At 65.2% G+C, this 225,936-nt stretch carries 209 protein-coding genes and 2 tRNA genes (2 of these 211 only partly in view); 130 read left to right on the top strand and 81 right to left on the bottom strand.

The window, feature by feature from the left end; all coding sequences use genetic code 11:
- A protein-coding gene (locus G3545_RS04365; protein WP_170010187.1) for an EAL domain-containing protein crosses the window boundary here: on the top strand, nucleotides 1–773 show its end. Its footprint begins 1,462 nt before the window's first position; 773 of the gene's 2,235 nt are visible here — the last part of the coding sequence; its start codon lies off the left edge, out of view; its stop codon occupies nucleotides 771–773.
- Nucleotides 774–950: 177 nt separating this feature from the next.
- Nucleotides 951–1,745 carry a YdcF family protein gene (locus G3545_RS04360; protein ID WP_170010185.1) on the top strand — a complete coding sequence of 265 codons (795 nt, stop codon included), beginning with the start codon at nucleotides 951–953 and terminating at the stop codon, nucleotides 1,743–1,745.
- Here G3545_RS04360 and G3545_RS04355 read toward each other — a convergent pair.
- Nucleotides 1,742–2,038 (bottom strand): DUF3253 domain-containing protein, encoded by a 297-nt coding sequence (locus tag G3545_RS04355; protein WP_170010183.1) that lies wholly within the window; start codon nucleotides 2,036–2,038, stop codon nucleotides 1,742–1,744. The genes G3545_RS04360 and G3545_RS04355 overlap by 4 nt on opposite strands.
- A complete protein-coding gene (locus tag G3545_RS04350; protein ID WP_170010181.1) occupies nucleotides 2,035–2,775 on the bottom strand; it encodes a DUF599 family protein in 741 nt (246 codons plus the stop codon). The genes G3545_RS04355 and G3545_RS04350 overlap by 4 nt, the downstream gene beginning before the upstream one ends.
- Before the next feature lie 281 nt (nucleotides 2,776–3,056).
- Here G3545_RS04350 and G3545_RS29855 point away from each other — a divergent pair, with 281 nt between their 5' ends.
- The 4 genes from G3545_RS29855 (at nucleotide 3,057) to G3545_RS04335 (ending at nucleotide 4,916) form a co-directional block, all read left to right on the top strand.
- Nucleotides 3,057–3,182 (top strand): hypothetical protein, encoded by a 126-nt coding sequence (locus G3545_RS29855; protein ID WP_281411705.1) that lies wholly within the window; start codon nucleotides 3,057–3,059, stop codon nucleotides 3,180–3,182.
- Nucleotides 3,183–3,384: 202 nt separating this feature from the next.
- Nucleotides 3,385–4,059 (top strand): glutathione S-transferase family protein, encoded by a 675-nt coding sequence (locus G3545_RS04345; protein WP_170010179.1) that lies wholly within the window; start codon nucleotides 3,385–3,387, stop codon nucleotides 4,057–4,059.
- Between the two features lie 188 nt (nucleotides 4,060–4,247).
- Nucleotides 4,248–4,682, top strand: a complete 435-nt coding sequence (locus G3545_RS04340) for a DUF1489 family protein (RefSeq protein ID WP_170010177.1) — start codon at nucleotides 4,248–4,250, stop codon at nucleotides 4,680–4,682.
- Between the two features lie 66 nt (nucleotides 4,683–4,748).
- On the top strand, nucleotides 4,749–4,916 hold the full coding sequence (locus tag G3545_RS04335) for a hypothetical protein (RefSeq protein ID WP_170010175.1): 168 nt from the start codon (nucleotides 4,749–4,751) through the stop codon (nucleotides 4,914–4,916).
- Here G3545_RS04335 and panC read toward each other — a convergent pair.
- Nucleotides 4,913–5,773, bottom strand: a complete 861-nt coding sequence (gene panC, locus G3545_RS04330; RefSeq protein WP_170017903.1) for a pantoate--beta-alanine ligase — start codon at nucleotides 5,771–5,773, stop codon at nucleotides 4,913–4,915. The two genes, G3545_RS04335 and panC, sit on opposite strands and share 4 nt — an antisense overlap.
- Nucleotides 5,774–5,951: 178 nt before the next feature.
- Here panC and G3545_RS04325 point away from each other — a divergent pair, with 178 nt between their 5' ends.
- Together G3545_RS04325 and G3545_RS04320 are read left to right on the top strand one after the other, a co-directional pair.
- Nucleotides 5,952–6,662 (top strand): VWA domain-containing protein, encoded by a 711-nt coding sequence (locus tag G3545_RS04325; RefSeq protein WP_170010173.1) that lies wholly within the window; start codon nucleotides 5,952–5,954, stop codon nucleotides 6,660–6,662.
- Nucleotides 6,662–7,378 (top strand): DnaJ domain-containing protein, encoded by a 717-nt coding sequence (locus G3545_RS04320; protein WP_170017902.1) that lies wholly within the window; start codon nucleotides 6,662–6,664, stop codon nucleotides 7,376–7,378. The genes G3545_RS04325 and G3545_RS04320 overlap by 1 nt, the downstream gene beginning before the upstream one ends.
- On the opposite strand, the gene G3545_RS04315 is transcribed toward G3545_RS04320, so the two are convergent.
- Nucleotides 7,368–9,068: a D-alanyl-D-alanine carboxypeptidase gene (locus G3545_RS04315; RefSeq protein WP_170010171.1), complete on the bottom strand. Its 1,701-nt coding sequence runs from the start codon at nucleotides 9,066–9,068 to the stop codon at nucleotides 7,368–7,370. The genes G3545_RS04320 and G3545_RS04315 overlap by 11 nt on opposite strands.
- A gap of 426 nt (nucleotides 9,069–9,494) precedes the next feature.
- Between G3545_RS04315 and G3545_RS04310 the strand changes: the two genes are divergently transcribed.
- The gene (locus tag G3545_RS04310; protein ID WP_170010169.1) at nucleotides 9,495–9,830 is read left to right on the top strand and encodes a phasin family protein; all 336 of its coding nucleotides are present in this window, start codon (nucleotides 9,495–9,497) and stop codon (nucleotides 9,828–9,830) included.
- A 213-nt stretch (nucleotides 9,831–10,043) separates the two neighbouring features.
- Here the strand turns inward: G3545_RS04310 and G3545_RS04305 are convergent, their stop codons facing one another.
- Nucleotides 10,044–11,663: a TadE/TadG family type IV pilus assembly protein gene (locus G3545_RS04305; RefSeq protein ID WP_170010167.1), complete on the bottom strand. Its 1,620-nt coding sequence runs from the start codon at nucleotides 11,661–11,663 to the stop codon at nucleotides 10,044–10,046.
- A gap of 304 nt (nucleotides 11,664–11,967) precedes the next feature.
- On the opposite strand from G3545_RS04305, the gene clpS reads away from it, so the two are divergent.
- The 4 genes from clpS to G3545_RS04285 all read left to right on the top strand — a co-directional run bounded on the left by clpS (nucleotide 11,968) and on the right by G3545_RS04285 (nucleotide 16,177).
- The gene (gene clpS / locus G3545_RS04300) at nucleotides 11,968–12,303 is read left to right on the top strand and encodes an ATP-dependent Clp protease adapter ClpS (RefSeq protein WP_246702688.1); all 336 of its coding nucleotides are present in this window, start codon (nucleotides 11,968–11,970) and stop codon (nucleotides 12,301–12,303) included.
- A gap of 31 nt (nucleotides 12,304–12,334) precedes the next feature.
- Complete coding sequence (gene clpA / locus G3545_RS04295) at nucleotides 12,335–14,785, top strand: ATP-dependent Clp protease ATP-binding subunit ClpA (protein ID WP_170010163.1); 2,451 nt, start codon at nucleotides 12,335–12,337, stop codon at nucleotides 14,783–14,785.
- Between the two features lie 256 nt (nucleotides 14,786–15,041).
- The gene (locus G3545_RS04290) at nucleotides 15,042–15,818 is read left to right on the top strand and encodes an AzlC family ABC transporter permease (protein ID WP_246702687.1); all 777 of its coding nucleotides are present in this window, start codon (nucleotides 15,042–15,044) and stop codon (nucleotides 15,816–15,818) included.
- On the top strand, nucleotides 15,815–16,177 hold the full coding sequence (locus G3545_RS04285) for an AzlD domain-containing protein (protein WP_170010161.1): 363 nt from the start codon (nucleotides 15,815–15,817) through the stop codon (nucleotides 16,175–16,177). Before G3545_RS04290 ends, G3545_RS04285 begins: the two co-directional genes overlap by 4 nt.
- Before the next feature lie 3 nt (nucleotides 16,178–16,180).
- On the opposite strand, the gene G3545_RS04280 is transcribed toward G3545_RS04285, so the two are convergent.
- From G3545_RS04280 to G3545_RS04265, 4 genes are all read right to left on the bottom strand, one after another.
- Nucleotides 16,181–16,606 (bottom strand): HIT family protein, encoded by a 426-nt coding sequence (locus G3545_RS04280; RefSeq protein WP_170010159.1) that lies wholly within the window; start codon nucleotides 16,604–16,606, stop codon nucleotides 16,181–16,183.
- Nucleotides 16,607–16,668: 62 nt separating this feature from the next.
- On the bottom strand, nucleotides 16,669–17,829 hold the full coding sequence (locus tag G3545_RS04275; RefSeq protein WP_246702858.1) for a GNAT family N-acetyltransferase: 1,161 nt from the start codon (nucleotides 17,827–17,829) through the stop codon (nucleotides 16,669–16,671).
- A gap of 165 nt (nucleotides 17,830–17,994) precedes the next feature.
- The gene (locus G3545_RS04270) at nucleotides 17,995–18,741 is read right to left on the bottom strand and encodes a glycerophosphodiester phosphodiesterase family protein (RefSeq protein WP_170017900.1); all 747 of its coding nucleotides are present in this window, start codon (nucleotides 18,739–18,741) and stop codon (nucleotides 17,995–17,997) included.
- 5 nt (nucleotides 18,742–18,746) lie between these two features.
- On the bottom strand, nucleotides 18,747–19,214 hold the full coding sequence (locus tag G3545_RS04265; RefSeq protein ID WP_170010155.1) for a RidA family protein: 468 nt from the start codon (nucleotides 19,212–19,214) through the stop codon (nucleotides 18,747–18,749).
- A gap of 143 nt (nucleotides 19,215–19,357) precedes the next feature.
- On the opposite strand from G3545_RS04265, the gene G3545_RS04260 reads away from it, so the two are divergent.
- Nucleotides 19,358–20,185, top strand: a complete 828-nt coding sequence (locus G3545_RS04260; protein ID WP_170010153.1) for a cell envelope integrity EipB family protein — start codon at nucleotides 19,358–19,360, stop codon at nucleotides 20,183–20,185.
- Here the strand turns inward: G3545_RS04260 and G3545_RS04255 are convergent.
- The gene (locus G3545_RS04255) at nucleotides 20,142–21,464 is read right to left on the bottom strand and encodes a DNA polymerase IV (RefSeq protein ID WP_170010151.1); all 1,323 of its coding nucleotides are present in this window, start codon (nucleotides 21,462–21,464) and stop codon (nucleotides 20,142–20,144) included. The genes G3545_RS04260 and G3545_RS04255 overlap by 44 nt on opposite strands.
- Before the next feature lie 9 nt (nucleotides 21,465–21,473).
- On the bottom strand, nucleotides 21,474–21,788 hold the full coding sequence (locus tag G3545_RS04250; RefSeq protein ID WP_170010149.1) for a DUF3572 domain-containing protein: 315 nt from the start codon (nucleotides 21,786–21,788) through the stop codon (nucleotides 21,474–21,476).
- A 145-nt stretch (nucleotides 21,789–21,933) separates the two neighbouring features.
- Here G3545_RS04250 and G3545_RS04245 point away from each other — a divergent pair, with 145 nt between their 5' ends.
- On the top strand, nucleotides 21,934–22,305 hold the full coding sequence (locus G3545_RS04245; RefSeq protein WP_170010147.1) for a response regulator: 372 nt from the start codon (nucleotides 21,934–21,936) through the stop codon (nucleotides 22,303–22,305).
- 4 nt (nucleotides 22,306–22,309) lie between these two features.
- Nucleotides 22,310–23,683, top strand: a complete 1,374-nt coding sequence (locus tag G3545_RS04240) for a PleD family two-component system response regulator (RefSeq protein ID WP_170010145.1) — start codon at nucleotides 22,310–22,312, stop codon at nucleotides 23,681–23,683.
- 317 nt (nucleotides 23,684–24,000) lie between these two features.
- On the opposite strand, the gene rpmG is transcribed toward G3545_RS04240, so the two are convergent.
- The 7 genes from rpmG to G3545_RS04205 all read right to left on the bottom strand — a co-directional run bounded on the left by rpmG (nucleotide 24,001) and on the right by G3545_RS04205 (nucleotide 30,841).
- A complete protein-coding gene (gene rpmG, locus G3545_RS04235; protein WP_029355159.1) occupies nucleotides 24,001–24,168 on the bottom strand; it encodes a 50S ribosomal protein L33 in 168 nt (55 codons plus the stop codon).
- 199 nt (nucleotides 24,169–24,367) lie between these two features.
- A complete protein-coding gene (locus G3545_RS04230; protein ID WP_170010143.1) occupies nucleotides 24,368–24,898 on the bottom strand; it encodes a dihydrofolate reductase family protein in 531 nt (176 codons plus the stop codon).
- A 119-nt stretch (nucleotides 24,899–25,017) separates the two neighbouring features.
- Nucleotides 25,018–26,184, bottom strand: a complete 1,167-nt coding sequence (locus G3545_RS04225) for an MFS transporter (RefSeq protein ID WP_170010141.1) — start codon at nucleotides 26,182–26,184, stop codon at nucleotides 25,018–25,020.
- A gap of 43 nt (nucleotides 26,185–26,227) precedes the next feature.
- Nucleotides 26,228–26,968, bottom strand: a complete 741-nt coding sequence (locus tag G3545_RS04220; protein WP_170010139.1) for an NUDIX hydrolase — start codon at nucleotides 26,966–26,968, stop codon at nucleotides 26,228–26,230.
- Complete coding sequence (locus G3545_RS04215) at nucleotides 26,965–27,411, bottom strand: DUF983 domain-containing protein (RefSeq protein ID WP_170010137.1); 447 nt, start codon at nucleotides 27,409–27,411, stop codon at nucleotides 26,965–26,967. Before G3545_RS04215 ends, G3545_RS04220 begins: the two co-directional genes overlap by 4 nt.
- Before the next feature lie 11 nt (nucleotides 27,412–27,422).
- Nucleotides 27,423–29,732, bottom strand: a complete 2,310-nt coding sequence (rnr, locus tag G3545_RS04210) for a ribonuclease R (RefSeq protein WP_246702686.1) — start codon at nucleotides 29,730–29,732, stop codon at nucleotides 27,423–27,425.
- Between the two features lie 194 nt (nucleotides 29,733–29,926).
- Nucleotides 29,927–30,841 carry an alpha/beta hydrolase gene (locus G3545_RS04205; protein ID WP_170010135.1) on the bottom strand — a complete coding sequence of 305 codons (915 nt, stop codon included), beginning with the start codon at nucleotides 30,839–30,841 and terminating at the stop codon, nucleotides 29,927–29,929.
- Between the two features lie 237 nt (nucleotides 30,842–31,078).
- On the opposite strand from G3545_RS04205, the gene G3545_RS04200 reads away from it, so the two are divergent.
- The gene (locus G3545_RS04200) at nucleotides 31,079–32,560 is read left to right on the top strand and encodes an MDR family MFS transporter (protein ID WP_170010133.1); all 1,482 of its coding nucleotides are present in this window, start codon (nucleotides 31,079–31,081) and stop codon (nucleotides 32,558–32,560) included.
- A gap of 152 nt (nucleotides 32,561–32,712) precedes the next feature.
- On the opposite strand, the gene topA is transcribed toward G3545_RS04200, so the two are convergent.
- The 5 genes from topA to G3545_RS04175 all read right to left on the bottom strand — a co-directional run bounded on the left by topA (nucleotide 32,713) and on the right by G3545_RS04175 (nucleotide 39,558).
- Nucleotides 32,713–35,355, bottom strand: a complete 2,643-nt coding sequence (topA, locus tag G3545_RS04195) for a type I DNA topoisomerase (protein ID WP_170010131.1) — start codon at nucleotides 35,353–35,355, stop codon at nucleotides 32,713–32,715.
- A 170-nt stretch (nucleotides 35,356–35,525) separates the two neighbouring features.
- Nucleotides 35,526–36,620 (bottom strand): DNA-processing protein DprA, encoded by a 1,095-nt coding sequence (gene dprA, locus G3545_RS04190; protein WP_170010129.1) that lies wholly within the window; start codon nucleotides 36,618–36,620, stop codon nucleotides 35,526–35,528.
- 4 nt (nucleotides 36,621–36,624) lie between these two features.
- Nucleotides 36,625–37,230, bottom strand: coding sequence for a glycerol-3-phosphate 1-O-acyltransferase PlsY (gene plsY / locus G3545_RS04185; protein WP_170010127.1), 606 nt, complete (start codon nucleotides 37,228–37,230; stop codon nucleotides 36,625–36,627).
- A gap of 65 nt (nucleotides 37,231–37,295) precedes the next feature.
- Nucleotides 37,296–38,609 carry a dihydroorotase gene (locus G3545_RS04180; protein ID WP_170010125.1) on the bottom strand — a complete coding sequence of 438 codons (1,314 nt, stop codon included), beginning with the start codon at nucleotides 38,607–38,609 and terminating at the stop codon, nucleotides 37,296–37,298.
- Entirely contained in the window at nucleotides 38,602–39,558 is a 957-nt protein-coding gene (locus G3545_RS04175) for an aspartate carbamoyltransferase catalytic subunit (RefSeq protein WP_170010123.1), read from the bottom strand. Before G3545_RS04175 ends, G3545_RS04180 begins: the two co-directional genes overlap by 8 nt.
- Before the next feature lie 270 nt (nucleotides 39,559–39,828).
- On the opposite strand from G3545_RS04175, the gene G3545_RS04170 reads away from it, so the two are divergent.
- On the top strand, nucleotides 39,829–40,215 hold the full coding sequence (locus G3545_RS04170; protein ID WP_206151377.1) for a hypothetical protein: 387 nt from the start codon (nucleotides 39,829–39,831) through the stop codon (nucleotides 40,213–40,215).
- Between the two features lie 43 nt (nucleotides 40,216–40,258).
- On the opposite strand, the gene G3545_RS04165 is transcribed toward G3545_RS04170, so the two are convergent.
- Together G3545_RS04165 and ruvX are read right to left on the bottom strand one after the other, a co-directional pair.
- On the bottom strand, nucleotides 40,259–41,188 hold the full coding sequence (locus tag G3545_RS04165) for an AEC family transporter (RefSeq protein ID WP_170010121.1): 930 nt from the start codon (nucleotides 41,186–41,188) through the stop codon (nucleotides 40,259–40,261).
- A gap of 4 nt (nucleotides 41,189–41,192) precedes the next feature.
- Nucleotides 41,193–41,669: a Holliday junction resolvase RuvX gene (gene ruvX, locus G3545_RS04160; protein ID WP_170017897.1), complete on the bottom strand. Its 477-nt coding sequence runs from the start codon at nucleotides 41,667–41,669 to the stop codon at nucleotides 41,193–41,195.
- A gap of 173 nt (nucleotides 41,670–41,842) precedes the next feature.
- On the opposite strand from ruvX, the gene G3545_RS04155 reads away from it, so the two are divergent.
- The 5 genes from G3545_RS04155 (at nucleotide 41,843) to G3545_RS04135 (ending at nucleotide 45,633) form a co-directional block, all read left to right on the top strand.
- The gene (locus G3545_RS04155; RefSeq protein WP_170010119.1) at nucleotides 41,843–42,544 is read left to right on the top strand and encodes a metal-dependent hydrolase; all 702 of its coding nucleotides are present in this window, start codon (nucleotides 41,843–41,845) and stop codon (nucleotides 42,542–42,544) included.
- A gap of 199 nt (nucleotides 42,545–42,743) precedes the next feature.
- Complete coding sequence (gene gatC, locus G3545_RS04150; protein WP_170010117.1) at nucleotides 42,744–43,031, top strand: Asp-tRNA(Asn)/Glu-tRNA(Gln) amidotransferase subunit GatC; 288 nt, start codon at nucleotides 42,744–42,746, stop codon at nucleotides 43,029–43,031.
- A 4-nt stretch (nucleotides 43,032–43,035) separates the two neighbouring features.
- Nucleotides 43,036–44,517, top strand: coding sequence for an Asp-tRNA(Asn)/Glu-tRNA(Gln) amidotransferase subunit GatA (gene gatA / locus G3545_RS04145; RefSeq protein WP_170010115.1), 1,482 nt, complete (start codon nucleotides 43,036–43,038; stop codon nucleotides 44,515–44,517).
- On the top strand, nucleotides 44,517–44,813 hold the full coding sequence (locus tag G3545_RS04140; RefSeq protein WP_170010113.1) for a chorismate mutase: 297 nt from the start codon (nucleotides 44,517–44,519) through the stop codon (nucleotides 44,811–44,813). The genes gatA and G3545_RS04140 overlap by 1 nt, the downstream gene beginning before the upstream one ends.
- Before the next feature lie 253 nt (nucleotides 44,814–45,066).
- Nucleotides 45,067–45,633, top strand: a complete 567-nt coding sequence (locus G3545_RS04135) for a hypothetical protein (RefSeq protein WP_170010111.1) — start codon at nucleotides 45,067–45,069, stop codon at nucleotides 45,631–45,633.
- 12 nt (nucleotides 45,634–45,645) lie between these two features.
- Here the strand turns inward: G3545_RS04135 and G3545_RS04130 are convergent, their stop codons facing one another.
- Nucleotides 45,646–46,203: a Uma2 family endonuclease gene (locus G3545_RS04130; RefSeq protein WP_170010109.1), complete on the bottom strand. Its 558-nt coding sequence runs from the start codon at nucleotides 46,201–46,203 to the stop codon at nucleotides 45,646–45,648.
- Between the two features lie 188 nt (nucleotides 46,204–46,391).
- Between G3545_RS04130 and gatB the strand changes: the two genes are divergently transcribed.
- The 3 genes from gatB (at nucleotide 46,392) to G3545_RS04115 (ending at nucleotide 48,698) form a co-directional block, all read left to right on the top strand.
- A complete protein-coding gene (gene gatB / locus G3545_RS04125; protein ID WP_170017895.1) occupies nucleotides 46,392–47,864 on the top strand; it encodes an Asp-tRNA(Asn)/Glu-tRNA(Gln) amidotransferase subunit GatB in 1,473 nt (490 codons plus the stop codon).
- A gap of 2 nt (nucleotides 47,865–47,866) precedes the next feature.
- Nucleotides 47,867–48,358 (top strand): GNAT family N-acetyltransferase, encoded by a 492-nt coding sequence (locus tag G3545_RS04120; protein WP_246702685.1) that lies wholly within the window; start codon nucleotides 47,867–47,869, stop codon nucleotides 48,356–48,358.
- A 97-nt stretch (nucleotides 48,359–48,455) separates the two neighbouring features.
- Nucleotides 48,456–48,698: a hypothetical protein gene (locus G3545_RS04115; protein WP_170010107.1), complete on the top strand. Its 243-nt coding sequence runs from the start codon at nucleotides 48,456–48,458 to the stop codon at nucleotides 48,696–48,698.
- 102 nt (nucleotides 48,699–48,800) lie between these two features.
- On the opposite strand, the gene G3545_RS04110 is transcribed toward G3545_RS04115, so the two are convergent.
- Nucleotides 48,801–49,244, bottom strand: coding sequence for a hypothetical protein (locus G3545_RS04110; RefSeq protein WP_170010105.1), 444 nt, complete (start codon nucleotides 49,242–49,244; stop codon nucleotides 48,801–48,803).
- 327 nt (nucleotides 49,245–49,571) lie between these two features.
- Nucleotides 49,572–49,943 carry a hypothetical protein gene (locus tag G3545_RS04105; protein WP_170010103.1) on the bottom strand — a complete coding sequence of 124 codons (372 nt, stop codon included), beginning with the start codon at nucleotides 49,941–49,943 and terminating at the stop codon, nucleotides 49,572–49,574.
- A 184-nt stretch (nucleotides 49,944–50,127) separates the two neighbouring features.
- Between G3545_RS04105 and G3545_RS04100 the strand changes: the two genes are divergently transcribed.
- A complete protein-coding gene (locus G3545_RS04100) occupies nucleotides 50,128–50,841 on the top strand; it encodes a glutathione S-transferase N-terminal domain-containing protein (protein WP_170017894.1) in 714 nt (237 codons plus the stop codon).
- A gap of 42 nt (nucleotides 50,842–50,883) precedes the next feature.
- On the opposite strand, the gene kdsA is transcribed toward G3545_RS04100, so the two are convergent.
- The 4 genes from kdsA to G3545_RS04080 form a co-directional block, all read right to left on the bottom strand.
- Nucleotides 50,884–51,750 carry a 3-deoxy-8-phosphooctulonate synthase gene (kdsA, locus tag G3545_RS04095; protein ID WP_170010101.1) on the bottom strand — a complete coding sequence of 289 codons (867 nt, stop codon included), beginning with the start codon at nucleotides 51,748–51,750 and terminating at the stop codon, nucleotides 50,884–50,886.
- 37 nt (nucleotides 51,751–51,787) lie between these two features.
- Nucleotides 51,788–52,678, bottom strand: a complete 891-nt coding sequence (locus tag G3545_RS04090; RefSeq protein WP_246702857.1) for a KpsF/GutQ family sugar-phosphate isomerase — start codon at nucleotides 52,676–52,678, stop codon at nucleotides 51,788–51,790.
- Nucleotides 52,679–52,962: 284 nt separating this feature from the next.
- The gene (locus tag G3545_RS04085) at nucleotides 52,963–54,282 is read right to left on the bottom strand and encodes a UDP-glucose/GDP-mannose dehydrogenase family protein (RefSeq protein ID WP_170010097.1); all 1,320 of its coding nucleotides are present in this window, start codon (nucleotides 54,280–54,282) and stop codon (nucleotides 52,963–52,965) included.
- A gap of 74 nt (nucleotides 54,283–54,356) precedes the next feature.
- Nucleotides 54,357–55,781, bottom strand: coding sequence for a mannose-1-phosphate guanylyltransferase/mannose-6-phosphate isomerase (locus G3545_RS04080; protein WP_170010095.1), 1,425 nt, complete (start codon nucleotides 55,779–55,781; stop codon nucleotides 54,357–54,359).
- Nucleotides 55,782–56,015: 234 nt separating this feature from the next.
- Here G3545_RS04080 and G3545_RS29580 point away from each other — a divergent pair, with 234 nt between their 5' ends.
- The 5 genes from G3545_RS29580 (at nucleotide 56,016) to G3545_RS04065 (ending at nucleotide 57,598) form a co-directional block, all read left to right on the top strand.
- Complete coding sequence (locus tag G3545_RS29580; protein WP_246702684.1) at nucleotides 56,016–56,276, top strand: hypothetical protein; 261 nt, start codon at nucleotides 56,016–56,018, stop codon at nucleotides 56,274–56,276.
- A 17-nt stretch (nucleotides 56,277–56,293) separates the two neighbouring features.
- Complete coding sequence (locus G3545_RS29575; RefSeq protein WP_246702683.1) at nucleotides 56,294–56,593, top strand: hypothetical protein; 300 nt, start codon at nucleotides 56,294–56,296, stop codon at nucleotides 56,591–56,593.
- A gap of 17 nt (nucleotides 56,594–56,610) precedes the next feature.
- Nucleotides 56,611–56,862 carry a hypothetical protein gene (locus tag G3545_RS29570; protein WP_246702682.1) on the top strand — a complete coding sequence of 84 codons (252 nt, stop codon included), beginning with the start codon at nucleotides 56,611–56,613 and terminating at the stop codon, nucleotides 56,860–56,862.
- A 248-nt stretch (nucleotides 56,863–57,110) separates the two neighbouring features.
- A tRNA-Asp gene (locus tag G3545_RS04070) sits at nucleotides 57,111–57,187 on the top strand.
- A 189-nt stretch (nucleotides 57,188–57,376) separates the two neighbouring features.
- The gene (locus G3545_RS04065; protein WP_170010093.1) at nucleotides 57,377–57,598 is read left to right on the top strand and encodes a hypothetical protein; all 222 of its coding nucleotides are present in this window, start codon (nucleotides 57,377–57,379) and stop codon (nucleotides 57,596–57,598) included.
- Nucleotides 57,599–57,820: 222 nt separating this feature from the next.
- Here the strand turns inward: G3545_RS04065 and G3545_RS04060 are convergent, their stop codons facing one another.
- Entirely contained in the window at nucleotides 57,821–58,945 is a 1,125-nt protein-coding gene (locus G3545_RS04060) for an acyltransferase (protein ID WP_170010091.1), read from the bottom strand.
- A 132-nt stretch (nucleotides 58,946–59,077) separates the two neighbouring features.
- Nucleotides 59,078–60,133 carry an acyltransferase gene (locus tag G3545_RS04055; RefSeq protein ID WP_170010089.1) on the bottom strand — a complete coding sequence of 352 codons (1,056 nt, stop codon included), beginning with the start codon at nucleotides 60,131–60,133 and terminating at the stop codon, nucleotides 59,078–59,080.
- Between the two features lie 278 nt (nucleotides 60,134–60,411).
- Here G3545_RS04055 and G3545_RS29850 point away from each other — a divergent pair, with 278 nt between their 5' ends.
- Nucleotides 60,412–60,963 (top strand): acyltransferase, encoded by a 552-nt coding sequence (locus G3545_RS29850; RefSeq protein WP_170010087.1) that lies wholly within the window; start codon nucleotides 60,412–60,414, stop codon nucleotides 60,961–60,963.
- A 57-nt stretch (nucleotides 60,964–61,020) separates the two neighbouring features.
- Here G3545_RS29850 and G3545_RS04045 read toward each other — a convergent pair whose 3' ends face one another.
- The 4 genes from G3545_RS04045 to G3545_RS04030 are packed head-to-tail and all read right to left on the bottom strand — an operon-like array spanning nucleotide 61,021 to nucleotide 63,646.
- Entirely contained in the window at nucleotides 61,021–61,371 is a 351-nt protein-coding gene (locus G3545_RS04045; RefSeq protein WP_170010085.1) for a c-type cytochrome, read from the bottom strand.
- A 54-nt stretch (nucleotides 61,372–61,425) separates the two neighbouring features.
- A complete protein-coding gene (locus tag G3545_RS04040; RefSeq protein WP_170010083.1) occupies nucleotides 61,426–61,665 on the bottom strand; it encodes a YqaE/Pmp3 family membrane protein in 240 nt (79 codons plus the stop codon).
- 28 nt (nucleotides 61,666–61,693) lie between these two features.
- A complete protein-coding gene (locus G3545_RS04035; protein ID WP_170010081.1) occupies nucleotides 61,694–63,274 on the bottom strand; it encodes a GMC family oxidoreductase in 1,581 nt (526 codons plus the stop codon).
- A 24-nt stretch (nucleotides 63,275–63,298) separates the two neighbouring features.
- Nucleotides 63,299–63,646, bottom strand: a complete 348-nt coding sequence (locus G3545_RS04030) for a hypothetical protein (RefSeq protein ID WP_170010079.1) — start codon at nucleotides 63,644–63,646, stop codon at nucleotides 63,299–63,301.
- 271 nt (nucleotides 63,647–63,917) lie between these two features.
- On the opposite strand from G3545_RS04030, the gene G3545_RS04025 reads away from it, so the two are divergent.
- From G3545_RS04025 to G3545_RS03880, 30 genes are all read left to right on the top strand, one after another.
- A complete protein-coding gene (locus G3545_RS04025) occupies nucleotides 63,918–65,120 on the top strand; it encodes an acyltransferase (protein WP_348644628.1) in 1,203 nt (400 codons plus the stop codon).
- A 574-nt stretch (nucleotides 65,121–65,694) separates the two neighbouring features.
- Nucleotides 65,695–66,060, top strand: coding sequence for an NADH-quinone oxidoreductase subunit A (locus tag G3545_RS04020; protein WP_170010075.1), 366 nt, complete (start codon nucleotides 65,695–65,697; stop codon nucleotides 66,058–66,060).
- Nucleotides 66,051–66,632, top strand: coding sequence for an NADH-quinone oxidoreductase subunit B (locus tag G3545_RS04015; protein WP_170010073.1), 582 nt, complete (start codon nucleotides 66,051–66,053; stop codon nucleotides 66,630–66,632). Before G3545_RS04020 ends, G3545_RS04015 begins: the two co-directional genes overlap by 10 nt.
- 55 nt (nucleotides 66,633–66,687) lie before the next feature.
- Nucleotides 66,688–67,302 carry an NADH-quinone oxidoreductase subunit C gene (locus G3545_RS04010; protein ID WP_170010071.1) on the top strand — a complete coding sequence of 205 codons (615 nt, stop codon included), beginning with the start codon at nucleotides 66,688–66,690 and terminating at the stop codon, nucleotides 67,300–67,302.
- 17 nt (nucleotides 67,303–67,319) lie between these two features.
- Entirely contained in the window at nucleotides 67,320–68,519 is a 1,200-nt protein-coding gene (locus G3545_RS04005; protein WP_170010069.1) for an NADH-quinone oxidoreductase subunit D, read from the top strand.
- 34 nt (nucleotides 68,520–68,553) lie between these two features.
- A complete protein-coding gene (nuoE, locus tag G3545_RS04000; RefSeq protein ID WP_170010067.1) occupies nucleotides 68,554–69,426 on the top strand; it encodes an NADH-quinone oxidoreductase subunit NuoE in 873 nt (290 codons plus the stop codon).
- 10 nt (nucleotides 69,427–69,436) lie between these two features.
- Complete coding sequence (gene nuoF, locus G3545_RS03995) at nucleotides 69,437–70,738, top strand: NADH-quinone oxidoreductase subunit NuoF (RefSeq protein WP_170010065.1); 1,302 nt, start codon at nucleotides 69,437–69,439, stop codon at nucleotides 70,736–70,738.
- Between the two features lie 7 nt (nucleotides 70,739–70,745).
- Nucleotides 70,746–72,824, top strand: a complete 2,079-nt coding sequence (gene nuoG / locus G3545_RS03990) for an NADH-quinone oxidoreductase subunit NuoG (RefSeq protein WP_170010062.1) — start codon at nucleotides 70,746–70,748, stop codon at nucleotides 72,822–72,824.
- Nucleotides 72,825–72,837: 13 nt separating this feature from the next.
- Entirely contained in the window at nucleotides 72,838–73,878 is a 1,041-nt protein-coding gene (gene nuoH, locus G3545_RS03985) for an NADH-quinone oxidoreductase subunit NuoH (protein ID WP_170010060.1), read from the top strand.
- Nucleotides 73,878–74,141: a hypothetical protein gene (locus tag G3545_RS03980; RefSeq protein ID WP_170010058.1), complete on the top strand. Its 264-nt coding sequence runs from the start codon at nucleotides 73,878–73,880 to the stop codon at nucleotides 74,139–74,141. The genes nuoH and G3545_RS03980 overlap by 1 nt, the downstream gene beginning before the upstream one ends.
- A 12-nt stretch (nucleotides 74,142–74,153) precedes the next feature.
- Nucleotides 74,154–74,642 carry an NADH-quinone oxidoreductase subunit NuoI gene (nuoI, locus tag G3545_RS03975; protein ID WP_170010056.1) on the top strand — a complete coding sequence of 163 codons (489 nt, stop codon included), beginning with the start codon at nucleotides 74,154–74,156 and terminating at the stop codon, nucleotides 74,640–74,642.
- Nucleotides 74,643–74,737: 95 nt separating this feature from the next.
- Nucleotides 74,738–75,343: an NADH-quinone oxidoreductase subunit J gene (locus G3545_RS03970; protein WP_170010054.1), complete on the top strand. Its 606-nt coding sequence runs from the start codon at nucleotides 74,738–74,740 to the stop codon at nucleotides 75,341–75,343.
- A gap of 3 nt (nucleotides 75,344–75,346) precedes the next feature.
- A complete protein-coding gene (gene nuoK, locus G3545_RS03965; RefSeq protein WP_170010052.1) occupies nucleotides 75,347–75,655 on the top strand; it encodes an NADH-quinone oxidoreductase subunit NuoK in 309 nt (102 codons plus the stop codon).
- A gap of 13 nt (nucleotides 75,656–75,668) precedes the next feature.
- Complete coding sequence (gene nuoL, locus G3545_RS03960; protein ID WP_170010050.1) at nucleotides 75,669–77,600, top strand: NADH-quinone oxidoreductase subunit L; 1,932 nt, start codon at nucleotides 75,669–75,671, stop codon at nucleotides 77,598–77,600.
- A complete protein-coding gene (locus tag G3545_RS03955; protein WP_170010048.1) occupies nucleotides 77,600–79,114 on the top strand; it encodes an NADH-quinone oxidoreductase subunit M in 1,515 nt (504 codons plus the stop codon). Before nuoL ends, G3545_RS03955 begins: the two co-directional genes overlap by 1 nt.
- Before the next feature lie 34 nt (nucleotides 79,115–79,148).
- The gene (gene nuoN / locus G3545_RS03950) at nucleotides 79,149–80,579 is read left to right on the top strand and encodes an NADH-quinone oxidoreductase subunit NuoN (RefSeq protein ID WP_170010046.1); all 1,431 of its coding nucleotides are present in this window, start codon (nucleotides 79,149–79,151) and stop codon (nucleotides 80,577–80,579) included.
- Between the two features lie 2 nt (nucleotides 80,580–80,581).
- The gene (locus G3545_RS03945; protein WP_170010044.1) at nucleotides 80,582–81,340 is read left to right on the top strand and encodes a biotin--[acetyl-CoA-carboxylase] ligase; all 759 of its coding nucleotides are present in this window, start codon (nucleotides 80,582–80,584) and stop codon (nucleotides 81,338–81,340) included.
- Between the two features lie 11 nt (nucleotides 81,341–81,351).
- Complete coding sequence (locus G3545_RS03940) at nucleotides 81,352–83,034, top strand: ribonuclease J (RefSeq protein ID WP_246702681.1); 1,683 nt, start codon at nucleotides 81,352–81,354, stop codon at nucleotides 83,032–83,034.
- A gap of 69 nt (nucleotides 83,035–83,103) precedes the next feature.
- Complete coding sequence (gene mce / locus G3545_RS03935; protein WP_170010042.1) at nucleotides 83,104–83,508, top strand: methylmalonyl-CoA epimerase; 405 nt, start codon at nucleotides 83,104–83,106, stop codon at nucleotides 83,506–83,508.
- A gap of 42 nt (nucleotides 83,509–83,550) precedes the next feature.
- On the top strand, nucleotides 83,551–83,835 hold the full coding sequence (locus G3545_RS03930) for a DUF1467 family protein (protein ID WP_170010040.1): 285 nt from the start codon (nucleotides 83,551–83,553) through the stop codon (nucleotides 83,833–83,835).
- Nucleotides 83,836–84,657: 822 nt separating this feature from the next.
- Entirely contained in the window at nucleotides 84,658–86,127 is a 1,470-nt protein-coding gene (locus G3545_RS03925) for a lipopolysaccharide biosynthesis protein (RefSeq protein WP_170010038.1), read from the top strand.
- A 184-nt stretch (nucleotides 86,128–86,311) separates the two neighbouring features.
- Entirely contained in the window at nucleotides 86,312–87,298 is a 987-nt protein-coding gene (locus tag G3545_RS29465; RefSeq protein ID WP_206151376.1) for a nitroreductase family protein, read from the top strand.
- 155 nt (nucleotides 87,299–87,453) lie between these two features.
- Nucleotides 87,454–88,722, top strand: coding sequence for a polysaccharide pyruvyl transferase family protein (locus G3545_RS03915; RefSeq protein WP_170010036.1), 1,269 nt, complete (start codon nucleotides 87,454–87,456; stop codon nucleotides 88,720–88,722).
- Between the two features lie 557 nt (nucleotides 88,723–89,279).
- A complete protein-coding gene (locus G3545_RS03910; RefSeq protein WP_170010034.1) occupies nucleotides 89,280–89,861 on the top strand; it encodes a hypothetical protein in 582 nt (193 codons plus the stop codon).
- Nucleotides 89,862–89,949: 88 nt separating this feature from the next.
- Nucleotides 89,950–91,212 (top strand): outer membrane beta-barrel protein, encoded by a 1,263-nt coding sequence (locus tag G3545_RS03905; protein ID WP_170010032.1) that lies wholly within the window; start codon nucleotides 89,950–89,952, stop codon nucleotides 91,210–91,212.
- A 172-nt stretch (nucleotides 91,213–91,384) separates the two neighbouring features.
- Nucleotides 91,385–92,134, top strand: coding sequence for a metallophosphoesterase family protein (locus tag G3545_RS03900; RefSeq protein WP_170010030.1), 750 nt, complete (start codon nucleotides 91,385–91,387; stop codon nucleotides 92,132–92,134).
- A 34-nt stretch (nucleotides 92,135–92,168) separates the two neighbouring features.
- On the top strand, nucleotides 92,169–93,650 hold the full coding sequence (locus G3545_RS03895; RefSeq protein WP_170010028.1) for an O-antigen ligase family protein: 1,482 nt from the start codon (nucleotides 92,169–92,171) through the stop codon (nucleotides 93,648–93,650).
- A 387-nt stretch (nucleotides 93,651–94,037) separates the two neighbouring features.
- Nucleotides 94,038–96,263 carry a polysaccharide biosynthesis tyrosine autokinase gene (locus G3545_RS03890; protein WP_246702680.1) on the top strand — a complete coding sequence of 742 codons (2,226 nt, stop codon included), beginning with the start codon at nucleotides 94,038–94,040 and terminating at the stop codon, nucleotides 96,261–96,263.
- A 25-nt stretch (nucleotides 96,264–96,288) separates the two neighbouring features.
- Nucleotides 96,289–96,906, top strand: a complete 618-nt coding sequence (locus G3545_RS03885) for a hypothetical protein (protein ID WP_170010026.1) — start codon at nucleotides 96,289–96,291, stop codon at nucleotides 96,904–96,906.
- Between the two features lie 186 nt (nucleotides 96,907–97,092).
- A complete protein-coding gene (locus G3545_RS03880; RefSeq protein ID WP_170010024.1) occupies nucleotides 97,093–98,100 on the top strand; it encodes an acyltransferase in 1,008 nt (335 codons plus the stop codon).
- Between the two features lie 126 nt (nucleotides 98,101–98,226).
- Here the strand turns inward: G3545_RS03880 and G3545_RS03875 are convergent, their stop codons facing one another.
- Entirely contained in the window at nucleotides 98,227–99,012 is a 786-nt protein-coding gene (locus tag G3545_RS03875) for a polysaccharide deacetylase family protein (protein WP_170010022.1), read from the bottom strand.
- Nucleotides 99,013–99,270: 258 nt separating this feature from the next.
- Here G3545_RS03875 and G3545_RS03870 point away from each other — a divergent pair, with 258 nt between their 5' ends.
- The 4 genes from G3545_RS03870 to G3545_RS03855 all read left to right on the top strand — a co-directional run bounded on the left by G3545_RS03870 (nucleotide 99,271) and on the right by G3545_RS03855 (nucleotide 103,560).
- Nucleotides 99,271–100,473: a glycosyltransferase family 4 protein gene (locus tag G3545_RS03870; protein ID WP_170010020.1), complete on the top strand. Its 1,203-nt coding sequence runs from the start codon at nucleotides 99,271–99,273 to the stop codon at nucleotides 100,471–100,473.
- A 113-nt stretch (nucleotides 100,474–100,586) separates the two neighbouring features.
- Nucleotides 100,587–101,147, top strand: a complete 561-nt coding sequence (locus G3545_RS03865) for an SGNH/GDSL hydrolase family protein (protein ID WP_246702679.1) — start codon at nucleotides 100,587–100,589, stop codon at nucleotides 101,145–101,147.
- A gap of 148 nt (nucleotides 101,148–101,295) precedes the next feature.
- Nucleotides 101,296–102,471: a glycosyltransferase gene (locus G3545_RS03860; protein WP_170010016.1), complete on the top strand. Its 1,176-nt coding sequence runs from the start codon at nucleotides 101,296–101,298 to the stop codon at nucleotides 102,469–102,471.
- Nucleotides 102,472–102,573: 102 nt separating this feature from the next.
- Nucleotides 102,574–103,560 (top strand): glycosyltransferase, encoded by a 987-nt coding sequence (locus G3545_RS03855; protein ID WP_170010014.1) that lies wholly within the window; start codon nucleotides 102,574–102,576, stop codon nucleotides 103,558–103,560.
- Between the two features lie 14 nt (nucleotides 103,561–103,574).
- Here G3545_RS03855 and G3545_RS03850 read toward each other — a convergent pair whose 3' ends face one another.
- On the bottom strand, nucleotides 103,575–104,612 hold the full coding sequence (locus G3545_RS03850; protein WP_170010012.1) for a hypothetical protein: 1,038 nt from the start codon (nucleotides 104,610–104,612) through the stop codon (nucleotides 103,575–103,577).
- Nucleotides 104,613–104,751: 139 nt separating this feature from the next.
- On the opposite strand from G3545_RS03850, the gene G3545_RS03845 reads away from it, so the two are divergent.
- Nucleotides 104,752–105,999, top strand: a complete 1,248-nt coding sequence (locus G3545_RS03845) for an alginate lyase family protein (RefSeq protein WP_170010010.1) — start codon at nucleotides 104,752–104,754, stop codon at nucleotides 105,997–105,999.
- Here the strand turns inward: G3545_RS03845 and G3545_RS03840 are convergent.
- On the bottom strand, nucleotides 105,988–107,223 hold the full coding sequence (locus G3545_RS03840) for an O-antigen ligase family protein (protein WP_170010008.1): 1,236 nt from the start codon (nucleotides 107,221–107,223) through the stop codon (nucleotides 105,988–105,990). The genes G3545_RS03845 and G3545_RS03840 overlap by 12 nt on opposite strands.
- A gap of 279 nt (nucleotides 107,224–107,502) precedes the next feature.
- Here G3545_RS03840 and G3545_RS03835 point away from each other — a divergent pair, with 279 nt between their 5' ends.
- The 3 genes from G3545_RS03835 (at nucleotide 107,503) to G3545_RS03825 (ending at nucleotide 110,139) form a co-directional block, all read left to right on the top strand.
- A complete protein-coding gene (locus G3545_RS03835; RefSeq protein WP_170010006.1) occupies nucleotides 107,503–108,345 on the top strand; it encodes a hypothetical protein in 843 nt (280 codons plus the stop codon).
- Between the two features lie 43 nt (nucleotides 108,346–108,388).
- Entirely contained in the window at nucleotides 108,389–108,904 is a 516-nt protein-coding gene (locus tag G3545_RS03830) for an acyltransferase (protein ID WP_170010004.1), read from the top strand.
- 620 nt (nucleotides 108,905–109,524) lie between these two features.
- Nucleotides 109,525–110,139, top strand: coding sequence for a polysaccharide biosynthesis/export family protein (locus tag G3545_RS03825; RefSeq protein WP_246702678.1), 615 nt, complete (start codon nucleotides 109,525–109,527; stop codon nucleotides 110,137–110,139).
- A 444-nt stretch (nucleotides 110,140–110,583) separates the two neighbouring features.
- On the opposite strand, the gene G3545_RS03820 is transcribed toward G3545_RS03825, so the two are convergent.
- On the bottom strand, nucleotides 110,584–112,083 hold the full coding sequence (locus G3545_RS03820; protein ID WP_170010002.1) for a phosphomannomutase/phosphoglucomutase: 1,500 nt from the start codon (nucleotides 112,081–112,083) through the stop codon (nucleotides 110,584–110,586).
- 588 nt (nucleotides 112,084–112,671) lie between these two features.
- Between G3545_RS03820 and proS the strand changes: the two genes are divergently transcribed.
- From proS to dnaE, 4 genes are all read left to right on the top strand, one after another.
- The gene (gene proS / locus G3545_RS03815) at nucleotides 112,672–113,994 is read left to right on the top strand and encodes a proline--tRNA ligase (RefSeq protein ID WP_170010000.1); all 1,323 of its coding nucleotides are present in this window, start codon (nucleotides 112,672–112,674) and stop codon (nucleotides 113,992–113,994) included.
- Between the two features lie 173 nt (nucleotides 113,995–114,167).
- A complete protein-coding gene (locus G3545_RS03810) occupies nucleotides 114,168–115,391 on the top strand; it encodes a lipoprotein-releasing ABC transporter permease subunit (protein ID WP_170017889.1) in 1,224 nt (407 codons plus the stop codon).
- Between the two features lie 3 nt (nucleotides 115,392–115,394).
- Entirely contained in the window at nucleotides 115,395–116,075 is a 681-nt protein-coding gene (locus tag G3545_RS03805; protein WP_170009998.1) for an ABC transporter ATP-binding protein, read from the top strand.
- A gap of 295 nt (nucleotides 116,076–116,370) precedes the next feature.
- Complete coding sequence (gene dnaE, locus G3545_RS03800) at nucleotides 116,371–119,808, top strand: DNA polymerase III subunit alpha (RefSeq protein WP_170009996.1); 3,438 nt, start codon at nucleotides 116,371–116,373, stop codon at nucleotides 119,806–119,808.
- Between the two features lie 8 nt (nucleotides 119,809–119,816).
- Here dnaE and G3545_RS03795 read toward each other — a convergent pair whose 3' ends face one another.
- Nucleotides 119,817–121,088 carry a cytochrome c peroxidase gene (locus G3545_RS03795; protein ID WP_170017888.1) on the bottom strand — a complete coding sequence of 424 codons (1,272 nt, stop codon included), beginning with the start codon at nucleotides 121,086–121,088 and terminating at the stop codon, nucleotides 119,817–119,819.
- Nucleotides 121,089–121,304: 216 nt separating this feature from the next.
- Between G3545_RS03795 and G3545_RS03790 the strand changes: the two genes are divergently transcribed.
- The 14 genes from G3545_RS03790 (at nucleotide 121,305) to lpxB (ending at nucleotide 137,259) form a co-directional block, all read left to right on the top strand.
- Nucleotides 121,305–122,843, top strand: a complete 1,539-nt coding sequence (locus G3545_RS03790; protein WP_170009994.1) for an acid phosphatase — start codon at nucleotides 121,305–121,307, stop codon at nucleotides 122,841–122,843.
- Between the two features lie 384 nt (nucleotides 122,844–123,227).
- Entirely contained in the window at nucleotides 123,228–124,229 is a 1,002-nt protein-coding gene (locus G3545_RS03785; protein WP_170009992.1) for a 30S ribosomal protein S2, read from the top strand.
- Between the two features lie 169 nt (nucleotides 124,230–124,398).
- Nucleotides 124,399–125,322: a translation elongation factor Ts gene (tsf, locus tag G3545_RS03780; protein ID WP_170009990.1), complete on the top strand. Its 924-nt coding sequence runs from the start codon at nucleotides 124,399–124,401 to the stop codon at nucleotides 125,320–125,322.
- Nucleotides 125,323–125,537: 215 nt separating this feature from the next.
- Nucleotides 125,538–126,266: a UMP kinase gene (pyrH, locus tag G3545_RS03775; protein WP_170009988.1), complete on the top strand. Its 729-nt coding sequence runs from the start codon at nucleotides 125,538–125,540 to the stop codon at nucleotides 126,264–126,266.
- A gap of 120 nt (nucleotides 126,267–126,386) precedes the next feature.
- Nucleotides 126,387–126,950, top strand: coding sequence for a ribosome recycling factor (gene frr, locus G3545_RS03770; RefSeq protein ID WP_170009986.1), 564 nt, complete (start codon nucleotides 126,387–126,389; stop codon nucleotides 126,948–126,950).
- A 305-nt stretch (nucleotides 126,951–127,255) separates the two neighbouring features.
- The gene (locus G3545_RS03765; RefSeq protein ID WP_246702854.1) at nucleotides 127,256–128,002 is read left to right on the top strand and encodes an isoprenyl transferase; all 747 of its coding nucleotides are present in this window, start codon (nucleotides 127,256–127,258) and stop codon (nucleotides 128,000–128,002) included.
- Nucleotides 128,002–128,817 (top strand): phosphatidate cytidylyltransferase, encoded by an 816-nt coding sequence (locus G3545_RS03760; protein WP_170009984.1) that lies wholly within the window; start codon nucleotides 128,002–128,004, stop codon nucleotides 128,815–128,817. The genes G3545_RS03765 and G3545_RS03760 overlap by 1 nt, the downstream gene beginning before the upstream one ends.
- A 145-nt stretch (nucleotides 128,818–128,962) precedes the next feature.
- Nucleotides 128,963–130,114 (top strand): RIP metalloprotease RseP, encoded by a 1,152-nt coding sequence (rseP, locus tag G3545_RS03755; RefSeq protein WP_170009982.1) that lies wholly within the window; start codon nucleotides 128,963–128,965, stop codon nucleotides 130,112–130,114.
- A gap of 213 nt (nucleotides 130,115–130,327) precedes the next feature.
- Complete coding sequence (bamA, locus tag G3545_RS03750; protein WP_170009980.1) at nucleotides 130,328–132,730, top strand: outer membrane protein assembly factor BamA; 2,403 nt, start codon at nucleotides 130,328–130,330, stop codon at nucleotides 132,728–132,730.
- A gap of 101 nt (nucleotides 132,731–132,831) precedes the next feature.
- Complete coding sequence (lpxD, locus tag G3545_RS03745) at nucleotides 132,832–133,908, top strand: UDP-3-O-(3-hydroxymyristoyl)glucosamine N-acyltransferase (RefSeq protein ID WP_170009978.1); 1,077 nt, start codon at nucleotides 132,832–132,834, stop codon at nucleotides 133,906–133,908.
- Nucleotides 133,905–134,399: a 3-hydroxyacyl-ACP dehydratase FabZ gene (fabZ, locus tag G3545_RS03740; protein ID WP_170009976.1), complete on the top strand. Its 495-nt coding sequence runs from the start codon at nucleotides 133,905–133,907 to the stop codon at nucleotides 134,397–134,399. Before lpxD ends, fabZ begins: the two co-directional genes overlap by 4 nt.
- Before the next feature lies 1 nt (nucleotide 134,400).
- Nucleotides 134,401–135,222, top strand: a complete 822-nt coding sequence (gene lpxA, locus G3545_RS03735; RefSeq protein WP_170009974.1) for an acyl-ACP--UDP-N-acetylglucosamine O-acyltransferase — start codon at nucleotides 134,401–134,403, stop codon at nucleotides 135,220–135,222.
- Between the two features lie 10 nt (nucleotides 135,223–135,232).
- Entirely contained in the window at nucleotides 135,233–136,084 is an 852-nt protein-coding gene (gene lpxI / locus G3545_RS03730; protein ID WP_246702677.1) for a UDP-2,3-diacylglucosamine diphosphatase LpxI, read from the top strand.
- Nucleotides 136,081–137,259: a lipid-A-disaccharide synthase gene (gene lpxB / locus G3545_RS03725; RefSeq protein WP_170009970.1), complete on the top strand. Its 1,179-nt coding sequence runs from the start codon at nucleotides 136,081–136,083 to the stop codon at nucleotides 137,257–137,259. The genes lpxI and lpxB overlap by 4 nt, the downstream gene beginning before the upstream one ends.
- Before the next feature lie 190 nt (nucleotides 137,260–137,449).
- On the opposite strand, the gene gltA is transcribed toward lpxB, so the two are convergent.
- Complete coding sequence (gene gltA / locus G3545_RS03720) at nucleotides 137,450–138,757, bottom strand: citrate synthase (RefSeq protein ID WP_170009968.1); 1,308 nt, start codon at nucleotides 138,755–138,757, stop codon at nucleotides 137,450–137,452.
- 250 nt (nucleotides 138,758–139,007) lie between these two features.
- A complete protein-coding gene (gltX, locus tag G3545_RS03715; RefSeq protein ID WP_170009966.1) occupies nucleotides 139,008–140,444 on the bottom strand; it encodes a glutamate--tRNA ligase in 1,437 nt (478 codons plus the stop codon).
- A 176-nt stretch (nucleotides 140,445–140,620) separates the two neighbouring features.
- On the opposite strand from gltX, the gene G3545_RS03710 reads away from it, so the two are divergent.
- Nucleotides 140,621–142,936 carry a ComEC/Rec2 family competence protein gene (locus G3545_RS03710; protein ID WP_170009964.1) on the top strand — a complete coding sequence of 772 codons (2,316 nt, stop codon included), beginning with the start codon at nucleotides 140,621–140,623 and terminating at the stop codon, nucleotides 142,934–142,936.
- Here G3545_RS03710 and lexA read toward each other — a convergent pair.
- Nucleotides 142,930–143,622, bottom strand: coding sequence for a transcriptional repressor LexA (gene lexA / locus G3545_RS03705; RefSeq protein WP_170009962.1), 693 nt, complete (start codon nucleotides 143,620–143,622; stop codon nucleotides 142,930–142,932). The two genes, G3545_RS03710 and lexA, sit on opposite strands and share 7 nt — an antisense overlap.
- 233 nt (nucleotides 143,623–143,855) lie before the next feature.
- Here lexA and atzF point away from each other — a divergent pair, with 233 nt between their 5' ends.
- Entirely contained in the window at nucleotides 143,856–145,664 is a 1,809-nt protein-coding gene (gene atzF, locus G3545_RS03700; protein WP_246702675.1) for an allophanate hydrolase, read from the top strand.
- A 36-nt stretch (nucleotides 145,665–145,700) separates the two neighbouring features.
- Here the strand turns inward: atzF and G3545_RS03695 are convergent, their stop codons facing one another.
- The 9 genes from G3545_RS03695 to G3545_RS03655 all read right to left on the bottom strand — a co-directional run bounded on the left by G3545_RS03695 (nucleotide 145,701) and on the right by G3545_RS03655 (nucleotide 154,609).
- Nucleotides 145,701–146,393 (bottom strand): GntR family transcriptional regulator, encoded by a 693-nt coding sequence (locus tag G3545_RS03695; protein WP_170009958.1) that lies wholly within the window; start codon nucleotides 146,391–146,393, stop codon nucleotides 145,701–145,703.
- Nucleotides 146,394–146,474: 81 nt separating this feature from the next.
- Nucleotides 146,475–146,867: an oxalurate catabolism protein HpxZ gene (gene hpxZ / locus G3545_RS03690; protein WP_170009956.1), complete on the bottom strand. Its 393-nt coding sequence runs from the start codon at nucleotides 146,865–146,867 to the stop codon at nucleotides 146,475–146,477.
- 58 nt (nucleotides 146,868–146,925) lie between these two features.
- Nucleotides 146,926–148,143, bottom strand: a complete 1,218-nt coding sequence (gene glp / locus G3545_RS03685; protein ID WP_170009954.1) for a gephyrin-like molybdotransferase Glp — start codon at nucleotides 148,141–148,143, stop codon at nucleotides 146,926–146,928.
- 2 nt (nucleotides 148,144–148,145) lie between these two features.
- The gene (moaC, locus tag G3545_RS03680; protein WP_170009952.1) at nucleotides 148,146–148,634 is read right to left on the bottom strand and encodes a cyclic pyranopterin monophosphate synthase MoaC; all 489 of its coding nucleotides are present in this window, start codon (nucleotides 148,632–148,634) and stop codon (nucleotides 148,146–148,148) included.
- Nucleotides 148,635–148,637: 3 nt separating this feature from the next.
- On the bottom strand, nucleotides 148,638–149,450 hold the full coding sequence (gene trpC, locus G3545_RS03675; RefSeq protein ID WP_170009950.1) for an indole-3-glycerol phosphate synthase TrpC: 813 nt from the start codon (nucleotides 149,448–149,450) through the stop codon (nucleotides 148,638–148,640).
- 12 nt (nucleotides 149,451–149,462) lie between these two features.
- Nucleotides 149,463–150,479, bottom strand: a complete 1,017-nt coding sequence (trpD, locus tag G3545_RS03670; protein WP_170009948.1) for an anthranilate phosphoribosyltransferase — start codon at nucleotides 150,477–150,479, stop codon at nucleotides 149,463–149,465.
- 5 nt (nucleotides 150,480–150,484) lie between these two features.
- On the bottom strand, nucleotides 150,485–151,090 hold the full coding sequence (locus tag G3545_RS03665; RefSeq protein ID WP_170009946.1) for an aminodeoxychorismate/anthranilate synthase component II: 606 nt from the start codon (nucleotides 151,088–151,090) through the stop codon (nucleotides 150,485–150,487).
- Between the two features lie 91 nt (nucleotides 151,091–151,181).
- Nucleotides 151,182–152,696 (bottom strand): anthranilate synthase component I, encoded by a 1,515-nt coding sequence (trpE, locus tag G3545_RS03660; RefSeq protein ID WP_170009944.1) that lies wholly within the window; start codon nucleotides 152,694–152,696, stop codon nucleotides 151,182–151,184.
- Between the two features lie 8 nt (nucleotides 152,697–152,704).
- A complete protein-coding gene (locus G3545_RS03655; protein WP_170009942.1) occupies nucleotides 152,705–154,609 on the bottom strand; it encodes a SurA N-terminal domain-containing protein in 1,905 nt (634 codons plus the stop codon).
- 192 nt (nucleotides 154,610–154,801) lie between these two features.
- Here G3545_RS03655 and tpiA point away from each other — a divergent pair, with 192 nt between their 5' ends.
- From tpiA to G3545_RS03635, 4 genes are all read left to right on the top strand, one after another.
- Nucleotides 154,802–155,554, top strand: coding sequence for a triose-phosphate isomerase (tpiA, locus tag G3545_RS03650; RefSeq protein WP_170009940.1), 753 nt, complete (start codon nucleotides 154,802–154,804; stop codon nucleotides 155,552–155,554).
- 136 nt (nucleotides 155,555–155,690) lie between these two features.
- On the top strand, nucleotides 155,691–156,080 hold the full coding sequence (secG, locus tag G3545_RS03645; RefSeq protein WP_170009938.1) for a preprotein translocase subunit SecG: 390 nt from the start codon (nucleotides 155,691–155,693) through the stop codon (nucleotides 156,078–156,080).
- Nucleotides 156,081–156,199: 119 nt separating this feature from the next.
- Complete coding sequence (locus G3545_RS03640; RefSeq protein ID WP_170009936.1) at nucleotides 156,200–157,828, top strand: CTP synthase; 1,629 nt, start codon at nucleotides 156,200–156,202, stop codon at nucleotides 157,826–157,828.
- A gap of 108 nt (nucleotides 157,829–157,936) precedes the next feature.
- Nucleotides 157,937–158,806, top strand: coding sequence for a VOC family protein (locus G3545_RS03635; RefSeq protein ID WP_170009934.1), 870 nt, complete (start codon nucleotides 157,937–157,939; stop codon nucleotides 158,804–158,806).
- A 228-nt stretch (nucleotides 158,807–159,034) separates the two neighbouring features.
- Here G3545_RS03635 and G3545_RS03630 read toward each other — a convergent pair whose 3' ends face one another.
- Together G3545_RS03630 and G3545_RS03625 are read right to left on the bottom strand one after the other, a co-directional pair.
- Nucleotides 159,035–161,668, bottom strand: a complete 2,634-nt coding sequence (locus tag G3545_RS03630) for a glycosyltransferase (protein ID WP_170009932.1) — start codon at nucleotides 161,666–161,668, stop codon at nucleotides 159,035–159,037.
- Nucleotides 161,669–161,877: 209 nt separating this feature from the next.
- Nucleotides 161,878–162,363 carry a hypothetical protein gene (locus G3545_RS03625; protein WP_246702674.1) on the bottom strand — a complete coding sequence of 162 codons (486 nt, stop codon included), beginning with the start codon at nucleotides 162,361–162,363 and terminating at the stop codon, nucleotides 161,878–161,880.
- A gap of 188 nt (nucleotides 162,364–162,551) precedes the next feature.
- Here G3545_RS03625 and G3545_RS03620 point away from each other — a divergent pair, with 188 nt between their 5' ends.
- The gene (locus G3545_RS03620) at nucleotides 162,552–164,171 is read left to right on the top strand and encodes a beta-1,6-glucan synthase (protein ID WP_170009930.1); all 1,620 of its coding nucleotides are present in this window, start codon (nucleotides 162,552–162,554) and stop codon (nucleotides 164,169–164,171) included.
- Here G3545_RS03620 and G3545_RS03615 read toward each other — a convergent pair.
- Both G3545_RS03615 and G3545_RS03610 read right to left on the bottom strand, forming a co-directional pair.
- Nucleotides 164,128–164,511, bottom strand: coding sequence for a hypothetical protein (locus tag G3545_RS03615; protein ID WP_170009928.1), 384 nt, complete (start codon nucleotides 164,509–164,511; stop codon nucleotides 164,128–164,130). The two genes, G3545_RS03620 and G3545_RS03615, sit on opposite strands and share 44 nt — an antisense overlap.
- Before the next feature lie 49 nt (nucleotides 164,512–164,560).
- Nucleotides 164,561–165,487, bottom strand: a complete 927-nt coding sequence (locus G3545_RS03610; RefSeq protein ID WP_170009926.1) for a DMT family transporter — start codon at nucleotides 165,485–165,487, stop codon at nucleotides 164,561–164,563.
- Nucleotides 165,488–165,615: 128 nt separating this feature from the next.
- Here G3545_RS03610 and glmU point away from each other — a divergent pair, with 128 nt between their 5' ends.
- Both glmU and glmS read left to right on the top strand, forming a co-directional pair.
- Entirely contained in the window at nucleotides 165,616–166,959 is a 1,344-nt protein-coding gene (gene glmU / locus G3545_RS03605) for a bifunctional UDP-N-acetylglucosamine diphosphorylase/glucosamine-1-phosphate N-acetyltransferase GlmU (RefSeq protein ID WP_170009924.1), read from the top strand.
- Between the two features lie 251 nt (nucleotides 166,960–167,210).
- A complete protein-coding gene (gene glmS / locus G3545_RS03600; protein ID WP_170009922.1) occupies nucleotides 167,211–169,037 on the top strand; it encodes a glutamine--fructose-6-phosphate transaminase (isomerizing) in 1,827 nt (608 codons plus the stop codon).
- Nucleotides 169,038–169,047: 10 nt separating this feature from the next.
- Here glmS and queF read toward each other — a convergent pair whose 3' ends face one another.
- Entirely contained in the window at nucleotides 169,048–169,500 is a 453-nt protein-coding gene (gene queF, locus G3545_RS03595; protein ID WP_170009920.1) for a preQ(1) synthase, read from the bottom strand.
- A 101-nt stretch (nucleotides 169,501–169,601) separates the two neighbouring features.
- Here queF and eno point away from each other — a divergent pair, with 101 nt between their 5' ends.
- From eno to G3545_RS03545, 10 genes are all read left to right on the top strand, one after another.
- Entirely contained in the window at nucleotides 169,602–170,885 is a 1,284-nt protein-coding gene (gene eno, locus G3545_RS03590) for a phosphopyruvate hydratase (RefSeq protein WP_170009918.1), read from the top strand.
- A gap of 261 nt (nucleotides 170,886–171,146) precedes the next feature.
- Complete coding sequence (locus tag G3545_RS03585) at nucleotides 171,147–171,479, top strand: septum formation initiator family protein (RefSeq protein ID WP_246702673.1); 333 nt, start codon at nucleotides 171,147–171,149, stop codon at nucleotides 171,477–171,479.
- A gap of 207 nt (nucleotides 171,480–171,686) precedes the next feature.
- A complete protein-coding gene (gene pdhA / locus G3545_RS03580; protein ID WP_170009914.1) occupies nucleotides 171,687–172,763 on the top strand; it encodes a pyruvate dehydrogenase (acetyl-transferring) E1 component subunit alpha in 1,077 nt (358 codons plus the stop codon).
- 17 nt (nucleotides 172,764–172,780) lie between these two features.
- Nucleotides 172,781–173,101, top strand: coding sequence for a hypothetical protein (locus G3545_RS03575; protein WP_170009912.1), 321 nt, complete (start codon nucleotides 172,781–172,783; stop codon nucleotides 173,099–173,101).
- Nucleotides 173,102–173,129: 28 nt separating this feature from the next.
- Entirely contained in the window at nucleotides 173,130–174,548 is a 1,419-nt protein-coding gene (locus G3545_RS03570) for a pyruvate dehydrogenase complex E1 component subunit beta (RefSeq protein ID WP_170009910.1), read from the top strand.
- Nucleotides 174,549–174,562: 14 nt separating this feature from the next.
- Nucleotides 174,563–175,933, top strand: a complete 1,371-nt coding sequence (locus tag G3545_RS03565) for a pyruvate dehydrogenase complex dihydrolipoamide acetyltransferase (RefSeq protein WP_170009908.1) — start codon at nucleotides 174,563–174,565, stop codon at nucleotides 175,931–175,933.
- 110 nt (nucleotides 175,934–176,043) lie between these two features.
- The gene (gene lpdA / locus G3545_RS03560) at nucleotides 176,044–177,462 is read left to right on the top strand and encodes a dihydrolipoyl dehydrogenase (RefSeq protein WP_170009906.1); all 1,419 of its coding nucleotides are present in this window, start codon (nucleotides 176,044–176,046) and stop codon (nucleotides 177,460–177,462) included.
- A gap of 39 nt (nucleotides 177,463–177,501) precedes the next feature.
- Nucleotides 177,502–177,774, top strand: coding sequence for a GlsB/YeaQ/YmgE family stress response membrane protein (locus G3545_RS03555; protein ID WP_170009904.1), 273 nt, complete (start codon nucleotides 177,502–177,504; stop codon nucleotides 177,772–177,774).
- 120 nt (nucleotides 177,775–177,894) lie between these two features.
- Nucleotides 177,895–178,875, top strand: coding sequence for a lipoyl synthase (gene lipA, locus G3545_RS03550; RefSeq protein ID WP_170009902.1), 981 nt, complete (start codon nucleotides 177,895–177,897; stop codon nucleotides 178,873–178,875).
- A 5-nt stretch (nucleotides 178,876–178,880) separates the two neighbouring features.
- Nucleotides 178,881–179,351 carry a type II toxin-antitoxin system RatA family toxin gene (locus tag G3545_RS03545; protein WP_170009900.1) on the top strand — a complete coding sequence of 157 codons (471 nt, stop codon included), beginning with the start codon at nucleotides 178,881–178,883 and terminating at the stop codon, nucleotides 179,349–179,351.
- Here G3545_RS03545 and G3545_RS03540 read toward each other — a convergent pair.
- On the bottom strand, nucleotides 179,348–179,845 hold the full coding sequence (locus G3545_RS03540) for a nicotinamide-nucleotide amidohydrolase family protein (RefSeq protein WP_170009898.1): 498 nt from the start codon (nucleotides 179,843–179,845) through the stop codon (nucleotides 179,348–179,350). The genes G3545_RS03545 and G3545_RS03540 overlap by 4 nt on opposite strands.
- Before the next feature lie 16 nt (nucleotides 179,846–179,861).
- The gene (locus tag G3545_RS03535; RefSeq protein ID WP_170009896.1) at nucleotides 179,862–181,028 is read right to left on the bottom strand and encodes a bifunctional 2-C-methyl-D-erythritol 4-phosphate cytidylyltransferase/2-C-methyl-D-erythritol 2,4-cyclodiphosphate synthase; all 1,167 of its coding nucleotides are present in this window, start codon (nucleotides 181,026–181,028) and stop codon (nucleotides 179,862–179,864) included.
- A 263-nt stretch (nucleotides 181,029–181,291) separates the two neighbouring features.
- Here G3545_RS03535 and dusB point away from each other — a divergent pair, with 263 nt between their 5' ends.
- The 5 genes from dusB (at nucleotide 181,292) to G3545_RS03510 (ending at nucleotide 188,703) form a co-directional block, all read left to right on the top strand.
- Nucleotides 181,292–182,293 carry a tRNA dihydrouridine synthase DusB gene (dusB, locus tag G3545_RS03530; protein ID WP_170009894.1) on the top strand — a complete coding sequence of 334 codons (1,002 nt, stop codon included), beginning with the start codon at nucleotides 181,292–181,294 and terminating at the stop codon, nucleotides 182,291–182,293.
- Complete coding sequence (locus G3545_RS03525; RefSeq protein ID WP_170009892.1) at nucleotides 182,290–183,417, top strand: nitrogen regulation protein NR(II); 1,128 nt, start codon at nucleotides 182,290–182,292, stop codon at nucleotides 183,415–183,417. Before dusB ends, G3545_RS03525 begins: the two co-directional genes overlap by 4 nt.
- Before the next feature lie 8 nt (nucleotides 183,418–183,425).
- Nucleotides 183,426–184,868: a nitrogen regulation protein NR(I) gene (ntrC, locus tag G3545_RS03520; RefSeq protein ID WP_170009890.1), complete on the top strand. Its 1,443-nt coding sequence runs from the start codon at nucleotides 183,426–183,428 to the stop codon at nucleotides 184,866–184,868.
- Nucleotides 184,869–185,060: 192 nt separating this feature from the next.
- Nucleotides 185,061–187,322: a PAS domain-containing sensor histidine kinase gene (locus tag G3545_RS03515; protein WP_170009887.1), complete on the top strand. Its 2,262-nt coding sequence runs from the start codon at nucleotides 185,061–185,063 to the stop codon at nucleotides 187,320–187,322.
- 13 nt (nucleotides 187,323–187,335) lie between these two features.
- Entirely contained in the window at nucleotides 187,336–188,703 is a 1,368-nt protein-coding gene (locus G3545_RS03510; RefSeq protein ID WP_170009885.1) for a sigma-54 dependent transcriptional regulator, read from the top strand.
- Here G3545_RS03510 and bla read toward each other — a convergent pair whose 3' ends face one another.
- Nucleotides 188,704–189,594, bottom strand: coding sequence for a class A beta-lactamase (gene bla / locus G3545_RS03505; protein WP_170009883.1), 891 nt, complete (start codon nucleotides 189,592–189,594; stop codon nucleotides 188,704–188,706). It abuts the gene before it with no gap.
- 103 nt (nucleotides 189,595–189,697) lie between these two features.
- On the opposite strand from bla, the gene G3545_RS03500 reads away from it, so the two are divergent.
- The 6 genes from G3545_RS03500 (at nucleotide 189,698) to hflX (ending at nucleotide 196,300) form a co-directional block, all read left to right on the top strand.
- Nucleotides 189,698–190,624 carry a LysR family transcriptional regulator gene (locus tag G3545_RS03500; RefSeq protein WP_170009881.1) on the top strand — a complete coding sequence of 309 codons (927 nt, stop codon included), beginning with the start codon at nucleotides 189,698–189,700 and terminating at the stop codon, nucleotides 190,622–190,624.
- A gap of 116 nt (nucleotides 190,625–190,740) precedes the next feature.
- Nucleotides 190,741–192,117, top strand: coding sequence for a Trk system potassium transporter TrkA (gene trkA / locus G3545_RS03495; protein ID WP_170009879.1), 1,377 nt, complete (start codon nucleotides 190,741–190,743; stop codon nucleotides 192,115–192,117).
- 22 nt (nucleotides 192,118–192,139) lie between these two features.
- Nucleotides 192,140–193,588 (top strand): TrkH family potassium uptake protein, encoded by a 1,449-nt coding sequence (locus tag G3545_RS03490; protein WP_170009877.1) that lies wholly within the window; start codon nucleotides 192,140–192,142, stop codon nucleotides 193,586–193,588.
- Between the two features lie 26 nt (nucleotides 193,589–193,614).
- Nucleotides 193,615–194,475 carry a D-amino-acid transaminase gene (locus G3545_RS03485; protein ID WP_170009875.1) on the top strand — a complete coding sequence of 287 codons (861 nt, stop codon included), beginning with the start codon at nucleotides 193,615–193,617 and terminating at the stop codon, nucleotides 194,473–194,475.
- Nucleotides 194,476–194,640: 165 nt separating this feature from the next.
- Complete coding sequence (gene hfq, locus G3545_RS03480) at nucleotides 194,641–194,895, top strand: RNA chaperone Hfq (protein WP_170009873.1); 255 nt, start codon at nucleotides 194,641–194,643, stop codon at nucleotides 194,893–194,895.
- Between the two features lie 97 nt (nucleotides 194,896–194,992).
- Nucleotides 194,993–196,300 (top strand): GTPase HflX, encoded by a 1,308-nt coding sequence (hflX, locus tag G3545_RS03475; RefSeq protein WP_246702851.1) that lies wholly within the window; start codon nucleotides 194,993–194,995, stop codon nucleotides 196,298–196,300.
- Nucleotides 196,301–196,404: 104 nt separating this feature from the next.
- On the opposite strand, the gene G3545_RS03470 is transcribed toward hflX, so the two are convergent.
- Nucleotides 196,405–196,995, bottom strand: coding sequence for a nucleoside 2-deoxyribosyltransferase (locus G3545_RS03470; RefSeq protein ID WP_170009869.1), 591 nt, complete (start codon nucleotides 196,993–196,995; stop codon nucleotides 196,405–196,407).
- A 3-nt stretch (nucleotides 196,996–196,998) separates the two neighbouring features.
- A complete protein-coding gene (gene mazG / locus G3545_RS03465; RefSeq protein ID WP_170009867.1) occupies nucleotides 196,999–197,823 on the bottom strand; it encodes a nucleoside triphosphate pyrophosphohydrolase in 825 nt (274 codons plus the stop codon).
- Nucleotides 197,824–198,077: 254 nt separating this feature from the next.
- Between mazG and G3545_RS03460 the strand changes: the two genes are divergently transcribed.
- Nucleotides 198,078–199,679 (top strand): diguanylate cyclase, encoded by a 1,602-nt coding sequence (locus G3545_RS03460; protein ID WP_170009865.1) that lies wholly within the window; start codon nucleotides 198,078–198,080, stop codon nucleotides 199,677–199,679.
- A gap of 21 nt (nucleotides 199,680–199,700) precedes the next feature.
- Here G3545_RS03460 and G3545_RS03455 read toward each other — a convergent pair whose 3' ends face one another.
- The 7 genes from G3545_RS03455 to G3545_RS03425 form a co-directional block, all read right to left on the bottom strand.
- Nucleotides 199,701–200,498 carry an MBL fold metallo-hydrolase gene (locus tag G3545_RS03455; protein ID WP_170009863.1) on the bottom strand — a complete coding sequence of 266 codons (798 nt, stop codon included), beginning with the start codon at nucleotides 200,496–200,498 and terminating at the stop codon, nucleotides 199,701–199,703.
- Nucleotides 200,499–200,518: 20 nt separating this feature from the next.
- A complete protein-coding gene (locus G3545_RS03450) occupies nucleotides 200,519–201,292 on the bottom strand; it encodes a TatD family hydrolase (protein ID WP_170009861.1) in 774 nt (257 codons plus the stop codon).
- Between the two features lie 7 nt (nucleotides 201,293–201,299).
- Nucleotides 201,300–202,847: a methionine--tRNA ligase gene (gene metG / locus G3545_RS03445; protein ID WP_170009859.1), complete on the bottom strand. Its 1,548-nt coding sequence runs from the start codon at nucleotides 202,845–202,847 to the stop codon at nucleotides 201,300–201,302.
- Nucleotides 202,848–202,885: 38 nt separating this feature from the next.
- Nucleotides 202,886–203,923 (bottom strand): DNA polymerase III subunit delta', encoded by a 1,038-nt coding sequence (locus tag G3545_RS03440; protein ID WP_170009857.1) that lies wholly within the window; start codon nucleotides 203,921–203,923, stop codon nucleotides 202,886–202,888.
- Nucleotides 203,920–204,606 carry a dTMP kinase gene (gene tmk / locus G3545_RS03435; RefSeq protein ID WP_170017885.1) on the bottom strand — a complete coding sequence of 229 codons (687 nt, stop codon included), beginning with the start codon at nucleotides 204,604–204,606 and terminating at the stop codon, nucleotides 203,920–203,922. The genes G3545_RS03440 and tmk overlap by 4 nt, the downstream gene beginning before the upstream one ends.
- A gap of 35 nt (nucleotides 204,607–204,641) precedes the next feature.
- A complete protein-coding gene (locus tag G3545_RS03430; RefSeq protein WP_170017884.1) occupies nucleotides 204,642–205,880 on the bottom strand; it encodes a D-alanyl-D-alanine carboxypeptidase family protein in 1,239 nt (412 codons plus the stop codon).
- Nucleotides 205,881–205,955: 75 nt separating this feature from the next.
- Nucleotides 205,956–207,038: a septal ring lytic transglycosylase RlpA family protein gene (locus G3545_RS03425; RefSeq protein WP_246702849.1), complete on the bottom strand. Its 1,083-nt coding sequence runs from the start codon at nucleotides 207,036–207,038 to the stop codon at nucleotides 205,956–205,958.
- 423 nt (nucleotides 207,039–207,461) lie between these two features.
- Between G3545_RS03425 and G3545_RS03420 the strand changes: the two genes are divergently transcribed.
- Nucleotides 207,462–207,551 (top strand) — tRNA-Ser (locus G3545_RS03420).
- Between the two features lie 81 nt (nucleotides 207,552–207,632).
- Here the strand turns inward: G3545_RS03420 and G3545_RS03415 are convergent.
- Nucleotides 207,633–208,133 (bottom strand): hypothetical protein, encoded by a 501-nt coding sequence (locus G3545_RS03415; protein WP_170009853.1) that lies wholly within the window; start codon nucleotides 208,131–208,133, stop codon nucleotides 207,633–207,635.
- 203 nt (nucleotides 208,134–208,336) lie between these two features.
- On the opposite strand from G3545_RS03415, the gene G3545_RS03410 reads away from it, so the two are divergent.
- The gene (locus G3545_RS03410) at nucleotides 208,337–208,753 is read left to right on the top strand and encodes a hypothetical protein (protein ID WP_170009851.1); all 417 of its coding nucleotides are present in this window, start codon (nucleotides 208,337–208,339) and stop codon (nucleotides 208,751–208,753) included.
- A 221-nt stretch (nucleotides 208,754–208,974) separates the two neighbouring features.
- On the opposite strand, the gene G3545_RS03405 is transcribed toward G3545_RS03410, so the two are convergent.
- Nucleotides 208,975–209,265, bottom strand: coding sequence for a DUF1236 domain-containing protein (locus G3545_RS03405; protein ID WP_170009849.1), 291 nt, complete (start codon nucleotides 209,263–209,265; stop codon nucleotides 208,975–208,977).
- A gap of 242 nt (nucleotides 209,266–209,507) precedes the next feature.
- Between G3545_RS03405 and G3545_RS03400 the strand changes: the two genes are divergently transcribed.
- Together G3545_RS03400 and G3545_RS03395 are read left to right on the top strand one after the other, a co-directional pair.
- Complete coding sequence (locus tag G3545_RS03400; RefSeq protein WP_170009847.1) at nucleotides 209,508–209,705, top strand: hypothetical protein; 198 nt, start codon at nucleotides 209,508–209,510, stop codon at nucleotides 209,703–209,705.
- Nucleotides 209,706–210,108: 403 nt separating this feature from the next.
- Nucleotides 210,109–211,800 carry a solute carrier family 23 protein gene (locus G3545_RS03395; protein ID WP_281411704.1) on the top strand — a complete coding sequence of 564 codons (1,692 nt, stop codon included), beginning with the start codon at nucleotides 210,109–210,111 and terminating at the stop codon, nucleotides 211,798–211,800.
- Between the two features lie 35 nt (nucleotides 211,801–211,835).
- Here the strand turns inward: G3545_RS03395 and G3545_RS03390 are convergent, their stop codons facing one another.
- From G3545_RS03390 to G3545_RS03360, 7 genes are all read right to left on the bottom strand, one after another.
- Complete coding sequence (locus tag G3545_RS03390; RefSeq protein WP_170009845.1) at nucleotides 211,836–213,458, bottom strand: diguanylate cyclase; 1,623 nt, start codon at nucleotides 213,456–213,458, stop codon at nucleotides 211,836–211,838.
- A gap of 273 nt (nucleotides 213,459–213,731) precedes the next feature.
- Nucleotides 213,732–214,436, bottom strand: coding sequence for a VIT1/CCC1 transporter family protein (locus tag G3545_RS03385; protein ID WP_246702671.1), 705 nt, complete (start codon nucleotides 214,434–214,436; stop codon nucleotides 213,732–213,734).
- A 148-nt stretch (nucleotides 214,437–214,584) separates the two neighbouring features.
- Complete coding sequence (locus tag G3545_RS03380) at nucleotides 214,585–216,282, bottom strand: SulP family inorganic anion transporter (RefSeq protein WP_246702670.1); 1,698 nt, start codon at nucleotides 216,280–216,282, stop codon at nucleotides 214,585–214,587.
- 60 nt (nucleotides 216,283–216,342) lie between these two features.
- Nucleotides 216,343–216,771, bottom strand: coding sequence for a hypothetical protein (locus G3545_RS03375; RefSeq protein WP_170009841.1), 429 nt, complete (start codon nucleotides 216,769–216,771; stop codon nucleotides 216,343–216,345).
- 25 nt (nucleotides 216,772–216,796) lie between these two features.
- A complete protein-coding gene (ppk2, locus tag G3545_RS03370; RefSeq protein WP_170009839.1) occupies nucleotides 216,797–217,624 on the bottom strand; it encodes a polyphosphate kinase 2 in 828 nt (275 codons plus the stop codon).
- A 249-nt stretch (nucleotides 217,625–217,873) separates the two neighbouring features.
- Nucleotides 217,874–218,623, bottom strand: a complete 750-nt coding sequence (locus G3545_RS03365; RefSeq protein ID WP_170009837.1) for an HAD family acid phosphatase — start codon at nucleotides 218,621–218,623, stop codon at nucleotides 217,874–217,876.
- Nucleotides 218,624–218,668: 45 nt separating this feature from the next.
- Nucleotides 218,669–219,619 carry a LysR family transcriptional regulator gene (locus G3545_RS03360; RefSeq protein WP_170009835.1) on the bottom strand — a complete coding sequence of 317 codons (951 nt, stop codon included), beginning with the start codon at nucleotides 219,617–219,619 and terminating at the stop codon, nucleotides 218,669–218,671.
- Nucleotides 219,620–219,765: 146 nt separating this feature from the next.
- Between G3545_RS03360 and G3545_RS03355 the strand changes: the two genes are divergently transcribed.
- From G3545_RS03355 to G3545_RS03330, 6 genes are all read left to right on the top strand, one after another.
- Entirely contained in the window at nucleotides 219,766–220,743 is a 978-nt protein-coding gene (locus G3545_RS03355; RefSeq protein WP_170009833.1) for a tripartite tricarboxylate transporter substrate binding protein, read from the top strand.
- Nucleotides 220,744–220,764: 21 nt separating this feature from the next.
- Nucleotides 220,765–221,214 (top strand): tripartite tricarboxylate transporter TctB family protein, encoded by a 450-nt coding sequence (locus G3545_RS03350; RefSeq protein WP_170009831.1) that lies wholly within the window; start codon nucleotides 220,765–220,767, stop codon nucleotides 221,212–221,214.
- 9 nt (nucleotides 221,215–221,223) lie between these two features.
- Nucleotides 221,224–222,723, top strand: a complete 1,500-nt coding sequence (locus G3545_RS03345) for a tripartite tricarboxylate transporter permease (RefSeq protein WP_170009829.1) — start codon at nucleotides 221,224–221,226, stop codon at nucleotides 222,721–222,723.
- 43 nt (nucleotides 222,724–222,766) lie between these two features.
- A complete protein-coding gene (locus G3545_RS03340) occupies nucleotides 222,767–223,531 on the top strand; it encodes an aldolase/citrate lyase family protein (protein ID WP_170009827.1) in 765 nt (254 codons plus the stop codon).
- 26 nt (nucleotides 223,532–223,557) lie between these two features.
- On the top strand, nucleotides 223,558–224,448 hold the full coding sequence (locus tag G3545_RS03335; RefSeq protein WP_170009825.1) for a 2-hydroxy-3-oxopropionate reductase: 891 nt from the start codon (nucleotides 223,558–223,560) through the stop codon (nucleotides 224,446–224,448).
- Nucleotides 224,449–225,058: 610 nt separating this feature from the next.
- A protein-coding gene (locus tag G3545_RS03330; protein ID WP_170009823.1) for an FAD-dependent oxidoreductase crosses the window boundary here: on the top strand, nucleotides 225,059–225,936 show its 5' portion. 1,306 nt of this gene lie beyond the right edge of the window; the window shows 878 of its 2,184 coding nt (coding positions 1–878); its start codon is at nucleotides 225,059–225,061; the stop codon falls past the right edge of the window.

Genomic DNA, 225,936 nt, shown 5'->3' with positions numbered 1-225,936 from the left:
GCGCGCTCGACGTGCACTACCAGCCGCAATTTGCGGTCGACGGCGAGACGGTGATCGGCTTCGAGGCGCTGGTGCGCTGGTTCCACCCGACCCGCGGCCTGGTGCCCCCCAACGAATTCGTACCGGTGGCGGAGCATACCGGCCTCATCACCACCCTCGACATGTGGGTGCTGCGCCGTGCCTGCTCGCAGGCTCGCGACTGGGGCAAGCTGAAGCTTGCGGTCAATCTCTCGCCGGTCGATTTCCGCGCCCGCGACCTTGCCGCGACCATCGCGGGAATATTGCGGGAGACCGGCTTCGATCCGCGTCGGCTGGAAATCGAGATCACCGAGAATCTGCTGTTCGGCAACCAGCCGGAAGCCTTCGCCGCGCTCTCCGCATTGCGCACCATGGGCGTGCGCATCGCGCTCGACGATTTCGGCAGCGGCTATTCCTCGCTCGGCTATATCCGCCGCTTCCGCGTCGACAACATCAAGATCGACAAGAGCTTCACCCAGAATATCGGCCACACCGACGACGCCGCGGCGATCATCGACTGCGTGGTGCGGCTCGCCCGTGCGCTCGGCATCGCGGTGACGGCGGAAGGCGTCGAGACCCGCGAGCAGCTGCGCTATCTGCAATCGGTCGGCTGCCATCACGTGCAGGGCTTCCTGCTCGGTGGGCCGGTGCCGCTTACCAAGATCGAGCAGCATCTCGCGCGCGCCGCCGGCACCGAAGCCGGCGCGCCGATGCGCGCGCTCGCCCGCGGTTATGCGGCGCGGTCATTTCTTTGAGTGGATTGCTTAAGACGCATGTCATTGGGGATGGGCATCCTTCGAGGCTCGCTACGCGAGCACCTCAGGATCAGCTTGTGCAATAGTTTCGGTGTATCTCATCCTGAGGTGCCCGCACACAGCGTGGGCCTCGAAGGATTTTGAAGCACAGCGCATTTCTCCAGGCGGTTCCGGCACATGTTCTTCACGCTGTCCAAGGTCGCCTGGGCGCTGCTGGCACCCTCCAATCTCCTTGTGCTGATCATGGTGGTCGGCATGGTGCTGGCGATCCGGCGGCGGCGCCTGGGCCTGGCGCTGGCGGTGCTCGGCCTGATAGGCATCGTCCTCGGCGGCATCTCGCCGCTGCCTCGCCTCGCCTTGAGCACGCTGGAGGATCGCTTCCCCGCCTTCGTCGATGACGGCCGGCCGGTCGATGGCGTGGTGGTGCTCGGTGGCGCCGAGAACCCATATCTCTCTGCCGCCCGCGGCCAGCCGAGCTTCTCGGACGCCGCCGAGCGCATCTTCGCTTTGGGCGATCTGGCGCGGCGCTATCCGCAGGCCAAGCTGGTGTTCACCGGCGCCAATAATTCACTGTTCGAAACGCCGGGCCAGACCGAGAGCGACACCATCCGCGCCGTGCTGCCGTCGCTCGGCCTCGCGGCGGACCGTGTGCTGTTCGAGGACCGGGCCCGCAACACCGCCGAGAATGCGCGCAATGTCATGGACATGGTCCACCCGAAGCTCGGCGAGCGGTGGCTGGTGGTGACCTCGGCCGCCCACATGCCGCGTTCCATGGGTTGCTTCCGCGCCATCGGTTTCGAGGTGACCGCCTATCCGGTGGACTACCACACCGGAACCGGCAAGATGTTGTGGCGGCCCTACGGGACGGTGGCGGAAGGCCTGAGCGATCTGGACGATGCTGCGCGCGAATGGCTCGGGCTCGTCGCCTATCGGATCACCGGCCGGATCTCGACGCTGTTTCCGGCGCCTTAAACCTGATCCTGCGGCAAGCCGAGCCGGTAGACGCCGCGGAAATCCTCCGGATCGACCGGCTTGCCCTTGCGATAGATGACGAGCTTGCCCGCCATGGCGAGCCGTACCGCGGCGCGGCGCACCGCCGGCAGCAAGCGCTGCCAATCCTCGGCGCCCTCCGCCAGCGCTCGTGCCGGCTCGGAGGGGTCGATGCTGCGTGGCGCATCGGGGCGCCCGGCGAGCGCGAGTATGGCCGCTTCCACCGCCTCTTCAGCCGGGAAGCCGGCCTTGGAAGATGCATCCGGGGTGCTCATCGCGGCGGCTCCGTCTCGGCCAATGCCTTTTTCTCTTCGAAGTCCATCGGCCCGTCCTCGTCATCCAGAACCCAGTGCGAATCCCCGCCGAACTGCCGGTTCAATATCACCAGGAAGATGGCGAACGTCGCCGCCATGAAGGCGTAGGCGTTCACGTACCAGCCAAGATAGCCGATGGCGAAGAAGAAGGCGCGTTGTCCGCGATTGAAATGGCGGCCGGCCAGGGTCGCCATGCGCGCGCATTTCAGCGCGTGGCGTTGGGCGCGTGGCGTGTCCGCTTCCTCGACCGGCGGCGTCGAACCGAGCAGGATGGTGGTGTAGTTGAACAGCCGGTAGGCCCAGGCGAACTTGAAGAAGGCATGGGCGAAGATCAGCGTGATGCCGAGCGTCTTCACCTCCCAGGCGCCGCGCGCCGGCGGGGCGACCAGCGGCAGGTCGTTGAAGATCGCCATCACATCCTCGGCCGAGCGCAATATGGCCAGCGCCGCGCCGATGGCGAGCAGCGAGGTCGAGGCGAAGAAGGCGGTGCCGTTCTGCAGTGCGGCGATGATCTGGGCATCGACGATGCGGTTATCGCGCCGGAGCATGTTCTGCATCCACTCCACGCGGAACGCGTCCATGCGGCGGTTGAGCGTGCGCCGCTGCGACCAATCGCCCTCCATCAGCAGATGGTAGGCGATCCAGGCGAGGACGAAGGCCGCGAAGGCGATGCCGTCGAGGGTGGTGAAGCCGAGCATCGGGGAGCCGTGATTCGCGCTGATGATTCCGCCGAAAGCCGGCTAGCGCATGGTGATCGGGGTCTGGGCGGGGTTCAAGGCGTCGGGGGGCGGTAGCCTGCTGGAGGGTAGTTAGCCGCCTTGTGGTTATCACAGAGCAGAGTTGCGTTTCCGTTGGGTTGTATGACGTTTTTGCGATTGCGAGAACGCTCACGTTTTATTAATTATTGTTGCTGTCCGGCGACTGCCGGTGGGGTGGCCCGCCGAGCTGCAGGACATGTGAAGGCAATCCGGGGTTCGGCATGAATTCCCTTACCGAGCGCTCCTGTTGGGGAGTCGCGCGTTGGGCCGTCGTCGCATTTCTTGCAGGCGTGGCCTTGGTTTATCTCTTCGGTGGTTTCGAAGCGGCGACGGTGGTGGCGGGCTGAAAAGCCGGCCTGTCGTGCCCATCCTCGGTCCTCCGACTACACACAAGCGGCGCGGTCCTCACGGTCCGCGCCGTTTTTGCATGTGCGCTCCCCGCGTGCCGCAGCGCGGCATCAAGGCGGGTGATGCCGGCCATCATGGCTCTGCGTTTGCCATGGCAGGGCTATAGCCCGATCCTAGCTCAGCTAACGGGAGGGCGGTGCGATGACGTTAAAGCTCATCATCGGCAACAAGAATTATTCCTCATGGTCGATGCGGCCGTGGATGGCGATGAAGGCCGCCGGCATTGCCTTCGAGGAGATACTGGTCCCGCTCGATGCCCCTGACTTCAAGGCCAGGGTCGGCGCTCATTCGCTGGCCGGCAAGGTGCCGGTGCTGCTCGATGGCGAGGCGGCAGTGTGGGAATCCATTGCCATAATCGAGCACCTCGCCGAGCGCTTCCCCGATGCCCGCATCTGGCCGCAGGAGCCGGTGGCGCGCGCGTTCGCCCGTTCGCTGGCGACGCAGATGCATGGCGGCTTCGCAGCGCTGCGTAGCGCGCTGCCGATGAATCTCTGGCGGCCGGTCGAAGCCCGCGCCATTCCGGAAGCTGCGACACGAGACGTTGCCGCCATCACCGCGGCGTGGCGGGACGCACGCGCGGCGCATGGGGCAGGGGGCGACTTCCTGTTCGGCGCGTTTGGCGGCGTCGATGCCATGTACGCCCCGGTGGCGAGCCGCATCCGCACCTATGCGGTTCCCGTCGATCCGGTCTCCGCTGCCTATGTCGAAGCGGTGCACGCCCATCCCGCCTTCGTCGAGTGGAAGGAGGCTGGTCTCAAGGAGACCGGCGTGCTGCCCGAGGACGAGATCGACTGGCCGGTGGTCAAGCGCGTCTGAGTCGGAAGCCCGCCAGTAAGTCCCTCTCCCCGTCGGGGAGAGGTGGCCCGCGAAGCGGGTCGGTGAGGGGGAGCGCGATTGCTGAGAGTTGCAGACCCCTCACCCCAACCCTCTCCCCAATGGGGAGAGGGAGCAATTCCGCCGTAGACGCTCTGGTCTCGCCTCGCGGCTGGTGCTAGCGAGAGAGCATGCCTCTGCATCTCATCAAGCTGTGCGTCGGCGCCGAATCGATTCGCGACCTCGAGGAATGGATCGCGGAAAAGCTCGCGGAGAAGCGGGCCCGCGGCGAGCCGGTCGAGCAGTTCCACACCACCCGCATGGTGCCGACCCGTACCGACGAACTGCTCGATGGCGGTTCGCTCTATTGGGTCATCAAGGGCGAGATCGCCTGCCGACAGAATCTCGTGGCCATCCGCCCCTTTGTCGACGGCGATGGCATCCGGCGCTGCCGGCTGGTGATGGAGCCGGTGGTACACCGTGTCGAGCCGCGCCCGCGCGGGCCGTTCCAGGGCTGGCGATATCTCGCCGCCAAGGAGGCGCCGCCCGATCTCGGCGCCGGAACCGACGCCGCCGCATTGCCCGATGAATTGCGCCGCGAATTGCGCACGCTCGGCCTGCTCTGACCGGCCAAGGGACCCATCCGCCGGTTCGGGGCGTTAGCCCCGGACAAACCGGACAGAGGCCCGACCATGGTTCAGGATAGCAATGAGCGGAAAGTCGTCGAGGACGGCGAGGTCGTCGTCAAATCGCAACCGGAAGAGCGCCAGGCCGCCGAAGTGCGCCCGATGCGCTATGTGCTCGGCATCGGGCTGCTGCTGGTCATCATCGGCATGGCGGTCAGCTACATGACGGTCTAGCGGGCCGGTACCCCGACATTGTCGATCAGCCGCGTCGAGCCGATGCGCGCGGCGACCAGCAGGCGGACCGGTCCTTCGCTGGCGGATGCTATAGGCGCCAGTGTCTCGGCGTGGCACGCTTCCAGATAATCCAGCACGAAGCCGGCCTGCGTCACGAGCGTACGCGCACGCCCGACGGCGCTTTCCACCGCCTCGCCGCCGGCGATGGCGGAGGCCGCCTCGGTGAGGGCACGATACAACGCGGGCGCGGTGCGGCGATCGTCGACCGAGAGATAGACATTGCGCGAGGACAGAGCGAGCCCATCCGGTTCGCGCACCGTCGGCACACCGACGATGTTCACCGGCAGATCGAGGTCGCGCGACATGCGGGTGACGACCTTGAGCTGCTGGTAGTCCTTCTCGCCGAAGAAGGCGAGGTCGGGCGCAGCCTGCACCAGAAGCTTCGCCACCACGGTGGCAACGCCGGCGAAATGCGTCGGGCGAAAATCGGTCTCCAGGCCTAGCGCCGGCCCGGCGACCGTGACGCTGGTGCTGAAGCCCTCGGGATAGATGTCCGCCACCGCCGGCAGATAGACCAGGTCGGCGCGCGCTGCCCGGAGCTTGGCGAGGTCGTCGGCAAGCGTGCGGGGATAACGGCTCAGATCCTCGTTTGGGCCGAACTGCGTCGGGTTGACGAAGATCGAGACCATGACGCGCGACGCCCGCCGCCGCGCCGCGCGCACCAGCGCGATGTGCCCGGCATGGAGCGCCCCCATGGTGGGTACCAGCGCAATGCGCTCGCCCGCCGCGCGCCATTCGCGCACCTGGCGACGCAGGCTTGCCGGCGTCGACGCGCGCTTCAATCCTTCGGCCTTCATGGAACTCCCCAGTTCGCCCGCCCATTGCGCCAGCTCGTTCGCCCATTGCGCAAGGGCGGCGAACCTAGCAAAGGACATACGGGAATCAATCGCCGCGATGAGGCCGCTTGCCGGCACGCCCGGCGCAGCCCACCTGAAGGATCGGAAGGCGGCATTCCTGCCGCCAGAACACGAAACGATGACCGACCGAAACAAGCTTCCGCTTTCGCCCTCCGAGGAGGTCGCTCGTTTCCTCCAGGAGGTGGAGGCGCGTCCGCCCGCCGTCACCGAGGGTCATGGCCGGCTGATCTTCGGCCTCGACGCCACCATGAGCCGCCAGCCGACCTGGGACCTCGCCTGCCAGCTTCAGGCCGAGATGTTCGAGGCCGCCGCGTCGACCGGCGGCCTCGCCATCCAGCTGGTCTATTATCGCGGCCTCAGTGAATGCCGTGCCTCGCCCTGGATGGATGACGCCAGGAAGCTCGGCACGATGATGGCGCGTATCGATTGCCAGGGCGGCCGCACCCAGATCGGCCGCGTGCTGCGCCACGCCGCGCGCGAGGCCGGCGAGGCGCCGGTGAACGCGCTGGTGTTCGTCGGCGACGCCATGGAGGAGACGCTGGATCAGCTCTGTGCCGCGGCCGGTCCGCTCGCCTTGCGCGGCGTGCCGGCCTTCATGTTCCAGGAGGGGCGGGACCCGGGCGTGGAGCGCGCCTTCCGCGAGATCGCCCGGCTGACCCGCGGCGCCTGGTGCCGCTTCGATGCCGGCGCCGCTGCGGAATTGCGCGCGCTGCTGCGCGCCGTTGCGGCCTACGCCGCGGGCGGAACCAGGGCGCTTGTGGCGCTGGCGAACTCGGGTGATGGCGGCGGCGCGCAGAGATTGATCACGGCGATGCGGGGCGGCGCATGATCACCCTGCTCGGCGGCGTGATCTTCTTCGGGCTCGCGCTCTACATCCTCAAGCAGTTCGCCAAGGCCGACCCCAGGCTGCTGTCCCGATACGCCAAGAAGGGCGGCGGCGCGGCGCTGCTGCTGGTCGCCGGCTTCCTCGCCGTGCGCGGCCATTTCGAGACCGCGATCCCGCTCGGGGTATTCGGCCTGTCGCTGATCGGCTGGAGCTTTGGCGGCCTGCTGCCGGGAAGTCGGGGCCGAAAGACCGCCGGGCGATCATCCACGGTCAAGACCGCCTTCCTCGACATGGTGCTCGACCATGACAGCGGGCGGCTCTCGGGACGGGTGACGAACGGTGCCCTAGCCGGCCAGGAGCTCGACAGCATCGAACTCCCCAAGCTCGCTGGCCTCGCGGTCGCGGTCGACCCTGAGAGCCGGCGCCTACTCGAAGCTTATCTTGACCGCCGGGCGCCCAGCTGGCGTGAACACGCTGAGGGCGACACGGGCGGGCGGGGCGCTCGCGCGCCGGCTCGCGGCCCGATGACGGAACAGGAGGCCTACGAAATATTGGGGCTTCAGCCGGGCGCGGGGCCGGACGACATCGGCAAGGCCCATCGGAGCCTGATGAAGAAGCTGCATCCCGATCAGGGGGGCTCGAATTACCTCGCCGCCCGGGTGAACGAAGCCAAGGACATCCTGATGCGCGGACATCGTCGACAAACCCCTAGTTCCTGAAAACCATGCAGCCGAAGGCATTACGCTTGAGCGCCTTGCAGGCGTCCTGCGCAGCGTCTTCAGCGTCGAAGCCGGCGAAGCGGGCCCGTACGATCTTGGTCGCGCCCTTGGTCGCCGTCTCCGTATAGGGATCGGCCTTGGCGAGCGGGGCTCCGGCCTTGGAGCGGGCCTTGGCGATCTGCGCCTGCGCATCCGCCTCGCTGCCATAGGCGCCGATCTGGATCGCCCAGCCGGAGCGCGATGCACTGGAAGCGGGAGCCGGCGCGGGTTCGACAGCGCGCTGCGGCAGCGCCACCGGACCGGCGCTCGCCACCTGCACCGGGGTCTGTCTGGCGGCGGCAGGGGCCGGCTGCGCAATCATCTTGCCGCCGGAGAAGGTGAGGGTGCCGAGCGTGCCCGGCTGATTTGCCATGCTGGCGGTCGGCGCTGCCGGACGCGCCACGGCCACGGTCTTCACCGCCACCGGTACGATCGGTTCGGCCGAACCCGGGGCGGGCAAAGCGGTGCGGGCCGCCTTCGCCGCGGCCGCCGGCTTCACGGTCGGCGCCGGCAGCGGGATGGCAGAGGTGGTGAGCGTCGCGTCGGAAGCGTCATTGGCGGTCATCGCCGCGGAAGCGAAGCGCGCATTCGGCGCCGGCATGGTGACGACCCTGGGCTGTTCCTGGACGGGTTCCTGAGCCTTGGGTTCCGGCGCCTTCGGCTGCTCGGCCGGCAGCGAGGCGACCACATTGGCGAAGGCGGCGCTGCCGTCGGCCGGCATCGGCGCTTCGGCGATCGGCGCGACGGTCTGCCTGCCGGCATAGGCGCGGGTCAGGTTGTCGGAGATCAGCCCGGCCATGCGGACATCGCGGGCGCCGGCGCTGGTGCCGCCGAGCACCACGGCGACCAGATGGCGGCCGTCACGCTCGACATTGGTGAGCAGGTTGAAGCCGGAGGCCGAGGTATAGCCGGTCTTGATGCCGTCCATGCCTTCGACGCGATCCATCAGCCGGTTGTGGTTCCGGATGGCGACGCCCTTGTAGTAGAAGCTGCGCGTGGCGAAGTAGCCGTAATAGCGCGGGAAGCGCTCCTGGATGGCACGGCCCAGCGTGGCGAGGTCGCGGGCGGTGGTGACCTGCTCGGGGTTGGGCAGGCCGTTCGGATTGCGGAAGGTGGTGCGGCTCATGCCCAGCGCGCGCGCCTTGCGGGTCATCAACGCGGCAAAGCTGGCGGAGTCGCCGGAAATCGCTTCGGCGATCACCACGGCGCAGTCGTTCGCCGAGCGGGTGACCAACGCTTTGATGGCGTCTTCCACCTTGATGGTGGTGCCGGCCTTCACGCCGAGCTTGGAGGGCTGCTGGCTCGCCGCATAGGCGGAGACCGGCAGCTCGGAATCGAGACGCAGCTTCTTGGTGTCGAGCTGCTCGAACAGCAGGAAGAGCGTCATCACCTTGGTGACGGAGGCCGGATGCCGCAGCGCGTCGGCATTCTCCTCGTGCAGCACCTTGCCGGTGTTGGCATCGATCACGATGTCCGCATAGCCGCGCTTCCAGACGCCGGTGTCGGCGACGACGCGGGCAGCGGCCGGCCGTGCGGCCACGCGCTTCTTCTTCGGTTTCGCTTCAGCGACCCCGGCGCCGGCAACGGCGACCACGAGAAGCACAACTCCAGCACGCAAAAACTTGGTGCCGATCCCGTCAGGAATCTGCATGACACTGTCCCGATGCTTGCTTCCGGCACACGGCCGGAAAGGCCCCTTTTATCGGCTCCGGATCTTGTGCCGGGCAGTCTTGCCCGGTCGATCCCCAATCCGCAGCCGCCTCACCGCGCTACCGTTGCACTCGGGCAACAGAGCGGATGTTACGAACACCTCGGTTACGAACTGGTAAACTTGAGCAGATCGTGGGCCGAACTGTGGAACAGTATCCGTGACTTGCCATAATTCGCCGGGATTCGACCCCTCACGGAGGGGCGCTTGCCTTATTTTACCGGGGTTCGGGTCATTTTGCGGTGCAACAAAATTCTTGACGCCGATGGTGCGTCGCACTAAATTACAGATACGTGCGGTTGTGACCATTCCGGCGCGAGGCGCGTAGGCCGCACAAGCGGCGCGAGTGGCAATCCAAGGAGGAAGCCCATGCTGCAGAACATCGACGAGATGCAGAAGCTCGGCAAAGAGAACCTCGACATCGCCATGAAGAGCTTCGGCACCGTGTCGAAGGGCGTTCAGGCGATCGCGGTCGAAGTTGCGGATTATTCGAAGAAGTCTTTCGAGGAAGGCACCGCTGCCGCCGAGAAGCTCTTCGGCGCCAAGACGCTGGACAAGGCCGTCGAGATCCAGTCCGCCTATTTCAAGAGCGCTTACGAAGGCTTCGTGGCCCAGGCGACCAAGATGGGCGAACTCTACGCCGATCTCGCCAAGGAAACCTACAAGCCGTACGAAGGCATGCTCGGCAAGATCCAGCCGAAGTGATAGGTTGAAGCGATCTCATTGCCCGATACACGAAGCCCGGCGCACAGCCGGGCTTTTTGTTTGTGGGACGTTTTAGATCGACGTCATTCTGAGGTGCCGCGACGCGGCCTCGAAGGATGCCCGTCCCCGATGAACGTCTTCTGCTTAAGCATCCTTCGAGGTTCGCTACGTTCGTACCTCAGGATGACGTGGTTCTGACGCTCGGCTCCCGCCCTACTTCGACAGATGCAGCTTGCTGATCGAGCCGGCGATGTTGTTGAACACCGACAGCAGGTTTGCCGAGTTGGCGACGTTGTAGAACATGTCCGGCGAGGTCGCGCAGTCCGTCAGCAGCTTGCTGGTCGCCTTGCTGTCGAGTTCCACCAGCACGGTATAGATCTCGATCGCCGGCGTCGTGCTGCCGGGCTTCTTCATCACCGCCTTCATGTTGACGCACAACTGCTTCAGCCGGTTGTCGAGCGCGGTCTGGCGCGCGGAGTCGCTCGCATTGGTGGCGCTGACGCCAACCCGGTTCTGCCAGATATAGCCGACGCCTGAATAGGCCGAACCGTTCTTGTTGTAGGTGTCGTCGAGGTTCGAGATGGTGTTGTCGCCATCCGTCATCAGCACGATGACCTTGCCGGTCTCGTCGTCCGAATAGGGCGCATTGTTGCTCAGCATGTCGTTGGGCGACAGCGCGTACCAGCCCCAGGCCAGGCCCATCGGGATATTGGTGTTGCCGACCGCCTTCATGTTCTTGATGCCGGTCTTGATCACGCCGGTCTTGGTGAGATCGGAGCTCATCGGCACGATCGGCTGCATGTCGCAGCCGACATTGGGGCCATAGTCCGCGCCTATGGTCTGCGACGCCTTGGTGTCGTACTTCGCCGTCGCGCCCTGCTTTTCCTTCCACGGCTTGCTCGCGGCGACGCCGTCCGCAATGTAGTTGTTGGCATAGTCGGCGACCGTACGGCCGCGATTGTCGTTGTGCGTGCTGTCCGGCTCGTCCGGCGCAAAATAGGGCACGATCAATGTCCCGGGCGTGCCGGTGGACGGCATCGGATCTGTGACGTCATAGGGATCCGGCCGGCTCTCCACGCACCCCGCCCAGGTGACGCTTTGCGAGACCTTGGCGTCGATCTTGCTGAACAGGTCGAAGCGCTTGACGTTCGCGGTGCCGTTGAAGATCTCCTTGGCGATCGGCGAGGCGCCGTTCTTGTCGATCCAGCTGGCGGTCTTGTAGTCGGTCTTGTCCACCGGCAGCCGTACCGTGCTGGAGAACGGCACCAGGGCGATCTTTACCGTGCTGTCATCCGTCGCCTGGGTGGCGAGCGTATCGACCAGCGAGTTCGCCGCGGTCTTCAGATTGGTCAGCTTGTTGCCGTCCATTGACCCTGTGTTGTCGAGCACCAGCACCACCTCGACCTTGCCATTGCCCCAGGAGGCAGTAGCCGAAGCGCCGATCTCCATGTTGGCATGGCTGGCATTGCTGCTGATGAGGTCGAGCACGCGCACGACGGTGGTCGGATAATTCGCGGTCGCGGTGACATCGAGCCGGCCCTTCGAGGGCACGACATCGATCTTGAAATCGTTCGCCGCGCTGTTCGGCATATAGGCCGTGACGAAGGCCTCCGCCTTGGTCTTGAGGTCGGCCGCCGAGGTGTTCTGCGGCAGCTTGGCCAGCGAGATCGCGGCGGCGTCGACGGCGTTCTGCAGGTCGGTGCGCTCGCGCACTGCGAAGGCATAGTCGAGCGCCATCCCCGCTGCTGCGAAGAGCGGCACGGCAAGGATGCCAAACAGGATGGCGACATTGCCCGACCTGTCGGCGCGGAATTTCAAAAGGGCGGAACGCATCGACCGTCAGTGCTCCTCGCGGCGCCAACGGGCAGCGCCAGGGTCGCGGGCACCATGGCGGGAAGCCGTTACCGAAGCCTGACTTTGATTGGTGAAACCCGGTCATACCTAAAAATAGATGCGAATTTCAAAATATCGCACGTGATAGCGGAAACGCCCTGCGTCGGTTTCGCATTAAGCCATCGACGCACTGGCGGAGGAGGTGTGGGCTACATATTATATTCGCAATCGAACCCGGCACTCCTGCCGGGCAGCCTTCAGAGACAGCATGCCACCGGCCGAACCGCCACCACATCGACCCTTCATGATGGCCGACGACGAGCGTCGTCGGCGGGGTGGCGACGCGCCCGGAACGGCGGTCATCACCCGCACCAAGCCGCAGGTGAAGCGACCGAGCCTGTACCGGGTGCTTCTGCTCAACGACGACTACACGCCAATGGAGTTCGTCGTTCACGTTCTGGAGAATTTCTTCAGCAAAAACCGGGAGGAGGCGACCCGCATCATGCTGCATGTGCATCAGCATGGCGTCGGGGAGTGCGGTGTCTTCACCTACGAAGTGGCCGAGACCAAGGTCACCCAGGTGATGGACTTCGCACGCAAGCACCAGCATCCTCTGCAATGCGTCATGGAGAAGAAGTGACGCACGGCAGCGACTAAAGAAAGAGGTCCCGATGCCCACCTTCTCCCGCAGCCTCGAGCAGTCGCTTCACCGGGCCTTGGCGCTCGCTAATGAGCGCCACCACGAGTACGCGACGCTGGAGCATCTGCTGCTGTCCCTGGTCGACGACCAGGACGCCGCCGCGGTGATGCGTGCGTGCAATGTCGATCTCGAAAAGCTGCGCCGCAACCTCGTCGAATATATCGACACCGAGCTCGACAATCTGGTGCAGGACGCCGGCGACGATTCCAAGCCGACGGCCGGTTTCCAGCGCGTGATCCAGCGCGCCGTGATCCATGTCCAGTCGTCCGGCCGCGAGGAAGTGACCGGCGCCAATGTGCTCGTCGCGATTTTCGCCGAGCGCGAGAGCCATGCGGCCTATTTCCTGCAAGAGCAGGACATGACCCGCTACGACGCGGTCAACTACATCAGCCACGGCATCGCCAAGCGCGCCGGCATGTCGGACAGCCGCCCCGTGCGCGGAGCCGAAGAGGAGACCGAGACGAAGACCGGGGAGGACACCAAGAAGAAGGCGGATGCGCTCGACGCCTATTGCGTGAACCTCAACAAGAAGGCACGCGACGGCAAGATCGATCCGCTGATTGGCCGCGACAGCGAGATCCAGCGCACCATCCAGATATTGTGCCGCCGCTCGAAGAATAATCCGCTGTTCGTCGGCGACCCCGGCGTCGGCAAGACCGCGATTGCCGAAGGGCTCGCTCGCCGCATCGTGAACGGCGAGGTGCCGGACGTGCTGCGCACCGCGACGGTGTTCGCCCTCGACATGGGCGCGCTGCTCGCCGGCACGCGCTATCGCGGCGATTTCGAAGAGCGCCTCAAGCAGGTGGTCAAGGAAATCGAGGCGTATCCCAACGCCATCATGTTCATCGACGAGATCCATACCGTGATCGGCGCCGGTGCCACCTCCGGCGGCGCCATGGATGCGTCGAACCTCTTGAAGCCCGCGCTGGCCTCCGGCACGCTGCGCTGCATCGGCTCGACCACCTATAAGGAATACCGCCAGTATTTCGAGAAGGACCGGGCACTGGTCCGCCGCTTCCAGAAGATCGACGTGCCGGAGCCGACCGTGCCCGACACCATCGAGATACTGAAGGGGCTGAAGCCGTACTTCGAGGATTATCACCGGCTGCGCTACACCAACGACGCCATCAAGGCGGCGGTGGAGCTCTCCGCGCGCTACATCCACGACCGCAAGCTGCCGGACAAGGCGATCGATATCATCGACGAGAGCGGCGCCGCGCAGATGCTGCTCCCCGAGGGTCGTCGCAAGAAGACCATCGGCGTGAAGGAGATCGAGGCGACGGTCGCCACCATCGCCCGCATCCCGCCGAAGACGGTCTCGAAGGACGATGCCGAGGTGCTGTCGATGCTGGAGACCACGCTGAAGCGTGTGGTCTACGGCCAGGACAGGGCGATAGAGGCGCTCTCCGCCTCCATCAAGCTGGCCCGCGCCGGCTTGCGCGAACCGGAGAAGCCGATCGGCTCGTATCTGTTCTCGGGCCCGACCGGCGTCGGCAAGACCGAAGTCGCCAAGCAGCTCGCCTCCACCTTGGGCGTGCAGCTGCTGCGCTTCGACATGTCGGAATATATGGAGCGCCACACCGTCTCCCGGTTGATCGGCGCGCCTCCCGGCTATGTCGGCTTCGACCAGGGTGGCCTGCTCACCGATGGCGTCGACCAGCATCCGCACTGCGTGCTGCTGCTCGACGAGATCGAGAAGGCGCATCCGGACCTGTTCAACATCCTGTTGCAGGTGATGGACCACGGCAAGCTGACCGACCACAACGGCAAGCAGGTGGATTTCCGCAACGTCATCCTGATCATGACGACCAATGCGGGCGCTGCCGACCTGTCCAAGGCCGCGTTCGGCTTCACGAGGTCCAAGCGTGAGGGCGACGATGTCGAAGCGGTGAACCGCCTGTTCGCGCCGGAGTTCCGCAACCGTCTCGACGCGATGATCCCGTTCGCGCATCTCACCAGCGAGGTCATTTCGCTGGTGGTCGAGAAGTTCGTACTCCAGCTCGAGGCCCAGCTGGCCGACCGCAACGTCACCATCGAGCTGTCGGACGAAGCGACCGCCTGGCTGGTGGAGCGCGGCTATGACGAGCAGATGGGTGCGCGCCCGATGGGCCGCGTGATCCAGGAGCACATCAAGAAGCCGCTGGCCGACGAGGTGCTGTTCGGCAAGCTGAAGCATGGCGGCCATGTCCGCGTCGTCGTGGTCAAGGACGAGATCGGCGAGACCTCGCTCGGCTTCGAATTCCCGGCTGGTCCGGTGACGCCGAAGCCGGAGAAGATCGAGCCGGCGGCACCGCGCAAGGCGCCGCGCCGCAAGGCCAGCGCCACCACCTCGCGCCCGAAGCCGAAGAAGCCTTCGGGTGGCGGTGATGGCGGCCCGCGCCCGCGGACCACGGTGCCCAAGGTGCCGCTGGTCAAGGCATGAGGCGCAAGTCGCGCTGATCGGATGAGGAAATGGCCGGGGTTCGCCCCGGCCATTTTTGTTTCCAAGCGCGACGTCATCCTGAGGTGCCCGGCGCTAGCCGGGCCTCGAAGGATGCCCCCACAGAGCGCCTTCTGCTTCAGCATCCTTCGAGGCTCGTTTCACTCGCACCTCAGGATGACGTCGCGCCTGGAAACAACCAATGTCCGGCTTGACCTTGCGTCCCCGCGGGACGATCAACGGCGGCGAGAAGCCGCCGATGCATTCATCATTCGACTCCAGCGATCCCGCCTATAGCGAAGGTCTCGATCCCGCCGACGACGCGCCGGGCGTGAGCCCGTTCGTCTATTTCCTGCGCGGAATGCGCGGCTCGCTCTCGGTGCCGGGTCTGGTGCTGGCGGTCACTTTCATCGGCTTCGGCGGCCTGCTGCACGATATCGGCTTTCCGATCAGTGCGGGCCTGCTCTCGACCGTGCTGGTGTGGGCGCTGCCGGCGCAGGTGATCCTGGTCGGCGGCATCAGCTCGGGCACCGCGCTGCCGGCGGTCGCCGTCGCGGTGTGCCTCTCCGGCGTGCGGCTGATGCCCATGGTGGTGGCATTGATGCCGCTGATCCGCGGCCGCCGCACCAGCCTCGCCACCGAGCTGTTCTGTGCGCATTTCATCGCCGTCACCATGTGGGTGGAAGGCTTCCGCCTGCTGCCCAAGGTGCCGGTCGAAGGCCGCCCGCCTTTTACGATCGGTCTCGGCAGCGGCCTGATCGCCATCAGCGTTGCCGGCAATCTCGCCGGTTTCTTCCTCACCGACCGCCTGCCGGGGCCGCTATCGGTGGCGCTGCTGCTGCTGACTCCGATCTCGTTTTCGATATTGCTGGTGCGCAATGCTAAGGCGCATGTCGACTGGCTCGCCATAGTGCTCGGCGCGGCGCTCTCCCCGCTGGTCATCGGCAGTCCGGGCGGGCTCGACCTGTTCTGGAGCGGGGTCGGTGGCGGCACGCTCGCCTTCGCCGCCGCCAGATTGCTGCGGTGGCAGGCATGAACGCGGCTACTGGTGTGTTCAGCGGCGAGTTCGGCGCCATCCTCGTGGTGCTGCTGTTTGGCTTTCTGCCGAATGAAGTCTGGCGCGTGGTGGGCGTGCTCCTCGGGCGTGGGCTCGATGAGAACGGTCTGCTGATGCAATGGGTGAGGGCGGTTGCCACCGCCCTGCTGGCCGCCGTGGTGGCGCGCCTCGTGCTGACGCCGAGCGGCGCGCTGGTGGCGCTGCCGCTGTGGCTGCGGCTCGGTGCAGTGCTTGGCGGCGTCGCGGTGTTCGGCCTGGTGAAGCGCTCGGTGCTGGCAGGCGTCATCGCCGCCGAGGCCATACTGGTCGGCGGCGCCTGGTGGCTCGGCGTGCCCTAGACTTTACGCTTCCAACGCGGCGCGCAGCTTCGCCGCGTGGTCGGCGAGCACGTCCGGCTTCTCCATCTCCGACTGCGGCGGCTTCATCGCCACGCCCTCAAAACGCGGCAGGATATGGACATGGAGGTGGAACACCACTTGCCCGCCGGCGGTCTCGTTGAACTGCTGCAGCGTGATGCCGTCGGCGTCGAACACCTGCATCTGCGCCTGCGCCACCTTCTGCGCGACCTGCGCCACATGGGCGAGGTCGTCCGGCGTGACGTCGAGCAGGTTGCGCGCCGGCTTCTTGGGGATCACCAGCGCATGGCCGGGCGTGCGCGGCATGATGTCGAGGAAGGCGAGGGCGATATCGTCCTCATAGATGCGATGGGCGGGAAGCTCGCCACGCAGGATCTTGGCGAAGACATTGCTCGGATCATAGGCGGGCATCGCGCATCCTCCGTTCTGGGACGATCCGCATCGCAAGCAATGCGTTCGAGGTCAAGGCTCGTTCACGGCTCGTCGGAGACGCGGCGGAACGGACCGAGCTCGGAAAGCTCGGCGCCGGCCTCGGCGACATAAGCGCGCTCGCGCTTGAGATACTCGGCCACCGCCTGGCGGAAGCCCGGATCGGCAATGAAATGCGCGGAATGGGTGGTGACGGGCAGATAGCCGCGCGCCAGCTTGTGCTCGCCCTGCGCCCCGGCCTCCACGGTCTTGAGCCCGCGCGAAATGGCGAACTCGATGGCCTGATGGTAGCAGACCTCGAAATGCAGGAAGGGGTGCTGCTCGACGCAGCCCCAATGGCGGCCATAGAGGGTGTCGCCGCCGATGAAATTGATGGCGCCGGCGATGTAGCGGCCAGCGCGCTTCGCCATCACCAGCAGCACCTTGTCGGCCATGCGCTCGCCGATCAACGTGTAGAAGCGGCGATTGAGATAGGGCCGACCCCATTTGCGCGAGCCGGTCTCCATATAAAAGGCGAAGAACGCCTCCCACGCTTCCTCGGTGATGTCCTTGCCGGTGAGGTGGCAGATCTCGATGCCGCTCTCCACCGCCTCGCGGCGCTCGCGCTTGATCGCCTTGCGCTTGCGCGAGGCCAGCGCAGTGAGGAAATCCTCGAAGCTGCGATACCCGCCATTGCGCCAGTGGAACTGCTGGTCGGTACGGGGGAGGAAGTCCTCCTCCTGCAGGGCCGCCGCGTCCTGCTCGGTCAGGAAGGTGGCATGTACCGAGGAGGCCTTGCGCATGCGGGCCAGCGCAGTGAGCCCTTGCGCCAATGCGGCGCGGGCGGTTTCGGCCTGCTCGCCGGGCCGCACCAGCAGGCGCCGGCCGGTCGCCGGGGTGAACGGCACGCTGACCTGGAGCTTGGGATAATAGCGTCCGCCGGCCCGCTCATAGGCGTCGGCCCAGCCCTCGTCGAACACGTACTCGCCGCGTGAATGCGACTTCAAATAGGCGGGGCAGACGCCAAGGACGGCGCCGGTATCATCCTCCAGCACAAGATGCTGCGGCAGCCACCCGGTGCGCGAACCGGCCGATCCGGATTCTTCGAGGCTTGCGAGGAAATCATATGAAATAAACGGGTTATATGACGTTTGTTCAAGTTCAACATCAGCTTCTGCTGCGTCGCACAATGCTTCACGTGAACGGTAATAATCCTTCGGTATCAAATTGTTGCCTGATGATCCTGATACCGATTCGAGCGCGGGATTGGCGCACGCGTCCCATGCCCCGCGGCCGATGCCGGTGATGTCGCCTTCAATGCGGATGCGGTATTCGCGTTCAGCCACGGCGCGTCAGTCCCTCGGTGGATACGCGTTCCACCGGCACGCGCATCAGGGCCGGAAGCCCTCGAAGATCATCTGGTCGGCATAACGATGCGCGGCCGCGCGGTCCGCTTCGGTGCGCACCGTCCAGGTCAGCAGCGGCAAACCCAGCAGGTTCCGTGCCAGCCAAGGCGCCGGGGCCGGCAGCTCCTTGACATAATGCGCGACGAAATCGGGCCGGGTGCGCGGGAAATGGAGAAGATTGCCCCATGCGAACTTGGTCGTTGCGGGAAGCGGCGCCCATTCCGGATCGTCATAGCGACGCTCCATCGTGATGCCGCGCGGGATATGGGGAGCGAGCCGGCGCACCGCCACCACCAGTTCCGGATCGAACGACATCAAGGCCGCCGGCCCGGCATAGTCCGCCACCAGTTCGCAGGCACGCACCGCCACCGACGTGTCGCCGTCGAAATGGCTCTTCAGCTCGATCACCAGCGGCACGCGTCCGGCAACCCGCTCGAGCAGGTCCGGCAGGCTCATCATGCGATCGGCGGTGGAACGGAATTCCACCGCTTGAAGCGCGCGGGCAGTCAGCGTCTTCAGCGGGCCGGTAGCGAGCGTCAGCCGATCGAGGTCGTCGTCATGGAACACCATGGCCTCGCCGTCCGACGACATCTGCACATCGACCTCGATCGCGTACAGGCCGGCAATGGCCGCATCGACCGCGGACGGCATGTTCTCGATGATGCCGGCCGCCGCATCGTGCAAGGCGCGGTGCGCGACCGGCCGGGCGGTCAGCCAGTCCGATCCCGCCAGCGGCATCAGGCGATCTCGATGATGGCTTCGACCTCGACGGAAACCCCGAACGGCAATTGCGCGACGCCGACCGCCGAGCGGGCATGGCGTCCGGCCTCGCCGAACACCTCGACGAACAGGTCCGAACAGCCATTCACCACCTTGGGCTGGTCGGTGAAATCAGGCGTCGAATTGACGAAGCCGGTGAGCTTCACCACGCGCTTCACCCGATCGAGATCGCCGCCCAGCGCCGCCTTGACCTGCGCAATGAGATTGATGCCGCACTGGCGCGCGGCAACACGGCCGGCCTCGGCATCGACGGTCTCGCCCAACTTGCCGGTGAGCCTGGTGCCATCCGCGGTCACCGAGATCTGACCGGAGACGAACAGCAGGTTGCCGCTGACGACGGTCGGCACATAATTCGCCGCCGGCGCCACGGGCGTCGGTATGGTGATGCCCAGGGACGCCAGCTTCGCGTCGATCGTGCCGGTCATGTCAGTCTCCGTAATCAGCGGGGAAGGCGAGGGCGTTCCAACTTTCGCCCTTGTTCTCGCCTTGTGTTTGATCACCGATGTTTGGACGATCGATTTGCCGTGCGCAAGCCGCGCATTTGCCTGCCGTTAAGGAGCTTCGCCCCATGGGTCTCGACGACTTCGCCCGCGCCTGCGGCCTTGGCCTGCTATGCCTCGTGCCGGTGGGAAGTGCTTCGGCCGCGGCGATCCAGCTCGCCCCGCACCGCGCCATCTATGCGCTCTCGCTCGACGGCTCCAAGGCCGCCAAGAATGTGGAGGCCGCGCAAGGGGAGATTGTCTATGAGATGCGCGGCAATGCCTGCAACGGCTACACCGTGAAACTCGTGCAGCGCACCGATCTCGACACGGACGGGGGCGGGCGCATGACCAGTGCGCTCTCCACCACGACGTGGGAAGACGGCGAAGCCAACACCTATCGCTTCAAGATCCAGAACAAGATCAATGCCGAGGTTCGCGACGATGCCGATGGTGTCGCCGAGCGGCGCGACGGCAAGCTGTTCGTCAATGCTACCAAGCCGGCCAAGGAGAGCTTCTCGCTCGGTCCCGACGTGGTGCTGCCGACCCAGCACGTGATCAAGGTGCTGACCCAGGCCGAGGCCGGCGATCCGGTGCTGGAAGTGCCGGTCTATGACGGCTCCTCCGATGGCAAGAAGGTCTATGACACGCTCGCCATCATCGGCAAGGCCAAGACCGCGACCGACGGGCTCGAGGATGCCGCCAAGGCGACCGGGCTGGCGGGGCGCACGCGCTTTCCCGTGACCATCAGCTATTTCGAGCGCGGCACCAGCGCCACCACGCCCGATTATGTGATCAGCTTCGATCTCTACGACAACGGCGTCAGCCGGGCGCTGAAGCTGGACTATGGCGACTTCGTGCTGCGTGGCCAGCTCACCGCTTTCGAGGCGCTTCCTGAGGAACCGTGCGCGAAGTAGCGTTGGAGGCGCGCGTCGGCGCGTCGATGAGGATGCCGCGGCCCACCGCGTCGGTGCCGAACTTCGCCCTGAGCTTGTCGATGGCGAGTTCGGCGACGCCGCGCTTGGTGCCCTGGACGTCGACCAGGTCGGCCGGGTCGGCCAGCGTCGGGTCCTCGAGTTCCGAGACCCCGACCCCGATGAGCCGGTAGCGCGTGCCGTTGGTCTCGCGGGCCAGCAACTCGCGGGCGGTATCGAAGAGGCGGTGCGAAAGCTGGGTCGGCGCCTCCAGCGAGCGGGCGCGGGTAATCAGGCGGAAATCCGCGGTCTTCAGCTTCAAGGTCACGGTGCGGCCGGAAAGCTCGGCCGCCTTCAGCCGCGCCGAGACCTTCTCGGCGAGCCGGAACAGCGTCTGCTCCAGGAAGCGGAATTCGGCGATGTCGTCATCGAAGGTGGTCTCGGACGAGATGCTCTTGGTCTCGCGCTCCGGATTGACCCGGCGATTATCCTCGCCGCGGGCGAGCCGCGCCAGCCGCAGTCCCTCGGCGCCGAGCTTGCGCGCCAGGTCCACGTCGTTCGCCTGCTGCAGGTCGGCGATGGTGCGGTAGCCGTCGCGGGCGAGGCGCTCCTGCGTCGCCTTGCCGACCCCCCAAATGGCGCCCACCGGGCGCGGGGCGAGGAAGGCCCGCGCCTCGGCCGCGCCGATCACCGCGAAGCCGCGCGGCTTGTCGAGGTCTGAGGCGAGCTTGGCGAGGAATTTGTTCGGCGCCAGCCCGATCGAGACGGTGATGCCGATCTCGGCTTCGACATCGCGGGCGAAACGGGCGAGCAGATGCGCCGGCGGCGCGCCGTGGAGCCGCTGCGTGCCGGAAAGGTCCAGGAATGCCTCGTCGATCGAAAGCGGCTCCACCAGCGGCGTGAGGCGCAGCATGCGCTCGCGCATCTGCCGGCCGACCGCGACATATTTCGCCATGTTCGGCTTGATCACCACGGCGTCCGGGCAGAGCGCGCGCGCCTTGAACATCGGCATGGCCGAGCGCACGCCGGTTACCCGGGCGAGGTAGCAGGCGGTGGAGACGACGCCGCGCTTGCCGCCGCCGATGATCAGCGGCTTGTCGCGTAGCGAGGGATCGTCGCGCTTCTCGATCGCCGCATAGAAGGCATCGCAATCGATATGGGCGATGCTGAGCGCTAGCAGTTCGCCATGCACGAGCGTGCGCGGGCTGCCGCACCGCTGGCAGCGCAGCGCGCCGCCGGTGTCGGCAAGGCAGTCGCGGCAGAGCCCGGGCATCGCAGCCATGGCACTCCCTCAGCCCCGGTCCGGATTCCGGTCCGCCGGCTCGTGGGCGAGGATCTCGCGGGCGGCGACCACATGGCCGGGATCAATCTGCGCGCCGCGCGCATATTCCAGCAGCAGATCCTGGCGATTGATGAGATAGTCGAGAATGGCTACCTGAAAGGCCGCCGAGCCGACGACACCGCGCAGGTCCGCCGGGGAGAGGCCGCTCTCGGCGAGGAACGGGCCGATTCGCTCCGGATCGACGGCGAGGAAGCCGAGGGCGCCGATGGCGACTTCGCGGGCCGCTACTGCCGTGGTCAAAGGCCGGAGTTTAGACGATCGCATTTGTTGTTCCGTAAGGAATGAGGGCTAGTTTGCCCACCGTGGCAGGCCGGGTTCGTCGGGCCGGGTTTCTTGTCCGGTGGGGGCCGCCTGAGGCGGCGCAAATACCGCGAGCAACCACACCGAGAACCGCGACACCGAGAGTAACATGGCCAAAACCATTCTGATCGTGGAAGACAACGAGCTCAACATGAAGCTCTTTCACGATCTGCTGGAAGCGCACGGCTATGCGACCGTGGAGACGCGCAACGGCGCCGAGGCGCTGGAACTCGCCCGCAAGCATAAGCCGGATCTCATCCTGATGGACATCCAGCTTCCCGAGGTTTCCGGTCTCGATGTGACGCGCTGGCTGAAGGAAGATCCCGAGCTGCGCGCGATCCCCGTGGTCGCAGTCACCGCCTTCGCCATGAAGGGCGACGAGGAGCGCATCCGCGAGGGCGGCTGCGAGGCCTATCTGTCGAAGCCGATCTCGGTCGCCAAGTTCCTGGAAACGGTTCGGCACTTCGTCCGCGAGACATGAGGCGATGACCGCGCGCGTCCTCGTCGTCGACGACGTTCCCGCCAATGTGCGCCTGCTGGAGGCCCGGCTTTCGGCCGACTATTTCGACGTCGTCACCGCCAGCAACGGTTTCCAGGCGCTCGAAATATGTGAGCGCGGCCAATGCGATATCGTGCTGCTCGACTTGATGATGCCGATCATGGACGGCTTCGAGGTGGCCCGCCGCCTCAAGGAAAATCCGGCGACCTACCATATCCCGATCATCATGCTCACCGCGCTCGACCAGCCCTCGGACCGTGTGCGCGGCATCGAGGCGGGCGCCGACGACTTCGTCACCAAGCCGTTCGACGATGTCGCGCTGCTCACCCGCGTGCGCTCGCTGGTGCGGCTGAAGATGGTCACCGACGAACTGCGCACGCGTGCCACCGCCACGCGCGAATTCGGCCTGCCCGACCCGCTGATGGACGTGTTGGCGGAGACCGGGGCCGGCGGGCGCATATTGCTGCTGGAAGACCGGCCGGCCGCGCTGGCGCGCATGGCCGACATGCTGCTCAGCGAGCACGAGGTCGAGACCCAGCAGGATCCCCAGGAAGCGCTGTTCCGGCTCGCCGAGGGCGACCACGACCTCGCCATCATCAGCCTCGACCTCGACAATTTCGATGCGCTCAGGCTGTGCAGCCAGATCCGGTCGCTGGAGCGCTCTCGCTATCTGCCGATCCTGCTGCTGGCCGAGCTCGAGGATCGCGACCGCCTGCTGCGCGGACTCGATCTCGGCGTGAACGACTATCTGATCCGCCCCGTCGACCGCAACGAACTGCTCGCCCGCGCCCGCACCCAGGTGCGCCGGCGCCGCTACACCGACCGGCTGCGCGACACCGTCCAGCAGTCGCTGGAGATGGCGATCACCGACGGCCTGACCGGGCTGCATAATCGCCGCTATCTCGAGAACCACCTCGCGGTGATGCTCGACCAGGCGGCGGTGCGCGGGCGCCCGGTTTCGCTGATGCTGATCGACGTCGATTTCTTCAAGGCGGTCAATGACAGCTTCGGCCATACTGCCGGCGACGACGTGCTGCGCGAGTTCGCGCTGCGGTTGCGCAGCAATGTGCGCGGCATCGATCTCACCTGCCGCTATGGCGGCGAGGAATTCGTCGTCGCGATGCCCGATACCGACCTGAAAATCGCGCAGATGGTGGCCGAGCGGCTGCGTCAGCGCATCGAGTCGGAGCCCTTCGCCATACTTGGCGGCACCCGGTCGATCGACGTCACCATCAGCGTCGGCATTGCCACGCGCGAGGGCGTGGTCGACAATGTGCCCACGCTGCTGCGGCGGGCGGACCAGGCGGTCTACCGGGCCAAGCGCGAGGGACGCAACCGCGTGGTGTATGTTGCTGCCTGAGGTAGCCGATTCGACTCCAAGCATGAGAATTCATTTCGAATTTCTGATTTGCGGATTGCTTTCGCCGGACTTTGCGTTAGCCTTCGCCCATTCCGATTATGGCTTGCCCTGCGGAGTGCTCAGGTCCGCCGCATCTCCTGGGTCCGTGGGGTTCGATCGGCGGGCGGCGATGCCGGACGGCCTCTCTGGTCCGCTGCCCGCCGATCTCCTATTACCGAATCTCTGGCCACCTGATTTCTGGAATTCCCGGCATATTCGAGAAAATAAAAAAGGCGCCTCGCGGCGCCTTTTGTCGTTCTGAGCGCGGAGGCGTCAGATCACTTGATCTTGCCTTCGCGGAACTCGACATGCTTCTTCGCGACCGGGTCGTACTTCTTCACGACCAGCTTGTCGGTCATGGTGCGCGAGTTCTTCTTGGTCACGTAGAAATAGCCGGTGTCGGCGCTCGACACGAGCCGGATCTTGATGGTCGCCGCCTTGGCCATGGCCGGTCTCCTTAGAGCGTGGCCGGGCGGACCCGTTAGCGCCACGTCGATGTGAATGGGATCGCGCGACACAAAGGCCGCTCGTTGATGGTCCGTATCCTTGATTGCCACGCGAATGTCAAGGAATGCAGCGCGGGTGCTGCGTCCGTTGGGACGTCGGTTGCAGCGCAAGGCGCAGTCCGTTTGGCGAGACGCGCGGTCAGGCAGGAACGTATGTCAGCCTGATCACGTCCTCGCCAACGTGATCCGTGGAAACAAAGCGGAGCGTTGGTCGCGGGCCGGCGAAGAATGGCTTGCCGCGACCGAGCACGACAGGGTGCAAGTAGAGTCGATACTCATCGACAAGACCAAGATCGGTCAGGCTTCGTGCCAGGTCTGGTCCGGAAACTGCAATCTCCCCAACCATCCGGGCCTTCAGGCCACGTATCACCGTCTCGATGTCATCCTCGACAAGTGTGGCGTTGGGGCCGACCGACTTTAACGAGCGCGACACGACCCACTTCGGTTGGCGCCGCCACGCCGCCGCGAATTCGCGGTGCTCCGCGCTCCACTCAGGACGGTCTTCGTCCCAATAACGCATGATCTCGTACATGCGGCGACCGTACACACTGCCCGTCAGGTCGCGCACGTGCTCTGTCCAGTGACGAAAGAGTGCGGGGCCTGTCGGCATTGCCAGGTGGTCGACGTAGCCGTCCAGGGACTGGTTCATTCCAAAGACGAGCTTCGCCATGGTGCAAAATCTCCACCGTCAGGTATTCCGAACAGCTTGAGGCGACATTACGCAAAAGTGAGGCTGACCGTACACTGCGCGTCGCTTTGGAGTGACGAACGCCCAAGAGACGCTAAGCACTACTTCCGCGGCACCCGCGCGATGCGCCAGGCGACCACCACCGCATAGACGCCGAGCAGCGCCGCGATCGTATAGGCGAAGCCGTGCGGATCGAGTGCATCCATGCCGGCGCCGACCATGGGCGGTCCGATGATCAGGCCGATGCTGTAGAGCATGACGAAGGCGGCGTTGGCCGCGGCGAGCTCGGCGCCTTCGAAACGTGCGCCGAGATGGGCGAGCCCGACCGTGTAGAGCCCGGCAACGACGCCGATGGATACGAACAGCACCGCCCGGATCGCCCAGCCATCCATGGCCAATGCCGGCAGCAGCAGGGAGCCGACCACGCCGACCACCGCGCAGATGAGCAGCAGCTTGCGGCGGTCCATGCGGTCGCTGAGCAGCCCGAGCGGGATCTGGCAGGCGACGCCGCCGAGCAGCGCCATCGTCATCAGCAGCGCCGCGGTCTGTTCGTCGAGCCCGCGCCTCAGGCCGTAAATGGCGAGGAAGCTCATCTCCCCGGTTTCGACCGCGCCGAAGATGAGGCCGGCGAGCGTCGCGCTCGGCGCGATGCGGATGAGCGCCATCATGCCGAGGCGGCTTTCGGTATGCACCTCGGGCGCGCCATTGGCGCCGATCAGCACCGGGATGGTGCCCAGCGCGAACAGCGCGGCGCCTGCGAGATAGGGCGCCCAGCCTTCGATGCCGGTGACGCCGAGGATTGCCGGCCCACCGGCGACGCCGAGCGACAGCACCGTCGCATAGACGCCCATGACCAGGCCGCGCCGCTGCGGCGGCGCCGCGGCGTTGATCCAGAACTCGCTGACCACGAACAGCACGCACAGCGCCGCGCCGAACAGGAAGCGCAGCACGAACCAGGCGGCGAGGGAAGGTGTCGCCTTGAAGCCGATCAGGGTGGCGATGGCGAGGACGATGGCGCCGATCAGCATCGGTCCGGCACCGTACTGCCGCACCAGCCGCGGCATGAACGGCGCGAGCAATATGGTGGCGATGCCGCCCATGGCGGTGTTCAGCCCGATCCAGGTGCGCGGGATGCCGCGCGCTTCCATTTCCAGGGCCAGCAGCGGCACGGACAGGCCAAGCCCGATGCCGACCACCGAAATGGCGCCGATCGCCGCCGCCAATGACGCGGCGGTGGAGGCGGTGATCGATTGTTCGGAAGAGGCCATGCGTACCAGTGAGTATGCGCACCAGGAAGAAACGTCGTTCGTATCAATCCAGCGTGTCGCAGCGGAACGCGCCGCCGCGCATATAATAGAATGGCACCGGGCGGCGATAGCCGCCGGGAGCGAGACGTTGCTCCACCTCGCCCAATATGTTGCGGGTGATGGTGAGAATATCCGCCGCCTTGGCTTCCTCGAGGGTCAGCCAGCGCAGTTCGGTCAGTTCCGAATCCGGACCCACCACGCCCTTCACCTCATGGGCGACATCGCGCACATCGGCCATGAAGAAGCGGGTGTCGAAGCGCCGTACCAGCCGCGGCGGGGTGATGGCGCGGGCAACGAAGCGCAGCGCTTCGAGATTTGGGAAAACGCCGGCGGCGCCGAAGCCCTCCCAGCCCGGCGGCAGTGCCAAAGGCGGGCTGCCGGCTTCGCGCGTGCCGAGCAGCAGCCCCGTTTCCTCGAAGGTTTCGCGAATGGCGGCGAGCGCCAGCGCTCGCGAGCGCGACAGGCTGGGGCGCACCACACGGGCCTCCAGCCGGCGCTCGCTCTCGGCATCGAGCGCGCCGTATACCGGCATGCGGCGGTCGGCGGGATCGACCCGCCCACCCGGGAAGACGAATTTGGCCGGCACGAATTTCTGCCGCGCATGGCGCAGGCCAAGCAGCACGCGCGGCTTGCGGCCGGAGGGATCGATGAGGACCAGCGTCGCCGCATCGACCGGACGGCGATTGGGATGGACCTGTTCGCGCCGGAGATTGACCAGCCGTTCGGGAGCCTCGTCGACGCTCATGGCGCCGGCGACCCGCCGCGCTGCGAGGGCGGCGCCGGCTCATATTCCTCGGAGGTGCGGTCGAAGCCATGCATGCGCAGCGCCCATTGGTAACCGATCAGTGCGCCCTTTACCGGCGGCAGCAGCGCGACGCTGAGGAGCGCGGTGAGCGGCAGCCACAGCACGAGATGGATCCACAGCGCCGGGTGCCATGCGATCTCCAGGGCCAGCACCAGCGGTACGATGATGTGGCCGACAATCGTGATCACCGCATAGGGCGGAAAGTCGTCGGCGCGTTGGTGCCACAGCTCCTCGCCGCACGGGCAGCGGTCATTCACCTTGAGATAGGCGCGATAGAGCGCGCCTTCGCCGCAATGCGGGCAGCGCATCAGGAAGCCGCGCTTGATCGCGGTACCGACCGGACGGCTCTCGGCCGGCGTGGCGGGATGGACGATGAGGCTCATCGGCACGCTCTTCAATGCGGACCGTAGCGGCGGCGCCCGGTCTTCGGCCGGCTCTCCTCGCGGCGTCCGCCGCGCGAGCGAGTACGGCCCGCGCCCGCTACATAGGCGCCCTCGGATAGAAGCTCAAATCGCAACGCGCCGGCGACCGGGGCCGCCTCGACCAGCTTTACCTCCACTCGGTCGCCCAGCCGGTGCACCTCGCCGGTACGCTCGCCGACCAGCGCGTGGCGGGATTCCTCATAGCGGTAATAGTCCTGGCCCAGCGTCGCCGCCGGTATGAAGCCGTCCGCCCCGGTATCGTCGAGCGCGACGAAAAGTCCCGCCCGCGTCACCCCGGCGATGCGGCCCTTGAAGGTGGCGCCGATCTGCTCCGCCATATGGTGGGCGATCAGCCGGTCGATGGTCTCGCGTTCGGCCGACATCGCCCGGCGCTCGGCGGCGGAGATGCGCGCGGCGACCTCGGCGAGCCCCTCCGGCGTGGTGCTCTCCGGCAGTCCGTCGCGGCCGAGATCGAGCGCGCGGATCAAAGCGCGGTGCACGATGAGATCGGCATAGCGGCGGATCGGCGAGGTGAAGTGCGCATAGCGCTTCAGATGCAGGCCGAAATGGCCGTAATTCTCATTGGCGTATTCGGCCTGCGCCTGTGAGCGCAGGATCACCTGGTTGACCAGCGGCGACAGCTCGGTGCCTTCGGCCCGGGCGAGGATGGCGTTGAAGTGCGAGGGCCGGATGGTGTCGGTCTTCGGCAGCGCGATGTCGAGCGTCTTGAGGAATTCGCGCAGCGAGGAGAACTTCTCCAGCGAGGGGGAGTCATGCACCCGATAGACGAGGGGGATGCGCTTCTCCTCCAGCGTCTCGGCGGCGGCGACATTGGCGAGGATCATGAACTCCTCGATCAGCCGGTGCGCGTCGAGCCGCTCCGGCACCACCACCTTGTCGACCGTGCCGTCCGGCTTCAGCAGGATCTTGCGCTCGGGCAGGTCGAGCTCCAGCGGCTCGCGGGCATCGCGCGCCTTCTTCACCGCGGCATAGGCAGCATAGAGCGGGCGCAGCACGTCATTGAGCAGCGGCGCGGTGGTCTCGTCGGTGCGCCCTTCGATCGCGTCCTGCGCCTGCGCATAAGCGAGCTTCGCCGCCGAGCGCATCATGATGCGGTGGAAGGTATGGCGCTTCTTGCGCCCGTTCGCCGCGATCACCATGCGCACGGCGAGTGCCGGCCGGTCTTCCAGCGGGCGCAGCGAGCACAGGTCGTTGGAGATGCGCTCGGGCAGCATCGGCACGACGCGGTCGGGGAAATACACCGAATTGCCGCGCACCACCGCCTCGCGGTCGAGTGACGAGCCGGGCCGCACATACCAGGCGACATCGGCGATGGCGACGGTGACGATGAAGCCGCCTTTGTTCTCCGGATCCTCGTCCGCCACCGCATGCACGGCGTCGTCATGATCCTTGGCGTCGGGAGGGTCGATGGTAATGAGCGGCAGCGCGCGCCAATCCTCGCGCCCCGCCAGCGTTGCCGGCTTGGCGGCGTCGGCTTCCGCCAGCGTCTCGCGGCGGAACACGTGGGGGATGGCGTGGGCGTGGATGGCGATCAGGCTCACCGCCTTCTCGGTGGCGAGCGAGCCGAGCCGCTCCTTCACCTTGGCGGTCGGCAGGCCATAGGCATGGTGGCGCACGATCTCCACCGCCACCAGGTCGCCTTCCTCGGCGCCGTTCTCGAAATCCGGCGGGATGATGAGCTCGCGGCCCATATTCTTCTTGTCGACCGGGATGAGGCGCCCGCCACCTTGGCGGTCCTTGCGGAAGATGCCGAGCACCTGCGCGCGCGCCTTCTCGACCAGCTTCAGCACCCGGCCGGTATGGCGGATATGGCCGTCGGCTTCCGGGATCTCCTCGGTCTTCAGCAGCACGCGGTCGCCGATCGCCGGCGCCGGACCGGCGAGGCGGCCGCGGCGAGCGAGCTTGACCATGATGCGTGGGGGATCGCCGTGCTCGGCCTCGTCCCAGTCGATCGGTACCGCGATCAGTTCGCCGTCCTCGTCGCGCTCGACGATCTCGGACATGACGACCGCGGGCAGGGCGCCCGGCACGTGGAGCCGGCGCCGCTTGCCCTCGACGACGCCCTCGCCCTTCAATTCGCGCAGCATCGCCTTCAGCGCGATGCGGTCCTGCCCGTCGAGCCCGAAGGCGCGGGAGATGTCGCGCTTGCCGACATCGCCGCCATGCTCCGCGATGAAGGCGGTCAGCGCCTCCTTGGTCGGCAGGCCCTGCGGCAGGCGGGGCTTGGGCGTGTGTTTGGCAGTGGGGCGGGGTTTGCGCACGAGTCGTTTGGTCCTCGATCAGAGGACTATAGTTAGTGGACCCATGGCGGTGCGTCGATGGCTGGGTGCGCTGGGTGACTATCCTTCGAGGCCAGCCTGTGGCCGGCACCTCGGGATGAGGTCGCTCTTACAAGATGAACCTCATCCTGAGGCGCAAGTGTATTGAGCCTCGAAGTATGCCCATGCCAAGCCGCTCACGGCTGCTCGATGAACGCCCGCACCGCCTTCACCGTCGTCTCGGGCTGCTCTTCCATCAGCCAGTGGCCGGCATCGGGGATGACCAGCTCGGTGACATTGCCGGCCGCATTGCGCATCACTACTGCCTCCATGGCGCCGAACGACTTCTCGCCGCCGATCGCCAGTACCGGCATGGTGAGCTTCACCTTCATCGCCGTCTTGTTGTCCTCGGCATCCCTACGGATCGAGCGGAACTGGGCGAAGGAGGAGCGCATCGCGCCGGGTTGGGCATAGAGCGCGGCATAATGGGCGCGCGTCGCCTCGTCGATCTTGGCCGGATTGCCGGCGAACTCGTTCCAGAAGCGGTCGAGATAGATGCGCTCGCGGCCCGCCACCAGCCGCTCGGCATCCGGGCCGCCGAAATCGAAATGCCAGAGCAGCGGATTGCGCACGATCTCGTCCCAGGGCGGAATGCCGGGGACCGGCGCATCCATGACCACCAGTTTCACCGTCGCCTGCGGGTAGCGCACGGCATAGGCATAGGCGACCATGGTGCCGATGTCGTGGCCGACAATCACCGCGCGGTCGAGGCCCAGCTTCTCCAGCACCGCGCGTACGTCGCCAGCCTGGGTCTTCTTGTCATAGCCGCCGGCGGGATGGGAGGAGAGGCCCATGCCGCGCAGGTCGGGAACGACGACGGTGTGGTCCTTCACCAGGTTGGCCGCGAGTGGCGCCCACATGTCGCCGGTATCGCCGAAGCCATGGATCAGCACCACCGTGGGTCCCTGTCCGCCGACGCGGGCATGGATGGTGGTATCCGCATCCACCTTGATATCCTCGGTGCGGAACGCGGCCGGGAAGGGGTGCACCTCAGCTGCCACTGGCACCGCCGAACCAAGAAGTGCCAGGGCACCGAACACCAGTTTGAGCATTTCGCCGTCTCCGCCTTTGCCCGGAGAGATCCCCGGCGCGAGCGCAACATAATCTTTCCCGATGTTCGGAATAGTCGTCGGTTGACGGAACTCGATTTCGGAAAAGCCGAACCTTGGATCGTCAATCGCTCCTGAAATTGATCGTTTGCTCACTTGCAATCCCGGCATTCCGGTTCATGTTGCCGCCGCGCCGGGCCCTCAGTGTCCGAAGCCTGCCTGAAGCCGGAAAGAATCACGATGGATGCCCGTTCTCCGGGAAGCGACGCCTCCCTGACCCTCGACCCAGCCGAAGTCCGCACGATCCTGTTCGGCGTCATGCTGGCGATGTTCCTCAGCGCTCTCGACCAGACCATCGTTGCCACCGCGCTGCCGACCATCGGCGTTGCCTTCTCCGATCTCGAAAGCCTGCCCTGGATCGTCACCTCCTATTTGCTCACCGCCACAGCGGTGACGCCGCTGGTTGGCAAGCTCGCCGATATCTACGGTCCGCGCCCTGTGCTGCTCGCCGGCATCGCCGTCTTCCTGGTGGGCTCGATCGCCTGCGCGCTGGCGCCGAGCATCTTCTGGCTTATCGTCGCCCGCGCCTTGCAGGGCATTGGCGGCGGCGGGCTGATCTCGCTGGCGCAGACCATTATCGGGCTGATGATCGCGCCGCGCGACCGCGGCAAGTACCAGGGCTATTTCGCCGCCGTCTTCATCTCCTCCTCCATTGCCGGTCCGATCCTCGGCGGCTTCTTCGCCCAGCATCTGCACTGGTCGCTGATCTTCTGGATCAATGTGCCGCTCGGCATCGCCGCCGCGGTGCGCAGCGAGCGGGCGCTGCGCCGGCTGCCGCCGCACCACCACAAGCACCGGCTCGACGTGCTCGGCGCGCTGCTGATGTGCCTGGCCACCGTGGCGATGCTGCTGGCACTGAGCTGGGGCGGCACGCGCTTCTCCTGGGGGTCGGTCGAAGTTCTGGGCCTGGTCGCCGGATCGGTGGTGCTCTGGGCGTTGTTCGGCCTGCGCATCGCCACCGCGGTGGAACCGCTGCTGCCGCTCTCGGTGCTGTCGAACCAGGTGGTGCTCACCGGCATCATCGCCGCGGCCTGCGCCATGGGTACGCTGATCGGCCTGTCGATCGAGCTGCCGCTCTATTTCGAGTCGGTGCTGCACCTCTCGGCCAGCCAATCCGGGCTCGCCATGATCCCGCTGATGGCGGGCGTGGTGGTCGGCGCCACCGCCACCGGCCGGCTGATGCCGCATATCCCCCATTACAAGCGCCTGCCGGTCGCCGGTCAGGCCATCGGCATGCTAGCGCTGGCGGTGCTCGCCATCGATCCCGCCGGCGTGCCGCTCGCCGTTCTGGTGCTGCTCACCGGGATAGCCGGCGTCGGGCTCGGCACGGTGCTGCCGGTGGCGACGGTGGGCATCCAGAATGCGGTGCCGGTGCCGCAGATCGGCACGGCGACGGCGGCGATGAACTTCTTCCGCTCGCTCGGCGGCGCGGTGCTGACCGCGGTGTTCGGCGCCATCGTGATCGGGCTCGCCGGCGTCAGCGGCCCGCACGAGACCGGAGGTTCGCTGGCCCTGGGCGCTGCGGAAGCGGCGACCATGGCGCACGCTTTCCGCTGGGTGTTCGCAGCGGCGGGCTTCGCGCTGTTCATCGGGCTGGTGGCGACCCTCATCATGGAAGAGCGCCCGCTGCGCACCACGGTGCACCACATCGATATCGAGTAGGGGCGCACCAGAAGACGTCATCCCGGAACGGCCGTCAGGCCGTATCCGGGATCGCGTGACGCTCTCCAGCTTCGTGCGATCCCGGCTCAGCGCATCGCGGAGCCTGTCCTCCCGGCTTGCCGAAGGCAAGAGCCGTGGGCCGGGATGACAGGCTAGCCCTCAGCGGCCTTCTTCGCAGCCGGCTTCTTGGCGGGCGCCTTCTTGGCCGCCGGCTTCTTCGCCGGGCTCTTAGCCGGCGAACTCTTCGCCGCCGCCTTGCGCGCCGGGCGCTCCGGTGTCGTGCCGGCCTTGGCCTTGATCAACTCGACCGCCTGCTCCAGCGTCACCGTCTCCGGGTCGGTGCCCTTCGGCAGCGTCGCATTGATCTTGCCGTGGTTCACATAAGGCCCGAAGCGGCCGGGGCGCACGCTGATCACGCCGCCGACTTCCGGATACTCGCCGAGTTCGCGGCCGGCGGGTGTGCCCCGGCGTCCGCCCGGACCCTTGTTCTGCTTGTCGGCGATCAGCGCCACTGCGCGGTTGAGGCCGATCGAGAGGATGTCGTCACCGGCGTCGATATTGGCGTAGGTCTTGCCGCTCTGCACATAGGGGCCGAACTTGCCGATGCCGGCGAGGATCGGTTCGCCGCTTTCCGGGTGCCGGCCGATCTCGCGCGGTAGCGAGAGCAAGGCGAGGGCGGTCTCGAGATCGACATCGGCCGGCGCGAGGCCTTTGGGCAGGCTGGATCGCTTCGGCTTCTCGCCGTCCTTGCCTTCGCCGAGCTGGAGATAGGTGCCGAAGCGCCCTTCGCGCAGCGTGACCTCCAGGCCCGTCACCGGGTCGGTGCCGAGCACGCGGGTGCCGTTGGTTTCCGCCTCGCCATTCTCGCCATTCTGCGCGGCGAGCGGGCGGGTGTACTTGCACTCCGGATAGTTCGAGCAGCCGATGAAGGCGCCGAACTTGCCCATCTTGAGCGACAGACGGCCATTGCCGCAGGTCGGGCAGACACGCGGATCCGAGCCGTCCTCCTTGGGCGGGAAGACGTGCGCGGTCAGCATCTCGTCGAGCGCGGCGAGCACCTCGGAGACGCGCAGGTCCTTGATCTCGCCGACGGCGGCCGCGAAGTCGCGCCAGAAGTCGCGCAGCACGTCCTTCCATTCGAGCTCGCCCGCGGAGATGCGGTCGAGCTTCTCTTCGAGGTCGGCCGTGAAGTCGTACTCGACGTAGCGGTCGAAGAAGCTCTCCAGGAACGCCGTGACCAGCCGGCCCTTGTCCTCGGGGACGAGGCGGCGCTTGTCGAGCTTCACATATTCGCGGTCACGCAGCACCGCGAGCACCGAGGCATAGGTGGAGGGCCGGCCGATGCCGAGCTCTTCCATGCGCTTGACCAGCGAGGCTTCCGAATAGCGCGGCGGCGGCTCGGTGAAATGCTGGTCGGCCTTGATGCCCTTGTTCGCCAGGATCTCGTTGGCGGACATGGCGGGGAGGCGACGATTCTCCTCGTCCTCCTCCTCGTCGTCGCGGCCTTCGCGATAGAGCGTGAGGAAGCCGTCGAACTTGATCACCGAGCCGGTGGCGCGCAACTCCAGCGCGCGGCCCGACACCTTGGCGTCGATATCGACGGTGGTGCGTTCCAGCTCGGCGGATTCCATCTGGCTCGCCACGGTACGCAGCCAGATCAGCTCATAGAGCTTGGCCTGGTCGGGCTCCAGCTGGCGAGCGACCTCCTTCGGCAGCCGCGCCACGTCGGTCGGCCGGATGGCCTCGTGGGCCTCCTGCGCGTTCTTCGCCTTGGCGGTGTATTTGCGCGGCGCGGACGGCACGTAGCGCTCGCCATATTCGTGGCCGATCACCGAGCGTGCCGCGGCGATCGCCTCCGGCGCCATGTCGACGCCGTCGGTACGCATATAGGTGATGAGGCCGACGGTCTCGCCGCCGATGTCGATGCCCTCATAGAGCCGCTGCGCGATGCGCATGGTGATGGCCGGTGCGAAGCCAAGTTTGCGGCTCGCCTCCTGCTGCAGCGTCGAGGTGGTGAAGGGCGGGTAGGGGTGGCGGCGGGCGGGCTTCGCCTCGACCGAGCGCACCACATAGTCCGCTTTCTCCAGCGCGCTGCGGAACGTCATCGCCTCGGCTTCGGTGCCGACGTCGAGCCGGGTAATCTTCTTGCCGTCGGCGCCGGTGAGGCGCGCCTCGAAGGTCTCATTGCGCGGCGTCGCCAGCGTCGCGGCGATCGACCAATATTCGCGGCGCACGAAGACCTCGATCTCGCGCTCGCGGTCGCAGACCAGGCGCAGCGCCACCGACTGCACGCGCCCCGCCGAGCGGGCGCCGGGCAGCTTGCGCCACAGCACCGGGGAAAGCGTGAAGCCGACCAGATAGTCGAGGGCGCGGCGGGCGAGATAGGCGTCCACCAGCGCCGCGTCGATCATGCGCGGGTTCTTCATCGCCTCGAGCACGGACGATTTGGTGATGGCGTTGAAGACCACGCGCGAGATCGGCTGGTCCTTCAGCGCGCGCTTTTCCTTCAATATCTCCAGCACGTGCCAGGAGATGGCTTCGCCTTCGCGATCCGGATCGGTGGCGAGGATCAGGCCATCGGAGGCCTTCACCGCCCGCGCGATGTCGGCGAGCCGCTTCTGCGCCTTGGGATCGATGTCCCACAGCATGCGGAAATCATGCTCGGGATCGACCGAGCCATCCTTGGCAGGCAGATCACGCACGTGGCCATATGAGGCGATCACCTCATAGCCCGGTCCGAGATATTTGTTGATCGTCTTCGCCTTAGCGGGCGATTCGACGATGACGACCTGCATGCGCCTGCCATGTTTCGTTGGAGGAAAAGCTCAGCCCCGAGAGCGGCCGGAAAATGGGGTAGCCATGCCACGCTGTCAAATGCACCGTCCCGAATGCGGGTCTCCTATGCAAATGGCGTGACATTTGCGCCCCACCACCGGAGGGTGTCGAAGACGCCAGAAATGCCGGATCAGAGTAGCGATACGAGGCCGCCGGGATGACGTTCCAGCCGGCCGGCAATGTCGAGTTCCAATAGCACGATCTGCACGTCGGAGGCGGAAGCCTGCGCCAATTCGGCGAGATCGTCGACGGCGAGCGGCGTCGGCCCGAGCAAACCCAGCATGCGGGTGCGGATGCTCTCGGTCGGCTCTTCCGCGGCGAAGGGCGCCGGCGGCTCCCTGAATGCGGCCGGCGGGCGCTCGATCAAAGGCCCGAGCACGTCGAGTATGTCGGCGGCGGAGGTCACCAGCCCGGCGCCCTGCTTGATCAGCTGGTTGGTGCCGGCAGCGCGCGGGTCGAGCGGGGAGCCCGGCACCGCGAACACGTCGCGGCCCTGTTCGCCGGCGAGCCGCGCGGTGATGAGCGAGCCGGAACGCTCCGCCGCTTCCACCACCAGCACGGCGAGCGAGACGCCGGAGACCAGCCGGTTGCGGCGGGGAAAGTCGCGCGCTCGCGGCACCCAGCCGAGCGGCATCTCCGTGATCACCACGCCGCGTTCGAGGATCTGCTCCAGCAGCGGCAGATTCTCCGGCGGGTAGGGCCGGTCATGGCCGCCGGCAAGGGCGGCAAGGGTGCCGGTATCGAGGCCGGCCTCATGCGCCGCGGCGTCTATGCCGCGGGCGAGGCCGGAGGCGATGATCAGTCCGGTGCGGCCAAGCTCGCGGGAGAGCTTGGCTGCCATCATGCGCCCGGCGCCGGAGGCGTTGCGCGCGCCGACCACGCCGACCATCGGCCGGCTCAGCATGTCGATGCGCCCGCGTACCGCGATAAGCGGCGGGGCGCCCTCGGTCTCGCGCAGCGCCGGCGGATAGTCCAGCTCGTCGAGCCCGATGAAGCGGCCCCCCAGCCTCGCCAGCGCCGCGATCTCGGTGTCGGCCTCCCTTACGTCCGGCACGCGAGGCGCGATCAGGCCGCCGCCACGACGGGCGAGGCTCGGCAGCGCCTCTATGGCGGCAGCAGCGCTGCCGAAGCGTTCGATCAGCGAGCGGAAGCTGCGCGGGCCGATATTCTCGGTGCGGATCAGCCGGAGCCAGTCGCGGCGCTGTGCATCGTCGAGCCGCGACATGGCCTCACGCCTTCCCGCCGATCTTGCCCTCGGTGCCGGCTATGAGCCGCGCGATATTGGCGCGGTGGGTGATCCAGATCAGAACGGCGAGCAAGCCGAGCAACAGCGCGGCTGGAGCATTGCCAAGGAGGTAGGCCGCGATTGCCGCGGCAACGCTGGCGATCAGCGCCGAGAGCGAGGAATAGCGGGTGAGCTTGGCGCAGGAAAGCCAGACCACGGCAAAGGCGATCGCCGCCGGCCAGAACAGGCCAAGCGCGACGCCGAGGAAGGTGGCGACGCCCTTGCCGCCCTTGAAGTGCAGCCACACCGGGAAGACATGCCCGAGAAAGGCGGCGAGGCCGGCAAGCAGCGCTGCTTGCTCGCCCCACAGCGCGCGGGCGACCAGCACCGCCACAACGCCCTTCAGCGCGTCGCCGACCAGGGTAGCCGCGGCGAGCCCCTTGCGCCCGGTGCGCAGCACATTGGTGGCGCCGATATTGCCGGAGCCGATGGTGCGGATGTCCTGCGTTCCGGCCAGGCGCGTGATGATCAGCCCGAACGGGATCGAGCCGAGCAGGTAGCCGAGCGCGAGGCTGAGAAAGGTAAGCAAGGCGGGGAGGGACCAGGTCATGATATGCGCTCCCCACCCGTCATGCCCCGCCTTGTGCCGGGCTTATTGTTCGTGCGTCCGTAACGTCAAACGTACTCATACACCGTGCGGCCGGCAACGAGGGTGCGCACTACGCGGCCCTCGAAACGCGCCTCGTCGAACGGCGTGTTGCGGCAGCGTGATTTCAGGCTGGCGGCGTCGAGCAGCCAGGCCTCGTCAAGCGCGATCACCGCGATGTCGGCCGGCGCGCCGGGGCGCAGCGAGCCGGCGTCGAGGCCAAGCAGTTCGGCGGGGCGGGTCGACATGGCGCGCAGCAGCGTCTTCAGGTCGACGGCGCCGCTATTCACCAGCCGCAGACCGGCGGCGAGCATGGTCTCCAGCCCGATGGCGCCGGGCGCTGCCTCGGAGAAGGGAAGGCGCTTGACGTCGACATCCTGCGGATTGTGGTCGGAGACGATGACGTCGATCAGCCCGCTCGCCACCGCCTCGACCAGAGCGACGCGGTCATCCTCGCCGCGCAGCGGCGGCGACAGCTTGAAGAAGGTGCGATAGCCGACGACGTCGCGCTCGTTGAGCGTCAGATGATTGATCGAGGCGGAAGCGGTCACGGTCAGCCCGTCCTCCTTCGCCCGGTGCAGCACGGCAAGGGATTCGGCGCAGGTGAGCGAGGCGGCATGGTAGCGCCCGCCGGTAATGCCGGTGAGCCGCACATCGCGCTCGAACACGATGGCCTCCGCCGCCTTGGGCGCACCAGCAAGGCCGAGCCGCGAGGCGAGCTCGCCTTCATTCATCACCCCTTCGCCGGTGAGCGTGGCATCCTCGGTGTGATGCACGATCAGCGCGCCGAAATCGCGCGCATAGGTCAGTGCCCGGCGCAGCACCTGGGCCGAAGCGACCGAGCGCGCGCCGTCGGTGAAGGCGACCGCACCCGCAGCGCCGAGCAGGCCGATCTCGGTCATCTCGCGCCCGGCGAGACCCTTGGTGAGCGCCGCCATCGGATGGACGTGCACGATGGCGGTGTCGCGGGCCCGGCGCTTGACGAAGTCGACGATGGCGGGGTCGTCGATGATCGGATCGGTGTCCGGCTGGCAGACGATTGTGGTGACGCCGCCGGCCGCTGCCGCCTGGCTGGCCGAGGCCAGGGTCTCGCGATGCTCGGCGCCTGGCTCACCGATGAAGGCGCGCATGTCGACGAGGCCCGGAGCGATGACGAGGCCGCGGCACTCGACGATCTCGGTGTCCTCGGGCAGCCCGGCATTGCGCAGGCCGGTGGCGATGTCCTTGACGACGCCGTCGATGATCAGCAGGTCGCCGGCGGTGTCGAGGTCGCGCGAGGGATCGACGATCCGGGCGCCGGCGAGAAGGGTGGGGCGAGGATCGGAGATTCGGGGCTCAGGCATTGGGAAGGTTCCTCGACAGCGCGTCGAGCACCGCCATGCGCACCGCAACGCCCATCTCGACCTGCTCACGGATCAGCGACTGGGCGCCGTCCGCCACCGCGGAATCGATCTCGACGCCACGATTCATCGGGCCGGGATGCATCACGAGGGCGTCCGGCTTGGCGTAGCGCAGCTTGGCCTCGTCGAGACCCCAATAGTGGAAATACTCTTTCACCGAGGGCACGAAGGAGCCGTTCATCCGCTCGCGCTGCAGCCGCAGCATCATGACGATGTCGACGCCGTCGAGACCAGCCTTCATGTCGCGATAGACGTCGACGCCGAAGCGGTCGATGTCGCGCGGCAGCAGTGTCGAGGGGCCGATGACGCGGACCTGCGCGCCGAGCCGGTGCAGCAGCAATATGTTGGAACGGGCGACCCGCGAATGCAGGATGTCGCCGCAGATCGCGACGGTGAGCCCCTCGATGCGTCCCTTGTTGCGGCGGATGGTCAGCGCGTCGAGCAGCGCCTGCGTCGGATGCTCATGGGCACCGTCGCCGGCATTCACCACCGAGCAGTCGACCTTGCGCGCCAGCAATTCCACCGCGCCGGAAGCTGAGTGGCGCACGATCAGCACGTCCGGGTGCATGGCGTTCAGCGTCGCCGCGGTGTCGATCAGGGTCTCGCCCTTCTTCACCGAGGAGGTGCTGACCGACATGTTCATCACGTCAGCGCCCAGCCGCTTGCCCGCCAGCTCGAAGGACGACTGGGTGCGCGTGGAGGCTTCGAAGAACAGATTGATCTGGGTGCGGCCACGCAGCGTGGCGCGCTTCTTCTCGACTTCCCGATTGAGGGCGACGAACTCTTCGGAAAGATCGAGCAGGCCGATGATGTCCTCGGCCGAAAGCCCTTCTATGCCCAGCAAATGCCGGTGCGGGAAGGTGAAGCTGGTGGCGGTCGGGTTCGATGTCATATCGAAGTCGGCTGGATAGAGGCACCCGCCCGTAATCGCAAGCACCTGACCATCGATTCCCACCGGAATCGGTATTGACGGGTGGGAACATACGTCACGCGTTCGCGTTGAAGTAACGCTGCGGACGGCCGTGCGTTGAAAAGTGAACTGAAAAGCCGGAATCGCGTCACCAAACGGTCACCGTCCATTCAGTTGCCGTTCACCACATCGGCCCCACACTCGATATAGATCACGCCGTAACGTTGAGGCGTGTCCTCAGGAGTAAGTCTCATGTCGAGCACGCGTTTCTCCAAGATGTTCACTGGCGTCGGTCTTGCCGCGACCGTCGCGGCGTCGCTCGCGACCCCGGTTTCGGCTGCACCGCTCGGCGCTGACCTTGGCCTTGCCAAGTCGGTGCCTGCCGCCACCGAGCAGGTGCGCTGCAATGGCTGCTGGGTTGCTGGCGGTGTGGCCGCCGGCGTGCTGGCCGGCGCGGCCATCGCAGGTGCGGCCCGCGGTCCCTATTATGGCGACCCCTACTATTACGCTGCCCCGCCGGTGGTCTATGCGCCGCCGCCGCAGGTCTATTACGCCCCGGCGCCGCGTTATGCCTATGGCTCCCGCTGCTGGGTGCAGAGCGGCCCGTATCGCGGCCAAGGTTACTACACCCGTTGCTGACCCGGCTTTGCCACAGCATTGCTGAGGTCGAGCTAGAGCCTGGCTAAAGCATTGATACGGCGGCGATGACCAGAGGAAGCGTCACCGCCGCCAGTATCGTTTGTATGGTCAGCATTTGCGCCAGCAGCGGCGCGTCGCCGCCCATCTGCCGCGCCAGCACATAGCCGTTCGGCGCCGAGGGCACTGCGCTCGCGATCGCGACCACCAGAAGATCGACCCCCGACAGCCCGCACGCCACGCCGATGGCGACCGCGAGAGCCGGCAGCGCGCCGAGCTTCAGCACGCATGTCAGCCAGGTCGCCATGCGCGGCCGGCGCAGATCGTCGAGCCGCAATCCGGCACCGACCACGAGCAGGCCCAGCGCCAGCGAGGCACGGCCGAGAATGTCGGCGAAGCTCATCAGCACCGCCGGCACCGGCACGTGCAGTGCATTGATGAGAATGCCCGCCGCGCAGGACCAGATGAAGGGATTGCGCGCTAGCTGCATCAGTATGAGGCGCGCATCGCCGCCCGCAGTGCCGTGGCGTGCCAGCACGATGACGCTCAGCGCATTGACAGTGGGGATGATGACGGCGATCGCCACCGCCGCCACAGCGAGCCCGGCCGGCCCGGCAAGGCCGCCGGACACGGCGAGCCCGATATAGGTGTTCCAGCGCAGCGCGCCCTGGAACACCGAGGTGAAGCCCGGCCCGTCGAGCCCCAGCGCCCGGCTGAGCGGGCGGCGCGCCAGCATCAGCGCGCTGCCGATGATGGCGATGGCGCCGAGCAGGGCGACGGTCACCTCCACCACCGCGACGCCGCCGAGATCGGTGCGGGCGATGCTCACCACCAGCAGGGCCGGGAACAGCACGAAATAGGTCAGCCGCTCCAGCGCGATCCAGTGGCTCGCCTCGGGCAGCAGGAAACGCTTCAGCGCGATGCCGAGCGCGATGATCAGGAACACCGGCACCAGCGCCGCCAGCACATTCGCCATGGCGTCAGGCGCTGAGCATACGCAGCCGGTCGAGCGCGCCTTGCAGAATGAAGGCGGCGGCGTGCTGGTCGACCACCGCTGCGCGCTTGGCCCGGCTGACATCGGCGGCGATCAGGTCGCGCTCCACCGCGGCAGTGGAGAGCCGCTCGTCCCACAGCGCGATCGGCAGTTCGGTCAACCGCGCGAAATTGCGGGCGAAGGCGCGGGTCGACTGCGCCCGTGGACCCTCCGAGCCGTCCATGTTCACCGGCAGGCCGAGAACGAAGCCGACGGCGCCGCGCGCCTTGGCGAGATCGAGGATGCGCGCGGCATCCGGCGTGAACTGCTTGCGGGCGATGGTCTCGACCGCGGTGGCGAGCCGACGCTCCGGATCGCAACTGGCAATGCCGATGGTCTTGGTGCCGAGGTCGAGCCCCAGCAGTGTGCCGCGCGTCGGCAGGACGGCGGCGGCCTCGGTGATCGGTAGGATCGGAGCAGTCATAGCCATGCGCTAGCACGGTATATTCCGCAGCGCCACCGACCAGGCCCACGTCGTCATCCGGCTGACGAAGAGCGTCGCCAGCATGTCGACACAAAAGCGGGAACGGTAGGGCTCACCCTTGTACCTGCGGTGTGGCGCCCTATTGTCCCCATCGATGTTTAATGGAGACGCCTATGAAGATCACCTGGTACGGCCACTCCGCCTTTCGGCTGGATTTCGCGGACAAGGTCGTGCTCATCGACCCGTTCCTGTCCGGCAATCCTTCCTTCGCCTCGAGCCGCGACGTCGCGGTGCTCGGCACCACCCACATATTGCTGACGCATGGCCATGGCGACCATCTTGGCGACACCGCCGCGATCGCCGAGGCGACCGGCGCCAAGGTGGTGACGAATGCCGACCTCTGCTCCTGGCTGGCGACGCAGGGCGTGAAGAATCTCGATTCGATGAACACCGGCGGCACCACCGACCAGGGCGGCTTCACCGTGACGCTGGTGCGCGCCGACCATTCCTCGGGAATGATCGTCGAGGGCAAGTCCGTCTATCTCGGCAATCCGAACGGCATCATCGTCAAGGCGCCGGGCGAGCCGACCATCTGGTTCATGGGCGACACCGACATCTTTTCCGACATGGGACTGATCGCCGAGATCCATAAGCCCGATGTCGTGGTGGTGCCGATCGGCGACCGCTACACCATGGGGCCGGACACCGCGGCGTTGGCAGTAAAGCGCTATGTGCCGGGGCTGACCATCATCCCCTGCCACTACGCCTCCTTCCCGCCGCTGGAGCCGAATGCCGACCGTTTCGTCGCGCTGGTCGACGAGGAAGCCACCGTGAAGGTGCTGGAGAGCGGCAAGCCGGTGGAGATCGGGCTTTAGGGCGCTCTGCTTCAGCATCCTTCGAGGCCCGGCTTTGCCGGGCACCTCAGGATGAGGTGGTTTTTAGAGAGCGACCTCATCCTGAGGTGCGAGCGTTAGCGAGCCTCGAAGGATGCTCGCCTAAAGCAGCTCCGCGTTGCCCCATCCCGGCGCACCCTGCTATAGGGCGCGCCGGTTCCGCTTTTCCTAAGGACGTCATATGTCGGTCGATCAGGCGACGGTCCGTCGTGTCGCGCATCTCGCGCGTATCGCGGTGACCGAGGACGAGGTGGCCCATCTCCAGGGCGAGCTCAATTCCATCCTCGCCTTTGTCGAGCAACTTAATGAGCTCGACACGGAAGGTGTCGAACCGATGACCAGCGTCACCCCGATGAAGCTGCCGCTGCGCGAGGACGTCGTCACCGACGGCCACTATCCCGAGCGTGTGCTGGCGAATGCGCCGCTGGCCGAGGACGGTTTCTTCGCCGTCCCGAAAGTGGTGGAGTGATCCGATGAGCGACCTCACCCGCCTCACCATCACCGCCGCCCGCGAAGGTCTGGCGCTCGGCAATTTCAGCGCTGCCGAACTGACCGAAGCCTATCTCGCCGCCATCGAGCCGGCCGGCGACCTCAACGCCTATGTGCTGGCGACGCCAGACAAGGCGCGCGCCATGGCCAAGGCGAGCGACGCAAAGATCGCTGCCGGCACGGCAGGCCCGCTGGAAGGCATCCCGCTCGGCGTCAAGGACCTGTTCGCGACCGACGGCATCCGCACCACGGCGTGCTCGAACATCCTGCGCAACTTCGTGCCGCCCTACGAATCCACCGTCACCGCCAATCTGTGGCGCGACGGCGCGGTGCTGCTCGGCAAGCTGAACCACGACGAGTTCGCCATGGGCTCGTCGAACGAATCGAGCGCCTTCGGCCCTGTGGTCTCGCCCTGGCGGCGCACGGGCTCGACCCAGCCGCTGGTGCCCGGCGGCTCGTCGGGCGGCTCGGCGGCGGCGGTGGCGGCGCATATCTGCGCGGGCGCGGCGGCGACAGATACTGGCGGCTCGATCCGCCAGCCGGCGGCCTTCACCGGCACCGTCGGCATCAAGCCGACCTATGGGCGCTGCTCGCGCTGGGGCGTCGTCGCCTACGCCTCCTCGCTCGACCAGCCGGGTCCCATCGCCCGCTCGGTGAACGATGCCGCGTTGCTGATGCGCTCCATGGCCGGCCACGATCCGAAGGATTCCACCAGCGCCAACCTGGCGGTCCCGGACTATGAGTCCGCCATCGGCGCCTCGGTGAAGGGCAAGCGCATCGGCATCCCGCGCGAATACCGGGTCGCCGGCATGTCCGAGGAGATCGAGGCGCTCTGGCACCAGGGCGCCGACTGGCTGCGCGACGCCGGCGCCGAGGTGGTCGACATCCACCTGCCGCACACCAAATACGCGCTGCCATCCTACTACATCGTGGCTCTGGCCGAGGCCTCCTCCAACCTCGCCCGCTATGACGGCGTGCGCTATGGCGAGCGCGTGCCCGGCCGCGACATCGTCGAGATGTATGAGAAGACCCGCGCCGCCGGCTTCGGCTCCGAGGTGCGCCGCCGCATCATGATCGGCACCTATGTGCTCTCGGCGGGCTATTACGACGCCTATTATCTGAAGGCGCAGAAGGTACGCACGCTGATCAAGCGCGACTTCGAGAACGCCTTCGCCGACGGCATCGACGCCGTGCTGGCGCCGGCCACGCCCTCGCCCGCCTTCGGCATCGGCGAGAAGTCCGGCGCCGATCCGGTGGAGATGTATCTCCAGGACGTGTTCACGGTGACGCTGAACATGGCGGGCCTGCCGGGCATCTCGGTGCCGGCCGGCCTGTCCTCGGACGGCCTGCCGCTCGGCCTCCAGCTCATCGGCCGCCCGTTCGACGAGGCGACGCTGTTCTCGCTGGGCCAGGTGGTGGAAGAAGCGGCCGGCCGCTTCGAAGTCACGGACAAATGGTGGGTGTGATGTCGCGCGAGCTGCCTTCCAACGAACGCTCGCTCGCTCCGTTCCGCGCCGAGATCGACCGTATCGACGCCGAGATCGTCGTGCTGCTGGCGCGCCGTCTCGAGGTGGTGAAGCACGTCATCGCCGTCAAGCGGAGCGAGGGCCTCGCCGCCCTGCTGCCGGAGCGGGTCGAGGACGTGGTGGAGAAGGTGAGCTCCCGCGCCGAGACCGAGGGCGTGCCGCCCGAGCTTGCCGAGAAGCTCTGGCGGGTGATGATCGACTGGGTCATCGCCTACGAGAATGAACGCCTCGGTTGAACGCCGCTCGGTATTTTCGTGCGGGTGTAAACGTTCTTGATTTGATTCGATTTCGGAAGCATTCGCGCTGAAATCAAACGAATTGCCGATGTTTTTCTTGCCAGCGTGTCGAGGAAACGCCGCCTGATCGACTTGTCGCAACGGCATTCCTTCACGATAAGTGGCGACATCTCTTGCTGTTCAGCCACCAGGAGGCGCATTCTGCCGGCGCCGCGCTGACGCAGGAGCCGGTGATCAGCCGGGGGGCGATGTCGTGGAGTGGATACAGACAGTTTTCCAGAATGGACCCGAGGTCATCAAGGCGGCGAGCCAGAGCGGACTGGGCATCATCGCATTATGCCTGCTGGTGATCGGCTGTGCCGGCGTATTCTATTTGGCGCGGGCGCGCACTTCTTCGCCATGGGTTGGATTCGCGGTGTTCCTGGTCATGGTATTGGGCGCGTTGTCCCTCTCTGTGGTCGGGCTCTATGCCGGCGCCAAGCAGACGCTCGACCTCGCCAATGCCAAGACCATCACCTTCAAGACGCCCTATTATAACGAGGCGACCAAGACCTACCGGCTGCTTGACGCCACCGTCACTAATATCGGCAAGGGCGACTGGCGCGAATTGCAGGAGCGCCCGGACGGCAATGCGCAATATTACTATGTGGTGAAGTCGATCGAGCCCGGCCGCATCCTGTTCGGCCGCAAGCCATCGGCGAACGGCCAGCCCGACACCACCGAACTGATCGCCGACCTACCGCAGCGCTTGCTCTGCTACCGTGGCAGTTCGGACGACAGCAATCTGCAATGCCCGTATGCGCTGGTGGCGATCGAGTGAGGTGAGGGGCTGTCAGCGCACGCCGCGATAGATGGCGACAAGTGGCAGTTCGATGCCGAGCGCTGGCAGTTCGAGAACGGCGTCGGAGCCTTCGATCATTTCGCCTGCCCTCGGAAACAGGCCGTCTCCATCGCGCTGCCAGACCCAAAGTCGCGGTTCGTCCTGGGCCAGCACGACATAGGCCTGAAGTGAAGGCAGGGCGGTATATTCCTCCGCCTTTTCGTGGAGGTCGGTTTCAAGTGAAGAGGGCGAAAGCACCTCAGCGAGCAGCACCGGGGCATCGGTGAAGACGCTTGAACCTTCTCCGCCGACCGGCTCGACGACGATATCGGGGCAACGGATCGACTCGCCGATGTCGACCGCGAGTGCATCGGCAAAGACGTTCCATTGATCCGATGAGAGGCGCTCGGACAGGAGCAACAGAAGGTTGCGGGTCACGAACCCGTGGTTCCGCGTGACCCGCACCATCATGACGACTTTGCCCCTGACATACTCGTAATTGCCTTCCTGCCGCTGCACCCAGCGCAGGAAGGCCTCCTTCGTCATCGGTATATCGGTACGCAGGTTCATGCCAGCCGTCTCTCCCGGGCGGTGCATACTAGCATGCGGCCACTTCCGCATCCAAAGCACCCGGGCACACTGGCACTCGCCATGCTGAACGCCGCTGACCGGGCAGGGCGGTTGCCTCAGGCTAGGCTTTGGGAGTAGGCAGAACCAACCTACGCAAGGCACCGCAAGAGCAGGCCCGACCCATGAACATGCATGCCCGCCCCGCCGACCCGAAGAAGCTGATCCGCGGCGCGACCGGCGACTGGGAAGTGGTGATCGGCCTGGAGATCCATGCCCAGGTCACCTCCAACGCCAAGCTGTTCTCCGGCGCGTCGACCGAGTTCGGCGGCGAGCCGAACGATCATGTCTCGCTGGTCGATGCGGCAATGCCGGGCATGCTGCCGGTGATCAATGCCGAATGCGTGAGGCAGGCGGTGCGTACCGGGCTGGGGCTGAAGGCCGAGATCAATCTGCGCTCGGTGTTCGACCGCAAGAATTATTTCTACCCGGACCTGCCGCAGGGCTACCAGATCAGCCAGTACAAGAGCCCGATCGTCGGCGAGGGCGTGGTGCTGGTCGACATGGCGGAGGGCGGCAGCTTCGAGGTCGGCATCGAGCGCCTGCACCTCGAGCAGGACGCCGGCAAGTCGATCCATGACCAGCATCCCAGCCAGTCGCTGGTCGACCTGAACCGCTCCGGCGTCGCGCTTATGGAGATCGTCTCCAAGCCGGACCTGCGCTCCTCCGAGGAGGCCAAGGCCTATGTGACCAAGCTGCGCACCATCCTGCGCTATCTCGGCACCTGCGACGGCGACATGGAGAAGGGCAGCCTACGCGCCGACGTCAATGTCTCGGTGAGGAAGCCCGGCGATCCCTTCGGCACGCGCTGCGAGATCAAGAACGTCAACTCCATCCGCTTCATCGGCCAGGCGGTGGAGAGCGAAGCGCGCCGGCAGATCGGCATCCTCGAGGATGGCGGCTCGATCGTGCAGGAGACGCGGCTGTTCGATCCCGGCAAGGGCGAGACGCGGTCCATGCGCTCCAAGGAAGAAGCGCACGATTATCGCTATTTTCCTGATCCGGACCTGCTGCCGCTGGAATTCGACCAGACCTTCGTCGACGGGCTCGCGGTGCATCTGCCGGAACTGCCGGACGAGAAGAAGGCGCGTTTCATCGCCGCCTATGGTCTGACGCCCTATGACGCCGGCGTATTGGTCGCCGAGCGCGACACTGCCGACTTTTTCGAGGACGCAGCCAAGGGCCGCGACGCCAAGGCGGCGGCGAACTTCCTCATCAATGAGCTGTTCGGTCGGTTGAACAAGGAAGGCAAGGACATCGCCTCCTCGCCGGTCTCCGCGGTGCAGCTCGGTGCCATCGTCGACCTGATCGCCGACGGCACCATCTCGGGCAAGATCGCCAAGGAGCTGTTCGAGATCGTCTTCACCGAAGGCGGCGATCCGCGCGCCATCGTCGAGGCTCGCGGCATGAAGCAGGTGACGGACACTGGCGCCATCGAGGCGGCGGTCGACGCCATCATTGCCGCCAACCCCGACAAGGTCGAGCAGGTGCAGGCCAAGCCGACCATGCTCGGCTGGTTCGTCGGCCAGGTGATGAAGCAGACCGGCGGCAAGGCCAATCCGCAGGCGGTGAACGATCTCCTGAAGAGCAAGCTCGGCATCTGACGATGGCAGTAGCTGGCGAGCTTGCGGCAATGGACGCGGCGCTGACCATCCGCGTCGCCCACATCGACGACCTGCCGGCCATCATCGCCGTTCTCGCCGCCGACGACGTCGGAGGGCACGGCGATACGACCGATGCCGGCGCTCGCCCGGATTATGAGCGGGCATTTGCGGCAATCGCCGCTGATCCCGGCCAGACGCTGTTTGTGGCCTGCCTCGGAGCCGAGGTGGTCGGCACCTTCCAACTCACCATCCAGCCGACGCTTCTGGCGCGCGGCGGCGCCCGTGCCCTGGTCGAAGCGGTGCAGGTCGCGCCGACTGCGCGCGGGCGCGGCATCGGCGCCGCGATGATGCGCTTCGCGATGGACGAGGCGCGTGCCCGCGGCGCGGTGCAACTTGCCCTGGCTTCGTCGAAACGCCGCACCGACGCCCACCGCTTCTATGAGCGCCTCGGCTTTGTCCGTAGCCACGAAGGCTTCAAGTTGAAGCTGCGGTAGTGCGCAACGCCCGATGGGCAACGCGGCGCATGCAGATGAACGGGCGATGGTGAGGCGCGATGTGGCGCGGCTTCCCCAGATGCGCTAGACGCCTTTCATGATGTTGCTCGGTCTCGCCATCGTGCTCGTTTCGGCCGTCGGACTTTTTGTCTGTACGCGGGCGAGCCGTGCCTCTGCGGCACGCTCGATCCAGACGCAGGGCGCGATCTGGCTGCTGCTGGTGTTCGGCATCCTGTTGCCGATCGGGCTTCTCGTGGTCGGCGTGGAGACCGTGCGTTACACCGCGCGGCTGGCGATCGAGTACGATGTCCTTCGAACCAACCGGGATCGCGCACCCTGATGCGCTCGTTGCTGCCATAAGGGCGGCGCCCCCAAAACTCAGCATCCCCGGAAGTGCGGCTTCCGGGGATGCTGGCAGTCTGGCCGATGCGGAAGTGTCCGATCAGGGCAGGCAGCGCGCCATGAAGACGTGCCAGGCCTTGGCGCCGGAGACATTGTTCTGCGCCTTGTAGTCCTTCCACGAGGCATTGCACTTGGCGAGGTCTTCCTTCGCCGTGCCGGCTTCCTCGTCGTCCTTGGCGGCAGCCTGGGTCGGCTTGGGCGCCGCGGCAGGCTTCGTCGTGGTGGCCGGTGCGGTGGTCGTGGTGGTCGTCGTCGCGGCCGGCTTTGCCGCGGGCGCAGCGGCGGCGCCGTCGCCCGACATGCACTTCTTGGAGAATTCCTGGTAGGTCTGTCCGCCGGTCTGGTTCTTCGCCTTCAGTTCGTTCCACTGATCGGCGCAGACCTTCATCTTGCTGGGGGCCTGGGCCTGCGCGGCGGCGCTGGCGAAGGAGAGAACGAGCGCGGCGGCGAGCGCGAGAGTAAGCGGCTTGATACGAGCGGACATGTTGGCCTCCTGGGGCCGTGCGACGGCCTGAACTAGGACGTTTCCGGGCGGTTCGGCAGCGTCGTGCAGCCTTCAGCCGCTCAGTTGCATTTTCCTCCCGCGCGCTGGCGGTTGCAAGGACCGTATCAAGTCCATGTGGCAGCAGCGTTAAGGCCGCCTGCCAGGATCGCGGCGCCGCCGGGCCGAGCCGGTAGCGACGCCGCGACGAGAGCATATTCCGCAAAAGTTGGAAGACTTTTGCGCTTGGAACGTGCTTCAGCGGTTCGAACTGAGAGCACTATCCTTTTGCTCGGATGATTCCATCCAGGCGGATAGGGCTCCGGGGCGTCAGGCGCCTTTCTTCAAGCAGTCGGCAATGTACACCTTGCGGGTCATGTCCTTGGCTTTTCCGGCCTTGCGGTCAGCGGTCCATTCGCTCTTGCAGCTCTTCTCCAGCGCCAGCTTCTGGGCATGGGTGAGGGCGGGCTTGGCAGGCATGGCCGGCTCTTGCGTCGTGGTCGCGTCCTGCGCGAACGCCGAAGCGGTGGCGAGCAGGAAAGCGGCGGTGGTGAAAGCGGCGGTTTTGGCGTGGATCATCGGGAGCCTCCTGTCATAGGGGCCGTCGCTCGACGGCACGCCGTCATTTGCTTCCTGTTCCGTGTCCGAATTGGGACTGATCCAAGAAATCATCATGGTAATGCGTATGAATACATGTGACATCTGTCGTATCGTAAAGTAAATGTGCTCCCGCAACGGAATTTCACTGGCCCGTGATCTTGAATCCGGGCAATGCTGGCCGATGTAGGCGGCGCTTGCCACGCGACGCGAGGAGTCCTAGTTCTGGAGCGGGAAAATCAAGCCCGCCGCCCTTAAGGGCGAGGGGAGGCAGCGCAAGGGCGACATGATGGCCGAACTCCAGACCCAGCCGATCCAGCTTTTTTACTGGCCGACGCCGAATGGCTGGAAGATCAGCATCATGCTGGAGGAGTGCGGGCTGCCTTATGAGGTGGTTCCGGTGAACATCGCCAAGGGCGACCAGTTCAAGCCGGATTTTCTCGCCATCTCCCCGAACAACAAGATGCCGGCGATCATCGACCCCGAGGGGCCGGACGGTGCGCCGATCTCGATCTTCGAGTCGGGCGCGATCCTGCAGTATCTCGGCCGCAAGACTGGCCTGTTCTATCCGCTCGACGAGCGCGGCCGGGTCGGGGTCGACCAGTGGCTGTTCTGGCAGATGGGCGGGTTGGGGCCGATGGCCGGCCAGGCGCACCATTTCCGCATCTATGCGCCGGAGAAGATCCCCTACGCCATCGACCGCTACACCAATGAGGTCCACCGGCTCTATGGGGTAATGAACACCCAGCTGAAGGACCGCGAGTATCTGGCCGGCGCCTATTCGATCGCCGACATGGCCTGCTACGGCTGGGCCAAGCTGTGGCAGCGCCAGGGCCAGGACATCGCCGAGTTCCCGCACTTCGCCCGCTGGCTGGCGGCGGTGGCGGCGCGCCCGGCGGTGAAGCGCGGCCTTGCCGTGAACGCCGAAGACCGCGGCAAGATCGACCTCGCCACCGACAAGGACGCGCAGAAGGTATTGTTCGGCCAGCGGGCGCGAGGCTGAACGCTGCCGACGGCGATCGGATCGTCGTCGGCTGTTGTGGCGCTACGCCGCCTTCGCCACCCGGTCGAAGGCCTGCAGCCGTTCCAGCAGCGCCTCGAAATCCTTCAGCGGCACCATGTTCGGTCCGTCGGAGGGGGCGTGGTCGGGATCGGGGTGAGTCTCGATGAACACCCCCGCGACTCCGACCGCGACCGCGGCCCGCGCCAGCACCGGCACGAACTCGCGCTGGCCGCCCGAGGAGGTGCCTTGTCCGCCCGGCTGCTGGACCGAATGCGTGGCGTCGAAGATCACCGGGGCTCCGGTGGTTTCGGCCATGATCGGCAGCGCCCGCATGTCGGTGACCAGAGTGTTGTAGCCGAAGGACGCGCCCCGCTCGGTCACCAGCACATTGGGATTGCCGCTGTCGGTCAGCTTGGCGACGACGTTCTTCATGTCCCAGGGCGCCAGGAACTGGCCCTTCTTCACATTCACCGTGCGTCCGGTATGCGCCGCGGCGATCAGCAGGTCGGTCTGGCGGCAGAGGAAGGCCGGTATCTGCAGTATGTCGACCACTTCCGCGACCGGCACGCACTGCTCGATCTCGTGGATGTCGGTGAGCACCGGCATGCCGTAGCGCTCGCGCACCTCGGCGAACACCGGCAGCGCCGCCTTGAGGCCCATGCCACGGGCGCCCTTGATCGAGGTGCGGTTGGCCTTGTCGAACGAGGTCTTGAAGACAAGGCCGATACCGCGCCGCCCGGCGATCTCGTGCAGCGCCGCCGCGCATTCGAGCGCATGGGCGCGGCTTTCCATCTGGCAGGGGCCGGCGATCAAGGCGAGCGGCAGATGGTTGGCGAATCTCACATCGCCGACCGTGACGGTGGCGTTGGCGGCGGTGCCGCCCTTCTGGCCGCTCTCGTGGCCGCTCATGGGGTTCTCCTGGGCGATTGTGGGGAAGCGGCTCTGGTCACACCACGCCGGCGCGCAGCACGTCGTGAATGTGCAGCACGCCGACCGGCACGCCGGCATCGACGACGAACAGCACGGTGATCTGGCCGCGACTCATCAGGCCGAGCGCGGCGGAGGCGAGTTCGCCCGGCTCGATCACCAGCGGAGCCGGCGTCATCACCGCTTCGACCGGGCGAGCGAGCAACTCGGTGCCCATGTGGCGGCGCAAGTCGCCGTCGGTGACGATCCCGGTAAGCTGGCCGCCCGTCTCCACCACGCCGCAGCAGCCGAAGCGCTTGCTGGTGATCTCGATCAGGGCCTCGCTCATCGGCGTGCCGAGGACGACCAGCGGCATGGCCTCGCTGCCATGCATCAGGTCGCTCACCTTGAGCAGGCGCGCGCCCAGCTTGCCGCCGGGGTGGAAGACCCGGAAGTCGGAGGCGGTGAAGCCGCGCCGCTCGAGCAGCGCGACGGCGAGCGCGTCGCCGAGCGCCAGCTGGATGAGGGTCGACGTGGTCGGCGCCAGCCCGTTCGGGCAGGCTTCCTCGACCTTGGGCAATTGCAGCACGATATCGGCGGCCCGGCCGAGCGCGCTGTTCGCATTGGCGGTGATGGCAACGAGCGGCACGGCGAAGCGGCCGGCATAATAGACTACGTCGCCAAGCTCGGTGGTCTCGCCGGACCAGGACAGCGCGACCAGCACGTCATCCGGCGTGACCATGCCGAGATCGCCATGGCCGGCCTCGGCAGCATGCATGAAAAGCGCAGGGGTGCCGGTGGAGGCGAGGGTGGCGGCGAGCTTGCGGCCGATATGCCCGCTCTTGCCCATGCCGGTGACGATGACCCGACCGCGCGCGTCTTCGATCAGCCGCACCGTCCGCTCGACACTTTCACCGAGCGGGCCGTCCAGGGCATCGAGCAGGGCGGCCAGCCCCGCCGCCTCGATGGTGAGGGTCCGTCGCAGATTGGCACCCAGCGCCGCCCCGTTCGGGGACGATGCACGATGCGTGGCATCTTCACGACGGGCAGTACCTTCAAGAGCAGAATCGTCGAGACGGGCAGAATCTTCGAGATCGATAGGGGCCAATGCGCCCTCCTTCGGCACGGAACCGGCGGTCGGCATGAACGGCGTGAATAAGCGCCGACGGGCGCAGATGCAATCCGTCCCTGCCGTGGTCCCGTGCCGATCGCCACTCAGTGTACCCGCTGCGGCCGTCCGACGCTGTCATAGAGGAAGCCACGGGCTTCCATTTCGCTCGGCCGATAGATGTTGCGCAGGTCGATGATGACCGGGCGCTTGAGCGTTGCCTTCAGCCGGTCGAAGTCGAGCGCGCGGAACGCATCCCACTCGGTGGCGATGACGAGGGCGTCGGCGTCCTTGGCGCACTCATAGGCGTCCTCGGCATAGACGACTTCGCTGGGCAGCACGTGGCGAGCCTCGGCCATGCCTTCCGGATCATAGGCCCGCACATTGGCGCCCTTGTCGAGAAGCGAGTGGACGATCGCGATGGACGGCGCCTCGCGCATGTCGTCGGTGTTGGGCTTGAAGGTGAGGCCGAGCATCGCGATCGTGGCGCCCTGCACGTCGCCGCCGAGCGCGGCGACCACCTTGCGGGACATGGACGATTTGCGCGCGTCATTGACCCCGACCACGGTCTCGACGATGCGCAGCGGCGCGCCGGCTTCCTGCGCGGTGCGCACCAATGCCAGCGTGTCCTTGGGGAAGCACGAGCCACCATAGCCGGGGCCGGCATGCAGGAACTTGGAGCCGATGCGGTTGTCGAGGCCGATGCCGCGGGCCACTTCCTGGACGTTCGCGCCGACCCGCTCGCACAGATCCGCGATCTCGTTGATGAAGGTGATCTTGGTCGCCAGGAAGGCGTTGGCGGCGTACTTGATCAACTCCGAGGTGCGGCGCGCGGTGAAAAGCAGCGGCGAGGAGTTCAGATAGAGCGGGCGGTAGATTTCGGTCATCACCGCGCGGGCGCGCTCGTCGTCGGTGCCGACGACGATGCGATCCGGCCGCTTGAAATCCTCGATGGCCGCGCCTTCGCGCAGGAACTCCGGATTGGAGACCACGGCGATGTCGGCGCCCGGCGCGGTCTCGCGGGCGATGCGCTCGACCTGGTCGCCGGTGCCGACCGGCACCGTCGACTTGGTGACGATGACGGTGAAGTCGCGGCAGGAGCTCGCGATCTCGCGGGTGGCGGCATAGACGTAGGAAAGATCGGCGTGGCCGTCACCGCGCCGCGAGGGGGTGCCGACGGCGATGAACACGGCGTCGGCCTTCTCCACCGCCGGACCGATGTCGGTGGTGAAGGAAAGCCGGCCTTGCCGCACATTGCGGTCGACGAGATCGTCGAGCCCGGGCTCATAGATCGGCATCACACCCTGCTGGAGCGCCTTGATCTTGCGCTCGTCCTTGTCGACGCAGGTGACGAAATGGCCGAAATCGGCAAAGCAAGCTCCTGACACCAGCCCGACATAGCCGGTGCCGATCATCGCGACATGCATGAGTTCGAATCCTTCGCAGTGAAAGGAAAGGGCGGCAAACGAGAGCGGCGGGGCTGCGCCGCCCGGTTGCGGTTTCAGTTGCGGTTATAGACGTCCTCGAAACGGATGATGTCGTCCTCGCCGAGATAGGATCCGGTCTGAACCTCGATGAGCTCGAGGTTGATCTTCCCGGGATTGGCGAGGCGATGGACGCCGCCGAGCGGCAGATAGGTCGATTCGTTCTCGCGCACCTCGAATACCCGGCCGTCGAGCGTCACCTCGGCAATGCCCTTGACCACGATCCAGTGCTCGGCGCGGTGGTGGTGCTTCTGCAGCGAGAGCCGCTCGCCCGGCTCGACCACGATCTTCTTCACATGGAATCGCTCGCCGCGGCAGATGGTCTGGTAGGTGCCCCAGGGGCGGTGCATCTTCAGATGCTCGCTCGCCGCATTGTGGCGCTCGGCCTTCAGCTTGGCGACCAGCGCCTTGACGTCCTGCGAGCGCTCCGCCGGCATCACCAGCACGGCATCGTCGGTGGCGACCACCGACACGCCGTCCAGCCCCACCGCCGCGACCAGCGGGCCTTCCGAGCGGACATAGGAGTTGCGGCTGTCGAGCAGCGTCACCGGGCCGCGGGTGACATTGCCGGACTCGTCGCTCTCGGTGAGTTCGCGCAGCGCGTCCCAGCTGCCGATATCCGACCAGCGGAACCTTCCGGCGACCACGGCGGCACGATCGGTGCGCTCCATGACGGCATAGTCGATCGATTTCGCCGGCGAGGCGGCGAAGGCGGTCGGATCGAGCCGAAGGAAACCGAGATCGTTCACCGCGGTTTCAACCGAGGCGCCCACCGCCTCGACGATCTCCGGCTCGAAGCGGGTCGCTTCATCGATCAGCAGCTGGGCTGGGAACAGGAAGTTGCCGGAGTTCCAGAGATAGCCCTCGGCAAGGTAGCGGGCCGCAGTCGCGGTGTCCGGCTTCTCGACGAAGGCATCGACGGCGCGCACGTCGCTCTCGCCGAACGTCTTGCCGGGGCGGATATAACCATAGGAACTGCGCGGCTCGTTCGGGGTGATGCCGAAGGTGACGATGCGTCCTTCGCCGGCGGCGACCGCCGCCTCGCGGCAGGCATCGAGGAACAGTTCCTGGTCGAGCACGACATGGTCGGCGGCGAGGGCCAGCACGAGGCAGTTCTCGCCGGCAAGGCGCTGGGCGATCATGGCCGCGGCGATCAAGGCGGGGCCGGAATCCCGGCGCGTGGGCTCCAGCGCCACGGTGGCCTCGATGCCGATCTCGCTGGCCTGGCGGCGGGCGAAGAAGCGGAAATCCTCGTGGGTGACGACGAGGGGGGCGGCGAACAGGCTGCGGTCGGACACGCGCTCCAGCGTCTCCTGATAGAGCGTACGGCTGCTGGCGAGCGGCTGGAACTGCTTCGGCAGACTGTCGCGCGAGATCGGCCAAAGCCGCGAACCGCTGCCTCCGGCCAGTATCACCGGCACGATCGAAGAAGTACTCAGCATCCGTATTGCCTCCATGCCCGTGAACAGCGCGAGCGTGCCGCCGCCGACACCTTCGCACTCGCAGCATGACGGAAATAATGCAGTTGGCCAAGCGCATTGCCGTCGCGGGGCCCTTGTATCTTAACGCTTCGAAGTCTCTCGCGTAACGCTTCGAATGCTGCGGTGTCTGGATGGGTAGCACGCGACTCCCTGCCGCCTCGGCCATCGGCGGCCGCGCAGGGATTTCAAATGGACATGCGGCACCGCACAGCCGGCGAGGCCGACCAGTTCCGGGCGGAGGTGTCGGCACGCGTTCTGACCGTCGAGCGCAATGAGCGATTGTGGCTGCGTCTCACGCAGGTGGCGAACATCGTCATCGCGCTCGGCCCGCTGGTGGCAGCGCGGGCGATTCTCATCCCCATCGTCGCCGCGGTGATCATCGGCAGCGTCATCGGCCCGGCGATCGAAGCCTCGGGCCACCGCGGCATTCCGACGCTACGGCCTCGTTCCTCTTAGTCGGCCTGCGGTGCGCGGTGTTCCACGGCGTCACCGCCGCGCTGGCCGCGCCGCCGGCAGACTGGGTCAACCGGGCGCCGGAGATCGGCAAACCTATGCAGGAGCGCTTCGAGGCGCTCCTGCTGGTGCTGCGAACCATCGCCTCGTTCATCGCTTCCATCGAATCGATCGACCGTCCGCCGAGGCCGCCGCTCCAGGTCGGTGTCGCGGATTCGACCATCCAGCAAAGCATGGTGTGCCTGGTGACCCCGCGGCTTGGCGCCTATCTCGCCACCGCGACCTTCATCAACCTCTGCCTTGGTGTCGCCCCGGCCTGATGACCTGGGGGCTCGGATTGTCCAATCCGCTGCCGTGGGGCGCCCTCGCCTGCGTGCCGACCTACATTCCCTATGTCTGGCCGGCGGTTATGACGGCGATTCTCGCCGCGGTCGGGCTCATCACCTTCCCGACGATTTTGCAGGGCCTCGCCCCGATGGGGGCGTTCCTCGTCCTCACCAGCGTCGGGGGACATTTCCTGATGCCGATGATCGTCGGGCGCCAGGTATCGCTCAATCCGTTCGGGGTGTTCCTGTCGATGGCGGTGTGAACCTGGCTGTGGGACCTGATCGGCACTACTTTTCTCGCCGTGCCGCTGCTGATCGCGGGAGAGGCGCTGGCCGAAGAAATCCTGTCCAACCGGCGTCCCCGCTTGCCCGGCTGAGCGTCCCCGTGGGGCATCTTGTCGGGCCGAAATTCGTACGGGCTGAGGATAAAGCGGCGGCCTTGCTTGACACCCGGATGGGGGTGCCGTAACACGCGGCCCACTCGACGCGAGGTCAACGCGACCCGTCAGTTGGGGGTGTAGCTCAGTTGGTTAGAGCGCCGGCCTGTCACGCCGGAGGTCGCGGGTTCGAGCCCCGTCACTCCCGCCATTGATTGCAATGGCTTGCGCGACAACCCAGCGGTCCAGTTTCAACCTTTAGAGCTGCCAAGTTTCAGCTTTTTGTCCGCGTGGATAGCGTCCGGCTGGAGCGTCCGCTCAGTTCATTGCGTGCGAATTCGAAATCTCTCCAGCGCGTCTCGCGGCAGAAACCCACGCGACGAAAGTGGAGTATCAAGCCATGCCGCTGTTCACGATCAAGATCGAGCGCGTTGCGCTCAGCCGCGATGTCGCTGAAGTCACCATCGATGCTGACGATCTGCGGGATGCCGAACGTCTGGTCCGGCAGCAGGCTATGGCAGGAACCCTACATGAGCGGTGCTGGCGCATGATCGAACGCGAACCGAGTCGTGTTGTGGTCGTCGACACCGGAGAGCGGCCCACAGAGCGACGCGCAGCTTAGCGGCGGCCCCTCACTGGGGCTGGGGGGCGATATGTGACGGACCGCCGCCGCGGTGGCGTCGTAGCCGACCCACAACCCATAATGTCACTTATGCCCACGCAGGCTGAGGTACCCCGCTGGTATCCGCCTTAAGCGGTAGCCTTGCGCGCGGGCGAGGATCCTTCCGGTCCCGCCGGACGGTCCTGACATTGACCGTTCCGGGTGACGGCCGCCCCGGGCCATCTATGCCTGAGGCGCGGTTTGCATGTTCTGGGCGAGTTTGCGCCCGATCAGATTGAATCGGGCTTCTATCTCGGTAAAGAGCAGCCAGGACAGGGCCAGCGTGATCGGCATGCAAAGCACGAGCAATTCCACCACCGTCCATTGCGATGGCCGCGTGGCGAGCGACGCATAGGTGCCGACGACGATGGCGAAGATCGGGATATGGATCAGATAGGTCGAATAGGACCACGTTCCGATCCTGGCGATATGCCTGTTCTTGATGGCGATGTCGGCGAAGCGGCTGAGCGCGGCGATCCGGAAGGTGAGGCGCCCGGCTTCCGACATTGCGCAGGCGAGAAACGCCATCCAGATGGCCGTCTCGATCACGCCGGCGAATTTGAGCGTGATGGCACCAAGCACGACGAGCAATTCAACGCCGGCATTGGCAAGCGGGCGATACTCCAGGACCGCCCGCGACAGGATGCCGATGAGAAAATACTGGATCGGCAAGGGCAGGAAGGCGGGATACTGCCAATGCCCGATCAGGCCGGACAGTGCCAGCTTGTGCAGAGCCAGAAGCGCCACGCATGTGAGAATCATGCTGAGCGTGGAGCGCAGCAGCAGTGGAATCAGGAACGGTGCGACGAGATAGAATTGCCATTCCAGCGAAAGGCTCCATGCCGGAGGCAGCAAGGCCGACGCCGAGAACGGCAGCAGTTCGGTCGGCGGGAGGCCGTGCATCAAGGTCAGATGCAGGAGCAGGTGCAGATGGAAGTTCTGCGCCTCCTGCGCGAACCGGTCGAGCCGCATATCGTGGCCCGCCACCCATGGCAGCGTGTTTGCGGTGACCATCAGGTGGGTGACTGCCACGGACAACACGAGGCAGAACAAATATATGGGCAGGATCCGGAACGCCCGCCTGGTAATATATGGCAGGTAATTCTCATCTTTGCTCAGCAAAAGATGAGTAATCACGAAGCCGCTGACGATGATGAAGACGTTGACGGCCTTATAATTGTCGTCGAGGATCGCATATAGCGCTTGTGGAAAAATATACTGGCCGCCGGCAAGTTGTGCGGCGTGGCCGAAAACGACCCACCACGCCATATAAGCGCGCAAGCTCTCGATCGACCTGAAGTTTTGCATATCTCGCCCCATGCCAGTGGCGCAGAGTGCATTGCAGCAGGACCGCGCACAAGAGGTGGGCGGGCCGACGCCGGAATGCGAGCCGCGCGTCGGGGCTGGCGAGGGGCCACGGCTGTACGCTGGAAGCGCGGCCTAAAGACCCAGCAGGACGCCCAGCCACCGCCTGGGCAGCAAGGCACGCGCGATCCTGGCGGCGATGATGCAGACCCCAAGCGTCAGAAGCATAAGCGCGGGTACATATGCGAACTGGTGATCGACGATCTGCGGAACGCCGCGGAGCGCGGCTTCGAGCACCGTGAAGGCAAGAAGGTGAAAGAAATAGATGAAATAGGAATCCTTCCCCAGTTGGGAAAGTACGCCGTCATTCTCGATGCTTGCGGCTTTGGACAGGCTGAGGAACAAGAAGAACAATGCGAGCGAGGCGGCCATGCTCGTCGCCTTTACCTGTGAGCCGGCAAAGGACGGCAGTCCCCAATGGACGAGCCAGGAGGCTTCGATGAAGGAAGCGCCCAACCCTGCCATCCACATCACCGCAAACGCGATGGACCATCCTCGCGTGCCGAATCGGTCAGCCAGACCCCACTTTGCCGCAAGAAACCCCATATGATAGAACGGATACCAGACAATAAAGGGTAGTGCGTAATAAGGAAATTTGGCGATGGTGGCGCCACTGTAGAAAACAGCCGTAATATAGGTGAATGTCAATCCTGCCATGGTTGTCAGGATTATGGTTGCTATTTGCAATGATTTTGTTTCGATGCTGTCTATCAGCGGAGTCAAAATGATCATCTGGCTGAGGACGATGACAAAATAACCGATGATCACGCCGGATCCGGTGGCGAAATGTCTTATCATCGCAACCGGGGATGCGAGGTCGCCTGCTCGGAACGCCAGGCGATAGATCACCGTCCAGAAGACGTAGGGTGGGAGTATCCTGATGGCGCGATTGCGCACGAACTCGATCGGAGATCCCAAAGGTTTCAGTCCGGTGAAGTATCCGGCAATTGCAAGGAATAGTGGAACGGCGAAATCAAACCCCTGTCGCAGGTCCATGCCAAATGCGAAGTTCGAACTGTCGGTTGGAAACGTCGATGCCATCGTCGTCGCATGAATCCCGACGACCGCGACAATCGCGAGACCCTTTGCGTTGTCCCAATGTGCGTTTCGCACGCGATTTGTAGGCGCCATTATTCTTGCCTCATCTCAAAGCGATCCGGACCAACGCAGAACGGCATGTTTCCATGCAGTGGGAGCGGGCTGCTCGCCATCGGTGGAGGAACGAGGCGCTCCGGCGAGCATTTTATGGGCCGAACCCATTGCCGCCGACGACATTCTTCAAATGCGCGGTGCGTCGCTTCAACGTGTCGCGCTGCCCTAACGCAAGGTGCGCAGGCTGCATCGGCGCCTGACACCGACCGTTCAAGCCATACGATTTAAGCTCGGCTATACGGGCTGGAGGTTCCTGGATGACGTGGTTTTCGGATCTGACGGCTCCGTTTCGGGCGCGGCTTTTCGCACGGCAGAAGGGGATCGCGTGCGGCGCCGGCTTCAAGCTGATCGGCAAGACGCCCTGGACGCAGAATCACGGCCGGATCGATATGGGGACGCAGGTGACCATCCGGTCCCTGACCGCTTCGGCGCGCTTCGCCACGCAGCGCAACGCCACCATCAGGATCGGTGATCGCACCTTCATCAACAGCGCGGTGGCGATTGCCGCGGCACGGTCGGTCGAGATCGGCAGCGATTGCCTGATCGCCGACTTCGTCACCATCTTCGACACGAACTTTCACCAGATCGATGAAGGCGAAGAGCCGAAGACGGCGCCGACCCGCATCGGCAGGAATGTCTGGATCGGCCGCAGCGCGATTATCCTGCCCGGTACGACAATCGGCGATCACTCGGTGATCGGCGCCGGTTCGGTCGTGAGTGGGGTCATTCCCGAGAAAGTGCTGGTCGCCGGCAACCCGGCGCGGGTCCTGCGGCCCATCACCGCATCGGACACGTTCCGTCGCAAATAGGGCTACCGGCTATGCACAACCGGCAGGCGGCGGCCGATCGCCGGATCGGCCGCCGGTTCAGCGCTTGAGCGACCGGAGATAGGTAACGACGTCCGATGCCTCTTCGGGCGTAAGAGGCCCGAGCGCCATTTTTGTACCGGGCACGACCTCGATGGGGTTCTGGACGAAGCGGGCAATCTCTTCCGGTGTCCAGGTGATGCCCGACGCCTTCATCTCGGGAGAGTATTCGTAGCCGGGAAACGTTCCCGCCTTGCGCCCGATCACGTCATTGAGCGGCGGGCCCACATTCAGTGCGCGCGATTTCAGGCTATGGCAGGGCGTGCAGTTCACTGCCACCCTCTCGCCGCGCGCTACGGCGTTCTTGTCCAGGGGAGGCGCCTCCTCGCCGCATCCTACGAGGCCGGCCATCAAAACTACGCAACAGGCAATTCTTCGCATCCCCAACGCCCTTACCCTGTAACTCTACTGATACGTGACAGCCGCGATCGGGCGCCTTGGCAATACGGCCATGATGACGGCGTGCAGGACCGCCAACCCGAACAGGGCAAGGCCGGGACCGGCGTAGAAGCCAAGGAAAACGACGGCAGAGCCAGCCGTCAGGAGCAGGTTCAGAATGAACCCTATTCCCGCGCCGCGGAGCATATAGACTCCCAGCGGCGGGATAATAACGCAGAGGATGAAGTAAATGATGCGCGCGATCATGGGCGGGGCTCCAAATATACGCCGATGCTCATACTGATGTGTCCGTCTTTATCTGGTCCGCCAGGCGAATCGCGAAGCCGATGATCATCATCGTCGGGCCGGAATATCCCGCAGTGGGGAATGTGGAACTGCCGCCGACGTAAAGATTGCCCACATTGTGCAGGCGGCAGTCGCGATTGACGACGCCATCCGCGGGGGTGTCGCTCATGCGGGTCGTGCCGATCTGATGATAGTGCCCGGCAATGCGCGATTTCACGAGCTCCGGCGTGATCTCCTCCATCTCGGCACGGCCATATCCGAGAGCGGCAAATTCGCTGGCGATCCTCTCCTGGCCGACGCTGAAGCTCCGGACATCCTCATCGAGGATCTCCCAGTGGAGATCGGCGATCGGGCTGCCGAGGGCGTCGCGCCGATCGGATATGACCACGCGGGAGGAGGGGTTGGGGGCCTGCTCGAGCCGATGCTCCATCTCGTAATAGTCCGGCAGCGGGTATGGCAGCATGGACTGCTTGGTGCCGATCTCCGACACCAGGACGCTGTCGATGTCCCGAAGGATGTTGCCGACGTCCATAAGGAAGGACACATCGCCGGGTTCATAGAACCCAAGTCGAACCCGTCGCAGCGAATCGCCGATATCTTCGTCGAAATAAACCGGATTGAAGCGGCAATAATACTGAAGAAGTTTCTCGTCGCGAAGATAATTGTCTTTGAAGCCGATATTGATGTTCAAATTCTTGGCTTCGGCAAAGCGCCGATCATAAAGCAGCGGGAAGTTCGGGCCTGGAATGAACTTCGAGGCGAAGATGTGGGTGTGGTCCATGAAGTACCGGCCGACATGATCGCTTTCATTGCCGATGCCGGTGTTGACCACATCGTTCGACACCAGGAGAAGGCGCGCATTCTCGATGGCATGACAGCAGAGTGCGAATATCTTGGCTTTTACCTGCACCTTCTTGCCGGTCAGGGTGACGCAATCGACGTGGGTCACCGTCTTGCCGTCGGGGGCAAGCTGGATATGCGCGGCGTTGAGGTGATGATAGATCGCGAGATTCGGCCGCTGCCCCAGGGACTCCCGGTATATCTGCCCGAGGCGGATGTGTTTCGCGAGCTGGAAGACCTTGGTCTCCAGGATCTTCGACCTGGAATCCGCCAGCGTGTCCGTCGGCATGCCGACCTTGTGCATGAACTGCGACAGATCGAAGAATTCGTTGGAAATCTGCAGCGAATCCGCCGCCTTGCGAATGTAGGGATCGACCTCGTCATGGTCGACCGGCCACTTGGGCAAACCGATCTCCGGGCGACCTTCATAGTCGATCGCGTCGTTTGCCCGGCAGAAGCCGCTCCAGTGATTGGTCGTGCCGCCGAAATACCGCAGGCGGCAGGAGCTCAGATTATAGTAGGGCAGCCCGAGGTTCTTTCCGGAGAACAGGTTCTGGGTCTGCCCCTCCAGATCGAATCCGCCGGATTCGATGAGCACAACGCTTCGGCCGGCCTCTGCAAGCTCGCGGGCCAAGGTAAGGCCGGCGGCGCCCGATCCGATAACCGCGACCGATGCTTCAATGACATCGCCGACGCCATCTCCACGCGCATCAATATAGCCTGAAGCCATGTCAGTCCTCTAATGCTCGGAATATCAGGCGAGGGGAGTGCGGCTCGCAAAGACGAACAACGCCGCCTCCGACCGTGAAAGCGTCACGCCGCCTATGGTGACCGTCCGTCCCTCGCGTATGTCGTCGGCGAGGCGCGCCTTGAAGCCTTGGCGTGACGTGGACAGCAGTTCGATGACCGAATGGGCGTCGGCGTCGAGGCCGGCAATATCGGTCGCCGGGAGCTCTGTGCGGGCGCGTTGCCCGAGCCGGGCCCAGGCGGGGCTGCGCAGGAGGCGCATCGCCGGCTGGCTGGCAAGGACGCCGGTCGGGAGGCCTGTGGCGGCGATGCCGATGCAGAGGGCCGAACCCTTCAGGAAACTCCGACGTTGCATCCTTACCCCCCTCCTGTTGGCAGTAACCAGAATTCGAATGGATGAAATCCATCACAACTGTAAAACCATGACGACAAGTTCGCAGATAAATGAAACTGATTTCGAAGTGTTATGGCGTCTAAATGTTCCGACGCCCAATTGCACGAACGGTTCGCCTCGCCTTCCTCATGCGTAACATCCCGCTCCTGCCGATGCCAACCCCCGGATTTTCGTCGATTCTTCCGCTTTCTTCGATCCAAGAATGCAATGAGCATCGACGGCCATCCACTTGATGGTCGACGTCTACTCTTGCACAGCGCTTTGCTGCGGTGCAAACTCGCATAACGTTACGGGGCCGTACATGCAAAACTTTCGATCGATTGAGAGCCTGCGAGCTTATATGGCTTGGTGGGTGGTGTTTGGTCACGCTGTACAGCTCGCTGGAGCAAGCACTTTTCTGCCCGCTCCGGTATCGCGAATATTATTGCGTAATGATATGGCGGTTAACGTATTTATTATAGTCAGTGGTTTTGTGATAACGCACCTTCTCTTGAGTAAGAGGGAAGAATATCTACCATATATAACTCGGCGGGCGTTCAGGATTTTCCCGATTTATCTGTTCAGTCTGGCATTGGCGATTTCAGTAACCGGACTGTATGCCTCGGCGTATGGGTTGCCCTGGATTTCCGGGGGCGAAATGAAGCTGGATCGCATCGCTTCCCAGAACGACAACTTCGTCGTCCATCTGGCGCTGCATCTTTCGATGCTTCATGGTCTGGTGCCGACGCAGGTGCTGCCTTATGCCGTTTCGGCTTTCCTTACTCCGGCCTGGAGTCTATCGCTCGAATGGCAGTTCTACCTTGTGGCGCCGTTTCTGGTGCCGCTGCTGCTGCGGTCGACGCGCACGATGATCATCGCCTGTGGCGTGTCGCTGGTGCTGTTCAAGGTGGCGACGTCCGGGCTCATCGGGGAATGGCAGTACCCGGCCTTCCTGCTGCTGGCGATGCCATATTTCCTGATCGGCATACTCTCGCGCGCCGCGCTTGAGTATCGACCGCTGGCGAATGCCGGGGCCGAACTGCTTGTCGTTCTGGCGTTCATCACCCTCAAGTTCGCGAGCGTTATCGAGGCTATAATCTGGATAGCCTTCCTCGCCTGCGCGATGTCCGAGGCCGGGCGTGTTTCGTTCCGGGTGCCGATCGTGAACCTGCTGACCGATCTTTTCGTTAAGAACCGATTTATCGCCACGATCGGGACGTGGTCATATTCGACCTATCTGATCCATATTCCGATTTTTTCCATCGTGGTCGGCGCTTATCTTCAGCTTGGCGGCGCTCAGTCCAAGTTTGCCGTCGCGGCGCTGCTGATGGGCTGCATTCCGGTGATTCTCCTTGTCTCGTGGGTGCTCTTCACCGTCATCGAGAGTCGGTTCAACCGGATCGGGCGGCAGATCGCAGCAGGTATGACGGTCGCGCCGATGGGCTCTCGGCCGTAGCGCCCAGGCGCTTGGTGGGTGCGCGGCGCCCACGCGCCGTCGAAGCCTCGATTCGATTGCCTTGCGCTGGAAATGGAGCCGAGGGCGACATGTGGCGGCACTCGACTGCGCCGCCGTAGCCTGAGGCATTTCATGCGCTGGCGAACAGGCTGTGCGCCTGTGACAATTTTTCCGTTCGTGGTTCACTGCCGCCGGGTTTGCTGATCACGCCTCACACCGGTGGGCATGCCGGAAAGTCGCGGCCTGCGACTCATAACGACCGGCCCGGCACGGGCTGTACCGCACTGCACAGAATACCAGCCATGCATCCTTGATGCCCGCTGCTACTGGCCGCATCCATCGCGGGAACCCGCGCCCCTCGCTGCCCAAGCGGAATCCCCGCAAGCCGCCGTGTCGCTTATTGAACCGGCCGCGCGGCCATTCTGTGAATTCTGTATACCAGCACGGCGTTAACCGCAGTTGATGCCCTTGCCTCGCTTATGGCGGTGCGATAAGCCTGCCTCGTGCTTTGAACATTTCGCAACTGCGGAACTGGCACGGCCATGGCATATGAAGACCGCGGAGGATGGCGTCCATGAGCAGCCTGCTTCAGGATTATCTGCCGGTCGTGATCTTCATCGGCGTCGCGGCCGTCATCGGCCTCGCGCTGCTGGTGTCGCCGTTCCTGGTGGCCTACAGCCGCCCCGACCCGGAGAAGATGTCGGCCTATGAATGCGGCTTCAATGCGTTCGACGATGCGCGCATGAAGTTCGATGTCCGCTTCTATCTGGTCTCCATCCTTTTCATCATTTTCGATCTGGAAGTCGCATTCCTGTTTCCCTGGGCGATTACGTTCGGCGAATTGGGCAACCTCGGCTTCTGGTCGATGATGGTATTCCTGGGTGTGCTGACCGTCGGCTTTGTCTATGAATGGAAGAAAGGGGCGCTCGAATGGGATTGAGCGCGACATCCGGCCCGGCGGTCGCTCCCGCGGCCAAGGGCATCATTGATCCGAATACCGGCCGTCCGGTCGGCGCGAACGATCCGTTCTTCCTCGAGGTGAACGCCGAACTCGCCGACAAGGGCTTCCTTGTCACCGCGACCGACGAACTCATCAATTGGGCCCGCACCGGCTCGCTGATGTGGATGACGTTCGGCCTCGCCTGCTGCGCCGTCGAGATGATGCAGACCTCGATGCCGCGTTATGACGTCGAGCGCTTCGGCTTTGCCCCGCGCGCCTCGCCGCGGCAGTCCGACGTCATGATCGTCGCCGGTACGCTGACCAACAAGATGGCCCCGGCGCTGCGCAAGGTCTACGACCAGATGCCGGAGCCGCGCTACGTCATCTCCATGGGCTCCTGCGCCAATGGCGGCGGCTACTATCATTATTCCTATTCGGTGGTGCGGGGCTGCGACCGCATCGTCCCCGTCGACATCTATGTCCCGGGCTGCCCGCCGACGGCGGAAGCCCTGCTGTACGGCGTGCTGCTTCTGCAGAAGAAGATCCGCCGCACCGGCACGATTGAGCGCTGAAGATCGTGAACGCCGAAGATCGCAAGCACGAACGAGTGGACCGCACGTGAGCGAGATGGACGAGACCCTCAAGGAGCTGGGCGCTCAGGTCACCGAGCAACTCGGCGACGCGGTGCGCGCCGTAGAGTTCGCCTATGGCGAGCTCACCGTGCTCACCGATGCGGCGCACATCCTCAAGGTGCTTGGCTTCCTGCGCGACGACGGCTCCTGCAAGTTCATCAGCTTCATCGACATTTGCGGCGTCGACTGGCCGAAGCGCGAGAAGCGGTTCGATGTCGTCTATCATCTGCTGTCGCCGACGCTGAACGCGCGCGTGCGCATCAAGGTGCAGACCGACGAGACCACGCCGGTGCCGTCCGCCACCTCGGTGTTTCCCGGCGCTTTGTGGTTCGAGCGCGAGGCCTATGACCTCTACGGCATCCTGTTCTCCGGCCATCCGGAGCTGCGCCGCCTGCTGACCGACTACGGCTTCGACGGCCATCCGCTGCGCAAGGACTTCCCGACCACGGGATTCGTCGAGGTGCGCTATGACGATGAGCGCAAGCGCGTGGTCTATGAGCCGGTGAAGCTCGCGCAGGAGTTCCGCAACTTCGACTTCCTGTCGCCATGGGAGGGCACCGACTACGTGCTCCCGGGCGACGAGAAGGCAACCGCCCCGAAGGCGGGCTGAGGCGGAGGGCGAGAGAGATGAACGCACCCACCAAGGTCGACGCCGGCGTCCGCAACTTCCAGATCAATTTCGGGCCGCAACATCCTGCGGCGCATGGCGTCTTGCGCCTCGTGCTGGAGCTCGACGGCGAGATCGTCGAACGCGTCGATCCGCATATCGGCCTGCTGCACCGCGGCACCGAGAAGCTGATCGAGACCAAGACCTATCTGCAGGCGATGCCTTATTTCGACCGGCTCGACTATGTCGCGCCGATGAACCAGGAGCATGCCTTCTGCCTCGCCGTGGAGCGCCTGCTCGACATCGAGGTGCCCAAGCGCGGCCAGCTGATCCGCGTGCTGTACTCCGAGATCGGCCGCATCCTCTCGCACATGCTCAATATCACCACGCAGGCACTGGACGTCGGCGCGCTGACCCCGCCGCTCTGGGGCTTCGAGGAGCGCGAGAAGCTGATGGTGTTCTATGAGCGCGCCTCGGGCTCGCGCATGCACGCCGCCTATTTTCGTCCCGGCGGCGTCCATCAGGACCTGCCGGTGAAGCTGATCGAGGACATCCGCGATTTCATCCCGCCTTTCCTCAGGCTCTGCGACGACCTCGAGGGGCTGCTCACCGACAACCGCATCTTCAAGCAGCGCAATGTCGATATCGGCATCGTTTCGCTGGAAGACGCCTGGGCGTGGGGCTTCTCGGGCGTGATGGTGCGCGGCTCGGGCGCAGCATGGGACCTGCGCAAGGCGCAGCCCTATGAGTGCTACGACGAGATGGAATTCGACATCCCGATCGGCAAGAATTGTGACAATTACGACCGCTACTGCATCCGCATGGAAGAGATGCGCCAGTCCGCCTACATCATGCGGCAGTGCTGCGAGCGCCTCCTGAAGGAAGCCGGCCCGGTCTCGGCGGTCGACAACAAGATCGTGCCGCCCAAGCGCGGCGAGATGAAGCGCTCGATGGAAGCGCTGATCCATCATTTCAAGCTCTATACCGAGGGTTTCCACGTCCCCGCCGGCGAGGTCTATGCCGCGGTCGAGGCGCCCAAGGGCGAGTTCGGCGTCTATCTGATCGCCGACGGCACCAACAAGCCCTATCGCTGCAAGATCCGCGCGCCCGGTTTCGCGCATCTCCAGGCGATGGATTTTCTCTGCCGCGGCTACATGCTCGCGGACATCTCGGCGATCCTCGGATCGCTGGACATTGTGTTCGGTGAAGTGGACCGCTGAGTCTCGATCAGCGGTTCGATAAGAAGGGTTCGGCATGTCTGTCCGCCGGCTGGCGCCCAAGGAGGTTCAGCCCGAGAGTTTCGCCTTCACGGCGGATAATCTCGACTGGGCCGCGAAGACCATCGCGAAGTTTCCCGCGGGCCGGCAGGCCAGCGCGGTGATCCCGCTATTGATGCGCGCGCAAGAGCAGGCCGGCGGCTGGCTGTCCGAGCCGGCGATGCGGGTGGTGGGCGACATGCTCGGCATGGCGCCGATCCGTATCTATGAGATCGCCACCTTCTACACCCAGTTCCAGCTGAACCCCGTGGGCCGCAAGGCGCATATCCAGGTTTGCGGCACCACGCCCTGCATGCTGCGCGGCGCCGAGGCGCTGATGAAGGTGTGCAAGAGCCGCATCCATCACGAACAGTTCCACCTCTCCGACGATGGCGACTTCTCGTGGGAAGAGGTCGAATGCGCGGGCACTTGCGTGAACGCGCCGATGATCCAGGTGTGGAAGGACGTCTATGAGGACCTCACCCCCGAGGACCTCGAAAAGATCCTCGACAGCCTCGCCCGCGGCGAGAAGCCGAAGCCGGGCCCGCAGAATGGCCGCATGACCTGCGCGCCGGTCACCGGCCTGCGCACGCTGACCTCGCCGGAACTGTTCGACGGCTCGATGATCGGGCAGGGCGTCGGCCTCGCCGCCGCCCGCGAGGCGATCGCCGCCCGCGCGAACGGCGATGCGACCCCGCCGGCACCGCCGCCTGCGGCTGCTGCTGCGGCTCCCCCTGCGCCGCCGAAGAGCGATCCTGCCCCCGCCAAGCCGCCACCGGCCAAGGCGGTGGAGGCGGCTGGCGAGGCTGATCGCGAAAAGCCGGCCAAGCCGGTTGCGCCCAAGCCTGTCGCGCCGACCAAGCCGAATTGAGGAGCGGGCAATGCTTTCGGACAAGGACCGCATCTTCACCAATATCTACGGGCAGTACGACTGGGGCCTGCAGGGCGCGCTTAAGCGCGGCTCGTGGGATGGCACCAAGACCATCTTGGAGGCCGGCCGCGACTGGATCGTCGACCACATGAAGGCGTCTGGCCTGCGTGGTCGTGGCGGCGCCGGCTTCCCCACGGGGCTCAAATGGTCGTTCATGCCGAAGCAGTCGGACGGGCGCCCGCATTATCTCGTGGTGAACGCCGATGAATCCGAGCCGGGCACCTGCAAGGACCGCGAGATCCTGCGCCATGACCCGCACCATCTGGTCGAAGGCTGCCTGATCGCCGGCTTCGCCATGGGTGCGCACGCCGCCTATATCTATGTGCGCGGCGAGTTCATCCAGGAGCGCGAGCATCTCCAGGCCGCGGTCGACCAGGCCTATGAGGCGCGCCTCATCGGCAAGAACAACGTCCATGGCTGGGACTTCGACATCTATGTCCACCATGGCGCCGGCGCCTATATCTGCGGCGAGGAGACCGCGCTGCTGGAGAGCCTGGAAGGCAAGAAGGGCCAGCCGCGCCTGAAGCCGCCATTCCCGGCGAATGTCGGCCTCTATGGCTGCCCGACTACGGTGAACAATGTCGAATCCATCGCGGTGGCACCGACCATTCTGCGCCGCGGCGCGGCGTGGTTCGCCGGCATCGGCCGTCCGAACAATGTCGGCACCAAGCTGTTCGGCATCTCCGGCCACGTGAACACGCCCTGCATCGTCGAAGAGGCGATGGGCATCCCGTTCAAGGAACTGATCGAGAAGCATGGCGGCGGCGTGCGCGGCGGCTGGGACAACCTGCTCGCCATCATTCCCGGCGGCGCGTCCTGTCCGATCATCCCGGCCGATCAGTGCGAAGAGCTGATCATGGATTTCGACGGCACCCGGGCGGTGAAGTCGAGCCTTGGCACCGCCGGTGTCCTCGTCATGGACAAGTCCACCGACGTGGTGAAGGCGATTGCCCGCATCTCCTATTTCTTCCGGCATGAGAGCTGCGGCCAGTGCACGCCGTGCCGCGAAGGAACGGGGTGGATGTGGCGCGTCATGGACCGCATGGTACAGGGCCGCGCCCAGAAGCGCGAGATCGACCTGCTGCTCCAGGTGACGACCCAGGTCGAAGGCCACACCATTTGTGCGCTGGGCGACGCCGCGGCGTGGCCGATCCAAGGCCTGATCCGGCATTTCCGCCCGGAGATCGAGCGGCGCATCGACCAGTACGCGGCGAACCCGCATCCCGACCCCGTCCCGGTTGCGGCGGAGTGAGATAAGCATGGCCAAGCTCATCGTCGACGACATCGAGGTCGAGGTTCCGCCGGAGTACACGCTGCTCCAGGCGTGCGAAGCCGCGGGCGCGGAAATCCCGCGCTTTTGCTTCCATGAGCGCCTCTCCATCGCCGGCAATTGCCGCATGTGCCTGGTGGAAGTGAAGGGCGGTCCGCCCAAGCCCCAGGCCAGCTGCGCCATGAATGTGCGCGACCTGCGCCCCGGTCCGAACGGCGAGCCGCCGGTGGTGATGACCAAGTCACCCATGGTGAAGAAGGCGCGCGAAGGGGTGATGGAGTTCCTGCTCATCAATCACCCGCTGGACTGCCCGATCTGCGACCAGGGCGGCGAGTGCGATCTGCAGGACCAGGCCATGGCCTATGGCGTGGACACTTCGCGCTATGCCGAGAACAAGCGCGCGGTCGAGGACAAATATATCGGCCCGCTGGTGAAGACCTCGATGACGCGCTGCATCCAGTGCACGCGCTGCGTCCGCTTCACCACCGAAGTCGCCGGCGTCTCCGAACTCGGCGCCATCGGGCGCGGCGAGGACATGGAGATCACCACCTATCTCGAGGCGGCGCTGACCTCGGAATTGCAGGGCAATGTCGTCGACCTTTGCCCGGTCGGCGCGCTGACCCAGCGGCCCTATGCCTTCCATGCCCGCCCGTGGGAACTGGTGAAGACCGAATCCATCGACGTGATGGACGCCGTCGGCTCCAATATCCGCGTCGATACCCGCGGCCGCGAAGTGATGCGCGTCCTCCCACGTCTCAATGAGGACGTGAACGAGGAGTGGATCTCCGATAAGACCCGCTACATCTGGGACGGCCTCAAGACCCAGCGGCTCGACCGGCCCTATATCCGCGTCGACGGCAAGCTGCGCGTCGCCACCTGGTCGGAGGCGTTCGCCGCCATTGCCGCGAAGGTGAAGGGCGTGCCGGGCAACCGCATCGGCGCCCTGGTCGGTGATCTCACCAGCGTCGAAGAAACCTTCGCGATCAAGGATCTCGTCACCCGTCTCGGCTCGGCCAGCATCGATTGCCGGCAGGACGGCGCCGCGCTCGACCCCTCGCTCGGCCGCGCCTCCTACCTGTTCAACCCGTCCATCGCCGGTATCGAGGAAGCGGACGCGCTGCTGATCATCGGCGCCGATCCGCGCCGCGAGGCCAGCGTGCTGAACGCCCGCATCCGCAAGCGCTGGCTGCGCGGCAATTTCCCGATCGCCATGATCGGCGAGCATCTCGATCTCACTTATCCCTATGAATATCTCGGCGCCGGCCCGGAGACGCTGTCCGAGCTGGTCGGCAGCGGCACCTTCGCCGAGACGCTCAAGAACGCGGCCAAGCCGCTGATCCTGGTGGGACAGGGCGCGGTCACCCGTCCGGACGGCGCGGCGGTGCTCTCGCTCGCGGCGCGGGTCGCGGTGGCGGTCGGCGCGGTGAAGGATGGCTGGAACGGCTTCGGCGTGCTGCACACCGCGGCCGCCCGCGTCGGCGCGCTCGATGTCGGCGCGGTGCCGGGCGAGGGCGGCAAGGATGCCGCGGCGCTCACCGCTCCCGGCGGGGCGGACGTGCTGTTCGTCCTTGGCGCCGACGAGATCGAGATCGCGCCCGGTGCCTTCGTGGTCTATCTCGGCACCCATGGCGACCGCGGCGCGCATCGCGCCGACGTCATCCTGCCGGGCGCCGCCTATACCGAGAAGTCCGGCACCTATGTGAACACCGAAGGCCGGGCCCAACTCGCCAACCGTGCTGCGTTCCCACCCGGGGATGCGCGCGAGGATTGGGCGGTGCTGCGCGCGCTGTCCGACGTGCTCGGCCACAAGCTGCCTTATGACTCGCTCGGCCAGCTTCGCGCCGCGCTCTATGGGGCGTTCCCGCATTTCGCCCGTGTCGACCATGTTCAGCCGGCGGATCCGGCGGCGGTGATCGCGCTCGCCGAGCGGGGAGGGGCCTGCGACCGGGCGCCGTTCCGCGCTGCGGTGATGGAATTCTATCTCACCAATCCGATCGCCCGCGCCTCGGCCGTGATGGCCGAATGTGCCGCGCTCGCCCATGGCCGCCTTGCGGCCGCGGCCGAGTGAGGGAGACCCGACGATGACTGCCGAAACCTCCTGGGTCGACCTCCTCATCCAGATCGCGATCATCCTGGCGCAGAGCCTTGCCCTGCTGGTCGGGCTGCTGATCGTGGTCGCCTATGTGCTGCTTGCCGATCGCAAGATCTGGGCGGCGGTGCAGCTGCGTCGCGGCCCCAACGTGGTCGGTCCGTTCGGCCTGTTCCAGTCCTTCGCCGACCTGATCAAGTTCGTGTTGAAGGAGCCGGTCATCCCGGACGGCTCCAACAAGGGCATATTCCTGATCGCGCCGTTCCTGACCTGCCTGCTGGCGCTCGCCGCCTGGGCGGTGATCCCGCTCGATTTCGGCTGGGTGGTCGCCGACATCAATGTCGGCATCCTCTACGTGTTCGCCATCTCCTCGCTCGGCGTCTATGGCGTCATCATGGCCGGCTGGGCGTCGAACTCGAAGTACCCGTTCCTGTCCGCGCTGCGCGCCGCGGCGCAGATGGTGTCGTACGAGGTCTCGATCGGCTTCGTCATCGTCACCGTGCTGATGTGCGCCGGCTCTCTGAACCTCACCGCCATCGTCGAGGCGCAGAACGGGCCGTGGGGGCTGTTCCAGTGGTACTGGCTGCCGCTGTTCCCGATGTTCATCATCTTCTTCGTCTCGGCGCTGGCCGAGACCAACCGCCCGCCCTTCGATCTCGGCGAAGCGGAGTCGGAACTAGTCGCCGGCTTCATGGTAGAATATGGGTCGACGCCGTACATGATGTTCATGCTCGGCGAGTACGTGGCGATCATGACCATGTGCGCCTTGACCGCGATCCTCTTCATGGGTGGCTGGCTGCCGCCGTTCCCGATTGCGCCCTTCACCTGGGTTCCGGGGATCATCTGGTTCCTGCTCAAGGTCCTGCTGGTTTTCTTCATGTTCGCCATGGTCAAGGCCATGGTGCCGCGCTACCGCTACGACCAACTGATGCGGCTCGGCTGGAAGGTGTTCCTGCCGATCTCGCTGGCGATGGTGGTGCTGGTGGCCGGCGTTCTGCACTTCACGGGCCTGGCGCCCGGGGCAGGTGGATGATGGACAACAGCGTTCTGACCGCGCTTTACGATGCCTCGCTGATCGGTTGGGCCGGCGCTGCCGCCGGCGCGCTGTTCGGCTTGGTGGAATGGTACGTGCTGCCGCAATTCGTGGAACAGTCGATCCGCACCTCGAATGAAGGCCGCAAGCTTCCCGTCCGAGAACTCGAGGCGGTGATTGCATGGTGGAAGACGGTGATCCGCGTCATCGCGGTAGCAATGCCGCTGCTCGGCTTCGGCCTTGCGGTGTCGATGGCGGATTGAGGAGCGCGAGAAATGAGACTGGACCAAGCCGCGCGCTCGCTGCTCCTCACGGAGTTCGTGTCCGCCTTCTTCCTGGCGATGCGCTATTTCTTCAAGCCGAAGGCGACGCTGAACTATCCGTTCGAGAAGGGCCCGGTCTCGCCGCGCTTCCGCGGCGAGCACGCGCTGCGCCGCTATCCGAACGGCGAGGAGCGCTGCATCGCCTGCAAATTGTGCGAGGCGATCTGCCCGGCGCAGGCCATCACCATCGAGGCTGGCCCGCGCCGCAATGACGGCACCCGCCGCACCACGCGTTACGACATCGACATGGTGAAGTGCATCTATTGCGGCTTCTGCCAGGAAGCCTGCCCGGTCGATGCCATCGTCGAGGGGCCGAACTTCGAGTTCGCCACCGAGACCCGCGAAGAACTCTATTACGACAAGGCCAAGCTGCTCGCGAACGGCGACCGCTGGGAACGCGAGATCGCGCGCAACATGGCGCTCGATGCGCCGTACCGTTGAGCGCGAGTGGGGAATTGCAAGGTGAGTGACGTGACGAGGAAAGCCGCAAAGGCGTCCGGCTGGCTGTGTGCCGGGCACAAGGGGGGAAGCCGGGCATGAGCCTCGCCGCGCTGTTCTTCTATCTGTTCTCCGCGATCGCGGTGGCGTCGGCCTTCATGGTCATCGCCTCCCGCAATCCGGTGCATTCCGTCCTCTATCTCATCCTCACCTTCGTGAACGCCTCCGGCCTGTTCATCCTGATCGGCGCCGAGTTCCTGGCGATGATCCTGGTCGTCGTCTATGTCGGCGCGGTCGCGGTGCTGTTTCTGTTCGTGGTGATGATGCTCGACGTCGACTTCGTCGAACTGCGCCAGGGCTTCCTGCAATATCTCCCCGTCGGCGCGCTGATCGGCCTCGTCTTCCTCGCCGAGCTGGTCCTGGTGTTCGGTTCCTGGACCTTCGGCGAGGGCGTCACCGGCGCGGTGGCGAATGCGGCCCCGGCGGTGTCGAACACCGTGCAGATCGGCCGCGTGCTCTACACCGACTACATCTATTTCTTCCAGGCCGCCGGCCTCGTGCTGCTGGTCGCCATGATCGGTGCCATCGTGCTGACACTCCGCCACAAGGAGGGCGTCAAGCGCCAGAGCGTCCCGGTCCAGAATGCGCGTACCAAGGCGATGGCGATCGACATCGTCAAGGTGCCCTCCGGCAAGGGGCTCTGAAGCATGGTCATCGGCCTCCCGCACTATCTCACCGTCGCGGCGATCCTGTTCACGCTCGGCACGCTCGGCATCTTCCTCAACCGGAAGAACGTCATCGTCATCCTGATGTCGATCGAGCTCATCCTGCTGGCGGTGAACATCAATCTCGTCGCCTTCTCGGTGTTCCTCGGCAATATCACCGGGCAGATCTTCGCCCTGTTCGTGCTGACGGTCGCCGCCGCCGAGGCCGCCATCGGCCTCGCCATCCTCGTGGTGTTCTACCGCAATCGCGGTTCGATCGCCGTCGAGGACATCAACACGATGAAGGGCTGAGGGGAGCCGCTCAATGTATCAGGCGATCGTCTTCCTTCCCCTCGCGGGCTTCCTGATCGCGGGCCTGTTCGGCCGCGTCATCGGCGCGCGGGCTTCCGAGCTCGTCACCACCTGCTTCCTGTTCCTGTCCTGCCTGCTGTCGTGGATCACCTTCATCGACACCGGCTTCAGCCATCATGACGGGCAGGTGGAGCTGTTCACCTGGATCGCCTCGGGCGGCCTCGACGTGAAATGGGCGCTGCGCGTCGACACCCTGACCGCGGTGATGCTGATCGTGGTGACGACAGTATCTTCGCTCGTGCACCTCTATTCCGTCGGCTACATGCACGAGGATCCGAGCCGGCCGCGCTTCTTCGCGTACCTTTCGCTCTTCACCTTCGCCATGCTGATGCTGGTGACCGCGGACAACCTGGTCCAGCTGTTCTTCGGCTGGGAAGGCGTCGGCCTCGCCTCCTATCTGCTGATCGGCTTCTGGTACGAGAAGCCCTCCGCCTGCGCCGCGGCGATCAAGGCCTTCATCGTCAACCGCGTCGGCGATTTCGGCTTTGCGCTCGGCATCTTCGCCGTCTTCATGATGACCGGCTCGGTCGCCTTCGAGCAGGTGTTCGCTGCTGCGCCCTCGCTGGTCGGCAAGACCATCCACTTCCTCGGCCATGACTGGGACGCGCCGACCGTCATCTGCCTGCTGCTGTTCGTCGGCGCCATGGGCAAGTCGGCGCAGTTCGGCCTGCACACCTGGCTGCCGGACGCCATGGAAGGCCCGACCCCGGTCTCCGCGCTCATCCATGCCGCGACCATGGTCACCGCCGGCGTGTTCATGGTGGCGCGCCTTTCGCCGCTGTTTGAATTGTCGCAGACCGCGCTGAACGTTGTGATCTTCTTCGGCGCCACCACCGCGTTCTTCGCCGCGACGATCGGCCTGGTGCAGACCGACATCAAGCGGGTGATCGCCTATTCGACATGCTCGCAGCTCGGCTACATGTTCGTCGCGCTCGGCACCGGCGCCTATTCGATCGGCATCTTCCACCTGTTCACCCACGCCTTCTTCAAGGCGCTGCTGTTCCTCGGCGCCGGCTCGGTGATCCATGCCATGCACCATGAGCAGGACATGCGGCACATGGGCGGGCTGTGGAAGAAGATCCCGTTCACCTACGCCATGATGCTGGTCGGCACGCTGGCGCTGACGGGTTTCCCCTTCACCGCGGGCTACTATTCCAAGGACGCCATCATCGAGGCTTCGTTTGCGAGCCACAGCGCGATGGCGACCTACGGCTTCGTCTCCACCGTGGTGGCGGCGCTGCTGACCTCCTTCTATTCGTGGCGGCTGGTGTTCCTGACCTTCCACGGCCAAACCCGCGCCGACCACCACACCTTCGACCATGCGCATGAATCGCCGCCGACGATGACCATTCCGCTCGGCGTGCTGGCGGTCGGCGCGCTGCTGGCGGGTGCGGTGTTCTTCCAGTACTTCGCCGGCCACCATGTCGAGGAGTTCTTCCGCGAATCCATCTTCATGGGTCCGGAGAACAAGATCCTCGAGGAGATGCACCACCTTCCCGGCTGGGTGCCATGGGCGCCGACCGTGATGATGGTGATCGGCTTCGCGCTCGCCTACTGGATGTACATCGTCAATCCGGCGGTCCCGAAGGCGCTCGCTGCGCAGAACGACCTCTTGTACCGCTTCCTGCTCAACAAGTGGTACTTTGACGAGCTCTACGACTTCCTGTTCGTGCGTCCGGCCAAGCGGCTCGGCACCTTCCTGTGGAAGGAGGGCGACGGACGCGTCATTGACGGCTTCGGCCCGAACGGCGTCTCCGCCCGCGTGCTCGATGTCACCGACCGCGTGGTGCGGCTGCAGAGCGGCTATCTCTATCACTATGCCTTCGTGATGCTGGTCGGCGTCGCGGCGCTCATCACCTGGTTCATGTTCGGCGGGGCGCACTGATGTACGACTGGCCCATCCTTTCCGTCGTCACCTTCCTGCCGCTGGTCGGCGCGCTGCTGATCGTGCTGATGATCCGCGGCGACGACGAGGTGGCGCAGCGCAACGCCCGCTGGGTGGCGCTGTGGTCGACCCTCGTCACCTTCGCCATCTCGCTGCTGCTGCTGGCCGGCTTCGATCCGTCGAATACCGATTTCCAGTTCGTCGAGCACCGCGAATGGCTCGGCGACTTCGCCTCCTACCGCATGGGCGTCGACGGCATCTCCCTGCCGTTCGTGCTGCTCACCACGCTCCTGATGCCGATCTGTATCCTGGCGAGCTGGGAAGCGATCCATGTGCGCGTCAAGGAGTACATGATCTGCTTCCTGGTGCTCGAGACCCTGATGGTCGGCACCTTCTCCGCGCTCGATCTGCTGCTGTTCTACTTCTTCTTCGAAGGCGGCCTGATCCCGATGTTCCTCATCATCGGCATCTGGGGCGGCAAGCGGCGCATCTACGCCACCTTCAAGTTCTTCCTCTACACGCTGGCCGGCTCGGTGCTGATGATGCTCGCCATCATGGCGATGTACTGGCAGGCCGGCACCACCGACATCGCCGTGCTGCTGAAGCACGGCTTCCCGGCCGGCATGCAGCAATGGCTGTGGCTTGCCTTCTTCGCCTCCTTCGCGGTGAAGATGCCGATGTGGCCGGTGCACACCTGGCTGCCCGATGCGCACGTCGAGGCGCCGACCGCGGGCTCGGTGATCCTGGCCGGCATCCTGCTGAAGATGGGCGGCTACGGCTTCCTGCGCTTCAGCCTGCCGATGTTCCCGGACGCCTCGGCCTATTTCGCGCCCTTCGTCTTCACCCTCTCCGTCGTCGCCATCGTCTACACCTCGCTGGTGGCGTTGATGCAGGAGGACATGAAGAAGCTGATCGCCTATTCCTCCGTCGCGCACATGGGCTACGTCACCATGGGCATCTTCACGCTGACGCAGGAAGGCATCCAGGGCGCCGTGTTCCAGATGGTGAGCCACGGTTTCGTCTCGGCTGCACTGTTCCTGTGCGTCGGTGTCATCTATGACCGCATGCACACCCGCGAGATCGCCGCCTATGGTGGCCTCGTGAACCGCATGCCGATCTACGCCACGGTGTTCATGATCCTCACCATGGCCAATGTCGGCCTGCCTGGCACCTCCGGCTTCATCGGCGAGTTCCTGACCCTGATGGCGACCTTCGGGCGCAACAGCTGGGTCGCCTTCTTCGCCACTACCGGCGTCATCCTCTCGGCCGCCTATGCGCTATGGCTCTATCGCCGCGTGATCTTCGGGGCGCTGGAGAAGGAGAGCCTGAAGAGCATCCTGGACATCAACCGCCGCGAGATGGCGGCGCTGTTCCCGCTGGTGTTCTTCACCATCCTGTTCGGTGTCTGGCCGCAGCCGGTGCTTGATGCCTGCAATGTCGCCGTGCAGGCGATCGTGGCGCGCGCCGATGTGGCGGCCGGTGCCGTGAAGGCGGCCGCCCTGGTGCTGCCGTGACGTATGAGAGATTGATGACCGCGGAGCCCGCCCGATGAACCTCGCCATTCCCGCGCTCGGCCCCGCGCTGCCCGAACTGCTGCTGGCCGCCGCCGCCATCGCGCTCCTGCTCTATGGCGCGATCGTCGGCGCCAAATCGGTCAACACCGTCAACGGCCTCGCCATCGCCGCGCTGTTCGCGGCCCTGGTGCTGGTCGTGCTGGCACCCGGCCAGGACACGGTCACGTTCAACGGCAGCTTCCGCGTCGACGCCTTTGCCCGTTTCATGAAAGTGCTGGCACTGCTTGGTGCCGGCGGCGCGCTCGCCATGTCGGTGGACTGGCTCAGGGTCGAGAATCAGAGCCGCTTCGAATACGCCATCCTCGTGCTGCTCTCGACGCTCGGCATGATGATGATGATCTCGGCAGGCGACCTCATCGCGCTCTATATGGGCCTCGAGCTGATGAGCCTCGCGCTCTATGTCATCGCCGCCAACAACCGGGATTCGGTGCGCTCCACCGAGGCCGGCCTGAAATATTTCGTCCTCGGCGCGCTGTCCTCCGGCATGCTGCTCTATGGCGCCTCGCTGATATACGGCTTCACCGGCACCGTGAACTTCGCCAGGATCGCCGAGGCGGCGCAGGCTCCCTCCATCGGGCTGATCTTCGGCATCGTCTTCCTGTTCGCCGGCCTTGCCTTCAAGGTGTCCGCGGTGCCGTTCCACATGTGGACACCGGACGTCTATGAGGGTGCACCGACCCCGGTGACCGCCTTCTTCGCCTCGGCGCCGAAGGTCGCGGCCATCGCCGTGTTCATGCGGGTCGCGGTCGAGGCGCTGCCGCACGTCACTCATCAGTGGCAGCAGATCATCGTCTTCATCTCGCTCGCCTCCATGGTGCTCGGCGCCTTCGCCGCCATCGGCCAGCGCAATCTCAAGCGCCTGATGGCCTATTCCTCCATCGGCCATATGGGCTATGCGCTGGTCGGCCTCGCCGCCGGCACCGAGGAGGGTATCCGCGGCGTGCTGGTCTATATGACCATCTACATGGCCATGACGCTCGGCACCTTCGCCTGCATTCTCGCCATGCGCCGCAAGGACGGCATGGTGGAGACCGTCGACGACCTCTCCGGCCTCGCCCGCACCAGCCCGCTGATGGCGTTCCTGCTGGCGGCACTGATGTTCTCGCTGGCCGGCATCCCGCCGCTGGCCGGCTTCCTGGCGAAGTACTATGTCTTCCTCGCCGCGATCAAAGCCGGGCTCTATACGCTCGCCGTGGTCGGCGTGCTGGCGAGCGTGGTCGGCGCCTTCTATTATCTGCGCATCATCAAGGTGATGTATTTCGACGAGCCGGCCGGCAGCTTCGAGCCGATGCCGGGTCCGCTGCGCGCCGTGCTCGGCGTTAGCGGGGCCTTCATCCTGCTGCTGTTCGTCTGGCCGGCGCCGCTCTTGACCGCGGCCGGTGCAGCGGCGAGGGCGCTCTTCTAGGGATGGCGGATCGAGACGGGCCGACCCCGGTCGTTCATTTCACCGCGATCGGCTCCACTAACGCCGAGGCGTTGTCGCGGGCGAACGGGCCGGCGCCGCTCTGGATCACCGCCGATCGGCAGACCGCGGGCAGGGGGCGCCGCGGCCGGCCCTGGCGCTCCGAGCCGGGCAATCTCTATGCATCGCTGCTGCTGGTCGACGCCGGCCCTTCGGCGCGCCTGCCGGAGTTGTGCTTTGTTGCCGGGCTGGCGCTCTATGACGCCGTGCGCGCGGTGACCGGGGTCGATCCGCTGCGCATCGGCCTCAAATGGCCGAACGACGTGCTGGTCGACAGCGCCAAGCTCGCCGGCATCCTGCTCGAGGGCGCGGTGCGGCATGACGGGCGCAACGCCACGGCGATAGGGTTCGGCGTCAATTGCGCCCATCATCCGTCCGACACGCCCTATCCGGCTACCCATCTGGCGGCAACGGGGTATCCTACCGAGCCGACGGCACTGCGCGCCGCGCTCGACCGCGCCTTTCTGGCGCGCCTCGCCCAATGGAATCGCGGTGCCGGCTTCGGCGATATATGCGAGGCGTGGATGCGCCGCGCACCGGGCCTCGGCCAGGCGGTGACCGTGCGCACCGGCGAGCGCGAGGCGGATGGCGTGTTCGAATCGCTTGATTTATCGGGCGCAATGATCTTGCGCCGACCCGATGGCACGCGCGAAAGAATAAGCGCCGGCGACGTTTTCCCCATGGTCGCCGCGCCCTCGCATTGAAAGGCAATTGAGTGGTCAGGTTTCCGGACGAGCTGGTCTTCGCGGCGCTGGGAGGCGTCGGCGAGATCGGCATGAATCTCGGCATTTATGGCTTCGGCCCGGTTGATCGCCGGCAATGGCTGGTGGTCGATCTCGGCATCGCCTTCGCCGGACCGGATACGCCGGGCGTCGACCTCATCATGCCGGACGTGCGCTTCCTCATCGAAGAGCGCGCCAACATTGTGGGCCTGGTGCTCACCCACGGCCATGAGGACCACGTCGGCGCGATGCTGGACCTGTGGCCGAAGCTCGGCTGCGTGGTCTATACCACGCCCTTCACCGCGGCCCTGACCGAGGCCCGCCGGCTGAATGAGCCGGGGGCGCCGAAGATCCCGTTCCACGTCGTCCCCTCCGGCGGACGGGTGAAGATCGGCCCCTTCGACGTTGAGTTCCTGCCGGTCGCCCATTCGATCCCCGACAGCCATGGTTTGGCGCTGCGCACTCCGCTTGGGCTCGTCGTCCATACCGGCGACTGGAAGATCGATCCGACGCCGGTGGTCGGCAACGTCACCGATCCCGAGCGCTTCAAGGCGCTGGGCGACGAAGGCGTGCTGGCCGCTATCTGCGATTCGACCAATGCGGTGCGCGACGGCATCTCGCCGTCCGAGACCGACGTGCAGAAGACACTCAAGGAAATCATCAAGGGCGCGAAGCATCGCGTCGCGGTGACCACCTTCGCCTCGAACGTCGCCCGCATCCGCTCCGTAGCGGAAGCCGCAATCGAGGCGGGCAGGGAAGTGGTGCTGGTCGGCCGCGCCATGGAGCGCGTCGTCATGGTGGCGCGCGAGCAGGGCCTGCTCGACGGCCTGCCGCCGTTCCGGCCGGTCGACGCCTACGGCTATTTGCCGCGGGACAAGGTGGTGGCGATCCTCACCGGCAGCCAGGGTGAACCGCGCGCCGCGCTCGCCCGCATCGCCGATGACGATCACCCCGAGATCGCGCTCTCGGCCGGCGACATGGTGATCTTCTCCTCGCGGACCATTCCCGGCAATGAGCGCGGGGTGAATCGCATCATCAACGCGCTGGTGCTGGACGGCATCGATGTGCTGACCGACCGGCACGCTCTGGTGCACGTCTCCGGCCATCCGCGCCGCGGCGAGCTGGAGATGATGTATTCCTGGCTGCGCCCGAAAATCTCGGTGCCGGTGCATGGCGAGCCGATGCACCTTGCCGAGCATGCCGATCTCGCCCGCCGCATGGGGGTGAGCGAGGTGATCCGCATGGTCGATGGCGACCTCCTGCGCCTCGCCAGTGCCGCCCCCGACAAGCCGGCCGAAGTGGTGGACGAACTGCCGGTCGGCAAGCTCTACAAGGACGGCCATGTGCTGGTCGGCGACGCCGACCGGGCGATCGCCGAGCGGCGCCGGCTGTCCTTCGCCGGCCTGATCTCGATCGCGGTGGCGATGAGCGGGAAGGGCGAACTCGCCGGCGATCCGATGATCGACATCAGCGGCCTGCCGGAGCTCGGCTCCAACGGCACGCCGCTCGCCGATGTGATCGAGGAAGCGGTGCTGGATTGCCTCGACAACCTGCCGAAGCAGCGCAGGCGCGACCCGGATGCGGTCGCGGAATCCTTGACGCGCGCGGTGCGCAGTGCCGTCAATGCCGCCTGGGGCAAGAAGCCGCTCTGCCATGTGCTGGTGATCGGCGTATGAAGCGCGGCTAGAGCTTTCCACGGCCGGATGAAATGATCCGGCCGGGACCAGCTCGAAGGGTGCGCGCTCATGATCGGCCGTCTCAACCATGTCGCTATTGTGGTACGCGACCTCGAAGCCGCAACGGCGCTCTATCGCGGCACGCTGGGCGCCCGTGTCTCGGCGGCGGTGGACCAGCCTGAGCATGGCGTGACGACCGCATTCGTCGAGTTGCCCAACACCAAGATCGAACTGCTGGCCGCGCTTGGCGCGGATTCGCCCATTGCGAAGTTCCTGGAGCGCAATCCGGACGGCGGCGTCCATCACATCTGCTACGAGGTCGATGACATCGTCGCGGCCCGCGACCGGCTGCTGGCGGCGGGCGCGCGCGTGCTCGGCAGCGGCGAGCCGCGCATCGGCGCCCACGGCAAGCCGGTGCTGTTCCTTCACCCCAAGGATTTTCTCGGCACGCTGGTCGAACTGGAACAAGCCTGAGCGGCGCGGGACAGGGCACGGTATGGCAGGGCAAGACGCATCATGAGCCTCACCACCTACATCGCCATCTATTTCATCGTCTGGTGGACCGCGATCTTCGCCGTGCTGCCGTTCGGCGTGCGCTCGCAGCATGAGGACGGCGCGGTGGAGGATGGCACCGAGCCCGGCGCGCCGATCCGCCCGCGGCTGGTGCGGGCGGCCATCATCACCACCATCCTCGCGGCGATTCTGGTCGGCACGTTCGCCTGGGCGGTGGAAGGCGGCCACCTCACCCTCGACATGTTCCCGATGCCGTTCGACATCGACAAGGCCGCCGGCGCCGGGTGAGCACTCGGCACGCCGGTCTGCGATGCGTGCATGGTGTGGCGAGAGGTATGACTGACTGACCTCACCCTGAGGTGCCGCCGTAGGTGGCCTCGAAGGATGCTGAAGCAGGGGGTGGTTCGGAAAGTCGTTGGTGAACGCACGAGGAGCAGGGCCGTGTGCGTCATTCAGGCGCAACGCTTCATGTGACACATAAAAAAAGAGGCGGGATCTGCGATCCCGCCTGCTCTTTTATTCCGCGCCACTTCCCGGTTCCGTACCTTTTGCGGCGATCCGCCGGGGGGCTTTCTTGCCGATTTTCCTCCCGAGACCCGGGCCGAACATCGCACTTGAAGAAGCGACGGCGGACCCCTTTCTTGAGGTCGGCACCTTAGATCACAAGTCTCTGCCTTGTCATCCTTGCGCCGCAATAGATCGTTGCTGCGATGCAATACTCATCTATCGAAATCGGCGCTTAGAGCATTGGAGCACCCGGCCTTGCGAAGGATTTCGGTATATTTCCTCGCTGGGGTCGAGCGCGCGGCAATGCCGATTTCTTCAAATACCGCCCTTGTTGGATGCCCTCGGCCTCAATGACTGCGGCCATTCTGCCCATTTTGAGGTGTGGCATCCCTGTCATGATGCGAACCGTATGGTCCGGGCTTCGTCGGTGACGGCTCGGAGGTGACGATGCAGGCGCGCTTGCAGCAGATTTTTTTGCAGTGCACTATTAAATCCGGAGCAGTCGAGCACTTGTGTTGACGCCTGCGGCAGCGCCGGCCGCGCTTGACTTGGGGCTGGCTCCCGAAGAGAGATGCGCACCTTGGAAGCAGGAAATACCGCGTAATGAGTGTTAGCAAGAAATTTGCGTCAAGCGCATTCTGGCTAGTTCTTGGTACATCGTTCGGAAATATTTCAGGAATACTTGTTTTTTTTGTCCTTGCCCGACTGCTGAAGCCCGCGGAATTCGGGATTGTCGCTCTTGCCAGCATTTTCGTGGATGTGAGCCGGATCATGGTCTCGGCCGGCATCCCCGAGGCGATGATCCAGCGGGAAACCTGGGACGACAAGGTCGCGTCGACCGCCTTCTGGACCAGTCTCGCCCTCGCAGGCGCGCTGTGCGCCGTGCTGATCGGGGTGGTGGCGCCGATCAGCAGCGCCTATTACGACCCCACGCTCGGGCCGGTGGTCGCTGCCCTGTCGCTGATGCTGTTCATCGACAGCATCAGCATCGTGCACCTCGCCAAGCTGCAGCGCGAGTTCCGCTACAAGCTCGTCGCGACCCGCACCATGATCTCGAACATCGCCGGCGGGGCGCTGGGGATTACGCTTGCCTATCATGGCTATGGCGTCTGGGCGCTGGTGATCACAAGGCTCGTCGTCGGCTCCTTCGAGGCCATCGTGAATTGGGTGTCGGCGAAGTGGCAACCGCAATTCTTCTTCTCGCGGGAGGCTTTGCGGAGCTTTTTCGGCTCGTCCATGCATTTGCTGGGAGGCCAGCTCCTGGCCACGGCCAATGGCCATATCGCTGCTTTCGTGGTGGGAATGGCATACGGGCCGGCGGCGATCGCGCAATACCGGGTCGGTGCGCGTGGCCTGTCGATGGTGGTCGAACTGACCATCAACCCATTGCAGAAGGTCGCGCTGTCCGCCTTTTCGCGTGTCCAGGGTGAGGCGCGCGGTGTCGGTAATGCCTATCTCCGGCTGACCAAGGCATGCAGCCTGGCCTCGTGCCCGGTCTTCTTCGGCGCCGCCGCTATCGCGCCCGATTTCGTCGCGGTGTGTTTTGGCCCGCAATGGGAAATCAGCGGGCAGGTGATGGCCATGCTGGGCCTGGTGGTTGCGCCCGCAACGCTTCTTTATTTTCTTTATCCGGCGCTGACCGCTATCGGGCGCACGCAGTACGTCCTGTTCTCCAATATTGCCGCGTTCGTGACGAACCTGGCGGTGTCGCTGGTCACCGTGGGATTCGGTGTCGTCCAGGTGGCGGCCGGCAGCACGATCCGGGCACATGTCACCTTGCCGTTTGCGTTGCTCCTGCTGAAGCGTGGCCTTCACGTCGAATGGCGCAAGGCCATATTCGGCATCCTGCCGCCTTTCGTTGCCAGCGCGATCATGGCGCTCGTGGTGGCACTGGTGCGGCATTGGTTCTTGATGGAGTGGCACATCGTTCCCCGATTGGTCGCGATGGTGGCCTTGGGCGCGGTGGTCTATCCGCTGGTCCTGCTGGTGGTGGGCCGTCGCTTCCTGAATGAGAATTTCGGGGAATTCCGCGCGATGCTGCCCAACGCCTTGAGGAAAGGGCCGTTCAAGTGAAAGTTGCTTGTCAGGATTGCATTCGCCGGGGATGCAATCTTTGGCATCTATTGCTCTGCACGCGAGATGAGGGTTTTCTTTCGCGACTGCGAAGCGGGCAGAGAAGCGGGCTGTCGACGTTCAGCGTCGGCACCGGCCATGACGCAAGTTCGGCACCTCCGGCGATGTAGAGGCGAGAGACGCAATGTCCATCATCGGAACATTGATACGCAAGGTATTCGGCGAGAAGCAGTTCGCCAGATACCGAGGCCTGAATAATTACTTCTACGATATGCGTAGATTTGGTGGCAGTTCCACGGCATTCGACTCGCCCTATGACGAGGAGACGCTGGGTGCGCTGATCACCATGGACTACCACCGCATCGAGAAGGGCTTGGCGCTTCCCGCGCCGCGCGTCGGCTTCGGCAGCGACGTCACCAAGCGCCTGCTCAAGGCGGTGCCGGACTATGAGCAGCGGTTCGGCCCGGGTCTGCCGACGCGTTGCGCCCGTGCGGCTCTTGCCGAGTATTCTGCGTTCCATCGGCAGGCGAACGCTCCGATGGAGGCGATCGAAGCGTTCCTTGCCACGGCGCCCGCCGATCCCACGGCCGGCTCCGCCGGGACGCTGATGATCTCTCGCGAGGCCATCTACGCACATTCCAATATCGATTTCGATGCGTTCGCCCGGCACCGCTATAGCGTGCGCAATTTCACCGGAGAGCCGGTGGAACGTTCAGTAGTCGAGGCCGCCGTCGCCACCGCGATGAAGACCCCGTCGGTGTGCAACCGGCAAACCGCCCGGGTCCATATCGCCCTCTCCGACGACACCAGGGCCAAGGCGCTCAGTTACCAGAACGGCAATAGGGGATTCGGCGACCGGGCCGGAGCGGTCCTGATCGTCACGTCGGACATGCGCGGCTTTACTTCGCTTGGCGAGCGCAACCAGTGCTGGGTCGACGGCGGACTGTTCGCGATGTCACTGAACTACGCCCTTCATGCCCGCGGGCTCGGCGTGTGCATGCTGAACTGGAGCACGGAGTGCCACCGCGATCGCGAGATGCGTACGGCGCTCGGCATACCCGACCATGAGGCGGTGATCATGATGATGGCGGTCGGGCATATGCCCGAAGCCTTCAAGGTCGCCAGTTCGCCGCGGCGCCCGCTCGAGGCCGTGGCCAGTGTGATCGCCTAGGGCATCTTCCGCAAAAGTCGACTGACTTTTGCGATCAAAAAATGCTCCAGGCTACTGAATCTAAAACTCTTATCGTTCGGAGGATCCCATCCGAACGATGTGGGCTCTAGTCGCCATCGGCGGCGGTCGTCAACGGACCGCTTGCCTGACCAGCATTGAACGAGCCGCATCGATCCAGAACCGAAGGTTGCATGATGAAGCGCATAGCCATTACCAATATGACCGGCGGACGTAATCGTGGCTGCGAAGCGCTGGTCAGTTCGATCCTTCTCGGATTGGAAGATGTCATCGACCGGAAGGATCTGCACATCTCGCTCCACACGGGCGACGAGCAGTATGACCGTCCCCAGTTCGGCGAACGCATCGACCAGACTTTTCCGCTGTCGGGCATACCCCGCGCGGGTTGGTCGCCGGGACGCCAGACCATGGCGTACCGGGCCGCAGCGGCGCTCAACCAGTATCTTCCCGGCAATCGCCGGTTCGGACGCGCGCAGCGCGATCTGCTCTCGGCCGACCTCATCGTCGGCACCGGCGGCGACGTGTTCACCTCGGATTACTGGGACTTCACCGCGCATGCGCGCGTGCTTCATGTCGGCAAGCCCGTGGCGCTGCTGGCGCAGACCATCGGCCCGTTCAACAAGCAGGCCGAGGAGTATTTCAAGAACTCCACGAAGAATATTTCCATCTGTACGGTCCGCGAGACCGAATCCTTGGAATATCTCAAGACGATCACGCCCGACATAAACCCGCAGCTCACCGCCGACGTCGCCTTCCTGCTGCCGGTGACGCCGCCGGACGAGGCTCGCTACATTCTCGAGATGGAACACCGCTTCCCGACGCAGGGGCGGCGGCTGATCGCCCTGTCGGTCAGCGGCGGCATACTTGCGTTCCGCTCCGACGTCGAGCCGGACAAGTATTTGCGGGAGATCGCCGCTTTCATCGACGGCCTCAACAAGGAGGGATTTTCGGTCGTACTCGTTCCGCATGTGCAGGAACGCGACCGCCGCAACAACGACCTCTACGCCTGTCGCGAGGTGCTCAAGCGCTGCAGCAATCCGCTGGAGAATGTCATCCTCTCGCTGCCGCTTTCGGCATCCGACTTCAAGGGCGTCATCGGGCTGTGCGAGGCGCTGATCGGGGCGCGCACACACGCCACCATCGCCTCGATGTCGCAGGGCATCCCCACCGTGTCGATCGCCTATTCCCGCAAGGCCTGGGGCATCATGCGCGACTATTTCGGCCAGGCTCTCGGTACTACCTTGACGATTGACGTCGCAGAGCTCAACCGTGAGCGCATGGCTGATGCCCTGAAGGCCGCACTCGCCAACGGCCCGACGCCGGAAATCGCCGCGGAAATGAAGCGGCGCGCTGCTGTGAATTTCCAGCAGATTAAGGGCTTTCTCGACGCACTTCCGTCGAACTGAAGAGCAAAGCAACGATTCCAGCCGCAATATGCCTCTTGGAGAGTAATTCACGCTCTCCGAGAGATGAGCGATTGTGTGCGCGCAAAGATCGGCGCTGGCATTCCATGACCCCGCGAAAGTCCATCGCGGGCATTTTCTTATGCTTTTAGCGCAGGGCAGTGCGAATACCCCCGGCTCGATAGGGGTAAGTTCGGCTGCCGAAAGGCGCGGTACAAAACTACTTTGCTTGCTCGGTGCGAATTACTGAATACAGCGCGGTCTTTTAGCCAGCTTCCGCTGAATATATCTCGAATTTCACAATGATTTTGAGCTATCGCGCTGTCAATCCGAGCTTTCTCGGCTCTTCGGGAGCAATGGTTGCATGCTCGATCCCGCAAATTAATGGGCTAAGTTTCGAGTATTTCCGATATATTCAGTCGGTGCTGCAGCGCGGGAGGGCTCAAACTGTTGCTGAATTACCCATAGCCGCTGTCGCTCGGCGAAATTACGCAACGTATTACTTGACGTTCGCATCTGCGAGAAGCTACCTTCAAGCCAGTGGGGAAGGTGGCAGGCTGATGATGAAAAATCGCGATGCGAAGCGCGTGGTGACCAGGGGGGTGGTCGTCGCGTTCGTCGTTCTCTCGCAGGCCGGGTCGTCGGCTTATGCGGCGGCCGTCGGCGGCTGGGGACGTAGCGTAGGCGTGCCCGCTGGCGTGGTTCGCGTTCAGGCGGACCAGGTGGCAATCGCCATGACACGCGTACAGTCAGTGATCGCGCAGTCCACCAACTCCAGTGGTGTGGTGAACGCCACCGTGCTGAGCGCCGGTATCGGCGCGATTGTCGCCGCCAATCCGGCTATCGCTGCCCAGTTGACCAGGGCCATTCTTACCTTGGCTAAGAGCAATCCCGCGATCGCGTCGGCCCTGGTTCAGGGGATCGCAATTGGCGCGGCCTCGCTCGCCGTGACCAATCCTTCCGCCGCTGCTGCCATCCAGGCTGCGGTGGCTGATGCAGTCGCCGATGGCACGATCAGTGCATCGCTCGGCAGCGAGTTCAATCAGGCGCTGAGCGAGGCAAGCCAGAGTACTCCGGGTGGGTTGAGTACCGTAGTCGTCAATCCCGATACCGACGATGACGATGATTCAAGTCCGAACTGAAGTGGCATCTTTGAATCGACGCTTAGTAGTGCGGAACCGAATATTTCATCGTGTGGTTGCTGAGTTGGGGCGGGGCGGGATGTTTCGAGTGAAATCCATACCGTTGGTGTTGACGCTGGGTGCCTTTGGCGCCGGGGTGGCGGTCGTCGACGCCAGGGCGGCTGACTATCCGCCGAGCTCGCGTGACAAGGTGGAGGTGGATCCCCGCTACGCCGGAGTCGCCGATCGTCCGCAACCCGACTACACCCCGGTCGGGGTCCGCTTGGGCTCGTTCCTGTTTTATCCGGCCCTGCTGTCGTCGGTATCGTACGACGACAACATCACGGCCGTGGGGACGAACGAGAAAGCGGACTGGATCTTCAAATTCCGGCCGACGCTCGATATCAAGTCGGATTGGAGCCGGCACTATCTGTCATTCGCGGTCGGCGCGGAAAGCGCGACCTACGCGCACTACAGCGATGCCGACTATGTGGACTATTTCGCCGGCGGCAAGGGGCGCTTGGACATAACGCCCGATATGAGCGTTTCGAGCTTCCTGAACTATCTGCACGGACACGAGACGCCTGGCGATGGCCAGACCTTCAACGAGGTTACGGTACCGGTCGCGTTTGACCGGGTGGACGGCGGAATTAAGCTGGATAACCGGTTCAATCGGCTCTGGACGTCCACCGGGTTCAGCTTCCGCTGGGAGGATTTCGACCAGTTCGCCGATGGCGAATTCATCGATCAGACGTATCGGAACGGCACGACGTACGACGCGTTCGCCAGGGTCGGCTATGACATCAGCCCTCTGACCAGTGTGTTCACCCAGTTCGCCTATGAGTGGACCGAGTTCGAGGACTCGCTTTATGACGGCGACCAATATACCGCGGCGGTTGGATTGAAGTTCGAGCCGTCCCGGCTGCTGCGGGGCGAGGCCTATGTCGGTTATCTGGATTGGACGTCGGACAGCGGGTTCCTCGACAACGTTGCCGGATTTTACTTCGGCGGCGATCTGGCGTGGTTTGCGACGCCTCTGCTGACCGTCAGCTTTACCGCGGATCGCAAGATCGATGGTTCGACCTATAATGGCGGATCGAGCGTCCTGACGTCGGATTATGGTGTGCGCGCTGACTATGAACTGCGCCGCAATATCATTGTGAGCGGTATCTTTGCCTATAAAGAACAAGAGTATGAAGGCAACGATCGTACCGACAATAAGTATACCTATGGCGCTTCGCTCCGGTATCTGATCAACCGTTATCTCACCTCGACCTTGAACTACCGCTATACCGACTTCACGACCAATGGCATCGATGTTGACGACTATAATCGCAGTGTCGTCACGGCGGGTCTGAAGCTGCAATATTGAGACGTGCTGCAACGCGCCTCGATGATGCGAATGGATGGGCCGACAATTGGCTGCAGGAGGACGCCGCGCTTGCATATGGGCCATAATCGGCCGAGACACGGGTTGACGCGAGCCGGCCGCAACCGCTCAGCGCGTCGCGTGTCTCCTTCTGAATGCAAGCCGTGGTTCCTGTATGCCGGTATCGTCAGCGTCTCAGTTCGTTTACCGCATCCCGGCGGGCAGGCGGGTATATGCGGTTGGGGATGTGCACGGTCGGCATGATCTGTTCGATCAGTTGGCGGTGCTCATCGAGGCTGATATCCGCGGTTCGCGCGGAGATAATTTCGAAGCCGAGACGATTTTCCTGGGCGATTATATCGATCGGGGAATCGAGTCTCGGCTCGTCGTCGAGCGTTTGGCGAGCGGTGATTTTCCCACGGCGGTTCGCTGCCTCGCGGGCAATCACGAGATGATGATGCTCTCCTTTCTCGAGGCGGCGGGTGCAGGCGAGGTGTGGTTGTTGAACGGCGGGTTGGAGACGCTCTTCTCCTACGGGGTCGAGGCGCAGCGTATGCCGTCCGGCACCCGCCTCGAGAGCGCGCGGGCGGCACTGATCGCCGCATTGCCGGCCCATCATCTGCATTTCCTTCGCTCGCTCGAGGTCAGCGTCGAGATCGGCGACTATTTCTTCTGCCACGCCGGCGTGCGGCCGGGCGTGCCGCTGGCGCAGCAGACGCTCGATGACCTGATCTGGATTCGCGAGCCGTTTCTCAGCGACGACACACCCTTCGGCAAGAGGATCGTTCACGGGCATACGCCGGTGATGGAACCGGAAATACGCACCAACCGGATCAATCTCGATACCGGTGCCTATCTGACCAACCGCCTAACCTGCGCCGTCCTGGAAGACGACAGTGTCAGAATTCTCCAGGCGCGGGCATAGGACAGTTCCAGAGCGGACAGGTGCGGAAGCAATGATGGGACGTGACATCCGCAATGATCGATCTGGTGGCACCATGGCGGCGAATTGGCCCGCCGTGCCGCCAAAGGTAGATGAGCAGGCCAGCCGGCAGGCGCGGCGCAGCATAGACATCGACCGAGTCTTCTTCTGGAGCTTCCTGGTCGCGCTGGCCTGGGTGCCGTTTCCGCTGGGAAGCAACCGGCTGTTCGGCTGGGGCGTCAATGCCGTTCTCTTTGGGTGCCTCGTCATCGCTTATGAGGCGAGCCTGCTGGTGCGGCGGCGTGCGCATCCCGTGGCGCCGCGCCGTATCGCCTTCGAGATGGTGTTGTTTGGCCTGGTGTGCGGGTGGATTTTCTTCCAGGCGTCGCATTGGGCGCCGGAGGCCTGGAATCATCCGATCTGGGCCATGACCAGCGAGGTGCTCGGGCGCCCGGTCACCGGCAGCATTTCGGTGGCGCCCGATGCCGGGCTCGTCGCCCTGCTTCGCCTGTTGACCGTAGCCCTGGTGTTCTGGCTCGCCTTGCAACTCTGCCGTGATGGGCTCCACGCGCATTATCTGACCTGGGCGATTGCAATCATAGGCTTTGGTTACGCGCTGTATGGCATCGTGCAGCTTTATGCCTTTCCCGATACCATTCTCTGGTTCGAGCGGACCGACTACCAGGATTCATTGAGCTCGACCTTCATCAATCGCAACACCTGCGCGACCTATCTGGGGATGGCCTTGCTGGCCTCCTTCGCGCTGCTGCTTGCCGCCTATCGCACGCACCGGGCCGGGAAGGTGCCGTTGCGTTTGCGGATGGCCCGGATCATCGAGGTCACCGCGGGGTATGGCGCGTGTCTCGCCTTCGTGGCCTTCAGCCTCGCCAGTGCCCTGATGCTGACCGGTTCACGGGCCGGCATCACCAGTTCGTTCATCGCCCTCATCGCGCTGATCGTGCTGCTGTCGCTGGCGACGAACCGCCATCGTGCGGCGGTGATCATCGCCTTGCTGTTCATCGTCGGTGCCTGCGCCGCGGCAATGCTCAGTTTCGGCGACCATTTTCTCGACCGCATGGCGAATGCGGGCGGCGCCAATCTGCGCACCTCGACCGCTGAGCAGACGATCTCCGCCGCTCTCGATGCGCCGTGGACCGGCTTCGGCTTCGGCTCGTTCGAGCAGATCTTTGCGCTCTATCGCGACAGTTCGCTCGGTATCGGGGCGCGATGGGACAAGGCACACAATACCTACGCTGAGCTCATCCTGGAACTCGGCTTTCCCGCAGCGATCACACTCGGCACCGTCGTCCTCTCCCTGCTGATCCGGATCGGACTTGGCGCCTACAAGCGAGAGCGGGTTGCGACGGTGAGCTTCCTGGCCATCGGGGCGAGCATCCTGGTCCTGCTCCATGCCCTGGTCGATTTCAGCATTCAGATCGAGGCCGTCGCCATCACCTTCTGGGCGATCATGGGGGCGGGGCTTGCTCAATCCTGGAGCAGTCGAATGAGCACGGCATGAAGTCGCGCGGTTTCGCGAGGCCGGCATTGTGGCCTGTAGTTTGCTGGGTGGGGGACACGGCGAGACGCTGCGGACTGATCGGCGGCCCCTGTGCCGCCGAATGATGCAGAAGGATTTCGATCACAGCGGAATCCCGATACGTCAGCAGAGAAATAGTTCGAAAGCAGAAATAATAATGTCGACTTACTAGATGTAGCACTACACAGCCGGCGAAACAGGCTTCATGCCCGACAATCGCTTGCTGGCGTGATGTTTTCTCGGCCCTTGTCTCGCTTTCGCCAAATCAGAACTTAAACTGGTGTGCAATTAAGTCATGATAATCATGTATGATCGAGGCGGGATGAATAGAGCAGGGATTGGACCGGGCCCGATGAACGAGTGGGTGGGATGATGCACGGCCGAATTCCGATAGGCGAGATCCGCGAGGGGGTCGAAGCTTTCGACTTCAACGTCATTCTGGACTTCCTGTGGCGGCGCTGGAAGCTGATCGCGGTCATCGCTGGGACCGTCATCGCCTTCACGCTCTTGATCCTGTTCACATTGACGCCGCGCTACACCAGCTCGACGCAGATACTGCTCGATCTGCGCTCCCAGCAGGTTACCGGCATCGAGGAATTGCTGCCGTCCTTCACGATGGACATGACCGCGGTCGAGAGCCAGGTCTCCATTATTGAATCGAGCAGCCTGCTGCGGCGCGTGGTGGAGAAGGAGAACCTTGTCGACGATCCCGAGTTCGGGGCCTCCAAGAGCGGCGGCAACTGGTTGTCGAGCCTGATGGGCTTCGTCACCTCATTGCTCAAGAAGCAGCCCGCGGCGGACACGCAGGCCGAGGCCAATACCGATGCCATCCCGCCGGACGTTCTCGCCTCGATCGGACGGTTGTCCGCGGCACTCGATGTGAAGCGCATCGATCGCACCAAGGTGCTGCAGATCGACGTGACCTCCGAGAATCCGCAGAAGGCGGCACGCCTCGCCAATGCGATCGCCGATGCCTTCATCGTCGACCAGCTCGAGGCGCGCTTCGACAATGCGCGCCGGGCGGCCAGCTGGCTCGGCGATCGGTTGCAGGAATTGCGCGAGGATCTGCGCAAGTCGGAGGAGGCGGTCGAGGATTTCCGCAGCAAGAACAACCTCGTCATGACCAATACGGGTACCGTGAACGAGCAGCAGTTGTCGGAGATTAACGGCAAGCTCGTCGGGGCGCGGGCCGAAGCGGCAGAGGCAAAGGCAAAGCTCGACCAGGCAACCCGGATCATCGAGGCGAAGGGCAACATCCAGGCGATTCCGGATGTGCTGAAATCGTCGGTCATCTCCAATCTGCGCACGCAGCAGGCGGAGGTGGTGCGGCGCGAAGCCGACCTCGTCAGCCGGTACGGCGACCGCCACCCTGGCGTCGTCAATGTCCGCGCCGAGCGCCGCGAGATCGATCGGCAGATCAGCAATGAGGTCGATCGCATCGTCGGCAATCTGAAGAATGCCTATGACGTGACCCAGAGCCGGGTGGATTCGCTCACCCAGAGCGTGGCGCTCCTGACCGGGCAGGCGGGCAGCGACAACACCCTCGGCGTGCAGTTGAGGCAGCTCGAGCGGGTCGCCTCCGCCAATAAAACGCTCTACGAATCTTTCCTCTCGCAATCGAAGCTCACGGCCGAGCAGACCAGTTTCGAAGTGCGCGACGCACGGATCATATCGGTCGCCACTCCGCCCGGGCGGCCGAGCTTTCCCAAGAAGCCATTCTTCCTTGCCATCGCAACCGCGCTCGGCGGCCTGCTTGGCTTGGGCGTAGCCGGCCTTCTGGAGGCGCTGAACTCCGGCTTCAACAGCCCTCGCCGTGTCGAGGACACGCTCGGCCTGCCGGTGCTCACCTCGGTGGAGCGGATCGATCCGTCGGAGCTCTCCAGCATCGACGGCAAGGCGACGACCCTGTCGCGCTATCTCGACGCCAAGCCGTTGTCTCGATTCAGTGAATCGATCCGAAGCCTGAAAACCGGCATTCAGATGTCGGACGTCGACAACCCGCCCAAGATCGTCCAGTTCACGTCCTCGCTTCCCAAGGAAGGCAAGACATCGATGGCGATCAGCCTGGCGGTGTCGGCTGCCATGTCGGGCAGGCGGGTCATACTGGTCGACTGTGATCTGCGCCGCCCTTCGGCGAGCCAGATATTCGGCCTTACGGACGCGCCGGGCCTCGTCGAACTGCTGGCGAACAATGTTTCGCCCGAAGGCATTCTCCACCGGGACAAGACAACCGGTCTTTATGTGCTTGCCGCCGGCGGCAAGACGCAGAACCCGCCGGATCTCCTGAGCTCCGCGCGCATGGAGCAATTGCTTGCGCATCTGCGCGAGAGCTTCGATCTCGTCGTGGTGGACACGCCGCCTATCGGCCCGGTGGTCGATGCGGTGATCGTCGCCCAGATCGTCGACAAGACGGTCTTCGTCGTTGCCTGGAATTCGACCTCGCGCGAGGTGGCCCAGCAGGCGGTCCGGCAGATTTCGATCGACCGGAAGATCGCCGGTGTCGTTCTCAACAAGGTCGACGAGCGCTACACGCCGAAATACGGCAAATACAGCTATTACTCGTCGTCCTATTACAAAGGCTACTATGTTCAGTAGGCCGGAGACCGCTTCCGGGAGCGCTGTGGCGTCGTCGCTCTGCGCGACCGGCTTGATCCTGCTGGCGGCCGGCCTGGTGTGGTTCGGCGCCAGATTGACGTTATTCTCGGTCGAGCAAGCGCAGGTCGAGCCGGGCCGGTGGGCCATGACGTTCGAGGATTGGCGTGATACCGCGGGTTTGCGCGAGCGCGCGCGTTCCCTGATCGACAACGACAAGGACACTTTCATCCTGCCATCGGCGGCGCTCGCACGCGCCGAAAGCGTGGTCGAGGTGGATCCGACGAATTCGTCCGCGTGGCTCGACGTCGCCAGTAACGCCGCACGGCGAAGCGCAACGGCGGAACTGTCCCAGGCGGCGGTAAAAATGTCCGAGATAACAGGACCTTACGAAAGCGGCGTGATGGCCCGGCGGATTGTCTTCCTGATCGACCGCTGGGATCAGTTGCCCGCTGAATCCAAGGAGGTATGCCTGTCGGATCTGGGGCGGCTGTTCGGCGTGACATGGGCGCCGTATCAAAGCCGCATCATCAGTTTCCTGAAGCAGATACCGGTGGCGACGGCGACGGATTTGCGCGCAATGGCGCAGGTCCATGCGCCTCAGCTGGATAATCTGTTCGCCCGCATCTTGCCTCGTCCAAGCTGATGGAGCCGCGTGTGGCGACTTTCACTCCACTGTGACTGCCGAGACAAAAGGCAGCATAGACAGGGAGTGTTGGGCATCTGGATCCGATGCTAGAGCTGTCATAAAGTATTACACTATTTAATTCGATAGTCGGATAGACGTTCGAAAATGGTCGTAATTGCCGAGTCGGAGCAACAGGGGCCTATCATGCAATCCGCCGCACCGGTCCATAGAAAACGTCTTATGGACATAGACAGGGCGAAGGGGATTGCGATCTTCCTTGTAGTCCTCGGCCACATCAGCATCCCTGGCGTCGAGCCGGCATGGATGGCGGACACGCGCGGGCTGATATATTCGTTCCACATGCCGCTATTCATGTACCTCAGCGGCTTCGTGTTCTTTTATACAAAAGCTCAGTTCAAGACCGGCGACACGTATCCGCCATTCTTCGTGAACCGGGCGGAGCGCTTGCTCATACCGTTCTTTGTGTTTGGTGTAATTCTCATTTCTGGGAAATATGTTGCCGGTCAATTTGTCTTCATCAAAGATTACAAGGGGTATTTTTCGTCATATTATTATATGTTTTTCGAGACCTCGCAGAGCCCGGTCATCTCCATCTGGTACCTGTTTGTCCTTTTCGTCTATACGATAATAACGCCGATGCTATTCAGGCTGGCAGGCGGCAGGCTGGTGCCGCTGATTGCTCTGGCCTTGCTTATGCATTATCTCCCATATTTCATTGAGGTGTCCGACGATTTCTATTTCGATCGGATAATGAAATTCTACATCTTCTTTCTTGTCGGTGGCCTGGCCTACGAGAAATTCGATGTCCTCGGACCCATCCTGCGTCGGTATAGCTTGCTGTGGGCGCTCATATTCTTCGCCCTGTTGTTCCTTCTGGCCGGCACGGAGTATCGCTACCTGCCCGTCGGGCTGGCATCGATGGCATGCGTGCATGGATATACGCTGCGCGAGCATCCGACGAGCGATCGGGCCCTGGAGTATTTCGGCGAACATTCCTTCGTCATTTATCTCCTGAACACCGCGTTCATTGGCGTGTGTCAGGCGGTCTTCCTGAAGGCGGGAATGCCGCGCGAGTGGTTCATCCTGCTCGTCTTCGCCGCACTGATATGCGGCCTGTTCGGGCCGATCCTGTTGAAGAAGGCGTTGCAGTGGAGCGCGCCGACCCGGCGCCTCGGCCGGATGATGACGTGAGGCGCCGAGGCGAGGCGGCGTTCAACGCCTGGATCGGTCGTTTCGCGCAGCGCGGCAGAGCATGCAAAGCCTCGCCTGAGTGCGAGGGCGAGCCCACGTGGTCGGGGGCGAGGCAATATGGCCGGACTATCGCGGCTCCATCGCCACCAGCTTGGCGCCGCGCTGCTTGAGTTCGGCAATCAGCATGGGGAGCATGGCGACAGTGTTCTTCTGGGTGTCGTGCAGGCCGATGATGCCCCGGTCGGTCTGGTCGAGCGCCTTGTGCAGCACCGCCATGGTGATCTGGGGGGCTTTGTTCCGCCAGTCCTGGGGACTGATATCGGCAGTGACGAGAGTGATCTGATGCTGGCGTGTATAGGCGACGATCGCAGGATTGAGCTTCTGTCCTGGGGGGCGAACGAAGCGTGGCTTGTCGTCATCGGACGACGTTCCATAGGCCGCATGCTCGACTGCGGCATAACCGCGCTTGAGATCGCGGATCGCCTGGTCGAGCGGCATGCTTGTCAGCTCGATATGGCTGTAGGTGTGGCTGGCCAGCACCTGTCCGGCGTCGCGCAGTTGCGCGACGATCTGCGGATAGGCCTCTGCGTGCTTGCCGATCATGAAGAAGGTTGCGCGGATGCATTCCGATTTCAGTATGGCGAGTATCTGCGGTGTGGTCGCAGGAGCGGGCCCATCGTCGAAGGTCAGCAGGTACTCGCCCGGATTGAGCTTGAGCGTCCGCTTGAAATAGAAGGCGCCTATGCCGGCGGTGCGTTCCGTCTGGACCGGTATGACGCGTGATGTCCCGATGGCCTGCGGATTGGAACAGGGCGGAGGCGATTCCGTGGTCGCCTCGGCGGCCTGACCAGCAACCAACGGAGTAGTGCAATAACCCGCAACCACCAGAGATAGTGTGATGAGTAACCGCATCTCGACCTCGTGCGACCATCATTCCGCAATCCGCGTACTGTATGTGCTGCGATGCATCAAAAATGAGGCGAGCAACCCCAAGCGGAAAATGTCATCTCCCGTTCCGGAAAGCTGAGGCATAACTGAACGATAGGGAATGTTAGGGGCGGTTGTCCGTCGCAGAGCGCAGCGGCGTTCCGCTCCATGTCTTGCCAAAGTATGTTGCTCTGCGGTAGCCTCATCAAATCGCGGCTAGGTTAGCTTTAAGATAGGTTAGTCTTGAAAACACAAGCAGATCATTCGGATAAAAGCTGCGTAATTGTGGTAGAAAATCTGCCGGTGCCGTTCGATCGCCGCGTCTGGCAAGAGGCAAAAGTGCTGCACGGCGCGGGCTGGCGAGTGTCCGTGATCTGCCCGCGTACGGAGCGTTATCCCGCGGAGTTCGAGGAGATCGACGGCATTGCGGTGTATCGGCATCCGCTGCCGCTGGAGGCGCGGGGCACACTCGGTTTCGTTGCGGAGTATGCTGCGGCATTGTTCCATGAAGGGCGTCTGCTGTGGCGCGTCTACCGCGAGCGCGGCTTCGATGTCGTACAGATCTGCAATCCGCCCGACCTCTTGTTCATTGTCGCGGCGCCGTGGAAGCTGTTGGGCAAGAAGCTCGTCTTCGACCATCACGATGTCAGCCCCGAGCTGTTCGTTGCGAAATTCGGGCCGCGGCGTCTGCTGCTCAATACCCTCAAGGCGCTCGAATGGTTGACCTTCAAGAGCGCCAATCTGGTCATCTCCACCAATGAGACCTTCCGTGAGATTGCCATCCGGCGCGGCGGCAAGAAGCCAGAGGATGTGGTGACGGTCTACAGCGTGCCGAACTCATCATGGATTCGGCGTGTGGAGCCCCGCGCGGACATCCGCGCACGCTCCGCCAATATCCTCGGTTATATCGGCATCATCGGTGACCAGGACGGCCTCGATCACCTGATCAGGGCGGTGGATTGGCTGCTTCGCGAGGGCAACTACCGGGATTTCCACGCCGTCATCATCGGCGACGGGACGGCCCTGGCATCGGTTCGGGCCTTGGCGGCCGAGCTCGAGGTCGACGACTATGTGACGTTCACCGGCTACCTGTCCGGGCCGGAACTGCTCGAATGCCTCAGCACCTTCGACATCGGCGTCATTCCGGATCCGGTCAATGACTACAATGACAAGATCAGCATGAACAAGGTGTTCGAATATTCCGCACTTGGCGTGCCGAGCGTCGCCTATCCGCTGTCGGAGACGCAGCGCCTGCTCGGCGATGCGGGTACCTATGCGCAGGGCGAGACCCCCGCTGATCTGGGGCGGGCATGCCTGACGCTGCTGACCGACACGCAGGAGCGCGCGATGCGGGCTGAGCGCGCGCGGGCTCTTGGGGAAAGTGCTTTCAGCTGGGAACGCGAAGCCGGCAAATATCTCGGCGCGTTCGAGCGGCTGCACGGTTGAGTGTGCGTGTGCCCGCTGCCTTTGACGGCGTCGGCGCAGTGCGGGGGCGCCGGCGGGCGCTATGTGTCGGGGTTGCCCTGGCCATGTTCAGTTCTTGGGCGGAGGCGGCAGAGTTGAAGATCGTCGCGTACGGCACGAGCCTGACGGTTCAGGGCGGGTGGCAGACGCCCTTGCGCGAGCGCCTCGTCGAGTGCCTGAAACAGCCAGTGACCGTGGTGACGGTGGCCAAGAACGGGGCCGGATCCGATTGGGCCAGCACGGTCGTGGATCAGGTCGCGGCGGAAAAGCCGGACGTGGTTCTGATTGAATTCGCCACCAATGATGCGGCGCTTCAACGCTTCATCTCGTTGAAGCAGAGCGTTGCCAATATGAGCGGCATCGTCAGGCGCCTGCAGGCGGAAACGCCGCCACCGCGGATCTTTGTCATGGCCATGAACCCGGTGCACGGCATACGGGGATGGGTCCGGCCCTTCCTCGCCGATTATGAAGCCGCGCATGAGCTCCTGGCTCGTGAAATGGGGGCAACCTTCATCGATCACCGGCCGGCCTGGGCAACGTTGAGCAAGCGCGAACTCGATGAGGCCATCCCGGATGGATCCCATCCGGCGCCCGAAGTCACCGTTCGCCTGATCGTGCCGACCATCGCCGCGGCAATTGGCGGGCCGGAGTGTTAGAGATGACCTTCCTGTCGTTCGTCGCCGTTTCAACGCGATCCTGCCGGACCGTAACGCTTGGCCATGAGCCTGTCGTAGCGGGTGCTATTTTCTCCGGGCAAGGGAACACTGTTTTCCGGTCGGTATTATTGAGCGTGAGTAGTTGAGCATGCATATCGCTCTTGTCGATCCGTTCCTGTACACAATGCCCTATAATAAGGCGCTGGCGTCTGGCCTGATCGCCAACGGGCATAAGATCACGGCATTCGGTCGGCCGCTCAAGGCTGGTGAGCAATGGGACCTGGAAGGTTCGGCCTATATCGAACTGCCGAGTGAAGACCGCTCGGTAGGGAAGGGCGCCGGGGTCTGGACCAATCGACTGCAGTCCATGCTCCGCACCGCGCAATATGCTGCAAGCAGCGTTCTCCTGGCCCGCAAGCTGCGACAGATGCGGGTCGATGTCGTCCATTTTCAATGGGCGGTGTTGCCGATGATCGATATGCGCCTGGTTCGATATCTGTCGAAGCGAACGCCGATCGTATTGACCCAGCATGATATCGTGACCGCGAATGGCGATAGCGTGTCGCGCTCGCGGACCAGGGGCGAGGGCGAACTGCTCCAGGCTTTCTCCCATATCATCGTCCACACGGAAGAAGGCGCCCGGCGCCTGCGGGAGAAGATCCCCGGCAAAGACGATATTTCGGTAATTCCGCACGGGCAGCTCAACGCGCAACCCGCTCCGGTCATCCAGCCCGGGCCGGTGCCTGGCGAGCACGGCAAGATCGTGTTCCTGGTGTTCGGTATCGTCAAACGGTACAAAGGTATCGACATACTCATCGAAGCCGTGAAGCTCATGCCCGTCGAAGTCCGGCAGAGATGCCGCTTCGTGATTGCCGGCGCGCTCGCGATCGACGGTGCGGAACTGCTGAATCTGGCATCCGCCGGTGGCGTTGCCGACGTGTTCGATTTCCGTTTCCGTCATGTGGCGGATGATGAAATAGATGGCCTCTTCAATGCGTCGGACGTTCTCGTCTTCCCGTACCGGGAGATACAGGCGAGCGGCGCTTTCATGATGAGCCTTCAATATGGCCGCGCCATCATTGCCTCCGATGTCGGCATCTTCGCCGACATGATCACGTCGGGGCAGTCCGGTCTTCTGGTGCCGCCGAATGATCCGCCGGCCTTGGCCAAGGCCTTGACGCAGCTTGCGGCCGATCGGGGGCTGCGGGAAGCGCTGAGCGAAGGGGCGGGGAAGCTGTCGCTCTCGATCCCCTCGTGGAAGGACATCGCCGCCCGGACGGCTGATCTCTATGCCGGTCTTGTCACCCGGCAGCGGCCCGATTGATCCGAGCGACGACATGGCCTGGGCGGCGACACGGAGTGCCCGCGCTCGGCGCGAGGTTTGAGGGGTGGGTATGACTGGACGTATGCGCGTGGAGCTGGAACGGTGAACATATTCGAGAAGGTGGTCCGCCGTGGCCGAAGGCTTGCTCACGGCGTCGGACATCCGTCGGCGATGCCGATCCTGAAGCTGGTTGCCGCCCGCAAATGGTCCCGGTGGAAGGGGGCGGCCGCGCCGGGCTTCGCCGGAGGCGAGCGCGCCAATGCGGAAGGCGGTCGCTTGCCACGCGAGGCCGGCGAAAACTCCACTCAGATACCGCCCATCGTCTTTCAGACCTGGAAGACGCATGCCAGCATACCCAGCAATTACAGCCAGTGGCGGCAAACCTTCATCGACAAGAATCCGGGCTTCGACGTCATATTGTGGGACGATGCCGACAACCGGAATTTCGTGCAGGAAAAATTCCCCTGGTTCATGCCGTTCTATGATCGCTACCCGAAGGAAATCTATCGCGTCGACGCGGTGAGGATATTCTTCCTGTTCTATTTTGGCGGTTTTTACGCCGACATGGACACGGAGTGTTTGCGTCCATTGGCGTCGCTGCAGGGCAGGGGTGACGTTCTGCTGGGCCGAATGGGGGCGGACGGCTCGTTCGAGCATTCGGTGCCGAACGCGATCATGGCTTCCCGGCCGCGGCAGATGTTCTGGGTGCTCGCGATGGTTCTGATGATGCAGAAGCTGGAAGCGCACAAGAACAATGACGAGATCATTCGTCTCGGGCCGGAGAAATTCACCGGTCCGGTGTTCCTGAAGGAAGTGGTGGACATTTACAGTTCGGCGGATCGCGCCGAACTGGGCAGATTATGCGAGGGCGTCTTGTCGCAATTGGGCGAGCCCCTGGCGGCCAGCATCTCCGCGGGAGAGATCACGCTCCTCGATCCGGATGAATGGTACCCGATCGACTGGACCAACCCGATACATCGGCTGCTGCGCAGCGATATCCTGGTCAACAGGAGCCCGCTGGATGGAAAGACCGCCGAATGCCTCTTCCCGCAGGCGACGATGGTCACCTACTGGAGCCACTCCTGGTAGCGCGGCGCGCCGCGTCACGACGTGGCGCGCGATGGGTCGAGACGATGCTGAACTCTCGGGCGATTTGCATCCGGCAGCAGGTCGAGGCGGATGAGCGCATCGCGCAGAAAATCGCCGGAGACGATCCGACCCCTTAGTGCCTCGACATTCGAGCGGATCCGGTCTGCGGAAGCCGGATCCTGCTGAATGGCCGCGATGGCAACCGGGACATCATCCAGCCTGTCGACGCAGATGCCGACGCCGTATTTCTCCACGACCTTGGCAGCCGCCGCGGCCTTGCTGCAGATGATGGGAAGGCCCATCGCAATATACATCGAGAATTTGTGCGGCTGATTGAACCATTGATAGTGACCGGCCTTTCCCGCCAACTCGAGCGGGCTATCGCCGTCCCAGACCACTCCCCAGGAGACATCGGCCGGGAATGAGGGCGCGTCGGAGGAGAACGGCCCCAGGAATGTATCGGCTCCAAGCTTGCGCGACGGATCATAGTTCACGCCCGCCAGATAGAGCGGCAATTGCCGCCGGCTGTCATAGAGCCATGCGGCCTTGTCGGAAGCCAGGTTGCCGGCATAGAGCACCTTGCCGTCGGCACTCCATTCGCTGGCCGCCGGTGCGGACGTCAGATAGTCCCAGCATTCCAGAGACTGGATGCGCAGCCCGAGAGCCTGCATTTCGGCAGTCTTCCAGAGACTGCCGCTGACGATGCAGCCATGGCTGCGCTTCAGGATGGCGAGCGACTGGTGATGAGGTACGTCCCTGATCGAATCCACGTCGTGGACGACGAACAGGACACGATGCCGCAGCGATGCAAGGTACGACGCCAGCTTGTTGAAGCTGTTATAGTTGGGAAACTGGAAGACCACCTCGGTGGTTCGCGGCAGCGCCAGCAACCGCAGCAGCTCCAGTATCCGGTTTATCTGCGGGAACTTTTCAAAAGCGCTCAGGCTCGAAGAGGTAAATCCATTTTCCGCGAGAATTCGATATACATCAAGCTTCGCCTTGGCGCCGCCACGTAGATCGTCGACCGATTTGCTCGCCCAAAAATAAGCCATGTTTAGTTTGTTGCCTCAGCGATCCTGTTTCAACACGCGAATGCAATCACAATCCATATGTCAGCGTGCATAGTCCTTATCCAATATTAGACTAGATGTGGGGCAAGCCGGGCGCAAGAGTTGGGGTATCGACAGCAGCATGGAATCCGACATCCAGCGATCGCATTGCATGTACCAGTCTCGATCCGACACGAGGTCGCACCTGCGTTCGATGCGTCCCGGGAGGCCGTGGCGCGCCGGATTGCGGGCTCTTGGTGTCGTGGGTCTGTCCTGGTTCGGCATCGTGGCAAGCGGAACCTCCGGTGTCGCTGCGGAGCTGAAATACGCCTTCGACACGAGGGCGGTGATTGCCCGGCAGGGCTTTGGCGGATTGGCCGGCGGGATTGCCTGCCCCGAGCTCGTCCCACCGCTGACGGACATGTCGGGCATGTTCACCTTCTACAAGCCCGACCCGACGCGTTCGGTCGTGGATCGGGCGGCGATGACCCGCTATGTCGCGCGGGTCCGCCCGACCGATGCACTCGGAAAGGTGCTGTTCGACCTCGGTGAAAATTATGTGCGCTCGGCCTTCGCGCGGAGGGAGGCCGGACTGTGCATCGTGTCGCAACTCCGGAGCTGGGCAGAGGCCGATGCCTTGCTCGGCAATCTCGACCAGAACGATCCCATCGGCCGCAGACAAGCCATACTCGTCGGCATCTGGACGAGCGTGGGCGCGGCAAATGCCTTTGCGATCGCCTCAAGCGGGGGTGATTTGCCGCACCGCGATGTCGCAGCCGTCGAGGCGTGGTTCACGCGCCTGTCCGACGCGATCGTCGACGATTTCACGCCGCCGAAGCAGCGGCGCCCGAACCATTTGATGTGGCTCGACGGGACCTTCAACCAGAGCTATTGGGCGGCGGCCGCGGTGGGCGCCATGGCCGTACTCACCCAGGATCGCGAAAAATTCGACTGGGCCATGCGCGAGTTGCACCGGGCTCTGCAGAAGGTCAATGGCGACGGTTCGTTGCCCCACGAGATCGGCCGCGGCGGGCGGACCTTGCACTATCACAGCTTCGCCCTCGAGCCGCTGGCTTTGCTGGTCGCGATCGCCGATGCCAACAATGTTCAATTGACGCCCGCCGAGGAGGCGAGCCTGCAGCGCGCAGCCCGCTTCACGGCGGCGAATTTCGCCGATCCTCGCAAGCTCGCCGCCCAGGTCGGCTATCCGCAATCGAGGACCGACGACATGGCGGCCTGGATGGATATCCTCGACGGCCATTTCCAGCGAACGGCGCCGGAACTCGCCCGCGAGCTCGACTCGATCGCGGCCCCCCATCGCCCCTTCGCCCGCGACTTCATCGGCATAGATGTCACGACGATGTTCGTGACCAGGCGATCAACTCCCTGACGCCGAGCCGGCGGGGCCGGACGGCTGCAAAGGTGCGATCGGCCGTACCGCAGCGCGCCGCGGTACCGCCGGGAGACGGTCGGGAACGCCCGCTCTCGCCGGCGTACGCGAGGGATACCGGACACTCGCCATGACGCTGAGGATGATCAGCGGGAAATAGGCGGGCGTCGCGAGGGCATTGTCGGTGCGGGACAGGAAGAGGAACCCGGCGAGAGCGATCAGGACGATCGGGCTCTTGTTGACGTGCGGACTGCGCCAGACCCACAGCACAGCCAGAATGAACAGGGCGTAGAAGATGACGACGCCGACATAACCCAATTCGACCATGATGCGGATGAAGTCATTATGCGCTGCGGTGGAGCCGGTCAGGATGACCACTTCGCGCGGCACCGTGAAGAACTGATGGCCGAACCCGACGCCGGTCCAGGGGTACTGCGACGCCAGATCTTCGAGGTACGGCCACATGATGTCGCGGCCGTTCGCGCCGCTGGATTGGAACCGGGTGGCGATGCTCTCCCACATGGCGCCAAGCATGAGGCCGCCGACCGCGAGGCCGACGATCGTGCCTATGGTCTTCAGCTTCAGGGAAACCTGCGGCTTCAGATAGAACGAAACGCCGCACACGACGAGGGTAACGGCCAAGGCGGCGCGCCCGCCGGTGAGGAGCAGGATCAGAAAATCGGCTCCGGCAACGCCGAAATAGATGGGCCGTTTGATGAGGGCGAATTGCATGGCGGCAAACGTGCCGCACATCGCGACCCCGGCCAGGAATGCGGGGATCAGCGAGCCCTGGAAGCGCATCAGGCCGGTCGAGTACTCAAAGCCTGAAATCGCGCGAAGGCCGGCCAGGTGATAGAGGATGCCGAGGAACGTGGACGCGATCGGCAACCACGCGGCGATCTTGAGGAAGGCATCGCGGTCCGCCTCCGTCGGTACGCAGGCCAGCAACATATAGACGATGAAAATCTGATTGAGTGATTTTATAAGAGTACTCCACGAAAAACCGGGATAAGTCGTGAAGTATCCGAGAAAAAATATCAGCAGGCAGTTGAGCCCCAGCATCCACAATATCACATTGCTGCGAGGCCGGCTGGTCACATAAAGTGTCGCCGCGATAAGGAAGGCGCCCTTCTCGATAACGTTGATCGCATCGATTTTCAGGACAGCGCCGGCGTTGATGATGAACACGCCGTAAGCGATTGCTATCGCTATCCGAAAGGGCATGCTGGCCTATCCTTCTGGATCCCGTGGCTCGATCACAGGGAGACATAATTATTACATGCAGACGTCCGAGCTTACAGGCGCGGCACCGCATAGAACGTCGCCACGGCTCTCCCCGATGCCGCCACCAATGATGATACAGAACGGTGCTGCGATGCAACAGATCTGGTGGAGTGGCCACGGAAATCCTGATAAGCGTGCGGCGCGTCTGAATTGTGCTCGAAAATGTGACGTGTCTCGGTCATGATCCGCCCGTGAAGGAAGCGCCAGCGAAAGTGAGCCATGAATATCCTTCTTCTGACCACCGGTATTCTGAAAGGGGATACGATCCCACCGTTGGATCGTCTGCTCGGATCGCTCGACCGGGCAATCAACGTGCTCCCGAATGACAACGTCCGCCTGATTCTTCTCGTCCAGAACTGTCCCGAGGGTAAGTTGCAAAGCGTGGCCGCCGACTGGCCGTCATTCGTTGCGCCGATCTCGATTCCCAATATCGTCTCGCTGTCGGCGGCTCGGAATATGCTGCTCAGGGAAGCCGAGCGCGGTGGCCATCTCAAGGCGGCCGAGATGGTCGCCTATCCCGATGACGATTGCTGGTACCCGGAGGAGACGCTGCGGGCCATCGCCGACCGATTCCGGACCTGTCCGGATCTGGATTTCCTGTTCTGCCGCTACGCATCGAAGCCGCTGATGGGCGGCATGGAGGCCGGGATGATCCTGACCGCGAAGGCACGGCACGTCGTCCGCAACGCGTCCTCTAACACGATCTTCTTTCGGGGCCATATTGTGCGCGCGATCGGGGGCTTTGATGAGATGCTCGGCGTGGGTACCCCCAACAATGGTGGGGAAGACGTCGAGTACGCCATCCGTGCCTACCTGAAGGCACGACGGACCGACTTTGTGGATGCCGAGATCGTCGGGCATCGCGACAGGGATACCGGCTTGCGTGCGAAATATTATCGCGGCGCACTCCTCGCCATTCGTCGGCATGCAATCAAGGATGCCGGCGTTGCCGGGGAATATCTCCGAAAGATCGCGGTTGGCCTGGTCCTGATGCTCCGCGGCGAGGTAAAGCTCGGCGAGTTCATCGGCTCAAATCTGGCAGTCGCGGGCCGGTCGCAATAGCGGTCGACCCGATCAGTGCTGAATGCAAAGCGAGGATCTTCTGATGAAGCTTCGGAGTCTGAATCAATTTTCTTGGCTCAGAAGGTTTCTGGTGAAACTAAAGTATTTTTACTACACAAAATTATGGGGGATGGATATCCACCCCACGGCGACATATTCATTGAGCGTCCGATTCGATAAGACCTTCCCGAAAGGGATACATATCGGTGAGATGACCTATGTCGCGTTCGATTCCGCGATATTGTGCCATGACCGTACGCGAGGGCTCTACCTGCATACGCGAATCGGGAAGAATTGCTTCATTGGTGCTCGCAGCATCATCTTGCCTGGCATACAGATCGGCGATGAATGCGTGGTCGGGTCGGGCAGCGTCGTCACCAAGGACGTGCCCCCGCGCTGCGTCGTTGTGGGCAACCCGGCCAAAATTATTCAGGAGAACATCGAGGTCGGCCCGTACGGGCGGTTTCTCTACGCCGATCAGCCCGGCTATGTGAAACCCTCTCGTTCGCCACTGCAGCCTGCAACGGTGTCGGCCGAGAGCGCGACCGCCAGCTCCTGAGCGGCCGTGCCGGTCGCCGGGCCCTCATCTGCGCGGCAACGCTCGATGTAACTGCTGACAATGAAACCAAGGGTGATGATGGCTCATCGATGGAGCCCGACATGCACCGCCGTTGCACCAAGTATTGTGATGCCGCGTAGATTATCGACAAAAGCGCGGCGTTCCTGGTGCATTTTAGGAGCGGTCATATTTCCTTCATCGTTTAAGTCGGCTTCCACTGTCAGTTCGGTTAGATTGAGTTTCTTCAATGACACAGAGGCTGCAATAATGACCTGTCGGCAACCGCAAGCAGGTCAAGTTCTGGATTTGTCTCTTCTGTCGTGACCTTGACGGTTCGACGCGAAGCCGTAACTTGAACGTTGAATCAACGGGGAGCGGCCTGCAACGTTATGGATAGTGACTCGCCCAGACGTTCTGGTGTGGCCAAGCGATGGCCCTGCGACATTCAATCTGTATTCTTTGGTTGGGAAGGATGTAAGTTGAGACTATACATTAGTCTCGAGCTTGAAACGCACTGTCAGTCTTGTCCCCGATGTTGACACAATTGTCGGTGCTTTGTGCGCGCGGTTATGTAATTCTTAGCGTCTTGGCGACGGATGAAACAATAGAGTTCATTGCAAATGACGCGTAATTTCGTAGCATATCTGTCTTTGCCTGTTGGTGCTAACTGCCGTCGGTTATCCGTATTGGCAATGATGGCATTTTTAGTTGCCGGCTGCGCCGGCGGCCCGGCACCCGGCTCTGCCGCTGGGGCGGCCGGTGCGTCTAATGTCAGCGAAAGCTACACACTGGGCGTTGGAGACAAGCTGCGGATCACCGTGTTCAACGAGGATACGCTGTCAGGCGAGTTCACGGTCGATTCCAGCGGCTCGGTCGCCATGCCGCTGATCGGCACCATGAAGGCCGTTGGCATGACCCAGCGGCAGCTGGAAGAGGCCATCACCGCAAAACTGCGCGGCGGCTATATGCGCGATCCCCGGGTGAACGTGGAAGTTCTGACCTATCGGCCCTTCTACATTCTGGGCGAAGTGTCGAAGCCCGGTGAATACCCCTATCGCAACGGCATGAACGTGATGAGCGCCGTGGCCGTGGCGGGCGGATTTACGTATCGCGCGAATGACAGCACGGTCTACATACGCCGGGCAGGAAGAAGCGACGAGCAGTCCTATTCGGTCACGACGACGACGATGGTCAATCCGGGCGATATCGTGCGCGTGCCGGAGCGGATTTTCTGATTGAGGCTGGCGCCTCCATTCGGGGCGGGAGGCCGGGTAGCGGGCCGGCGATGCGCAAGGCCCACGATCCAGCGCGCCAGTATCTCGAATGGGCGCGCATCCCGCGGGCCGGATCGGTTCGGTGAGGCAAGCCGCTCGCCCGAGTTTCACCTTGGGCGGCACGTTGCCGACCATCTTGCGCTGACGCTGGAACAAGCCTGCGTCGGACCGCGGGGAGGGCGCTACCCCGCATGACCAGTTTGCCGAGCTGAACTCAAAGCCGAGAATGATGACCTAATCGTCAGCACTGAACTGCTGATCGTTTAGGTTCGAGAGTTGCAATAGCTTCGGGATAACGCTCGCCCGAACGTTCTCGTACGAGAGTGTCAGCCACCGGCTTGATCGTCCTCCGGAGAAGCCGATGGCGGCACCGGGACATGCCCGGTGCCGCCGCTATCAAGCCCGTCAGATGGTCTGGTTGTACGCGCCGACTTCCGGGTTCTCGCGTACCACCGCGTCGATCTCCTTGAACATGGCGTGCATCTTCGCTTCCGAGATCGGGCTCTCGACGACGACCACCAGCTCCGGCTTGTTGGATGAGGCCCGCACGAGCCCCCAGGTGCCGTCCTCGGTGACGACGCGAATGCCGTTGACGGTGACGAGATCGACGATCGGGCTGCCCGCCATGCTGTCGCCGGAGGCTTTCTTGGCCTCGAACCGCTTCAGGACCGTGTCGACGACGCGGTATTTCACCTCGTCGTCGCAATGCGGCGACATGGTGGGCGAGCCCCATGTCTTGGGCAGTTCGTCATACAGATCGGCCATGGATTTATCGCGGTTGCGATCGAGCATGTCGATCACCGCGATCGCCGTCACCAGGCCGTCGTCGTAGCCGCGCCCGATCGGCGCATTGAAGAAGAAATGGCCGGATTTCTCGAAGCCCGCCAGCGCGTTGAGATCGGCAACCCGGCGCTTGATGTGGGAGTGGCCGGTCTTCCAATAGTCGGCTTTGACCCCGCGGGCCAGGAGTTCCGGATCGCTCGCGAACAGGCCAGTTGACTTCACGTCGACCACGAACGTCGCCTCGGGATGGAGCTTCGACAGGTCGCGGGCCAGCATGACGCCGATCTTGTCGGCGAAAATCTCGTTGCCATTATTGTCGACCACGCCGCAGCGATCACCGTCGCCGTCGAAGCCGAGGCCGACATCGGCACCGGTCTCCTTCACCTTCGCCGCGATGGCATGGAGCATCTCCATGTCCTCGGGGTTCGGATTGTACTTCGGGAAGGTGTAATCGAGCTCGGTGTCGAGCGGCACCACCTCGCAGCCCAGCGCCTCGAGGATCTGCGGCGCGAAGGCGCCGGCCGTGCCGTTGCCGCAGGCGGCCACCACCTTCAGCTTGCGTGAGATTTTCGGCCGGCTGGTCAGGTCCTTGAAATAGCGGTCGAAGAAATTCGGCACAAAGCTGTAGGCGCCGCCGCCGGTCAGGTCGAAATCGGCCGCCAGCACGATCTCCTTCAGCGCGCTCATTTCGTCGGGGCCGAACGTCACCGGGCGCTGCGCACCCATCTTCACGCCGGTCCAGCCATTGTCATTGTGCGAGGCCGTGACCATCGCGACGCAGGGGACGTCGAGCTCGAACTGGCCGAAATAGGCCATGGGCGACATGCAGAGCCCGATGTCATGCACCGTGCAGCCGGTTGCCAGCAGGCCGTTGACGAGCGCTTGCTTGATGGAAGCGGAATAGGCGCGGAAATCGTGCCCGGTAACGAACTCCGGCTTCACGCCAAGGCGCTTGACGAGCGTGCCCAGGCCCATGCCGACGGCCTGAACCCCCATGAGGTTCAGTTCCTTGCCGAAGAACCAGCGGGCATCGTACTCGCGGAAGCCGGTCGGCTTCACCATCGGGAACGATTCATACTCATAGGTGTTCGGCGAAAGCGCAGGCTGGGGTATGGGAAACATGGATCGCCAGATTCCTGTCGTCAGAGGTGGGAAAGCAAAAATCGTTGCTGGAGAATGATGACTGCGCCACGACGGCCGCCGCCGGTGACCGCCACGCAACTCCCGCTTCCATCGTTGTGCACGAGCGGGATGGTATCACAACCAGTGATGCGCGGAGTTGCCGTGCAATCGTCCAGCGGACGAATTGTCCCAGCGCCGCCGGTCGAGCCTCTTATTCTGCGTAGCACCAACGATCTCGCGCGAAAGAGCCAAGTTGTTCATCCACTGCAACCATACTGCGGGGGAATTTCAATTCAAGATGCGGCGGTGCAGCATGAATCTACGGTAGTTTGATCTTAGAGATGATTTCGTTAAAGTCGGACGGGTGGCCTCTACGATCTGGCTCTATCACTGGATCGCAGCGGGCAGGCAGGCATCCACGCCCGGCGACCGACCTGATCAAGCGCAAGGCGAGCCACGACGAGGGGCGGCGAGGGAGATGCTCGCAGCCCTTCCCCGCCGCGAGGGCTTGTTTTTTCGTGGGCGATCCGGTTTCACTCGGACCGCCCGGCGCCGTCTGTCCGAGATGGCCGAATCGTGAGTTTCGTGATGCGTCTGTCCCGCTATTTCCTTCCCATCCTGCGCGAGGTTCCGAAGGAAGCGGAAATCGTCTCGCACCGGCTGATGCTGCGTGCCGGCATGATCCGGCAGGAAAGCGCCGGCATCTATGCCTGGCTGCCGCTCGGCAAGCGCGTGCTCGACAAGATTTGCGATGTGGTTCGCGCCGAGCAGAACCGCTCCGGCGCCATCGAGATCCTGATGCCGACCATCCAGTCGGCGGATCTGTGGCGCGAGAGCGGGCGCTATGACGACTACGGCAAGGAAATGCTCCGCATCAAGGACCGGCACGAGCGCGACATGCTATTCGGCCCGACCAATGAGGAGATGCTCACCGAGATCGTCCGCGCTTATGTGCGCTCCTACAAGGATCTGCCGCTGAACCTCTACCACATCCAGTGGAAGTTCCGAGACGAGGTACGCCCGCGCTTCGGTGTGATGCGCTCGCGCGAATTCCTGATGAAGGACGCCTATTCGGTCGATGTCGATTTCGAGACCGCGGTCACCGCCTATAACCGCATGTTCGTCGCCTATCTGCGCACCTTCGCCCGGCTCGGCCTGAAGGCGATCCCGATGGTGGCCGACACCGGGCCGATCGGCGGCAATCACAGCCACGAATTCATCATCCTCGCCTCCACCGGCGAGAGCGAGGTGTTTTGCCACGCCGACTATCTCGACATGGCGACGCCGGGCACCGATGTCGATTTTTCTGATGCAAAAGCGCTGCAAACCCTCGTGAACCAGTGGACCAGCCTTTATGCCGCCACGGAGGAGAAGCACGACGAGGCGGCGTTCGCGCAGGTGCCGGAGAATCGGCGGCTGTCGGCGCGTGGCATCGAGGTCGGGCACATCTTCTATTTCGGCACCAAATACTCCGAGCCGATGGGCGCCAAGGTGGCCGGCCCTGATGGCGTCGAGCGGCCGGTCCATATGGGCTCCTACGGCATCGGCCCGTCGCGCCTGGTCGCCGCGATCATCGAGGCCTCTCACGACGAGAACGGCATCATCTGGCCAGAAGAGATCGCGCCGTTCCGCGTCGGCCTGTTGAACCTCAAGCCTGGCGATGCCGCCACCGACGCGGCGTGCGACAAGCTCTATGCCGAGCTCCAGGCCCGCCAGGTCGACGTGCTCTACGATGACACCGACGAGCGTCCCGGCTCGAAATTCGCCACCGCGGACCTGATCGGGCTGCCCTGGCAGATCATCGTCGGGCCGAAGGGGCTCGCCGCTGGCACGGTCGAACTGAAACGCCGCGCCGACGGTTCGCGCGAGACCTTGCCGCTCGATGCGGTGCTGACGCGGGTTTTGGGATGAGGGCGAACGGGGGCGGAGAGGCGGCCGCCACCGGCCGCAAGAGCGCCCCCCGCCAGGGGGCGCCGCGGGCCGAGGCGCCGCGCAAGGAAGCCCCGCGCCGCGAGGCGGCCCCGAAAGCTCCAAAGGAGCGGCAGGAGCCGACCGGCACGCGCCCGTTCAGCGCTTTCGAATGGATGCTCTCGCTGCGCTACCTGCGCGCGCGGCGCAAGGAAGGCTTCATCTCCGTCATCGCCGGCTTCTCCTTCCTCGGCATCATGCTGGGCGTGGCAACGCTGATCATCGTCATGGCGGTGATGAACGGCTTCCGCACCGAACTGCTCGGCAAGATCCTCGGCCTCAACGGCCATTTGCTGGTGCAGCCGATCGACAGTCCGCTCACCGATTTCGACGAGGTCGCCAAGCGCATTGCCGGCGTGCCGGGCATCAAGCTCGCCGTGCCGCTGGTGGAAGGGCAGGCTCTGGCCTCGTCCGCCTTCAATGCCAGCGGCGTGCTGGTGCGCGGGCTGTCGGAGGCCAATCTGCGCGCGTTGCCTTCGATCGGCAGCAATATCCGCCAGGGCACGCTGGAGGGCTTCGACACGGGCGAGGGGCTGGCCATCGGCAAACGCCTCGCCGACCAGCTCTCGGTGCGGGCAGGGGACAACCTCACACTCGTCGCCCCGCGCGGCACGGTGACCCCAATGGGGACGACGCCGCGCATAAAAGTCTACAAGATCGCCGCGGTGTTCGAGATCGGCATGTCTGAATATGACAGCGCCTTCGTGTTCATGCCGCTGGCGGAATCGCAGGCCTATTTCAACAAGGATGGCGACGTCACCGCCATCGAGGTCTACACCGACAATCCCGACAATATGGATTACTTCCGCAAGGCGGTGAACGATGCGGCCGGCCGGCCGATCTATGTGGTCGACTGGCGACAGCGCAACGCCACCTTCTTCAACGCGCTGCAGGTCGAGCGCAATGTGATGTTTCTCATCCTTACGCTGATCGTGGTGGTGGCGGCCTTCAACATCGTCTCGGGCCTCAACATGCTGGTGAAGGACAAGGGCCGCGACATCGGCATCTTGCGCACCATGGGGGCGACCCGCGGCGCGGTGATGCGCATCTTCCTCGTCACCGGCGCCGCCATCGGCGTGGTCGGCACCTTCGCCGGCTTCCTGCTCGGCCTCGTGGTGTGCCTGAATGTCGAGGAGATCCGGCAGTTCATCTCCTGGCTGACCGCGACCGAGCTGTTCTCGCCCGAGCTCTATTACCTTAGCCGGCTACCCGCCGAGATGAATGCTGGCGAGACCGCGACCGTGGTCATCATGGCGCTCATCCTCTCCTTCCTCGCTCCGCTCTACCCGTCCTGGCGCGCCGCGCGCATGGATCCGGTGGAAGCGCTCCGCTACGAGTAGACGATGGCCTCCGCTCTCCGTCTGACCGGCATCGAGCGCCGTTACGTGCAAGGCGAAGGCACGCTCGACATCCTGCGCGGCGCCGACTTCGAAGTGATGGAGGGCCAGTCCGTCGCCCTCGTCGCGCCGTCCGGCACCGGCAAGTCGACACTGCTGCACATTGCCGGTCTGCTGGAGCACCAGGACGCCGGCGAGGTACTGATCGCGGGTCGTCCCACGGCGGGCCTGCCCGATGCCGATCGCACCCGCATCCGGCGGCTCGATGTCGGCTTCGTCTACCAGTTCCACCATTTGCTGCCGGAATTCTCGGCGCTCGAGAATGTCATGCTGCCGCAGATGATCCGCGGCCTCACCAAGCGCGAAGCCTCGGTGCGGGCAACCGAGTTGCTCAGCTATCTCGGCCTTGCCGAGCGGCTGCAGCACCGCCCGGGCGAGCTCTCCGGCGGCGAGCAGCAGCGCGTCGCCATTGCCCGCGCCGTGGCGAATGCGCCGCGCGTGCTGCTTGCCGACGAGCCGACCGGCAATCTCGATCCCAAGACCAGCGCCCATGTGTTCCATGCGCTGTCCCAGCTCGTCGAGGCCACCGGCCTCGCGGCAATCATCGCCACCCACAATATGGACCTCGCCAGCCAGATGCATCGGCGCGTCACGCTCCGCGAAGGGCGGGTCGTCGAGCTCGTCTGAGACTGGCATTAGGATTTCGGTAACGACGAACGAGAACAGATGTGGAACGGATTTGACTCTGGAACGGAAGGGCAACAATGTTCTTCCTATGTTCCATGGAGGTCGCCATGATCCGCATCCTGCTCCGTGAAGTCGCTGCGCTCTCGTCCATCGGCCTGTTCGTCGCCATGATCGGCGCCTGGGCCGGGTTGATCGGCGGCGCCTGAGGAAGACGGGGACTGCACGGCCAGCACCGTAGACGCGGCCGCGCGGTATCCCCACCATTCGCCGGATCGAGTCGGCGAGGAGAGTGGCGATGGCAGGGTCTGAGCTTGGGTTCGTGCATCTGCACGTCCACTCGTCTTTCTCGCTGCTCGAAGGCGCGCTCACCATCGGCAAGCTCGCCGAACTGGCGAAGAAGGACAAGCAGCCGGCTCTCGCGCTCACCGACACCGGAAACCTGTTTGGTGCGCTGGAATTCTCCGAGAAGCTGGCCGGCTCCGGCATCCAGCCTATCGTCGGCTGCGCGGTGGCGGTGGACTTCGCCGATCAGCAGAACGCCCGCGGGCCGCAAACGACGCGGCCGCGCATCGTTCTGCTCGCCGCGGATGAGCATGGCTGGCGCAACCTCATGGCGCTGGTCTCGCGCAGCTATCTCGACACCGCCACCGATGGCGCACCGCATATCCGCAGTGCGTGGCTGGAGGACACGACCGATGGCTTGATCGCGCTTACTGGCGGGCCGGATGGCCCGATCGACCGGGCGATCGCGTCGGGCAATGGCGAACTCGCCGAGACCCGGCTGGCCACGCTGGCGCGCCTGTTCGGCGACCGGCTTTATGTCGAGGTCCAGCGTCACGGCGCGGCCGAGGAGCGGGCGGTGGAGGCCCAACTGCTGGAACTGGCCTATCGAGCCGAACTGCCCATCGTCGCCACCAACGAACCCTTCTTCGCCAGCACAGACGACTATGAGGCGCATGACGCGTTGGTCTGTATCGCCGAGGGCCGGCTGGTGGCCGAGAGTAACCGCCGGCAACTGACCCCCGAGCACCGCTTCCGCACCCGTGCCGAGATGATGGCGCTGTTTGCCGATCTGCCCGAGGCGCTGGCCAATACGATCGAAGTGGCGCGGCGCTGCGCCTATCGCCCCCGCACCATCAAGCCGATCCTGCCGCGCTTTACCTTTGACCGCGACGAGGCTGAGGAACTGCGCCTGCAGGCGGAGGAGGGGCTGGCCCGCCGGCTCGCCGTGCACGGCACCGCGCCCGGCCTCGACGAGAAGGTCTATCGCGACCGACTGGCCTTCGAGCTGGAAATCATCACCCGGATGCAGTTCCCGGGCTACTTCCTCATCGTGTCGGACTTCATCAAATGGGCGAAGGCGCAGGGCATCCCGGTCGGGCCGGGGCGCGGCTCGGGCGCCGGCTCGCTGGTCGCCTATTCGCTGACCATCACCGACCTTGATCCGCTGCGCTTCGGCCTGCTGTTCGAGCGCTTCCTCAATCCCGAGCGCGTCTCGATGCCGGACTTCGACATCGATTTCTGCCAGGAGCGGCGCGACGAGGTGATCCGCTATGTGCAACAGCGCTACGGGCGCGATCAGGTGGCACAGATCATCACGTTCGGCACCTTGCAGGCGCGCGGCGTGCTGCGCGACGTCGGCCGCGTGCTGGAGATGCCTTATGGCCAGGTCGACAAGCTCTGCAAGCTGGTGCCGCAGAACCCGGCCAATCCGGTGACGCTGGCCCGCGCCATCGATGACGAGCCGCGCCTCCAGGCCGAGCGCGATTCCTCGCCGGTGGTGAAGCGCGCCTTCGACATCGCGGTGCGGCTCGAAGGGCTGAACCGCCACGCCTCGACCCACGCGGCCGGCATCGTCATCGGCGATCGTCCGCTCGCCGAACTGGTGCCGCTCTATCGCGACCCGCGTTCTGATATGCCGGTTACGCAATACAATATGAAGTGGATCGAGCAGGCCGGACTGGTGAAGTTCGACTTCCTCGGCCTCAAGACCCTGACCGTGCTGCAGACCGCGGTGCGCCTGGTGGCGCAACGCGGCATCACGCTCGATCTCGGCACCATCCCGCTCGACGACAAGAAGAGCTACGACATGCTCACCCGCGGCGAGACGGTGGGCGTGTTCCAGGTGGAAAGCTCCGGCATGCGGCGCGCGCTGGTGGACATGAAGCCGGACCGGCTGGAGGACATCATCGCCCTCGTCGCGCTGTACCGCCCGGGCCCGATGGCCAATATCCCGGTCTATTGCGCGGTGAAGAACGGGCAGGAGAAGGCGGAGTATGTCCACCCCGCGCTCGAGACCAGCCTGAAGGAAACGTACGGCGTCATCATCTACCAGGAACAGGTGATGCAGATCGCGCAGACGCTGTCGGGCTATTCGCTCGGCGAAGCCGACCTGCTGCGCCGCGCCATGGGCAAGAAGATCCGCGCCGAGATGGACAAGCAGCGCGAACGCTTCGTCGACGGCGCGGTGGAGCGCGGCGTCACCAAGGGCAAGTCATCGGAAATTTTCGACCTGCTCGCCAAGTTCGCCGACTACGGCTTCAACAAGAGCCACGCGGCGGCCTATGCCCTGGTCGCCTACCAGACCGCCTATATGAAGGCGAACTACCCGGCGGAATTCATCGCCGCGTCGATGACGCTCGATATGTCGAACACCGACAAGCTCGGCGAATTCCGCCAGGAAGCGCAGCGGCTCGGCATCGTGGTGGTGCCGCCGTCGGTGAACCATTCCGGCCGTGAATTCGCGGTGCGCGACGGCAAGATTTATTACGCGCTAGCCGCCATCAAGGGCGTCGGCGGCCATGCGGTCGATGCCATCGTCGAGGCGCGCGGCGAACGGCCCTTCGCCGATCTCGCCGACTTCGCCGCCCGCATCAATGCCAAGGCACTGAACAAGCGGACTTTGGAAAGCCTGGTCAGCGCCGGCGCGTTCGATACGGTGGAGCCGAATCGTGCCCGCGCGCTCGCCGCCATCGATCCGGTGCTCGCCCATGCGGCGCGGCTCGGAGCGGACGCCGCGGTCGGGCAGAACGACATGTTCGGCAGCGGCGCGGCGCGCGCCAGCCTGCCATTGCCCAACGCCGAGGCGTGGCTGCCGGCCGAGCGGCTGCAGCGCGAATACGATGCCATCGGCTTCTTTCTCACCGGCCATCCGCTCGACGATTACGCCCCGGCACTGGAGCGCCTGCGGGTGCAGCGCTGGACCGACTTCACCCGCTCGGTACGCGCCGGCGCCGCCGCCGGCCGGCTCGCCGCGACCGTCGTCAGCCGGCAGGAGCGCCGCACCAAGACCGGCACCAAGATGGGCATTGTCGGGCTTTCCGACCCGTCCGGCCAGTTCGAGGCAGTGATCTTCTCGGAAGGGCTGGCGCAACTTCGCGAGGTGCTGGAGCCCGGCACCGCGCTGCTGCTCCACGTGTCGGCGGAGTTGCAGGGCGAGGATGTGCGCGCGCGGATCCAAAGCGCCGAGCCGCTCGATGCCGCCGCAACCAAGATGCAGAAGGGGCTGCGCATCTTCCTGCGCTCGCCCGATCCGCTGGAGAGCGTCGCCGCGCGGCTCAATTCGCTCGCGGGCGGCGGGCGAGGGGACGGGCAGGTGGCTTTGGTGCTGCTGCTCGGCGAGCGCGGCGACACCCAGGTGGAGGTGAAGCTGCCCGGCCGCTTCGCCCTGTCGCCGCAGATCGCCGGCGCCATCAAGGCTGTGCCCGGCGTGGTGCAGGTCGAGGCGCATTAGCGCCCGTTCTAACGTGCGGCCTTCTGTGCCATCGCGTTGTCAGCCGACGTCGAGTAGCCGTCGGTCAGCGTCTTCAGGAAGGCGACGACGTCGTCGATCTCGTCTTCCGTGAGTGCCGGGCGATCACCGGGCTTGCCGCCGAACGGCGGATCCTGGTTGAGATTGTCCCAGTAGCGCTCTGGCAGGTCGTTATAGATGGCGATCGTGCCATCCGGTCGACGCGGATAGAAGCGCTCCGGCTCTACGTCGCGATAGATATAGAAGGCGACGGCATCGCGCAGATCGTGAAAGATCCCGTTGTGGAAGAAACTCTTCCGTAGCGCGACGTTGCGCAGTGACGTGGTCTTGAACAGCCCGCAATAGTCCGGCCGATCGCGAAAATCGGTGCGGTAGGGACCACACAGGCCGAGATCGAAATAGGCGGGATCCTGATTGGCGGGGATCGCCATGTTCCGTGGCAGGCCGAGCGCGATCAGCCCGTAATCGGTGAATTGCGGCGGCGTGTCATTGCCATCCCGCTGGCTCAGGTGGCAACTGGCGCAGTTCCCCTTCTCGGGGGCCTCGAACAGCTTCAGCCCGAGCGTCTCCTGCTCGCTCAGCGACGCCTTCCCGGCAAGGTAGGCATCGTACTTGCTGGTATAGGGATAGAGGGTTGGCTGGTCCTGCTCGAAGGCTTCGAAGGCATCGAGCACGGTCCTGAATAGCGCCGCATCATCGTCTGCACCCGCCAGTGCCCTGGCCTCGGCGGCATAGGGCGCGGCGCGAACTGCAGCGACGACGTCGGCCGGGCGGGCATTGGCCATTTCATTGGCGGCGAACAGCGGGAGCATCGCCTGGTCGCGTCCGCGATCGGCCCGCCCGTCCCAGGTCAGCCCGCCGGTCGGGCCGTTGTCGACGCTCGCATCGCCTTCCTCTTCCGAATCGAATTCGTGCTCGTTGAATTGCGGCGTGGCCTGGAGATAGGTCAGCGACGGCACGGCCCGCGTGCCGGGCTGGTCCAGCCTGGCGCCACCAAATTGCACCGGCGCCGCGTTTGCTGGGGAGAATCCGTTCTGCGGAGCGTGGCACGAGGCGCAGGACAGCGATTTCGACGCCGAAAGGCCGGGATCGAAGAACAGCTTATGCCCGAGCGCATCAAGCGCCGCGGCACGATGGATGGCAGCGGCCCGGGATAGGCCAGGGCTTCCCGCGAGGTCGATGGCAGGCCCCTCGGTCGCGATCGACGCCGTCGCGATGCCGACCAGCAGGCCGGCCAACACCAGCCCCGCCCAATGACGCATCTCCGCCACCTTCAACTCCGTGATCAGGTCGGCGCCCGCTGCTGGCGCGCTCGTGCCGATCAGTGATTGGGGAAGATGACAGATCCGTGATGATGGCAAGCTTCAGCGATCACGAAACTGCAATGAGAAGCGCCTAGCTGAGAATAATTGTAAATCTCACCAGACGTATCCAGCGCTCGCGATCAGCGTAAAGCGTTGGTTGCACCACTCCGAGGGATGATTTCCATGAGGCTGCTTCATGCTTTGCTGCTCGCCGGCACCAGCATCGCTGCGATTACCGTAACGATACCTGCCGTTGCGGCATCAGCTGAGCTCGGTAAGATCGATACAGTGGTGGTGATCTATGCCGAGAACCGTAGCTTCGACAATATTTACGGCACATTCCCCGGCGCACGCGGCCTGCAGGGGCTGAAACCCGCGGACTACCAGCAGGTCGACCGCAATGGCGAGCCGTTCAAGGAACTGCCGCCGATCTGGACCGGTCTCACCGCCAAGGGTGTCACGCCTCCGGTGAGCCAGGCCCAGACCGAGCATCTCGCCAATGCGCCATTCGCCATCGACGATCCCGACGGCTTCAACATCTCCGACGCCGTGGTCACGCGCGATCTCTGGCACCGCTTCTATGAAGAGCAGATGCAGATCGATGGCGGCAAGAATGACCGCTTCGTCGCCTATGCGGACGCCGGCGCCCTGGTGATGGGCAACTACGCCCAGGCCAAGCAGCAGCTCTGGGATGTCGCGAAGACGTACACTCTGGCCGACAATTTCTTCCAGGGCGCCTTTGGCGGTTCCTTCCTGAACCATTTCGCGCTGGTCTGCGCCTGTATCCCGACCTATCCGAACGCCGACCAGAGCCCGGCCAAGGACTCGATCTCCAAGGTCGAGGCGGACGGCGTGACCCTGACGCCGGCGGTCAACGCGCCGGCATCGGCGATCGACGGCGTGCCGAAATTCGCCAACAGCAACAATCTGACGCCGGACTTCTATGCGGTGAACACCATGCAGCCGCCTTACCAGCCGAGCGCCAATCCGCCGGCGGAAGGGCAGGACAAGGCGCTCGCCGATCCCAGCAAGGCGACGACGCTTCCGCCGCAGCATGATGTCACCATCGGTGATCTCCTCACCGCAAAGGGGGTGGACTGGGCCTGGTATGCCGGAGCCTGGCAGGCCGCGCTCGACGGCAAGAACGCCCAGCCGACGCCCAACTTCCAGTACCACCACCAGCCGTTCAATTATTTCGTGCAGTTTGCGCCCGGCACCGCGGCGCGCGCCGAGCATCTGCGCGATGGCGGGCTGAACGGCACGGCTTTCATTGCCGACATCGACGCGGGCAAGCTGCCCGCGGTGACCTTCTACAAGCCGCAGGGCAACCTCAACCAACATGCCGGCTATGCCTCGGTCGGTGCCGGCGACGCGCACATCGCCGATCTCATCGCCCATCTGGAGAAGAGCCCGCAATGGGAGCACATGCTGGTGGTGGTGACCTATGATGAGAATGGCGGGTTCTGGGACCATGTCGCGCCGCCCAAGGCCGACCGCTGGGGTCCCGGCTCCCGCATTCCGGCGCTTATCGTCTCGCCTTTCGCCAGGAAGGGCTTCGTTGACCACACGCAGTACGACACGACATCGATCCTGCGCTTCATCACCACCCGCTGGCGCTTGCCGGTGCTGCCAGGCCTGATCGAGCGCGACAAGGCGCTCGCCGCGCACAGCGAACCCCCGATGGGCGACCTGACTGCGGCGCTCGATCTGTGAGCGGACAATCTCCAACAGTCCCTCATCCCCGGGCTTGACCCGGGGATCCAGCCGCGCCGCATGCACCCCATCGAAGTCTGGATCCGCGGGTCAAGCCCGGGAATGAGGCTGGAAAGGTGGTTCCTTCGAGCTCATCGAATTGCGAGCCGGTCGCCTCTGTCTTGCGCGCTGTCCACACCTTGCACCAAGGCGACTCCTCGCTTATAAGCCGCGCCATCCCGCACGCGGACTGCGGCCGGGTGTCCCTGACCTATGGCTGGACCAAGCCCTTCGGGCTGAAGCAGCGTCTTAAATCAGGTGCACCATACGGCCGTTCCGGTGCCGCGACCGAAATTCCTCGGTCCGGCGTTCGTCCGCGGAGGCTCAACCGGAAGAGAGACGACAATGGCACTCCCTGATTACAGCATGCGTCAGCTTTTGGAAGCTGGCGTGCACTTCGGCCATCAGGCCCACCGCTGGAACCCGAAGATGGCTCCCTTCATCTTCGGCACCCGCAACAACATCCACATCATCGACCTCGCCCAGACGGTGCCCTCGCTGCACCGTGCGCTGCAGGCGGTGTCCGACACCGTGGCCCGCGGCGGCCGCGTGCTGTTCGTCGGCACCAAGCGCCAGGCGGCCGATGCGGTCGCCGACGCGGCCAAGCGCTCGGCGCAGTATTATGTGAATTCCCGTTGGCTCGGCGGCATGCTGACCAACTGGAAGACCATTTCGCACTCCATCGCCCGGCTGAAGAAGCTCGAGGAAGTGCTCGCGGCCGGTGAAGGCGTCGGCTACACCAAGAAGGAGCGCCTGACGCTCCAGCGCGAGCGCGAGAAGCTCGACCGCGCGCTTGGCGGCATTCGCGACATGGGCGGCCTGCCGGACCTGTTGTTCGTGATCGACACCAATAAGGAAGACCTCGCCGTCGCCGAGGCCCGCCGCCTCGGCATCCCGGTCGCGGCCATCCTCGACACCAATTGCGATCCGGACGGCATCGCCTTCCCGGTTCCCGGCAATGACGACGCCGGCCGCGCGATCAACCTCTATTGCGACCTCGTCGCCCGTGCCGCCATTGACGGTATCGGCCGCGCCCAGGGCGACATCGGCGTCGACCTCGGCGCCGCGGAAGCCCCGCTGATGGAGGATCTTCCTTCCGGCGAGCCGCAGTGGCACGGCTTCGAGCCGCTCTCCGGCCCGCGCGGCATTGCCGACGACCTGAAGAAGCTCACCGGCGTGTCGCCGGCGATCGAGAAGAAGCTGACCGATCTCGGCATCTTCCACTTCTCGCAGATCGCCTCGCTCGATCCGCAGGATGCGCACCGCATCGGCGAAGAAGTGGGCTTGCCCGGCCGCGTCGATGGCTGGATCGCCCAGGCGAAGGAACTCACCGCCGAAGTCGAGTGACCGGCTCGGACTTCAGGCGGCAGGGGGCTTGGAGCGCGTTACTTGAAATTGGATCGACCAGATCCAATTTAGCGTGATCTAGCCCTACGTAACACTAGGCACGGCCGGCCCGGAACCCTCCGGCCGGCCGTGCTTTCGAATGACACATTAATTCGTGCGAGGAAGTGACATGGCCAACATCACCGCGGGCATGGTGAAGGAGCTGCGCGAGAAGACCGGCGCGGGCATGATGGACTGCAAGAACGCGCTGAACGAGGTCGAGGGCGACATCGAGGCCGCCATCGACTGGCTGCGCAAGAAGGGCCTCGCCAAGGCCGCCAAGAAGGCCGGCCGCGTCGCTGCCGAGGGCCTGATCGGCCTTGCCGTCTCCGGCACCTCCGGCGTCGTCGTCGAGGTGAATTCCGAGACCGACTTCGTTGCCCGCAACGACCAGTTCCAGGCGCTGGTGCGCGACATCGCCAAGGTCGCTCTCGGTGCGGCCGATGACGTCGAGGCGGTGAAGGCCGCTTCCTATCCGGCTGGCGGCACGGTCGCTGAGGCGGTCAACAACGCTGTCGCCACCATTGGCGAGCACATGAATCTGCGCCGCTCGAAGAGGCTCGAAGTCTCGGCCGGCGTCATCGGCACCTATGTGCACGGCTCGGTGGGCGAGGGGCTCGGCAAGATCGGCGTGCTGGTCGCGCTTGAATCGACCGGCAAGACGGATGAACTCGCCGCACTCGGTCGCCAGATCGCCATGCACGTCGCCGCCGCCAGCCCGCAGGCGCTTGACGCTGCCGGCATCGACGCGGACGTGATCGCGCGTGAGCGCGCCGTCCTCGCCGACAAGGCCAAGGCCTCCGGCAAGCCGGACAATGTGGTCGAGAAGATCGTCGAGAGCGGCCTGAAGACCTACTTCAAGGAAGTCACGCTGCTCGAGCAGCCCTTCGTCCACGATGCCTCCAAGACCGTCGCCCAGGCGGTGAAGGAGAGCGAGGGCAAGGTCGGCGCGCCGATCAAGCTCGTCGCCTTTGCGCGCTTCGCGCTCGGCGAAGGCGTGGAGAAGGCCGAGAGCGACTTCGCCGCCGAAGTCGCGGCTGCTGCTGGCGTCTGATTCGGATCTGACACGTGGATAAGCACGCCGTGCCCCCTCGCGGGTGGTGCGGCGTGCTTTATTGTGCCTGCGAATATGGATCGGACCTGGATCAAGCCGCATTCAGTCCGGTCATTCAAACGCAGAAAACGTGCTTGATTTCAAAGTATTAGAGCATCTTGTCAGCATCCGTCCGATGCTCTAGTCCCGGCGCAACAAAGCGAGAGGCCAGCGTGATGTCAGCGGAAGCGGGCAGACCCCTCTATAAGCGCGTGCTCGTGAAGGTATCGGGCGAAGCGCTGATGGGTACCGAGGCATTCGGCCTGCATTGGCCGACCATCGAGCACATTGCCCGTGACCTCGTCGAGGCCCGCCGCACCGGGGCGGAGATCGCCGTGGTGGTCGGCGGCGGCAACATTTTGCGCGGCGCCAGCGTCGCCGGCGAGGGGCTCGACCGCGCCACTGCCGACCATATGGGCATGTTGGCGACCGTGATGAACGCGTTGGCACTGGAGAAGGCGGTCGAGGCGGCGGGTTCGCCGGCGCGCACGCTCTCCGCCATTCCCATGCCGACCATTTGCGAGCCCTATGCGCGCCAGCCGGCGGCGCGGCATCTCGCGCGCGGGCGCGTCGTGCTGCTGGCCGGCGGTACCGGCAACCCGTATTTCACCACCGATACCGGCGCCGTGCTGCGCGCAGCGGAACTGAGCTGCAATGCGGTGATGAAGGCGACCAATGTCGACGGCGTTTATACCGCCGATCCCAAGCGCGATCCCACTGCCACGCGCTATGAGCGGCTGACCCATGACGAGGCCCTCGCCAAGGACCTGAAAGTTATGGATGCCGCTGCCTTTGCCCTCGCGCGCGAAGCCAAGCTCCCCATCATCGTGTTCTCGATCCGCGAGCCCGGCGCCATTGCCGCCGCCATTCGCGGGGAGGGCAGGGCCACCACGGTCGCTCCCTGAACACCGTCATGCACCCTTGCATAGCGGGCCTAAACCATCGGATATAGCGCGGTTCCCGGCAGCCATGCTGCGCTTCCGGATTCCGGCTATGGCCGGGTAATGCACGATAAGAGGTCCAGAATGGCCAATGAACCGATCGACGTAAGCGACCTCAAGCGCCGCATGCAGGGCGCGATCGGCGTCCTCAAGCACGAACTCGGCGGGCTGCGCACCGGGCGCGCTTCGGCGAGCCTGCTGGAGCCGATCCAGGTGGATGCCTACGGCTCGCACATGCCGCTGAACCAGGTCGCTTCGGTGAACGTCCCGGAGCCGCGCATGCTCTCGGTGCAGGTATGGGACCGCGGCATGGTCTCGGCTGTCGAGAAGGCAATCCGCGATTCCAACCTCGGCCTCAATCCGCAGACGGAAGGCCAGGTACTGCGCGTACGAATTCCTGAACTGACGCAGGAGCGCCGTCAGGAACTGGTCAAGGTCGCGCACAAATATGCCGAGGCTGCGCGCGTCGCGGTGCGCCATGTGCGTCGCGACGGGCTCGACCTCATCAAGAAGGCCGAGAAGGACGGCGCGGTCAGCTCGGACGAACTCGATCGCCTGGCCGATCAGGTGCAGAAGACCACCGATCAGTCGATCAGCGAGATCGACCAGGTGCTGAGCGGCAAGGAAAAGGAAATCCTCGCCGTTTAGAGCGCTATCCGCTCGGATGGAATCATCCGAGCGACAAGATAGCGCTCTAGATTCAATACGCTGGAGCATGTTCTCATCGCAAAGGTCGTCCAACTTTTGCGGAACATGCTCTGGCGCATGCTTCGCGGAAGTTGCATGACTTTTGCGAGCAGAGCAGCGCCAGCATTTCGAGATCGGGAGCGCCTGATCGTTTGGATGCCTTCATCCGAACGGAATGCGCTCCGAAGATGGCGGGCGGCCGGCCTTGCGTCGGCCGGGTGCGGGGACCGGCGATGAACGTGCCGAATCGCGAGATGCCGAAGGGCATGGAGAACGGGGCCGCCGCGGACGTGGCTGCCGCCGCCGTGCCGCGCCACGTCGCCATCATCATGGATGGCAATGGCCGCTGGGCTAAGTCGCGCGGCCTGCCGCGCTTCGAAGGGCATCGTCGCGGCGTCGAGGCGGTGCGGCGCACCGTCGAGGCGGCGGGCGAGCTCGGCATCGAGGCGCTGACCATCTACAGCTTCTCGAGCGAGAACTGGTCGCGTCCGGCCGCCGAGATCGCGGATCTGATGGGGCTGATGAAGCGCTTCATCCGCAACGACCTCGCCACCCTCCATGCCAAGAATGTGCGCATCCGCATCATCGGCGAGCGCCATCCCCACGACGGCGAAGTCTCCGCCTTGCTCGACGAGGCGGAACAGGTGACGCAGGCCAATACCGGGCTGACGCTCGCGGTCGCCTTCAATTATGGCAGCCGCAGCGAGATCACCCGCGCCGCGCAGCGCCTTGCCGCCGAGGTCGAGGCAGGCCGGCTGAGCGCCGCCGACATCACGACGGATCGGCTCGCCCAGGAACTCGATACCGTCGGCCTGCCGCCGCTCGATCTCGTGATCCGCACCAGCGGCGAGCAGCGCCTGTCGAATTTCCTGCTCTGGCAGGCGGCCTATGCCGAGCTGGTGTTCACACCGGTGCTCTGGCCGGACTTCGACCGCGGTGTGCTGGAACAGGCGCTCGCGGAATATCGGCGCCGTGATCGGCGCTTTGGCGGGATCGGGGCGGCGACGCCCTGATGGGAACATCCCTCGGCGCCGATTTCCTGCCGCGCCTCGCTTCCGCACTGCTGCTCGGCCCGCTGATGCTGCTGGCGGCCTGGTGGGGCGGCTGGCCCTTCGCTGCAGTGCTGCTGCTGGCATCCGTGCTGGTGCTGTGGGAATGGGGGATGATGACCGCCCTGCAACCCAAGGCGATCGTGCTCGGGCTCGGTGCCATCTCGCTCGCGACCGCCGCAGTCGCGGTGATGCTGGCCCCGGCCCTGAGCGTCTTCATCGTTGTCGCGCTCGGCATTGTGGCGCTCGCTCTTGCCGGCGAGCCGCGCGGCTGGGCGGCCGCCGGCCTCGCCTATGCCGGCGCCGTGCTGGTGCCGACGCTGCTGCTGCGCATCGATCCCATGGTCGGTGCGGCGAGCATCCTCTGGCTGTTCGCCGTGGTCTGGACCACCGACATCGCTGCCTATTTTTGCGGGCGGCTGCTCGGTGGACCGAAGCTCTGGCCGCGGGTCAGCCCGAAGAAGACCTGGTCCGGAGCCATTGGCGGAGCATTGCTCGGCACGCTCGCGGGCATTGCCGCAGCCCGGCTGTTCGACATTCCGGCGGCGCCCGGCCTGATCTGTGCAAGCCTCGCCGCCAGCATCGCGAGCCAAGGCGGGGATCTCTATGAATCGGCGATGAAGCGCCGCTTCGGGGTCAAGGATTCAAGCGCTCTGATTCCCGGCCATGGCGGGCTGATGGACCGGCTGGACGGTTTCGTCGCCGCCGCGGTGCTCGCGCTTCTTGTCGGCCTGCTGCGCAATCCGGCGGCGCCGGCCGTCGGGCTCATGCTGTGGTGAGGCGAGGGACGGCAAGCGGTTGATGCGAAAACATTAACTCGGATATTAGGCAAATTGTCCCGTTTCCCTTGCTCAAGATCGCCGCAAAGGCATCCTATGTGCAAGCTGCTACGGAATCTGCCGGACGCTTTGATAGGTGGAGCTCATGGAAATTCTTACCTCGCTGGGTGGCGGGGCCGGTTGGCTCCTCGGATACCTCATCCCGTTCCTGTTCGTGCTGACGATCGTCGTGTTCTTCCATGAACTCGGCCATTTCTGGGTCGCCCGTCGCGCCGGCGTGAAGGTCGTCGCCTTCTCGCTCGGCTTCGGGCCGGAGATCGCCGGCTTCAACGATCGCCACGGCACGCGCTGGCGGCTCGCGGCTATCCCGTTGGGCGGCTATGTGAAATTCCTCGGCGACGAGAACGCCGCGAGCGCGCCCGACCTCGTCGCGATCAATCGCATGAGCGCTACGGAGCGCGAGGGGAGCTTCTTCCACAAGTCGGTCGGCGCCCGCGCCGCCATCGTCGCCGCCGGGCCGATCGCCAATTTCATCCTGGCGATCGCTATTTTTGCCGGCCTGTTCATGACGACCGGCAAGCAGATCGCCACGCCGCGGGTCGATTCGGTGCAGGCGGCAAGCGCCGCCGAGCGCGCCGGATTCAAGGCCGGCGACCTGATTCTGTCGATCGACGGCAGCCCCATCGAATCCTTCGGCGACATGCAGCGGATCGTCAGCACCGCGGCTGGGCAGGCTTTGGCCTTCGTGGTCGAGCGTGACGGCCATGAGGTGACGCTGCAGGCGACGCCGGACCTCAAGGAGATCACCGATTCCTTCGGCAACGTGCACCGCATCGGCCAACTCGGCGTCGCGCGTTCGGCCGAAGGCGGCATCACGACGCAGCGCTACGGGCCGATCGAGGCGGTCGGCGCCGCGACCAAGGAGGTGTGGTTCGTGATCGATCGCACCTTCAGCTACATCGGCGGCGTGGTGACCGGGCGGGAATCGGCGGATCAGCTCGGCGGGCCGATCCGCATCGCGCAGGTATCGGGGCAGGTGGCCAGCTTCGGCTTCGCACCGCTGATGCAGCTCGCGGCAGTGCTCTCGGTGTCGATCGGGCTTCTGAACCTGTTTCCGGTTCCGCTGCTTGATGGTGGACATCTGATGTTTTACGCCATCGAGGCGCTGCGCGGCCGCCCTTTGAGCGAGCGCGCCCAGGAGCTCGGCTTCCGTATCGGCCTTGCTCTGGTGCTGATGCTGATGCTGTTCGCGACGTGGAACGACATCCTCAATATTGTCAATATATCAAAATCTTGACCCTCGTCCGGGCAGGCGTTGCCGCGGTGCCACGCCTGCCTGGAAAAGGGTATTTCGGGGGTGCGGGTTCATTTGCAGGTGGGGGAAAAGCCTGTACAAGCGAATCCGCAGGGTGAGAGTCTGTCTCCGACCGGGTCAGCGGGCGGCGGCGGTCATCAGAACAACGGTAAGGTTGCGCACCACATGGCTGCTCGTGTCGGGTTCGTGAGTAAAATGGCGTCGGTCGTTGGCATTTGTTTGCTGACGGCCGTTGCGGGGGTCGCCGGCACCGTTGCGTTGCCCGTCGCTGCGCAGGCACAGACTGCCAGTTCCATCATCGTCGAGGGCAATCGCCGCGTCGATGCTGAGACCATTCGGTCCTATTTCAATACCCAGCCGGGCCAGAAGCTCGATGCGGCCAAGATCGACGAGGCGCTGAAGGGGCTCTATGCCACCGGGCTGTTCTCGGACGTGCGCATCAGCAATCGTGGCGGCCGCCTCGTCGTCTCGGTCTCCGAGAACGAGGTGATCAACCGCGTTGCCTTCGAAGGCAACAAGAAGATCAAGGACGACCAGCTCTCGGCCGAGGTGCAGTCCAAGGCGCGCGAGGCGTTCAACCGCTCCACCGTGCAGGCCGATACCCAGCGCATCATCGACCTCTACCGTCGCGCCGGCAAATACGATGTGCGCGTCGATCCGAAGACCATCGATCGCGGCCAGGGCCGCGTCGACCTCGTCTTCGAGATCACCGAAGGCGAAAAGGTCGGCATCTCCAAGATCGTGTTCGTCGGCAACAAGGCTTTCTCCGAGTGGAAGCTGAAGGACGAGATCACCACCACCGAGACCAACTGGCTCTCCTTCCTCAAGAGCACCGACGTCTATGACGTCGACCGCATCAATGCCGACCAGGAATTGCTGCGCCGCTTCTATCTGAAGAACGGCTACGCCGATTTCCGCATCGTCTCGGTGAGCGCCGATCTCGAGCGCACCAATGGCGGCTTCGTGCTCACCTTCGTCGTGGAGGAGGGCCAGCAGTACCGCTTCGGCAAGATCGACGTGCTTTCCAATATTCGTGACGTCGATGCCGCCCGCATCCGCGGCGCGCTGCGCACGCAGGAAGGCCAGATCTACAATGCGGATCTGGTGGAGCGCTCGGTCGAGAACGCCACCGTCGAGGTGTCGAAGAGCGGCTACGCCTTCGCCCAGGTGCGCCCCCGCGGCGACCGTAATTTCGAGACCCGCACCATCTCCATCACTTTCACGGTGGAAGAAGGTCCGCGTGTCTATATCGAGCGCATCGAGATCAGCGGTAACACCCGCACCCGCGATTGGGTCATCCGCCGCGAGTTCGATCTTGGCGAAGGCGATGCCTATAATCGCGTGCTGGTCGACCGCGCCGAGCGTCGCCTGCGCAACCTCGGCTACTTCAAGACCGTGAAGATCAACAACGAGCCCGGCTCGGCGCCCGATCGCGTCATCCTGCAGGTGATCGTTGAAGATCAGCCGACCGGCGAGTTCTCGGTCTCAGGCGGCTACTCCACGACCGACGGCTTCATCGGCGAGGTCAATATCTCGGAGAAGAACTTCCTCGGTCGCGGCCAGTACGTCTCTCTCGGCGGTCAGCTGGGTGAGAACGTCCAGGGTGCGAACTTCAGCTTCACCGAGCCCTATTTCCTCGATTACCGCATCTCGGCCGGTACCGACCTGTTCTGGAAAGAGACCACCGCGACCACCTACAGCCCGTACGACACCTCGACCATCGGTGGCACGCTGCGCCTCGGCCTGCCGCTCACCGACGAGCTGACGCTGGGCCTGCGCTACAGCATTTACCAGAAGGAGATCACGCTCTCCGACGAGGTGAGCGAGCAGGATCTATCCTGGGCAATCCGTCAGGTCATCGATGACCCCACGATCACCTCGCTGGTTGGCTATACGCTGTCGTACAACATGCTGGACAACAATCAGGATCCCAGCATGGGCTACCTGCTCGAATTGAAGCAGGACTTCGCCGGCGTCGGCGGCGACGTGAACTTCATCCGCACCACGTTCGACTCCCGCTACTACTACCCGCTGTTCGGCGACTTCGTGCTCATGCTGCGCGGCCAGGCCGGCAACATCGCCTCCTGGGGCGGCGAGGATCTGCGCATCCTGGACAACTTCTTCAAGGGTCCGGATCTGGTGCGCGGCTTTGAGCCCAACGGTATTGGTCCACGCGACCTTGCCTCTGGCGGTGGAGATCTGAACGAAACAGATGCACTGGGCGGTACGCTCTACTGGGGCACGACGGCGGAAATCCAGTTCCCGCTTTCCTTCCTGCCCAAGGAAGTCGGTCTGAAAGCGGCAGTGTTCGCCGATGCTGGTTCGCTGTGGGACTATCAGGGGCCGACGACTTTTGATGTTGTCGGTGCTCCCAACGATCAGGATTGCGCACAGTTCGAGACAGACGGTGCCAAGTCCAAGAATGCAAAGGGTGCCGTCTGCGTCGCCGACAGCGACCTGATCCGCTCCTCGGTCGGCGTCAGTCTGATCTGGAAGTCGCCCTTCGGTCCGCTGCGCTTTGACTATGCGTGGGCGCTGTCCAAGGAAGACTACGACCAGACCCAGGCGTTCCGCTTCAGCGGCGGCACCAAGTTCTGATCCAACTGATCTTTGCGATTTCGTTGCGACGGCCCGGTTCACCGGGCCGTCGGTTCGTTTAAGGTGACCGCCCGTGTCCTGAGGTCGGTCTGGCATTTCGGATGAGCGATCCCGTCTTCATATCGGCGCGTGCGCCGCTGAGCGTTGCCGACATCTGTGCGCTTGCCGGCATCGCCGCGCCCGCCGATCCGGCCGTGCAATCGCGTACGATCCATGCCGTGGCGCCGCTTGACCGCGCCGGGCCTGAAGAACTCAGCTTCCTCGATGCCATGCGCTACGTGCCGCAGTTCCAGGCTACGCGCGCGGGCGTATGCCTCACCAGCGAGCGTTTCGCGGGTTATGCGCCGGCAGGCACGGTGGTGCTGGCGGTGCCGAAGCCCTATGCCGCCTTCGTCACCGTCACCCGTCATTTCTACCGCGATACGCTGCGGCCCGGCTCCGTGTTCGGCCACAAGGGAGTCGCCGCGGGGGCTTTCGTGCATCCGCAGGCCCGTCTCGAGGATGATGTCACCCTCGATCCCGGCGCGGTGGTCGGGCCGGGTGCGGAGATTGGCGCCGGCACCGTCATTGCCGCCGGCGCGATCATCGGTCCCGGCGTGCGCATAGGGCGCGACTGCGCCATCGGCGCCGGCGCGACACTCCTGCACGCGCTGCTCGGCAATGGCGTCATTATTCATCCCGGCGCTCGAATCGGCCAGGACGGCTTCGGCTATCTGAGCAGCGCCGGAGGCCACATGAAGGTCCCGCAAGTCGGTCGCGTCGTGCTTCAGGATGATGTCGAGATCGGCGCCAGCACCACGATCGACCGCGGCGGCATCCGCGATACCGTGATCGGCGAGGGCACCAAGATCGACAATCTGGTGCAAATCGCGCACAACGTCGTCATTGGCCGGCACTGCATCGTCGTCTCCCAGACCGGCATCGCCGGCAGCGCGACGCTGGGTGATTATGTGGTGCTGGGCGGTCAGGTCGGCGTCATCGGCCATGTCACTATTGGCACTGGTTCGCAGATCGCCGCCACGAGCAACGTCAAGCACGACGTGCCGCCCGGCGTGCAATGGGGCGGCTCGCCGGCCAAGCCGATGCGCGAATGGTTCCGTGAGGTTATGGCAGTACAGCGCCTCGGCCGCGCGGGACGCGAGGCTGGGCCCGGTCAGGAAGGACGTGAGACCGAATGAACGAGACTGCGACGACCACCGATGCCGCGGCCAAGGTTGATGCCGGCACTCTGGGTTCGGCCGACATCCAGCGCATATTGGCCGCGCTGCCTCATCGCTATCCGTTCCTGATGATCGACCGCATCATCGGTATCGACGGTGACAAGCGGGCGATCGGCATCAAGAACGTCACCGCCAATGAGCCGCATTTCCAGGGCCATTTCCCGGACCAGCCGGTGATGCCGGGCGTGCTGATCCTGGAAGGCATGGCACAGACCGCCGGCACCATCTGCATCCTCGGCCGGCCCGGCGATGCCAGCCCGAAGCGGGTCTATTTCATGACCATCGACAAGGCGAAGTTCCGCAGGCCGGTGGTGCCGGGTGACGTGCTCGAGTACCACATGACGCAGATCACCAAGCGCCGGAACATGTGGTGGTTCCGCGGCGAAGCCAAGGTCGACGGCCAACTCGTCGCCGAGGCTGAGGTCGGCGCCATGATTGCACAGGATTGAGATGCCACGCATAGATCCGACCGCCCGCGTCGAGAGCGGCGCCAACCTTGCTGATGATGTCGAGATCGGGCCGTTCTGCACGGTCGGTCCCGATGCGACGCTGCATGCCGGCGTCCGGCTGATCTCCCATGTCGTGGTCGCCGGCCATACCGAGATCGGGGAGGGGACGGTGGTCTATCCGTTCGCCGCGCTCGGCACCCCGCCGCAATCGGTGCATTACAAGGGCGAGCCGAGCCGGCTCGTCATTGGCGATAAATGCATCATTCGCGAGCATGTGACGATGAATATCGGCACTGCCGGTGGCCATATGGAGACCCGCGTCGGCAGCGGCGGCTTCTTCATGGTCGGCACGCATATCGCGCATGATTGCTCGGTCGGCGACAATGCGGTGTTCGCCAATAACGCGACGCTCGCCGGCCATGTCACCGTCGGCGACAACGTCTTCATCGGCGGGCTCTCGGCCGTGCACCAGTTCGTGCGCATCGGCGAGCAGTGCATCGTCGGCGGCATGTGCGGCCTGCGCCATGACCTCATCCCGTTTGGCGCCGTGGTGGAGGGACGCCCGGGCCTCGGCGGGCTGAACATCATCGGTCTCAAGCGCCGCGGCTTCACCCGTCCGCAGATCCACGCGCTGCGCGCCGCCTATCGCGAGATCTTCTATGGCGGCAGCACGCTCGGTGAGCGGGTCGATCGGGTGGCGCAGCGCTACGTCGACGACGCCAATGTGCTGCGCATCGTTGAGTTCGTGCGCAGCGCCGGCAAGCGTCGGATCACGGTGCCGCATGATGCAGATAATGGCAGCGCCGTCGACGAAGCCGCCTGAGGCGGCGCCAATGGACGACGCGCCGCTTGCCATCGTCTGCGGCGGCGGCGCTTTCCCGCCCGCGGTCGCCCGTGCCGCGGAGATGGCTGGCCGGCGCGTGGTGATGTTCCCGCTGCGCGGCTTCGCCGGCGAGGAGATCGAAGCCTGGCCGCATGCCTGGGTTCATCTCGGCCAGTTCGGCCGGCTCACCACCGAGTTGCGCCGCCATGGCTGCCGCGATGTCGTCTTCATCGGCACGGTGCTGCGCCCGCGCATCCGCGACCTCAGGCTCGATCTGGCCGGACTCCGGCGCCTGCCGCGGGTGTTCGGCATGCTGCGCGGCGGCGACAATCATCTGCTGTCCAGCGTCGGCCAATTGTTCGAGGAGGAAGGCTTCCGCCTGCTCGGCGCGCACGAGGTCGCGCCCGGCATTCTCGCTCCGGCGGGGAGCCTTGCCGGTGCCCGTCCGAGCGCGGATGACAGTGCCGACATCGCTGTAGGTCAGCAGGCGCTGGAGGCGTTGAGCCCATTCGACATCGGCCAGGCCGTGGTCGTCATCAATGGCCACGTCGTGGCGGTTGAAGCGGCGGAAGGCACCGACCTGATGCTGGCGCGCTGCGCCGAGTTGCGCACCATCGGCCGGCTCAAGACACCGCTTGGCCGCGGCGTTTTGGTGAAGCTGCCGAAGCGCGGCCAGGACCGGCGGTTCGATCTGCCCTCGCTCGGCCCGCGCACCGTCGAAGGCGTCGCTAAGGCTGGGCTCGCCGGCATCGCGGTCGAAGCGGGTGGCGTCATCGTCACCGACACGGCGGAACTGGTGCGCGCCGCAGATGCGGCCGGCGTCTTCCTGGTCGGCCTCCCGCCGGTAAGCCTGACATCATGAGCCCGCGCTCCCGTCCGCTCGACGTCTTCGTGGTCGCCGGCGAGGAATCCGGTGACGTGCTCGCCTCGGCCTTCATGCGGGAATTGGGACAGACGCTCAATGGCGCGGTTCATTTTCGCGGCGTCGGCGGGCCGCGCATGGAGGCGGCAGGCCTCGTGAGCCTGTTTCCGATGGACGACATCACCGCTATCGGCTTCGGCCAGGTGATTGCCGGGCTGCCGCGCATCTTGCGGCGCATGGGCGAGACGGTCCGCGCGATCCTCAAGGAGCCGCCGGACGTGCTGGTGCTGGTCGATGCGCCGGACTTCAACCACCGTGTCGCGGCTCGGGTGCGCGCCCGGTTGCCGGATCTGCCGGTCGTGAAATATGTCGCGCCGACCGTATGGGTCTGGCGACCCGGCCGGGCCAAGGCGATGCGGCCTTATACAGACCATGTGCTGGCGCTGCTGCCATTCGAGCCCGAAGCCATGGCCCGGCTCGGCGGCCCGCCGACCACTTATGTCGGCCACCCGTTGCTCGGCGTACTCGACCGGCTGACCCCCGACGCGGGCGATGCGGCCCGACGCGCCGCAGAGCCGCCGCTGCTCCTCGCATTGCCCGGCTCGCGGCGCTCGGAGCTTGCGCGGCTTGGCGCTGATTTCGGCGCGGCGTTCGCACATCTGCGCGCCTCCGGTCGGGATTTCGAGCTCGCATTGCCGACATTGCCGCGTCGCGAGGCGGAGGTGAGAGCGATCACCGCCGGGTGGCCGGTGCAGCCGCGCATCATCACGGACGAGGGGGAAAAGCAGGCCGCCTTCCGGCGGGCACGGGCAGCGCTCGCGGCTTCCGGAACGGTGACGCTGGAACTGGCGCTCGCCGGCGTGCCGACCGTCGCAGCCTATAAGGTGCACACCATCGAGGCCTGGCTGGCGCCGATCCTGCTCAGCGGCACCTCGATCATCCTCACCAACCGCATCCTTGGCGAGGATGTGGTGCCGGAATTCTTGCAGACCGACTGCGTCCCGGGAAAGCTTGCCGCGGCGCTAGAGGCAGCGATGAATGAGGGGCCGGCACGTGAGCGCCAGCTCAATGGCTTCAGGCGGCTGCGCGAGATTCTCAAAGTCGACGGCAAGACACCGGCGCAGCGCGCGGCCCAGGTCGTGCTGGATGTGGTTGGGGAACGGCGTTCTGCGTGAGCTCCTTCGAGGCCCGGCTTGCCGGGCACCTCAGGATAACGTTGCTTTTGTAACCATGTCATCCTGAGGTGCGAGCGCAGCGAGCCTCGAAGGAGCTCACGCAGAGCGGCGCTCCAAGCCATCCAAAAACAAAAACCCCGGGACAGCGTCCCGGGGCTTTCTCGTTGGTCGATACCGCCTCAGCGGTTCATCATTTCCGGCGTGCCATCGGCACGTAGTCGCGCTGGGTGGCGCCGGTATAGAGCTGGCGGGGACGGCCGATGCGCTGGCCCGGATCCTCGATCATTTCCTTCCACTGGCCGATCCAGCCCACGGTGCGGGCGAGGGCGAACAGCACGGTGAACATCGAGGTCGGGAAGCCGAGCGCGCGCAGCGTGATGCCGGAATAGAAATCGATGTTCGGATACAGCTTGCGCTCGACGAAATATTCGTCCTGCAGCGCGATGCGCTCCAGCTCAATGGCGATGTCGAGCAGCGGATCGTCCTTGATGCCGAGTTCGCCGAGCACCTCGTGGCAGGTCCGCTGCATGATCTTGGCACGCGGATCGTAGTTCTTGTAGACCCGGTGACCGAAACCCATCAGGCGGAACGGATCGTTCTTGTCCTTGGCGCGCTTGATGTATTCCGGGATGCGATCGACCGAGCCGATCTCACCCAGCATCTTCAGCGCCGCCTCGTTGGCACCACCATGCGCCGGCCCCCACAGGCAGGCAATGCCGGCGGCGATGCAGGCGAATGGATTGGCGCCCGAGGAGCCGGCGAGCCGCACCGTCGAGGTCGAGGCGTTCTGCTCGTGATCGGCGTGCAGGATGAAGATGCGGTCGATGGCGCGGGAGAGGATCGGGTTCGCCTTGTATTCCTCGCACGGCACCGAGAAGCACATGCGCAGGAAGTTCGAGGCGTAGTCGAGGTCGTTCTGCGGATACACGAAAGGCTGGCCGATGGTATACTTATAAGCCATCGCCGCCAGCGTCGGCATCTTCGCGATCATGCGAATCGACGCGATCATCCGCTGCTGCGGATCGGAGATGTCGGTGCTGTCATGATAGAAGGCCGAGAGCGCGCCGACCGAGGCCACCATCACCGCCATCGGGTGGGCGTCGCGGCGGAAGCCGTGGAAGAACCGGCTCATCTGCTCGTGCACCATGGTGTGGCGCGTGACGCGGTAATCGAAATCGGCTTTCTGCGCCGCGGTCGGCAATTCCCCGTACAGCAGCAGGTAGCAGGTCTCGAGGAAGTCGCCGTGCTCGGCGAGCTGCTCGATCGGATAGCCGCGATAGACGAGCAGGCCGGCATCGCCGTCGATATAGGTGATCTGGCTTTCGCAGGCGGCGGTCGAGGTAAAACCCGGATCGTAGGTGAACATGCCCGTCTGGGCGTAGAGCTTACCGATGTCGATGACGTCCGGACCAATGGTCCCCGGCAGGATAGGCAGATCCCAGCTCTGATTGCCGATCGTGAGCGTGGCATTTTTCGCCGAGGAACTTATGGCGTCCATACGGGATCTCCCTGAAATCGATGAACCGATTTAATGCGAATGCGTGACGGTGTCGCGTCATCCGTCACGGCCTGCGCGGCCAGCTGCGGGTGCATCAAAATGTCCCGTCTCGGCGCGGATTATTAAAGTCGTAGCTCTTTCGGCTAGTGCTCGCAAGCGCAGCGGGCGTGGTATTGCGCGCCAAGGCAACCCTCGGGTTTGCCGTCGATTTCCCGCGTTCGCGCTCGCACAAAGCTCACCTTGCGCGAGCTCAAGCGGCGGCCGCAACACCGCTCTGGTCGGCGAGCCGGGCGAGGCTCTCGTCCTTCCCGAGCACGGCCAGCACGTCGAAAATGCCGGGCGACGAGGTGCGCCCGGTGATCGCCGCGCGCATCGGCTGGGCCAGTGCGCCGAGCTTGATGCCCCCCTCCTCGGCTACCGCCCGCACCGCGGTCTCGGTGCTGGAGGCCGACCAATCCTCGACTTGTGCCAGCGCGGCGCGCGCCTTGGCGAGCAGCGACCTCGCCTCGGTGGTGAGCAGAGCGCGCGCCTTGTCGTCGATCGCGACCGGTCGGTCCTCGATGATGTAGGCGGCGCTGTCGATCAGCTCGACCAGCGTCTTGGCGCGCTCCTTCAGGCCGGGCATCGCCTCCAGCAGTTGCGCGCGCTTGCCGGGCGTGAGCTTGGCGGCGACGCTGGCGCCGTTCGGCAGGTGAGGCAGCACTGCGTCCAGCGCAGACATCAGCTGATCGTCCGGCGTTGCACGCATATAAACGCCGTTCAAATTCTCAAGCTTGGCGAAGTCGAACCGAGCCGCCGAGCGGCCCACCTTGTCGAGGTCGAACAGGCGGCTCATCTCGTCGGTGGAGAAGATCTCCTGGTCGCCATGGCTCCAGCCGAGGCGCACCAAGTAATTGCGCAGCGCCTCGGGCAGGTAGCCCATGGCGCGATAGGCATCAACGCCGAGCGCGCCATGGCGCTTGGAGAGCTTGGCGCCGTCCGGCCCGTGGATGAGCGGGATATGCGCCATCTTCGGCACGCTCCAGCCGAGCGCCGCATAGATCTGCGCCTGACGGGCAGCATTGGTGAGATGGTCGTCGCCGCGGATGATGTGGGTGATAGCCATGTCGTGGTCGTCGACCACCACCGAGAGCATATAGGTCGGCGTGTCGTCCGAGCGCAGCAGCACAAGATCGTCGAGATCCTTGTTGGCGAACACCACGCGACCCTGCACCAGGTCGTCGATCACCGTCTCGCCCTCGGTCGGCGCCCTGAGGCGGATGGCCGGCAGCCGGTCGGCGGGCGCCTCGGAGGGGTCGCGGTCGCGCCAGCGGCCGTCATAGCGCGGCGCCCGGCCTTCGCGGCGCGCGGTCTCGCGCATCTCCTCGAGCTCGGCACTCGTCGCATAGCAGCGATAGGCACGCCCGTCGGCCAGCATGCGGTCTACCGCCGCGCGGTGCCGCTCGGCGCGGGCGAACTGGTAGACGACGTCGCCGGACCAATCGATGCCGAGCCAGGAGAGGCCGTCGAGAATGGCGTCGATGGCCTCGGGCGTGGAGCGCTGGCGGTCGGTGTCCTCGATGCGCAGCAGCATCTTGCCGCCCTTCGCCCGCGCATAGAGCCAGTTGAACAGCGCGGTACGGGCGCCGCCAATGTGCAGGAAGCCGGTCGGCGAAGGGGCGAAGCGGGTGACGACGGTCTCTGACATGAAAGCTAGATCTCACTGCGGCGGTTCGGCAAATTGGATACGCGAACAGGCCGGCAATTGGCTGGTGAGCGGGCGCGCTGCGTGTAGCATAGGTCGCTAGGCAGGCAAAATCGGGCGGACGACCGGATAATCCAAGGATTAGACGCGAATTTGGCGAGCCGGTCGGGGGCAGGGGAATGGTTGATGAGCAAGGGCGGCAGCATGGCGCGCGGTCACGCGCGATTGCTGCAGTACGCCCACTCGCGGGGCCGATACTCGCTCCGGGCCTGCCGGGCTTGCGCAAGCTGGGGGCAGGACTCGCGCTCGATCTGGCGCGGGAGGTTGGCGAGCGACGCGGTTTCCTCTGGCTTCCGGTCGCCTTTGCCATCGGCGTCGGCCTCTATTTTGGCGCTGCTCGCGAGCCGTCGACGATAGCGGCCTCAGCGCTTACAGCACTGCTCATGGCCCTCGCCCTTGCGGTACGGAGTCGGGCCGTTGCCTTCCACCTGCTGGCCGGACTGGCGGCCATCGCCGCCGGCTTCGCACTTGCCACGCTACACACTGCGCGCATCGCCCATCCGGTGTTGCCGACGCAGCTGGTCGCGGCGGAAGTCTCCGGCTTCGTTGAGCGAGCGGAACTGCGCACCAAGGATGGCAAGCAGAACGGACGCATCGTGCTGCGCGTGACCGCCCTGGAGCGGGCAGGCGAGCCGCGACCCGAACGGGTGCGCGTGACCGTGCCGGGTACGCCGCCTACGGTCGGCAGCCATGTCACCGTCCGTGCGACGCTGGGCCCGCCGCCGGGGCCGGCCTATCCCGGCGGCTATGATTTCGGCCGCGATGCCTGGTTCGACGGCATCGGCGCCACCGGCTTCGCCTTCGGCAAGGCCCGGGAGAGCGCGGCGCCGGTGGCCGTGCCACCCACGCTCGGTTTCGCCGCATGGTTGGACGAAGTGCGCGCCGCCATGGCCGGACGCATCACTGCGGTCCTGTCCGGCGATACCGGGGCGATCGCGGTGGCGCTTGTCACCGGATTGCGTGGCGGCGTGAGCGAAAGCGTCGAGGAGGTGATGCGCGTCTCCGGCCTCTCGCACATCCTCTCCATCTCCGGCCTGCACATGGCGCTGGTCGCCACCACCACCTTCATCCTGGCGCGCGCCTTGCTGGCGCTGTGGCCCGCGCTTGCACTACGCTGGCCGATCAAGGCCTACGCCGCCGTGCCCGCCATCGCGGCGGCGACCTTCTATCTCGTGCTGTCCGGCAATGAGGTGCCCACGCAGCGCTCCTATCTGATGACGCTGCTGGTGCTTGTCGGGGTGATGCTCGGACGTCCGGCGCTGACGCTGCGCACGCTCGCCATCGCCGCCATGATCGTGCTCGCCGCTGCGCCGGCGACGCTGCTCGATCCCGGAACGCAGATGTCGTTTGCCGCAACGCTGGCGCTGGTCGCCGCGCACGAAGCGTTCGGCCGTCGCCTCATCAATTCGGTCGGTGCAAGCACGCCGGTCGGCGGCTACGCGCTGCGCTATGTCGGGGCTCTGCTCGTGACTTCGCTGGTCGCCGGGCTGGCGACAGCTCCCTACGCCGCCTTCCATTTCCAGCGCCTCGCGCCGTTCAGCCTGCTGGCCAATCTCGCCGCCGCGCCACTGGTATCGCTGATCGTCATGCCGTTCGGGCTGCTGGGCGCGCTGCTGCTACCGTTTGGCTGGGACGGACCGGCATGGTCGGCCATGGGGTTCGGCATAGATGGCATGAGCTACATTGCCGCGACGGTGGCGGCCATGCCGGATGCCGACCGCGGCCTGCCGGCGTTTCCCCTGGCGACGCTGATCCTGTTCAGCCTTGCTCTGGCCTGCCTGTGCCTGCTGCGCACCCGCCTCGTTCTCATCGCGCCGGTGCTGGCAGCGGCGGGTCTCTGGATCGGCGCGTCCCCCGACCGCCCGGATCTGCTGGTCGACGCCACCGGAAAGACCGTGGCGGTGCGGGGCCTAGATGGGCGCCTCGCCCTGATGGGGGATCGTCCGACGGCAGTTCTCGCCAGCCGCTTCGCCGGCGAGCAATGGCTTGGCGCGGAGGGGGATCGTGCCGCGCTCGCCGCGCCCGGCGCACAGATGGCGGCGCCGCTTTGCGATCGGCTGGGCTGTACACTGCCGATGACGGACGGGCGAAACGCCGCCCTGTCGCTCTCGCGCGATTCGCTCGTCGACGACTGCCGTCTCGCCGCCGTGCTCGTCACCCCATTCGAGCCACCCGAGGATTGCGCGGCCTATGTGGTGCGGATCGCGCCGGATGGCAGCTCAGGCGCGCAAGCGCTCCATCTCGCCGCTGATGGGCCACAACTTGTTCGTGGTCGCCCGGAAGGCGTAGAACGACCTTGGCTGCCGATGCCGCGTGAAAAGCTGGCGAACGCCGCGGCAAAGTCGCCACGACCCATCACGCCGATCGATCCTGCCGGCACGGCGGATACCGAGACCCTGTCGCCGGAGCAGGCGTCGCCCGCGCCGGATCAATAACGGCGGAACAGGCCGACCAGGCGTCCCTGGATGCGCACCCGGTCAGGGCCGAAAATGCGGGTCTCGTAGGCTGGATTAGCCGCTTCGAGGGCGACCGATGCCCCCTTCTTGCGCAACCGCTTCAAGGTGGCTTCCTCATCATCGATCAGCGCCACCACGATCTCACCCGTGTCCGCGGTCTCGGTCTTGCGGATCAGCGCGAGGTCGCCGTCGAGAATGCCAGCCTCGATCATCGAATCGCCGCGTACCTCAAGCGCATAGTGTTCGCCACTCGCCAGCATTTCCGGCGGCATCGAAATGGTGTGGCTGCGCGACTGGATCGCGGAGATCGGCGTGCCGGCGGCGATGCGGCCCATCACCGGGATGGGCACCGGGCGCGACGGCTCGTCTTCTGTGGGCGGGCGCACCCGGCCGAGGCCACCCTCGACCACGTTCGGCGAGAAGTTACGCGACGGGCGGATCGGCTGCACGCTATCCGGCAGGCGCACCACTTCGAGCGCCCGAGCGCGATTCGGCAGGCGGCGAATGAAGCCACGCTCTTCGAGCGCCGTAATGAGGCGATGGATGCCTGATTTCGAGCGGAGATCGAGGGCTTCCTTCATCTCCTCGAAGGAGGGCGGCACGCCGCTTTCCTTGAGCCGTTCATGGATGAAGCGAAGCAGCTCATGCTGTTTGCGGGTGAGCATTCCGACCCCTCGATCTGGCTGACACAGGCGAAGACGGGCCCGAGTCAAACGAAACAAAGCACGAACAAAAACCTAGCTGTTCTTTTTGTGTTCCACAACAGTAAAGATACCGCTAATGCCCCGCCGTTTCCGTGGACGGCCAAAGCGGCCCGACATTTGCCTGTATGCAATCTGGCGCAGAGTGCCTATTGCAAGGGCATAGCGCCAGGGGCGGCAGAGTCGGGAGGCTTGTATTGGTCGAGACAATCGCGGAGGTCGTGGCGGCTCATCGGCAAGGCAAGGCGCGACCGGCGGAGACACTCGCGGCCTGCATGGCGCGCATCGCCGCCTATGACGACCCGGCGGTGTTCACGGCCATTGCCGAACCCAAGGCGATCCACGCCCAGCTCAAGTCGTTGGAGGGCTCAGATCCCGAGCGGCTGCCGCTTTACGGCGTGCCCTTCGCGGTGAAGGACAATATCGACGTCGCCGGCCTGCCCACCACCTGCGCCTGCCCGGACTTCGCCTATATGGCGACCAAGGATGCTGTGAGCGTGGCGCGCCTGCGCCGGGCCGGCGCCATCGTGGTCGGCAAGACCAATCTCGATCAGTTCGCCACCGGCCTTGTCGGCCGCCGCTCGCCCTATGGCACGCCGCGCAATCCGATCCGCGCCGATCTGGTGCCGGGCGGCTCCAGTTCCGGTTCCGGCGTTGCCGTCTCCGCCGGGCTGGTGCCATTTGCGCTCGGCACCGACACCGCGGGTTCGGGCCGCATTCCCGCCGGGCTCACCAATATCGTCGGGTTGAAGCCGAGCCTCGGCCTGGTCTCGACCACCGGCGTGGTTCCGGCGTGTCGTTCGCTCGATTGCGTCTCGGTGTTCGCGCGCACCGTCGGCGATGCCTTCACTGCGTTACAGGCGATGGCCGGGGCAGACCCATCCGATCCCTTCTCGCGCGATCTGCCGCTTGGCCATGCCGGCGGCGTGGCGCCGAAGCTACGCATCGGCGTGCCGCGCAGCGTGGATTGCGTGACGTTCGGCGATCGCGAGACCGAAGGCGCCTTCGTGCGCGCGCTGGCCCGTCTCGGTGCGCTTGGGGCCGATATCGTCGAGATCGAGATGGAGCCCTTCTTCGAGGCGGCGCGCCTGCTTTACGACGGTCCCTGGGTCGCCGAACGCTATGCCGCGGTCGGCGGCTTCCTGGAATCCCGGCCGGATTCCTTTCATCCAGTGGTGCGTTCCATCATCGAACAGGGGCGGGCCCTGAGCGCGGTCGACGCGTTCCGCGGTCTCTACCGCCTTGCCGAGTTGAAGGCGCGGGCGCGACAGGAGATGACCGGGCTCGATGCGTTGATGGTGCCGACCATGCCTACCGTCTACACGCTGGCGCAGCTCGATGCCGATCCGGTGCGGCTGAACAGCAATCTCGGAATCTACACCAATTTTGTGAACCTGCTCGATATGTGCGGCCTCGCCGTACCCTCCGAAATCCGCCGCGACGGTGCGCCGTTCGGCATCACCTTGCTGGCGCCGGCCGGGCGCGACGCGCATCTTGCGGCGATCGGCGCGGCCTTCCACGCCCGCACCGGGCTCGCCATGGGCGCCACAGGGCGTGCGCTACCTCCACTCGCGCCCGCCACGCCCACTGCCGGGCCGGGGCGGATCGAGATCGCGCTGTTCGGCGCGCATCTGTCCGGCTTGCCGCTCAATGGCGAATTACTGGCGGCCGGCGGCACCTTCGTGCGGCAAGCCCGCACCAATGCGGATTATCGGCTGTACTTGTTGCCGGAAGGCCGGGTTCGGCGGCCCGGTCTACTGCGCGGCCGACCGGGAAGCGGCGCGCCGATCGCGTGCGAGGTGTGGTCGCTGCCGGCGCAGAATTATGGTCCGTTCCTGGCGAAGATACCGGCGCCGCTCGGCATCGGCAGCATCACGCTGGACGACGGTTCCGACGTGAAGGGCTTCCTGGTCGAAGCGACAGGAGTGGCATCCGCGCGTGACATCACCGCCTATGGCGGCTGGCGCGGCTTCCTCGCCGCGGAGGTAGAGGCGGCTGCGATCTAAGGCATAACATCAGGAACTTACCGTAAGCAATTACGATCACACGCTTTGAGCATACTGCTCATAAGCGTCATGGACGATGACGATATGGTCGCGCATCGCCACCGCGGCGCCGTCCCGGTCGCCGCGCAATATCGCGGTGACCACCCGGTCATGCTCGGTGTGGGAGAGCGCGAGCCGGCCCAGCGCGCGGAACTGCGCGCGGCGGAACGGCGAGAGCCGACGCCTTGTGCCGAGCGTGATCTCGGCGAGATAGCCATTGTGGCTGCCGGCATAGATCGAGGTGTGGAAGGTCTCGTTGGCCTCGCGATAGCCGAGGAAATCCCCGGTTCGCATCAGGTCTCCCATCTCCGCATGCAGCGCTTCGAAGGCGCGGCGCTCGGCCGGATTCATCTTCAGCGCGCAGAGCCCGGCGCACAGTGCCTCCAATTCGGCCATGACGTCGAACATCGCCTGCAGCCGCTCGACGCTCGGGCGCGCCACCACGGCGCCGCGGTGCGGGCGGGTGTCGACCAGGCCGGAGGCGGCGAGTTCGCGGATCGCCTCGCGCACCGGCGTGCGGGAGACGCCGAAGCGGGCGGCGAGCGCCGTCTCGTCCAGCGTGGTGCCGGGTGGCAGCAGGCCGCGCGTGATCTCGTCGGCGATCTGGAAGCGCAACTCCTCTGCACGCGTGGCACGCGGAGCGGGTCCGGCATCACCAGTGGGGACGAGGGGGGCGGGGACGGAACGCATGCGACGGTGAAATTCCCGGATCGGGCGCGATTCGCCCGCTGCAACTGAAGGTTCGGAGCATATAGCGGGTGCCCCGGCCCGTCAGCCCGCGGCCGGTTCCTCGATCAGCGAGACATGGGCCGCGACCACTTTCCAGCCGTCCGGCGTACGCATCCAGGTCTGCATCTGCCGGCCGACCTTGCCCGAGGTCGCCGCCCGGCGGAACAGCGTCGCGGCGGTCGCCATGTCGGTGCCGTAGGTGGTGATGACCGTGCGCTCCAGGCTGCGGGCGAGCCCCATGGCCGAGCGCGCGGCACGGAAGGCGCGGATCGCCTCGATGCCGTAGAGATTCTCCGCTCCGCCATAGCGGATGGTGAGCGGGCTGTCCCAGAACAGCGCGTCGAGCGTTGCCACGTCGTTCGAGACCAGCGCCGCCTCGTAGCGCTGGAACACCGCGGTCACCTCGGCAAGGATTTCGGGGAGATTGATCTGCATCGGCTCTGCTCCGTTACGTCCGCGCGATCATGCACGAGCCGGGCCGGATTCCGCGAGGTCAGTCGTTGAGCAGCACGATGTCGCATGCGTCCCCGGCGCGGCCCGCCGGCGCATGCGGCGGGCGCACCAGCAGCGCGTCGGCGCGTGCGAGAAGGCGGAGCATGGAGGAATCCTGCACCGGCAGCGGCCGCACGATCGGCCCGCGAGCGCCCCGGCCGATGATCTCGGCGCGCATGAAATCCATCCGCAGATCATTGGCCTTGAGATCGACGCCGAGTTCCGCCGGCGTCAGCGGCAATCGGTCGACGCCCGCTGTCTCGCCCTGGAGGCGGCGCAGCAGCGGCACCAGGAACAGCAGCGCGCAGACATGTGCCGACACCGGGTTGCCGGGCAAGCCAAGTATCCGGGTGGCGTTCGCGTGGCCGAACATCAGCGGCTTGCCCGGGCGCAGCGCGATCTTGTGCACGGCAAGCTCGATGCCGAGGCCGAGCAGCGTCGGGGCGACGAGATCATGATCGCCGACCGAGGCGCCGCCGGTCGTCACCAATACATCGAGATCGGCGGCGAGGGCGCTGGTGAGACCGGCGCGCGTCGCGTCCGGCGTATCGGCAAGCCGGCCGAGATCGACCACCTCGGCGCCGGCAAGCCGGGCGAGGGCGCCCACTGCATAGATGTTGGAGAGGATCACCTGATGCGGGCCGGCGCCGGTGCCGGGCGGCACCAACTCGTCGCCGGTGGCGAAGATGCCGACCCGCGGGCGGCGCACCACTTCGAGATTGGCATGGTCGGCAGCGGCGGCGAGCGCGAGGTCGCGGGCGGTGAGCCGGTGCCCGGCCTGAAGCACGATGTCGCCCTTGGCGAAGTCGCCGCCGGCGAAACGCACGTGCCGACCACGCGTCGTCGCTTCCAGCATGGTGATGCGCTCGCCTTCGCGGCGCGTGTCTTCCTGGATGACGACGGCGTCGGCGCCAGCCGGTATCACGCCGCCGGTAAACACGCGTACCGTCTCGCCGGATTGCAGCGTGCCGTCATGCGGGCGTCCCGCCGCCGCCTCGCCGGCGAGTGTCAGCGTCACCGGCACGGTCGCGACATCGGCGGCACGCACCGCATAGCCGTCCATCGCCGAGACGTCCGCCGCCGGCGTGGTGCGGCCGGCGATCACCGCGCTGGCGAGCACGCGATGGTGCGCTTCGCCAACCGGCACGGTCTCGGCGTCCAGCGCGCCTGCGCCCGCGAGCACCCGGGCCAGCGCTTCTTCAGTCGGGATTAGCGCCATGGTCAGTCCGCCTGCCAGTGGCCCGAGCGGCCGCCGGCCTTCTCGACGACCCTGATGCCCTCGATGCGCATGCCGCGCTCCACCGCCTTGGCCATGTCATAGATGGTGAGGCAGGCGACGGAGACCGCGGTGAGCGCCTCCATCTCGACCCCGGTCTTGCCGGAGGTGCGCACGGTCGCGCGCACGACGAGGCCCGGCAGCGCCGGATCGGCGTCGATCTCCACCGCGACCTTGGTCAGCTGCAGCGGATGGCAGAGCGGGATCAGCTCATGGGTGCGCTTCGCCGCCATGATGCCGGCGATGCGCGCCGCGCCGAGCACGTCGCCCTTCTTCGCATTGCCGGACAGGATCAGGTTCAGCGTCTGCTGCGTCATCACCACATGGCCTTCGGCCGTGGCGGTGCGGTCGGTGATCGCCTTGTCGGCGACATCGACCATGTTCGCGGCGCCGGTGGCGTCGAGATGCGTGAGACGTTCCTCGCCAGCGGCCACGGCTCAGCCCGCCGCCCGCAGGACGGCCGGCGCCAGCAAGGCGCGGGTCGCCGCGGTGACGTCGGCCTGCCGCATCAGGCTCTCGCCGACCAGGATGGAACGGATGCCGACCTCGGCCAGCCGTGCCACGTCGGCCGGCGTGAAGATGCCGCTCTCGCCCACCATGATGCGGTCCGCCGGGATGCGCGGCGCGAGGCGTTCCGACGTCTCCAGCGACGTCTCGAAGGTCCGCAGATTGCGGTTGTTGATGCCGATCAGCCGCGCCGGCAGCTTCAGGGCGCGATCGAGCTCGGCGCCGTCATGCACCTCCACCAGCGCGTCCATGCCGAGGCCGTGGGCGCCTTCGACAAGGTCGAGCGCGAGAGCGTCATCGACCGCCGCCATGATGACGAGGATGGCGTCGGCGCCCCAGGCACGAGCCTCATACAGCTGGTACGGGTCGTACATGAAATCCTTGCGCAGCGCCGGCAGCGCGCAGGAGGCGCGAGCGCTGGTCAGGAACTCCGGCGCGCCCTGGAAAGAGGGCGCGTCGGTCAGCACCGACAGACAGGTCGCGCCGCCGGCCGCATAGGCTTTTGCGAGCGCGGGCGGATCGAAATCGGCACGGATCAGGCCGCGCGACGGGCTTGCCTTCTTGATCTCGGCAATCAGGGCGGTGTGGCCAGTCGCAATGCTGTGCTCGATCGCCTTCAGGAAGCCGCGCGTCGGGCTCGCCGCTTCCGCCGCAGCGCGAACACTCGCGAGCGGCCTGGACTGCTTCGCCATCGCGATTTCTTCACGCTTGTAGGCGCCGATCTGTTCCAGAATATCTGCCATCGCTATGCCTCCTCAGGCTGCGTTGGAGACCGCGACGAGCCGCTCGAGCGCCTCGCTCGCCTTGCCCGCTTTCAGGCTGGCGCGTGCAATGTCGAGCCCGGCGGCAATGTCGTCGGCGCGGCCGGCCACCACCAAGGCGGCGGCGGCGTTCAGCAGCGAGACGTCGGCATAGGCGCCCGGTTCGCCCGCCAGCACCGCGCGCAGCGCCACGGCATTGACGGTGCCGTCGCCGCCCTTCAGCGCCGACGGCGTCGAGGTCGCGATGTCGAGGCTCGCTGGGGAGATCTCGAAGCTGCGGATCGTGCCGTTCTTCAGCTCCGCCACATAGGTCGGGCCGGTGGTGGTGATCTCGTCGAGCCCGTCGGAGCCGTGCACCACCCATGCGCTGGTGGAGCCGAGCGTCCGCAGCACCTCGGCGAGCGGTTCGATCCAGCTGCGCGCGAACACGCCGACCATCTGCCGGGTGACGCCGGCCGGGTTCGACAGTGGACCCAGCAGGTTGAAGATGGTGCGCGTGCCCATCTCCACCCGCGTCGGGCCCACATGCTTCATCGCCGGATGGTGCGCGGGGGCGAACATGAAGCCGATGCCGGCCTCGGCGATGCAGCGGGAGATCTGCTCGGGCGTGAGGTCGATCTTCACGCCCAGCGCCATCAGCACGTCGGCGGCTCCGGACTTGGAGGAGAGCGCGCGATTGCCGTGCTTGGCCACCGGCACGCCGGCGCCGGCGACGATGAAGGAGGCGCAAGTGGAGATATTGTAGGACCCGGAGGCGTCGCCGCCGGTGCCGACCACATCCACCGCCCCCGTGGGGGCTTCGACGCGCAGCATCTTGGAGCGCATCGTCGAAACTGCGCCGGCAATCTCGTCCACGCTCTCGCCGCGTACCCGCAGGCCCATCAGCAGTGCGCCGATCTGCGAGGGCGTGGCTTCGCCGGACATCATGATGTCGAAAGCGTGTGCCGATTCCTCGCGCGACAATGCGGTGCCGGTCGCGACCTTGCCGATCAGGTTCTTGAGGTTTTCCATTTTGCTCACGCCGCCCGCGAACGCCGCGGCCCGGCATTCCAGGCGCGGGCAAGGTCCAGGAAGTTCTTCAATATGGTGTGGCCGTGCTCGGAGGCGATGCTCTCCGGGTGGAACTGCACGCCATGCACCGGCAATTCGCGATGCGAGAGGCCCATGATGAGGCCGTCATCGGTTTCCGCGGTCACCTTGAGTCCGGCGGGCAGCGTGTCGCGCTTGACGATCAGCGAATGGTAGCGGGTCGCCTTGAACGGGCCGTTTATGCCGCGGAACACCGTCTCGCCCTGGTGGCGCACATCGGAGAGCTTGCCGTGCATCGGCAGCGGCGCGCGGATCACGTCGCCGCCGAACACCTGGCCGATCGCCTGGTGGCCGAGGCAGACGCCGAACACGGGAATCTCCTCGGCGGCGCGCGCGATGAGATCGCAGCAGATGCCGGCCTCGGTCGGCGTGCAGGGGCCGGGCGAGATGACGATGGCCTCTGGCTTGAGCGCCAGCGCCTCGTCGACGGTCAGCGTATCGTTGCGACGCACCTCCACCTCGGCGCCGAGCCCACCGAGATAGTGGACGAGGTTCCAGGTGAAGCTGTCATAATTGTCGACGAGAAGGATCATCGTGCGCCTGCCTGCCGGGCACGCCCCGACGTTACAAGCTCTAGGGCGCGCGGCGCGGCACGGTCAAGCCGGCAGGCGAGGCGAGGGGACATCATTGCCCCCGCCCGGCGCGCGCGGCGAAACGCACGGCCTCCTCGCCGGCGCGGAACAGCGCACGGGCCTTGTTGATGCATTCCTGCTGCTCGCTCTCCGGCACCGAGTCATAGACGATGCCGGCGCCGGCCTGGACATACATGCGCCCGTTCCGCACCACGGCGGTGCGCAGCACGATGCAGGTATCCATCTCGCCATCAGCGCCGAAATAGCCGATGGCCCCGGCATAGATGCCGCGCTTGTCGCGCTCCAATTCGTCGATGATCTCCATCGCCCGCACCTTTGGCGCACCGGACACCGTGCCGGCCGGAAAACCGGCGGCCAGCGCATCGAGCGCGTCGCGCCGCGGGTCGATATCGCCCTCGACGTTGGAGACGATGTGCATCACCTGGCTGTAGCGCTCGACGAAGAAGCTGTCGGTCACCTTCACCGTGCCGATCTTGGCGACTCGCCCGACATCGTTGCGGCCGAGATCGAGCAGCATCAGATGCTCGGCACGCTCCTTCGGATCGGCCAGCAACTCGTCTTCCAGCGCCTTGTCTTCATGCGGCGTCGCCCCGCGACGGCGGGTGCCGGCGATGGGGCGGATGGTGACCGTCTCGTCGCGCAGCCGCACCAGGATTTCGGGGCTGGAGCAGACCAGCGCGAAGTCGCCGAAATTGAAATAGACCAGGAACGGCGCGGGATTGACCCGCCTGAGCGCGCGGTAGAGCGTGAAGGACGGCAGCGCGAATGGCGCCTCGAAGCGCTGCGAGAGCACCACCTGGAAGATGTCGCCGGCGCGGATATATTCCTTCGCCTGCTCGACCATCGCCTGGAATTCATCCGGCGGCGTATTGGAGACCGGCATCACCTCTTCGTGGAAGGGGTCGGCGGTCTCGGCGTTCGGCAACGCCGCATCGAGGGCGCGTATCACCCGCTCGATCCGCTCGTGCGCAGCCTCCAAGGCAGCCGTGGCCGTGACGCCGGCGTGTGGGCGCACCGGGCTGACCACGGTGAGCTCGTCGCGCACCTGGTCGAACACCACCATCACCGTCGGGCGGATGAAGATGGCATCCGGCACGCCCAGCACGTCGGGCTTGGCCTCCGGCAGACGCTCCATCTGCCGCACCATGTCATAGCCGAGATAGCCGAACACGCCGGCCGCCATGGGCGGCGAGCCTTCCGGCAGGCTGATGCGGGATTCCCGCACCAGCGCGCGCAAAGCGAGCAAAGGCGGCTCGGCACAGGGCTCGAACGCCTCCGCCTCGGTGAGCGCGCGGCGGTTGATCTCCGAGGCATCGCCACGGCAGCGCCAGATCACGTCCGGATCGATGCCGATCATCGAGTAGCGCCCGCGCGTGGCGCCACCCTCGACGGATTCCAGCAGGAAGCTGTTCGCCCGTTCGCCGGCGATCTTCAGGAACGCCGAGACCGGGGTTTCGAGATCGGCGACCAGCGTGGTCGTGACGATCTGCGCCTCGCCGCGCTCATAGGCCGCGGCGAAGGCGGCCGCATCTGGAAGGAAGCTCATGTCGCCGCTCAGTTGGCCTGTTCGCCGCCGCCGACGATCTGGTCGAGCGCGACGCGGTTGATGCGCACGCCGAGATCGGACTGCAGGCGGACCAGATACTCGGTCATCAGGTCCTGTTCCATGCGATCGCGCACCTGGTCGAGGATCTGGGCGCTCTGCGTCCCGTCGGCCGGCAGGCTGACGTCGCGCACCTGGAACAGCAGCTGGCTGTCGCCATCCTCGATCGGGGTGGAGCCGATGGCGCCCTTCTTGGCATCGAACACCGCAGCGATGGCGCCCTGCGGGATGCCTGCGGAAGCGCGGCCGCGACGGATGCCGTTCGCCCATTTCAGCTCCAGCCCGGCCTCCTGCGCGACCTTGGCGAAGCTCTCGCCGCCCTCGATCCTCTTCTTGAGGTCGGCGACGCGGGCATCGAGCGCCTTCTGCGCCTCGTCCTGCTTCCAGCGCTCCAGCACCTGGGCGCGGGCCTCCTCGAAGGTGCGGTCGCGCGGCGGGGTGATCGCCTCGACGTCGTACCAGACATAGCCGCCGGCCTGGTTGCCGGTGCCGGCGATCTGCACCGGGTCGTTCTCGGCGCCGACATCGGTGGTGAAGGCGCCGCTCAGCACATCGGTGCGGCCCGGGAAGTCGGGGGCGGCGGTGCCGTCCGCCGTCTTGCCCTGGCGGTCGACATCGAGCGTCTGGACGGTGAGGCCGTATTTGGTGGCGATCTCGGTGAGCTTCGCGCCGCCGGCACGATCATCCTCGATCTGGTCGTGCTTGTTCAGCAGGTCCTGCTGCGCGCGCTGCAACTGGAGCTGCGTGCGAATCTCGCCGGCGACCTCGGCGAGCGGCTTCACGCTGCCCGGGGTGATGGCGCCGACATGGATGATGACCGGCCCGAAGCGCCCGGTGATGACGCCGCTGGTGCCGTCCTGCGGCAGCGAGAAGGCAGCGTCCGCCACCGCCTTGTCGAAGATCTGCGCGCGGGTGACGGTGCCGAGCTCGACATCGGTCGGCGTCAGCTTGCGTTCCAGCACGATGTCGGCGAACGCGGTACCGGCGGCGAGCTTGTCGGCCGCAGCCTTTGCTTCATCGGCATTGGGGAACACGATCTGCTGGACGACGCGCTTCTCCGGCGTGCCGAAACGCGCGGAATTGGCGTCATAGACCTGCTGCACGTCGGCGTCGGAAATCTCGATGGTCTTGGCGACGACGTCGGGGGTGAGCGCCAGCACCGATATCTTGCGGAACTCCGGCGCCTTGAACGCCACCTTGCGGGCCTCGAAGAAGGCGCGCAGCGCATCCTCCGTCGGGTCGGCAATGTCCTTGGCCGGGGTCGGATTGAGAATCACATAGTCGACCGAGCGCTCTTCATTCTCGAAGCGCTGGATGCCGCTGGTCAGCACCGCCGGCAGTTCGATGCCGCCACCCAGCGACTGGATCAACTGCTGACGCAAGGCGAGCTTGCGCTCGGCACTGACGAATCGCGCCTCGGTGAAGCCGTTGGAGCGCAGCAGGCGCTGGAAATAATCATGATCGAACGCACCCGACGGGCCGAAGAAGGCCGGGTTCTGCTGGATGCGCTTCGCCAGCTCGTCGTCGGAGAGCGCGAGTCTCAGGCGCGTCGCGCGGTCGTCGAGTGCCGCCTCGCCGAGCCGCTCGCTCAGCAACTGGTCGGGAATGCCGAGCGCGCGCGCCTGGTCGGGCGCGACGCCGCGCTTGATCTGCTGGCTGATCTGCTGGAGCCGCTCCTGATAGAGCTGGCGGAACTCCGGCGCCGAGATCTCGGTCGAGCCGATGGTGGCGAGCGTCTGGCTGCCGAATCCGCGGAACACATCCGCGATGCCCCATATGCCGAAGCTGACGATCAGCAGGGCCATGAGGAGCTTGGCGACGAAGCCGGAAGCGTGCTTACGCAGGGACTGCAACATTGAATTTTCTCGTTGATCGGTAAACGCGCCGGAAGCCCCGCTCGCGAAAGGCGCGCATCATAGGGAGGGTGCCGCGAACCCGCAACGCCACCACACCGCGACGTTACCTATGGCCGCAACGTCGCACCTCCAGCGTTTGCGCGGCGCCTTACGCTCTGTTACCCCACATTATTCTATGCGTGAGGGAGACAGATGACGCGCCGCCCCCTGGTCGCCGGAAACTGGAAGATGAACGGGCTGCGTGCCTCCGTGGTCGAGCTGGAGGCGATGATCGCCGCCTATGACAGCCACCTCCAGGCCAGGGCCGAATTGCTTATCTGCCCGCCGGCGACGCTGCTGGCTTCATTCCCGGCGGTCGCCGCCGGCTCCGGGCTCGCCATCGGCGCCCAGGACTGCCATCCCGCTCCATGCGGCGCCCATACCGGCGACATCTCCGCCGAGATGATCGCGGATGCCGGCGCCGGATTCGTGATTCTCGGCCATTCCGAGCGGCGCGCCGATCATGGCGAGACTGATTCGCTGGTGCGCCTCAAGGCCGAGGCAGCGCGCCGCGCCGGCCTTGTCGCCATCGTCTGCGTCGGCGAGAGCGAGGCCGAGCGCGACGCCGGCCGGGCGCTGGAGATCGTGGTCGGCCAACTCGCCGGCTCCATCCCGGACGGCGCGACGGGCGCGGATCTGGTCGTCGCCTATGAGCCGATCTGGGCCATCGGCACCGGGCGCACGCCATCGGAGGCGGACATCGTGGAGATGCACGGCGCCATGCGCGCAGCCTTGCGCGAGCGCTTCGGCGCGGAGGCGGAGGGCATCCGCCTGCTCTATGGCGGCTCGGTGAAGCCGGAGAACGCCGGCACCATCCTCAAGCTCGAAGATGTCGACGGTGCGCTGGTCGGCGGCGCCAGCCTGAAGGCCGCCTCTTTTATCGCCATCGCGCGCGCCTATCTTTAGCCCGCAGGGCAATGGTGCGTGCTGCGCGGTCCCGGCGGGTGGAAATGGCCGGCGGGATCGTGTAGGAACCCGCCGAATGTCCGGGCGGCCGCCTCGCGTGCCGGCCCGTTTCTGGATTCGATTTCGAAGGCGTCACATGCAGACCGTACTCATCGTCATCCACCTCATGGTGGTGCTGGCGCTCATTGGCGTCGTGCTGATCCAGCGCTCCGAAGGGGGCGGGCTCGGCATCGGTGGCGGCGGCGGGGGAGGGGGCTTCTTCAGTGCCCGCGGTTCCGCCAATGTGCTGACGCGGGCAACCGCGATCCTCGCTGGCCTGTTCTTCATCACCAGCATCTCGCTCACCGTGCTCGCAGGCTGGGGCCGCGGCCCGTCCACCATCTTCACGCCGTCGGGCACCACGGCTCCGGGTCTGCCGGGCCAGCCGGCGCCGGGCGGCTCGGTGCTCGACCAGCTCAAGGGCGCGCAGCCCGCACCGACGGCGCCCGCCGCTCCGGCCGGCCCGCAGGTTCCCCAGTCCCAGTGATGGGCCGGGCGGTCGCGGTACGTCTGCGCTCGCTCAAACATCTTTACCCACAGGCGAGGGCCGGCATGATGAGCTGGCCTCTCGTCGAATCGCGTTTTTGCAGCTAGAAACCGGATTCCATGGCGCGCTACATTTTCATCACCGGCGGCGTCGTGTCCTCGCTCGGCAAGGGCCTAGCATCGGCTGCGCTCGGCGCGCTGTTGCAGGCTCGGGGCTACAAGACCCGGCTGCGCAAGCTCGACCCCTATCTGAACGTCGATCCGGGCACCATGAGCCCGTATCAGCACGGCGAAGTCTTTGTCACTGATGACGGCGCCGAGACCGACCTCGATCTCGGCCATTATGAGCGCTTCACCGGCCGGCCGGCGACGCGGGCCGACAATGTCACCACCGGCCGCATCTATCAGGACATCCTCGCCAAGGAGCGGCGCGGCGACTATCTCGGCGCCACCGTCCAGGTGATCCCGCACGTCACCAACGCCATCAAGGACTTCATCCTCTCCGGCAATGAGGGGTATGATTTCGTGCTGGTGGAGATCGGCGGCACGGTCGGCGACATCGAGGCGATGCCGTTCCTCGAGACCATCCGCCAGATCGGCAACGAGCTGCCGCGCAAGCATTGCATCTATATTCACCTGACGCTGCTGCCCTTCATCCCCTCCGCGGGCGAGCTCAAGACCAAGCCGACCCAGCATTCGGTGAAGGAGCTGCGCTCCATCGGCATCCAGCCGGACATCCTGCTCTGCCGTACCGACCGCGCCATTCCGCAGGAAGAGCGCCGCAAGCTCGGCCTGTTCTGCAATGTGCGCGAGAGCGCGGTGATCGAGGCGCGCGACGCCGACAATATCTACGCCGTGCCCTCCGCCTATCATGATGCCGGGCTCGACACCGAGGTGCTGGCCGCATTCGGCATCGAGCCGGCGCCGGAGCCGGACCTCACACGCTGGAAGCGCATCGAGGGCGGCATCCGCAATCCCGAGGGCACGGTCACCATTGCCGTCGTCGGCAAATATACCGGCCTGAAGGACGCCTATAAGTCGCTGATCGAGGCGCTGGCCCACGGCGGCATCGCCAATAATGTGCGGGTCAATCTCGACTGGATCGAAAGCGAGATCTTCGAGCGCGAGGATCCGGCACCGTTCCTGGAGCATGTCCACGGCATCCTCGTCCCCGGCGGCTTCGGCCAGCGCGGCGCCGAGGGCAAGATCCGCGCGGCGCAGTTCGCCCGCGAGCGGCGCGTGCCCTATTTCGGCATCTGCTTCGGCATGCAGATGGCGGTGATCGAGGCAACGCGAAACCTCGCCGGCGTTCCGGCGGCAAATTCCACCGAGTTCGGCCCGACCGAGGAGCCGGTGGTCGGCCTGCTCACCGAGTGGCTGCGCGGCAATGAGCTGGAGCGGCGCGGCCTGAACGACAATCTCGGCGGCACCATGCGGCTCGGCGCCTATCCCGCGCACCTTGCTGAGGGCAGCCGGGTTTCCGAGGTCTATCATTCCACCGACATCTCGGAGCGCCATCGTCACCGCTACGAGGTGAACCTTGCCTATCGCGACCGACTGGAGGCGTGCGGCATGCGCTTCTCCGGCATGTCGCCGGACGGATTGCTGCCGGAGATCATCGAATATCCGGACCATCCATGGTTCATCGGGGTACAGTTCCACCCCGAGCTGAAGTCCCGGCCGTTCGCCCCGCATCCGCTGTTCGCCTCGTTCGTCGGTGCGGCGGTGGTGCAGAGCCGGCTGTTCTGAAGGCATGTTCCGCAAAAGTTGAATGACTTTTGCGACTCCGAACATGCCTCAGCGCTTTTATCGGGCGCCGGGCGCGCCTCTCATCTGTGCGCAGCGTGAGGAGCCGCCATGGCCCGGGGTCTCGACCACATCGTCCACGCCGTGAAGGACTTAGAGGCCGCCGGCGAACTCTACGACATGCTCGGCTTCACGGTGGGCACGCGGAACCGGCATCCCTGGGGCACGCACAACCGCATCGTCCAGTTCCCCGGCTTCTTCCTGGAGTTGCTGGAGGTCGCCGAGCCGGAGGCGATCCCGCCGCACGAGGATGAAGTCTTCTCCTTCGGCGCCTTCAATCGCGATTTCCTGGCCGAGGTCGGGCCGGGCCTCTCGATGCTGGTGCTGGAGAGCAAGGACCCGGCGGCGGACAAGGCGGCGTTCGATGCAGCCGGCTCTGGTGGCTTCAAGCTGTTCGACTTTGCCCGCACCGGGCGCCGGCCGGACGGCAGCGATGTCGAGGTCGCCTTCACGCTGGCCTTCGCCCGCGATCCGGCGGCGCCCCATGCCGGCTTCTTCACCAGCCTGCAGAAGCTGCCGGACAATTTCTGGGCGCCCGATCTCCAGCGCCACATGAACGGCGTGACCGGCATTGCCGGCGCGGTGCTCACCGCCGACGAGCCGGAAGCACATCTCGCTTTCCTCAAGGCCTTCACCGGCGCCGACTTCCGCCGTGCCACCAATGGCTGGCACTTGGCGCAGACGCCGCGCGGCACCATCGAACTGATGAGCCGCGAATTGTTCGCGCAGCGCTTCGGAGCGGCGCCGGCGGCAGATGCCGGTTTGCGCATCGGCGCGGTGCGCTTCGCGGTGAAGGATATCGCCGTCACCCGCAAGCGCCTCGCCTCAAGCCGCATGACGGCGGAGGAGATCGAGGGCGTCATCGTCATCGGCCCCAAGGCCGCGCTCGGCGCGACGCTGGTGTTCGAGCCGGAGGCTTAGGCCCGGCGTCGGCCCGGCCTCCTTCCGACAGGCGTCATCCCACCCACTTTGAGACGTCATCCCGGACGGCCGCAGGCCGATCCGGGATCGCGAAAACGTTCTTCACCTTCCTACGATCCCGGCTCTCCGGCTTCGCCTACGGCCGGGATGACGTTGAATGGACGCAAGAAAAACAAAAGGCCCGGAGGTCGTCCCTCCGGGCCTTTCCGATTCAGGCGTCGAGCCGGCCTATTCCGCGATCGCCGGCGGGCGGGTGCCGGTGCGGATCGGCAGGAACGCGGCGACGCGGGCGCGCAGGGCGACCCAGGTAGCCGGGCTGTTGAGCGTCGAGCCCTCCAGCCAGCCGATCAGCGCCGCCGCCAGGAACGGCAGCCCCTGCACCGCGAGCGCGAAGGCGAAAAGGTCGATCTCCACCACCGCATGCCAGTTGGTCATGTGCAGGCCGACGGCGGAGAGCAGCAGGCCCGAGCCGATGATCGCTTCCGGCAGCGCCGGGAAGGCGCGGGCGGCGTTGGCGAGCCAGCTGCCCTTGGCGGTGCGGGCGAAGGCGAGGTCCTTGTAGCGGAAGCCGTCATAGACCGCCTTCGCCACCGTGAACTGCACTGCCATCGCCGCGAAGGCCGCGCCGAGCATGCGCACCGGCGTCGTGGCGACACGCATGCGGTACATGGCCATGAAGTGCAGTACATAGATGCCGAAGCAGAATAGGATCGGCAGGGTCAGGATGCGCTGCGGCACCGCGATGCCGAGGCCGAGCACGAACGGCACCCAGGCGAGGCTGAGAATGGCCACCAGCGCGCCGATGCTTTCCGAGCCGAGCCAGCTCATCCAGCCGATGGCGAACTCGCGGCGCTGCGCCGAGGTGAGGCGCGAGGCGTTGGGCAGCAGGCGGCGCCAGTGCTTGCGCACGATCTGCATGCCGCCATAGGCCCAGCGATGGCGCTGCTTCTTGAACGAGGCGAAGTCGTCCGGCAGCAGGCCCCAGCCATAGCGCGTATTGGTGTAGTGGCTCTTCCAGCCGCGCTCGATGATCGAGAGGCCGAGGTCGGTGTCCTCGCAGATCGTCTCGCTCGACCAGTCGCCGGCCTCCACCATGGCGGCGCGGCGCATCAGGCACATGGTGCCGTGCACGACGATGGCGTCATGCTCGTTGCGCTGGACCATGCCGATGTCGAAGAAGCCGGCATACTCAGCGTTCATCGCCTCGTGCATCAGGCTCTTCTCGGCGTCGCGATGGTCCTGCGGCGCCTGCACGATGCCGACCGTCGGGTCCTCGAAGGCCGGGACCAGGTCCTTCAGCCATTCCGGGCTCACCACATAGTCGGCGTCGATGATGCCGATGATCTCGGCGTCGGGCGCCGTGTGCTGCATGGCGATGCGCAGCGCGCCGGCCTTGAAGCCCGCGATCTTCGGCAGGTTCAGGAACTTGAAGCGGTCACCCAGCGCGGCGCAGTGCGCCTCGATCGGTTCCCAGAAGGCGGGATCCGGCGTGTTGTTGATGATGACGATGCATTCGAGGTTCGGGTAGTTCAGCCGCGCCACGCCGTCGAGCGTCTGCTTCAGCATCTCCGGCGGCTCTTTATAAGCCGGGATGTGGATCGACACTTTGGGCGTACGGGTCGGCAGGCCGGGGGTCGCGCCGGTAAGCAGTCGGCGCGGCGTGCGGCCGAAGGCGACAGTGGCGAGTTCCTCGACGCGATAGAGCATGACGATGACGAGCGGCACCAGCAGCACGACGCTGGCGACGAAGGTCACCTTGTTGCCGCCCATGACGTAGTGCGTCAGCCAATGGTCGGTGACGGTGGCAAGCCACGCGCCGACCAGGCAGGCCGCACCCGACATGACCGCGGTCTGGGCCACGGTGAGGCGCTGCATCCGGAAGATCGGCACGCAGAAGGCGAAGCCGAGCAGCACCGCGAGCAGGGCGGTCGGCATGTAGTTGGACGGGGTGATCGGGCCGGAGAGCGGGAATTTCAGCTGCCGGTCGGCATCCATCACGCCCCAATACTGGCCGACGCTGCCTTCAAAGCTCTTCCACGGCGCGTCGAACGCCTCGACGATGTTGTAGTCGATGCCGAGCCCGTCCGCCCGCGCGGCGAAGGTGCGGATGACATTGGCCTGCAGCAACTCGCCCGGCACCGCGGCGTCGCGGTTATAGCCCGCGCTCGGCCAGCCGAACTCGGCGATGACGATGCGCTTGCCGGGATAGGCGGCGCGCAGCCGGTCATAGATGCCGATGGTGCGATCCACCACCTGGTCGGCGGGTACGCCTTCCCAATAGGGCAGAATGTGCGCGGCGATATAGTCGACGGCGGAAACCAGTTCCGGATGGTCCAGCCAGACGTCCCAGGTTTCACCCGTGGTGACCGGGACATTGGTCTGCTGCTTCACCTTGCGGATGATATCGATCAGCTCGGCCGGGGTCTTCTCCGCGCGCAGGATCGACTCGTTGCCGACCACCATGCCGATGACGTTGGAATTCTTGCGCGCGGCATCGACCGCGTTGGCGATCTCGTGCGCGTTGCGGGTCTCGTCCTTGTCGATCCAGGCGCCGACCGTGACCTTCAGGCCCTTCTCGGCCGCGATCTTCGGCACCAGCTCTAGTCCGCCGGTGGAGGCGTAGGTGCGCACGGCGCGCGTATAGGGCGCGACCGCCTCGACGTCGGCGCGGATCTGCGCCTCGGTGGTGGCCTGACCCTTGTCCGGATTGGTTCCGCGCCCGTAAGGCGCGAATGAGAAGCTGGCGAAGCGGTCGGGAACAGCCGGCGCCGAGACTTCTTGGCGCATCGCAAGCCAGACGAAAGCATGCACGGACGTGACTACCGCGACCACGGCGGCGGCGACACGAACAGCGGGGCGCATGGACCTACCCACAGAAGGAGAAGGAGAGATGATGGTACCTATAGTCCAATTTTGACGCTGGTGCAGCATGACCTACTGCGGCGCCGCGAGAATCTCGCTGCCGCACATGCTGATTTCCGCCGCCCCAACGCGTTCAACCGGATATTTGTTCCGCTCTGTGGCGGCCGCATGTCGGACACGCGGCTGCGCCATGAAATCATTACGCTAAATCATTGCGCCGGAGCGGCCGCCGGGGCGCTGGCCGTGGCCGGCGGCGGCGCGTCGGGATTGACCCAGCACGCATGGACGCGCCCGGTCAGCTTCTCCTGCGACTTGGCATCTATGTTGCCCTGCCGCACGAGGCAGCGGAAGGCGATCTTCAGGTGCTCCATCGGGCAGCCGAAGCGTTCATAGAGCTCCATGTGGCGCCGCGCGGTGTCGATGTCGTCGCGCCACAACAGCATGGCGATGCGCCGTCCGCTCCACACGCACTCCGGCAGGCCGGCATTGCCGGGAAGCTTTGCCGCCTCGGCGAATTCCTCCACCGAACGGCGCTGCGCTTCCTGCTGCTCGGCCGCCTGCTGGTCCGCAGGCTTCTGCTCGCCATTGTTCGATTGGGCGCCGGCAGGGAGCACGCCGACGGCCGCGAGAAGGAATCCGCCAGCGAGGAGGGCGGCGAGAGGACGTACCGAGCACACCATGATGAAATTCGTCACGCATAAGAGAGGGAAGTCGGGACACTAGGAGAAGCTATTGATTTTGTCAGCATGACGACGTGTCGTACGTGCAGGTGCACGGATGGTTGCAGGATGCGGTGGTGCGACGAAGCGCCTTTCCGCAGACACACGCTCCGGGCTACAAGACGCATCCTGCCAGATTGCCAGACTTCCCGGAGATGTTTCGCATGCGCCTGCCACTCGCGCTCGCCGCACTTGTCATCGCGGCGATCGGTGCCGTCTGGGCATGGCTCGGCCACCCGGTTCCCGCTCCGGCTTCGCCGCTCGCCGCCGGCGACAAGCTGCCCTGCGTCTCCTATGCGCCGTTCCGTCCCGGCCAGTCGCCCTTCATGGCGGGGCTGATGATCCCGGCCTGGCAGATCGACGAGGATTTCGAGCGGCTCGCCAAGATCACCAAATGCGTGCGCACCTATTCCACCGAGATGGGGCTCTCCGCCGCGCCAGGTCTCGCCCGCAAGCACGGCCTCACCATGCTGCAGGGCATCTGGCTCGGCGGCGAGAAGGAGAAGAACGCCGTCGAGATCCGCGAGGCGGTGAAGGCGGCGAACGAGAACACTGACGTCATCACATCCGTCATCGTCGGCAATGAAGTGCTGCTGCGCGGCGAGATGTCGGCTATCGACCTTGCCGCCACCATCCGGGACGTCAAGGGGCAGGTGAAGGTCCCGGTCACCTATGCCGACGTCTGGGAATTCTGGGAGCGCAATCGCGATCTCGCCAACGCGGTTGATTTCGTCACCATCCATATATTGCCGTTCTGGGAAGACGTGCCGGTCTCCGCCGACAAGGCGGTCGCCCATATCGACGCCATCCGCTCGCACATGGGCGAGGTGTTCGCCGGGCGCGACATACTGATCGGCGAGACCGGCTGGCCGAGTGCCGGGCGGATGCGCGAAGGTGCCGAGCCGTCACCCTCGAACCAGGCCGAGGTCATCCAGGAACTGCTCGCGCTGGCGGTGCAGAAGAATTACCGGGTGAACGTCATCGAGGCGTTCGACCAGCCGTGGAAGCGGGCGCTGGAAGGCACGGTCGGCGGCCATTGGGGCTTCCTCGACGCCTATTCGCGCGACTTCAAGTTCGCCTGGGGCCAGCCGGTCTCCAACCATCCGGCCTGGATCGTCCAGGCGCTGGGCGGCATGGCGCTGGCGCTCGCCGTATTCGGCGCAGCCTGGTGGACGCAGCGCCGCAATACGGGCGAGCCGCTGAGCGGCGGCGAATGGGGCGCGGTCGCCGGCATCGCGCTCTTCGCCGGTCTCACCATCGGGCGTGCGGTTGCGGCGGCGCCAGTCGAGAGCCTCGGCTTCGGCGGCTGGCTGCGCAGCATCGTCATGCTGGCGCTCGGGCTCGCTGCGCCGCTGCTGGCGGCGGCGGGCGTCGCGGCGCGGGCGCGCATGGTCGCGCTCTCGACCTTCCTCGATCCGGCGCAATGGCGCACCTCGTCCCGCATCGAGCTGGCACTCGCCGGCGCGCTGGGGGTGAGCGTGGTGCTGGCGACGCAGATCGCGCTCGGGCTGGTGTTCGACCCGCGCTACAAGGACTTCCAGTTCTCCGGCCTGACCCCGATCATTGCCGCCTTTGCCTTCTACGCCTTTGCGGCGCCGGGCGGCATTGCTCGCGAGGACCGCCATGCGGAATGGATCGCCGCCATCGTCCTGGCCGTCTCGGGTGTCTATATTGCGCTGAACGAGACCCTGGCCAATTGGCAGGGCCTGTGGACCGGCGCGCTGCTTGTGCTGTTCGGCCTCACTCTGTGGCGGAGTGCTGCGGGCGCGCAAACGAAACGATGAGCAGCCCTGCGGCCAGCGCTGCAAGGTTGCCATTATAGAGCACGACGCCGAGCGCGCTGGCGACGAGCGCAAGAGTGAAAACCAGCGTCGAGGGCCGGATCAGCTGGAGCGTTGCCAGCACCAGCGCCACGATGCCGAACACCGAATAGCTGTGCAGCGTCAGCACCACGCGCCGCACCGCGCAGGTGCCGGTCTGCAGGCCGGCCTCGCAGGCTAGCCCGACCGCGGACGGCTCCAGAACGGCGTAGCGCATGTAGGCCGCCCAGCCGAGCGCGCCGACGCCGAGCCCGACGACGAGGTTGCTGATGCGGGGGCCGGGCAGGAAGCTGCGTCGCGACACGTTTCTCTCCTTATACTGGCCTCACAGATGCCACGCGGGGCGGCAGCGATCAACGCGCCGGACGCGTCGCCAGCACCACGCCGCCCAGGACCAGCACGAAGCCGACGCCATGATAAGGGTGCAACTCCTCGCCCAGCAGGGCGACCGCCATCAGTATTCCGTAGATTGGCAGCAGATAAAGGAACATCGCCGTCACCGGCGCACCCGCTACCTTCACGCAATATTGGAACATGATCAGCGCCAGCACCGACGGGAAGACGGCGAGCGCCAGCACAGCGAGCCAGGCGTGCAGTCCGGCGGGCGAGTGGCCGCCATGCGCACTTTCCCACAGCATCGGGGGCACCAGCATGAGCGTGCCGGCGATGGCGATCGCAGCGAAGGCCGGCACCGCGCCGATCTGCACCAGTGGCCCCTTGCGCACCATCAGCGAATAGATCGCCCAGGCCAGCGCGGCCAGGAAAACACTGAGGTCGCCCATATTGAAGCTCAGATCGGCCAGCCGATGCAACTCGCCGTGGAGCGTAATGAGTGCAATGCCGATGAAGCCGGCAACTGCGCCGATGATCTGTCCGGCCGGCAGCCGCCGGCGGGCCAGCATGGCGTCCAGCACCACCACCATGATGGTCGAGGTGGTGTAGATCAGCGTCGCATTCGTGGCCGTGGTGTATTGCAGGGCGGCATAGACGTTGCCGCCGCAAATCACGGTGAGCAGGCCGCCGAGGATCAGGAGTTGCTTCCACTGCTCCCGCAGGATGACGCGGTGGCGAACCATGGCGGCGGCGGCGAAGGGCAGGAGGATCGCCACCGCGAACAACCACCGCCAGAACGCCAGCGTCCAGGGAGAGATGGTCGCTACCGAAGCGCGCGCCAGCACCAAATTTACGGCGAAGAACAGCGGCGTCAGCAGCAACGCAGCGATCGCGCCGGGATTGGATCGAAGCGGAGTGTCGACGGGGCGTGCGGCGGTGCTTTCCATGCGAGACCTGATACACGCTCGATCGATTCCCGTCCCATGGTCGAAGGGAGGGGGCGTGCTCCGGCCTTCCGCCGGCCGGCGCGGCGCGGTAGAAGGCGCCATATCGCGGCTTATCCGGGAATCCCGCCATGCGCAGTCTGCTCGTCCTTGTCCTTGCGGCCGGTGAGGGCACGCGCATGGCCTCGTCTCTGCCGAAAGTGCTGCACAAGGTGGCCGGGCGCTCCATGGTCGGCCATGTGGTGGCGACCGCCCGCGGCGCCGGCGCGGCTGCTGTCACCGTGGTGGTTGGGCCGGGACGCGACGATGTCGCCAAGGAAGTAAAGAGCATCGCTCCTGACGCGGAGATCTTCGTGCAGGCCGAGCGCCGTGGCACCGCCCATGCCGTGCTCGCCGCCCGCGCCGCACTGGAGCGCGGCTATGACGACGTCGTCGTCATGTATGGCGACACCCCCCTCGTCGAGGGCAGCACCTTGTCCGCGTTGCGCACGCCGCTGGCGGAGGGCGCAGCGGTCACCGTGCTCGGCTTCCGTCCCGCGGACCCGACCGGTTATGGCCGGCTGCTCACCGACGGCGGCACGCTCACCGCCATCCGCGAGGAGAAGGACGCGACCGACGCCGAGCGCGCGGTCACGCTGTGCAATGCCGGACTGATGGCGTTCGATGGCCGTTCCATCCTGCCGATCCTGGATGCGATCGGCGATGACAATGCCAAGAAGGAATTCTACCTCACCGACGCTGTCGAGATCGCCCGCGCCGTCGGCCGCGACGCCGCCGTCACCGAGGCGGATGCCGCCGAGGTCGCCGGCGTCAACACCCGCGCCCAGCTCGCCGAAGCGGAAGCCATCATCCAGCAGCGCCTGCGCGCCGCGGCGATGGCGAATGGCGCCACGCTGATCGCGCCGGAGACGGTGTTCCTCTCGATCGATACCAGGCTCGGGCGCGACGTCGTCATCGAGCCGAACGTGGTGTTCGGTCCCGGCGTCGTCGTCGATGACGAGGTGGTCATCCACGCCTTCAGCCACCTGGAAGGCGCGCATCTGTCCCGCGGCGTCTCCATCGGCCCCTACGCACGGCTGCGCCCCGGCGCGGCTTTGGGCGAGGGGGTGCGGATCGGCAATTTCGTGGAGATCAAGGCGTCCGAGCTCGGCGCCGGCACCAAGGTCAATCACCTCTCATACGTGGGCGACTCCAGCGTCGGCGCGAATACCAACATCGGCGCCGGCTCGATCACCTGCAATTATGACGGCTACAACAAGCACCGCACCACGATCGGGGCGAACGTGTTCATCGGCTCCAACACGCTGATGGTCGCCCCCGTCACCATCGGCGACGGCGCCTATACCGCCACCGGCTCGGTCATCACCGACACTGTGCCCGGCGACGCGCTCGCCGTCGGCCGCGCCCGGCAGGTGAACAAGGAAGGCTGGGCGATGCGCCTGCGCGAACGGCTGGCGGCGCTGAAGAATAAGTGACAGGTGCTTTGCTTGAGCATCCTTCGAGGCTCGCTTCGCTCACACCTCAGGGTGACGTAGCTCTTAAAACCACGTCACCCTGAGGCGCCCGGCGCAGCCGGGCCTCGAAGGATGCTGAAACCGAGCAACGCCACGCTTCGAGCTTAAAAGCGACACGAAGCGATACCCGAATTGATTTCGGTAAGCTGGTGACGCGCGGTTAAACCCGTGCGGGTAGGTTTGCTGGATTCCTCTGAGAGGTTCGCGCGCTCATGTGTGGCATCATCGGTATCGTCGGCACCGCGCCCGTCGCCGACCGTCTGGTCGATTCGCTCAAACGCCTCGAATATCGCGGCTATGATTCTGCTGGTGTCGCCACGCTTGAACATGGCCGGCTCGACCGCCGCCGCGCCGAGGGCAAGCTGCGCAACCTCGAGAAGGTGCTGCGCGAGGCGCCGCTCGAAGGGCGCATCGGCATCGGCCACACCCGCTGGGCCACCCATGGCCGCCCGAGCGTCGCCAATGCCCACCCGCACGCCACCACCCAGGTGGCCGTGGTGCATAACGGTATCATCGAGAATTTCCGCGAACTGCGCGACGAACTGCTCGAAGCAGGCGCCAATTTCGAGAGCGAGACCGACACCGAGGTGGTCGCGCATCTCGTCAGCCGCGAGATGCGCGACGGGCGCAGCGCGGTCGATGCGGTGGCCGCCTCATTGCCGCGGCTGCGCGGCGCCTTCGCGCTCGCCTTCCTGTTCGACGGCGACGAGGACCTGCTGATCGGCGCCCGCAAGGGCAGCCCGCTGGCGCTCGGCTATGGCGACGGCGAAATGTATCTCGGCTCCGACGCGCTCGCGCTCGCGCCCTTCACCGACACCATCTCCTATCTGGACGACGGCGACTGGGCGGTGCTGCGCCATGGCAGCATCGAGGTGCGCGACGCCGCCAACAACAAGGTGAGCCGTCCGATCCAGAAGGCCGCCGCCTCCGCCTTCATGGTCGAGAAGGGCAATCATCGCCACTTCATGGCCAAGGAAATCCACGAGCAGCCGGAAGTCGTCGGCCACACGCTGGCGCATTATCTCGACATGGCGAGCGAGACGGTGCGCCTGCCAGCCGACCTGCCGTTCGATTTCGCCAAGCTGGACCGCATCTCCATCGCCGCCTGCGGCACCGCCTATTATGCCGGCCTCGTCGCGAAATACTGGTTCGAGCGCTATGCGCGCCTGCCGGTGGAAATCGATGTCGCCTCGGAATTCCGCTACCGCGAGGCGCCGCTGCCGAAGAACGGGCTGGCGATCGTGATCTCGCAGTCCGGCGAGACCGCCGATACGCTGGCCTCGCTGCGCTACGCCAAGGAAAACGGCCAGCACGTGCTGGCGGTGGTGAATGTGCCGACCTCGACCATTGCCCGCGACAGCCACGTCGTCATGCCGACGCTGGCCGGCCCGGAGATCGGCGTCGCCTCGACCAAGGCTTTCACCTGCCAGCTGGCGACGCTTGCCGCCATCGCCGTGGCGGCGGGCAGGGCGCGCGGTGTGCTCTCGGTCGCCGAGGAGCGCGAACTGGTGCATGCCCTCGTCGAGGTGCCGCGCCTGATGAGCGAGGCGCTCTCGCTCGGCCCGGAGATCGAGGTGCTGGCCCGCACCCTCATGAAGGCGAAGGACGTGCTCTATCTCGGCCGCGGCACCGCTTTCCCGCTGGCGCTGGAGGGTGCGCTGAAGCTGAAGGAGATCAGCTACATCCACGCCGAGGGCTACGCCGCCGGCGAGCTGAAGCACGGCCCGATCGCGCTGATCGACGAGAAGATGCCGGTCGTCGTGCTCGCCCCGCATGACGGTGTGTTCGAGAAGACCATGTCGAACGTGCAGGAAGTGGTGGCGCGCGGCGGACGTATCATCCTCATCACCGACGGCAACGGCTCGAAGGCCGCGGGCATCGGCACCGAGGCCACTCTGACGCTGCCGGAAATGCACCCGGCCATCGCGCCGCTGGTCTATGCCGTGCCGATCCAGCTGCTCGCCTATCACACCGCGGTGCACATGGGCACCGACGTCGACCAGCCGAGGAACCTGGCCAAATCCGTCACCGTCGAATAGGGGCGGCGGCTCAGCCGCGCCCCCGATAGGACGGCACGCCCTGGTCGGGCAGCCAGACGCCGTCAAGCGGCGCGCCGGTCTGCCAGAACACGTCGATCGGCATGCCGCCGCGCGGATACCAATAGCCGCCGATGCGCAGCCAGTGCGGCGCCAGCAGCTCGACCAGCTTCAGGCCGACATCCAGCGTACAGCCCTCATGGAAGGCGCCGTGGTTGCGGAAGCTGGTGAGGTACAGCTTCAGCGACTTCGATTCGACCAGCCAGTCCGCCGGCACATAGTCGATGACCAGATGGGCGAAATCCGGCTGTCCGGTCACCGGACACAGCGAGGTGAATTCCGGGCAGGTGAAGCGCGCGACATAGCGCGCCTGCGGGTGCGGGTTCGGCACGCGGTCGAGCACCGCTTCCTCGGGCGAGGCGGGGATCGCCACCGCGTGGCCGAGCTGGAGGGTGGTGTCGGTCATTGGATACTCCCTTACATGTGGGCGCGCGTGGCACCCCTTTCGCATGTCATATGGGTCGAGTAGAAGCGCCGACGAACGGCGAGCGAGGAACGGGGAATCCGATGACGGCCATTGTCGATATCGTTGCGCGTGAAATTCTGGACAGCCGGGGCAACCCGACCGTCGAGGTCGATGTGGTTCTGGAGGACGGCTCCGAGGGCCGCGCCGCGGTGCCGTCGGGCGCATCCACCGGCGCCCATGAGGCGGTCGAGCTGCGCGACGGCGACAAGGCGCGCTATCTCGGCAAGGGCGTGCAGAAGGCGGTCGCCGCGGTGAACGGCGAGATCTTCGACGCCATTGGCGGCATGGACGCCGAGGACCAGTCGGCGCTCGACAAGATCCTGATCGATCTCGACGGCACCCCGAACAAGGCCCGTCTCGGCGCCAACGCCATTCTCGGCGTCTCGCTGGCGCTCGCCAAGGCCGCCGCTTCCGCGCGCGACCTGCCGCTCTACCGCTATGTCGGCGGCGTCAATGCCCGCGTGCTGCCGGTGCCGATGATGAACATCGTCAATGGCGGCGCCCATGCCGACAATCCGATCGACTTCCAGGAGTTCATGATCCTGCCGGTCGGCGCGCCGACTTTTGCCGAGGGCCTGCGCACCGGCGCCGAGATCTTTCACACGCTGAAGAAGGCGCTGAAGGATGCCGGCCACAACACCAATGTCGGCGACGAGGGCGGCTTCGCCCCGAACCTGCCGTCGGCCGATGCCGCGCTCGCCTTCGTGGTGAAGGCCATCGAGACTGCTGGCTACAAGCCCGGCGAGGACGTGTTCATCGGCCTCGACTGCGCCTCGACCGAGTTCTTCAAGGACGGCAAGTACGATTATCACGGCGAGGGGACCGTCCGCGATATCGAGACCCAGGTGAAGTATCTCGCCGATCTCGTTGCCCGCTATCCGATCTGCACCATCGAAGACGGCATGGCCGAGGACGACTGGGCCGGCTGGAAGCTGCTCACCGACACCATCGGTTCCAAGTGCCAGCTGGTCGGCGACGATCTGTTCGTCACCAACGTCACGCGTCTGGAAGCCGGCATCAAGCAGGGCGTCGCCAATTCGATCCTGGTGAAGGTCAACCAGATCGGCTCGCTCACCGAGACGCTGGCCGCCGTCGAGATGGCGCACAAGGCCGGCTATACCGCGGTGATGTCGCACCGTTCCGGCGAGACCGAAGATTCGACCATCGCCGACCTCGCGGTGGCGACCAATTGCGGGCAGATCAAGACCGGCTCGCTGGCCCGCTCCGACCGCACCGCCAAGTACAACCAGCTGCTGCGCATCGAGCAGGAGCTGGGCACCCAGGCGCTCTATGCCGGCCGCTCGGCGATCAAGTCGCTGGGCTGAGGTCTACATTTTCGAAAGCGTCATCCCGGGCGGCCGCAGGCCGATCCGGGATCGCGAACGACCGGGATGGCTCTCTTGTGCCGCCCGGGAAAACGCGCACCGAACCTTCCCGCGATCCCGGCTCTGCGCACCTGCGGTGCTCCGGCCGGGATGACGGCCTCGGGTTGAAGAAGGGCAGGGACATGCGTGTTGCACTATGACGCGCGCGCCCATCACGGTTAACCGAGCCTCAACCGCACATGGTTAAGCTCGATTCCCATGATGACACGTACCCGCCGCCGCGCCATTTTCCAGACCATCGTGCTGCATCTCGGTGCGGCCGCGCTGATCGGCTACTTCGCCGTGCAGGGCTATAACGGCCAGTACGGCCTGATCGCCAAGCGCAACTTCGAACAGCAGCACACCGCGCTGAGCGAGGAACTCGACACGCTGCGTGCCCAGCGCGAGGCGCTGGAGTCGAAAGTTGGCCTGCTCGATCCAGCACGGATCGATGCCGATATCCTCGATGAGGAAGGCCGCTCGCTGCTCAATCTGATCAATCCCAAGGATCTCGTAATGCTTCGGCAAGGCCACTCAAGCGGCCGTCTGAACTAAGCTTTTTCGTGTCAATGACGCTTGCGCGACGTACCATTATAAACTCGACGTAAGTTAAATATCGACATTAACCGAAATCGAGTTTAAAAGCTGAAACCATTGCGTCTACAGCATGTTGTGCGCTGCACCATTGCATTGACGGCGTAGCGCGACGTTCTGACATAGGCTATGTAGCTTCTCAATTCGGAAACGAGCCGAGGAGGGGTCATGGCCGTCGCCGCTAAGAAAGCGCCTGCGAGGAACGTCGCCACCAGGAATTCCGCCAAGGGGCCAGCGAAGCCGGCAAGTGCCCGTTCGGCGGCACGCCGCTCCGACGAGCCGGCTGAATTCAGCAAGGAGCAGGAACTCGACGCCTATCGCCAGATGCTGGCGATCCGCCGCTTCGAGGAAAAGGCCGGCCAGATGTACGGCATGGGCCTGATCGGCGGCTTCTGCCACCTCTATATCGGTCAGGAAGCCGTCGTCGTCGGCATGCAGTTGGCACTGAAGCCCGGCGATCAGGTCATCACCGGCTATCGCGACCACGGCCACATGCTGGCCTGCGGCATGGACCCCAAGGGTGTCATGGCCGAGCTCACCGGCCGCCGCGGCGGCTATTCCAAGGGCAAGGGCGGCTCGATGCACATGTTTAGCATCGAGAAGGGCTTTTTCGGCGGCCACGGCATCGTCGGCGCCCAGGTATCGCTCGGCACCGGCCTCGCCTTCGCCAATCGCTACCGCGAGAATGGCGGGGTATGCCTGACCTATTTCGGCGACGGCGCCGCGAACCAGGGCCAGGTCTATGAGAGCTTCAACATGGCGGAGCTCTGGAAGCTCCCCGTGGTCTACATCATCGAGAACAACAAGTACGCCATGGGCACGTCGGTGAACCGCGCCTCGGCGCAGACCGACTTCTCCAAGCGCGGCGCCTCCTTCAACATTCCCGGCGAGCAGGTCGACGGCATGGATGTGCGGGCGGTGAAGGCCGCCGGCGAGCGCGCCGTGGAATTTGCCCGTTCCGGCAAGGGGCCCTACATCCTCGAAATGCTCACCTACCGTTATCGCGGCCACTCCATGTCCGATCCGGCCAAGTACCGGTCGAAGGAGGAGGTGCAGAAGATGCGGACCGAGCACGACCCGATCGAGCAGGTGCGCAACCGCCTGATCGAGAAGACGTGGGCCGGCGAGGACGAGCTCAAGGCGATCGATGCCGAGATCCGCGATGTCATGAACGCCGCGGCCGACTTTGCCACCCACGATCCCGAGCCTGACGTTTCCGAACTCTATACCGACATCCTGCGCTGACGGGCGGGGGCGGCGGCATGCTGGTCGGCCTGTTCTTCATCCTGTTGGTCGCCGGCTGCTCCGCCGCCGTCGTCCTGTGGGTCTTCGCGATCAAGACCGGCTACGACGTCGTCATGGCGAACCGCGCAAGCGGAGAGCCCGCCAAGCCTTCGACCTTCGCATTGCTCGCCGCGTGGCCCTTCGCCGCGCGGCTGTTCTCCGGCGTCGCGCCCGACAAGGCGACGCTGCTCAATAAAATGATGGTCGGCTTCTTCGCCGCCATTCTCGTCGTCGCGGGTTCCGCGGCCGTCTATAGCAACCTGACGTTTGTGCCGCCGCCGGCGCAGACCGTTCAGTGACGCGCGATCTTCTCGAGGGAACGCCGCCATGCCGACCGAAATTCTGATGCCCGCCCTGTCTCCGACCATGGAGAAGGGTAATCTCGCCAAATGGATCAAGAAGGAAGGCGACGCCGTGAAGTCCGGCGACGTCATTGCCGAGATCGAGACCGACAAGGCCACCATGGAGGTGGAAGCGGTCGAAGAAGGCACGCTCGGCAAGATCCTGATCCCGGAAGGCACGCAGGACGTCGCCGTCAACACCCCCATCGCCGTGATTCTCGGCGATGGCGAGAGTGCTGCAGCGCTGAACGGTGCCACGCCGCCCAAGGCCGCTGCACCGGCCCCCGCTGCGTCCGAAGAGGTGGCGGAATCCTCGCCGCCGGACGGCCGCCAGCTCGAAGTGAAGGCGCCGGCAGTCTCGGCGGTCGCCACCCCGCCGCAGCCCGAAGTGCTGCCGGAGCCCGATGTGCCGGAAGGCACCGAGATGGTCTCGCAGACCATGCGCGAGGCGCTGCGCGACGCCATGGCCGAGGAGATGCGCCGCGACGGCGATGTCTTCGTCATGGGCGAGGAGGTCGCCGAGTATCAGGGCGCCTACAAGATCACCCAGGGGCTGCTGCAGGAGTTCGGCGCCCGCCGCGTAATCGACACCCCGATCACCGAGCACGGCTTTGCCGGCGTCGGCGTCGGTGCGGCCATGGCCGGGCTGAAGCCGATCGTCGAGTTCATGACCTTCAATTTCGCCATGCAGGCGATCGACCAGATCATCAACTCCGCCGCCAAGACGCTCTATATGTCCGGCGGCCAGATCCAGTGCTCCATCGTGTTCCGCGGCCCGAACGGCGCCGCCGCCCGCGTCGCCGCGCAGCACAGCCAGGACTACACCGCCTGGTACAGCCACATTCCCGGCCTCAAGGTGGTGGCGCCCTATACCGCCGCCGACGCCAAGGGCCTGCTCAAGGCGGCGATCCGCGATCCCAACCCGGTGATCTTCCTCGAGAACGAGATCCTCTACGGCCACTCTTCGCCGGTGCCCAAGCTTGACGATTTCATCGTCCCGCTCGGCAAGGCCAAGATCGCCCGGCCCGGCAAGGACGTCACGCTGGTCGCCTGGTCGATCGGCATGAACTACGCCCTCAAGGCCGCCGAGGAACTCGCCAAGCTCGGCATCGAGGCGGAGGTCATCGATCTGCGCACCATCCGCCCGATGGACACCGAGACCATCATCGCCTCGGTGAAGAAGACCGGGCGCTGCGTCACGGTGGAAGAGGGCTGGGGCCAGTCCGGCGTCGGCTCGGAGATCGTCGCCCGGCTGATGGAACAGGCGTTCGACTATCTCGACGCTCCGGTGCTGCGCGTTTCCGGCAAGGATGTGCCGATGCCCTACGCCGCCAATCTCGAAAAGCTCGCGCTCCCCTCCGTGCAGGATGTGGTCGATGCCGCGCGGGCGGTCACCTATCGCTGAGGCCGGAGCGCGCCATGCCGATCGAGATATTGATGCCGGCCCTGTCTCCGACCATGGAGAAGGGCAACCTTGCCAAATGGCTGAAGAAGGAAGGCGACAAGGTCGCCCCCGGCGACGTCATTGCCGAGATCGAGACCGACAAGGCGACGATGGAGGTCGAAGCCATCGACGAGGGCACGCTGGCCAAGATCGTGGTGCCCGAGGGCGCGCAGGATGTGCCGGTGAACCAGCTCATCGCCGTGCTCGCCACGGGCAGCGAGGATGCCAAGGCGGTGGCCGCGGGCGGCGCTGCCGCGCCTGCGCCGAAGCCGGCTGAGGCTCCCAAGGCCGAAGCCGCGAAGGCTGCCGAGCCGGTGGCCGCGGCTCCCGCACCCGCTCCGGTGGCGGCTCCCGCTCCCGTCGCGACGGCCGGCAACGGCCATGCCGGCGAACGTGTCTTCTCCTCGCCGCTGGCGCGTCGTCTGGCGAAGGAAGCCGGCATCGACGTCGCCACGGTGAAGGGCTCCGGTCCGCACGGCCGTGTCGTCGCCGCGGATATCGCCGGCGCCAAGGCTGGCGGCACCGCTATTGCCGCGGCGCCTGCGCCGAGCGCAGCGCCGGCACCCGCCCCCAAGCCGTCGCCGGTCTCCGCGCCGTCCGGCTTCTCCGCCGACCAGACCAAGGCCTTCTACGAGCCGGGCTCCTATCTGGAGATTCCGCTCGATTCGATGCGCCGCGTCATCGCCAAGCGCATGACGGAATCGAAGACCTCGATCCCGAACTTCTACCTCACCGTCGATTGCGATCTCGATGCGCTGATGAAGCTGCGCGAGGAGCTCAACAAGGCGGCGCCGGAGAAGGACGGCAAGCCGGCTTACAAGCTCTCTGTCAATGACTTCGTCATCAAGGCCTTCGCGCTCGCCTTCCAGCAGGTGCCGGAAGCGAACCAGGTCTGGGCCGAGGACCGCTATCTGCGTCTCAAGCACTCCGACATCGGAGTCGCGGTGGCGATCGACGGCGGCAAGGGCCTGCTCACCCCGATCATCCGCAAGGCCGAGACCAAGACACTCTCCGCAATCTCCAACGAGACCCGCGACTTCGCCGCGCGCGCCCGCAACAAGAAGCTGGCGCCGCACGAATATCAGGGTGGCTCCACCGCGATCTCGAACCTCGGCATGTTCGGCATCAAGGACTTCACCGCCGTCATCAACCCGCCGCACGCCACTATCCTGGCGGTCGGCGCCAGCGAGCCGCGGGCGGTGGTGAAGAAGGGCGAGCTGGCAGTCGCCACCGTGATGACGGTGACGCTGACCTGTGACCACCGCGTGCTGGACGGCGCCATGGGCGCCATGCTGATCGGCGCCTTCAAGCAGATCATCGAAAAGCCGATGGCAATGCTGGTCTAGAGCCAGAGCAATGCTCTAGCCGGGCTCTGGCCCGGCTATCCCACATCCTTGATGAGGCTGTTCGGGCCGTGGATGCCCGGGACGAGCCCGGGCATGACGGAAAAACCCAGATGGCCGACACCAATTACGACGTCCTCATCATCGGCTCCGGCCCCGGCGGCTATGTCACCGCGATCCGCGCGGCGCAGCTGGGCCTGAAGACCGCGGTGGTCGAAAAGTCCTATCTCGGCGGCATCTGCCTGAACTGGGGCTGCATCCCGGCCAAGGCGCTGCTGCGCTCCGCCGAGATCTTCCATTATGCCGAGCACGCCAAGGATTACGGCCTCACCGTCGACAAGGCCGGCTTCGACATCGCCGCCGTGGTGAAGCGCTCGCGCGGCGTCGCGGCGCAGCTCAGCGCCGGCGTCGCCGGCCTGTTGAAGAAGAACAAGATCGATGTGATCTGGGGCACGGGCAACCTCACCGCCCCCGGCAAGGTCACGGTCACTGGGGCCGAGAACCCGCCGCGCAACACGCTGCCGGGCGGTGACTACACCGCCAAGCACGTCATCATCTCCACCGGCGCCCGCCCGCGTGCCATTCCCGGCATCGAGCCGGACGGCACGCAGATCTGGACCTATTTCGAGGCGCTGAACCCGCCCACCATGCCGAAGTCCTTGCTCATCATGGGCTCGGGCGCCATCGGCATCGAGTTCGCCTCCTTCTACCGCACCATGGGTGCGGAAGTGACGGTGGTCGAACTGCTGCCGCAGATCCTGCCGGCCGAGGATGACGAGATCGCCGGCCTCGCCCGCAAGCGCTTCGAGAAGCAGGGCATCAAGATCCTCACCGGTGCCAAGGTCTCCAAGGTGGCGAAGGCGGCGAACAGCGTCACCGCCACGGTCGAGACCGCCGACGGCAAGACCGAGACCTTCACCGCCGAAAAGCTGATCTCGGCGGTCGGCGTGGTTGGTAATATCGAGAATCTCGGGCTCGAAGCCCTTGGCGTGAAGACCGATCGCGGCTGCATCGTCATTGACGGCTTCGGGCGCACCAACGTCCCCGGCATCTATGCCATTGGCGATGTCGCCGGCCCTCCCATGCTGGCGCACAAGGCCGAGCATGAAGGCGTGATCTGCGTCGAGAACATCGCCGGGCTGCACGCTCACCCGATGGACAAGCTGAAGATCCCGGGGTGCACCTATTGCAACCCGCAGATCGCCTCGGTCGGCCTGACGGAGAAGAAGGCCAAGGAAGCCGGGTACGAGCTGAAGATCGGCCGCTTCCCCTTCATCGGCAACGGCAAGGCAATTGCGCTCGGCGAGCCGGAAGGCTTGGTGAAGACTATCTTCGATGCCAAGACCGGCCAGTTGCTCGGCGCTCATCTGATCGGCACCGAGGTCACGGAGTTGATTCAGGGCTTCATGATCGCCATGAATCTTGAAACAACGGAAGAAGAGCTGATCCACGCCGTCTTCCCGCATCCCACGCTTTCTGAGACGATGCACGAGAGCGTGCTGTCGGCCTATGGACGCGTGATCCATATCTGACCGCGCTCGAACATTAGGGCAGGGGCATCAGAGACATTCATGGATACGTATGCTGCATTGAACGAGCCGGGTGTCGGCTGGCTGACGATGATCATTATCGGCCTGCTCGCCGGCTGGATCGCCGAGCGCGTTACCGCCAGTGATCAGGGGCTGCTGGCCAACCTCCTGTTCGGCCTGATTGGCGCCTTCGTCGGCGGCAAGCTCGCCGAATTCGCCGAAGTTCCGGTTTTCGGCTTCTTCCGCACCCTGATCGCCGCGACCATCGGTGCGATCATCGTACTGTTCGTCTGGCGGCGCCTGCGCGGGCGATAGTTCGTCCATGCACCGGGCAGGGGAGAGATGCGCCGCGGACGGGGTTTCCTTTCCCCGCCGCGGTGATTAACTCAGCGGAGGCCTGCTTTCCGCAGGATCCGCATAGTTCAAGGGACCCTCATGGTCACCGTCGTCAACACCCTGAGCCGCGACGCCGCCCGGCCCCGTCACCCGGAGAAGGCCAATCGTCCGGAAACGCCGGTCCTGCGCAAGCCGGACTGGATCAGGGTGCGCGCGCCCGGCACGCCGGGCTGGGCGGAGACGGCGAAGATCGTGCGGGCCAACGGCCTCGTCACGGTGTGCGAGGAGGCGAGTTGCCCGAACATCGGTGAGTGCTGGCAGAAGAAGCACGCCACCTTCATGATCATGGGCGACACCTGCACGCGCGCCTGCTCGTTCTGCAACGTCCGCACCGGCATGCCCGGACCGCTCGACCGCGACGAGCCGGTCAAGGTGGCGGAAGCCGTGGTCAAGCTCGGCCTCGAGCATGTGGTGGTGACCTCGGTCGACCGCGATGACCTCGCCGACGGCGGCGCCGAGCATTTCGCCCGCACCATCCGCGCCATCCGGGCTTTGAGCCCGAACACCACCATCGAGATCCTCACCCCGGATTTCCTCAGGAAGGACGGCGCGCTGGAGGAGGTGGTGGCGGCCAAGCCTGATGTCTTCAACCACAATCTGGAATGCGTGCCCTCGCTGTACCTCACGGTCCGTCCCGGCGCGCGCTATTTCCACTCGCTGCGGCTGTTGCAGCGGGTGAAGGAACTCGATCCCTCGATCTTCACCAAGTCCGGCATCATGGTCGGCCTCGGCGAGGTCCGGAACGAAGTGCTCCAGCTGATGGACGATCTGCGCTCCGCCGAGGTCGACTTCATGACCATCGGCCAGTATCTCCAGCCAACCCGCCGCCACCATGAGGTGAAGGCGTTCATCACGCCCGACGAGTTCAAGTCCTACGAGACCATCGCCTATGCCAAGGGTTTCCTGATGGTCTCGTCCAGCCCGCTGACGCGCTCCTCGCACCATGCCGGCGAGGACTTCGCCCGGTTGCGGAGCGCCCGCGAGGCAAAGCTCGGCCGCCTGGCGCCCGTTTCGGCCTGATCCCCATGCCGTCGTTTCGCAATGCGCGTCGGGTACGCCATTCGGCGTCCGACATGTTCGACCTCGTCGCCGATGTCGAGCACTACCCGGAATTCGTGCCGCTGTGCGAGAGCCTGCGAGTCCGCCGCCGGGTCGCGAGCGGCGACGGCGTCGACATCCTGATCGCCGACATGACCGCGGCCTATCGCATGTTCCGCGAGACGTTCACCAGCCAGGTGACGCTCGATCGGCCGCGGCTGACCATCGTGGTCGAGTATCTCGACGGGCCCTTCAGCCGGCTGGAGAATCGCTGGAACTTCAAGCCGCTCGAGAGCGGCGGCTGCGACGTCGAGTTCTTCATCTCCTACGAGTTCCGCTCACGCACCCTGGGCCTCCTGATGGGCGCCATGTTCGACGCCGCCTTCCGCCGCTTCGCCGAGGCGTTCGAGAAGCGGGCTGACGAGGTCTATGGCCGCCCGAACCTGGCTCGCGCCTAAGCCGCCAGTTCCGCCAGCATCGCCAGTGCGGTGAGCACCGAGAGTCGCCGTACGCCGAATCGATCCTGCCCGGCGAACACTTCCCGGCGCTCGATCATCCGCCCGTCGGCACGCATCGCCGCGAAATGCACGAGGCCAACCGGCTTCTCCGCGGACCCGCCGCCGGGGCCGGCAATGCCGGTGATGGAGACACCAAGCGAGGTGCCGGCCGCCGCCAGCAGGCCTGCGACCATCTCCCGCGCCGTTTCCGCGCTCACCGCGCCATGCGCCCGCAGCGTTGCCGCCGAGACGCCCAGCACGTCCATCTTGGCAGCGTTGGAATAGGTGACGAAGCCGCGATCGAGCACATCCGAGGAGCCGGCGATGTCGGTCAGTGCGCCGGCGACGAGGCCGCCGGTGCATGATTCGGCCGTGGCGACGGTCAGTCCGCGCTCGCGGCAGAGGTCGAGCACGCGCGTCGCTTCCAGAAAGATCGCATCGGCCCGCTCGTCCATACCAGTCGCCTCGGTTCTAATCGGTCCACGGCAGTCTGACGGTCGCGCTCGCCAGTGCGGCGATGCCCTCGCGGCGGCCGGTAAAGCCCAGCCGTTCGCTTGTTGTCGCCTTGACGCTGACGCGGGCGAGGGGGATTTCGGCGATCTCCGCGATCTTCGTACGCATCGCCTCGCGATGGGGCCCGACCTTCGGCGCCTCGCAGATGACCGTGGCGTCGAGATGGGCGATGCGCCCGCCCGCAGCCCGCACCAGCGACGCCGCATGGGCCAGGAACCGGTCCGAGGAAGCGCCCTTCCATTCCGGATCGGAGGGCGGGAAATGATGGCCGATATCGGCGGCGCCAATGGTGCCGAGCAGCGCATCGGTGAGCGCATGGAGCACCACGTCGGCATCGGAATGTCCCGACAGTCCAAAGCCATGCGGAATGGCGATGCCGCCCAGCATGACATGGTCGCCCTCGCCGAAGGCGTGGACATCGAAGCCGGTCGCGGTGCGGATATCGGCGAGGGCGAGAGCCGCCTCGCGCTCGGCGCGCACGAAATCCTCTGCGGTCGTCAGCTTCACGTTCGACACCTCGCCCGGAAAGGTCGCGACCCTGTGCCCCGCAGCCTCCGCCACCGCCGCGTCGTCGGTGAGATGGTCGATGCCGGCTGCGGCGCGATGGGCCTCGAGAATGAGATCATAGCGAAAGGATTGTGGCGTCTGTACCGTGCGGAGTTGTGCACGATCCGGGCCCGACGCGGAGAAACCGTCGCGATCGACGATCTTCACCGTGTCGGTCAGCGCCAGCGCCGGCACTGCTGCGCCGTGTTCGGCTGCCGCCGCGACGGCGCGGGCGATGAGTTCGTCCGAGGCGAAGGGCCGGGCGGCGTCATGGATCAGCACCAGATCCGGCGGATCGGCGGCAAGGGCCTCCAGCCCGGCACGAACCGAGGCCTGCCGCGTTGCTCCGCCGGTCACCGGCGCGGCGATTCGCGCGATTCCGGCCATTGCCGTGGCGCAGGGGACAGCATCGTCGGCGTGGATGACCGGCAGCACATAGCGGATGGCGGGATTGCCGGCAAAGCGCGCCAGCGTGCGGCGCAGCACCATCTCGCCGCCAATGGTACGGAATTGCTTGGGCGGGCCTTCGCCAGCCCGCTGCCCGCGCCCCGCCGCCACTACGATCACGTCCGTCCGCATGCCTTGCTGCCTCAAAGCGCTGTTCGTTCCTGCATAGGCAAGTGCTTGCCTGCATCAGCAAGCGCTTGCCCGCATCAGCGGGTGCTTGCCGTGCGCGTCGGTTTAGCGCAAAAGCGGGTCTGGTATGCAACTTTTGCCTTTGCCTCATCAGGAGGCTTGCTGCCGCGAGGATGCTGGCTATTATGTAGGCATCCGGGCTCTGGCCCATTTGTTGTGCATCGTGTGATTAGCGCTTGATCCCTGCCGCTTCCGACAATTCCCGCATGAAGATCGGTTCGCTCGCGATTCCGAATGCGGTGTTCCTCGCGCCCATGGCCGGGATCACCGATGCCCCGTTCCGGCGCATGGCGCTGCGCTACGGCGCCGGCCTCGTGGTGTCGGAGATGGTCGCGTCCGACGCACTCGCCATGGGACATGCCGAGACCGTGCTGCGCACCGAAGGCAGCGGGCTCGCCATCCATGCGGTGCAGCTCGCCGGCAATCGCCCGCAGCTGATGGCCGAGGCCGCCCGCATCGCCGAAGGGGCAGGGGCGGCGCTGATCGACATCAATATGGGCTGCCCGGCCAAGCGCGTGACCACCGGCCTTGCCGGTTCGGCGCTGCTGCGCGATCTCGATCTGGCGACCGAGATCATCGAATCGGTGGTCGGCGCCACCAGCCTGCCGGTGACGCTGAAGACCCGGCTCGGCTGGGATGACGCGGCCCTGGTAGCGCCCGAGCTTGCCCGCCGCGCCGAGGCGATCGGGGTCAGGCTCATCACAATCCATGGCCGCACCCGCTGCCAATTCTATACCGGCTGCGCCGACTGGAGCGCGATTGGCCAGGTGAAACATGCGGTTGGCATTCCGGTGATGGCGAATGGCGATCTCACCACCTTCGCCGACGCGCGCGCCATGCTCGATGCCTCCGGCGCCGACGGCGTGATGATCGGCCGTGGTGCGCAGGGCCGGCCATGGTTCCCTGGGCAGGTCGCCGCGCTGCTCGGCACCGGCCGCGCCTTCGCCGACCCCGCCATGGAAGAACAGCGCGACGTGCTGCTGGAGCTCTATGAGGGCTGGCTCGGCCATTATGGCCGCGAACTCGGCTGCCGCACCGCGCGCAAGCACATCGGCTGGGCGTTGGAAGCCGCCGCCGCGAGCGCCGGCCGCGACGCCGAATTCGTCAAGCACTGGCGCGCCGCCCTGTTGCGGCTGGACCAGCCACGACACGTAGAGGCGGGCATCCGCGCCGCCTTCGACGACCTGAATTGGAGAGCCGCGGCATGAAGTCTCAGCCAACGGGACGTCTCGCCCAGGCGGCCGGCACAGTGATGTCCGACGCCGCCATGAATGCCCTGCCGCACCCGGTGGTGACGGTGAATGCCGACGACCGCATCGTCGATGCCAATGTTGCCGCCGAGGGCTTCTTCGAAGGCAGCCTCGCCGTGCTGGCGCGGCATCGGCTGCACGAATTCGTGCCGTTCGGCAGCCCGCTGCTGTCACTGATCGAGCAGGTGCGCGGGCGCGGCGCTGCGGTGAATGAATATCGCGTCGATCTCGGCACGCCGCGCAATGGCGGCGAGCGCATCGTCGACATCCATGTCGCGCCGCTCTCCGAATATCCCGGCCATGTGGTGGTGATGCTCCAGGAGCGCACCATCGCCGACAAGATGGACCGTCAGCTCACTCATCGCGGCGCGGCGCGCTCGGTCACCGCGCTCGCCTCCATGCTTGCGCACGAGATCAAGAACCCGCTGTCCGGCATTCGTGGCGCGGCGCAGCTGCTGGAGCTGAACGCCAGCGACGACGACCGCTCGCTGACCCGGCTCATCACCGACGAGGCCGACCGCATCGTGAAGCTGGTCGATCGCATGGAGGTGTTCTCCGACGAGCGCCCGATCGAGCGCGAGCCGGTCAATATCCACGCCGTGCTCGAGCATGTGCGCACGCTGGCCTCCTCAGGCTTCGCCCGGCACGTCCGCTTCGTCGAGGAGTACGACCCCTCGCTGCCGCCGGTGCTGGCGAATCGCGACCAATTGGTCCAGGTATTCCTGAATTTGGTGAAGAACGCCGCCGAAGCCATTGGAGATACTTCGGATGGCGAGATCCTGCTGACCACCGCCTTCCGTCCCGGCGTGCGGCTCACCGTGCCCGGCACCACGACGCGGGTCAGCCTGCCGCTGGAATTCTGCGTGCGCGACAACGGCCCCGGCGTGCCGGAAGACCTGATGCCGCATCTGTTCGACCCGTTCGTGACCACCAAGCCGACCGGCACCGGCCTCGGCCTAGCATTGGTCGCCAAGATCGTCGGCGACCATGGCGGCATCATCGAGTGCGACAGCCAGCCCCGCCGGACTACCTTCCGAGTCCTCATGCCCATGTATCGCGGCCTTGCCGCCGCCGAGAGTTGAGAGCCGCCATGCCGACGGGAAGCATACTTGTTGCCGACGACGACGCGGCGATCCGTACCGTGCTGAACCAGGCGCTGTCCCGCGCCGGTTATGAAGTCCGTTCCTGCGGCAATGCCGCGACGCTGTGGCGCTGGGTGAGCCAGGGCGACGGCGACCTCGTCATCACCGACGTGGTGATGCCGGACGAGAACGCCTTCGACCTGCTGCCGCGCATCAAGAAGGTGCGGCCCGACCTGCCGGTCATCGTGATGAGCGCGCAGAACACCTTCATGACCGCGATCCGCGCTTCCGAGCGCGGTGCCTATGAATATCTGCCCAAGCCCTTCGACCTGAAGGAGCTGATCGCCATTGTCGGCCGCGCGCTCTCCGAGCCGAAGAAGCCGGAATCGGCGCTGAAGAACGTCGAGGACGTCGACTCCATACCGCTGGTCGGCCGCTCGCCGGCGATGCAGGACATCTACCGCGTCCTCGCCCGGCTGATGCAGACTGATCTCACCGTGATGATCGCCGGCGAGAGCGGCACCGGCAAGGAACTGGTGGCGCGCGCGCTCCACGATTACGGCAAGCGGCGCAACGGGCCGTTCGTCGCCATCAACATGGCGGCGATCCCGCGCGACCTCATCGAATCCGAGCTGTTCGGCCATGAGAAGGGGGCCTTCACCGGCGCGAATGCCCGCTCCGCCGGCCGCTTCGAGCAGGCCGAAAGCGGCACGCTGTTCCTCGACGAGATCGGCGACATGCCGATGGAGGCGCAGACCCGCCTGTTACGCGTGCTCCAGCAGGGCGAATACACCACCGTCGGCGGGCGCACCGCGATCAAGACTGACGTGCGTATCGTCGCCGCCACCAACAAGGATCTGCGCATCCTGATCCAGCAGGGCCTGTTCCGCGAGGATCTGTTCTTCCGGCTGAACGTCGTGCCGCTGCGGCTGCCGCCGCTGCGCGAGCGCACCGAGGACGTGCCGGACCTGGTGCGCCACTTCTTTCTGCAGGCCGAGCGCGAGGGCTTGCCGCGCAAGCAGATCGATGCCGCCGCGCTCGATCGGCTTAAGCGCTATCGCTGGCCCGGCAATGTGCGCGAGCTGGAGAACCTGATTCGCCGTCTGTCCGCGCTCTATCCGCAGGAGATCATCACCGCCTCAATCATCGAGGCGGAGCTGTCGACGCCGATTTCGACCGCCGCGCCGGAAGAAAGTGGCGGCGACGAGACGCTGGCCTCCTCGGTGGAGCGCCACCTCAACACTTATTTCGGCGGCTTCGGCGAGACGCTGCCACCGCCCGGGCTCTATCACCGCATCCTCAAGGACGTCGAGTATCCGTTGCTTTCCGCGGCTTTGGCGGCCACGCGCGGCAACCAGATCAAGGCGGCGGAACTGCTCGGCCTCAATCGCAACACGCTGCGCAAGAAGATCCGGGATCTCGACATCCAGATAATCCGCACCAGTCGCTAAAGCCGGTCGTCGCCGCAGGGGCGTCACGCCGGGACGGGCTGCATGCCGTCTTTGGGTTTATGTGACGGAAATCGTGGCCTTCCACGGAATAATTCCGGTGGGGGGCGACAATGTCACATTTTTGCACCAGTGTCGTCCCAGTGCATCATGTCCCGCGGGATGGTGCGAGTCCCGGGCGGCTGATGGTGGTGAATGACCGACACGAAGACGCCGGAACTCGATACACGCGACGCTCCGGATTTCGGCGGGGCGGGGTTCCGCTTTAGCCTGTGGGGCCTGGCGCCGCTCGCGGTGCTGGTGGCACTCATCACCGCTCTGGTGAGCTTCATCGTGCTGATCGGCATCACCCCGCTGGTGCCGTCGCAGGAAGTCGTCATCACCGTGCTGTGCCTCAACGGCGCAATGTCGCTGGTGCTCATCAGCATCATCGGCCGCGAGGTCTGGCGCATCGTCAAGGCGCGGCGGCGGGGCAGGGCGGCCGCCCGCCTGCATGTGCGGGTGGTGGCGTTGTTCGGCGTCGTTGCCGTGGTCCCGGCCATCCTGGTCGCGCTGCTGGCGAGCGTCACGCTCGATCGCGGCCTCGACCGCTGGTTCTCGGTGCGCACGCGCGCCATCGTCGATAATGCAGTGTCGGTAGCGCAGACCTATGTGCGCGAGCATGCCTATTCGATTCGCGGCGACGTCATGGGCATGGCGCGCGACCTGCAACGCATCCGCCCGCTCTGGGACCAGGACCGCAGCCGTTTCCGGCAGGCCATGACCGCCCAGGCGGCGGTGCGCGGCTTGCCCGCCGCGATGGTGATCCAGCGTGACCTTACCGTGGTCGACCGCGCCACCATCCGTGTCGGGCGCGAATTCCCGGTGCCGTCGAACCTCGCCATCAAGGATGCGACCGAAGACCAGCCGCTGATCTATCTGCCGAACGACGCCGATTTCGTCGGCGCGGTGATCCCGCTCAAGGATTTCGGCGACCTCTTCCTCTATGTCGCGCGCCCGGTCGATCCCCGCGTCATCCAGTACCTCAACGAGACGCGAGCCGCAGTTGCGGATTATCGCAGCCTGGAGGAGCGCCGCGTCGGCGTGCAGGTGGCGTTTGCACTGCTCTATGCGGTGATCTCGCTCACCGTGCTGCTCTCCGCGGTCTGGCTCGGCATAAATTTCGCCAATCGCCTGGTCGCACCGATTCGTCGTCTCATCGGCGCCGCCGATCTCGTCGCCGCCGGAAATCTCTTCGTCGAGGTGCCGGTGCGCCGGTCGGAAGGCGACCTGTCGAGCCTCGCCGAAACCTTCAACAAGATGACGCATGAGCTGCGCACCCAGCGCAACGACCTGGTGCAGGCGCGCGACCAGATCGATACGCGTCGCCGCTTCACCGAGGCGGTGCTGTCCGGCGTCGGCGCCGGTGTCATCGGCATCGATGCCGAAGGACGTATCTCCATCATCAACCGCCCGGCCGAGAAGCTGCTCGGCGTGACCGAGGCGGATGTGCTGGGCGAACAGCTCGCGGTGGTGATCCCGGAGATTTCCGGCCTCATCGCGGAGGCCATGCAGGCCGGGCAGAAGACGGTGCAGGCCAACACCACGCTCGCCCGCGACGGGCGAGAGCGGGTGCTGGCGGTGCGCTTCACCACCGAGCAGTCGCGCGAGGGCGACCATGGCTGGGTGGTGACGCTCGACGACATCACCGAACTGGTCTCGGCGCAGCGCACGTCCGCCTGGGCCGACGTGGCGCGCCGCATCGCCCACGAGATCAAGAACCCGCTGACCCCGATCCAGCTTTCCGCCGAGCGCCTGCGCCGGCGCTACGGCAAGGTGATCGGCGAGGACCGCGAGGTGTTCGACCAGTGCACCGACACCATCATCCGCCAGGTCGGCGACATCGGGCGCATGGTGGATGAGTTCTCCTCCTTCGCCCGCATGCCCAAGCCCGTGGTGGAAGCGCTCGACGTCGCCGAGACGGTGCGCCAGGCGGTGTTCCTGATGCGGGTCGGCAATCCCGACATCACCATCGACTGCGAGGTGCCGAACGCGCCGGTCGAAGCCAAGTTCGACCGGCGCCTCATCTCGCAGGCGCTGACCAACATCGTGAAGAACGCCACCGAGGCGATTACGGCCATTCCCCCCGAGGAACGGACCGAGCCGCCGCGCATCGAGGTCAAGCTCAAGACCGAGCATGGCATGGCGATCGTCGATGTCATCGACAACGGCAAGGGCCTGCCCACCGAGAACCGGGCGCGGCTGCTGGAGCCTTATGTGACGACGCGCGAGAAGGGCACCGGGCTCGGCCTCGCCATCGTCGGCAAGATCATGGAAGAGCACGGCGGGGGGATCGAGCTGCTCGATGCCCCGAGCGGGAAGGGCGCAATGATACGGCTGCGCTTCTCCCTCGATGGCGGGCCTTCCGGAGTGAACACCGCGGTCGGCGAGAGGCCGATTCGCTCGGTCGCGGTTTAAGGGAGATACGGTAATGGCGACGGATATTCTCATCGTCGACGACGAAGCCGACATTCGCGGCCTCGTCGCTGGCATCCTGGAGGATGAGGGCTACGGCGCCCGCACCGCCAAGGACAGCGACGAGGCGCTGAACGCGATCATCGCGCGCCGTCCCAACCTGATCTTTCTCGACATCTGGCTGGAGCGCTCCAAGCTCGACGGGCTCCAATTGCTCGACGTGATCAAGCGCGACCATCCCGACGTGCCGGTGGTCATGATCTCCGGCCACGGCACCATCGAGACCGCGGTCGCCGCTATCAAGCAGGGCGCCTACGACTTCATCGAGAAGCCGTTCAACGCCGACCGGCTGCTCCTGGTCGCCGATCGCGCACTGGAGACGCTGCGGCTGAAACGCGAGGTGCGCGACCTCAAGCAGCGCTCGCCGGTGGCGCAGTCGCTGATCGGCCGCTCGACGGTAATGAACCAGCTGCGGCAGACCATCGAGAAGGTGGCGCCGACCAATAGCCGCATCATGATCTTCGGCCCATCCGGCTCCGGCAAGGAACTGGTCGCCCGCATGCTGCATGCGAGCTCGGCGCGCGCCCCCGGTCCGTTCGTCATCATCAATGCCGCGGCGATCACGCCGGAGCGCATGGAGACCGAGCTGTTCGGCGTCGAGGGCGGCGAAGGGCAGGGTCGTCAGGTCGGCGCGCTGGAAGAGGCCCATGGCGGCACGCTGTTCATCGACGAAGTCGCCGACATGCCGCGCGAGACGCAGAATCGCATCCTGCGGGTGCTGGTCGACCAGAACTTCCTCAGGGTCGGCGGCGCGACGCGGGTATCGGTGGATGTGCGCATCATCTCCTCCACCGCGCGCAATCTCGAGAAGGAGATCGCCGACGGCCGCTTCCGCGAGGATCTCTATCACCGCCTCGGCGTGGTGCCGTTGCGCGTGCCGCCGCTCGCCGAGCGGCGCGAGGACGTGCCGGAGCTGGTCGACTATTTCCTCGACCAGATCTCGCAGGGCACCGGCCTGCCGCGCCGGCGCATAGCCGAGGACGCGCTCGCCGTGCTGCAATCGCACGACTGGCCGGGCAATGTCCGCCAGCTCCGCAACAATATCGAGCGGCTTCTGATCCTCGCCACTGGCGACCCCGACTCCGCGGTGACGGCGAGCATGCTGCCGCCCGATGTCGGCTCGCTGGTGCCGAGCCTGCCGAACGGCAATGGTGGCGAGCACCTGATGGGCCTGCCGCTACGTGAGGCGCGCGAGGTGTTCGAGCGGGAATATCTGGTCGCCCAGATCAGCCGCTTCGGCGGCAACATCTCGCGCACCGCCGAATTCGTCGGGATGGAGCGTTCGGCGCTCCATCGCAAGCTGAAGGCGTTGGGGATCGGCTGATCAGCCGACTACCCCGGCGGCCAGCCGGCCCACCTCGGCGATGGCGGCATTGCGGACCGGCATCGCCGCGCGCGCCCCGGTGAGATAGGCGGTCACCACGATGGGCGCGCGGTTGGGCGGCCACAGCACGCCGATATCGTTGGCCGTATTGTTTGCTCCGGTGCCGGTCTTGTCGCCGACGCGCCACCCGGTCGGAACCCCGGCGCGCAGCCGCTCGTCGCCGGTCTTGGTGGCGACCAGCCAGTCCGCCAGTTGCTGCCGCGATGCCGGCGACAGCGAGTCGCCAAGCACGAGCCGCTGGAGCGTTGCGGCCATCGCGGCGGGGGTCGTGGTGTCGCGCGGATCGCCGGGCTTCGCCTCGTTGAGGGTAGGCTCATTGCGGTCGAGCCGGGTCATGGTGTCGCCGAGCGTGCGGACATAGGCGGTCAGGCCCTTCGGCCCGCCAATATTGGCGAGCAGCAGATTGCCGGCCGTGTTGTCGCTCAGCGTGATCGTGGCTTCGCAGAGCGCGGCGAGGGTCATGCCGTCCGCGACATGCTTCTCCGTGGTCGGCGAATAGGTCACGAGATCCGATTTCGCATAGCGGATGATGCGGTCGAGCTGTTCCTTGCCGGCATCGACCCGCGCCAGCACGGCGGCCGCCGCCAGCGCCTTGAAGGTGCTGCACATCGGGAAACGCTCGTCGGCCCGATAACCTGCCCGCGTGCCGTCCGCGGTATCGATGATAGTGACGCCGAGCCGCCCGCCGGTCTTCTTCTCCAGCACTGGGAGTTGATCGTCGAGCTGCGACTGGAGGCTGCCCGCTGCGAAGGTCGGCCGTGTCTTGGCGACCAGCGCGATGCCGGCGATCAGCGGCAGCAAGCCCGCCGTGAAAACCCGTCTGTCGATCATTCCAGAAGCCTCCGTTAAGCTGGTGCGCAAGCTGCCGGAGGCGGCAAACCTTGACAAACGATCATAAATCGGACGACCCATTAGAAAAACTAAGGGCTCCGCGATGGCTAAGACGCATGTCCCGTTGAATGCCCTGAGGGCGTTCGAGGTATCGGCCCGCCAGCTCAGCCTCACCCGCGCCGGGCTGGAGCTACGGGTGACGCAGGCTGCCGTCAGCCACCAGATCAAGAGCCTCGAGGAGATACTCGGGGTGCGGCTGTTCCGCCGCCTGCCGCGCGGCCTCGCCTTGACGGATGAGGGGCAGGCGCTGCTGCCGGTGCTCTCGGAATCCTTCGGCCGCATCCGTGCGACGCTCGATCGCTTCGAGAACGGCCATTTCCGCGAGGTGGTCACCGTCGGCACGGTCGGCACTTTCGCCACCGGCTGGCTGCTGGACCGGCTTGACGCATTCGGCAAGGCGAACCCCTATCTCGACCTGCGGCTGCTCACCAACAATAACCGCGCGGATCTCGCCGGGGAGGGGCTCGACTACGCCATCCGCTATGGCGACGGCTCCTGGCACGGCACTGAAGCGGTGCCGCTGTTCGCCGCGCCGCTGACGCCGTTCTGCACGCCTGAGATCGCCGCGCGGCTGACGGCGCCCGACGACCTCGGCGCGCATATGCTGTTGCGCTCCTATCGTGCCGACGAGTGGTCGCGCTGGTTCGTCGCAGCCGGCGTGCCGGAGCCCTCGCGCCTGCGCGGGCTCACCTTCGATTCCTCGGTCACCATGGCCGAGGCCGCCGCGCGGGGCGTCGGCATCGCGCTGCTGCCGGCCCGCATGTTCGAGACCGAGCAGAAATCCGGCCGGCTGGCGCGCCCCTTCGATATCGAAGTCGAGCTTGGCAGCTATTGGCTCACCTCGCTGAAATCGCGGCACGAGACCCCGGCCATGCAGGCCTTCAAGGGCTGGTTGCTGGGGCAGCTTAGCAAAGAGAAAAACCGCCGACGCTTGCCGTCACCAGCGGCCGATGAACCTGCTATAGAGTGAATCGTCCGGCTGGCTGTATCGGACGCAGCAAGCTGGTGCGGAGCATGTTCCGCAAAAGTTGAGAGACTTTTGCGATCCGAACAGGCTTCAGCCCGTGAATCGGTAGAGAGGTTTCGATGAAAGTCGTTATTTGCGGGGCGGGGCAGGTGGGTTTCGGCATCGCCGAGCGCCTAGCCGCCGAGCAGAACGACGTCTCCATCATCGACACCTCGCCGCGCCTCATCCAGGCCATCACCGATACGCTCGACGTGCGCGGCTTCGTCGGCCACGGCTCGCATCCGGACGTGCTGGCGCGGGCCGGGCTGGAAGCCGCCGACATGCTGATCGCGGTGACCTTGCACGACGAGGTCAACATGGTCGCCTGCCAGGTCGGCCATGCGCTGTTCGACGTGCCGACCAAGATCGCCCGCATCCGCGCCCAGAGCTATCTCCAGGGCCATTGGCGCGACCTGTTCTCGCGCGACCATCTGCCGATCGACGTCGTCATCTCGCCGGAGATCGAGGTCGGCGAGATGGTGCTGCGTCGTCTCTCGCTGCCCGGCGCCATCGACACGGTGAATTTCGCGGAAGGCCGCGTCGTCGTGGTCGGCGTGGAGTGCAAGGACGACTGCCCGGTGCTGGACACCCCGCTGCGCCAGCTCACCGACCTGTTCCCGGATCTGCAGGCCGTCGTGGTGGCAGTGAATCGCAAGGGCAAGGTGTTCGTGCCGCGCTCGACGGATTCGCTGATCGCCGGCGACGTCGCCTATTTCACCGCGCGCGCCGAGCAGGTGACGCGCACGCTCTCGATCTTCGGCCATGACGAGCTGCCCGCCCAGCGCATCGTCATCGGCGGCGGCGGTAATATCGGGCTCTATGTCGCCCGCGAGCTGGAGCGCCGCAATCCCAAGGCGCGGGTCAAGATCATCGAGGACAACCAAGCGCGGGCCGAAGCGATTGCGCAGGAGCTCGGCACCACCGTCGTGCTGCAAGGCAGCGCGCTCGACCGCATCATCCTCGAAGAGGCCTCGGTCGGCGATGCCGACACCATGATTGCGGTGACCAATGATGACCGCGTCAACATCCTGTCCTGCCTGTTGTCGCGCGAGCTCGGCGCGCGGCGCATGCTCTCGCTGCTGAACGATCCCAATTATCCCGCCTTTGCCCGCGGGCTCGGCATCGACGCCTATGTGAATCCGCGCCAGATCACCGTCTCCAAGGTGCTCCAGCACGTGCGCAAGGGGCGCATACGCGGCGTGCATTCGCTGCTCGACGGCGCCGGCGAGGTGATCGAGGCCGAGGCACTGGAAACCTCGCCGCTGGTGGGCAAGCCGCTGAAGGAGCTCGACCTGTTCGACGGCATGCGGATCGGCGCCATCATCCGCGGCGGCAAGATCGTGCTGCCGCGTGGCGACACCGTCATTCACGCACGCGACCGCATCGTGCTGTTCGCCCTCGCCGACAAGGTGAAGCGCGTCGAGCAGTTGTTCCGCGTCAGCCTCGAATTCTTCTGAAGCCGGTGGGAGAGCAGCGGCGATGATGGCGCTCGCCCGGCACGGCGTCCTTGCGGCCGGCACCATGGCGGCCTTCCTGGTGTTCGCCGCCATGATCGCCGTGGTGCGCCGCGAGCCGGCGGCGATCGTGTTCATGCTGACCGCTCTGCTGACCATCTTCGCGGCGGGGAGCGTGCATCTCGCCACGCGCAACCGCGCCGCCCGGCTCGACCGCGTATCCTCCTATGCGCTGCTGGTCGCCATCTGGGTCGGGCTGCCCATCATCGCCGCCATTCCGATCGCGGCCACCACGCCGCTCGGGCCGGTCGGGTCGTGGTTCGAGGCGGTGGCGGCCTTCACCACGACCGGCGCGGCGCAGGTCCACGACGTCGCCGACCTGCCGCGCTCGACGCTGGCATGGCTGCTGTCGCTGCAATGGCTTGGCGGGCTGATCACCCTGGTCGGCGTCGTCGCGGTGCTGGCGCCCGCCGGAATTGGCGGGCTGCCGGATCGCAGCGCGCGCGCCATCGAGCACGGTTCCACGGAATCGACGGCGCTCGATGATGCCATCCGCCACATCCTGCCGATTTACGCCGGTGCGACCGTGGTGTGCATGCTGACGCTCTATGCCGTCGGCCTGCGCGGCTTCGACGCCTTCGGCCTTGCCAGCGCCGCGCTGTCTACCGGCGGCCTGCTGCCCGATGCGGACGGCATGTCGGCCTATGGATCGGCCGCGGTGAAATTCGTCTTCATGTTCTTCATGCTGGTCGGCGGCACCAGCATATTATGGCACCGCATGATGCTGACGCGGCGCTTCCGCCTTGCCTTCAGCCAGCGCGAGAACATTGCGGTGCTGCTGGTCTGCCTCATCGTCGGCATCCTCGCCGCCGCCGTGCGCTTCGATACGCCGGAAGGCAGCCTGTCGCTGCCGCTGGCGCTGGAGGACGGACTGTTCTCGGCGATCTCGCTCATCACCACCACCGGCGTCGAGCCGCATGCCGGCGCCTTCTCGGCGCTGCCGATCTCGCTGGTGACGCTGCTGATCTTCATCGGCGGCGCCACCTTCTCGACCAGCGGCGGCATCAAGATGTACCGCGTCGGCGTGATGGGGCTGCAGAGCCTGCTGGAGCTGAACCGGCTGATCATGCCGCACGCGGTGCGCCCGCGCCGGTTGGGGCGACAGACCGTGTCGCTGGAGATGATGAAGGCGATTTGGCTCTGCTTTGCCATTGCCAGCGCGGTGTTCGTCGTGCTGACCGCGGCGGTGGCGCCGGCCATGCCGAGCTTCGAGGCCGCCTATGTGGCGACGCTGTCGGCGCTCACCAATGCCGGCCCGATCTATGCCGCCGGTTGGGACGGCTCCGCGGCCTGGCCTGAATGGGGGGCGTTGCCGGCCTATGCCCAGATCATACTCGCGCTGGCGATGATTCTCGGCCGACTTGAAATCCTCATGGTGCTGGGGCTCATTCATTTCGGTTTCTGGCGGCGCTAGAGTCGCTCGAGGGCAGGGCAGGGAATATGTCGCGCATCGCCTATGTGAATGGCCGCTACGTGCCGCACGCACATGCCATGGTCCATATCGAGGATCGCGGCTACCAGTTCGCCGATGGCGTCTATGAGGTGTGCGAGGTGCGCGGCGGGCGCATGATCGACGAGCGTCGGCACATGGAGCGCCTTGCCCGTTCGCTGCGGGAGTTGCGGATCAGCCAGCCCATGCCGCCGTCCGCGCTCGCCGTGGTGATGCGCGAGACCATCCGGCGCAACAAGGTGCGCGACGGCATCGTCTATCTCCAGGTGACTCGCGGCGTCGCCCGGCGCGATCACGTATTTCCCGAACGTGAGGTGCAGCCCTCCGTGGTGGTAACCGCGCGCTCCGCCGACCTCGCCAAGGCGGAGCGGCAGGCGGCGGACGGCGTCGGCGTCATCACCGTGCCGGAGAATCGCTGGGAGCGGGTCGATATCAAGAGCGTCGGCCTGTTGCCGAATGTGCTTGCCAAGCAGGCGGCGAAGGAGGCCGGCGCGCGCGAGGCCTGGTTCGTCGATCCCGAAGGCAAGGTGACCGAAGGCGGTTCGACCAATGCCTGGATCGTCACCATGGACGGCGTGCTCGTCACCCGGCCGGCCGACACCGGCATATTGCGCGGCATCACCCGCACCGTGGTTCTGGAGGTCGCGGCGCAGCAGGGCTTGAAGGTCGAGGAGCGGGCCTTCTCGGTCGAGGAAGCCTATGTGGCACGCGAGGCCTTCATCACCGCCGCGACCACCATCGTCATGCCGGTGGTGCGAATCGATGGCCGCCCGATCGGCAATGGCCATCCCGGTTCGGTCGCCCAGGGGTTGCGCGCGGCCTTCCACGAGGTCGCCGAAATCGCGCTGTGACAACGCGCATAAGCCATGCGGCGAAAGTATCTTGCACGATGGACCTAGTGTGCGATGCTAAAACCAGCACGCCTTCGCACACGCAGCACGTTCCCCGGACGGAATGAGGTTGCGTGGTGAGGGTGACCGCGCCGGCACACCATCAAACAACGGATCAAAAAAATCATGGCCGCGGATCGTTCCCAGAACCTCCAGGACACGTTTCTCAACCACGTCCGCAAGAACAAGACCCCTCTCACCATTTTCCTCGTCAACGGTGTCAAGTTGCAGGGCGTGGTGACCTGGTTCGATAACTTCTGCGTACTCCTTCGGCGGGACGGGCATTCCCAGCTCGTCTACAAGCACGCCATCTCCACCATCATGCCGGGTCACCCCGTCCAGCTGTTCGAGGCGCCGGACGAGGCCGTGGAGAAGGCCTGAGTTGGAACTGAAGAGCGCCGCACGACGCCGCCCCGGCAAGGCGGCGTCCGACGGCCCGGCAGTTCCACCGGCCGGCGAGGCGACCCGCGTGGTCGTCATCGTGCCTTATCTTACCCGGCCGAAGCCGGGCGAGGGGGCGGAAGTGCGCCGCACGCCCGAAGCGCGGCTTGACGAAGCGGCCGGCCTTGCGCGCGCCATCGATCTCGATGTGGTCGCAAGCGGCACCGTCGGGCTGAGCCAGATTCGGCCGGCCACCTATCTGGGTACCGGCAAGGTCGAGGAGATCGAGGGGCTGGTGAAGGCCAACGACGCTGGTCTCGTCTTCGTCGATGCCCCGCTCACTCCGGTGCAACAGCGAAACCTGGAAAAGGCGTGGGCGGCCAAGGTGATCGACCGCACCGCGCTGATCCTGGAGATTTTCGGCCAGCGCGCCCGCACCAAGGAGGGCGTGCTGCAGGTCGAACTCGCCCATCTCAATTATCAGCGCAGCCGGCTGGTCCGCTCCTGGACCCATCTGGAACGCCAGCGCGGCGGCTTCGGCTTCCTCGGCGGTCCCGGCGAGACCCAGATCGAAGCCGACCGCCGCCTCATTGGCGAGCGCATCATCAAGATCGAGCGCGAACTGGAACAGGTGAAGCGCACCCGCGCGCTGCACCGCGCCAGCCGCAAGAAAGTGCCATATCCGGTCGTGGCACTGGTCGGTTACACCAATGCCGGCAAGTCGACGCTGTTCAATCGGCTCACGGCGGCGAAGGTGAGGGCGCAGGATCTCCTGTTCGCCACGCTCGACCCGACCTTGCGCGTGGTCGCATTGCCCGGCGGCGAGCGCGTCATCCTGTCCGACACGGTGGGCTTCATCTCGGATCTGCCGACCCAACTCGTCGCCGCCTTCCGCGCCACGCTTGAAGAGGTAATCGAGGCCGACATCATCCTGCATGTGCGCGACATGTCCCATGAGGATGCGGATGCGCAGGCGCAGGATGTCGGCGACGTGCTCGCCGATCTCGGCATCGATGCCGATGACCATGGCCGGCTGATCGAGGTCTGGAATAAGATCGACCGCCTCGACGAGGCCGGCCGCACCCGGGTGTTCAATGTCGCGGAGCGCCGGACCGGCGACGAGCATCCGGTGCCGGTTTCGGCACTGACCGGCGAGGGGATCGACGCCCTGCTCGATGCCATCCGGCAAAGGCTGTCGCGCGAGCGGGTCACGCTGATGCTCGACCTTGATCCTTCGGACGGTGAGGGGCTGGGCTGGCTTTACCGTCACAGCGAGGTGCTGGAGCGTCGCGACGGCGAGAATGGCCGGGTGCACCTTGCCGTCCGGGTCGAGCCGGACCGCGCCGACGGCATCGAACGCCGCTTCGGCGCGCGGCGCATGGCAAAGGCCAGGCGGGACGGCTAGTTCGCCGCAGGTTGGCCTACACTTTTTCCTCTCCCCGTTGGGGAGAGGTGGCCCGCGAAGCGGGTCGGTGAGGGGGCGCACGATTGCGGAGCGGTGCAGATCCCTCACCCCAATGGGGAGACGGGGAAGCCGGTCAGAGCGGCGATGGCCCGGATGCAACGCTCGAACACGCCGAGATCGCGCCCGATATCCACGACCTCACGGTCAGGCATGATGATTTCGGTTCCGGAACAATGTAGTGCCTCGGCGATCATGAGATTGTCGGCGAGGCCGAAATCCTCGACCGCGAGCCCGTCGGCGGCATAGAGCCGATCGTCGGCGCCGGCCTTGAAGGGCTGGAACTCGGTGAGGGCGGCGAGGCGTTCGATCAGGGTGCCGCGCACGTTCGAATAGCCGAACACCGGCTTGCCCATCGCATAGCCCGCGCCGAGTTCGAACACGGTACCGACATCCGCGCTGACGCCGCGAAACGGCGTGAGATTGGCGAGGATGAGGTCGGCGCCGGCGAGCATCTTCATGTTCGCTCCAAAGATCGCCGCCGCCACGCTCGTGCCGGCCTGAAGATCCAGGCCGTTATCGAGCGGAAACAACCCCGTGAAACCGTATTGCGCGCAGATGCGGCGCTTACGCTCGCCGATCGCGGCGGCATCGGGCAGGAACACTTCGGGGCCGGCCAGATAGATCGAGCGGCCCATGGTCTATTCCCCAGCCTTGGCCGCCTGCCACAGCGCTTCCATCTCATCCAGCGTCGCGGAGGAGGGTGCTCGGCCCTCCTCTGCCAGCGCGTCCTCGATGGCGCTGAAGCGCCGCGTGAACTTGTCATTGGTACCGCGCAACGCCGTCTCCGGATCGACGCCGAGGTGCCGGGCGAGGTTCGCCACGGCGAACAGCAGGTCGCCGACCTCGCCGGCCGCGGCCTCACGGTCGCCGCTCGCGATCTCCTGCTCGACCTCGGTGATCTCCTCGCGGATCTTGTCGATCACCGGTCGGGCGTCCGGCCAGTCGAAGCCGACCTTGGCGGCCTTGTCCTGGAGCTTGATGGCGCGGGTGAGGGCAGGCAGGCCGACCGGCACACCATCAAGCGTGCGCCCGCCCCCCGCGTCCGGAGCCACGCCGCGTTCGACACGGCGGGCAGCGCGAAGCCGCTTTTCCTCCGCCTTGATCTCACCCCAGGCGATGTTCACCGCCTTGACATCGCGACCGCGAGCATCGCCGAACACGTGCGGATGTCGGCGTATCATCTTGTCGCATATAGCGAAAACGACATCGCCAAAATCGAAGGCTGCCTGCTCCTGGGCCATGCGGGCGTGGAACACCACCTGCAGCAGCAGATCGCCCAGTTCGTCGCACAGATCATCGAGATCGTTGCGCGCAATGGCGTCGGCGACCTCGTAGGCTTCCTCGATCGTGTAAGGCGCGATCGTCGCAAAGTCCTGTTCGAGATCCCAGGGACAGCCGGTCCCGGGCGTACGCAGCGCGGCCATGATGGCGAGCAGTTGGTCGATGTCGCGGGACGGCTTCAAGGGCTTTCTCTCACGGTGGCGGCTACGGGGCGAACGGCAGCCACCATAGAAGACAGCGCGAAGCGCAAGTCCACAACAGCCGGGAGAAGGGACGGCAATGCCTCGGCGCCGAACTCATAGGATGATTCGTAGAAGACATATTATGGAAATTAAATCCCCGGAAATCATGTCGCCAATTTTTGTCCATGAGGTAGCCGCGCGGCACGCCGGCCTTAATACCCACGGTGGTATCGAAGTCGCGGTCGGAGATGCCTATGCGACTTCTCGGAATGGTCCTGCCTCGCCTGAGCCTGCGTTGCCTGTTGCTGATTGCCGCCGCGATCGGGCTTGCCCCGCTATCCGCGCTGGATATCGCACGTCTCAACCATGCCAAGGATATCGCGCTGGCGCAGGCCGAGCGCGACATGGGCGAGCTCGCGCGCGTGGCGGCCGCGCGCCATGCCGAGGTGATCAAGAGCGCCTATGGACTGCTGAACGTGCTGTCCAACATTCCGGCGGTGCGCACGGTGTCTGCAGGCTGCAACAGCATCCTCACCGACCTCAAGACCGCCCATGAATCGATGACCAACCTGCTGGTGATCGATGCCAACGGCCAGGGCGTATGCGGCACCGGCGATCCCTCGCGGTTCAATATTTCCGGCCGGCACTATTTCATGGAGATGAAGCGCACCAAGAGCTTCACCGTCTCGAACGTGCTGATTGGCGAGCGCTCCAAGCGCGAGCTGGTGGCGGCTGGGCTGCCGCTGCTCGATGAGGCTGGCAATTTCGAGCGCGCTCTGGTGATCGGCATCGATCTCGGTTGGCTGAAGCAGCTCGCCGCACAGACCGCGGCGATCCACGGCGCCTCGGTCTATATTGTCGATCGCGATGGCTCGACCATCTATGCCAATTCCTTCCGCACGCCGGCCGGCGACCTCACCAGCTTCTATCGCGATCTGCCGAAGATTCCGGCCGGCACCTTGCTCACGGACAAGCCGGTCGGAGAAGCCATGGTCTTTGGCGTCGAGCGGCTGTCGGATATCGGCGTCACCATCGCTGTGGGCGTGGCACGCGCCGTGGTGTTCGCCCCGATCGAACGCGCCTTCTGGACCGATCTGCTGCTTTTAATCGCCGTTGCGCTCGGCTCATTCGGCGTCACCGTGATCTTCGTCGAGCTCGGCGTCAGTCGCGGCCTCAGGCACATCCATCAGGCCGCGCGTGCCATGGCGGCCGGCAATCTGCACGAACGCGCCAAGGTGCCGCCGTCGGTCATCGAGATCGAGAACCTCGCCACCTCGTTCAACACCATGGTCACCCAGCTCGAAGGGCTGGCCTATCATGATCGGCTCACCGGCCTCGGCAATCGCCGCCTGCTGGAGCGCTATCTCGCCAATGCCACCCGCACCCGCGCTTCCGGGCCGTTTGCGGTCCTCGCCATCGACCTCGACGAGTTCAAGCCGGTGAACGACGCTTTCGGCCATCGCGCCGGCGACGAGGTGCTGGCGCAGGTTGCCGAGCGGCTCACCGCCAATGCCATCGAAGCCGATCTGGTGGTGCGGCTCGGTGGCGACGAATTCATCGTGGTGCTGCACGAGAGCCGCAACGATTCCGCCCGCATCGCCACCCGGCTGCGCGACGCGGTCGCTCGGCCCTATCTGGTCGACAGCGCCGAGGTGAACATTGGCTGCTGCATCGGCGTCGCCTTCATCGAGCCTGGCAATGCCATTCCCGGGCCGGTCGAGATGTTGGATCGCGCCGATGAGGCGCTTTACGAGGCCAAGCGCGGCGGACGCTCGCGTGTCGTGGTGACGGATTCTCACTCCGACGACGTGCTCTGGCCCGGCAGCGACGCGCTGTTCGGATCGCAGGCGAGCTGAGAAGCACCGCCTAACCCGCTGCTACAGCGTGATTTTCATGCCATCGTAAGCCGGCTCAATATGAGCCGGCAGTTGCCGCACCAGCGTGTCATAGTCTAGGTCGGTGTGCAGATTGGTGAGCACGGCGCGACGCGGTCGCATGCGCTCGATCCAGTCCAGCGCTTCGCTCAGCGACAAATGGCTCGGATGCGGCGTGATGCGCAGCGCGTCGATGATCCAGATGTCGAGCTCCTCAAGCAGCGGCAGGCTCTCCGCCGGCAAGTCGTGGAGATCGCTCGAATAGGCGAGGCCGCCGAAGCGGAAGCCATAGGAGATGATGGTGCCGTGATACTGCCGAAACGGCACCGCCTGCACCCTGCCCCCGGGCCCGTCGATCGTCACCAACTCACCGTGGCGGAAGCGATGCTCGTCGAGGATGGGCGGATAGTCGCTGCCCGGCGGCGTCTGGAAGCAATAGCCAAAGCGCTGATGCACGATCATCGAGGTCTCGGCATCGAGCCACACATCGAGCCGCCGCCGATGATGAATGCTCAGCGGGCGGACATCATCGATGCCATGGGTATGGTCGGCATGCTCATGGGTGAAGAGCACGCCGTCGAGCCGGTCGACCTCGGCGTCGAGCAATTGCTCCCGCAGGTCCGGCGAGGTGTCGATCAGCACCCGGGTCAGTGTGCCGCCCTCGCCCGCCCGGTCCACCAGCATCGAGCAGCGCCGGCGCCGGTTACGTGGATTGGCGGGATCGCAGGCGCCCCAGCCTTGCCCCACGCGTGGCACGCCGCCCGAAGAGCCGCAGCCGAGAATGGTGAAGGTGAGGCTCATGGGCTTTGTCCGGCTCCGTTTCAGCTCGCCCTGGAGAATAGCCGGAAGAAATTCGCCGTGGTGGTCTCGGCAACCTCCGCCTCCGACCAGCCGCGGGTCTCCGCCAGTACCCGGGCAGTCTCCACCACGAAGGACGGCTCGTTGCGCTTGCCGCGCCTGGAGTTCGGCGCGAGATAGGGCGCGTCGGTCTCCACCAGCACGCGGTCCGCGGGCAGGTTGGCTGCGATCTCCCGCAGCGGCGCTCCGCTCTTGAAGGTCAAGATGCCGGAGAACGACACATAGCCGCCGAGCGCCACCGCCCGGCGCGCCAGGTCGGCGCCGCCGGTGAAGCAGTGCAGCACGAACGGGAAGGCCCCCTTCCCGCTTTCGTCCTCGAGGATGGCGGCGACGTCGTCGTCCGCCTCGCGGGCATGGATGACCAGCGGCAGGCCGGTCTGCCGCGCGGCTGCTATGTGCATGAGGAATCCGGCGCGCTGTGCCGCGCGCGGACCGAGATCGTAATGATAGTCGAGCCCGGCTTCGCCGATGGCGACCACCTTGGGGTGGTCGGCCTCGGCCAGCAATTCATCGAGCGTGATGTCGGCTTCTTCGCCGGCATTGTGCGGATGGGTGCCGACCGAGCAGAACACGTCGTCGAACCGCTCGGCGATCGCCCGTACCTCGGCTGAGCGGCGGATGCGCGTGCCGATCGTCACCAGCCGCCCGACGCCCGACGCCCTGGCCCGCGCGACGACATCGTCGAGCTCCTGGGCAAAGTCGGGAAAGTCGAGATGGCAATGGCTGTCGACGATCATGCAGTACTCACTCGGCTTCGGGTTCGACATAGCGCGGGAACACCGCCACCGGCGCCGGCAGGCTGGTGCCTCCAATGAGCCGCCCGGCCGCGCCGAGGCTGGCGAAGCTGCGCGCCTCCAAGGGCACTGCCAGCAGGTCAAGCAGCTTGGCGGCGCTGCCCGGAATGAAGGGCTGCGCCAGCAGCGCCACCTGGCGGATCACCTCGGCGGTGATCCACAGCACGGTGCCGAAGCGCTCCGGATCGGTCTTGCGCAACTCCCAGGGTGCGGAGGCGGCGAAATAGCGGTTGGCATCCGCCACCACCGCCCAGATCACGGCGAGCGCCTGATGGATCTGCTGGCCGGCCATGGCCTCGCGCGCCTTGGCGGCCATGGCATCGGCCGCCTCCAGCATCGCCGCATCCTCGGCGGACAGCGCGCCGGCGGCGGGAAGCACGCCGCCGAGATTCTTGCCGATCATCGACAGCGAGCGCTGCGCCAGATTGCCGAGGTCATTGGCGAGATCGGCATTGGTACGGGCGACGATGGCCTCGTGGCTGTAGGTGCCGTCCTGGCCGAACGGGATCTCGCGCAGCAGGAAATAGCGCAGCGCATCGACGCCATAGGCTTTGGCGAGGTCGAACGGGTCGATCACATTGCCGACCGACTTCGACATCTTCTCCCCGCGATTATGGATGAAGCCGTGGGCGAAGACTGTCCTGGGCGGCGCAATGCCGGCCGACATCAGGAAGGCGGGCCAGTACACGGCGTGGAAGCGGATGATGTCCTTGCCGATGACATGCAGATCCGCCGGCCAGTAGCGCTTGAACAGCGCGCCGTCGGTGTCCGGATAGCCGGCACCGGTGATGTAGTTGGTGAGCGCGTCGACCCACACATACATCACATGCTCCGGCGCGCCCGGCACCGGCACGCCCCAGAAGAAGGTGGTGCGGCTGATGGAGAGGTCCTGCAGCCCACCCTTGACGAAGCTCAGCACCTCGTTGCGGCGCACCTCCGGACGGATGAAGTCCGGATGCGCCTCGTAATAGTCGAGCAGGCGCTGCTGATAGGCGGAGAGCTTGAAGAAATAGCTCTTCTCTTCCGTCCATTCGACCGGCGTGCCCTGCGGGCCGACCCGCACGCCGTCCGGGTTCAGCGTCGTCTCGTCCTCGGCGTAATAGGCCTCGTCACGCACCGAATACCAGCCGGCATAGGCGTCGAGATAGATGTCGCCAGCCTCGACCATGCGCTGCCAGATCGCCTGGCTGGCGGCGTAGTGATCCGTGTCGGTGGTGCGGATGAAGCGGTCGTAATCGACCCCCAGCAGCGCATCCATCTCCTTGAAGCGCGTGGAATTCCTCGTCGCCCATTCGATCGGCGTGAGACCCTGCTTCTCCGCGGTCTGCGCCATCTTCAGCCCGTGTTCGTCGGTGCCGGTCAGGAAGCGGACATCATAGCCGTCGAGCTTCTGGAAGCGCGCAATGGCGTCGGAGGCGATCTTCTCATAGGCGTGGCCGATATGCGGCGAGCCGTTGGGATAATCGATCGCAGTGGTGATGTAATAGGCGGGTTTCACGCGGGTCTCTTCCTGCGGCACCGGGAATCCCCGGCGCGTCAGGGGCGCACGGCCTCATTGAGCGACGCGAAGATTCGGAAAACGAAGCTCTTGCGATCGAGATTAAACGTGTCGGCGTCGATCGCGGCGCGGCGAACCTTCTCCCACACCTCCGGCAGGCGTGCAAGGCGCAGCGCCGGCCGTTGCCGCCGTCCGGTGGCGTGGTCTGAAACCCAGGCCTCGACAGTGGCGGTGAAGCTCTCGAACGCACCTTCGCGGTCGCCCTGCAGGCGCTCGCCGAGCGCGTGCAATTCCTTCGGATCGATGTCCGGCATGCGATCGAGCAGCGATCGCGTGGCCTGCCGGATGGCGAGCCCCTCCCCGGACAGCAGCACCAGCGCCTCGCGCACGCTGCCACCGCTCTCCAATGCCGCCTCCGCGATGCCGGTGCGGTTAAGGTCCGGCATGGTCTCGGCGAGATCGCCGAGCACCGCGGCGACATCGTCGGTGGGAAGCGCGCGCAGCGGCACCAGCCGGCAACGCGAGCGTATGGTCGGCAGCAGCCGGCCGGGCGCGTGGCTGATGAGCAGGAACAGCGACTTCGCCGGCGGCTCCTCCAGCGTCTTCAACAGCGCATTGGCACCCTGGGCATTCATCTCGTCGAGGGTGTCGACGATACACACCCGCCAGCCGCCGAGCGCCGCGGTCGAGCCGAAGAAGCTGCGCACCCGGCGCACCTGTTCGGCCGGGATCATGGTCGGCAGCTTGCCGGTGTCGCCCGGCACACGGCGCAGCACCAGCATGTCCGGATGCGAGAGAGCGGTGACCTGTCGCGCTGCCGGATGCTCCGGGGCCACGGCAAGTAAATGCGCCGGTGCGGCACCGTTCGCGAGCACGAAGCGGGCAATGCGGTAGGCCAGCGTCGCCTTGCCGATGCCCTCGGCCCCGCCGATCAGCAAGGCATGCGGCAGTCGCCCGGCATCCCACGCCGCGCGCACCATGGCTTCCGCCTCGCCATGGCCGACCAGCATCTGGCGTTCGCGCGGGTGCGGGGCGCCGGCAAAACGGTCGGCCTCGGGAGCGGCGGGCGCGCTCACGCGCCCCCTCCCCGCATGGCGGAAGGCTGCATCAGCCGGGCCTCGACGGTGCGCCAGACGGCGTCCGCGACGCTGTCGACGTCGCCGCCGGCATCGATGAGGACGCAGCGCTCCGGTTCGCGCTCGGCAAGCTCGCGAAACGCGTCGCGCAGATGCCGGTGGAAGGTGACATCCTCGCTCTCAAAGCGGTCCGCGCCGGCGCCGCTGCGCGCGGTGGCGCGCTGCAGGCCTTCCTCGGCCGGCAAATCGAGCACGATGGTGAGGTCCGGCATGGTGGCGCCCACCGACACGCGCTCCAGCGCACGGATCATGCGTGGATCGACATTGCCGAGCGTGCCCTGATAGACCCGGGTCGAATCGATGAAGCGGTCGCAGATCACGAAGGCGCCGCGCTCCAGTGCCGGGCGGATGGTGGTCTCGACATGGTCGGCACGGGCCGCGGCGAACAGCATCGCCTCGGTGACCGGCCCGAGCGGCTTGGCGGCGCCGGAGAGCAGCACGTGACGCACCGCCTCGGCGCCCGGCGAGCCGCCCGGCTCGCGCGTCGTCACCACCGCGATGCCGAGGGAGCGCAGCCGCTCGCCGAGCCGGCGCACCTGCGTCGACTTGCCGGCCCCCTCTCCGCCCTCGAAGCTGATGAAACAGCCGCGTCCAAGCGGTGCGGCCGGCTTCGGCGCCGCCATCTCGCGCGTCTTTCGGTTTCGGGCCGTCAGGGCCATCACGAGCCCTTCAGCTTGGCATAGCCTTGCCGGGCGAGCCCGACCACCAGCTCATAGGCGCCATCCATGGCGCGGCGCCACAGCGGGCCCTGGGGCACATCCTCGGCGGCGACCAGCGGCACGTCGAGCGCCACCTGCTCGCCGCGGAACACCCGCAGATGCGCCAGTTCCGCGCCCTTGGTGACCGGTGCGCGGATCGGCCCTTCATACTGGATCTTGGCGCTGATGCGCTCATTGCCGGAACGCGGCACCAGCAGATGGATCGGTCCCTTGCCGGTGAGCGGCGCGCCGCCGCGCGTCCCGCCATACAGCGTCGCCTCGCCGACGATCTGGCCGGCATCGAACAGCAGCTTCTGCTCGAAGGAACGGAAGCCCCATTCCAGCAGCTTGCGGGCGTCCTCGGCGCGCTCCTTGTCGCTCTTCGAACCCATCACCACCACGATGAGTCGCTGGCCATTCGAGACCGCCGAGCCGACCAGATGATAGCCGACATCCTTGAGGAAGCCGGTCTTGAGGCCATCGGCGCCAAGGCTCATGCCGAGCAGCGGATTGCGGTTCGACTGGCGGATCTTGTTCCAGGTGAATTCCGCCTCGCCGAAGATCGGATAGAATTGCGGGTAGTCGCGGATGAGGTGCGAGGTGAGGTTCGCCATGTCGCGCGCCGTCACCTTCTGGTCCGGATCAGGCAGGCCGCCGGGATTGCGGAACGTCGAGCCAGTGAGGCCCAGCCGCTTCGCCTCGTCGTTCATCTTGTTGGCGAATGCCAGCTCGTTGCCGGCAATGCCTTCCGCCAGCACGATGGCGGCGTCATTGCCCGACTGCACGATGACGCCGCGCATCAGGTCGGAGACCTTCACATTGCTATTCAGCGCCGCGAACATAGCGGTGTTGCCGGAAGGCGCGCCACCGCGCCGCCAGGCATATTCGCTCACTTTGAACTCATGGTCCGGCGTAAGGCGGCCTTCCACGATCTCGTGGAATACCACTTCCATGGTCATGAGATTGTTGAGGCTCGCCGGCGCCATCGGCGCGTCGGCGTTGCGCTCGAACAGCACCGTGCCACTCTCATAGTCCACCAATATGGCGGATGGCGAGGCGATGGCGGGGCCTTCAGCCTGCGCACGCGCGCGGTTCGGCGACGCGATGGTGAGGCAGAGAAGGGCCAGGATCAGAGCAAGCCGCGCGCCGGGTGCCTCCCGGAGCTTCTGGCGGAAGGACGGCCACATGAACATGCGCATCGGCACCGACATTCTCCCCCGCACTATGCGGGAGAGTTAGCAGCGGATCATGTGTTTAGGCAATGCGATTGCCGCTCAATAGAGCCCGCGTCCGGTCCCGACCGGCGTGACCATCCCGGAGGACGGCGCATAATTGGCGACCGGCTGCGGGCCGACCATCCAGCCCGCAGCGGCGAGCGGATCGCCGGAGGGCTGTACGGGCGGCGGCGCCGCATTCGCCACCCGCACCGGACGGGGCGCGGCCTGAGCCACCGGCGCCGGCGCGGCCGGCAGCGGAGCCTGGGCAACGGCATGCGGCTTGGCGGCAGCCGGGCGAACTGCCGGCAGCATGCCTGCCGTCGCAACCTGCACCGGACGCTGGGTCGAAATGGTAGGCAGCGGCGCAGTGGCGACCGCGCGCGGCGCCGGAGCGACCACGGCGACATTCTGCGTACGCAGCACCGGCTCCGCGCTCGCGACGCCCGTGCCCTCGCCGAGATCGAACGGGCGATCCGGCGGCATCGGCGCATTGGCGGCAGGCAGACGCGAGGTCGCGACGCTCGAGACCGGCAGCGCGCCGTTGGAGGCGACCATCACGCCGGAATTGACCGGCATCGGCGACGAGCCGTCATTGCGCAGCGTCGCCACCAGCTTGCGGTCGTCGGAGCCTTCGAGCGGCGCGCTCCCGACATATTCCACGCGCACACGGGCGGTACCGCGACCCTTGAAGCCGAGCAGATCCGCCGCCTTCGACGACACGTCGATCACGCGGTCGCTGTGATAGGGACCGCGATCATTCACGCGCACGATCATCGACTTGCGATTGTCGAGATTGGTGACGCGCACATAGCACGGCATCGGAAGCGTCGGATGCGCCGCGGCGATCGATTCCATGTCGAACACCTCGCCATTGGCGGTGAGGCGACCATGGAAGTCGTCGCCATACCAGGAGGCGATGCCTTCCGCCTTGTAGCGGGTGTTCGCTTCGGGGACATAGGTGCGGCCGGCGACCTGATACGGCTTACCAACTCTATAGGCACCGCCGCCCTTCGGCACCGGCTGGCCGAACGCGACCACGCGCGGGCTGGCGGTGACGCCGTATTTCGGGTCAACCTTGCTGGCGAGCTTGGATGATGTGGCGCCGCAATTGGCGACGACGAGCCCAACGCCGACGACCAGGACGGCCCGGCCGAGCTTACCGACAGACAAGTGTGAAACAGGAATTCCGGCTCGATATGTGCGACGGGCGCACTTCGGCCCTATCTCGTTCCCCATGCACCCCAACCGCTGCGCGAGCACTCCACCCGATTCCGCGCGCCTTAAGCTGGCGCTTCTGGATCAAATGGAACGCGACCCCGATTCGAGCCGCATGCCCTGTCCGCATGCGGTCGTTCCTTATGACACAGGAGGCTGCCCGAGTGGGGCGAAAATGCGGCGAAAGCGGCGATATGGTAAACGCCACGTGACCGACACGGTACCGCGCTGTAGCGCCACCGTCCCGCTTGCAAAGCGCGCCATCAATCAAGATAAGGTGCCGCGACTTCGGGATCATGACGGCGCCACGTCGAATCGACAGCCGTGATCGCGAGGATGGGTGCGCTTGGAAGGGTGGCCGAGTGGTTTAAGGCAGCGGTCTTGAAAACCGCCGTGGGTGCAAGCCCACCGTGGGTTCGAATCCCACCCCTTCCGCCAGCCGCCAATGCATCGGCACGCATCGTAGAATCTCCTGGTGGAATCGCACTCGTCGCTGCTCGTCGACGTCGCCCAAGGGCGCTAGCAAAATATCCCATCGAGGTAGAACTGAGCGTCTAAGCGACGGACATCCAGGGTGCAGCCTTTGCCATCCTTCGACTTGGAGTCGGGCGGTGAGCCGGAGGCGTCGTAAAGCAGCGATACCTCCCATCCCAACCCGCCGGCCCAATCCCACCGCATTCGCTGCAGCGAATGCCGATGCACCTGTGAAATATAGAAGGGACGCGCGAGAGCGAAACGAATGGCCGTCGAGTGACGCTCTGCCATGTAGAGCGTGCCAACCATCAGCAGCGCGGTCAGGGCGAGGCGGCGTGCGGTTATCCAGCGGCGTCGGGTCGCGGCAATAAGAACGGCGGTCACTACGCCGAAAAGCACGCCCAGCGCAGCTATTGCTGCGGCAATCACCAGCACAGATCTCCCCCCGTCGAGGACGAAGGAAAGCGGGAGCAAGCACCATCCGATGAAGATTGCAGCCGCGCGAACCATGCCGATCGGCTTTGGCTGTTCGGTCCGGACGCTCATTGTGTCCACCTACTCCGCGAGTCCGTCCTCTCCCCCTGATTGCCGCGGCGATCTAGCCGCCGATCCGCTCGGACGCCTTGCGCAACGTGGCGCCGGTCAAATTCTCGTAGGCCGCCCATTGTGAGAAACATGCTCACCTGATGTGGGATTATCTTTCCTGGAAGGGTGGCCAACCCTGGCTACCCAGCCAGAGGAGGCCTTCCATGTGCGATTACAGCCTTGCCGCTGTCGCCTCTCGACCAGCGAAGGTTGGGGACGAGCTTGTGTCGAGCCGCTTCTCGAAATCAGCCACCCGCGGTTTCGCGGCCGTGGGCGAGCCAGGGGTTGCGGTGTGCCTGCTCCCAGGAACGGAGCTGGTCTTCGATAAGGCAGTCGAGTTCGAATGGTCGATCGCCTTCCTGCCGAGACGCAAAGTCAAACAGACTGTGGCGCGGTTCCGTCATATCGATGAGGATACGCCGTGCGTGCATCATGATGCGCTGGAATTTGCGAACGGCAGAATTGTCCTGCTCACGCAATTGAGCCCGGGGCAGATTGCGCATGTGCTGCAACTCCCAGCGGACCCGCGTGTGGAGAAGTCGGCGCCTGAGGCGGCGGTCAGTCGATCTTTTGTGGATTGATGAACGGTCGGGCATCGGCGGGCAGTGTTCGCCGATGCCTTCCTCACAGGCTTGGACAAACGCGCACCCGATGCAAGCCGCAACGTCCGTCCGCGCATGAAACCCGTGGGCGACCTACCATGAAGCGGTCTACCCCCGGGGGGCGATCAACAGAGGTGAGCCGCCCGGCAAAATGACAGGGAAGTTGCCGAGCGGAGCCATCGGCACATCGCGTCCCAAAATCATTCGATGATCTTGATGACTCTCCGAGTCTTCGCGTCGACGATGACTCGCCGATTGTTCACAACAGCGTAGCTGAAGGCGTCGAATTTGGGCACCTTGTGGATGACGACGGCGCGCGGCAGCTCAGAGCCCACCATGACATCGCCTTGCATCATCACGGAGGGTGTCTTTTCCTTCACGACATAGGTTTCCACCTCAGACGGTACCGCTACGACGGCAGTCTGAGCAATGGCAGACGCCGGAATAATAATAACACTACTCAGAAGGGCGGCATATACTACCTTTTTCATGAGTGCTTCCTCCGGTTAGGAAGCAAAGTAAACGTGTGTTATGGAACTGAGGTTCCGTTAGGACCGATTTATTTCAGCGCTGGGAGCACCTTGAGCGCCGACTACTACCCATGATCCCACACCGGGTCGATCCGCGCGGCAGCGGTAGCGCCCGCCATCGCAGGATATTGCGCGGCGATCCCGCCTGCCCTGTGGGGCGGAACTTGCCGGCGGATTGGTCGTTACCGCTCGGGAGGAACGCCATGATCTCTCGCCGTTTTGACGAAACACCGCGCGACCGCGACATCGAGAAGCCTTGGGACATGGAACCGGACGACGACAATTGGTCGTACGACGGGGAGCCGGAAACCTATCGGCCGGGCAGCACCATTCTGTACGCGATCATGATCGCCATGGGCGTGATCGCCGTGGTCATCGTCGTGGCTAAGTGGCTCGCCTGAAGTGGCAGAGCCCCGATGATCAGCCCACCACTGCTGACAATGGCCGGGCGTGTGGAGAGGACCGTGCACACGGAGTTCAGCCGAGACCCGTAATCCTATTGGTGGAAACAGGACGCGCGTCGTGTCGGCACCAACAGTGGCGCTGCCGGAGCACCGAGGTCAGCCAGTAGGCATCTCCCTCATTTCCAGGCGTCGACGCCACCAGATTGCGATTGGCCGCAACGGTGGATCAAGTTACCGTCCGCGCCATGATCACTCCAGCACAGTCTCGGGCAACCCGCACACCCACCAACTGGCCTCTGCCGCAGATCGCGTGTGCATTTGAGGTTGCCGGCGCCGAGTTCATCCCGGGGCACGGCGGCGAGCCGGGGGTAAAGCTCAAGAAGCTCGGGCCGACCTAGGCGTGCGATACGATCAGCACTCACGTCCTCCGCTTTCAGTCCTGCTGACCTCGATCGCCCAGCACATGGGGCTCATGGCGGTGACGCTCGTGTTCCCGTTGCTGGTCGCGCAAGCCGCGGGTGCGGACAACATATTTCAGGCTCGATACGTCGCGTTGTCGATGCTCGCTTTGGGCGTCGCGACCCTCGCGCAGGCGTGGAGCGGCCATGTCTTCCGCCTGCCACGTGTCGGCAGTGGCTTCCTGCTGCCCGCGGTCTTCACGGCCGCCTATCTGCCGGCAAGCCTGGCCGCTGCGAAGAGCGGAGGGCTGGAGGCCGTGGCGGGTCTCACCATCACTGCCGGCGCGACCGAGATAGTTCTCAGCCGCTTCATCAGCCGCCTGCGACCTTACCTGCCCATCGAGATCGTCGGACTGGTCGTCCTGATGATCGGCATGATCCTGGGCACCGTGGCGCTTAAGCTCATGGTCGGCTTTACCAATGACGCTCCGCTGGCCGCCAGCGACAGCGGTGCAGCAATGGCCGCCCTCGCCGTCATGATCGCCCTCTCCGTCTGGGGTGGAGCGCGCGTGCGCACCATGGCCGTGCTGATCGGCCTTGCGGCCGGCACGATCCTTCATGCGATCTTTCAACTTGCCGGCGGCTCGCCCCCTGGCGAACACGCAGCCCCGCTGGAGACGCTGGTGTGGCCGTTGATAGCGCCTGGCTTCGATGTCGCCTTGCTGCCCGGATTTCTGGTTGGTGCGCTTGCCTGCACGCTTCGCGCGTTCGGCGACATTGTCGCCAGCCAGAAAGCCAATGATCGAGAATGGAAGCGGCCGGATTACTCCAGCATCGAAGCCGGCGCGCTGGCGGATGGGCTCGGGACGCTGATCGCGGGAGTGATCGGCACGATGGGGCTCAACACCTATTCCGCCAGCGTCGGCCTGTCGGTGGCAACGGAGGTGCTGTCGCGCCGCGTCGCCATCGGCGTCGGGTTCGGCTGGATCGCCCTCGCCTTCCTGCCGGGCTCATCCAGCTTCGTGCTGGCCATCCCACAGAGCGTGCTGGGTGCGGCGCTGCTCTTCGCGTCGGCGTTCGTGGTGCTGTCGGGTGTCTCGATCCTCGGACAAAGAATGCTCGACTCGCGGCGAACGATCGCGGTCGGGCTGGGCTTCCTGCTCGGCATTTCCTTCGATGAGATACCGGCCCTCTACGCCCAGCATCTGCCGCAGATCCTTCGGCCCGTGGTCAGCTCTTCACTTGTGCTCGGCCTTGTGGCCGCCCTGACGTTGAACGCATTGTTTCGGATCGGTAGCCGCAGATCGCATCGGCTGACCTGGGATCCAGCCACCGGCTTCAAGCCATTGCGGCGCTTCCTGCTCGAAGTCGGCGGGCTGGAGGGTGCCCGCCTGGAGGCCGTCGCCAGGCTGTCGCGCGTGGCCGAGGAGTTCAATGAGGCAGCTGCGCACCTGTCGGACGGCTCACCAATCGAAGTTTCGACGGGTTTCGACGAATATATGCTGGAGCTGCGTTTCGCCTGGCACGGCCGCCCGCTGGTCGGCGGCACGGCTCCGAGCCTCGACGCGGATGTCGATGAAGACGCGATGATGAATGGCGTGGTGCTGGCGTTGATCGCGCGGCTGTCGGATCGAATGATTCAGCGTGAACTGCCTGACAAACGCCATGAGCTCACCTGCGTTGTTGATCAATAAAGCTCACAAATTGACGATGGCAGCGACTTTTTGATTCAGGCCGCTTCACCCTCGTCGCCGCGTACCTTGTTCCTGCCTTCGCGCTTGGCGCGATAAAGCGCACGGTCTGCGTTGCCGAGCAGCATTCCGGGAGGATCCCCGCGCTTCGGCGCGTGCGACGCGAACCCGACGCTGATGGTGATGATGCCGAGGGCGGTGGGGGAATGGGGAATGGCCAGCACCTCGACCGCGCGGCGCAGCCGGAACGCCACGCTCTCGATATAGGTCGGCACGCTTTCGGGCAGGAGCACGACGAACTCCTCGCCCCCGAGCCGGGCCACAAGATCGCGCTCGAAGCGAACCTCGTGGCTCAAGGCAGCGGCGATATCGCGTAGGCACTGGTCGCCTGCAATATGCCCGTAGATATCGTTGAAGCTCTTGAAGTGATCGACATCCAGAATGATGACGCCGATGGTCGATTTCGTCTCCAAGGCGCTTCGCCAGACAGTCTCGAAGTAGCTGTCGAAAGCCCTTCGATTTGCGATCTGCGTCAAGGGATCGATCGCCGCAAGGGCCGCGAGATGTCCGTTGGCATTGCGCAATTCGCGTTCGCGGTCAGCCAGGCGGAGCACCATCTCATCAATGGCTCGCTCCAATGGTTGCATTTCCTTGACGCCGGTAATCGGCGTCCCCGGTGGCAAGTGATTGCCATGCCCGACAGAAGCCAGCCTGGCCGCGAGGCGTTCGACCGGGCGCACGACATAGCGGTTTGCGCCGAATGCCACGCCGGCCCCGACCAGCGCGCAGATTGCCGCAAAGGCGAACAGGGTTTCGCGAAGCGCCCGGTTGATGCTGGCAAGGGCAGCATCTCGATCGAGCAGCACGGCGAGATGGGCATTGTTCAAGGAAAGGCGTGTGAAGCCGACCAGCACCCCACGCCCGTTCACGTCTTCGAGCTCAGCGGTTCCTTCGCTTCGAGCCAAACTCGCCCGAGCGATATTGGGAACGAATATCTGCGTCGAGCCATCGTCGCTCGGCGGGAATTCGGCGGCGTATTCGCCCGTGCTGTCGACCAGAACCGTCGAGGTTTCTCCAAATCGGTCATTGTTCGCGATAAAGGTCGACAGCCACGTCAGATTCAGACGGGCGAGAAGCAGGCCGCTGGTATCCCCGCTGGCATTCGTCACGGGAAGCGCGACGAAGAGGGTCGGCTCTTGCAGGACCCTGCCGTGAATCAGGTCACTGATGTGCCAGGTTCCGGATTGCAGCGGCACGCGAATATGCGGCCGATCCATATAATTCTGGCCGATGCTGCGCTCCAGGGTGGAGCATGTGACGACGCCCTCGGTGTTCGTGAAAGTCAGGTGAAGAATGTTGGGAGCTGCCGTCAGCGTGTTGGCGAGAAGCGTGCCGCATGCAGGCGTGTCAATCAGGTCCGCTTCCCGCTCGGCGAGGATGCCAAGTGTAACCTTTGCGCTGGCAACGTCCTGATCGAACGCCGCCTGGCCGCGCAGCGCCAGATCCAGCACCCGTTCCTGCGCCGCAGCGAGCAATTCGGCGCGATATCGCGTAACGGTCCAAACCCGCTCGACGAGGAACAGGCATAGAGCGACAAGCAACGCCCAGATAAGGCGAGATCGAAGACCCACCGGATTTTTGGGTAAGGCTCCTGGGCCCATTCGGCGGACGTTTCCTCACTGCATCGTAGACGAATCTATATGCACTTCGGACTGTCGGGTTCATTAAGGCGATCGAAGAGATTCGATCATTAAGCCTTCATTGTTGTACACACGCTATCCCCTAAATCTCAGCTGGCTGCCGAAATCAGGCCCCTTTGAACAGCAGGGGGGCGCACAAACGGCAGCGAAGCACTGCGCGTAGAAGACGAGGCGTCGTGGATTCGCGCCGCCGGATGGAATGTTCTGTTCTCGCATCGGGACAGAGCCCACGCCCTAGCCGCCGAGGGTTATCGCGACAGCGACCAGGGCAGTCCCGATCACCACCATCAGGAGACCTGTGCGCCATGGCCTTCCCACCTGGCGGCCAAAGGTGAAGCCGGTGAGGAACAGCATGGCGACCGCGACAGCGTTGGAAATCCTCAGGGCGAGCGTCACGTCGTCAAGCAGGATGAAAGGCGCGGCAACCGGGAAAAGGCACAGAAACACGAGCAGGAAGACACAGAGCGCGCCCAGATAGTCTTCCCGGCCCAACCGGACCTGGACGCTGTCAGCAGGAAGGCTGGCGAGATGGAGGCGGATACGCTCGAGGTCGCGCGTCGTCAGGGCCGGCCGCACGGCAGGCGGAAGATCCCCGGCGACAATCGCACGTCCTTCGGCCGGGCTCCCGGCGCTGCGGATCGCCTGGAGCGTGGAATGCGCCAGGCCGCGCTCGCCCCGCACGCCCATCAGGTACATGACGGCATCGATGATGGCCCAGGCCAGATTGCAACCCAGCAAGCCGATGAGCACTGCCCGCACGTCGGCCCTGCCCGCCTCGGCTGCGGCGAGGGACAGGGTGAAGGTCAGGACCATGATCAGGCCGAACAGTATCTCGCTCGCGCGCGAAACCGGGTCGAGCACGCGGCGGGACGCAGCATTGCGTATCGCAGAGGTCTCGCCCGGGATCTCCGCCGCAGGATCGTCCTCCGCCGGCGTCATGCGTGGCATCTCCGGTCCACCTGTTCAGTCAATGATCGCGCGGTGCCCCTGCCCTTCCCTTGAAGGGCTGTCGCATACACGTGCTGCTCTTCAGCCTTGGCGCGGCCCCGGTGGGTGCGCGGCCGGTATCCGCCAAACGCTCATTTCCTCATGGGGGTAAGCGTGAGCGGCCAGCCTGGGCGGCTTCTGATGCGGCGAAGGCCGAGACCGCATCCTCCAGATCATCGAAGATCATGTCAGCCCCGACTTTGGCTAGCACGCCTGATCGGCGCAATGTGTCGAGCGGTTCGCTGTGGAGTTCCACGATCGCGAACTTCAGACCCCGCTGGCCGACGAGGCCGAGGACATCATCCAGCATGACGGCCGCCGTGCTGTCGATGTGTGAGGTGGCGTTTGCATCGAAGATGAACCACCTGGTTCCCGAGGGCAGGTTCGCGATGGTGTCTTCAATCCGCCCTCGCACGTGGTCCGCGTTGAAGAACAGCAGGTTGCCTTGCAGGAGATAGATGGCAAGCCCGGGGATTGGCTGCGCGTCGCGATTGCGGTGGAGCTTGTAGAAACCTTCACGCCCGGGAATGCGGCCCAGCATGGCGTCGCGGGGCCTCATGCCTTTCATGAGAAGGTAGAGCAGCGTAGCGCCCACCGCGATGACGACGCCGTTCAGAACGCCAAGAACCACCACGCCCAAGATGCTGATGAGGGCGAACACGAACTCGATGCGGCTGATCCGCCATAAGTCGCGCAGCGATTGTATATCGATGAGACTGACGGCAGCGGAGGCGAGCACGGCTCCGAGCGCCGGAGCAGGGAGAAAGGACAACGCATCGGCGAGGAACAGGATCGTAAGCGCGAGCGCCAAAGCCGAAACGATGCCCGCCAGTTGCGTCTTGCCGCCCATCAAATCATTGATCGCGGTACGAGAATCCGATGCCGTCACGGCAAAGCCGCCAAACAGTCCGGAAGCGACGTTGGCCGCCCCGAACCCAAAGAGCTCGCGATTGGCATCCACGGGATATTTGTTCTTCGCGCCGAAGCTGCGCGCGGTCACGATGCCTGAACCGAAGCTCACTATCAGCACCGCCACGGCTCCCAGGACAAGTTCGCCAATATCGACGCCGTGCGGGATCGGCAGCATAGGCGACGGCAATTGCGACGGGATGTCACCAACAACGCGGATTCCCAATCCGGGGAAGTCGAAGGCAGCAGACAGCGCTGTCGCCAATCCCACGACCACCAGCGGGCCCGGTATCGCCGGGAGCCATGCCCCCAGTACACGGAGCAAGATGAACAGCGCGATGCCCAGCACCAGCGATGGCCAGTGAATCTGACTGGCCTTGGTTGCGAGCTCGAGAAGCGGCCGGAGCAGACCTTCACTGTCGATCTTGACGCCGGTGAAGCGGCCAAGCTGGCCGACCAGGATCGACAGCGCAATGCCGGACATGAAGCCGACCAGGATCGGCCTCGACAGGAAGTTGGCGATGAAGCCGAGCCGCAGCACGCTTGCCACGAAGCACAGTAGCCCGACGATGACGGCGATTGCCGCCGACACGATGATGCGGTCCTCCATCGAGGATGGGCTCAGCAACAAAAGTACTGCCGCGAGTACCGTGACGGTGGCTGCGTCGGGTCCCACAATGAGCTGCCGCGATGAGCCCAGCAGCGCATAGGCCAGCAGCGGTACGATGCTTGAATACAGGCCGACTTCCGGCGGCAGTCCGGCAATCGCCGGATAGGCGATCGCGCTCGGCAATCCGACCGCAGCAATGGCGAGTCCCGCGGTTATATCATACCGGAGCCACGCGGCTTGATATCCTTTGAAGCTGGAAAGAAGCGGAAGGGTCGGCACGCTGGGCTCCCTCAAACAAAGGATCCGGCGGCTTCCTCGGCATGCAGAAAGGGCGCCGCCCTACCACGCCAGATAGATGCCGACGTCGCCAGGTAATCCCTCCGGAAAGCTGACGATTTCAGCGCGCAGCTTGTAGCCCAGGGGGCGCAGCTCCTTCTCGAAGTAATTGTACGCAGTCTTGCCAAAGCCTTCCAGCGAGATCGGCCAGTCGGGGTCGCCGATATTGATGCGCCGGCCGCCATCGTTGCAGTAACTCGCGGGAAACCGGAGTACCTGGACCTCGCGCGCGCCCCTCTCGGCTGCGGCGCGAACAGCCGTATTGATGCGTTCAGCCGCCAGTGGGGACACTTCGCGCGACTCGAAAGTCTTCTTCAGATCGTCGTCCCTGGTGTCCGCCTGGCGTTTTCGCGCCAGCATTTCCTTGATTTTCTCCATCTCCGCGGCTTCGGAGATGTTTTTCAGCTCGTTCGGATTCAGCAGTTGCGCCATGACCTGTTCTCCCAACAGCGCGTGGTCAATATCTCTCGGCGATCCAACGACGGTTCTTCATTGTCGCTTCGTCGTCATAAGCGTGCTTTTCGGATCGCTCCGGTAGCTTTACCTTGGAGCGAGGCACTTTTTCGTACGGGATACGCGAGAGGAGGTCTGCGATGCAACTGAGCCGCGCGCGTTTCTTGTCGTCGGAGCGTACGATATGCCACGGTGAAAAATCGGTGTCGGTCGCCTCAAGCATCTGATCGCGGGCGCGCGAATACTCGTACCAGCGCTTGCGCGAGGGAAGATCCATGGGTGAAAGCTTCCATTGACGCAGCGGGTCCTCGATGCGTGCCTCGAAGCGACGCTTCTGCTCCGCATTGCCCACTTCCAGCCAGTACTTGATGAGCGTGATGCCGTTGTCGATGACCTGCTGTTCGACCTTTGGTGTCAGCCGCAGGAATTGGTCGCGTTCCTCCGGGGTGCAGAAACCCATTACAGTTTCGACGCCGGCGCGATTGTACCAACTGCGGTCGAAGATGATCACCTCTCCGGCTGCGGGGAACCACTTCAGATAGCGCTGGATATACATCTGGCTCTTCTCGCGATCGGAGGGAGCCGGAAGCGCTACCACCTGGAATATCCGTGGGCTCACCCGTTCCGTAAGTGCGCGGATGAGGCCTCCCTTACCCGCGGCATCCCGGCCTTCGAACACGATGACGATCCGTTGGCCGGTATGCTTGACCCAATCCTGGAGTAGGCAGAGTTCGGTCTGAAGCTTTCTCAATTCCTTGAGGTACTCTTTCCCGCCAAGCTTTTCCTTGTGGCTTTCAGGCGAATTCTTGGATTTTCTCGCTATCTCGTCCATGGATTGCTGCTTTCCTGTTAGGACAGCTTGCGCCATTTTCTTACGTGAATGCTACGCCTAAATGCTGGCCTCGGAAAGTCCCGCCCTCGCGCCCGGTGGTGCGCTCGATCAACCTGACGTTGCCTAAAGTAAGGCTCCGGATGCCTCCATCAGCAGTGGGAGCTTTTGCGGTCGCGATGCGGCTTCTTCGCCGGGCCAGGGAGGGAATGCGCCCGGCAAGCGGGCGTGGCATCACGGCGCGTTAGCGCCTCAGGGAATCCGGTAGAACGGGTTCGGCAGCTGGAAGGTGCGCTCGGCGTGACCGCCGGCGAGGTCGGACGGCTGATCCCCGATATTGGCGATGATTCGATAGCCGGCCGCTTCGATCGCGGCCCGCTGCGGCGCCTTGAAATCGGCGGCGGAGGCATAGTGCGCGCCCTTCGCCACCAGGATCAGCCGACTGTAATCGCCGAGCCCTACAAGACGCAGGTTGCGCTCTGTGGCGGTGCGCTGGGTTTCGTCGCGTCCGCTGATGAAGAACACCGCGGCGCCCAGTGCGCGGGCCTTCCTGTAGACGGCGACGGTCTGCGGAATGGCCGGCGTCTTGCCGCGCAAGTCCCACGCCACCCAGCCGCATGGACCTTCCGGCAATAGGCTGCAGGGGCCGCCGAAGACGCGGCCGAAATCGTCGGCCTTGATGACTTCCCAATTCGTCAGCAGCGTATCGTCGATGTCGAACACTACCGCCGGCCGGCTCACCTGCGGGGCGCGCAGCGCGATCCAGGCGCCGGCCGCGGCGCTGACGCGGCTGAGGTCGCGGTCGTACTTGCCGCTGGCGCGATAGGCCGTGGCGGCGATCTTGGCCTCGCCGACATTGGCGGGCTGGCCGAGGCTCAGCAGGTCAGCGCGCGCCGGGCTCGCTGCACCAGCTGCGGCAAACGCCGTCACCAGCAAGGCGAACGCGCCAATGATCGAGCGCCGGACATTGGAACGCGCCGGCAATGTGCCCGCCCGAATCATCTGAGCTCCCCCTCGACGACGCCTGGAAGAGTGCCACGCGGTTCCTTACCCTGTGAAGTCGCCGGATGCGACGCTCCGATGGCCCAGAGGTCCGGCGTGCGGCGGAGACGTCTCGGCGAGCTCCCGCAACGTCTTCTGCAGCGTCGCGACTGCCGGATTGGTGTTCGACGGTCGCCAGACCGCGTACAGTTCCACGATGGTACGGGCATCGATCGCGATCGGCCGCAGCACCACGCCCTCAAAGCCGAGATTGAGTGCGGCGCGCGGCACCAGCGCGAGGCCGATCCCGGCCTTCACCAGTCCCATGATGGAATGCACCTGGCTGATATGCTGCGCATAGTGCGGGGTGATGCCGGCATTGGCAAAGATCGTCGCCAGCAGATCGTAGAAGTAGCGAGCCTCATAGGGCGAGAATGTCACGATCGGCTGCCGGTCGAGATCCGCGACGCTGACCTCCGGCGCCGTCGCCAGGGGGTGGTCCTCCGGCGCGGCGAGCAGCAGCGGCTCGCGCACCACGCAGAGCGAGGCCAGTTCGCGCCGGTTGAAGGACGGCCGCACCAGCCCGACATCGATCCGCCCGGCGGTGAGGGAATCCAGCTGGTCGGCCGAGACCATCTCCTTGAGCACGAGGTCGATGCCCGGCGCTTCGGTCCGGAAGGTCTTGATCAGCCGCGGCAGGAACTCGTAGCCCGACGCCGCGGTGAAGCCGAGCGTGATCGAGCCCTCCTCGCCGCTGGCGGTGCGGCGAGCGGCGAGCGCCGCGCCTTCCGCCAGCCGCAGCAGCCGGCGCGCTTCGGGCAGGAAATTGTGCCCGGCACGGGTGAGCGCGACCGAGCGGCTGGTGCGATCCAGCAGCCGGACATCGAGCGTGTGCTCGAGCAGCTGGATCTGCCGGCTGAGCGGAGGCTGGGTGAGATTGAGGCGGGCGGCGGCGCGGCCGAAATGCAATTCCTCAGCGACCGCCACGAAGCATCGAAGGTGACTGAGCTCGAACATCGATCCAAAAATAGCATCGATCGATACTCAGAACAATTCATTGACGCATCGCACCTCCCCTAGCATGTGCTTCGGAACGCGGCTGCCGTGCTCCCAAGGATGAACCGCGCAAAGCGCGCCCTCGCCGTTTCTCAGGAGGAATGCCCATGAGCCTTCGTCTTCTCAAGGCGGCCGCGGCCGCTCTGGCGCTGTGTAGCGCGCTCGCCCCAGCTCTCGCGCAGGCCCAGACCTTCGAGCGCCCGGTGCGTATCGTCGTCCCGTTCGCGCCCGGCGGCACGTCCGACATCCTCGCCCGCCTGATCAGCCCCAAGCTGTCCGAGGCCATCGGCCAGCCGGTGGTGGTCGAGAACAAGCCGGGCGCGGCCGGCAATATCGGCGCCGATGCCGTCGCCAAGGCGCGCCCGGACGGCCACACGCTGCTGCTGATGGACATCGGCTCGCTCGCCGTCGCGCCGAGCCTGTTCCCGGATCTCACCTATGATGTGCAGAAGGACCTTGCCCCGGTCGGCATGGTGATGTTCGGCCCCTATGTAATGGCGGTGCATCCCTCGGTGCCGGCCAAGAACGTCGCCGAGCTGGTGGCCTATGCCAAGGCCAATCCGGGCAAGCTCGCGGTCGCCAATTCCGGCGTCGGCGCGCTCAACCACATCACCGCGGTGGCGCTCGCCCGCGGCCTCGGCATCGACTGGAAGAACGTGCCCTACAAGGGCGGCTCCGCGGCCTCGCGCGCGGTGGTTTCCGGCGAGAGCACCGTCATCATCAATGGCGCGACGGCCACCCTGCCCTTCGTCACCAACAAGCAGCTGGTCGGCATCGCGGTGACCGGCGACGCACGCCTGCCGGCTTTGCCGGATGTCGAGACCTTCAAGGAAGCCAAGCTGCCTTTGGCCGATGCCGGCACCTGGCAGGGCCTGCTGACCACCGGCAAGACGCCGCCCGAAATGGTCGCCCGCCTCAATGCCGAGTTGCAGAAGATCCTGGCAATGCCCGACATTCAGCAGAAGATCGCCGAACAGGGCGGCTCGGTGCGTCCCGGCACGCCGGACGACGTCAAGTCGTGGCTCGCCACCAATATCGAGAGCTGGGGCGGCATCGTCCGCGCCGCCGATATCAAGACCAACTGACGCGACGGTCGGGTCCTGCTCGTGACACATCGCCAATTCGACTGGCCGGACCTGCTGTTCGGCGGCTTCCTCATCGTGGTCGCGGCGGGCACCTTCGCCGCGACATGGAAACTGGCGGGCGGCACCGCCGCCAATATGGGGCCGGGCTACATGCCGCGCGCTATCGCGCTGGTGCTGCTCGGCTTCGGCCTGTTCTTCACCGGCCGCGGCATCATCAGTTCCCATGCCGGGATCGAGCGCGTGCATGTGCGGCCATTGCTGGCGATTTCGGTGGCGGTGGGGCTGTTTGCCCTGCTGGTGGAAAGCCTCGGCCTCGCCGTGGCTTCGCTGGCGACCATCGTCGTGGCGGCCTTCGCCAGCCATGAGAGCCGGTTCTTCGAGATCATCGTGTTCGGCCTGTGCATGACGGCCGCCGCGATCCTGCTGTTCGTCAAGGTGCTGGCGCTGCCCGTGCCGGTCTGGCCCTGGTAGGGGCGCGTCATGGAATTGTTCGACAATCTCCTGCTCGGCCTCTCGACGGCCATGCAGCTCAACAATCTGCTGTATTGCCTGATCGGCGTCGTCATCGGCACCGCCATCGGCGTGCTACCCGGCATTGGCCCGATCCCGACCATCGCGCTGCTGCTGCCCTTCACCTTCGGTCTCGCGCCAGCCTCGTCGCTGATCATGCTCGCCGGCATCTTTTACGGCGCGCAATATGGCGGCTCGACCACCGCGATCCTGGTGAACGTGCCCGGCGAGACCTCGTCGGTCGTCACCTGCATCGACGGGCACGAGATGGCGAAGCAGGGCCGCGCCGGCCCGGCGCTTGCCATTGCGGCGATCTCGTCTTTCTTCGCCGGCACGGTCGCGACGATCGTGATCGCGGTGCTCAGCCTGCCGCTGGCCGCGCTCGCGCTGAAATTCACCGCGGTCGAATATTTCAGCCTGCTGGTGCTCGGCCTGTTCGCCGCGGTCATCCTCGCCCACGGCTCGGTGTCGAAGTCGCTGGCCATGGTGTTTCTCGGCCTGCTGCTGGGGGTGGTCGGCATCGACGTCAATTCGGGTGCCGCGCGCATGACCTTCGGCATTCCCGCTCTGGCAGACGGCATGGATTTCGTGCCGGTGGCGATGGGCATGTTCGGCCTGGCCGAGATCATCGCCAATCTGGAACGCCCCGCCGTGCGGCAGGTGGTGAGCCAGAAGCTGCGCGACCTCATTCCGTCTCGGGCGGACCTCAGGGCCGCCTTCCCGGCGATGGTACGCGGCACCTTGATCGGCTCCGCACTCGGCGTGCTGCCCGGCGGCGGCGCGGCCCTGCCCCCCTTTACCTCCTACGCGGTGGAAAAGAAGCTCGCGCGGGATCCCTCGCGTTTCGGCAAGGGCGCGATCGAGGGCGTGGCCGGTCCCGAGGCGGCCAACAATGCCGGGGCGCAGACCAGCTTCATCCCGCTGCTGACGCTCGGCATTCCCTCCAACGCCTTGATGGCGCTGATGATCGGCGCCCTGATGATGCAGGGCATCCAGCCCGGTCCGCAGGTGATGACCGAACAGCCGGAGCTGGTCTGGGGCGTGATCGCCAGCATGTGGACCGGCAATCTCATGCTTCTCATCATCAATCTGCCGCTCGTCGGGCTGTGGGTCTCGATGCTGAAGGTGCCCTATCGCCTGCTGTTCCCGGCCATCGTGCTGTTCTGCTGCATCGGCACCTACGGCATCTCCAACAGCGCCTTCAATGTCTGGCTGATGCTGGGCTGCGCGATGCTGGGCTACTTCTTCATCAAGGTCGGGGTCGAGCCCGCGCCGCTGCTGCTCGGCCTCGTGCTGGGCCCGCAGCTGGAGGAGAATTTCCGCCGCGCCATGCAGCTCTCGGACGGCGACCCTTCCGTCTTCCTCACGCACCCGATCAGCGCCGTGCTGCTCGCCATCGTCGCGCTGATGCTTCTCGCGATGCTCTCGCCCGCTTTGCTGCGCAAGCGCAAGGAAGCGCTCGCCGAATAGCGCGCGCCCTTCTCTCGCCCATCGTTTCAAGAGGACCTCACACGTGGACCTGCCCGTAAATACCTTCAAGCGCGCCATATTGGCCGGCCAGCAGCAGATCGGCTTCTGGAACAGCATGGTGAGCAATACCGCCACCGAGATCCTCGCCGGCTCCGGCTTCGATTGGCTGCTGCTTGATGCCGAGCATGCGCCGAACGATGTGCCGGCTATCCTCGGGCAGCTGCAGTCGATGATGGAGAACCCGACGCATCCCATTCTGCGGGTGCCGGAGAACGACCCCATCGTCATCAAGCGCTATCTCGACATCGGCGTGCAGAGCTTCCTGATCCCCATGGTCGAGACGGTGGAGCAGGCCCGGGCCGTGGTGGCGGCGACACGTTTCCCGCCGGACGGGATTCGCGGCTTTGCCGGTGCCAGCCGGGCCTCGCGCTTCGGCCGGGTCCAGAACTATCACCACCGCGCGCATGAGGAGATCTGCCTGCTGGTGCAGATCGAGACCCGGCTCGGCCTGGACAATCTCGAAGCCATCGCCGCCGTGCCGGGCATAGACGGGCTGTTCATCGGGCCGGGCGACCTGTCCTCGGACTATGGCTATCTGGGCGATCAGGGCAATCCGTTCATCGTCGAGCTGATCGAGAAGACGATCGGGCGCATCCTCGCGGCGGGCAATCGCGCCGGCATCCTCACCGGCGACGAGACGCTGGCGCGGCGCTACATGGCGGCCGGCTGCGTCTTCACCGCGGTCGGCATCGATACCGGCACGCTGGCGCGCACGACCGAAGCTATCGCCCGCAAGTACAAGTCCTGACAGCTCAAGGCATCGAGGAAAGACGGATGGCGAAGGTTGGATTTGTCGGTCTCGGCATCATGGGCGCACCGATGGCGGGCCACCTGCTGGCGGCAGGCCACGAGCTCTATGGCCATTCGCGCAGCGGCTTGCCGCGGGCGCTTAAGGAGGCCGGCGCCATTGCCTGTGTCAGCTCTGCGGACGTGGCGGGACAGGCCGACATCGTCTTCACCATGCTGCCCGATACGCATGATGTCGGGCGTGTGCTGTTCGGTGAGGGCGGCGTCGCCGCCGGCCTTACCGCGGGCAAGATCGTCGTCGACATGAGCTCGATCGCCCCGGTCGAGACCAAGGAGTTCGCGAAAAAGATCAACGAACTCGGCTGCGACTATCTCGACGCCCCGGTCTCCGGCGGCGAGGTCGGCGCCAAGGCCGCTTCGCTCACCATCATGGTCGGTGGCCCGGAGGCTGCCTTCGAGACGGTGAAGCCGCTGTTCGAGAAGATGGGCAAGAACATCACCCTGGTCGGCGGCAATGGCGATGGCCAGACCACCAAGGTGGCGAACCAGATCATCGTCGCGCTGAACATCCTCGCGGTCAGCGAAGCGCTGCTGTTCGCCTCCAAGGCCGGCGCCGATCCGGCCAAGGTGCGCCAGGCGCTGATGGGCGGCTTCGCCAATTCGCGCATCCTCGAAGTGCATGGCGAACGCATCGTCAAGCGCACCTTCGCGCCCGGCTTCCGCATCGAGCTGCACCAGAAGGACCTGAACCTCGCTTTGTCCGGCGCGCGCCAGCTGCAGCTTTCGCTGCCGGCCACCGCCCTCGCCCAGCAGCTGTTCAGCGCCTGCGCGGCCCATGGCGGCGCGGCGTGGGATCACTCGGCGATGGTCAAGGCGCTCGAAATGCTAGCCAACCACACCGTGTCGCCCGAGCGGTAAGGATACGGAAATTCCGAGACGTTCGGCAATCGAAAGTGCCCCGCGCGCGGCGCTTTCGTATCTAGGCAAATATTTCTCCGGATAATCAGCGATGGAAAAGGATCACCATTGCATCGTTAAGCATCATATATATCGAGTAATTGCCGCAGTTCTGCAATATCTCTATACTTTCACCGCAGAGAGCGTCCATAAAAACGAAGTAAATCATTGCGGGCGTCGAATTTTCGAAACATCCCGGCGTAATCTGGTGGTCTTATCTTACCTCGGCACAAGGCGATGCAAGTTAATGCTGACTTGCAGTTGAAATAGTTCGAAAACAGCTATAATATGTTTGGAATAAGATAAAGCATTGGCTGGCTGGGAGGCTCGCCGCTGTCGGTCTTCGTCGCATCCGCCCCGGCTGACAACCGTCGCCCATGCGCACGAATCCGGGACGTCACCTGACCTACGATATCTGCAAATTCTGGATCACCCGATCCGAATGCTCAAGCGCCGCCGCATCGCGACCGGCGCATGGCGTGGCTGCGCTCAGAATTCGGTTTATTCGCGTAAGAACAGGTCGGCCTTCTGCGGTTAAACCGGTCATCGTCGCTGCTTCGAGGAGGTAGCTATGAAGGATATACCGGTTGCATCGGACTTTTCTTCAGTTGATTCGTCGTTTCCAAAGTACAGGGTTGCTATTATCGGTGGCGGACCCGGAGGTCTATTCACCGCCCGGCATCTCGCGGCAAAGGCTGGAAACGCCTGCTCGATCACGATTTACGAAGCCAGTGAAAGGCTCGGCGGAAAGATCGTCACCAAGGAACTTGCCGGAGTCGGCATCTATGAAGCCGGGGTTGCGGAAATCTATGACTATTCCGCGCTTGGCCCGGATCCGCTGCGCGATCTGATCCAGAACGAACTGGGATTGGAGATCAAGCACATTTCCGGTGGCGCCTGCATACTCGACAGCAAGATCATCGTAGACAGTGATCATCTTGGTGCCGAGTTCGGCGACGTGACGCAGGAGCAGGTCAGCGCGTTTCGGCAGAAGCGCACCGAAATGCTTCGGCCGCAAGACTATTACTCGAGCGCCCGTAACGTCGACAACCGCCATCCCTGGGCTCGCATATCCGGGGAGGACGTAATCGCCGCGGAGATGTCCGACGAAATGGCCCGCCGATACGTGCGGGTGATGGCGCACAGCGATGTCGCCGCGCCGCCGCATCTCACCAACGGGCTCACCTTCCTCAAGAACGCCCTGATGGACAGTGAAGGCTATATCGACGTCTTCTCCGTCATCGGCGGCAATGAGCAGATCGTCGATCGCCTGGTCGAGCAGATCGATGCCGATGTCAGGTTCAACGCATCCCTGAATTCGGTCCGGCCACTGTTCGACGGGACCTATCAGCTCGGCATGTGCATCAACGGCACGTGCGAGGCCATCGTGGCCGACTATGTCGTGCTGTGCCTGCCACTGACGGCGCTCTCCATCATCGACTGGCGATC

Origin of the sequence: Starkeya sp. ORNL1 (assembly GCF_012971745.1) — a bacterium.
Lineage (GTDB): Bacteria > Pseudomonadota > Alphaproteobacteria > Rhizobiales > Xanthobacteraceae > Ancylobacter.
The sequence above is the reverse complement of the archived record's forward strand: the minus strand, read 5'-3'. Positions and strand labels throughout refer to the sequence as shown.

What these genes read in the sequence shown, in the direction of transcription:
- G3545_RS03500 (WP_170009881.1), top strand. Translation starts at nt 189,698, where the DNA reads ATGGCTAAGACGCATGTCCCGTTGAATGCCCTGAGGGCGTTCGAGGTA.
- G3545_RS04355 (WP_170010183.1), bottom strand. Translation starts at nt 2,038, where the DNA reads ATGAGCACCCCGGATGCATCTTCCAAGGCCGGCTTCCCGGCTGAAGAG.
- panC (WP_170017903.1), bottom strand. Translation starts at nt 5,773, where the DNA reads ATGAAGGCCGAAGGATTGAAGCGCGCGTCGACGCCGGCAAGCCTGCGT.
- G3545_RS03760 (WP_170009984.1), top strand. Translation starts at nt 128,002, where the DNA reads ATGGGAACATCCCTCGGCGCCGATTTCCTGCCGCGCCTCGCTTCCGCA.
- hfq (WP_170009873.1), top strand. Translation starts at nt 194,641, where the DNA reads ATGGCCGCGGATCGTTCCCAGAACCTCCAGGACACGTTTCTCAACCAC.
- ntrC (WP_170009890.1), top strand. Translation starts at nt 183,426, where the DNA reads ATGCCGACGGGAAGCATACTTGTTGCCGACGACGACGCGGCGATCCGT.
- G3545_RS03485 (WP_170009875.1), top strand. Translation starts at nt 193,615, where the DNA reads ATGTCGCGCATCGCCTATGTGAATGGCCGCTACGTGCCGCACGCACAT.
- G3545_RS03695 (WP_170009958.1), bottom strand. Translation starts at nt 146,393, where the DNA reads ATGCGTTCCGTCCCCGCCCCCCTCGTCCCCACTGGTGATGCCGGACCC.
- G3545_RS03555 (WP_170009904.1), top strand. Translation starts at nt 177,502, where the DNA reads ATGGATACGTATGCTGCATTGAACGAGCCGGGTGTCGGCTGGCTGACG.
- tmk (WP_170017885.1), bottom strand. Translation starts at nt 204,606, where the DNA reads ATGGCGGCGCCGAAGCCGGCCGCACCGCTTGGACGCGGCTGTTTCATC.
- secG (WP_170009938.1), top strand. Translation starts at nt 155,691, where the DNA reads ATGCAGACCGTACTCATCGTCATCCACCTCATGGTGGTGCTGGCGCTC.
- G3545_RS03575 (WP_170009912.1), top strand. Translation starts at nt 172,781, where the DNA reads ATGCTGGTCGGCCTGTTCTTCATCCTGTTGGTCGCCGGCTGCTCCGCC.
- G3545_RS03430 (WP_170017884.1), bottom strand. Translation starts at nt 205,880, where the DNA reads ATGCGCATGTTCATGTGGCCGTCCTTCCGCCAGAAGCTCCGGGAGGCA.
- fabZ (WP_170009976.1), top strand. Translation starts at nt 133,905, where the DNA reads ATGAACGAGACTGCGACGACCACCGATGCCGCGGCCAAGGTTGATGCC.
- G3545_RS03880 (WP_170010024.1), top strand. Translation starts at nt 97,093, where the DNA reads ATGCAATCCGCCGCACCGGTCCATAGAAAACGTCTTATGGACATAGAC.
- G3545_RS04005 (WP_170010069.1), top strand. Translation starts at nt 67,320, where the DNA reads ATGAACGCACCCACCAAGGTCGACGCCGGCGTCCGCAACTTCCAGATC.
- topA (WP_170010131.1), bottom strand. Translation starts at nt 35,355, where the DNA reads ATGCAGGTCGTCATCGTCGAATCGCCCGCTAAGGCGAAGACGATCAAC.
- G3545_RS04250 (WP_170010149.1), bottom strand. Translation starts at nt 21,788, where the DNA reads ATGCGATCGTCTAAACTCCGGCCTTTGACCACGGCAGTAGCGGCCCGC.
- dnaE (WP_170009996.1), top strand. Translation starts at nt 116,371, where the DNA reads ATGGCAGGGTCTGAGCTTGGGTTCGTGCATCTGCACGTCCACTCGTCT.
- G3545_RS04285 (WP_170010161.1), top strand. Translation starts at nt 15,815, where the DNA reads ATGAACGCGGCTACTGGTGTGTTCAGCGGCGAGTTCGGCGCCATCCTC.
- G3545_RS04265 (WP_170010155.1), bottom strand. Translation starts at nt 19,214, where the DNA reads ATGACCGGCACGATCGACGCGAAGCTGGCGTCCCTGGGCATCACCATA.
- dprA (WP_170010129.1), bottom strand. Translation starts at nt 36,620, where the DNA reads ATGTCGCGGCTCGACGATGCACAGCGCCGCGACTGGCTCCGGCTGATC.
- G3545_RS04205 (WP_170010135.1), bottom strand. Translation starts at nt 30,841, where the DNA reads ATGCTCAAACTGGTGTTCGGTGCCCTGGCACTTCTTGGTTCGGCGGTG.
- G3545_RS03515 (WP_170009887.1), top strand. Translation starts at nt 185,061, where the DNA reads ATGACCGACACGAAGACGCCGGAACTCGATACACGCGACGCTCCGGAT.
- G3545_RS03535 (WP_170009896.1), bottom strand. Translation starts at nt 181,028, where the DNA reads ATGCGGACGGACGTGATCGTAGTGGCGGCGGGGCGCGGGCAGCGGGCT.
- G3545_RS04260 (WP_170010153.1), top strand. Translation starts at nt 19,358, where the DNA reads ATGGGTCTCGACGACTTCGCCCGCGCCTGCGGCCTTGGCCTGCTATGC.
- G3545_RS04020 (WP_170010075.1), top strand. Translation starts at nt 65,695, where the DNA reads ATGAGCAGCCTGCTTCAGGATTATCTGCCGGTCGTGATCTTCATCGGC.
- G3545_RS03900 (WP_170010030.1), top strand. Translation starts at nt 91,385, where the DNA reads ATGCCGGTATCGTCAGCGTCTCAGTTCGTTTACCGCATCCCGGCGGGC.
- G3545_RS04025 (WP_348644628.1), top strand. Translation starts at nt 63,918, where the DNA reads ATGGTCGACGTCTACTCTTGCACAGCGCTTTGCTGCGGTGCAAACTCG.
- queF (WP_170009920.1), bottom strand. Translation starts at nt 169,500, where the DNA reads ATGACCGACACCACCCTCCAGCTCGGCCACGCGGTGGCGATCCCCGCC.
- G3545_RS03925 (WP_170010038.1), top strand. Translation starts at nt 84,658, where the DNA reads ATGAGTGTTAGCAAGAAATTTGCGTCAAGCGCATTCTGGCTAGTTCTT.
- plsY (WP_170010127.1), bottom strand. Translation starts at nt 37,230, where the DNA reads ATGACCTGGTCCCTCCCCGCCTTGCTTACCTTTCTCAGCCTCGCGCTC.
- G3545_RS03490 (WP_170009877.1), top strand. Translation starts at nt 192,140, where the DNA reads ATGATGGCGCTCGCCCGGCACGGCGTCCTTGCGGCCGGCACCATGGCG.
- G3545_RS03355 (WP_170009833.1), top strand. Translation starts at nt 219,766, where the DNA reads ATGAGCCTTCGTCTTCTCAAGGCGGCCGCGGCCGCTCTGGCGCTGTGT.
- G3545_RS03910 (WP_170010034.1), top strand. Translation starts at nt 89,280, where the DNA reads ATGATGAAAAATCGCGATGCGAAGCGCGTGGTGACCAGGGGGGTGGTC.
- G3545_RS03945 (WP_170010044.1), top strand. Translation starts at nt 80,582, where the DNA reads ATGGCGGATCGAGACGGGCCGACCCCGGTCGTTCATTTCACCGCGATC.
- G3545_RS03875 (WP_170010022.1), bottom strand. Translation starts at nt 99,012, where the DNA reads ATGCGGTTACTCATCACACTATCTCTGGTGGTTGCGGGTTATTGCACT.
- G3545_RS03390 (WP_170009845.1), bottom strand. Translation starts at nt 213,458, where the DNA reads ATGGGCCCAGGAGCCTTACCCAAAAATCCGGTGGGTCTTCGATCTCGC.
- trpE (WP_170009944.1), bottom strand. Translation starts at nt 152,696, where the DNA reads ATGAGCTTCCTTCCAGATGCGGCCGCCTTCGCCGCGGCCTATGAGCGC.
- G3545_RS03710 (WP_170009964.1), top strand. Translation starts at nt 140,621, where the DNA reads ATGGTTGATGAGCAAGGGCGGCAGCATGGCGCGCGGTCACGCGCGATT.
- kdsA (WP_170010101.1), bottom strand. Translation starts at nt 51,750, where the DNA reads ATGAGCGGCCACGAGAGCGGCCAGAAGGGCGGCACCGCCGCCAACGCC.
- G3545_RS04290 (WP_246702687.1), top strand. Translation starts at nt 15,042, where the DNA reads ATGCATTCATCATTCGACTCCAGCGATCCCGCCTATAGCGAAGGTCTC.
- G3545_RS03610 (WP_170009926.1), bottom strand. Translation starts at nt 165,487, where the DNA reads ATGGAAAGCACCGCCGCACGCCCCGTCGACACTCCGCTTCGATCCAAT.
- G3545_RS03930 (WP_170010040.1), top strand. Translation starts at nt 83,551, where the DNA reads ATGAGCCTCACCACCTACATCGCCATCTATTTCATCGTCTGGTGGACC.
- G3545_RS04060 (WP_170010091.1), bottom strand. Translation starts at nt 58,945, where the DNA reads ATGCAAAACTTCAGGTCGATCGAGAGCTTGCGCGCTTATATGGCGTGG.
- G3545_RS03365 (WP_170009837.1), bottom strand. Translation starts at nt 218,623, where the DNA reads ATGATTCGGGCGGGCACATTGCCGGCGCGTTCCAATGTCCGGCGCTCG.
- gatA (WP_170010115.1), top strand. Translation starts at nt 43,036, where the DNA reads ATGAGCGACCTCACCCGCCTCACCATCACCGCCGCCCGCGAAGGTCTG.
- G3545_RS03765 (WP_246702854.1), top strand. Translation starts at nt 127,256, where the DNA reads ATGGAGAACGGGGCCGCCGCGGACGTGGCTGCCGCCGCCGTGCCGCGC.
- G3545_RS03845 (WP_170010010.1), top strand. Translation starts at nt 104,752, where the DNA reads ATGGAATCCGACATCCAGCGATCGCATTGCATGTACCAGTCTCGATCC.
- G3545_RS03510 (WP_170009885.1), top strand. Translation starts at nt 187,336, where the DNA reads ATGGCGACGGATATTCTCATCGTCGACGACGAAGCCGACATTCGCGGC.
- G3545_RS04240 (WP_170010145.1), top strand. Translation starts at nt 22,310, where the DNA reads ATGACCGCGCGCGTCCTCGTCGTCGACGACGTTCCCGCCAATGTGCGC.
- G3545_RS04105 (WP_170010103.1), bottom strand. Translation starts at nt 49,943, where the DNA reads ATGTCACATGTATTCATACGCATTACCATGATGATTTCTTGGATCAGT.
- glmS (WP_170009922.1), top strand. Translation starts at nt 167,211, where the DNA reads ATGTGTGGCATCATCGGTATCGTCGGCACCGCGCCCGTCGCCGACCGT.
- G3545_RS04340 (WP_170010177.1), top strand. Translation starts at nt 4,248, where the DNA reads ATGCCTCTGCATCTCATCAAGCTGTGCGTCGGCGCCGAATCGATTCGC.
- G3545_RS04040 (WP_170010083.1), bottom strand. Translation starts at nt 61,665, where the DNA reads ATGATCGCGCGCATCATTTACTTCATCCTCTGCGTTATTATCCCGCCG.
- G3545_RS03795 (WP_170017888.1), bottom strand. Translation starts at nt 121,088, where the DNA reads ATGCGTCATTGGGCGGGGCTGGTGTTGGCCGGCCTGCTGGTCGGCATC.
- nuoL (WP_170010050.1), top strand. Translation starts at nt 75,669, where the DNA reads ATGTATCAGGCGATCGTCTTCCTTCCCCTCGCGGGCTTCCTGATCGCG.
- G3545_RS03345 (WP_170009829.1), top strand. Translation starts at nt 221,224, where the DNA reads ATGGAATTGTTCGACAATCTCCTGCTCGGCCTCTCGACGGCCATGCAG.
- G3545_RS04120 (WP_246702685.1), top strand. Translation starts at nt 47,867, where the DNA reads ATGGCAGTAGCTGGCGAGCTTGCGGCAATGGACGCGGCGCTGACCATC.
- trkA (WP_170009879.1), top strand. Translation starts at nt 190,741, where the DNA reads ATGAAAGTCGTTATTTGCGGGGCGGGGCAGGTGGGTTTCGGCATCGCC.
- G3545_RS03860 (WP_170010016.1), top strand. Translation starts at nt 101,296, where the DNA reads ATGCATATCGCTCTTGTCGATCCGTTCCTGTACACAATGCCCTATAAT.
- G3545_RS04140 (WP_170010113.1), top strand. Translation starts at nt 44,517, where the DNA reads ATGTCGCGCGAGCTGCCTTCCAACGAACGCTCGCTCGCTCCGTTCCGC.
- G3545_RS03830 (WP_170010004.1), top strand. Translation starts at nt 108,389, where the DNA reads ATGAAGCTTCGGAGTCTGAATCAATTTTCTTGGCTCAGAAGGTTTCTG.
- G3545_RS04200 (WP_170010133.1), top strand. Translation starts at nt 31,079, where the DNA reads ATGGATGCCCGTTCTCCGGGAAGCGACGCCTCCCTGACCCTCGACCCA.
- G3545_RS04055 (WP_170010089.1), bottom strand. Translation starts at nt 60,133, where the DNA reads ATGGCGCCTACAAATCGCGTGCGAAACGCACATTGGGACAACGCAAAG.
- G3545_RS04350 (WP_170010181.1), bottom strand. Translation starts at nt 2,775, where the DNA reads ATGCTCGGCTTCACCACCCTCGACGGCATCGCCTTCGCGGCCTTCGTC.
- G3545_RS03970 (WP_170010054.1), top strand. Translation starts at nt 74,738, where the DNA reads ATGAGCCTCGCCGCGCTGTTCTTCTATCTGTTCTCCGCGATCGCGGTG.
- pdhA (WP_170009914.1), top strand. Translation starts at nt 171,687, where the DNA reads ATGGCCGTCGCCGCTAAGAAAGCGCCTGCGAGGAACGTCGCCACCAGG.
- G3545_RS04245 (WP_170010147.1), top strand. Translation starts at nt 21,934, where the DNA reads ATGGCCAAAACCATTCTGATCGTGGAAGACAACGAGCTCAACATGAAG.
- lexA (WP_170009962.1), bottom strand. Translation starts at nt 143,622, where the DNA reads ATGCTCACCCGCAAACAGCATGAGCTGCTTCGCTTCATCCATGAACGG.
- G3545_RS04335 (WP_170010175.1), top strand. Translation starts at nt 4,749, where the DNA reads ATGGTTCAGGATAGCAATGAGCGGAAAGTCGTCGAGGACGGCGAGGTC.
- G3545_RS03570 (WP_170009910.1), top strand. Translation starts at nt 173,130, where the DNA reads ATGCCGACCGAAATTCTGATGCCCGCCCTGTCTCCGACCATGGAGAAG.
- G3545_RS04255 (WP_170010151.1), bottom strand. Translation starts at nt 21,464, where the DNA reads ATGGCTGCGATGCCCGGGCTCTGCCGCGACTGCCTTGCCGACACCGGC.
- G3545_RS04035 (WP_170010081.1), bottom strand. Translation starts at nt 63,274, where the DNA reads ATGGCTTCAGGCTATATTGATGCGCGTGGAGATGGCGTCGGCGATGTC.
- dusB (WP_170009894.1), top strand. Translation starts at nt 181,292, where the DNA reads ATGAAGATCGGTTCGCTCGCGATTCCGAATGCGGTGTTCCTCGCGCCC.
- G3545_RS03525 (WP_170009892.1), top strand. Translation starts at nt 182,290, where the DNA reads ATGAAGTCTCAGCCAACGGGACGTCTCGCCCAGGCGGCCGGCACAGTG.
- bla (WP_170009883.1), bottom strand. Translation starts at nt 189,594, where the DNA reads ATGATCGACAGACGGGTTTTCACGGCGGGCTTGCTGCCGCTGATCGCC.
- G3545_RS04100 (WP_170017894.1), top strand. Translation starts at nt 50,128, where the DNA reads ATGGCCGAACTCCAGACCCAGCCGATCCAGCTTTTTTACTGGCCGACG.
- G3545_RS03385 (WP_246702671.1), bottom strand. Translation starts at nt 214,436, where the DNA reads ATGACGCCGGCGGAGGACGATCCTGCGGCGGAGATCCCGGGCGAGACC.
- eno (WP_170009918.1), top strand. Translation starts at nt 169,602, where the DNA reads ATGACGGCCATTGTCGATATCGTTGCGCGTGAAATTCTGGACAGCCGG.
- mce (WP_170010042.1), top strand. Translation starts at nt 83,104, where the DNA reads ATGATCGGCCGTCTCAACCATGTCGCTATTGTGGTACGCGACCTCGAA.
- tpiA (WP_170009940.1), top strand. Translation starts at nt 154,802, where the DNA reads ATGACGCGCCGCCCCCTGGTCGCCGGAAACTGGAAGATGAACGGGCTG.
- G3545_RS04130 (WP_170010109.1), bottom strand. Translation starts at nt 46,203, where the DNA reads ATGAACCTGCGTACCGATATACCGATGACGAAGGAGGCCTTCCTGCGC.
- lpxA (WP_170009974.1), top strand. Translation starts at nt 134,401, where the DNA reads ATGCCACGCATAGATCCGACCGCCCGCGTCGAGAGCGGCGCCAACCTT.
- G3545_RS03415 (WP_170009853.1), bottom strand. Translation starts at nt 208,133, where the DNA reads ATGAGCGTCCGGACCGAACAGCCAAAGCCGATCGGCATGGTTCGCGCG.
- nuoN (WP_170010046.1), top strand. Translation starts at nt 79,149, where the DNA reads ATGAACCTCGCCATTCCCGCGCTCGGCCCCGCGCTGCCCGAACTGCTG.
- G3545_RS03455 (WP_170009863.1), bottom strand. Translation starts at nt 200,498, where the DNA reads ATGAGCCTCACCTTCACCATTCTCGGCTGCGGCTCTTCGGGCGGCGTG.
- gltA (WP_170009968.1), bottom strand. Translation starts at nt 138,757, where the DNA reads ATGGACGCCATAAGTTCCTCGGCGAAAAATGCCACGCTCACGATCGGC.
- rpmG (WP_029355159.1), bottom strand. Translation starts at nt 24,168, where the DNA reads ATGGCCAAGGCGGCGACCATCAAGATCCGGCTCGTGTCGAGCGCCGAC.
- G3545_RS03450 (WP_170009861.1), bottom strand. Translation starts at nt 201,292, where the DNA reads ATGATCGTCGACAGCCATTGCCATCTCGACTTTCCCGACTTTGCCCAG.
- G3545_RS04360 (WP_170010185.1), top strand. Translation starts at nt 951, where the DNA reads ATGTTCTTCACGCTGTCCAAGGTCGCCTGGGCGCTGCTGGCACCCTCC.
- glmU (WP_170009924.1), top strand. Translation starts at nt 165,616, where the DNA reads ATGCGCAGTCTGCTCGTCCTTGTCCTTGCGGCCGGTGAGGGCACGCGC.
- G3545_RS04310 (WP_170010169.1), top strand. Translation starts at nt 9,495, where the DNA reads ATGCTGCAGAACATCGACGAGATGCAGAAGCTCGGCAAAGAGAACCTC.
- G3545_RS04085 (WP_170010097.1), bottom strand. Translation starts at nt 54,282, where the DNA reads ATGCATGTCGCGATGATCGGCACCGGCTATGTCGGGCTGGTGTCAGGA.
- G3545_RS04110 (WP_170010105.1), bottom strand. Translation starts at nt 49,244, where the DNA reads ATGTCCGCTCGTATCAAGCCGCTTACTCTCGCGCTCGCCGCCGCGCTC.
- G3545_RS03820 (WP_170010002.1), bottom strand. Translation starts at nt 112,083, where the DNA reads ATGTTTCCCATACCCCAGCCTGCGCTTTCGCCGAACACCTATGAGTAT.
- hpxZ (WP_170009956.1), bottom strand. Translation starts at nt 146,867, where the DNA reads ATGCAGATCAATCTCCCCGAAATCCTTGCCGAGGTGACCGCGGTGTTC.
- G3545_RS03805 (WP_170009998.1), top strand. Translation starts at nt 115,395, where the DNA reads ATGGCCTCCGCTCTCCGTCTGACCGGCATCGAGCGCCGTTACGTGCAA.
- G3545_RS29465 (WP_206151376.1), top strand. Translation starts at nt 86,312, where the DNA reads ATGTCCATCATCGGAACATTGATACGCAAGGTATTCGGCGAGAAGCAG.
- glp (WP_170009954.1), bottom strand. Translation starts at nt 148,143, where the DNA reads ATGGCGCTAATCCCGACTGAAGAAGCGCTGGCCCGGGTGCTCGCGGGC.
- G3545_RS03405 (WP_170009849.1), bottom strand. Translation starts at nt 209,265, where the DNA reads ATGAAAAAGGTAGTATATGCCGCCCTTCTGAGTAGTGTTATTATTATT.
- pyrH (WP_170009988.1), top strand. Translation starts at nt 125,538, where the DNA reads ATGTCAGCGGAAGCGGGCAGACCCCTCTATAAGCGCGTGCTCGTGAAG.
- G3545_RS03545 (WP_170009900.1), top strand. Translation starts at nt 178,881, where the DNA reads ATGCCGTCGTTTCGCAATGCGCGTCGGGTACGCCATTCGGCGTCCGAC.
- G3545_RS03335 (WP_170009825.1), top strand. Translation starts at nt 223,558, where the DNA reads ATGGCGAAGGTTGGATTTGTCGGTCTCGGCATCATGGGCGCACCGATG.
- nuoE (WP_170010067.1), top strand. Translation starts at nt 68,554, where the DNA reads ATGTCTGTCCGCCGGCTGGCGCCCAAGGAGGTTCAGCCCGAGAGTTTC.
- G3545_RS04225 (WP_170010141.1), bottom strand. Translation starts at nt 26,184, where the DNA reads ATGGCCTCTTCCGAACAATCGATCACCGCCTCCACCGCCGCGTCATTG.
- G3545_RS04010 (WP_170010071.1), top strand. Translation starts at nt 66,688, where the DNA reads ATGGACGAGACCCTCAAGGAGCTGGGCGCTCAGGTCACCGAGCAACTC.
- G3545_RS03400 (WP_170009847.1), top strand. Translation starts at nt 209,508, where the DNA reads ATGATCTCTCGCCGTTTTGACGAAACACCGCGCGACCGCGACATCGAG.
- gatC (WP_170010117.1), top strand. Translation starts at nt 42,744, where the DNA reads ATGTCGGTCGATCAGGCGACGGTCCGTCGTGTCGCGCATCTCGCGCGT.
- G3545_RS03810 (WP_170017889.1), top strand. Translation starts at nt 114,168, where the DNA reads ATGCTCTCGCTGCGCTACCTGCGCGCGCGGCGCAAGGAAGGCTTCATC.
- nuoI (WP_170010056.1), top strand. Translation starts at nt 74,154, where the DNA reads ATGAGACTGGACCAAGCCGCGCGCTCGCTGCTCCTCACGGAGTTCGTG.
- G3545_RS03840 (WP_170010008.1), bottom strand. Translation starts at nt 107,223, where the DNA reads ATGCCCTTTCGGATAGCGATAGCAATCGCTTACGGCGTGTTCATCATC.
- ruvX (WP_170017897.1), bottom strand. Translation starts at nt 41,669, where the DNA reads ATGACTGCTCCGATCCTACCGATCACCGAGGCCGCCGCCGTCCTGCCG.
- clpA (WP_170010163.1), top strand. Translation starts at nt 12,335, where the DNA reads ATGCCCACCTTCTCCCGCAGCCTCGAGCAGTCGCTTCACCGGGCCTTG.
- G3545_RS03635 (WP_170009934.1), top strand. Translation starts at nt 157,937, where the DNA reads ATGGCCCGGGGTCTCGACCACATCGTCCACGCCGTGAAGGACTTAGAG.
- G3545_RS03785 (WP_170009992.1), top strand. Translation starts at nt 123,228, where the DNA reads ATGGCACTCCCTGATTACAGCATGCGTCAGCTTTTGGAAGCTGGCGTG.
- trpC (WP_170009950.1), bottom strand. Translation starts at nt 149,450, where the DNA reads ATGGCAGATATTCTGGAACAGATCGGCGCCTACAAGCGTGAAGAAATC.
- G3545_RS04015 (WP_170010073.1), top strand. Translation starts at nt 66,051, where the DNA reads ATGGGATTGAGCGCGACATCCGGCCCGGCGGTCGCTCCCGCGGCCAAG.
- G3545_RS04045 (WP_170010085.1), bottom strand. Translation starts at nt 61,371, where the DNA reads ATGGCCGGCCTCGTAGGATGCGGCGAGGAGGCGCCTCCCCTGGACAAG.
- gltX (WP_170009966.1), bottom strand. Translation starts at nt 140,444, where the DNA reads ATGTCAGAGACCGTCGTCACCCGCTTCGCCCCTTCGCCGACCGGCTTC.
- G3545_RS04180 (WP_170010125.1), bottom strand. Translation starts at nt 38,609, where the DNA reads ATGCCTGAGCCCCGAATCTCCGATCCTCGCCCCACCCTTCTCGCCGGC.
- G3545_RS04325 (WP_170010173.1), top strand. Translation starts at nt 5,952, where the DNA reads ATGACCGACCGAAACAAGCTTCCGCTTTCGCCCTCCGAGGAGGTCGCT.
- G3545_RS03460 (WP_170009865.1), top strand. Translation starts at nt 198,078, where the DNA reads ATGCGACTTCTCGGAATGGTCCTGCCTCGCCTGAGCCTGCGTTGCCTG.
- G3545_RS29855 (WP_281411705.1), top strand. Translation starts at nt 3,057, where the DNA reads ATGAATTCCCTTACCGAGCGCTCCTGTTGGGGAGTCGCGCGTTGGGCC.
- G3545_RS03890 (WP_246702680.1), top strand. Translation starts at nt 94,038, where the DNA reads ATGATGCACGGCCGAATTCCGATAGGCGAGATCCGCGAGGGGGTCGAA.
- G3545_RS04305 (WP_170010167.1), bottom strand. Translation starts at nt 11,663, where the DNA reads ATGCGTTCCGCCCTTTTGAAATTCCGCGCCGACAGGTCGGGCAATGTC.
- G3545_RS03410 (WP_170009851.1), top strand. Translation starts at nt 208,337, where the DNA reads ATGTGCGATTACAGCCTTGCCGCTGTCGCCTCTCGACCAGCGAAGGTT.
- G3545_RS04315 (WP_170010171.1), bottom strand. Translation starts at nt 9,068, where the DNA reads ATGCAGATTCCTGACGGGATCGGCACCAAGTTTTTGCGTGCTGGAGTT.
- G3545_RS03585 (WP_246702673.1), top strand. Translation starts at nt 171,147, where the DNA reads ATGACACGTACCCGCCGCCGCGCCATTTTCCAGACCATCGTGCTGCAT.
- trpD (WP_170009948.1), bottom strand. Translation starts at nt 150,479, where the DNA reads ATGGAAAACCTCAAGAACCTGATCGGCAAGGTCGCGACCGGCACCGCA.
- G3545_RS03790 (WP_170009994.1), top strand. Translation starts at nt 121,305, where the DNA reads ATGATTTCCATGAGGCTGCTTCATGCTTTGCTGCTCGCCGGCACCAGC.
- ppk2 (WP_170009839.1), bottom strand. Translation starts at nt 217,624, where the DNA reads ATGGACGAGATAGCGAGAAAATCCAAGAATTCGCCTGAAAGCCACAAG.
- G3545_RS03565 (WP_170009908.1), top strand. Translation starts at nt 174,563, where the DNA reads ATGCCGATCGAGATATTGATGCCGGCCCTGTCTCCGACCATGGAGAAG.
- G3545_RS04065 (WP_170010093.1), top strand. Translation starts at nt 57,377, where the DNA reads ATGCCGCTGTTCACGATCAAGATCGAGCGCGTTGCGCTCAGCCGCGAT.
- rseP (WP_170009982.1), top strand. Translation starts at nt 128,963, where the DNA reads ATGGAAATTCTTACCTCGCTGGGTGGCGGGGCCGGTTGGCTCCTCGGA.
- G3545_RS04220 (WP_170010139.1), bottom strand. Translation starts at nt 26,968, where the DNA reads ATGAGCGTCGACGAGGCTCCCGAACGGCTGGTCAATCTCCGGCGCGAA.
- G3545_RS03360 (WP_170009835.1), bottom strand. Translation starts at nt 219,619, where the DNA reads ATGTTCGAGCTCAGTCACCTTCGATGCTTCGTGGCGGTCGCTGAGGAA.
- G3545_RS04230 (WP_170010143.1), bottom strand. Translation starts at nt 24,898, where the DNA reads ATGGCGAAGCTCGTCTTTGGAATGAACCAGTCCCTGGACGGCTACGTC.
- frr (WP_170009986.1), top strand. Translation starts at nt 126,387, where the DNA reads ATGGCCAATGAACCGATCGACGTAAGCGACCTCAAGCGCCGCATGCAG.
- G3545_RS03620 (WP_170009930.1), top strand. Translation starts at nt 162,552, where the DNA reads ATGCGCCTGCCACTCGCGCTCGCCGCACTTGTCATCGCGGCGATCGGT.
- gatB (WP_170017895.1), top strand. Translation starts at nt 46,392, where the DNA reads ATGCATGCCCGCCCCGCCGACCCGAAGAAGCTGATCCGCGGCGCGACC.
- proS (WP_170010000.1), top strand. Translation starts at nt 112,672, where the DNA reads ATGCGTCTGTCCCGCTATTTCCTTCCCATCCTGCGCGAGGTTCCGAAG.
- nuoG (WP_170010062.1), top strand. Translation starts at nt 70,746, where the DNA reads ATGGCCAAGCTCATCGTCGACGACATCGAGGTCGAGGTTCCGCCGGAG.
- lipA (WP_170009902.1), top strand. Translation starts at nt 177,895, where the DNA reads ATGGTCACCGTCGTCAACACCCTGAGCCGCGACGCCGCCCGGCCCCGT.
- G3545_RS03540 (WP_170009898.1), bottom strand. Translation starts at nt 179,845, where the DNA reads ATGGACGAGCGGGCCGATGCGATCTTTCTGGAAGCGACGCGCGTGCTC.
- G3545_RS04155 (WP_170010119.1), top strand. Translation starts at nt 41,843, where the DNA reads ATGAAGATCACCTGGTACGGCCACTCCGCCTTTCGGCTGGATTTCGCG.
- nuoF (WP_170010065.1), top strand. Translation starts at nt 69,437, where the DNA reads ATGCTTTCGGACAAGGACCGCATCTTCACCAATATCTACGGGCAGTAC.
- G3545_RS04080 (WP_170010095.1), bottom strand. Translation starts at nt 55,781, where the DNA reads ATGCTGAGTACTTCTTCGATCGTGCCGGTGATACTGGCCGGAGGCAGC.
- G3545_RS29850 (WP_170010087.1), top strand. Translation starts at nt 60,412, where the DNA reads ATGACGTGGTTTTCGGATCTGACGGCTCCGTTTCGGGCGCGGCTTTTC.
- nuoH (WP_170010060.1), top strand. Translation starts at nt 72,838, where the DNA reads ATGACTGCCGAAACCTCCTGGGTCGACCTCCTCATCCAGATCGCGATC.
- G3545_RS03895 (WP_170010028.1), top strand. Translation starts at nt 92,169, where the DNA reads ATGGGACGTGACATCCGCAATGATCGATCTGGTGGCACCATGGCGGCG.
- G3545_RS04345 (WP_170010179.1), top strand. Translation starts at nt 3,385, where the DNA reads ATGACGTTAAAGCTCATCATCGGCAACAAGAATTATTCCTCATGGTCG.
- G3545_RS04030 (WP_170010079.1), bottom strand. Translation starts at nt 63,646, where the DNA reads ATGCAACGTCGGAGTTTCCTGAAGGGTTCGGCCCTCTGCATCGGCATC.
- G3545_RS03630 (WP_170009932.1), bottom strand. Translation starts at nt 161,668, where the DNA reads ATGCGCCCCGCTGTTCGTGTCGCCGCCGCCGTGGTCGCGGTAGTCACG.
- nuoK (WP_170010052.1), top strand. Translation starts at nt 75,347, where the DNA reads ATGGTCATCGGCCTCCCGCACTATCTCACCGTCGCGGCGATCCTGTTC.
- G3545_RS04165 (WP_170010121.1), bottom strand. Translation starts at nt 41,188, where the DNA reads ATGGCGAATGTGCTGGCGGCGCTGGTGCCGGTGTTCCTGATCATCGCG.
- clpS (WP_246702688.1), top strand. Translation starts at nt 11,968, where the DNA reads ATGATGGCCGACGACGAGCGTCGTCGGCGGGGTGGCGACGCGCCCGGA.
- bamA (WP_170009980.1), top strand. Translation starts at nt 130,328, where the DNA reads ATGGCGTCGGTCGTTGGCATTTGTTTGCTGACGGCCGTTGCGGGGGTC.
- G3545_RS03955 (WP_170010048.1), top strand. Translation starts at nt 77,600, where the DNA reads ATGTACGACTGGCCCATCCTTTCCGTCGTCACCTTCCTGCCGCTGGTC.
- G3545_RS03655 (WP_170009942.1), bottom strand. Translation starts at nt 154,609, where the DNA reads ATGTTGCAGTCCCTGCGTAAGCACGCTTCCGGCTTCGTCGCCAAGCTC.
- G3545_RS04170 (WP_206151377.1), top strand. Translation starts at nt 39,829, where the DNA reads ATGTCGAGCACGCGTTTCTCCAAGATGTTCACTGGCGTCGGTCTTGCC.
- G3545_RS03665 (WP_170009946.1), bottom strand. Translation starts at nt 151,090, where the DNA reads ATGATCCTTCTCGTCGACAATTATGACAGCTTCACCTGGAACCTCGTC.
- lpxD (WP_170009978.1), top strand. Translation starts at nt 132,832, where the DNA reads ATGAGCGATCCCGTCTTCATATCGGCGCGTGCGCCGCTGAGCGTTGCC.
- G3545_RS03980 (WP_170010058.1), top strand. Translation starts at nt 73,878, where the DNA reads ATGGACAACAGCGTTCTGACCGCGCTTTACGATGCCTCGCTGATCGGT.
- G3545_RS29580 (WP_246702684.1), top strand. Translation starts at nt 56,016, where the DNA reads ATGCGGCACCGCACAGCCGGCGAGGCCGACCAGTTCCGGGCGGAGGTG.
- lpxI (WP_246702677.1), top strand. Translation starts at nt 135,233, where the DNA reads ATGGACGACGCGCCGCTTGCCATCGTCTGCGGCGGCGGCGCTTTCCCG.
- G3545_RS03835 (WP_170010006.1), top strand. Translation starts at nt 107,503, where the DNA reads ATGAATATCCTTCTTCTGACCACCGGTATTCTGAAAGGGGATACGATC.
- G3545_RS04175 (WP_170010123.1), bottom strand. Translation starts at nt 39,558, where the DNA reads ATGACATCGAACCCGACCGCCACCAGCTTCACCTTCCCGCACCGGCAT.
- tsf (WP_170009990.1), top strand. Translation starts at nt 124,399, where the DNA reads ATGGCCAACATCACCGCGGGCATGGTGAAGGAGCTGCGCGAGAAGACC.
- lpxB (WP_170009970.1), top strand. Translation starts at nt 136,081, where the DNA reads ATGAGCCCGCGCTCCCGTCCGCTCGACGTCTTCGTGGTCGCCGGCGAG.
- G3545_RS04215 (WP_170010137.1), bottom strand. Translation starts at nt 27,411, where the DNA reads ATGAGCCTCATCGTCCATCCCGCCACGCCGGCCGAGAGCCGTCCGGTC.
- G3545_RS03825 (WP_246702678.1), top strand. Translation starts at nt 109,525, where the DNA reads ATGACGCGTAATTTCGTAGCATATCTGTCTTTGCCTGTTGGTGCTAAC.
- G3545_RS04280 (WP_170010159.1), bottom strand. Translation starts at nt 16,606, where the DNA reads ATGCCCGCCTATGATCCGAGCAATGTCTTCGCCAAGATCCTGCGTGGC.
- G3545_RS03470 (WP_170009869.1), bottom strand. Translation starts at nt 196,995, where the DNA reads ATGGGCCGCTCGATCTATCTGGCCGGCCCCGAAGTGTTCCTGCCCGAT.
- G3545_RS03850 (WP_170010012.1), bottom strand. Translation starts at nt 104,612, where the DNA reads ATGGCTTATTTTTGGGCGAGCAAATCGGTCGACGATCTACGTGGCGGC.
- G3545_RS03375 (WP_170009841.1), bottom strand. Translation starts at nt 216,771, where the DNA reads ATGGCGCAACTGCTGAATCCGAACGAGCTGAAAAACATCTCCGAAGCC.
- G3545_RS04115 (WP_170010107.1), top strand. Translation starts at nt 48,456, where the DNA reads ATGATGTTGCTCGGTCTCGCCATCGTGCTCGTTTCGGCCGTCGGACTT.
- G3545_RS03640 (WP_170009936.1), top strand. Translation starts at nt 156,200, where the DNA reads ATGGCGCGCTACATTTTCATCACCGGCGGCGTCGTGTCCTCGCTCGGC.
- lpdA (WP_170009906.1), top strand. Translation starts at nt 176,044, where the DNA reads ATGGCCGACACCAATTACGACGTCCTCATCATCGGCTCCGGCCCCGGC.